Origin of the sequence: Streptomyces sp. NBC_01003 (assembly GCF_045162695.1) — a bacterium.
Lineage (GTDB): Bacteria > Actinomycetota > Actinomycetes > Streptomycetales > Streptomycetaceae > Streptomyces.
The window spans coordinates 7,177,804-7,403,493 of sequence record NZ_CP108707.1; the positions used below are offsets into that span (position 1 = coordinate 7,177,804).

Genomic DNA, 225,690 nt, shown 5'->3' on the forward strand with positions numbered 1-225,690 from the left:
CGGCATCCTGCTCACCCCGCTCGCCGTCGGGCACAGCGGGATCGTTGCGGGCGGTCCGACCCTGCCGTCGATCTGGACGGCCGGCGCGGTCCTCGCGTACGCGGTCAAGGGCGGCTGGCGGTGGGCGGCGTTCGCCTCGCTGCTCGTCGGCGTCGCGAACGTGCTGCAGCGCGGCGCCTTCAGCCGCGACACCCTCCACAACGTCCTGCTCGTGTGCATCGCGTCGATCGCCATCGGCTACGTCGTCGAGGTGGCCCGAGCCTCCGAGCGCACCCTCGCCCGGGCCCTGGAGATCGAGGCGGCCACCCGCGAGCGGGAGCGGCTCGCCCGCGACATCCACGACGGAGTGCTCCAGGTCCTCGCCATGGTGCAGCGCCGCGGCACCGCCCTGGGCGGCGAGGCCGCCGAGCTCGGCAGGATGGCCGGCGAGCAGGAGGTGGCCCTGCGGACCCTGGTCGCCGGCGGTCTCGTGCCCGCCTCGCGCGCCTCCGAGGACGCCTCGCAGGGCGCGCTCGTACGGGCCGTGGAGGAGCCGGACGAGCTGCCCGACACCTCGGCGCCCAGCGATCTGAGGTCGCTGCTCGCGCCGCACGCCGGGGCGCGGGTGAGCTTCGCCGAGCCGGGCGCCCCGGTGTTCCTCGCGCCGGTCGCGGCGAAGGAACTCGCGGCGGCTGTCAGCGCCGCCCTGGACAATGTGCGCAGGCACGCGGGGACGGACGCCCGGGCCTGGATCCTCGTCGAGGACGAGCCCGACGCGGTGATCGTGACGGTGCGGGACGACGGACCCGGCATCCCGGAAGGGCGTCTCGCGCAGGCCGCGGGGGAGGGGCGGCTCGGCGTCGCCCAGTCCATCCGCGGCCGGCTGCGGGACATCGGCGGCACCGCCGAGCTGATCTCGGTCCCGGGACAGGGCACCGAGGTCGAACTGAGAGTTCCGAAGGTTTCACGGGGGAAGGCGGGATCGGGAAGATGACCGAGCAGCAGCAGGAAGGCGCCGCCGCAGGCGCGATCAGGGTCATGGTGGTCGACGACCATCCGATGTGGCGCGACGCCGTCGCGAGGGACCTCGCCGAGGCGGGCTTCGACGTGGTGGCCACCGCGGGCGACGGCGAGCAGGCGGTGCGCCGGGCCGGTGCCGCCGCACCCGACGTCCTCGTACTCGACCTGAACCTGCCGAAGAAGCCCGGCGTCCAGGTCTGCAAGGAACTCGTGGGCGCCAACCCCGCCCTGCGCGTCCTCGTCCTGTCGGCGAGCGGGGAACACGCCGATGTCCTGGAGGCGGTGAAGTCCGGCGCCACCGGCTATCTGCTGAAGTCGGCGTCCACCGAGGAGCTGACCGACGCGGTGCGCCGAACGGCGGCAGGCGACCCCGTCTTCACCCCGGGGCTCGCGGGCCTCGTCCTCGGCGAGTACCGCCGCCTGGCCTCCGAGCCCGCGCCCGCCGCGGGCGCCGGCGAGCCCAAGGCCCCGCAGCTCACCGAGCGCGAGACCGAGGTCCTGCGCCTGGTCGCCAAGGGCCTGAGCTACAAGCAGATCGCTGAGCGGCTCGTCATCTCGCACCGCACCGTGCAGAACCATGTGCAGAACACCCTGGGCAAGCTCCAGCTGCACAACCGCGTTGAGCTGGTCCGATACGCCATCGAGCGCGGCCTCGACGAGGCGTGAGCGCCCCCGTGGTCTCCTGAAGGATCACCACACAAAGGTCAACTCCCTCACTCTTCAATGGAATTCACCCTTCGCGTGCTGCCGAAGTGACATGGATCACTATTAGCGTGACCCGTGTCAGCTCACAGTGCTGTGGCGAAGGGACATTTCCATGCGGGTCGGAGTACTGACCGGAGGCGGCGACTGCCCCGGACTCAACGCCGTCATCCGGGGCATCGTCCGCAAGGGCGTGCAGGAGTACGGCTATGACTTCGTCGGCTTCCGGGACGGCTGGCGCGGGCCGGTCGAAGGCGACACCCTAAGGCTCGACATCCCGGCCGTCCGCGGCATCCTGCCCCGCGGCGGCACCATCCTCGGCTCCTCGCGCACCAACCCCCTCAAGGTCGAGAACGGCATCCGCCGCATCAAGGAGACCCTCGCCAAGGAGGAGGTCGAGGCACTCATCGCGATCGGCGGCGAGGACACCCTCGGCGTCGCCGCGCGTCTCACCGACGAGTACGGCGTGCCCGTCGTCGGCGTGCCGAAGACCATCGACAACGACCTGTCCGCGACCGACTACACCTTCGGCTTCGACACCGCCGTCGGCATCGCGACCGAGGCCATCGACCGGCTGCACACCACCGCCGAGTCCCATATGCGGGTCCTGGTCTGCGAGGTCATGGGCCGCCACGCGGGCTGGATCGCGCTCCACTCGGGCCTCGCGGGCGGCGCCAACGTCATCCTCATCCCCGAGCAGCGCTTCGACGTCGATCAGGTCTGCGCCTGGGTGACCTCCCGCTTCAAGGCCTCGTACGCCCCGATCGTCGTCATCGCCGAGGGCGCCATGCCCAAGGACGGGCAGATGGTCCTCAAGGACGGGACGCTCGACTCCTTCGGGCACGTCCGCCTCTCCGGAGTCGGGGAATGGCTGGCCAAGGAGGTCGAGCGGCGCACCGGCAAGGAGGCGAGGACCACGGTCCTCGGCCACATCCAGCGCGGTGGCACCCCCAGCGCCTTCGACCGCTGGCTCGCCACCCGCTTCGGGCTGCACGCCATCGAGGCCGTGCGCGACCGCGACTTCGGGAAGATGGTCGCGCTGCGTGGCACGGACATCGTCCGGGTGCCGATCGCGGAGGCGACCGCCCGGCTGAAGACCGTCGATCCGGCGCTGTACGAGGAGGTCGGGGTCTTCTTCGGCTGAGGCGAGAGGCCGCGGTCGACGCCCGGAGCGACGCCGGGGGTGGGCGGGGCGAGGTCCTCCCACTCCCGGGTGTCGCGGGGTTGCCCGGCCCGTATATTCGCCATAACCGGCACACACGACGCGATACGCAAGAAACGGGAGCAGTCGTGGAGATCCTCGCATTCGGCGTGCAGTCCGACGAGAAGCCCCTCATGGAGAAGGCGTTCGAGGGGCATCACGAGGTCCGCTGCCTGGGCGTCTTCCTCAACGAGGACACGGCCCCCATCGCGGCCGGCTACGAGATCATCTCCACCAGCGTCAACGCCACCCTCAACAACCGCGTCCTGCAGACCCTCGCCGCCGGCGGCACGCAGATGATCGCCCAGCGCTCCACGGGCTTCAACAACATCGACCTGGAGGTCGCCGAGCGCCTCGGCCTGACCGTCGCCCGCGTCTCGTACTACTCGCCGTACTCCGTCGCCGAGTTCGCCTGGACCCTCGCGATGGCCGTCAACCGCCGTGTCGTCCGCGCCTCCAACCGCACTCGCGACTTCGACTTCAGGCTCGACGGGCTGATGGGCCGCGACCTGCACGGCCGCACGGTCGGCGTCCTCGGCACCGGCAAGATCGGCGAGGCGTTCACCCGGATCGCCCACGGCTTCGGCATGAACCTCCTCGGCTGGGACATCGCCGAGAACCCCGCCTGCGTCGAACTCGGCATGAAGTACGTCGACAAGGAGCGCCTCTTCAGCGATGCCGACCTGATCAGCCTGCACGTACCCCTGCTCCCCGCCACCGAGCACCTCGTCGGCAGCGCCGCCCTGCGCACCATGAAGGACGACGCGATCCTGGTGAACTCCAGCCGCGGCGGCCTCATCGACACCAAGGCACTCGTCTCCGAGCTGCGCGAGGGCCGCTTCACGGGCGTCGGCCTCGACGTGTACGAGGCCGAGGCCGGGCTCTTCTTCCTCGACAAGTCGCTCGACGTCGTCGAGGACGACACCCTGGCCCGCCTCGTCACCTTCCCGAACGTCCTGGTCACGTCGCACCAGGCGTACTACACCGTGGACGCGGTGAACCAGATCATCGAGACCACGGTGGCCAACGTCCTCGACTACCGGGCGGGCCGGCGCTCCGAGAACGTCCTCGTGCCCTCCGCGCCCAAGAGCTGAGCCAGCAGCTCCCGCACGACATCGGCCCCGCGCAGCGACAGCACCGACTCCGGGTGGAACTGAACGCCGGCAAAGCCCGGCCCGCGCAGGGCATGCACCTCGCCGCTCGCCGCGTCCCGGCTCACCTCGACGCCGTGCGCGGCCAGCTCCACCGCCGCGCCGTCGTCGCAGCGCGCCACGAAGCTGTTGTAGAACCCGACGGTCTCGCTCCGCCCGAACAGATCGACGTCCGTCTGCGCGCCCTGGTAGGGCACCTCCTTGCGGACGATCTCCAGGCCCAGCTCGGCCGCGATCAGCTCATGGCCGAGGCACACGCCGAGCACGCCGTGCCGGTGATCACGCAGCACCTCGGCGGTCAGCGTGCGCAGGAAACGCATCTTCGGGTCCGCCTCGTCGGAGGGATTGCCCGGTCCGGGGCCCAGGACGACGGGTCCCTCGTGGGCGAGCACGGCCTCCTGCAGCCCCGGCTCGTCATAGCGCCGCACGGAGACCGTGAGCCCCGACGACCGCAGCAGATGCGCCAGCATCGCCGTGAACGTGTCCTCGGCGTCCACCACCAGCGCGTGCCCCTCCAGAGCCGCCGCCTTCTCCTGCATCCGCAGCCAGAACGGCGCCAGCGCCGCCCGCCGCCCGTCGAGCGCCGCCTGCACCCGCGGATCGTCGGCGAGCGCGGGCCGCACGCCCTCCCCGCGCGGCCGCCCGGGCCGCACCCCCAGCGCGGCAAGGACCCCGGCGGCCTTCGCGTGCGTCTCCTGGACCTCGCTCGCCGGGTCCGAGCCGCGCACCAGCGTCGCCCCGACCGGCACCCGCAGCCTCCCGCCCGCGTCGATGTCGGCCGTACGGATCAGGATCGGCGAGTCCAGGGTCTGCGCCCCGCCCGCGTCCCGCCCGACCAGCGCGAGCGCCCCCGCGTAGTAGCCGCGCCCGCCGACTTCGTGTCGCTCGATGACCCGGCACGCGTTCTGGACCGGCGACCCCGTGACGGTCGCCGCGAACATCGTCTCCTTCAGCACGTCGCGCACATCCAGCGAGGACCGGCCCCTCAACTCGTACTCCGTGTGCGCGAGATGGGCCATCTCCTTCAGGCGCGGGCCGATCACGACCCCGCCCATGTCGCCGACGGTGCACATCATCTTGAGCTCCTCGTCGACGACCATCGACAGCTCCTCGATCTCCTTCCCGTCGGCGAGGAAGTCCAGCAGGTGCTCGGGCGTCGGGCCCCCGGCCGGGTAGCGATAGGTACCGCTGATCGGGTTCATCACGACCGTGCCGCCGCTCATCCGCACATGCACCTCGGGGCTCGCCCCGACCAGCGTCCGCCCGCCCGTCTCCCGCCCTTCTGGGGAAGAACCTTCGGTCCCCTGCTGACTTCCGGTGTGCACGACGAACGTCCAGTACGCGCCTCGCTCCCCGGCGAGCAGCCGCCGGAACAGCGCGAGCGCGTCCGCCCGCCCGAACCCCCGGATCTCACCCTCGTACGTCCGCCGGATCACGAAGTTGGCGCCCTCGCCCTGTCCGATCTCCTCGCGCAGGACCCGTTCCACGATGTCCGCGTACTCGGCGTCGTCCACGTCGAAGCCGCCGTCCGACACGCGGACGTCATGGGCCGGGAGCTGCGCAAGGACCTCGGCCAGCGGCAGCTCGTACGTCTCCTCGGGGGTGAGCACCGCGAGCGGGGTGCCGTCGTCGCGGACGTCGAAGCCGCGCTCCCTGATCTGCCGGAACGGCACGAGGGCGAGGCCCTCAGGGATGTCGGCGAGTCGCTCGTACGTGTGCACCGGGCCGACCAGGAGTTCCACGGTGTCGGGGTCGTGGCCCGGCGCGCGGCGGCGCAGCAGAGCGAAGGGTCGGTCGTCGTGCAGCAGCTCGGACAGGTCCATGGCAGGTGATTCCTCTTCCAGACTCCGGTGACGGAGAGGAACGGCCAGGTCCCGGAAAACACTGAAGGCCGCCCTCGGGCGGCCTTCGCTTCGCTGTACGCGCAGTCAGTGGGCCGCCGGGTGAGCGGTCCACCACCAGTTACGGGTCGTGTGCGCGAACATGGGCGGAACCTTACCCGATGGGCAGCTCATCTGTGGACGACGCGTCTCAAAGGGTGAGCCGTCGGATGGACCACGGACATGACCCCGTAATGTTGAGGATGTGACCGTGAACGCTAAGACCAGCGCAAGCGCTGGCAACACCTGGCGAGACCTGCCCGCGGCGCAGCAGCCCGAGTACCCCGATGCCGAGGCTCTGCGCGATGTGATCGCGGACCTCGAGTCGTATCCGCCGCTCGTCTTCGCGGGCGAGTGCGACCAGCTGCGCGCCCGACTGGCGGCCGTCGCCAAGGGAGAGGCGTTCCTCCTCCAGGGCGGCGACTGCGCCGAAGCCTTCGACGCGGTGTCGGCCGACCACATCCGTAACAAGCTCAAGACGCTGCTCCAGATGGGTGCCGTCCTCACCTACGCCGCCTCGGTGCCGGTCGTGAAGGTCGGCCGCATCGCCGGCCAGTACTCCAAGCCGCGCTCCAAGGGCACCGAGACCCGTGATGGCGTGACCCTGCCGACGTACCGCGGCGACTCGGTCAACGGCTTCGAGTTCAACGAGAAGGCCCGCATCCCGGACCCCGAGCGCCTGAAGCGGATGTACAACGCGTCCGCCTCCACGCTCAACCTGGTGCGCGCCTTCACCACCGGCGGCTACGCCGACCTGCGCCAGGTGCACGCCTGGAACCAGGACTTCGTGAAGTCGTCCCCGTCCGGCCAGCGCTACGAGCAGCTCGCCCGCGAGATCGACAACGCGCTGAACTTCATGCGCGCCTGCGGCACCGACCCGGCCGAGTTCCAGACGGTCGAGTTCTACTCCTCCCACGAGGCGCTGCTCCTCGACTACGAGTCGGCGCTGACCCGCGTGGACTCGCGTACGGGCACCCTGTACGACGTGTCGGGCCACATGGTGTGGATCGGTGAGCGCACCCGCCAGCTGGACGGCGCGCACATCGAGTTCGCCTCGAAGATCCGCAACCCGATCGGCATCAAGCTCGGCCCGACGACGACGCCCGAGGAAGCGCTGCAGTACATCGAGCGCCTCGACCCGGACGGCGAGCCCGGCCGCCTGACCTTCATCGTCCGCATGGGCGCCGACAAGGTCCGCGACAAGCTCCCGGAACTGGTCGAGAAGGTCACCGCCTCCGGCGCGACCGTCGGCTGGATCACCGACCCGATGCACGGCAACACGTACGAGGCGGCCTCGGGCCACAAGACCCGCCGCTTCGACGACGTGCTCGACGAGGTCAAGGGCTTCTTCGAGGTCCACAAGGCGCTCGGCACGCACCCGGGCGGCATCCACGTCGAGCTCACCGGTGACGACGTCACCGAGTGCGTGGGCGGCGGCGACGAGATCTTCGTCGACGATCTGCACCAGCGCTACGAGACGGCCTGCGACCCGCGTCTGAACCGCAGCCAGTCCCTCGACCTGGCGTTCCTGGTGGCGGAGATGTACCGCGACCAGTGATCTTGCAGTAAATGCCGTGGGGCGCGGATCACAGTGATCCGCGCCCCACGGCACTTTTGCGCTCCGGACCCGGCGGGTAAGGTTAGGTTAGCCTCACCGTCCATTAGGGCGGGGGCAACGAACCGGTCCTGATCACTGGGAGGTGAACCGCGTGTACGTCTGCAACTGCTTCGGTGTGACCGAGGACCAGGTCAAGAAGCACGCGGACGACGGTGCGTGCACCCCCCGCCAGATAGCGTCGGCCTGCAAGGCCGGCACGGACTGCGGCTCGTGCGTACGCCGCATTCAGGCGCTGCTAGGCCGCGGATCCTGCACGCGCCGCGAGCTGGTCGAGCAGGGAAGGCCCGCCCTGACGGCCGCCCCGAACGCCCTCGTGGACGTTGCGGACGCCGCCTGAGGCTCGGCCCGAGAGTTTGCGGCTGCTAGCTGTCCGGCTCCGGCTGTCCGGCTCTAGCTGTCCGGCTGCTCGATCTGCTGGGCCAGGTACAGCGCCTCACCGAGACTCTCGAGCAGCTCCAGCTGGGTGTCGAGGTAGTCGATGTGGTGCTCCTCGTCCTCCAGGATGTCCTCGAAGATCCGCGCCGACGTCACATCGCCCTTGGCCCGCATGACGTCGATGCCGCGCTTGAGGCGGTCGATCGCCTCGACCTCGACCTGCCGGTCGGCCTGGAACATCTCCGTGACGGTCTGCCCGACCCGTACGTGGAAGAGCCGCTGGTAGTTCGGCAGGGCATCGAGGAAGAGAATCCGTTCCGTCAGCCGGTCCGCGTGCTTCATCTCGTCGATGGACTCTGCACGGGTGTACTTCGCGAGCTTGGTCCAGCCGTTGTTGTCCTGGATCCGGTAGTGGAGCCAGTACTGGTTGATGGCCGTCAGCTCGCCCGTGAGCTGCTCGTTGAGGAATTCGATGACCTCGGGGTCGCCCTGCATCGCAGAGGCTCCTTCCATGTGGTGGACTCGGCAGGTTTCGCGCATCCTCGCACCGGCGCCGAAAACCGTCCAGTAAGTGCATGCTTAGTAGGAGTTGCCCGTTTCGAGGGCGGCCAGGCTCTCGCTGGTCACGTCCACTGCCCGGGGTCTGTCAGGATGGAGGCATGGGTCAGCCGGTGGGTCGCGAGTCTGGGGGAGCAGTGCAGTCGGAGCTTCCACCGGGACAGCGTCTCCAGCGGGGCTGGCCGGTCACGCACTACGGCCCGGTGCCCAAGTTCCGCCCCGAGCGCTGGGAGTTCAGGGTCTTCGGCGCCACCGCCGACGGGGACAAGCGCTGCTGGACGCACGAGGAGTTCTCCGCCCTGCCGTACGGCACGGTCGTGGCCGATCTGCACTGCGTCACGAAGTTCAGCATGCTCGGAGCCGAGTGGGGCGGCGTGCCCGCCGCGACGATTCTCGAACTGGCACCGCCCGCGCCCGCCGTGACCCATGTGATGGTCTGGGCCGAGTACGGCTTCAGCGCCAATCTCCGCCTTGAGGACTTCGCCGCCGACCGCACGATTTTCGCCACCCACAAGGACGGCGAACTCCTCACCGCCGAACACGGCTTCCCGCTCCGCCTCGTCGTGCCCCATCTGTACGCCTGGAAGGGCCCGAAGTGGGTCCGCGGCATCGAGTACATGACGGCCGACCGCCGTGGCTTCTGGGAGGAGCGCGGCTATCACAACGTCGGCGACCCCTGGCGGGAGCAGCGCTACTCGTACCAGGAAGAGCCCGGGGACGGCCCCGAGCTCTGAGTCCTGGCGCTTCTCGTACGGTCTGTCAGAGGTCGTACGGTCCGTCAGTGGTACTGGTGCACCACCGCGTGGCCCTTGCCGCGGCCGATCATCCACTTGTTGACCGGAGTGGTCACCACGAAGGCGATCGCCAGTGAGACCGCGAGCGCGCCCCAGAAGAGGCCGTCCGTCAGATGGGCGTCCATCGCGTTCGGCCACAGCACGATCACGCCGTTGTCGATCAGCTCCATGACGGCGATGGACAGGGTGTCCGCGGCGAGCGCGACCCGGAACGCGGTCCTGAAGTCGACGCCGGCCTTCAGGATGCCGCGCAGCGTGAGCGCATAGCCGAAGAAGAACGCGAGCGCGATCGCCAGAATCATCGTCGGCACGTTGCCCCAGCCGAACGCCGTGCCGATGACCATGCCGAGGACCTCGCCGATGGCGCACCCCGTGAGGCAGTGGAGGGTCGCCTGTGCGGCCATGGACCAGCTGACCTTGCCGAGGCCGCCGAGGCCGCCGAGGCCGCCGTGACCGGCGTGGGCGTGCTCGTGCTGCTCGTGATCTGCGTGGTGTTCGTGTCCGGCGTGCGTCTCGTGCTTCATGAGTTCCCCCAACGTCAGAGAGCGGTTCCTGTCGCCGACAAGAACCGTATACCCCCTAGGGGTATTCCCTCAAGCGATCTCCGAGGCGATCTCCTAGCGCTTCCGGAGCTCCTTCAGGCGGGCCACGTCCGCCGCGTGACCCTCCTTGCCGCCGGGCGTCTCGAGGATCAGCGGCACGTTCTCGGTCGCCGGGTGGGCCATCAGCGCGCGGAACGGCTCAGCGCCGATGTGGCCGGAGCCGATGTTCTCGTGTCGGTCCTTGTGCGCCCCGACGACGTCCTTCGAGTCGTTGGCGTGGATCAGCTTGAGGCGGCCCTCGCCCACGGTGTCCACGAGCAGGTCCAGGGTCTGCCGCATGCCGTCGGGGCCGGTCAGGTCGTGGCCCGCCGCGAAGATGTGGCACGTGTCCAGGCAGACGCCCAGCTTCGGGTGCGCGTCCAGTGCGTCGAAGTACGGCCCGAAGTCCCAGGTCCGCGAGCACAGCGAGGAGCCCTGGCCCGCGGTCGACTCGAGCAGGAGGTAGGGGTCGTCGTCATGAGTCAGCTCGTCGAGGAGCGGCAGCATGTGCTCCCGCACCTGCGCGAGCGCCACGGCCCGCTCACGGCCGCCGGTCGCCGAACCGGTGTGCACGACGACGCCGAGCGCGCCTATCTCCCGGGCCCGGCGCAGCGAGTGTCGCAGCGACTCCACCGACTTCTCGACGGTCGCCTCGGTGTGCGAGCCGAAATTGATCAGGTAGGGGGCGTGGACGTACGCCGGAATCCCCTCGGCGGCGCAGGCCGCGCGGAACTCCTCGTCCTGCTTCGGGTTGCCGGGAGGCGTCGCCCAGCCTCGCGGGTTGGCGACGAAGACCTGGACGGTCTCCGCCTCCAGCTCGCGCGCGTACGAGAGCCCTACGGAGGCCAGGCCGCCGGCGACGGGGACATGACCGCCGACCGGGTTACGGGGAAGGGAATCGGTGCTGCTCACGGGTCAAGGGTGGCACGCGTGCGTGGGCGCTCCGTCAGCGGATCTGGATGGTGATCGTCGACCCCTTCGGGGCCTTGTCGCCGCCCGCCACGGACTGCTTCTTCACGGTGTCGCCGAACAGGCCGAGCAGACCGCGGTCCTCCTCGACGTCGAACCCGCTGTCCTTGAGCTTCTGCGTGGCGTCGTCGACGCTCATGCCCACGACGTCGGGGACCTCGACCATGACCGGGCCCTTGGAGATCGTCAGCGTGACCGTGTCACCCTCGCCGAGCCGCTTGCCTTCGACGGGGGACTGCCGGGCGACGCTGCCCTTGTCCTCGTCCGAGTTCACCCGCTCTGTGGCGATCTCGGCCTTCAGGCCCGCGTCCTGAAGGTCGGCGATGGCGTCCTCCTCGGCCTCGCCCGTCACGTCCGGGACGTCCACCTCGCGGCCCCTGCTCACCTTGAGCGCGACGGCCGAACCGGCCTTGCGGGTCGTGCCGGACGCCGGGTCCGTGGCGATCACCGACCCCTTGGGGACGTCCTCGTCGAAGGCCCTGGTGACCATGCCGGGCTCCAGGCCCGCGTCCTTCAGCCTGCGCTCGGCCCTGGCGAGGGGCGTGCCCTCGAGATCGGGAACCTGCACGGTCTCCGGGCCCAGGGACACCGTCAGATCCACCGCTCCGTTGTCCCGGATGCGGGCGCCCGCCCTGGGGTCACTGGCGATGACGGTGCCGCGCTTCACGGTGTCGCTGTACGCGCGCTTGACGTGCCCGAGGTCGAGGCCCGCGTCGCCGAGCCGCTCCTTCGCCTGCGTCTGCGTCTTGGCGAGCAGGGGCGGGACCTTCGTGAACTGGCCCGAGTTGATGTACCAGACGCCCGCGCCGAGACCGAGGGCGAGCAGCACGGCCGCGACGGCAGCGAGCACACCGCGCCGCGGACGACGCCTGCGGGAAGGGGCGGGCGGCGGGGGAGGTGTCTCGAAGCGGCTCGTGCGGTTCAGCTCCGCCTGCGGGTCCTGGTCGTCGGCGGGCAGCGGGAGCTGTACGCCCCTGGTCCGCAGCGCCCGCGGGATCACGCTCGTACGGTCGGCCGAGATGTCACGGTCCCCGATGCCCTCGGGCCGTGCGGCCGGCGGCACCGCGTCGAGCTGTGCGTCGGTGAGGGCGGCCCTGGCCCCCCTGACCTGGGCGAGCAGCGCCACCGCGTCGTACGGCCTGAGATCGGGCATGCGCGCGGACGCGGACGCGACGAGCTCGTCCAGCTCCGCGGGCAGGCCGGGCACGGACGCGGACGGGGGCGGCACGTCCTCGTTCAGGTGCTGGTAGAGGACCTGGGCGGGGGAGTCGCCCGAGTGCGGCTTGGCGCCCGTGAGCATCTCGTAGAGCACCACCCCGCACGCGTACACGTCGACGCGGGGGTCGGCGGTGCCCGACTCGATCTGCTCGGGGGCGAGGTAGGAGACGGTGCCGAGGACGGCGCCCGTGGTGTTCGTGACGGTGTCCACGGCCCGTACGAGGCCGAAGTCCGCCACCTTCACGCGGCCGTCGTCCCCTATCAGGACGTTCTCCGGCTTCATGTCGCGGTGCACGAAGCCCGCGCGGTGCGCGGCGCCGAGCGCGGCGAGGACCGGCTCCAGGATGTCGAGCGCGGCACGCGGCCGCAGTGCCCCGCGGTCCCTCAGGACGTCCCGCAGGGTGCAGCCCGCGACGTACTCCATCGCCAGATAGACGTACTGGCCGTCCGCGCCCTGGTCGAAGACCCCGACCACATTCGGGTGGGAGAGCCGGGCGACGGACTTGGCCTCGCGGATGAAGCGCTCGACGAACGAGACGTCGGCGGCGAGGGCCGGGTGCATCACCTTGAGCGCGAGCACGCGGTCGAGGCGGGTGTCCACGGCCCTGTAGACCGTGGCCATCCCGCCGACCGCGATGCGTGCGTCGACGCGGTACCGGCCGTCGAGCACCTGCCCGACGAGAGGGTCCTGAAGGGTCGTGTCCACGCAGGCGAGTGTACGAGCCGCCGCCGACACCCGGCTCCGCAGTCGTCGATGGACGGCCGTACTGCAGCAGAGCTGTAACCGTGCTGTACGGCCCTCAGAACGCGGGCCGCTCAGGGTCGAGCCTGGCCGTCCCGGACACGGGCGAGGAGGCCTCGGCGAAGTGCCTGCGGGGGATCCGGCCCGCCCGGAACGCCAGACGCCCCGCCTCGACCGCGTGCCGCATGCCCTGCGCCATCAGGATCGGCTCCTGCGCGCGGGTCACGGCTGAGGCGAGCATCACACCGGCGCACCCCAGCTCCATCGCGAGCGCCGCGTCGGACGCGGTCCCGGCGCCCGCGTCCAGGATCACCGGCACGCGCGCGTGCTCCGTGATCAGCTGGAAGTTGTGCGGGTTGCGGATGCCGAGCCCGGAGCCGATGGGGGAGCCGAGCGGCATGACAGCGGCGCAGCCCACGTCCTCCAGCTTCCGCGCGAGCACCGGGTCGTCGTTCGTGTACGGCAGCACGGTGAAGCCGTCGTCGACGAGGATCTCGGCCGCGTCCAGGAGCTCGATCGGGTCGGGCAGCAGGGTGCGCTCGTCCGCGATGACCTCCAGCTTGACCAGGTCGGTGCCGAGCGCCTCGCGCGCGAGGCGGGCGGTCAGGACGGCCTCACCGGCGGTGAAACAGCCCGCCGTGTTGGGCAGCACCTGGATCCCCAGCTTCTCCAGGACGGAGAGCACGGAGCCCTGCACGCTCGCGTCCACGCGCCGCATCGCGACGGTCGTCAGCTCCGTGCCGGACGCGACGAGGGAGCGTTCCAGGACGTCGAGGCTGGGCGCCCCGCCCGTGCCCATGATCAGGCGGGACGAGAAGGACGTACCGCCGATGACCAAGGAGTCGTCAGCCATGGGTTCAGCCTCCCTGGACTGCGGTGAGGACCTCGACGCGGTCCCCGTCCGTGAGTGCGGTGACGGCCCACTGTGCGCGCGGGACGACGGTTTCGTTGAGTGCGGCGGCGACCCCGGACGGCGCGGTGGTCAGCGCCGAGACGAGGGCGTCGAGCGTGGTGCCCGGGGCGACCTGGCGGCCCTCGCCGTTCACGGATACGTGGGTGACGGACACGGTCATACGGACTGCTCCACAGAGACGGGTGCGGGGACGGCGCCGAAGCGCCGCGGGGTGAAGGGGCGGGCCACTTCGGGGAGTTCGCCGGTGGCGAGGACGTGGGCCATGGCGTCGCCGGTGACCGGCGTGAGCAGCACGCCGTTGCGGTAGTGGCCGGTGGCGAGCAGCAGGCCCGGCAGGGCGGTCGGGCCGAGGATCGGGGCGTTGTCGGGAGAGCCGGGGCGCAGGCCCGCGCGGGTCTCCGTGAGCGGCAGCTCCGTGATGCCGGGCACCAGCTCGTGGGCGTCGCGCAGCAGCTCGTAGACGCCGCCCGCGGTGACCGTCGTGTCCCAGCCGAGCTCCTCGCTGGTGGCCCCGACGACGAGTTCGCCGTTGACCCGGGGCACCAGATAGAGGTTGCCGCCGCGCACGACGGCGCGCACGGTGCGGCTCAGGAACGGCGCGTACACCTTCGGCACGGTCAGGCGCAGGACCTGCCCCTTCACCGGGCGTACCGGCGGCAGCACGTCGTCCGGGACTCCGGCGAGGCGGCCGCTGAGGCTGCCGCCGGCGAGGACGACCTGGTCCGCGTCGAGCCCGGTGCCGTCGGCGAGGACCACGCCGCGCGCGCCCTCGCGGACGACTGTCAGCCGCTCGGCCCACTGACGGTGGAACCGCACCCCGGCCCGCTCGCAGGCCGCGACAAGGGCCTTCGCGAGGCGCCTCGGGTCGATCTGGTGGTCACCGTCGACGCGCAGGCCGCCCCGCACGGACGGGGCCAGCATCGGTTCGAGGCGCCGGCACTCACGGCCCGTCAGCCACTCCGACTCCAGGCCCGACTTGCGCTGGAGGGCGTGCAGTTCCCGAAGGTGCGCGCGGTCGTCCGCGTCGAGCGCGACGGCGAGGGTGCCGCACGCGCGGTAGCCGAGGTCGAGCCCGGTGGCCTCGGAGAGCTCGGCCGCGAACGCCGGATAGCGGCGCGCGGACTCCACGTTGAGCCCGAGGAGGGTCTGTTCGGCCTCTCCGTAGTGCAGTTCGGTGACGGCGGCGAGCATCCCGGCCGCCACCTGCGCGGCCCCGCCGCCCGGTTCGGGGTCCACGACCGCGGTGCGCAGCCCGCGCTGCGCGGCCCGCCACGCGGTGACGAGACCGATGATTCCCCCGCCCACGACCAGGACGTCGGAGCCTTCTGAAGTACGCGACATGGGCGTCCAGCCCCTCCCTTCGCCGGCATGACCCGGATCAGGTTCGTACGGTCGGAGGCCGTCACAGCCTCCCTCTCAGCCCGGTACGTCCGGGCTCCCGCGAGTGCTTTACGGTGGCCACCCTAACCCCCTGAAACTCTGCCCCGCCCCCCAGTAAGGGAGCCCGCCCGCATGGCCCGCTCGCTCGACGGACTCGTCCTCGCCCCGGTCGCCGACCAGGCCCCCGGCCAGGTGGGCACGCGGACGCGGTTCACCTACCACGAGGAGGACGGCCGGATCTGGGCCGAGTACGCGGGCGGGGACGTCGTGCGCGGCCACCTCGTGGGCATCCGTGAGGGTGACCGGATCGACTTCAGGTACGTACAGCTGAAGACGGACGCGACGACCTCCTCCGGACACTGCGTCTCGCTCGTCGTGGACCTTCCCGACGGGCGGGTGCGGCTGGACGAGACGTGGGAGTGGGAGTCGCAGGCGGGCAGCGGGACGAGCGTCGTCGAAGAGGTCCCGGGCGCCTGACGGCGGGAGCGCGGACGGCCGGAGCGGTCAAACCGGCGGCCGGTGTGGAAGACGTCACGGGACCGGAGTGACGCGGCCCGCTGACTGAGTGAACGTCAGGTGCATATGGTGATCCGGTGAGCGAGCAGACCCAGAACCAGGCCCCGGTGCCCCAGACAGGGCGGCACGTCGTCATCGTCGGCGCCGGGATGGCGGGGGTCCAGACCGCCGTGGCCCTGCGCGAACAGGGCTTCACCGGCGCCGTCACGCTGATCGGCGCGGAACCCCACCAGCCGTACGACCGGCCTCCGCTGTCCAAGGCCGTCCTGCTCGGCAAGGCCGAGGGGTCCGCCTTCGACGTGGACTTCGAAGCCCTCGACATCACGCTCGAACTGGGCCGCGAGGTCACCGGTGTACGCCCCGCCGAGCACACCCTCGACACCGCCACCGGACCCGCCCCCTACGACGTCCTCGTCCTCGCGACCGGCGCCGAGCCCATCCGGCTGCCCGGCACGGAGGACATCCCCGGGGTCCATCTGCTGCGCACGCTCGACGACGCCGAACGCCTGCGCCCCGTCCTCGCCGCGCAGCGCGACATCGTCGTCGTCGGCGCGGGCTGGATCGGCGCCGAGTTCGCCACCGCGGCCCGTGAGGCCGGATGCGCGGTCACCGTCGTCGAGGCGGCCGAGCGGCCGCTCGCCGGAGCGCTGCCCGAGGAGGTCGCCGCCCCCATGGCCGCCTGGTACGCGGACGCCGGGGCGGAACTGCGCACCCACGCGCGCGTGGAGCACGTCGAGCCGGGATCCGTGGTCCTCGACGACGGCACCCGGGTGCCCGCAGGTGCCGTGGTCGTCGGCATCGGGGCCCGCCCCGCCACCGGCTGGCTCACCGGCTCCGGCATCACGCTCGGCGCCCACCGCGAGGTCGTGGCGGACAACCGCCTGCGCACCTCCGAGCCCGATGTGTACGCCGTCGGCGACTGCTCGTCCTTCCCTTCGGGCAGGTACGGCGAGCGCCTGATGGTCCACCACTGGGACAACGCGCTCCAGGGCCCCCGCACGGTCGCCGCCAACATCATCGGCGAGAACCCGGCGACGTACGACCCCGTGCCGTACTTCTGGTCGGAGCAGTTCGGCCGCTTCGTGCAGTACGCCGGACATCACGCGGCCGCCGACACCACCGTGTGGCGCGGCGACCCGCAGGGCGCGTCCTGGAGCGTGTGCTGGCTGCGCGAGAGCCGGCTCGTCGGCGTCCTCGCCGTGGGCCGCCCGCGCGACCTGGCCCAGGGGCGCAAGCTCATCGAGTCGGGCGCCCCCCTGGACCCGCAGGTCATCAGCGACCCGGCCCGCCCGCTGAAGGCCGCTGTCGTCTGACCGCCCCGCCGGGGCGACCGGGCCTTTTGCGCGGCCGCGTTTCCCAGTGTCAGTCCGGGATGGCACGCTTGTCCTGTGACCGAGATTGACGCAAAGATCGATGCTCTCGTCCCCGAGTGGCTCACCCTCCCCGACATCGCCGAGCAGTTCGGCGTGGAGGTGACGCGCGTGCGACAGCTGGTGAAGGAAGGCCAGGTGATCGCCGTACGCCGTGGGGAGAACAGGGCGCTGCACGTGCCCGCCGCCTTCATCGACGGCGACAAGGTCGTCAAGGGCCTCACCGGGACTCTGACCCTGCTCAGGGACGACGGCTACAACGACGAAGAGATGCTCGAGTGGCTCTTCACCCCCGACCCGACCCTGCCGGGCACCCCCGCGCAGGCGCTGAGCGAGAATCGCGGCACGGAGGTGAAGCGCCGCGCCCAGGCGCTCGCCGTCTGACCCGACAACCGTCCGGCGTGCGGGCCGCGCTCACCGCGGCCCGCACGCCACCGACCAGGGGGGACTCACCCATGGCCATGGCCGCAACGCAGCGCGCCCAGCTCGCCGACGCCCGGCTGTACCTGTGCACGGACGCCCGCAAGCGCCAGGGCGACCTCCCCGAGTTCCTCGACGCCGTCCTGGCGAACGGCGTGGACATCGTGCAGCTGCGCGACAAGGGCATGGAGGCGGGCGAGGAGATGGAGCACCTGGCCGTCTTCGCCGACGCCGCCGCCCGCCACGGCAAGCTGTTCGCGGTCAACGACCGGGCGGACGTCGCCCACGCCGCCGGCGCCGACGTCCTGCACCTGGGCCAGGGCGACCTGCCGGTCGCGGCCGCCCGCGCCATCCTCGGCGAGGACGTCCTGATCGGCCGCTCCACGCACGCCGACACGGAGGCCGCCGCGGCCGCCGTCCAGGACGGCGTGGACTACTTCTGCACCGGCCCCTGCTGGCCGACCCCCACCAAGCCCGGCCGGTACGCGCCCGGCCTCGACCTGGTGCGCTACACGGCCTCGCTCGGCACGGACCGCCCCTGGTTCGCGATCGGCGGCATCGACGCGGGCAATCTGGACGAGGTACTCGAAGCGGGCGCAAGCCGCGTCGTCGTGGTCCGCGCCATCACCGAGGCGGACGACCCTGGCGCAGCGGCGGCCGACTTCGCGAAGCGGCTGCGTACCGCCTGATCCGTTCGGTCGGGCCCCGCCAAGACGCGTGTCCGCAGGGTGGACGGGGATTAGGGACAGAGCCCTCCCGTGGCTAACCTGCCCGTATGGCCCTTGGCACCGCTTCCACCAGGACTGATCGCGCACGCACCGTGCGCGACATGCTCGCGACCGGCAAGACGACCTTCTCGTTCGAGTTCTCGGCGCCGAAGACCCCGAAGGGTGAGCGGAACCTCTGGAACGCGCTGCGACGGGTCGAGGCCGTCGCACCCGACTTCGTCTCCGTGACGTACGGCGCCGGTGGCTCCACCCGTGCGGGCACCGTCCGCGAGACCGAGCAGATCGTCGCCGACACGACCCTGACCCCGGTCGCCCACCTCACGGCCGTCGACCACTCCGTGGCCGAGCTGCGCAACATCATCGGCCAGTACGCGGACGCGGGCATCAGGAACATCCTCGCCGTGCGCGGAGACCCGCCCGGCGACCCCATGGCCGACTGGGTCGCGCACCCCGAGGGCCTGACCTACGCCGCCGAACTGGTCCGGCTCATCAAGGAGTCGGGCGACTTCTGCGTCGGCGTCGCGGCCTTCCCCGCGATGCACCCGCGCTCCGAGGACTGGGACTCCGACGTCGGCCACTTCGTGGACAAGTGCCGGGCGGGCGCCGACTACGCGATCACCCAGATGTTCTTCTACCCCGAGGAATACCTGCGGCTGCGCGACCGGGTCGAGGCAGCGGGTTGCGACACCCCCGTCATCCCGGAGATCATGCCGGTCACGAGCGTGCGCATGCTGGAGCGGCTGCCGCAGCTCAGCAACGCCACGTTCCCGACCGCCCTGAAAGAGCGCATCCTCACAGCCAAAGACGATCCGGCGGCTGTACGCTCCATTGGCATCGAGTTCGCGACGGAGTTCTGCGCGAAGCTGCTGGACGAGGGCGTTCCGGGTCTGCACTTCATCACGCTCAACAACTCCACGGCGACACTGGAGATCTACGAGAATCTGGGCCTGCACGACCAGCGGGCCTGACCCGGCCGTATTCCACCAGGGGCGGCGGCCGTACGAGAGGGGCGTACATGGGCTGGACGGTCCTCTACATCGCGTTCGGAATCGTCGCGTTGTGGCTGCTCGGTGAGGTACTGCTCCAGTACAAGGCGAGGCTGCGCTTCCGGCTGCTCGCCTTCGTCGGCTTTGTCGGCGTCGTCTTCGGTGTGCTGATCCCGTCGGTGATCGTCATCGGGATCGGCGCCATCACGTTCGCGGTCGGCCAGACGTATGTGACGCTGTCGTTCCGCAGGGGCTTCTCCACGGGCTGGGCGCTCGGCGGGAACCCCGGCGCGAGCAAGCGGCGCAAGCTCAGGGAGCCGGTCCACCAGGACCCGGTCCTCGAGGTCTCCGACCTGGAGTACGAGTCGGCCGCCCCGGACGCCCCCGAGCCCGAGTCCGCGGCCGAGGTGACGTCGGTCTACGCGCCGCAGCCGATGCCCGACGACACCGGCCAGTACGGCGTCTACACCCCGGCCGCCGCCCACACGGACGCCGCCGAACAGGGCTACGCCTACGACGCGTACGCGGGCTACGACCAGCAGCAGTACGGCTACGACAACGGCCAGCAGCAGTACGCCGCCTACTCCGACCCGTACATCGGGACGCAGACCTACCCGGCGCAGCCCCAGTACGACGACGCGTACGGCACGGGACAGCAGTACGGCGACCCGTATGCGAACGGCGGCTACGGCATGGAGACGCCGCCCGGCGGGGTCTGGGTGCCCCAGCAGCGCACCGGCGACGACCAGCACCAGCAGTACGGCGGCGAACTGCCCCCGGAGCAGCCCTACCCGTACGAGCAGAACGGGCAGGGCGGCTACGACGGCGGCTCCGGCTACAACGAGCAGCAGCAGTACCGCTACTGAACCCGGCGGGCGTCGCCCGTCACTGCGAGCCGCGGAAGTCCGGGCCCTCCACGATCAGCCCGGCCGCCAGCGCGCCCGACATCCCCGCGTGCGGCAGCCCGCCGCCCGGGTGCGACCAGCCGCCGACGGCGAGCAGGCCCGGAACGAGCGTGCTGTTGGACGAGTGCAGAAGCCGGCCGGAGGCCGCTGCCAGGGCAGGTGCGGGCACCGAACCGCCGTCGGCTCCGGTCGCCTCGGCGACATCCGACGGCGTGCGGACCTCGTGCCACAGCACGCGGTCGCGCAGCCCGGGGACCGCCTGCCCGGCGGCGTCGATGACCCGCTCCACGTCCGCGTCCGTCACGCGCGCGCCGCGCGCCACCGTGACCACCAGCGTGACCGCCTCATGGTCCGGGTCCGGCACCACGGAGGTGTCGTCGGGACGCAGGACCGTGACCGTCGGCCGCTCCGCCACCGCCGTGCCCCCGCGGAACAGCGAGGCCAGCTCGGCCTCCCGGTCCGCCGCGTGCACGACCGTCCGGTGCGGGGCGCCGCCGGGACGCGCGCCGCGCAGCGCCAGGAACACCGTCAGCCGGCTCGGCAGGGCCGACTGCGGCGCCACGTCGTCCTCGCCCCTGAGCGCCCGCCCGGGCAGCAGCGCTTCGAGGACGCCGGGAGCCACACCGGCGACCACGAAGTCGGCCTCCACGACCCTGCCCCCGGCCAGCTCGACGCCCGCCGCCCGGCCGTCCTTCTCCACGATCCGCGCCACCGGCGCGTCGAACTCGAACTCGACCTTCCGCTGAAGACACCGCTCGTACACGGCCCGCGCCAGCTCCCGCATCCCGCCGCGCACCGCCCAGGTGCCGAACGTCTGCTCCATGTAGGGCAGCACGGCCGCGCTCGCCGGAGCCGTACGCGGATCGAGGCCGGACGCGAGCGCGTACTGCTCGAGGAGCGCGACGAGCCGCGGGTCCCCGCCCAGTTCAAGAGCCGCGACCTCGGAGAGCGTCGTCGCCGACAGGTCCTTGCGCAGCATCCGTCGGCGGACCACCACGGGGTACGGCTCGCGGTCCGCGAGGATCCGCCAGTTCGGCCACAGGGGCTCTTCGAGGAGCGGGCGCCGGGTGCGGTCCCAGGCCTCACGCGCCCGGTTCATGAACGCCGACCAGCGCGCGCCCGAGCCCTCACCGAGCGCCGCGTCCAGGGCGTCGGCGATGCCCGCGCGCCGCGCGTTCGGCAGGTCCACCGCTGTGCCGTCCGCGAAGACATGGCGCACGGCGGGCTCCACCTGCGTCAGCCCGACCGTGTCCTCCAGGGGTTCCTTGCCCGTCTTGATGAACAAGTCCCGGTAGACCGCGGGCAGTTGGAGCAGCCCCGGGCCCGTGTCGAACGAGAAGCCGTCGCGAGCGAAGCCGCCGAGCGCCCCGCCGTACGTCGACGCGCGCTCGTACACCGCCACCCGGTGGCCTGCCACGGCCAGCCGGGCAGCGGCCGCCATCGCGCCCATCCCGGCGCCGATCACCGCAATCCGTGCCATGTCAGCGACTTTATCGGCCCCCACTGACACCCTCGCCGACAGCCCGGCCGGGGGCCGGATCAGCCCGGCGGCGCCCCGGTCCGGTGGGCGATGCGCCTCTCCTCGCGCCGTTGCGCCCGGCGCCGCAGGAAGCGCCGGATCCGCGAGATCAGGAAGTACAGCATGAACAGCCCGAGGAAGAGCAGGACGGCGGCGATGATCGCGGCCGCCTCGGGATGGAATATGGCGAACGTGATGATCCCGGCGACGCCGAGGTCCTCGGCCGTGCTCATCGCGACGTTGGTGAACGGCTCGGGCGAGGTGTTGATCGCCATCCGTGTCCCGGCCTTCACGGCGTGGCTGGCCAGCGCCGTCGACCCGCCGACCGCGCCCGCCGCGAGGTCGGACAGCGACCCGCTCTGGCCGGCGAGCAGCGCGCCCACAACGGCACCCGACACCGGCCGGATCACCGTGTGCGCGGTGTCCCAGAGCGAGTCCACGTAAGGGATCTTGTCGGCAACGGCCTCGCACAGGAACAGCACCCCGGCGGCGATGAGCACGTCGGTGCGCTGGAGCGACTCGGGGACTTCGTCGGTCAGCCCGGTCGCGCCGAAGATGCCGAGGAGGAGGACCACCGCGTACGCGTTGATCCCGCTCGCCCAGCCGCTCGTGAAGACCAGGGGGAGTACGGACACGGACGTGATCGTAACCAGTCGCGAACTCCGCGTCCTGGGCATGAGCACCCAGGCCTGAGTATCCGTACCTAGTACGTGAGATGAGTAGCTGCGCGGATGGGGTCCGACCTGCGCGGACGGGAGAGTGGAGGCACGGAAGGGGGGCGCGGCGCCGGTACCGCCGACACGGGGCGGCGGAACAGCGCTTCGCCCCCTTGGCCGCTCCTCCCGCCACGGCGGGGCGAGGTACGGGGGCCCGCACGACCGACGGGCCCACGGGGGAACACGGGGGATACGGGGGACGCGCCGGTCCGGTGAGGCCTGAGAATTCGGGCCACGCCGGACCGGCGTTCCGTTGTCTCCCCTTCGCGTTCGGGAGCGGTCAGCGGCCGCCCGTCACGCGTCCCTGGAGCAGCCGCGACAGCGCCGCGTGGACGTCGTCCAGGGAGCGCTCCGGCTGGAAGGCCTGCCAGTCGAGCGCGGCCACCAGGACCATGCCGACCAGCGCGGCCGCCGTCAGCGGGATGTCGATCTCCTCGCTCAGCTCACCGCCCTCGACAGCGTCCCGCAGCACGTCCTCCACGACGGCGACGGCCTCCTGCCTGACCACGGCGAGGGTGGACTGCCAGGCGCGGTTCGTGCGCCACAGCTCGGCCACGTACAGCTGGGTGAACGCCGGATAGCGGTCGATGAAGACGAGACCGGCCCGGATCATCGCGTCCAGGGCGTCGATCTTGCTGCCGCCGCTCGCGGCCGTCTTCTCCGACGCCTCCCGCAACGAGGCGGTGAGAAGCCCGACGCCGTGCCGGAGCAGCTCTTCGAAGAGCACCGACTTGCTGGCGAAGTTGTAGTAGACCGTGCCTTTCGCGACCCCGGCGCGCTCGGCGATCTCGTCGACCGTGGTGGCCGAGAACCCCTGCTCCGCGATGAGCGTGACCGCGGCCTCGTACAGCTTCTGCCGGGTGGCCTGGCGCCGTGTGCTGCTTTCCATGCCCCTGATTCTCACAGGCGGCGGCGTGGGTGCGCTCACAGGCTGAGCTCGGGGTGCAGCCGGTCCAGTGTCCACACCTGCTTGCTGCGGGCGCTCAGCGCGGTCAGGGCCAGCGCGCCGGCCGTGAACGCGGCGAGCACGGCACACGCCTGCCACACGGGTCCGAGGCCGCCGCCCGAGATCAGTCTCCGCAGCGCCTCGACGACGTACGTCATCGGCAGGAAGGGGTGGATCGCGTTGAAGAAGCCGGGGCTCGTCTGCACGGGATACGTGCCGCCCGCCGACGTCAGCTGGAGCATCAGGAATGCGAGTACGAGGATCCGCCCCGCCGCTCCGAAGCGGGCGTTCAGCCACTGCACGATCGCCGCGAAGCACGCCGTGACGAGGAACAGGAAGCCGACCGTTCCGGCAGCCCTGACCATCTGGAGCCCCAGAGCCCAGTGCAGCACGGACATCAGTGCGGCCACCTGGAGCACCCCGAGCACGGCCACGGGCAGCCAGCCGGCCAGCGCGATCCGCCAGGCGGAGGCGCCCGCGGCGAGTGCGCGCCGGTTGAGCGGCTGGATCAGCATGTAGGCCACCATCGCGCCGACCCACAGGGACAGCGGGATGAAGTAAGGGGCGAACCCGGTGCCGTAGTTGGGCGCCTTGTGCAGGGACTGCGAGGCGAGCTGGACCGGGTCGGACATGACGCCGGTGCGCTGGTCGCGGTCCTTCTTGTCGTAGTCGGGGATCTGCTTCACCCCGTCGTGGAGCCCGCCGGCCAGCTCGCCGGAGCCGTCGGCCAGCTTGAACATGCCGCCGTTGAGATCGCCGGCGCCCGTCTTCAGCTTGCCGACGCCCGTGTCGAGGTCCGCCGAGCCCGTCCTCGCCGTGCCGAGCCCGGTGTGCAGCTGCTTGGCACCCTTGGCGACCTGGCCCGCGCCCTTGTTGAGGGCATTGATCTTCGAGACGGCGGTGGCCACGTCCTGGTCGAGCGTCGGGGCGTGCTTGGCCAGCGCCTCGGACTGCCGCTGGAGCGTGGCGAGATGGCGGTCGAGGGTGTCCAGGTCGCCGTGGTCGTCCTCGATCAGGACGTTCAGGTCGTCGGCGACCTTCGCCACGTCGGCCGCGGCCACCTTGGCCTTCTTGAGGTCGGGGCAGACCGGGTCGGGCAGGGGCAGCGTCTCGCAGCGCGCCTTGTAGACCCCGTCCAGGACGTCGGATCCCGCGTGCGCGCCCTTGGCGGCCGTCGGCGCCGTCTTCACCAGGACGTCGAGGTTGTGCCGGATGCCCTTCGCGGAGTCGGCGACGAGCCGGGCGGTGTCGCCGATCGCCTTCTTGTTGTCCTTCAGGAACGGGCGCACCTGCCCGGCGACGCCGTTGACCTTGTCGGCGAGGAGCTGGGTGCCGTCGGAGACCTGCTTCGAGCCGGACTCCAGATCCCCCGCGCCCTTGTTCAGCTTCTTGATCCCGCCGGCCAGCTCACCGCTGCCCTTCTTGGCGTCCTTCAGGCCGTCCGCCAGGTCCTTGGACCCCTTCTTCGCCTTGCCGATGCCGCCCTTGAGCTGGTCGGCCCCCTTCGCGGCCTTCTTGGTCGCGTCGTGGATGTCGGAGAACGAGATGAAGATCCGGTCGAGGAACGAGCGCGACGCGTGGGTGGACGCCGCTGAACGCACCTCGGAGAACACCGTCCGCGAGATCTGCCCGACGATGTAGTTGTTGGCGTCGTTCGTCCGCACCTGAAGAGCGCCGGTCTCCGGGGTGTCCCCGGAGCTGGACGCGATGCGCTCGCTGAAGTCCGCGGGCATCGTCAGCGACAGGTAGTACGTCCCGTCCTCGACACCCTTGCGGGCCTGCGCCGCGCTCACCTCGTGCCACTCGAAGGTCTTGCTGTCGTGCAGCCCCTCGGTGATGTCGTCGCCGGCCACGATTTTCTGGCCGGCGGCCCGCGCCCCCTTGTCGTCGTTGACGAGCGCGACGGGAATCCTGTCGAGACGCCCGTACGGGTCCCAGAACGACCACAGGTACAGGGCGCCGTACAGCAGGGGCAGCAGCAGGAGCGCGGCGAGCGCGGCGCGCGGCAGCTTCCCCCTGCCGAAGCGCCTGAGCTCAAGCGCGGCCAGCTTCGGCGAGCGCATCCGCCGTCTCCTTCTTGTCTGTCTCGGGATTCTCGGGGCTCTGCTCGTCCGCTTCGTCGCGGGGCGCCGTCGATACGACGACCGCGTCCTTCGGCGCCTCGCTGCACACCGCCACGACCGTCGTGCCGGACTCGGCGACGGACCTCAACAGGTCCCAGACCTGCGTCCGTTCGGCGTCCGAGAGCTTCAGGTCGGTGTCGTCGACGCCGAGCAGCCGCGGCCGCCCGATCAGCGCGAGGGCCACCGACAGCCGGAGCGCCTCGATCCGCTCAAGGTCGCGCACGGCGGTGCGAGTGCCCTTCGGCAGCGCCTCCCGGTCGAGGCCCGCGGCGGCCAGCGCGGTGTCGATCCGCAGCCGCGAGGCAACCGCCCGCTCGGACGGTGGCCGCAGCAACGTCCGCAGGGAACCGTCGAACCGCCGCTGCAGCAGCGCCCGTTCGCGCAGATGCTCCTCGACCGTCAGCGCGGGATCGAGGTCGGTGACCCCGGGCACATGGGCGAGAGCGCTGATCCGCCGTACCGCGGACAACTGCTTCGGCAGCCGGAAGGAGCCGACGGACGCGGCGCCCTCGGTGGGCCGCATGCGTCCGGTGAGGGCGAGCAGCAGGCAGGTGCGGCCCGACCCGGACGGCCCTTCGACGGCGACGAGCGCCCCGGGCTTCGCGTCGATGTCCACCCCGCGGAACGCCCAGCCGCGCGGGCCCTTGAGCCCGAACCCCTCGGCGCTGACGGCGACCGCGTTCGGACCGTCCATGGTCGGGCCCCCCTTTTTGAACTGACTGGTCAGTGCAAAAGTTAGCCCGAACTGTCGCTCGAAGCAAAAGTGCAGGTCAGGGCCGATTGTCAGTGGCGTACTCCACGATGGGCACATACGGCCACTGAGCCGTCACGCAGACGACAGGAGGTTCGTCATGGCTGGACATTCAGCAGCAGCCGCACGCCGGCCCCGCGCCACAGGCCCTGCACCCTCGCTGACCGGACCCGCCGCCGACGTCCACCCCGTACTCCGCCGGGCAACTGCCCCTCCCGCCGCTCTCGACCTGCTCGCCCAGGCGCGCACGGGCCTCGACGAGGCGGCCCTCCTCGAAACGCCCAACGAGCGGTATGCCACGGCCCATCTCGCCGCGCTGCGCACCGCGGCCGCCGTACTCGCTGCCCGCGGGCGCCCCGAACCCACGCCCCGACGCCGCGCCCGGATACGGAGCGCCTGGGAAGTGCTCCCCGAGATCGCACCCGAACTGTCCGAGTGGAGCGCCCTGTTCGCCTCCGGCGCCATCCGCAGGGCGCGCGCCGAAGCGGGCATCCGGGGAGCGGCCAGCATCCGCGACGCGGACGACCTGCTCCGCGACGTCGCGATGTTCCTGCGCCTCGTCGAGCGGATGCTGGTCCTCCAGCCGTTACTGCCCCAGCCCAGGGCGCAGGACGAGGGCCCGACGGCGGGCCGGGAGGCGCCCGACGTGGGGTGACCGGACAGCTCTCACGAGGCAATAGGGTGGAGGCGCCCGAAGCCTCCACCCATCGCCGTGCCGGTGGGGGAGGAATCCCCATCGCTCCGCAGCCCATGAGCCGGAGCCGCGCCGAGGAGTCACCTGTCGTGTCGGACCCGATGCGCCCCCGCGCTTCTCTCCGTACCGCCGTGGTCTGGGACGTTCTCAAGGACGCTCTCGACCGTCGCGTCAAGGCCACGGGGCGTGAGTCGCTCGACGTGCTCGACACCGGAGGCGGCAGCGGCAACTTCGCGGTGCCCGTGGCCGGCCTCGGTCACCGCGTCACCGTCGTCGACCCCAGCCCGAACGCGCTCTTCGCACTCGAGCGCCGCGCGGCCGAGGCCGGCGTGGCCGACCGCGTGCGCGGGGTGCAGGGCGACGTCTCAGGTCTCTTCGACGTCGTCGAGCGCGACGGATACGACGTGGTCCTGTGCCACGGCGTCCTGGAGTACGTCGACGACCCGGCCGAGGGCGTACGCAACGCGGTGGGCGCCCTCCGCTCCTCCGGCGTCCTCAGCCTGCTCGCCGCGGGACTCGGCGGCGCCGTGCTCGCCCGGGCACTCGCCGGGCACTTCAAGGAGGCCAGGCAGGCCCTCGGCGACCCGGCGGGCCGCTGGGGCGACGGCGACCCCGTGCCGCGCCGCTTCAGCGCCGAGCAGCTCACCCAGCTCGTCGGATCCGCGGGCGTCGAGGTCGGCGCGGTGCACGGCGTACGGGTCTTCGCCGACCTCGTGCCGGGCGTCCTCGTGGACACCGAACCGGGAGCCCTCCAGGAGCTCCTCAAGCTGGAGGCCGCCGCCGCCGAGGTGCCCGCCTTCCACTCCGTCGCCACGCAGCTGCACGTCCTCGGCGAGAAGCAGGGGACCCCGGAGGCCTGAAGGCCCCCGGTGACGCGCCGCTGATCAGCGGCGCAGCGGCGGATGGAGTACGCCACAGGCCCCCCGCTTCGGCGCCGGGCGCCGTATGATCGAGGGAGCCGGTCCGGCATGACGGGACGGCCGCCGGGGCATTAACGCCTCAGCGAGCCGGAGCGGAGTGGTGGTCCTGGTTGGCGAAGTTGGCGTAGAGGGGCGGGTTTCACGGGGGCGATTCCCTGCCTATCCTGAAGGGGACCCCCGGTCGCCCCGGCGACTGCACGATGAGGAGGACTCCGTGCCGCTCTCGGAGCACGAGCAGCGAATGCTCGAGCAGATGGAGCGAGCGCTGTACGCCGAAGATCCCAAGTTCGCGACAGCGCTTGAGGGAAGCGGGCTGCGTACGTACACCCGACGTCGGGTCTACCAGGCAGTCGCCGGCTTCCTGGTGGGTATCGCGCTCCTCATGGCCGGAATGGTCGCACAGCAGATCTGGATCAGCGTGGTGGGGTTCCTCGTCATGCTGGGCTGCGCGGTCCTTGCCGTGACCGGATGGCGCAAAGCGCCCAAGCCCGGTGAACAGCCGGCTGCCGGAGCAGCGCCAGGAGCGCCGCCGGCCGCGCGGCGTCAGGGCAAGCAGCGCCGCTCGATGATGAACCGGATCGAGGAGCGCTGGCAGCGGCGCCGAGACGAACAGGGCGGCCACTGAGCCCCCGCCGGACGAAGTCCTCACGGGATCAATAGTCCTCACAGGAACAGACGTAGCCGAGGGGTGACCACTCACGGGTGGTCACCCCTCAGGCGTATCCGCGCGCCGGCGCCTCAGCGTGGCCGCTTGCGCACGAGCGGCCGCCCCCCTCAGCTCTCCTGGCCGGAAGGCCGCCGCGGACGCCGCAGGAGCGTCGACTTCCGCGCCGTCCAGCGGGCGCCCAGCGCCGCCCAGCGCTGCGAAAGGCTCCACGCCACTCGAACGGTCGAGCGAGGTGCGAGCGTCGCCCGCACCCGGGCCGAGCGGCTCGCCTTGGCGTGCAGGCCCTGATGCAGGCGGCGCACGTCGTCCCCGAGACCCGCCGTCGGCTGCGGCCTCGGCGCGTAGAGGACCTGCTCCACCGCGGCCGCCACCCGATGCACGGAGTCCGCCGCCACCTGGTCGAGCTGTCCGACGCGGACGATCCGCGCGGCCGCCTTCCGCGGCGTCTGTGACTCGTCCGGTGCGATGCCGTGGTCCCACGCCGTATCGGTCACTTCCAGCCACGCCGCGAGGGCGCGTGCCGCCGCGTCCCCGTCCGTGCGGCCGGGCGAGCCGAGCCGCACCTCCCGTACCCGCTGCCGCCACAGCATCGGGAGCAGCGGCACGAGCACCACCAGCAGTACGCCGAGCGCGATGAGGGCGATCGTGCCGAAGGGCGGGCCGTCGTCGCCGGACGCGCCGATCACCGCGGGCGCGGTGTTCGAGCAGCCGCCCAGCTTCCGCTCGGCCGCCGGGCAGTTGTCCGACGCGGAGGGCTGCCCCGCCGACGGCTCCGACGAAGCGGCCTCGCTGGGCGCCGCCGGGTTGCTCGGGCTGCCCGCCGGGGTGTCGACACGCGTGTACTCGGGTGCCGTGCCGCGGTTCGGCGTCGGCTCGAAGCGGGTCCAGCCCACGCCTTCGAAGTACAGCTCAGGCCACGCGTGCGCGTCCCGCAGGCCAACCGACATCCGGCCGTCCGCCTGCGGAGAGCCCGGCGTGAAGCCCACCGCCACCCGCGCCGGAATCCCCAGAGTTCTGGCCATCGCGGCCATCGAGAAGGAGAAGTGGACGCAGAAGCCTTCCTTGTCCTTCAGGAAACGGGCGATGGCCGAGGAGCCGCTGCCCGCCCGGACCTCCGTGTTGTACGTGAAGCCGCCGCTCACGGCGAAGAAGTCCTGGAGCTTCACGGCCCGCTGGTAGTCGTTCGTCGCGCCCTCGGTGACGCGCAGCGCCGTCTTCTCGACGATCGACGGCAGCGAGGACGGCACCTTGGTGAACTCCCGGCGCAGCTCGCTCGGCGCCGCGGGAGCGTTCGCCAGCTGCTCGGCGGTCGGCTGCACGATCAGGCTCTCGACGCCGTACTTCTTGCCGCGCGTGGTCTGGTTGTGATCGCCGACGAGGGTCCGGCCCACCGGCTCGTACCGCCAGCGTCCCGAGATGTCGACCTTCGTCGCCGGGTAGGGGAGCGGCAGCCAGTCCTGGGCGTACCAGCCGGCCGCCGCGATGTTCGTGCGGATCTCCGTCCTGCGGACGTCCGCGCCGAGGCCGCGGGGGCTCGGGAACGGCGAGGGCACGTCGATGATGCTGCGCTTGGCGGGCCGCCAGGTCGTCCCGTCGAACTCGTCGAGGGAGACGATCCGCAGATACAGGTCCTGGGTGTTCTTCGAGTTCGTGCGGTACGACATCACCTCCCGGTCCTCGGGCTGGTTCAGGCTGTTCTGAAGGGAGACCAGGGGGTTCACGGCGGAGATGGTGCCGCCGCCTCCGGAGCCCACACCCGTCCCCGTACCCGACGGGCCGAGCAGGCCGCCGTCGAGCGCGGGCAGCGCGAGCGGCACCACCAGGGCGACGCCGAGCGCGAGCGCGCCGATCCGGCGGCCCGTACGAACCGGGGCCACGGCGTCGGCCGTGCTCTCCACCGCGCCGCCCGGTGAGCGGGCCGTACCGCCGAAGACGCGCCCCCACTGCGAGAGCCGGTCCCGGCCCTCGGCGAGGAGCAGCAGCAGATAGCCGCCGGCGGCGAGCAGGAACCACAGCCAGTCGGTGGCGCCCTGGGAGAGGCCCGCGGCGACCGAGTAGAGGGCGAGCAGCGGCAGCCCGGCGGGCGCCGCGCTGCGGAACGTCACCGCGAGCGCGTCCACCGCGAGGCCGATCACCAGGACGCCGCCCACGAGCATCAGCCGGATCCCGTCGGACAGCGGCGCGGGGATCGCGAACCGCCCCACGTCGTCGCCGCCCGCCTGGAGAAGCTCCCCGAAGTGACGGAACGCCTCCGGCCCCGGCAGCACCCCGCCGATCGCCTGGGCGTTCGCGAACAGCAGAGTCAGCAGCAGCAGCGTCACGAGCGCCTGCACGGCCACCGTGAGCGGCCGCGCGAGAGGCACCCGCCGGGCCAGTGCCCCCACCCCGGCCTGGACGACCAGCAGGAACGCGGCCTGGACGATCCAGATAGCGTCATCGACGAGCGGCAGCAGGGCACACGCCGCCATGAACGTGGCCGCCGTCGCACACAGCGTCAGCCGAGCGCCTCCACTCATGACCGCGCCTTTCCCCCTGTGACATCACGCATGATCAAGAACCCCACCTCGCCACCGCCGGTCCGCTCTCCGCGCCCGTGGCCGCCCGGTGCCGGTCGGCGTCGCGCCACAGCTCGGTCAAGGACGTGCCGGGCGGGACCGCGAGGGCGGACCAGCCCGCCTCGCGCAGCATCCGCAGCCGCTCCTCGCAGCGCTCCGAAGGGGCGCCGCGCGTCCAGGCCCCGCTGTCCAGGACGAAGGCGACGGCGCCGCCACTGCGCTGCCGCATCTTGGCGGCGACCGCCGTCTGTTCCTCGTCGAGATCGCCGAAGAAGGCCACCAGCAGCCCTTCGTTCCCCCCGCGCAGCACGTCGTAGGCGCGCGAGAGCCCCGAGCCGTCCGAGTGGTCGACGACGGCGAGCGTGTCCATCATCAGTCCGGCCGCGTCCGCCGACTCCTGGCTGGCGCCCGCGAACCCGTCGGACCCCTCGCCCGGCACCGAGGTGCCCGTATCGGTCAACAGTCGTACGGAGAAGCCCCGTTCGAGCATGTGGAACAGCGTCGACGCCGTACCGGACACCGCCCACTCGAAGGCCGAGTCGGGGCCCGCGCCCTGGAAGGCGAGGCGCCGGGTGTCGAGGAGCACCGTGCAGCGGGCCCGCTGCGGCTGCTCCTCGCGGCGCACCATCAGCTCGCCGTATCGCGCGGTCGAGCGCCAGTGCACGCGGCGCAGGTCGTCTCCGTAGCGGTAACCGCGCGGGATCACGTCGTCCTCGCCGGCCAGGGCCAGCGAGCGGTTCCGCCCGTCGCCGTACCCCTTGGCCTCTCCGGTCAGCCGCACCGCGGGCAGCGGCTCCACGCGCGGGATGACCGTGAGGGTGTCGTACGTGGAGAAGGAGCGGGACAGTTCACACAGGCCGAACGGGTCCGTCAGGCGCAGTTGGAGCGGGCCGAGCGGATAGCGGCCCCGCAGGTCCGAGCGCACGCGGTACGACACCTCGCGGCGGCCGCCCGCCTCCACCCGGTCCAGGACGAAACGGGGACGCGGCCCGAGCACGTACGGCACCCGGTCCTGAAGCATCAGCAGGCCGGTGGGCAGCCGCGAGACGTTGTCCATGCGGAGATGGACGCGGGCCTCGCTGCCCGCGGGCACGCGCGCGGGGGACAGGCGTCGGCTGCTCGAGACCCGGTAGCGCGTGCGGTAGAGCACGAACGCGCAGACCAGCGGCAGCACGGCGAGCAGCAGCCCGACCCGGAGCAGATCGGCCTGCCCCAGGACGTACGCGCAGATCGCCGCCGCGATCCCGGCGGCCAGGAACGAACGGCCCCTGGTGGTCAGCCCCGAGAGCGCGACCCGGAGGCCGCCCTTGTCGTCGTCACCCCCGAAGCCTCCCCCGTCGGCCATCACAGCCTCCGGGCGCCGGGCGGCTGCTGGCCGTACATCGGGGATCCGTGGCCCGAGGCGGCCGGGACCGCCGTGTGCTGGAGGATCTCCAGGACGACCTGCTCGGACGTGCGCCGGTTCAACTGGGCCTGGGCGGTGGGCAGCAGGCGGTGCGCGAGGACCTGCACGGCGAGCGCCTGCACGTCGTCGGGCAGTGCGTACTCACGCCCGCTCAGCGCCGCGGATGCCTTCGCCGCCCGCAGCAGATGAAGCGTGGCGCGCGGCGAGGCGCCGAGTCTGAGGTCGGGGTGGCTGCGCGTGGCAGCGACCAGGTCGACCGCGTACCGCCGCACCGAGTCGGCCACGTGGACCGAGCGGACGGCGTCGACGAGCTTCACGATGTCGTGCGCGTGCGCCACCGGCTGGAGGTCGTCCAGCGGGGAGGCCCCGCCGTGGATGTCGAGCATCTGCAGCTCGGCCTCCGGGCTCGGGTAGCCGATCGACACCCGGGCCATGAAACGGTCGCGCTGCGCCTCGGGCAGTGGGTACGTGCCCTCCATCTCGACCGGGTTCTGCGTGGCCACGACCATGAAGGGGCTGGGCAGCTCGTACGTCTGCCCGTCGATGGTGACCTGGCGCTCCTCCATGGACTCCAGGAGCGCCGACTGTGTCTTCGGGGACGCGCGGTTGATCTCGTCGCCGATCACGATCTGCGCGAAGATCGCGCCGGGCTTGAACTCGAAGTCCCTGCGCTGCTGGTCCCAGATGGACACACCGGTGATGTCCGACGGCAGCAGGTCGGGCGTGAACTGGATGCGACGCACCGAGCAGTCGATGGACTTGGCGAGCGCCTTCGCCAGCATGGTCTTGCCGACGCCCGGTACATCCTCGATGAGCAGGTGCCCCTCGGCCAGGAGCACTGTCAGCGAAAGCCGTACGACCTCCGGCTTGCCCTCGATCACACCCTCCACCGACCTGCGGACCCGCTCCACAGTGGTGGTCAGATCAGTGAGGCTCGCTCGATCGTCATAGGTCGTCACCCGGCCCTCCTCGGCCCGTACTTTCCGGGCCGACGCTCTTGGCTGCGGCCCGGCCCACCCCGAAACACGGACACCACGCGCGACGAGTTCCATCTCCTCGCACGGGGTGCCACTCCGCATTCTTGTTGCCGTTACCGGTTCGTGTCATCCGCCTGTGGATAACTGCCAGCGATATGTCAGGTCTTGCGGCCTTTTGTTACGCGGGATCGATCTCCCGGAGGAGACCCGTCTTCACATCGAAGACGAATCCGCGCACATTGTCGGTGTCCACCAGGAACGGGGACGTCCGCACGCGCTGCATCGACTGGCGCACGTCCTGGTCGACATCGCGGAACGCCTCGACGGCCCAGGCCGGGCGCTGGCCGACCTCCATCTCCAGCTCGTGGCGGAACTCCTCCGTGAGGCTCTCCAGGCCGCAGCCGGTGTGGTGGATGAGGACCACACTGCGGGTGCCGAGCGCCCGCTGGCTGATGGTGAGCGAGCGGATGACGTCATCGGTGACGACGCCGCCCGCGTTGCGGATGGTGTGGCAGTCGCCCAGTTCGAGACCCAGGGCGTCGTGCAGGTCGAGCCGGGCGTCCATGCACGCCACGACGGCCACCTTCAGGACGGGCCGGGCGTCCATGCCGGGGTCGGTGAACGCCGCTGCGTAGCGCTGGTTCGCCTCGACGAGTCGGTCGGTCACGGTGCCGTCGACGGGTATGGCGCCTTCGGACTCGGCAGGGAGGGATGCGGAAGTCGTCATAGCTATGACGGTAATGGTCACTCCTGGGACAAGCCTGCTGTGAGAGGGGACAAAGAACGTCATCGCGGCTTGTTGTGAGGTAACCCACAGAGGCGGCGCCGACTCGCCCGTACGGGTGATTTCTCCTGATCCCAGGCATCGCGAAGAGGCGGCGCGCGACGCGCAGGCCGGTTGATTGACCGGGCGACACCGTGGACTAAAGTGACGCGGAAACCCCAGGAAACACCGAAGATCCCGGCACTTCACCGGACTCTTCACCACGTGCGCGACGGGCACCCCGGCGGTGCGTGGGCGCCGCGCCGGAACTGAGAGGGCCCCTTGAGCCAGACCCGACACGTCCCGGTGATGCTCCAGCGCTGCCTGGACCTGTTGGCCCCGGCCCTCGCCGAGCCGGGCGCGGTCGTCGTCGACTGCACGCTCGGCCTCGGCGGACACAGTGAGGCCCTCCTCTCCACGTTCCCCTCCTGCCGCCTCGTCGGTCTCGACCGCGACAAGGAGGCCCTGCGCCTCTCCGGTGAGCGCCTCGCCCCGTTCGGCGACCGCGCCACCCTCGTACACGCCGTCTACGACGAGCTGCCCGAGGTCCTCGACCGGCTCGGCGTCCCGCGCGTGCAGGGCGTCCTCTTCGACCTGGGCGTCTCCTCCATGCAGCTCGACGAGGCCGACCGCGGCTTCGCGTACGCGCAGGACGCGCCGCTCGACATGCGCATGGACCAGACGACCGGAATGAGCGCCGCCGAGGTCCTCAACACGTACCCCCCGGGCGAGCTGGTGCGGATCCTGCGCGCGTACGGCGAGGAGAAGCAGGCCAAGCGGATCGTCTCGGCGGTCGTGCGCGAGCGCGAGAAGGAGCCGTTCAGCAACAGCGCCCGGCTCGTGGAACTGATCCGCGACGCGCTGCCGCAGGCCGCCAAGCGCACCGGCGGCAACCCCGCCAAGCGCACCTTCCAGGCCCTGCGCATCGAGGTGAACGGCGAGCTCAGCGTCCTGGAGCGGGCGATTCCGGCCGCCGTGCAGGCGCTCGCCGTCGGGGGACGTGTCGCGGTCCTTTCGTACCACTCGCTCGAGGACCGGCTCGTGAAGCAGGTGTTCGCGGCCGGCGCCGCGAACACCGCGCCGCCCGGGCTCCCGGTCGTCCCCGAGCGCTACCAGCCGCGGCTCAAGCTGCTCACGCGCGGCGCCGAGCTCCCCACGGAGGAAGAGGTCGCCGAGAACCGCCGGGCGGCCCCGGCGCGGCTGCGGGGTGCGCAGCGCATCCGCGAGGAGGTCGCCGGGTGAGTTCCGGGCGCGCGAGGAGGGGTCGATGAGTCCCAGGGGCGAACTGCGGGGGAGGGCCGCGCGACTCGCGCGGCTGCTGCCATCGGGGCCCGCGGGCGGCAGCCAGGCCGCCCGCACACCGTTCGTGCTCCTCGTCGTGCTCCTGCTCGGCGGCGGGCTGATCACGCTCCTGATGCTGAACTCTGCGCTCAACGAAGGGTCGTTCAGGCTGAACGACATCAAGAAGCAGACGACCGACCTCACCGAGGACGAGCAGGCGCTCCAGCGCGACGTCGACGCCTACGCGGCCCCCGACTCCCTGCAGCGCCGCGCCCGCGAGCTGGGCATGGTCCCCGGCGGCGACCCGGCCTTCCTCAACCCCGACGGCACCGTGCGCGGCGTCCCCGGCGCGGCGGCCCCCTCCGCGCTGTGGCGACCCGCGCCGCCCCCGCCCGAGGTCGTGGGCAGGACTCCGAGCGCCTCGCCGACCCCGTCAGCGACCCCCAAGGCCACGCCGAACCCCACGTCCTCGCAGGTGAAACCCGCGCCCTCGACCTCCGGCAGGTGACGGAATGACCGACAGGGAGCCCCCGCGACGCCGGGTCCCAGCGCCCGCGAGGAACGGCCGCCCAGGACCCCGGCGCCCCAGCCCCGGCGCGCGGCGCCCGCGCCCGGCCCCCGTCAAGGCGCCCGCCGCCCTGCGCCTCGGCAGCCCGCGCCCCCGGCTGCGCATGGTCAGCCTCGGCCTCACCCTCGTCCTCATCGCCTTCGTCGTACGCCTGCTCCAGGTGCAGGCCGTCGACGCCAGCGCGTACGCGGCCAAGGCCGAACAGCACCGGTACGTCGAGCACGTCCTCGCGGCCGAGCGCGGCGGGATCACGGACCGCAGTGGCGTCGCGCTCGCCACCAGCGTGGACGCGTACGACATCACGGCCGACCCCACGATGTTCCGGCCGGCGGACACCGTGGCCGGCAAGAACACCCCGCCCCCGGTGGTGCCGGGGGACGCGCCCGAGCAGGCCGCGGCGCTCCTCGCCCCGATCCTCGGCATGGACGCCGACGTGGTCGCGAAGAAGCTGCGGACCCCCAGGACGCGCTACGTCCTGCTGGCCCGCCGCCAGACCCCCCAGGTCTGGAAGCAGATCAAGGACCTCAAGAGCACGCTCGCGGAGAAGGCGGACCGGGAGAAGTCGGCGAGCGTCATCGCCGGAGTCTTCGCCGACCCCAGCAGCAAGCGCGTGTACCCGAACGGCGATCTGGCCGCCGGGATACTGGGCTGGGTCAACGCCGACGGCAAGGGCGGCGGCGGGGTCGAGCAGCAGCTGAACAAGGATCTCGCGGGCAAGCCCGGCAAGATCAAGTACGCCCAGTCCGGCGGCCGCCAGGTGCCCACGGCCGGCAGCAACGAGCAGCCCGCCGTGCCCGGTTCGGAGATCGAGCTCACCATCGACCGCGACATCCAGTGGGCCGCCCAGAAGGCCATCACCGACCAGGTGAAGAAGTCCGGCGCGGACCGCGGCTACGTGATGGTGCAGGACACCCGGACCGGTGAGGTCCTGGCGATGGCCAACGCGCCCGGCTTCGACCCCAACGACCTCTCGCAGGCCAACTCCACCTCCATGGGCAACGCCGCGCTCCAGGACGCGTACGAGCCCGGCTCCACCGCGAAGGTCATGTCGATGGCCGCCGTGCTCGAGGAGAACGCGGCCACCCCGGACACACATGTCACGGTGCCCAACCGGCTGCACCGCGGCGACCGGCTCTTCCAGGACGACATCGACCACCCCACCTGGCACCTCACGCTGAACGGCGTGCTCGCCAAGTCCAGCAACATCGGCACCATCCTGGCCACGGGCCAGCTCGGCAAGACCCAGCCCCAGGCCAACCAGGTGCTCTCGTCGTACCTGCGCAAGTTCGGCATCGGCCGCCCCACCGGCCTCGACTTCCCGGGCGAGACCCCGGGCATCCTGGCCCCCGCCGACAAGTGGTCGACCTCGCAGCAGTACACGATCCCTTTCGGCCAGGGTTTCTCCATCAACGCGATGCAGGCGGCCTCCGTCTACTCGACCATCGCCAACGGCGGCGTACGCGTGGAGCCCACCCTCGTCCGCGGCACCAAGGGACCCGACGGCAGGTTCACCCCGGCCCCGAAACCCAAGGAGAACCGGGTCGTCAGCGCGAAAACGGCCAAGAGGGTCGCGCAGATGCTCGAGTCCGTCGTGGACGACGAGGAGGGCACCGGCGCCAAGGCGCGCATCCCCGGCTACCGTGTCGCCGGAAAGACCGGCACGGCCAACCGAGTAGATCCGGCCACCGGCAGATACAAGGGCTACACCTCGTCCTTCGCCGGTTTCGCCCCCGCCGACCAGCCCCGCGTCACCGTCTACTGCGCGATCCAGAACGCCACCAAGGGCAGCTACTTCGGTGGCCAGATCTGCGGCCCCATCTACAAGCAGGTCATGGAGTTCGCCCTCAAGACGCTCCAGGTCCCGCCCACCGGCGCCGAGCCCGCCCGGTTGCCCGTCAGCTTCCAGCCCTGATCCGAGCCCCGAGAGTGACCAGGTACAGCCCGTGACAACGATCACCCCGGACCCCGGGAACCAGCCCGCGCCACGCCCCTCGCTTCGCTCCATGGGCGGTGCGCCCGGTACGCTCACCGCCGTGCCACAAGCTGATCAGTCCCAAACCACCCAGAAGGGCGCTCCCGTGACATATCCGGGACCGCCGCGACCGGTGCAGGCCACCGCGACGCGACTTGCCGATCTCGCAGATCAGCTGGGTGTCCCCGCGCCCGAAGAGCCCACGGCGTCGACGGGGAGCACCGGCATCACGCACGACTCGCGCGCCGTGCGCCCCGGCGACATCTACGCGGCCCTGCCCGGCGCCCGCTTCCACGGCGCCGACTTCGCCGCCCAGGCCGCGAGCCTCGGCGCCGTCGCCGCCCTCACCGACCCGTCGGGCGCCGAACGCGTCGAGGCGGCCGGTCTGCCGGCCCTCGTCGTGGAGAACCCGCGCGGCCGGATGGGCGAGCTGGCGGCCACGATCTACGGCCACCCCGGCCGCGATCTGCTCCAGATCGGGATCACGGGCACCTCCGGCAAGACCACGACGGCCTACCTCATCGAGGGCGGCCTGCGCACGATGCGCAGCACCGGACTCATCGGCACCGTCGAGATGCGCATCGGCGACGAGCGCATCAAGTCGGAGCGCACCACCCCCGAAGCCACCGACCTCCAGGCGCTGTTCGCGGTGATGCGCGAGCGCGGCGTGGACGCGGTCGCCATGGAGGTCTCCAGCCACGCCCTCGTGCTCGGCCGGGTCGACGGCTGCGTCTTCGACGTGGCGGTCTTCAACAACCTGAGCCCGGAACACATGGAGTTCCACTCCGACATGGAGGACTACTTCCGGGCCAAGGCGCAGCTGTTCACGCGTGCACGCAGCAAACAGGGCGTCGTGAACTTCGACGACGAGTACGGCCGCCGCCTGGTCGGCGAGTCCGAAGTGCCCGTCGTGACCTTCTCCGCCGAGGGCCACCCGGACGCCGACTGGCGCGCCGAGGACGTCGAGGTCGGCCCGTTCGACTCCGCCTTCGTGGCCGTCGGCCCCAAGGGCGAGCGGATCACCGCCAAGTCCCCGCTCGCCGGGCCGTTCAACGTGGCCAACGCGCTCGCCGCGATCGTCGCGCTCGCCGTCGCGGGCATCGACCCGCAGCAGGCCGCGGACGGCGTCGCCGCCGTGCCGGGCGTCCCCGGCCGCCTGGAGCGCGTCGACGCCGGCCAGCCCTACCTCGCGGTCGTCGACTACGCGCACAAGACCGACGCCGTCGAGTCCGTGCTGCGCGCGCTGCGCAAGGTCACCGAGAACAAGCTGCACATCGTGCTCGGCTGTGGCGGCGACCGTGACATCACCAAGCGGATGCCGATGGGCGCCGCCGCCGCCCGGCTCGCCGACACCGCCGTACTGACATCGGACAACCCCCGCTCCGAGGACCCCCTCGGGATCCTCGCCACGATGCTCGCCGGCGCCGCCGAGGTGCCGGCCCACGAGCGCGGCGAGGTCCAGGTCTTCGAGGACAGGGCGGCGGCCATCGCCGCCGTGGTCGCCCGCGCACAGCCGGGCGACACCGTCCTGATCGCGGGCAAGGGCCACGAGCAGGGCCAGGACATCGCCGGGGTGGTGCGTCCCTTCGACGACCGCCTGGTGCTTCGCGAAGCTATCCAGCAAACCCAGGGATGAAGTTGTGATCGCCCTCTCCCTCGCCGAGATCGCCACAGTCGTCGGCGGGCAGACGTACGACATACCGGATCCGTCCGTCCAGGTCACCGGACCGGTCGTCAGGGACTCCCGTGAAGTGGAGCCCGGCAGCCTCTTCGTCGCCTTCGTCGGCGAGCGCGTCGACGGCCACGACTACGCGGCCGCCGTGGTGGACGCCGGAGCGGCCGCGGTGCTCGCCTCGCGCCCGGTCGGGGTGCCCGCCATTGTCGTCGACGACGTGCAGGACGCCCTCGGCGCGCTGGCTCGCACCGTCGTCGAACGGCTCGGCGCCACCCTCGTCGCGCTCACCGGTTCCGCCGGCAAGACCAGCACCAAGGACCTGATCGCCCAGGTCCTGCGCCGCAAGGCGCCCACGGTCTTCACGCCGGGCTCGTTCAACAACGAGATCGGCCTGCCGCTGACCGCGCTGAGCGCCACCGACGACACCCGCTACCTCGTCCTGGAGATGGGCGCGCGCGGCAAGGGCCACATCCGGTACCTCACCGGTCTGACCCCGCCGAGGATCGGCGTCGTCCTCAACGTCGGCACCGCGCACATCGGCGAGTTCGGCGGCCGCGAGCAGATCGCCGAGGCCAAGGGCGAGCTCGTCGAGAGCCTGCCGGCCGACGGCACCGCGATCCTCAACGCGGACGACCCGCTGGTCCGCGCGATGGCCTCCCGCACGAAGGCGAAGGTGCTGCTCTTCGGAGAGGGCGCCGACGCCGACGTACGCGCCGAGAATGTCCGGCTCACGGAGAACGGACAGCCTTCCTTCAGCCTTCGCACACCCTCCGGGTGCAGCGACGTGACCTTGCGCCTGTACGGTGAGCACCACGTGTCGAACGCGCTCGCCGCGGCCGCCGTCGCCCATGACCTTGGCATGTCCGTGGAGGAGATCGCCCTCGCGCTCTCCGAGGCGGGCACACTGTCCCGCTGGCGTATGGAGGTCACCGAGCGCCCGGACGGCGTGACAGTCGTCAACGACGCCTACAACGCGAACCCCGAGTCCATGCGAGCCGCTCTGCGGGCGCTCGCAGCGATGGGCAGGTCCCGGCGGGCAAAGGGGGGTCGTACATGGGCGGTGCTCGGTCACATGGCCGAGCTCGGGGACGAGGCGCTGGCCGAGCACGACGCGGTCGGACGGCTTGCCGTCCGGCTCAACGTCAGCAAGCTCGTGGCAGTCGGGGGCAGGGAAGCGTCCTGGCTGCAACTGGGCGCCTATAACGAGGGTTCGTGGGGTGAGGAGTCGGTGCACGTGTCCGACGCACAGGCGGCTGTCGACCTATTGCGCAGCGAGCTGCGCCCGGGTGACGTCGTGCTCGTGAAGGCCTCGAGGTCGGTGGGCCTGGAGAGCGTCGCGCAGGCGCTGCTCGCCGTCGACGGCGACAACGTGGGCGAGGTTGCTGCCCGATGATGAAGCAGATCCTCTTCGCGGGTGTGATCGGGCTCTTCCTGACCCTGATCGGGACGCCCCTGCTGATCAAGCTCCTTGCGCGCAAGGGCTATGGCCAGTACATCCGTGACGACGGCCCGCGCGAGCACCATGCCAAGCGCGGTACGCCGACGATGGGTGGTATCGCCTTCATCCTGGCGACGTTCATCGCGTACTTCATGAGCAAGATCATCACCGGCGCCGCGCCGACCCTGTCGGGCCTGCTGGTGCTCGGTCTGATGGGCGGCATGGGCCTGGTCGGCTTCCTCGACGACTACATCAAGATCGTCAAGCGCCGCTCGCTCGGCCTGCGGGCCAAGGCGAAGATGGCCGGACAGCTGACCGTCGGCATCGCCTTCGCGGTGCTCTCGCTCCAGTTCGCCGACAACCGCGGCAACACCCCGGCCTCCACGAAGCTCTCCTTCGTGCAGGACTTCGGCTGGACGATCGGCCCGGTCCTGTTCGTGGTCTGGGCGCTGTTCATGATCCTCGCGATGTCGAACGGCGTGAACCTCACGGACGGTCTCGACGGCCTCGCCACCGGCGCCTCCGTGATGGTCTTCGGCGCGTACACCTTCATCGGTGTCTGGCAGTTCCAGGAGTCCTGCGCCAACGCGCAGACCCTCACCAACCCCGCCGCCTGTTTCGAGGTCAGAGACCCACTCGACCTGGCGGTCGTCGCATCCGCCCTGATGGGCGCCTGCTTCGGCTTCCTGTGGTGGAACACCTCGCCCGCGAAGATCTTCATGGGTGACACCGGCTCCCTCGCGCTCGGCGGCGCCCTCGCGGGTCTGGCCATCTGCTCCCGCACGGAGTTCCTGCTCGCTCTGCTCGGCGGCCTGTTCGTCCTGATCACCATGTCCGTGGTCATCCAGGTCGGCTCCTTCCGGCTCACCGGCAAGCGCGTCTTCCGCATGGCGCCACTGCAACACCACTTCGAACTCAAGGGCTGGTCCGAAGTCCTTGTGGTGGTCCGCTTCTGGATCATCCAGGGCATGTGCGTGATCGTCGGACTCGGCCTCTTCTACGCGGGATGGGCAGCCGACAAGTGACCACTGGGTCCGACTGGCAGAACAAGCGAGTCACCGTCGCCGGTCTCGGCGTGAGCGGCATCAGCGCCGCCCGCGCCCTGGCCGGCCTCGGCGCGTCGGTCACGGTCGTGGACGGCGGCGACAGCGAGGCGCACCGCGCCAAGGCGGCCGAGCTCGCGGAGCTCGGCGTCGCGGCCCGACTCGGGGACGCCGAAACGCTCCCCGAAGGCACCGAACTCGTCGTCACGTCACCGGGCTGGAAGCCCTCGTCCCCGCTCTTCGCGGCGGCGGCGCAGGCAGGCGTGGACGTCGTCGGGGACGTGGAGATCGCCTGGCGCCTGCGCGGCCCCGGCGCCGCTCCCTGGCTCGCCATCACGGGCACCAACGGCAAGACCACCACGACGCAGATGCTCGCGTCGATCCTGGAAGCGGCGGGCCTGCGCACGGCCGCCGTCGGCAACATCGGCACGCCGATCATCGACGTCGTACTCGAAGGCGACGACGCGTACGACGTGTTCGCCGTCGAGCTCTCCTCCTACCAGCTGCACTGGGCGCCGTCGCTGCGCGCCCACTCCGGGGCGGTCCTCAACCTCGCGCCCGACCACCTCGACTGGCACGGCTCCATGGAGGCGTACGCCGCCGACAAGGGCCGTATCTACGAGGGCAATCAGGTCGCCTGCGTCTACAACGTCGATGCCACCGACAAGCCGTCGACCGAGGACCTGGTCCGCGAGGCCGACGTCGAGGAGGGATGTCGCGCGATCGGCTTCACCCTCGGCACGCCAGGCCCCTCCCAACTCGGCGTCGTGGACGGCATCCTGGTCGACCGGGCCTTCGTCGACAACCGGCACAAGAACGCCCAGGAGCTCGCCGAGGTCGCGGACGTCAACCCGCCCGCCCCGCACAACATCGCGAACGCCCTCGCGGCAGCCGCCCTCGCACGCGCCTTCGGCGTCGAGCCCGCCGCCGTACGCGACGGACTGCGCGCCTTCACGCCGGACGCGCACCGCATTGCGCACGTCGCCGACGTCGACTCAGTCGCCTATGTCGACGACTCCAAGGCGACCAACACCCATGCCGCGGAAGCCTCTTTGGCCGCGTACGAGTCGATCGTGTGGATCGCGGGCGGGCTCGCCAAGGGCGCGACCTTCGACGAGCTCGTCACCAGGTCGGCCAAGCGGCTGCGCGGGGTCGTCCTGTTCGGCCAGGACCGCGCGCTGATCCGGGAAGCCCTCGCGCGACACGCCCCTCACGTCCCGGTGGTCGACCTCGACCGGACCGACACTGGGGCGATGTCGCAGGCGGTCCGGGAGGCCGCGCGGCTCGCCCGGCCGGGGGACACCGTGCTGATGGCCCCGGCCTGTGCGTCGATGGACATGTTCACCAACTACAACAAGCGTGGCGACGCGTTCGCGGAAGCGGTCCGCGAACTCGGCTCCACGGGCGTCTGACGGGGCCTTCGGGTGCCCGGTGACGCCGGGCACCCTCGGGAGGGGATCGTGGCAGCGTCATCGTCGTACAGCGGTGGGGTGAGCTGATGCCCGGCAGCAGCGCGCGGGCGGCCCGGCGGTCCCCGGCGGCGCGACCCCCGAAGAAACCGGCCGGGCCGGCCCGCGTCAGCCCCGTACGGCGCCTCTACACCCAGGCCCGCCGCGCCTGGGACCGCCCCCTCACCGCGTACTACCTGATCCTCGGCTCCAGCCTCCTGATCACCGTGCTCGGCCTGGTGATGGTCTACTCGGCCTCGATGATCACGGCCCTGCAGAACGGGCTGCCCAGCTCGTACTACTTCCGCAAGCAGTTCCTCGCGGCGGTGATCGGCGGGGCACTGCTGTTCGCCGCCATGCGGATGCCGGTGAAGCTGCACCGCGCGCTGGCCTACCCGCTGCTCGCCGTCAGTGTCTTCCTGATGGTCCTCGTGCAGGTGCCGGGGATAGGAGTCTCCATCGGGGGCAACCAGAACTGGATCTCGCTGGGCGGCCCCTTCATGCTCCAGCCCAGCGAGTTCGGGAAGCTGGCCCTCGTCCTGTGGGGCGCGGACCTCATGGCGCGCAAGCACGACAAGCGGCTGCTCACCCAGTGGAAACACATGCTGGTGCCGCTCGTCCCGGTGGCCTTCCTGCTGCTCGGACTGATCATGCTCGGCGGCGACATGGGCACGGCGATCCTGCTCACCGCCATCCTCTTCGGACTGCTCTGGCTGGCCGGGGCGCCCACCCGTCTGTTCGTCGGTGTGCTCTCCGTCGCGGCCGCCATCGGCGTCTTCCTCATCAGGACCAGCCCGAACCGCATGGCACGCCTGTCCTGCCTCGGCTCCACGGACGCGGGCCCCGACGACATCTGCTGGCAGGGACTGCACGGCATCTACGCCCTCGCTTCGGGCGGATTCTTCGGATCCGGGCTCGGTGCGAGTGTGGAAAAATGGGGCCAACTCCCCGAAGCGCACACCGACTTCATCTTCGCCATCACCGGTGAGGAACTGGGCCTTGCGGGGACGCTGTCGGTGCTCGCCCTGTACGCGGCTCTAGGCTATGCGGGTATCCGCGTGGCCGGACGCACGGAGGACCCCTTCGTGAGGTACGCCGCGGGTGGCGTGACCACCTGGATCACGGCTCAGGCCGTGGTCAATCTCGGTGCGGTGCTCGGTCTCCTGCCGATCGCCGGTGTCCCGCTCCCGCTGTTCTCGTACGGGGGGTCAGCGTTGCTGCCGACCATGTTCGCCGTTGGGCTTCTGATCGCGTTCGCGCGGCAGGAACCCGCGGCGCGGGCGGCCCTGGCCATGCGGCAGCCTCGGATGAGATGGAACACGATGCGACGGCGCGCCACGGCGCGTACGTCCGGAGAGCGGTGAATTTCGGTGCATGTCGTACTCGCCGGCGGGGGGACCGCCGGCCACATCGAGCCCGCGCTCGCCCTCGCGGACGCCCTGCGCAGGCAGGACCCGACCGTGGGCATCACGGCCCTCGGTACGGAGAAGGGGCTCGAGACGCGGCTCGTACCCGAGCGCGGATACGAACTCGCGCTGATCCCCGCCGTACCGCTGCCGCGCAAGCCAACCCCTGAACTGATCACCGTCCCGGGCCGGCTGCGCGGCACGATCAAGGCGGCCGAGCAGATCCTGGAGCGCACCAAGGCGGACTGCGTCGTCGGCTTCGGCGGCTATGTCGCTCTGCCCGGCTACCTCGCGGCCAAGCGCCTCGGTGTGCCGATCGTCGTGCACGAGGCCAACGCCCGCCCCGGCCTCGCCAACAAGATCGGTTCCCGCTACGCCGCGGCCGTCGCGGTCTCGACGCCCGACAGCAAGCTGCGCGGCTCCCGCTACATCGGCATCCCGCTGCGCCGCACCATCGCCACGCTCGACCGGGCGCGCGTACGGCCCGAGGCGCGCGCCGCCTTCGGCCTCGACCCGAACCTGCCGACGCTCCTCGTCTCCGGCGGCTCCCAGGGCGCCCGCCGCCTCAACGAGGTCGTCCAGCGGGTGGCTCCGCTGCTCCAGCAGTCCGGCATCCAGATCCTGCACGTCGTCGGCCCGAAGAACGAACTGCCGCATGTCCAGCAGATGCCGGGGATGCCCCCGTACATCCCGGTACCGTACGTGGACCGGATGGACCTCGCGTACGCCGCGGCCGACATGATGCTCTGCCGCGCGGGCGCGATGACCGTCGCCGAACTCTCCGCCGTCGGGCTCCCCGCCGCCTACGTCCCGCTGCCCATCGGCAACGGCGAACAGCGGCTCAACGCCCAGCCGGTGGTCAAGGCCGGCGGCGGACTGCTGGTCGACGACGCGGAACTGACGCCCGAGTGGATCATGGGCAACGTCCTGCCCGTGCTCGGCGACCCGCACCGGCTGTACGGGATGTCCCGCGCCGCCTCCGAGTTCGGCCGCCGGGACGCCGACGAGCTGCTCGTCGGCATGGTGCGCGAGGCGATCGCCTCGCGCCACCGCCAATAACACACCGGCGAGTGAGCCGAAGGGGCGCGCCGGGCTCTCGCCACCGGTCGAGGCGCCCCTGAGGTGAACCGAGCCAGGAACGGGAGTGCGCGTGGCCGGACCGACGACCGCAGACCGCGGCGAGCGGCACAAGCCGAAGTCCGGCCCGCCCCGGCCCCCTCGGCGCCGCCTGCGCCTGCGGCGCCCGCGCCTCCTGATCGTGACGGGGGTCGCGCTCCTCCTGCTGGGCGCCGGCACCATCTGGCTCCTGTACGGCTCTCAGTGGCTGAGGGTGGAGCGCGTGACGACCTCGGGGACCGGAATCCTGACGCCCGCTCAAGTGCGTGCGGCCGCAGCCGTTCCGGTCGGCGCCCCGCTGATTTCCGTCGATACGGGCGTCATTGAGGACCGTCTTCGCCGGAAATTGCCCCGGATCGACTCGGTTGAGGTCACGCGTTCCTGGCCGCACGGAATCGGATTGAAAGTGACCGAACGCAGGCCGGTCCTGATTGCCGAAAACGGTAAAAACGGCAGTAAGGGCGGAAATCCTGAAGGGGGCACCAACGCGGGCAAGTTCGTCGAAATTGACGCCAAGGGTGTCCGTTTCGCGACCGTGCAGAAGGCCCCCCGGGGCGTTCCCCGACTGGAATTGACGCCGGATCAGTCGGGCGCCGCGGCAAGCCTTCGGCGCTTCGGGCCCGACCGTCTGGTGCGTGAGGCGGTCCGCGTCGCGGGCGATCTGCCCCCGGCCGTGGCCCGTGACACCCGTGCGGTCAGGGTCCGTTCGTACGACGATGTGTCCGTGGAGCTGAGCGGCGGCCGCACCGTCGCATGGGGAAGTGGTGAGAAGGGCGACACCAAGGCGACCACGCTCACTGCCCTCATGAAAGCGGCCCCGAAGGCGCGGCACTTCGACGTAAGTGTCCCCACCGCCCCTGCGTCATTGGGCAGTTGACGCACATCAGCGCAGGCCAGCACCCTGGTTGGGCACTGCTACGGCTGATCACATAGGGTGAAAAGAAAAACGGGAGGTTCGGCGTGTTCGTTGAACGTGCGCCACTTGTCGACTTAGTGTCCTGTTCGGAAGAGTCCAGGGAACAGACACACTGGTAACCCTAAACTTCAGCGTTAGGGTTCGGGTCGGCAGGCAAGCAGTCCGGGCCGCCCCATTTCGGCATCAGTCGTCGCAACGTGCCAATGCGAGGCGGCGACACGTAACTCGAGGCGAGAGGCCTTCGACGTGGCAGCACCGCAGAACTACCTCGCAGTCATCAAAGTCATCGGTGTCGGCGGCGGTGGTGTCAATGCCATCAACCGGATGATCGAGGTCGGTCTCAAGGGCGTCGAGTTCATCGCCATCAACACCGACGCGCAAGCCCTGTTGATGAGCGACGCGGACGTCAAGCTCGACGTCGGCCGTGAACTCACCCGCGGACTCGGCGCCGGAGCCAATCCGGCCGTCGGACGCAAGGCGGCCGAGGATCACCGCGAGGAGATCGAGGAGGTCCTCAAGGGGGCCGACATGGTCTTCGTCACCGCCGGCGAAGGCGGTGGCACCGGCACTGGCGGCGCACCTGTCGTCGCCAACATCGCACGCTCGCTGGGCGCCCTGACGATCGGTGTGGTCACCCGGCCGTTCACCTTCGAGGGCCGGCGCCGGGCGAACCAGGCGGAGGACGGCATCGCCGAGCTCCGCGAAGAGGTCGACACCCTCATCGTCATCCCCAACGACCGTCTCCTGTCCATCTCGGACCGGCAGGTCTCCGTCCTCGACGCCTTCAAGTCGGCTGACCAGGTCCTGCTGTCCGGTGTCCAGGGCATCACCGACCTGATCACCACGCCCGGCCTGATCAACCTCGACTTCGCCGACGTCAAGTCGGTCATGTCCGAGGCCGGTTCAGCGCTCATGGGCATCGGCTCCGCCCGAGGCGACGACCGCGCGGTGGCCGCCGCGGAGATGGCGATCTCCTCGCCGCTCCTCGAAGCGTCCATCGACGGCGCCCGCGGCGTGCTGCTCTCCATCTCCGGCGGCTCCGACCTCGGTCTCTTCGAGATCAACGAGGCGGCGCAGCTGGTCAGTGAGGCCGCACACCCCGAGGCCAACATCATCTTCGGCGCCGTCATCGACGACGCCCTGGGCGACGAGGTGCGGGTCACGGTCATCGCGGCCGGCTTCGACGGCGGGCAGCCGCCGTCCAAGCGGGACAACGTGATCGGCGGCGCGTCCGCCAAGCGCGAGGAGCCGGCACCGCGAGCCACCGAGGCCCGCCCGTCCTTCGGCAGCCTGGGCAGCGTCACCCCGCGCGACGAAGCGAAGGCTCCGGAGCCCGTCGAGGCCGCCCCGGCGAACGAGATGACGTCCGCCCCGGTCGCCCAGCCGCAGGTTCCGTCGGCCCGTCCCTACCAGGACAGCCAGGCCGAAGAGCTGGACGTGCCGGACTTCCTGAAGTGACCGGCACAAGTGACCTGCAGAAGTGACTTCCTGAAGTGATAGGACAGCGCGACCACGCGAGCGGCGCCCACTTCGCCTTCACCGACCGGTGGGGCGGGGTGAGCGCCGCTCCGTACGAGGAGCTCAACCTCGGCGGCGCGGTCGGCGACGACCCGGCCGCCGTCCACGCCAACCGCAAGAGGGCGGCGCAGTCGCTCGGCTTCGACCCGGCGCACGTGGTCTGGATGAACCAGGTGCACGGCCCGGACGTCGCGGTGGTCGACGGGCCCTGGGGTACGGCCGCCGACATCCCGTCCGTCGACGCGATCGTCACCGCACGGCGCGGACTCGCTCTCGCCGTGCTCACCGCGGACTGCACTCCGGTCCTGCTCGCCGACCCCGTCGCGGGAATCGCCGCCGCCGCCCACGCCGGACGCCCCGGCATGGCCGCCGGAGTCGTCCCCGCGGCGGTCGCGGCGATGGTGGAACTCGGCGCCGAACCCGCCCGCATCGTGGCCCGCACCGGCCCCGCGGTCTGCGGGAAGTGCTACGAAGTCCCGGACGGGATGCGCGCCGAGGTGGCCGCCGTGGAACCCGCGGCGTTCGCCGAAACCAGCTGGGGCACTCCTGCCGTCGATGTGACCGCCGGAGTGCATGCCCAGCTGGAGCGGCTCGGGGTGCGTGACCGGCAGCTGTCGCCGGTGTGCACCCTGGAGTCGCACGACCACTTCTCGTACCGCCGCGACCGCACCACCGGTCGGCTCGCAGGCTATGTCTGGCTGGACTGATGGGACATGACGGACCGTAAGGCTCAACTCGCAGCAAATCTGGCACAGGTGGAGGAACGCATCGCTTCGGCATGCGTCGCCGCAGGCCGTAAGCGCGAGGAAGTGACCCTGATCGTGGTCACGAAGACGTACCCCGCGAGCGATGTGCGGATCTTGTCGGAACTCGGTGTGCGCGATGTCGCCGAGAACCGCGACCAGGACGCGGCGCCCAAGGCGGCGGAATGCGCTGACCTGCCGCTCCGGTGGCACTTTGTCGGTCAGCTGCAGACCAACAAGGTTCGCTCCGTGGTCGGTTATGCCGATGTCGTGCAGTCCGTCGACCGCTCGAAGCTCGTCACGTCGCTGTCGACGGCGGCCGTGCGCGCGGAGCGCGAACTCGGCTGTCTGATCCAGGTCGCACTCGACGCCGGGGAGAACGGGCGGGGCGAGCGCGGTGGCGTGGGGCCGGGCGGAATCGGGGAGTTGGCGGCACTTGTGGCGGACGCTCCCGGTTTGCGCCTCGACGGTCTGATGACGGTCGCACCGCTCACCGGCCCGTACGCGGATCGCCAACAGGCCGCGTTCGAGCGGCTGATGGATTTGTCGACTGACCTGCGCCGGGCTCATCCGGCTGCGAACATGGTGTCAGCAGGGATGAGTGCGGACCTCGAACAGGCCGTGGCGGCCGGAGCGACACATGTGCGCGTCGGTACGGCGGTACTCGGAGTCCGACCCAGGCTCGGGTAACGTCGCCAAGAAGTCGGACCACAGCAGAAAATATGGTCATTCTCGCTGATGGGCGGGGAGATCGCGTGGATCGCAGGCACTTCGGTTGACGTCAGCCGATCCACCACAGAGCGGAGGACTCAGAGCAATGGCCGGCGCGATGCGCAAGATGGCGGTCTACCTCGGCCTCGTGGAGGACGATGGGTACGACGGCCGGGGCTTCGACCCCGACGACGACTTCGAGCCCGAGCTGGACCCCGAACCCGAGCGGGACCGTAGGCGGCACGAACCCTCGCATCAGTCGCACAACACTCATCAGCCACACCAGTCCCAACGGGACGAATCGGTACGAGTGGTGCCGCCCCCCGCCCAGCGCGAACCGGTCCCGCTGCCCGCGGAATCCGGACGTCCGGCGCGAATCGCCCCCGTGGCATCCATCACACCTGAACGCCAGAGCCTGGAGAAGAACGCACCGGTGATCATGCCCAAGGTTGTGTCCGAGCGGGAGCCCTACCGCATCACGACGCTGCACCCCCGGACGTACAACGAGGCCCGTACCATCGGGGAACACTTCCGTGAGGGCACTCCTGTGATCATGAATCTGACGGAGATGGACGACACCGACGCGAAGCGACTTGTCGACTTTGCCGCCGGTCTCGTCTTCGGTCTGCACGGCAGCATTGAGCGGGTGACGCAGAAGGTGTTCCTGTTGTCGCCTGCTAACGTCGATGTCACGGCAGAGGACAAGGCCCGCATCGCAGAGGGCGGGTTCTTCAATCAGAGCTGAGACGCAGCACCGGTGAAGTGCCGGTGCAGTACTTGCAACGAGGCACGAGACACAGGGGAGAGGGAACCGCGGACATGAGCGTGGTTTTGGATGTTGTCTACATCGCGCTGATGTGTTTCCTCATCGTGCTGATCTTCCGGCTGGTCATGGACTACGTCTTCCAGTTCGCCCGCTCGTGGCAACCCGGCAAGGCGATGGTGGTCGTACTTGAGGCCACCTACACTGTCACTGATCCACCGCTCAAGCTTCTGCGGCGGTTCATTCCGCCGCTGCGTCTCGGGGGCGTGGCGCTCGACCTGTCCTTCTTCGTACTGATGATCATCGTCTACATCCTGATCTCCGTCGTGAGCCGGCTGTGAACGATACGGTCTTGCCGAATGCCGACGACTACGTTGAGGTGAAGAGATGCCGTTGACCCCCGAGGACGTGCGGAACAAGCAGTTCACGACCGTCCGCCTCCGAGAAGGCTATGACGAGGACGAGGTCGATGCCTTCCTCGACGAGGTCGAAGGCGAACTGACTCGCCTTCTCCGAGAGAACGAGGACCTGCGCGCGAAGCTCGCCGCAGCCACCCGCGCCGCTGCGCAGAACCAGCAGCAGGGCGGCATGCGCAAGCCTCCGGAACCGCAGGACCAGCGCGGTCCCGGTGCGCCGGTGCCCGCCGCAATATCGGGTCCGCAGCCGGTGCAGCCGCAGCAGCAGATGGGTGGCCCCATGGGCGGCCCGCCCCAGCTGCCCAGCGGTGCGCCGCAGCTGCCCGCAGGCCCCGGTGGACACGGTCCGCAGGGTCCCGGCCAGCAGGGTCCCGGCCCGATGGGCCAGGGTCCGATGGGCCAAGGTCACCCCGGCCAGGGTCACCCCGGACAGAACCAGCTCGGTCAGGGCCAGATGGGCCAGGGCCAGCTGCAGCAGCAGATGGGCGGCCCGATGGGCGGTCCCATGGGTGGCCCCATGGGCGGTCACGGTCCGCAGATGCCGCAGCCCGGTCAGGGCCCCGGTGGCGACAGCGCCGCCCGTGTCCTCTCCCTTGCGCAGCAGACCGCCGACCAGGCGATCGCGGAGGCCCGTTCCGAGGCCAACAAGATCGTCGGCGAGGCCCGCAGCCGCGCCGAGGGTCTCGAGCGTGACGCCCGCGCCAAGGCCGACGCCCTGGAGCGGGACGCGCAGGAGAAGCACCGCGTCGCGATGGGCTCCCTGGAGTCCGCCCGCGCCACGCTGGAGCGCAAGGTCGAGGACCTGCGTGGCTTCGAGCGCGAGTACCGCACGCGTCTGAAGTCCTACCTCGAGTCGCAGCTGCGTCAGCTGGAGACCCAGGCCGACGACTCGCTGGCTCCCCCGCGGACGCCGGCAGCCGCGTCGCTGCCGCCGTCGCCCGCGCCTTCCATGGCGTCGGCCGGTGCGGGTGCCCCGTCCTACGGCGGCAACCAGACCATGGGCGGCAACCAGCCTCCGGCCGGTCCGTCCTACGGTGGCCAGCAGCAGATGTCGCCGGCGATGACCCAGCCGATGGCGCCGGTGCGGCCGCAGGGTCCCGCGCCGATGCAGCAGGCTCCGTCGCCGATGCGCGGTTTCCTCATCGACGAGGACGACAACTGACGGGCGTGACCACGCCTTAGGCGTCGGCAGCGTTCAAGGGCCGGGCCCCCGGATTTCCGGGGGCCCGGCCCTTTGCCGTGTTCAGGGTGCGCCAGCGAGGTGCAGAAACGTTCATCTGTGCGTGAGTACGAAACGCCGAAGGCCCGGTCCCGCCAAGATCTTTGGCGGGACCGGGCCTTCGGTCGTGGGTTACGCCTTGCGCAGGCGGAACGTGAGGGCGAGCGGCTCGTCCGTGAATGTCTCGCCGTAGGCGTCGTCGGCCTCGCCCTGGGCGAAGTCCGTGGCGAGCACCTCGTCCGCGATCAACGTGGCGTGCTCGGACAGGGCCGAGACGACCGCGGGCTCCGTGGACGTCCACCGCAGGGCGATCCGGTCCGCGACGTCCAGGCCGCTGTTCTTACGGGCCTCCTGGATCAGGCGGATCGCGTCACGGGCCAGGCCCGCCTGACGCAGCTCCTCCGTGATCTCCAGGTCCAGCGCCACCGTCGCGCCGGAGTCCGAGGCGACGGACCAGCCCTCGCGCGGGGTCTCCGTGATGATGACCTCGTCGGGGGCCAGCGTGATCGTCTCGCCGTCGACCTCGACCGACGCCGTGCCTTCGCGCAGGCCGAGCGAGAGCGCGGCGGCGTCCGCTTCCGCGACCGCCTTCGCGACCGCCTGGACGCCCTTGCCGAACCGCTTGCCCAGGGCGCGGAAGTTCGCCTTGGCGGTCGTGTCGACCAGGGAGCCGCCGACCTCGGAGAGCGACGCCAGCGAGGAGACGTTGAGCTCCTCGGTGATCTGGGCGTGCAGCTCCGGGTTGAGCGTCTCGAAGCCCGCGGCCGCGACCAGCGCGCGGGACAGCGGCTGACGGGTCTTGACGCCCGACTCCGCGCGCGTGGCGCGGCCCAGCTCGACGAGGCGGCGGACGAGGACCATCTGCCGCGACAGGTCCGGGTCGATGGCGGAGAGGTCCGCCTCCGGCCAGGTGGACAGGTGGACCGACTCGGGGGCGTCCGGCGTGACCGGGACCACCAGGTCCTGCCAGACCCGCTCCGTGATGAACGGCGTCAGCGGCGCCATCAGACGCGTGACCGTCTCGATGACCTCGTGCAGGGTGCGCAGGGCCCCCTTGTCGCCCTGCCAGAAGCGGCGGCGCGAGCGGCGCACGTACCAGTTCGACAGGTCGTCGACGAACGAGGAGAGCAGCTTGCCGGCGCGCTGGGTGTCGTACGCCTCCAGCGCCTGCGTCACCTGGTCGGTGAGCGCGTGCAGTTCGGAGAGCAGCCAGCGGTCGAGCAGGGTGCGGTCGGCGGGGGCCGGGTCGGCCTCACTGGGGGACCAGTCCGACGTGCGGGCGTACAGGGCCTGGAAGGCGACCGTGTTCCAGTACGTCAGGAGGGTCTTGCGGACCACTTCCTGGATCGTGCCGTGGCCGACGCGGCGCGCGGCCCAGGGGGAGCCGCCGGCGGCCATGAACCAGCGCACGGCGTCAGCGCCGTGCTGGTCCATCAGCGGGATCGGCTGGAGGGTGTTCCCCAGGTGCTTGGACATCTTGCGGCCGTCCTCGGCGAGGATGTGGCCGAGGCACACGACGTTCTCGTAGGACGACTTGTCGAAGACGAGCGTGCCGACCGCCATGAGGGTGTAGAACCACCCGCGGGTCTGGTCGATGGCCTCCGAGATGAACTGCGCCGGGTACCGGCTCTCGAAGAGCTCCTTGTTCTTGTACGGGTAGCCCCACTGCGCGAACGGCATCGAACCCGAGTCGTACCAGGCGTCGATGACCTCGGGCACGCGCGTGGCCGTCTTCTCGCACTGGGGGCACGCGAAGGTGACCTCGTCGATGAAGGGGCGGTGCGGGTCGAGGTCCGCCAGGTCGGTGCCGGTCAGCTCGCCGAGCTCGGCCAGCGAGCCGACGCAGGTGAGGTGGTCGTCCTCGCAGCGCCACAGCGGGAGGGGGGTGCCCCAGTAGCGGCTGCGGGACAGCGCCCAGTCGATGTTGTTGTTCAGCCAGTCGCCGAAGCGGCCGTGCTTCACGTTCTCCGGGAACCAGTTGGTCTTCTCGTTCTCCTGGAGAAGGCGGTCCTTGATCTCCGTGGTGCGGATGTACCAGGACGGCTGCGCGTAGTAGAGCAGCGCCGTGTGGCAGCGCCAGCAGTGCGGGTAGCTGTGCTCGTACGGGACGTGCAGGAAGAGCAGGCCGCGGTCCTTGAGGTCCTCGGTGAGCTTCTCGTCCGCCTTCTTGAAGAAGACACCGCCCACGAGCGGGACGTCCTCCTCGAAGGTGCCGTCGGGACGGACCGGGTTCACCACCGGCAGGCCGTACGACTTGCAGACCTTGAGGTCGTCCTCACCGAACGCGGGGGACTGGTGGACGAGACCGGTGCCGTCCTCGGTCGTGACGTAGTCGGCGTTGACCACGTAGTGGGCCTCGGCCGGGAACTCCACGAGCTCGAACGGGCGTTGGTACTTCCAGCGCTCCATCTCGGCGCCGGTGAAGGACTCGCCGGTCTTCTCCCAGCCCTCGCCGAGCGACTTCTCGACGAGGGGTTCGGCGACGACGACCTTCTCGTTGCCGTCCGTCGCGACGACGTAGGTGACGTCGGGGTGCGCGGCGACCGCCGTGTTCGAGACGAGCGTCCAGGGGGTCGTCGTCCAGACGAGGAGCGAGGCCTCGCCGGCCAGCGGACCGGAGGTGAGCGGGAAACGGACGTAGACGGAGGGGTCGACGACCGTCTCGTAGCCCTGTGCCAGCTCGTGGTCCGAGAGCCCGGTGCCGCAGCGGGGGCACCAGGGGGCGACCCGGTGGTCCTGGGTCAGCAGGCCCTTGTTGAAGATCTCCTTGAGCGACCACCACACGGACTCGATGTACGCGGGGTCCATCGTGCGGTACGCGTCGTCGAGGTCGACCCAGTAACCCATGCGGGTCGTCAGGTCGGTGAAGGCGTCGGTGTGCCGGGTCACGGACTCGCGGCACATGGCGTTGAACTCGGCGATGCCGAACGCCTCGATGTCCTTCTTGCCGTTGAAGCCGAGCTCCTGCTCGACCGCCAGCTCCACGGGCAGGCCGTGGCAGTCCCAGCCGGCCTTGCGGGCCACGTGATAGCCGCGCATGGTGCGAAAGCGCGGGAAGACGTCCTTGAAGACGCGGGCCTCGATGTGGTGGGCGCCCGGCATGCCGTTGGCCGTGGGCGGGCCCTCGTAGAACACCCACTCGGGGCGTCCCTCGGACTGCTCCAAGCTCTTGGCAAAGATCTTCTGCTCGCGCCAGAAGTCGAGCACGGCGTGCTCGAGGGCGGGCAGGTCGACCTGGGCGGGCACCTGGCGGTACGTCATCGATCTTCCTCCGGCGGACACTGTTTCTTCCGTCTCCGTCGGAGGGACGAGAGCTTCGTCTGTGACGTACGCCGTGTGCGGCGCGCTCCCGCGGTACCACCCTCCTTGGCCCTCCGGGGCGCTGACTGCTCCGGTGAGCCCCCTCATTGGGGTCGCGATGCCGGCTCTACTCGCCCCGCGAGCGGGGCTTTCTTCCGGCGGCTCCGGGGTGATCTTCGCGTCGCGCTCGCCCCCGGGCTTCCACCGTCCCCGGGTCGCTCTTGGCTGCGTACGCCGCTACTCGGCCCCATCCACGCTTCTCGCTCCGCCCAGTGTACGGGGCGTGGGCGCACGCGGCCGACCGGTTTCGGGGCGGGCGGCGGCGGGGACCCGGGGCGGCCGGTGTCAGGCGTGCTGGGGGATCTCGTCCTTGAGGTTGCTGCGGATCATGTTCCGCAGCTCGGGGGTGTCGGTGTGACCGTGGACGGACACGGAGTGCTCGGCCGCGGCGCGGACCACCTCGTCCTCCTCACCCGTGATCGCGAGGGTGCAGTTCGTCTCGCTCGGCACGTCACGGCAGTCGACTACTTTGCGCATGATGATGCACCTTCTCTATTTATGCCTCAGTTTATTCCTCTGAGGTGTTGCCGTACGGGCTCGTCAGGGCTCTTGCCGGGCTGGTCACGGCCTCGCGGGCTGACCCGAATGGCGACACGGGGCCCGACGGATCGCGGGGCCGGGCGCCTCGGCGGATTACCCGGCGGGGAGCTGGGCACAACGCTTGCAAGTCTGCCGCGCGGGACGTGCGGGGCGGGCGCATCGGGCGGTGTGCCCCGTTGCCGCGGGTCAGAAGTCGATTTATCGTCCCAGCACGATTCGCGAGCAAGATCACAAAATGTGAAGGGGCCGCGGCCATGGTGGCGAAAAAGAGACCGGCGGGGGTGCGTGAGGCATCCGCCGGCGCGAAGGTCGCGGTCGAGGAGGAGGTGCCTGGCAAGGCGGCGGCCGACGCGGCCCCGGCCGCGAAGAAGCCGGCCGCCGGGAAGAAGAGCATCGCGTCGAAGACGGCGGCCAAGAAGAGCGCGGCGGCCACGAAGACCGCTACGAAGAGCGCGGCCGCCAAGAAGACGGCGAAGGCCGCGAAGGCGGCGGCCGAGACCGTAACCAAGACCGCCGGTCCCACCAAGACCGCCGGTCCCACCAAGACCGCCAACAAGACCGCTCAGAAGGCAAAGGCTGCGAAGGCCACGCACAGCGCGAAGACCGCGCAGGCCTCCGAAGAAGCGGAAAGCGTCGTCGCCGAGGAGGGCGCGGCCGGGAGAACGGGCGCCAGGAAGAGCGCGGTCAAGAAGGCCACTGGCCACAAGAGCGCGGAGAAGAAGGCGGTCGCGTCCGCGGCCGATGGCGCGGCGTCGGCCGCGGAGACGACGGGAGCCACGACTGTGGTTGCGAAGAAGACCCCCGGCACGGCCACGGCGAAGAAGCCCCGCGCGGTGCCGAACGCGCGGATCGCGGCCGTGGAGCCGGGCGAGCTCGCGGTACGGCCGGGCGAGGACCCCTGGACCCCGGCCGAGGTCGCGGAGGCGCGGGCGGAGCTCCAGAGCGAGGCGCTGCGCCTGAACAGCGAGATCGAGTCGTCGGAGAAGGCACTCGTCGGGCTCATGAGGGACTCCGGGGACGGCGCCGGCGACGACGAGGCGGACACCGGCACGAAGAACATCACGCGGGAGCACGAGCTGTCGCTGGCCGCGAACGCCAGGGAGATGCTCCAGCAGACCGAGCGCGCCCTGGAGCGGCTCGACGCGGGCACGTACGGGATCTGCGAGAACTGCGGGAACCCGATCGGCAAGGCGCGGATGCAGGCCTTCCCGCGGGCGACCCTGTGCGTCGAGTGCAAGCAGAAGCAGGAGCGCCGTTACTGACCCGGCGGCGCGCTCCGTCATGGAGTCGCTCCTGGGCTGCTGAGGGCGTACGTGTGTGCCGTACTCTCGTCCTCAGTCAGGTACCTAGGTTGAGGGACTCACGTGGCAGAGGCGGAGCGCGTCATCGGTACTCCGGACACCCCGGATGCGGGGGCAGACGGGCCGGACAACGGCGGGGAGGCCCAGGAGCGGCCCAAGGGCAAGCGGAAGATCGCCGTGCTGTTCGCGGTGGCCGCCCTCGCGTACGCCCTCGACCTGGTCAGCAAGATGATCGTGGTCGCGAAGCTGGAGCACCACGAGCCGATCGAGCTCCTCGGTGACTGGCTGCGGCTCGAGGCGATCAGGAACGCGGGCGCCGCGTTCGGCATCGGCGAGGCCTTCACGATCATCTTCACCGTGATCGCCGCGGCCGTGATCGTCGTGATCGCCCGGCTCGCCCGCAAGCTCTACAGCCTGCCCTGGGCGATCGCGCTCGGGCTGCTCCTCGGCGGGGCGCTCGGCAATCTCACCGACCGGATCTTCCGTTCGCCCGGCGTCTTCGAAGGGGCCGTGGTCGACTTCATCGCGCCGAAGAACTTCGCCGTGTTCAACCTCGCCGACTCGGCGATCGTGTGCGGCGGCATCCTGATCGTGCTCCTGTCGTTCCGGGGCCTCGACCCGGACGGGACCGTCCACAAGGACTGAGCGACCTGGGGCTTTCCCCTCGCGCGGTCCGGAGTGTCGGCGGGCTCCTGCATACTCAATGGGTGAGCACGATTCCCGAGATCCGAACCCTGCCCGTGCCCGACGGCCTGGAGGGCGAGCGCGTAGACGCCGCCATCTCCCGCATGTTCGGCTTCTCCCGCACCAAGGCCGCCGAGCTCGCCGCGGCGGGGAAGGTCGCGGTCGACGGCTCGGTGGTCGGGAAGTCCGAGCGGGTGCACGGCGGTGCCTGGCTCGAGGTGGAGATGCCGCAGGCGCCTGCCCCGGTGCAGATCGTCGCCGAGCCCGTCGAGGGCATGGAGATCGTCCATGACGACGACGACATTGTCGTGATCATGAAGCCGGTCGGCGTCGCCGCGCACCCCAGCCCCGGCTGGACCGGGACGACCGTGATCGGCGGCCTCGCTGCCGCCGGGTACCGGATCTCCACGTCCGGCGCCGCCGAGCGCCAGGGCATCGTCCACCGGCTCGACGTCGGCACCTCCGGCCTCATGGTCGTCGCCAAGTCGGAGCGCGCGTACACGACGCTGAAGCGCCAGTTCAAGGAGCGCGTCGTCGACAAGCGCTACCACGCGCTGGTGCAGGGCCACCCGGACCCGATGAGCGGCACGATCGACGCCCCCATCGGGCGCCACCCGAACCACGACTACAAGTGGGCCGTGACGGCCGAGGGCAAGCCCTCCGTCACGCACTACGACCTCATCGAGGCGTTCCGCGCCGCCAGCCTCCTCGACATCAAGCTGGAGACGGGGCGCACGCACCAGATCCGCGTGCACATGTCCGCCCACCGGCACCCCTGCGTCGGCGACCTGACGTACGGCGCCGACCCGACGCTCGCCAAGCGGCTCGGCCTCACCCGGCAGTGGCTGCACGCCGTGCGCCTCGGCTTCGAGCACCCGGCCGACGGCGAGTGGGTCGAGTTCTCCAGCAGTTACCCCGAGGACCTGCAGACGGCCCTGGACCGCGTCCGGGCCGAGAGCTCGTGACCGCGCCGCAGCCCTCTTCCGGGTACGTGGTGCGGGTCGCCGACAGCGAGGCCGACCGCAAGGCGTGCTTCGCCGTGCGCCAGGAGGTCTTCGTTATCGAGCAGCGGGTTCCTCAGGAGCTCGAGTACGACGAGTACGACGCCGGTTCGGGCACGGTGCACGTGCTGGCGCTGCGCGCCGACGGTGAGCCGCTCGGCACGGGGCGACTGCTGACCGGCGCCGCCGCAGTGGCGAAGAACGGCGGGGACGCCGGGGTCGGCGCGCTCGGTCGGCTCGCGGTGGCGAAGGCCGCGCGCGGGCTCGGCGTGGGCGCGGCCCTCGTGCGGGCCATCGAGGACGCCGCGGCGGAGCGTGGGCTCGTCGCCGTGGACCTGCACGCGCAGACACATGCGCTGGGGTTCTACGAGCGCCTCGGCTATGCCGTGTACGGGCCGGAGTTTCCCGACGCGGGGATTCCGCACCGGGCGATGCGGAAGGCGCTGGGACAGCCGGACGCCCCCTAGGGCCTCTCGTTTGGATCACGCCGGGCTCGCGGGTTCTGTGATCCGGCCTGATCCGAACGAAAGACCCCAGGGCCGCGCGGCCTGGTCCCAACGGCACCGACTCGCGCCACAAATCACCACAGAGCGACGTGCGTGGCACGCTGGGGACTTGATCGTCCGATGGCTTGACCGCCGTTACTCGCCGGGGTGCGCACCGTGGATCAGTTGGCCCTGCTGTTCGTGCTGTTGCTCGGGGCCGTGCTGAGCGTGCCGCTCGGAGACCGGCTCGGGCTGCCCGCGCCCGTGCTGATGACGCTGCTCGGCATCAGCCTTGCGCTCCTCCCGGTCGTGCCGAACGTCGAGGTCCCGCCCGACCTGATCCTCCCGATCCTGCTGCCGCCCCTGCTCTACGCGGCCGTGAAGCGCACGTCATGGCGCCAGTTCGCCGCGAACAAGAGACCGATCTTCCTGCTCGCCGTGGCCCTGGTCTTCGTCACCACGGCGGCCGTCGCGTTCGTCGCCAACGCCATCGTGCCGGGCCTGCCGATCGCCGCGGCCGTCGTGCTCGGCGCCCTCGTCGCACCGCCCGACCCCGTCGCCGCGACCGCGGTGGCCGGCCAACTCGGCCTGCCCCGCCGCCTGGTGTCGACCCTGGAGGGAGAGGGCCTGTTCAACGACGTGACCGCGATCGTGCTCTACCACGTGGCCATCGCCGCCGTCGTGAGCGGCAGTTTCTCGTGGCCGGAGGCCGTCGTCTCGCTGCTCCTGTCCGCCGTCGTGGCGCTCGTCGTCGGGCTCGTGATCGGCTGGACCGCGAACAAGCTGATGGACTTCCTCGACGACTCCACGCTCCAGATCGGCCTGACCCTCCTGATGCCGTACGCCTCGTACGTGCTGGCCGAGGAGTTGCACGGCTCCGGGGTGCTCGCCGTACTCGTCACGGCGCTCTTCCTCGCCGAGTACGCGTTCGACGCGGACGACGTCATGACCCGGCTGACCGGCCGCGCCTTCTGGGACATCGTCGACACACTCGTCACCGGCGTCGCCTTCGGCCTCATCGGCCTCGAACTGCACAACGCGATCAGGACCGCGTCCGGCCGCTGGGGCGAGATGCTCGGCTGGGCCGGCACCGTCGTGGCGGTCGTCATCTTCGTACGCCTGCTGTGGCTGCTTCCGGCTACCTGGCTGACGCGGCGTCTGCATGCGCGGCGGGATCTCGACGAGGACATCCCCATCTCCTGGCGCGAGACCGTGATCATGTGGTGGGCCGGAATGCGCGGGGTCGCCTCCGTCGCGCTGGCCCTCGCCATCCCGTTCACGATGGACGACAAGTCACCGTTCCCCGACCGCGACGAGATCGTCTTCATCGCGTTCGGCGTCATCATGGGCACCCTCGTGCTCCAGGGGCTGAGCCTGCCCTGGCTGGTGAAGAAGCTGGGGGTCAAGGCGGACGCCGAGAAGGAGAAGGAGTTCGAGCAGCAGCTCGCGCTCCGCGCGGCCAGGGCCGCCAAACGCCGCCTCAAGGAGATCGAGGAGGTCGAGGAGCTGCCCGACGACCTCTCCGACCAGATGGCCCGCAGGGCCTACGACATCGGGCTGCGCATCGACCCCGAACTGGGCAGCGAGGAACGCAAGGAGGCGCAGGCCAAGCGCTTCTCAAGGATCAAGCGCGTGCGCCGCATCCAGAACGAGATGCTCTCCGCGGCCCGCCACGAGGTGCTCGCGGCGCGCAGCGAACCGGGCGCCGACCCCGAGATCGTGGACCGCGTGCTGCGCCACCTCGACGTGCGCAGCCTGCGCTGAGGGGCGCGGCCGCTGACGGTGACGGGCGCGCCCGGATGGCACCATGGGCCCCATGAACATCATGCTTTTCCACTCGACGTACGGCCTGCGTCCCGCCGTCCGTGACGCGGCCGACCGGCTGCGGGCCGCCGGACACGAGGTGTGGACCCCGGACCTCTTCGAGGGCCGCACCTTCGACACCGTCGAGGAGGGCATGGCCTTCAACGAGGAGATCGGCAAGGACGAGCTGCTCAAGCGCGCCATCCTCGCTGCCGCTCCGTACTCCGAGCGCGGGCTCGTCTACGCCGGCTTCTCCCTCGGCGCCTCGATCGCGCAGACCCTGGCCCTCGGTGACGACAAGGCGCGCGGCCTGCTGCTCCTGCACGGCACCTCGGACATCGCCGAGAACGCCTCCGTCGACGAGTTGCCCGTACAGCTGCACGTCGCCGAGCCCGACCCGTTCGAGACGGACGACTGGCTGAGCGCCTGGTACCTCCAGATGGGCCGGACCGGCGCCGACGTGGAGGTCTACCGCTACCCGGGCGCCGGTCACCTCTACACCGACCCCGAACTGCCGGACTACGACGCGGAGGCGGCCGAGGCCACCTGGCGGGTGGCGCTCGGCTTCCTCGATTCGCTCTAGGCGACTAGCCCGCGCGGTACGCCGTCCAGCTGTCCTTCATCCGCTGCACCTGGCCTGCGGTGAACTGGTACATGCAGGAGTCGTAGGTGTAGTCCATGAAGTTGTGGATCGGGTCGACACCCGTCTTGTTGGTGCAGGTGTCGCGCCCGGTCGGGCACTCGAACGCGGCGCTCTTCTCGGCCGGGGTGTCGGAGACGTAGTCACCGTTGCCGTTACAGCCGCCCTGGAACGTGTGGTACAGCCCCATCCAGTGGCCGATCTCGTGGGTTCCGGTGTCGCCCTCGTTGTAGTTGGTGGCCGAGCCGCCGGGCAGCGAGGTGTCGAGGACGACCACGCCGTCGTCGGACGGGTTCGACTTGTACGAGGACGGGAAGGTCGCCCAGCCGAGGAGGTCCTGGCCGAGGTTGGCCGTGTAGAAGTTGAGCGCGCCCGCGCCGCCCTTGCGCAGGGTCGACTTCATGGACTTCTCGGCGGCGGAGCCGGGCGTGATGCCGTTGTACCAGGCCGCGTTGTCCGTGTAGTCGGTGCCGGCCAGCGTGAACGTGAAGCCCGAGTCGTTGTTGCCGGTTCCCTGGCCGCTGTAGGCCGCGTTCAGGACGTCGATCTGCTTGGTGATGTCGGTCGACGTGAGCTTGCCGGTCGTGCCGTCGTGGATGACGTGGACGTAGACCGGGATGGTGGTCGACGCGGCGGCGAGGCCTCTGGAGAGCGTTCCGTCGGCACGCATCTTGTCGAGTCTGCGCTGCATGTCCGCGTCCATGGACTTGGCCTTGGCCGCGCTGACCTCGTTCGGCTCCTGCGCGTGGTCGGCGCCTGTGGGCTTCTTCTCGCGTGCCACGGCGTTGCCGCTGTCGGCGCACTTCTCCGCCGAGGCCGACGCCTTGGCGGTCGCGGCGCTGCCCGACGGGGCGGACAGCGGGGCGATGGCCAGGGTTCCGGCCACCAAGGCGGTGCCGATCAGCCGGCGGCGCATCAGCGGAGATATTCGGGCAAGCGTGGTCATGCGGACTCCTCGCGGACGGGTGGGGGGAGGAACTTCCTCGCCGCCGCGGGGAGATTACGTGGCCATGTCATTCCTTGAAGAGCGAAGTTCTGGCCCAATCAATTACCGTGCTTCCTCCGGCAATTCAGGGCATTGGGAAGAAATTTTCGTGTGGCGTCCGGAGTTTGAGATCCGTACGTAACGGGAGCGGTTACCGCGACGGGTGGTGTGTCCGCATTCGATCCGCGGACAGCACCACCCGCCGTAGCGGTGTGATCTGTTCTTAACGCGCCGATGAGTGGCCGGAATTGGCCCCTCGTCCGCCACCCGAGGTTCGGGTCAGCGCACCGGCGCGTTCACCCGCTCGACCTTCTGCGTGCCGTTGAGGGTGCGGTAGGAGCGGGCCCAGGAGGCCGTCGCGGCCGGATCCTTGCGGTCGGAGACGACGTAGTAGTCCATCTGCGAGCGCTCGGCGGTGACATCGAGGACGCCGTAGCCGTGCGCGTCCATGTCCAGCCACTTCACATGGCGGTTGGCCGCCTTGATGGCGCCCTCCGCCACCGTCGAGATGGTGTTCGGAGCCACGTGCAGGATGTCGTCGAGGTTGTCGGAGGTCACCGAGGTGACGACGAACTCCGTGGCCGCGGACGGGGAGAGCGGATACGTTCCGGCCGTTACCGGCACGTCGTTCGCCCACGCCATGTGGATGTCGCCGGTGAGGAAGACCGTGTTGCGGATCGCCTTGTCCCGCAGGTGCCCGATCAGCTCCTTGCGGTCGTGCGTGTAGCCGTCCCACTGGTCGACGTTGATCGCGAGGCCGCCCGTCGGCAGGCCGAGCAACTCGGCGAGCGGCTCCAGCAGATGGGCCGGCAGCGAGCCGAAGGCGACCGGCGAGATCATCACCGAGGTGCCGACCAGCTTCCACGAGGCGTCGGATGCGGCCAGGCCCGCCTTCAGCCAGTCGAGCTGGGCGCGGCCGGTGATCGAGCGCTCGGGGGAGTCCACGTCGCCGTTGCCGACGGTCGACTGCTGCGAGCGGAACGAGCGGAGGTCGAGCAGGTGCAGATCGGCCAGCTTGCCGAAGCGCAGGCGGCGGTAGACGGTGCCCGCGGTGGACGGGCGCACCGGCATCCACTCGAAGTAGGCCTGCTTGGCGGCCTGCTGGCGCGCCGCCCAGTCGCCCTCGGTGTCCGGCGTGTGGTTCTCGGCCCCGCCCGACCAGGCGTCGTTGGCGAACTCGTGGTCGTCCCAGATGGCGATCAGCGGGTGCGCTGCGTGCACGGCCATCACGTCGGCGTCGGTCTTGTGCAGGCCGTGGCGCACGCGGTAGTCGGCGAGCGTGAGGATCTCGTGCCGCGGCTCGTGCTGTCGTACGACGTACTTGGCCTCGGGGTACTCGCCGCTCTTGTACTCGTAGATGTAGTCGCCGAGATGGAGGACCGCGTCCAGGTCGGTGCGGGCGGCGAGATGGCGGTACGCGGAGAAGTAGCCGGCTTCCCAGTTGGCGCACGAGACCACGCCGAACCGGACGCCCGCGGCCTGCGCGTCGAGCGCGGGCGCCGTGCGCGTACGGCCCACAGGGGACGCGGCGCCCTGGGTGCCCTCTACAGAGAAGCGGAAGTAATAGACGCTCGCCGGGAGCAGGCCCCTTACATCGGCCTTGACGGTGTGGTCGGCGGACGCCCGGGCGGTGGTGGTGCCGTGGGCGACGACCTGCCGGAAGTCCTTGTCCTGGGCGACCTCCCAGCGGACGTCCGTGTCGGGGCCCTTGCCGGAGCCGGGCACGGCGTCGGGGGTGGGCGTCACGCGCGTCCACAGGAGGACGCCGTCGGGCAGCGGGTCGCCCGACGCGACGCCGTGCAGGAAGGCGGGCCCGTCGGCCGCGTGCGCGGCGGGCGCGGTGGCGAGCGGGGCGAGGGCGGCGGCGCCTGCCGTGGCGGCGGCGGCCTTCACGACCGAACGGCGGCGCGGGGCAAGGGCGTTGGCCGTCCCGGCAGCGGTGGCGAGAGGGCTGTCTATGTTGAGTCGACTGGTCACAGGCGATCACATTACTGACCGGTAAGAGCAAAGTGTGGGCGAACTCCGAAGAGTTCGCCCACACTTCGACGGCGCGTCAGCCGGTGAGGCCGCCGGTTCGCGTCAGCCCTTGAGCGCCTTGTCGACCGCGGTGTTGTAGTCGGCGACGGTGCTGGGCGCGGTCTTGCCGTCGGAGCCGGTGATCTGCTTGCCGTCCATCACGAACGACGGGGTGCCCTGGACCCCGTACTTGTTGTCGTCGAAGTTCTTCGACATCTCCAGCGCCCACTTGTCGAAGGTGCCGTCCTTGACGTCCTTCTGGAAGGCCGAGTTGTTCTTCAGCTCCGGGACAGTGTTCGCGATCTTGATGAGGTAGGCGTCGTCCTTGAACTTGTCGTCCGTCTCCTCCGGGTGCCACTTCGTGGAGTACAGCGCCTCCTTGAAGTCCCAGAAGGCGTCCTTGGAGACGTTCAGGGCGGAGCCGAGCGCGCTGAGCGCGTTCTTGGAACCCTCGCCCTGGAGGTTCTTGTCGAGGAAGGTGGCGCCGACGTACTGGATCTTGTACTTGCCGTCGTCGAGGTCCTTCTTCACCGTCGGGCCGACCGTCTGCTCGAAGGCGGCGCAGACCGGGCAGCGCGAGTCCTCGTAGGCGATGAGCGTCTTCTTGGCGGAGTCCTTGCCGAGGGTCACCGTCGTGTTGTTCTTGCCCGTGGTGTTCTTGGGCGCGACCAGCTTGTCGTCCTTCGCGGCTTCCCAGTAGCCGGGCTTGTTGCCCTGCATCACGGCGAAGCCGATGCCGCCGGCTATCGCGAGGACCGCGACGACGGCTCCGGCGACTTTCACCTGCCGCTTCGTCTTCTCCTTCTTGGCCTGCCGCTCGCGCTCGACGCGAAGCCGCTCTCGGGCGGCAGTCTTCGCGGCCTGGCTGTTCCTCTGGCTCATGATCGTTCTCCGTGTGGGTTCTGCGAAGTCATCGGGGGGACTGCTGTGCTGGGACCGGGCCTCAGGCGGCCAGGGCCACGCACGGCGGTCCGCGCCGTCCCACGGAGTGCGCCCACAGCTGCGTACGCGCGGCCCGCACCCGGCGCGCGGGGCGCCGCGGCAGGCGGCGTACGGGCTCCAGGTGGGCCCGCACCGCGGCGAAGGCGACCAGCAGCGGCCGGAAGGTGAACCCGGCGACCGCGCGCAGCAGCTGGGCCAGCGCCTGCTCGCCGCGGCGCAGCCAGGCGGCTGCGAGGAGGCCCACGGCGACATGCGCGCCGAGAAGCAGCCAGGCGGCGGCGGGGTCGGTGTGCGCGAGGAGCGTGGCGGCCTTGTCGGTGTGTCCGCCGGTCATGCGGGCCAGCGGCGCGCCGACGCTGCCGCCGCACAGGACGTCGAGGCCGACCGCGCGCAGCGGCCCGGCGACGGGCCCGCCCGCCGCGCCGTAACAGACGTGCTGGCCCGTGGTGAACACCGTGTCGGCGGCCAGCTCCAGCGGGACGAGCAGGGCCGCGATCCGGCCGAAGCTCCGCTCGCGGCCCGCCAGCGCGTACGCGAGGACGAAGACGGCGAAGGCCGTGGCCGCCATCGTCACCACCGGAAGGGGGACCCGGGACAGCAGGACGTGCGACGCGGCGGAGAGCATCACGACGAGCGCCGTGAAGAGCGCCGCGCGCACGGCTCTGAGCTGGGTCCCGGATATGTCGTCCATCGCGGAGGAGTGTGCCATGCGTTCCTGTAAGGGACCCCTAAAGGGTCGCTGTGCGTTACGGGAGCGTTGTCGGCCCGTGTGGCCTACAGGCCCGGGATCCGGCCGTTGCGGAAGAGGTCCACGAAGATCTGGTGGTCCGCACGCGCGCGTGCGCCGTAGTCGTGCGCGAAGTCGACCAGGAGGCCCGCGAAGCCGTCCTCGTCCGCCGCGATCGCCGCGTCGATGGCCCGCTCCGTGGAGAACGGCACCAGGGACTGCCCGGACAGGTCGTCGGCCGCCGCGTGCATCGTCGCCGTGGCCCGGCCGAGGTCGGCGACGACGGCGGCGATCTCGTCCAGGTCGTCGATGTCCGACCAGTCGAGGTCCACCGCGTACGGCGAGACCTCGGCGACCAGCTGCCCCGAGCCGTCCAGTTCGGTCCAGCCCAGCCACGGGTCCGCGTGCGCCTGCAGGGCGCGCTGCGAGATCACCGTTCGGTGGCCCTCGTGCTCGAAGTAGTCGCGGATCGCCGCGTCGGTGATGTGCCGCGACACGGCCGGCGTCTGCGCCTGCTTGAGATAGATCACGACATCGTTCTCCAGGGCGTCGCTGTTGCCCTCCAGAAGGATGTTGTACGAGGGCAGGCCCGCGGAGCCGATGCCGATGCCGCGCCGCCCCACGACGTCCTTCACGCGGTACGAGTCGGGACGGGTCAGGGACGACTCGGGGAGCGTCTCCAGATACCCGTCGAAGGCCGCGAGGACCTTGTAGCGCGTGGCCGCGTCGAGCTCGATGGAGCCGCCGCCGGGCGCGAAGCGGCGCTCGAAGTCACGGATCTCGGTCATCGAGTCGAGCAGCCCGAAGCGCGTCAGGGAGCGGGCGTCGCGCAGCGCGTCCAGGAGCGGGCCCTCGGCGGTGTCCAGGGTGAAGGGCGGCACCTCGTCGGTCTTCGCGCCCGTCGCCAGCGCGTGGATCCGCTCGCGGTACGCGCCCGCGTACGTGCCCACCAGCTCGGTGATCTGCTCGTCACTGAGTGCCTTGGAGTAGCCGATCAGCGCCACGGAGGCGGCGAAGCGCTTGAGGTCCCAGGTGAAGGGGCCGACGTACGCCTCGTCGAAGTCGTTCACATTGAAGATCAGGCGGCCCGTGGAGTCCATGTACGTGCCGAAGTTCTCCGCGTGCAGATCGCCGTGGATCCACACCCGGCCCGTGCGGTCGTCCAGGTACGGGCCGCCGTGCCGCTCGCGCTCCAGGTCCGCGTAGAACAGGCACGCCGTGCCGCGGTAGAACGCGAAGGCGGACGAGGCCATCTTCCGGAACTTGACCCGGAACGCCGCGGGGTCGGCGGCCAGGAGCTCGCCGAACGCGGTGTCGAAGACGGTGAGGATCTGCTCGCCGCGCTGCTCAGCGGTGGGCTGCGGGACCGACATCGCGGGGTGCCTCCTGGTGCGGGCTGTGCCGTCGGGGGTGACGGTGGATGGTGACCGTGGATCGTGACGTGGGGGACAGCTGTGCTGCCCTGTCCAACGCACGACCGTACCCCTGAGTGCCCGTCGGTTGTCAGCGGCCACCCGTAGACTTCCAAGCTGTCCCCCGAGACTGACCGCTGCCCGTCACCGGTCCGTTTCCGTCCGTTTTCGTTGGAGGCCGAAGTCGTGTCAAAGCCGCCGTTCACGCACCTGCACGTCCACACCCAGTACTCGCTGCTGGACGGTGCCGCGCGGCTCAAGGACATGTTCAACGCCTGCAATGAAATGGGCATGACGCACATCGCCATGTCCGACCACGGCAACCTCCACGGGGCGTACGACTTCTTCCACACGGCGAAGAAGTCCGGGGTCGTCCCGATCATCGGGATCGAGGCGTACGTCGCCCCCGAGTCCCGGCGCAACAAGCGCAAGGTCCAGTGGGGCCAGCCGCACCAGAAGCGGGACGACGTCTCCGGCTCGGGTGGTTACACCCACAAGACGATCTGGGCGGCGAACAGCACGGGCCTGCACAACCTCTTCAAGCTGTCCTCGGACGCGTACGCGGAGGGCTGGCTGACGAAGTGGCCGCGCATGGACAAGGAGACGATCTCCCAGTGGTCGGAGGGGCTCATCGCCTCGACCGGCTGCCCGTCCGGTGAGCTCCAGACGCGCCTTCGCCTCGGCCAGTTCGACGAGGCGGTCAAGGCGGCGGCCGAGTACCAGGACATCTTCGGCAAGGACCGGTACTTCCTGGAGCTGATGGACCACGGCATCGACATCGAGCGCCGGGTCCGCGACGACCTGCTGCGGGTCGGCAAGAAGCTCGGCATCCCGCCCCTGGTGACGAACGACTCGCACTACACGTACGCGCACGAGGCGACCGCGCACGACGCCCTGCTCTGCATCCAGACCGGCAAGAACCTCTCGGACCCGGACCGCTTCCGCTTCGACGGCACGGGCTACTACCTCAAGACGACCGACGAGATGTACGCCATCGACTCCTCGGACGCCTGGCAGGAGGGCTGCGCCAACACGCTCCTGGTCGCCGAGCAGATCGACACCACGGGCATGTTCGAGAAGCGCGACCTGATGCCCAAGTTCGAGATCCCGGACGGCTTCACCGAGGTCACCTGGTTCCAGGAGGAGGTCCGGGTCGGCATGGGCCGCCGCTACCCGGGCGGCGTCCCCGAGGACCGGCAGAAGCAGGCCGAGTACGAGATGGACATCATCATCCAGATGGGGTTCCCCGGGTACTTCCTGGTCGTCGCCGACTTCATCATGTGGGCCAAGAACAACGGGATCGCGGTGGGCCCGGGCCGTGGTTCGGCGGCCGGTTCGATCGTCGCGTACGCCATGGGCATCACCGACCTCGACCCGATCACGCACGGACTGATCTTCGAGCGGTTCCTCAACCCCGAGCGCGTCTCCATGCCCGATGTCGACATCGACTTCGACGAGCGCAGGCGCGTCGAAGTGATCAGGTACGTGACCGAGAAGTACGGCGCCGACAAGGTCGCCATGATCGGCACCTACGGAAAGATCAAGGCCAAGAACGCGATCAAGGACTCCGCGCGCGTCCTCGGCTACCCGTACGCGATGGGCGACCGCCTCACCAAGGCGATGCCCGCCGACGTCCTCGGCAAGGGCATCGACCTGTCGGGCATCACCGACCCCGCCCACCCGCGCTACAGCGAGGCGGGCGAGATCCGGGGGATGTACGAGAACGAGCCGGACGTCAAGAAGGTCATCGACACCGCCAAGGGCGTCGAGGGCCTGGTCCGGCAGATGGGCGTGCACGCCGCCGGCGTCATCATGTCCAGCGAGCCCATCGTCGACCACGCCCCGCTCTGGACGCGGCACACCGACGGCGTCACCATCACGCAGTGGGACTACCCGCAGTGCGAGTCGCTCGGCCTGCTGAAGATGGACTTCCTCGGCCTGCGCAACCTCACGATCATGGACGACGCCGTCAAGATGGTGAAGGCCAACAAGGGCGTCGACCTGGAGATGCTCGCCCTGCCGCTGGACGACCCCAAGACGTACGAGATGCTCTGCCGCGGTGACACGCTCGGCGTGTTCCAGTTCGACGGCGGCCCGATGCGCTCCCTGCTCCGCCAGATGCAGCCCGACAACTTCGAGGACATTTCCGCCGTCTCGGCCCTGTACCGGCCGGGCCCGATGGGAATGAACTCGCACACGAACTACGCGGAGCGCAAGAACGGGCGCCAGGAGATCACCCCGATCCACCCGGAGCTCGAAGAGCCGCTGAAGGAGACCCTGGGTCTCACCTACGGCCTCATCGTGTACCAGGAGCAGGTGCAGAAGGCCGCCCAGATCATCGCCGGCTACTCGCTCGGCGAGGCCGACATCCTGCGCCGCGTGATGGGCAAGAAGAAGCCGGAGGAGCTGGAGAAGAACTTCGTCCTCTTCCAGGCGGGCGCCAAGAAGAAGGGCTTCTCCGACGCGGCGATCCAGGCCCTGTGGGACGTCCTGGTGCCGTTCGCCGGATACGCGTTCAACAAGGCGCACTCCTCCGCGTACGGCCTTGTCACCTACTGGACCGCCTACCTCAAGGCGAACTACCCGGCCGAGTACATGGCCGCGCTGCTCACGTCGGTGAAGGACGACAAGGACAAGTCCGCGGTCTATCTCAACGAATGCCGCCGCATGGGCATCAAGGTCCTCCCGCCGAATGTGAACGAGTCCGAGCACAACTTCGCCGCCCAGGGCGACGACGTGATCCTCTTCGGCCTCTCCGCCGTCCGTAACGTCGGTACGAACGTGGTCGAGTCGATCATCCGCAGCCGCAAGGCGAAGGGGAAGTACGCCTCCTTCCCCGACTACCTCGACAAGGTCGAGGCCGCCGCGTGCAACAAGCGCACCACTGAATCGCTGATCAAGGCAGGCGCGTTCGACACGATGGGGCACACCCGCAAGGGCCTCACCGCACAGTACGAGCCGATGATCGACAACGTCGTACAGGTCAAGCGCAAGGAGGCCGAGGGCCAGTTCGACCTCTTCGGCGGCATGGGCGAGGAGGACAGCAGCGAGCCGGGCTTCGGGCTCGACGTCGAATTCTCCGAGGACGAGTGGGAGAAGACGTATCTCCTCGCCCAGGAGCGCGAGATGCTCGGCCTGTACGTCTCCGACCACCCGCTGTTCGGACTCGAACACGTGCTGTCCGACAAGGCGGACGCGGGCATCGGCCAGCTCACCGGCGGCGACTACTCGGACGGGTCGATCGTCACCATCGGCGGCATCATCTCCGGCCTCCAGCGCAAGATGACCAAGCAGGGCAACGCCTGGGCCATCGCGACCGTCGAGGACCTGGCCGGCTCCATCGAGTGCATGTTCTTCCCGGCGACGTACCAGCTGGTGTCGACCCAACTCGTCGAGGACGCCGTCGTGTTCGTCAAGGGCCGCCTCGACAAGCGCGAGGACGTGCCGCGCCTCGTCGCGATGGAACTCATGGTCCCCGACCTGTCGAACGCCGGGACCAATGCGCCCGTGACGATCACCATCCCCACGGTGAAGGTGACCCCGCCGATGGTCAGCAGGCTCGGCGAGATCCTCAGCCACCACAAGGGCAACAGCGAGGTGCGGATCAAGCTCCAAGGGGCCCGTAAGACAACGGTGCTGCGGCTCGACCGGCACCGCGTGCAGCCCGATCCCGCGCTCTTCGGCGACCTCAAGGTGCTGCTCGGGCCGTCCTGTCTGGCGGGCTGAGGCGGCAGGCTGCGGGGCCTGAGGCGTTGGCGGTTACGTGAGTGAGGGGCGTTCCCGGAAGATTCCGGGAACGTCCCTCACTGTGTGCCCAAAGGGCTACCTGCCTTGCGGAAGGCGTCAGTTGTGGCCGAAGCGGCGCTGGTGCTTACGGGCAACGTCCGCGGGGGTGCCCTGAGCCTGCGACTGCATCTCCGACTGGGCTTCCATACCGGCCGACTTGGCCTGCTCGGACGCCTGCTCGGAGGCGGAAGCGCGGCTGCGCTGGTCGCCCTGCTTGCGGTTCTTGTTCTTGGCCATGGTGACTGCCTCCTGCGGGGGGTCTAGGGGCCAGGGCCGGATTCAGATTCACATATGCTGACGAGGCACGCATTTCAGAGAATTACCGTGCGTAATAAGCGCTGTCAGGGCGTTGTCGGAGCCGCAATCGGGAGTTCTGTGAGCGGGCCGATTCGGGAATTCGTCCGATCCGCCACGCCGAAGATCGAGTTCGGGCCGTTAACCTCCGCGTGGTCGGGCAGACTCGAAGGAAACCCGAAGCGAACCCGCGATCGTCGACACCGTGGGACCTCCGGACGCCGGTAATTCAGCGAAAGAGGGTGGATCGCGTGGACCGTTGCATCGTCCTGGTGGACGCCGGTTACCTGCTGGGGGCCGCCGCGAGTCTCCTCGCGGGGGAGCCGTCCCGGTCCCGGATCGCCGTCGATCACGTCGCCCTCATCCAGGGGCTGCGTGAGCGCGCCGAATCCGACACCGAGCGGCCACTTCTGCGGATCTACTGGTTCGACGGGGCGCCGGACCGGGTGCCCCAGCCCGAGCACCGCCGGCTCCGCGTGATGCCCCGCGTGACTGTGCGGCTCGGCGCGTTGACGCGGAGCGACGGGCGGTGGGCGCAGAAGGGGGTCGACGCGGCGATGCACGCCGAGCTGACCGAACTCGCCCGTAATCGCGCCTGCTCCGACATCGTGCTCGTCACCGGCGACGGCGATCTGCTGCCCGGCATGATGGCCGCGAAGGAGCACGGGGTCGCCGTGCACCTGTGGGCCGTGCAGGCCGCCGACGGCGACTACAACCAGTCCGAGGACCTCGTCGCCGAGGCCGATGAGCGGCGCGTGCTCGACCGGGCCTGGATCACCAAGGCCGTGCGGGCCAAGGAAGTCGGCGGGATCTGTGCGCCGCAGCCCGCTCCGCGGCCGGAGATCGCGGCGATTCTGTCCGCGCCGCTGCCCGAGTCGGCGCTTGCCTCCGCGGCGGGGCGCTCCGCTGATCTGTCCGATGTGGCGGGTGGTGGTGGCGCCTCCGTCTCCGGCGGGGGGCCGGGGGGTGCGGCGGGCGGTGACGGTGCCGATCATGGGGTCGCCGCGCGTGAAGGTGACGGCGGAGGGACCGAGGACGAGCGGGGTGGCGTGGGGAAGGGCGTGCCCACGCCCAAGGACCTCGCGGCCCTGCGGGGGCCAGGTGCCGCTCCTGGGCTCGGCGTGCATCCTCAGGTCCATCCCGCGCAGCACCCCGCCAACGCGACGCTGCGGTGGTCGTCCGACAAGGGGTGGGTCGAGCGGCCCGGGGTCGTGGGGGAGTCCGCGGACGCGGCGTCCCTGCCGACGCTGGCGCAGCTGACCACCGCGGAGCAGCGGTGGGCCGACCGCGAGGAGGACATCACCACCGTCGGGGGCGACCCCTTCGAGGTGGGGCAGGTGTTCGCCCGGCGGTGGATGGAGCGGCTGGGGGACCAGGTGGAGTTGCAGAAGCTGTCCGCCATGTATCCCCGGGTGCCGCATCGCATTGACGGGGAGCTGCTGCGGTATGCCGCGCGGTTCGGGCTCCTTGCCCATAAGGACGATCAGATCGACGAGCACGATCGGTATGCGATTCGGGCCGGGTTCTGGCGCGAGGTCGATGTGCGTAGCGCTGCGGAGCGGGTTGCTGCGGAGTAGGAGGCGGTCCTGCCTGGGGTGGCGCTCGTGCCGGTGCCGGTGCCGGTGCCGGTGCCGGGTGTCGGGTGCGGGCCTTGCTGGGCTGGTGTTCTCGCGCCGGGCCGTGTGGGTGGGTGCGGGGCCGCGCCGGTATGTCCGTCCTCGCTTGGATGGTTCGGCGTCGGATTTCGTAGGCGTCAGTAGTGTGTGCCGGCTCCGGGCGGACATACCGGCCCGGCCCCTTTCGTTCGGTCGCGGGTGCCGCTGTTCTGGGGCGGGGGGTCCCTCGGTGCCTGTACGTGGATGGGTGCGGGGCGCGTCCCGATTTCGGTGGCATGTCCCTACCCGGGCGTCGTCGGGAGGGTGCGACCCCGTACTCTCGTCCTTCGTGAGTACGCGCACGGCACAGGCGGCCCCCAGAGGGCGACGGGGGGATGTGGTGTGCGTCGTGCGGGATCTCGTGCGTACGTATCCCGCCACCCGCGGGCGTCGCGGAGCGCCCGGGAGCGCCGCGATCCGGGCCACCGACGGGGTGTCCCTCGAGATCCGGCGCGGGGAGATCTTCGGGCTGCTCGGGCCGAACGGCGCCGGTAAGTCCACCCTCGTACGGCAGCTGACCGGGCTGATGCGGCCCGACAGCGGGAGCGTCGGGATTCTGGGGCACGACATCGTCCGGTATCCGGAGCGGGCCTCGCGGATTCTTGCCTATCTGGGGCAGGAGTCGAGCGCTCTGGACGAGCTGACCGTGTCGCTCGCCGCCGAGACGACCGGGCGGCTGCGGGGGCTCGATCTGCGTACGGCCCGCGCCGAGCGGGACGCCGTGGTCGAGGAGCTGGGGCTCGGGGCGATCGCGTCGCGGCCCCTGAAGAAGCTTTCCGGCGGGCAGCGGCGGCTTGCCTGCTTTGCTGCTGCCCTTGTCGGGGAGCGGCCGCTGCTTGTGCTGGACGAGCCGACCACGGGGATGGATCCCGTCGCCCGTCGGGCCGTCTGGGCCGCCGTCGACCGGCGGCGGGCCGAGAGCGGCGCCACGGTCGTGCTGGTCACCCATAACGTCATCGAGGCCGAGACCGTGCTCGATCGCGTCGCTGTTCTGGACCGTGGGCGCGTCATCGCCTGCGACACCCCGGCCGGGCTGAAGGAGAAGGTCGCCGGCGAGGTGCGCGTCGAGCTCGTGTGGCGGGAACGGGCGCCGCTCGATGTGCCTGCCGTCGCCGCGCTGCGGGCCTTTGCCGTCGAGTCCGGGCGCCGTTGGTCGCTGCGGCTCGGCCCCGACGAGGCGCGGGCCGCCGTCGCCGCCGTCACCGGCGGCCCCGCGTTCGCCGCCCTTGACGATTTCTCCCTGACCACGCCGAGCCTGGAAGATGTGTATCTGGCGCTCGGCGGCGAGGCCAAGGGGCTGGTGAAGTCTTGAACACGGCGGCCCCCATGGACGTAGTACCCGACGGAACAGTCACGACAGGAGTCGCGCACCGTGAGTGTCGTACCCGCTGAGGTCCTTCAGGGCGGTGCCCGGGCGGGCGCGAGCGGGCCGAGCGCCGAGGCTGACGCCGTCGGCGAGCTCGCCCCGAGGGCCCGGCTCCTGCCGTCCCTCGCGGCCGTGTACCGCGCTCAGCTCTCGCGGGCGCGCGTCGCCAGGATCCCGCTGCTCTTCGTCGCCACCTTCCAGTCCGTCGGCATCATGATCCTGATGCGGGGCGTGGTGGACGGGGGCCGGGAGGCCCAGGCCGTTGTCGCCGGGTCCAGTGTGCTGGTTGTGGCGTTTGTGGCTCTTAATCTGCTCGCGCAGTATTTCGGGCAGTTGCGGGCCGCCGGCGGGCTCGACCATTACGCGACACTGCCCGTGCCGCCCGCCGCCGTGGTGCTGGGCGCCGCCGGTGCGTACGCCTCCTTCACCGTGCCGGGGACCGTGGTGACCGCCGTCGTCGGCTGTGTCATGTTCCAGCTCCCGCTCGCGCACCTGTGGGTGCTCGCCGCCGTCATCCCGCTCGCCGGTGCCGCGCTCTCCGGGCTCGGCGCCGCGCTCGGGCTGCTCGCGCCGCGGCCCGAACTGGCCACGCTGCTCGGTCAGTTGGGCATGTCCGCGGCGCTCCTGCTCGGCGTCCTGCCGGCCGACCGCATGCCGGGGATCATCCAGTACGCGCGCGATCTGCTGCCGTCGACGTACGGCGTCGAGGCCTTCGCCCGCACCTTCGGTGCGCATCCGGACTGGGGCGTCGTGCTCCTCGATCTGGGTGTCTGCGCGGGCGTCGGCGTCGCCTCGCTGGCCCTCGCGACCTGGGCATACCGCCGGGCAGCCGTCCGGTGACGCGCGGTTCGCGGGCGCCTGGCACGATGGCAGGGTGACCGCACCGCTGACGCCACGACCCCAGCAACCCCAGCACGACCCCTGGCAGGCCTCCGGGCCCGCGGGTGCTGTGCCGTCGCACGCTCACGAGCACCAGGAGGACGGGCCAGGGATGAGGACCGAGTTGCGGGAGGCCGCCGTCGTCACGGTCACGCTGGCCGTGTGCGGGCTGCTCCTGGGGGCGCTGTGGATGTGGCTCGCGCCGCACGTGCCGCTCGTCGCGGACGCGCAGGCCGTCTACCTCAAGGACACCGAGGGCGAGCAGGCCGTCGGCGTCGACGGAACGTTCACCCTGCTCGGCGTCGCGTTCGGCGTGGTCAGCGCGGTCGCCGTGTTCCTGTGGCGCAAGCGCGGCGGCGTACCGCTCGTCGTCGCCCTGGCCCTCGGCGGACTCCTCGGCGGGCTTCTCGCCTGGCGGTTCGGGATCTGGCTCGGCCCGACGCAGGACGTGGCGGCCCACGCCAAGGAGGTCGGCAAGGGCGTCACGTTCGACGCGCCGCTCGAACTCAACGCGAAGGGCGCGCTCCTCGCCTGGCCGCTCGCCGCGATGATCGTCCACCTCGGCCTGACCGGCCTGTTCGGGCCCCGCGATCCCGACCCGTACTTCGACACCCACTACCCGCAGGACACCCCTCCGGCTCCCTGAGGGCGGCTCTCAGGCGGGCCTGCGCCCGTGATTGGCCTTGTGCTTCCTGACCCGCCACTTCCGCTTGCGCGTCCTCTTCGACATGTCCTCGGTATTTAGCCGAGGACATGTCGTGCGTCGAGAGGTGGCGGGGATTCCGGGTTGCCGGGGGTCGGCGGCGTCAGATGCGGCCGATGGGGGCCAGGACCGCGGACGTGAGCGTCGCCAGGTCCGTGGGGGCCAGCTCCACCTCCAGGCCGCGGCGGCCCGCCGAGACGCAGATCGTGTCGTGCGCCCGCGCCGAGTCGTCCAGGACCGTACGCAGCTTCTTGCGCTGGCCCAGCGGGGAGATGCCGCCCCGCACATAGCCCGTGGTGCGCTCCGCCGCCGCCGGGTCCGCCATCGCGGCCCGCTTGCCGCCGACCGCCGTGGCCAGGGCCTTCAGGTCGAGCTGGCCGGCCACGGGCACGACGGCGACGGTCAGCTCGCCGTCCACGTCGGCGACGAGCGTCTTGAACACCCGGTCGGGGGAGACACCCATCGCCTCCGCCGCCTCGTCCCCGTACGAGGGATGGGCAGGGTCGTGCTCGTACGCGTGCGTCGTGAAGGGCGTGCCCGCGGCGGTGAGCGCCACGGTCGCGGGAGTACCCCCGGACTGCTGCTTCTTGGACTTCTTCGCCAACGTCCTCATGCCTTACGTCAGTCGGGACCGGCCACGTCAGTTGAGGCTGGTCGCCTGCCGGGTCAGGTCGCCGGCCGGCAAGGACGGCAGATTACGGATGATCGCCGTCTCGGCGCGAAGGAGTTTCAGCTCGTCGCGCAGGCGCGACGCCGTGTCCGGGGCCTGGAGGAGGCGCTGCTTCGTGGGCACGTCGAGGACGGCCGCCGCGGCCACCAGGTACGACACGACGGACGGGTCGTCCGGCAGGTCGGCGCCCGTGGCCAGGGAGCGCTCACGGGCGCCCGCGAGCCGCTTCTGATACGAGCGGAAGGCGCGCAGCACGCCCTCGGCGAGGGCGCCCGCCTCGTCACCCGGCTCCTCGGGCAGCTCCTCGACCTCGGCGGTCAGATAGGCGCCCGACGCGTCGACCGAGTGCACCTTCACGCGGGTCGTGCCGGTGGCGAGCACCTCGAAGCTGCCGTCGGCGCGCTCGCGGATCGTCGCGGCGTCCGCGATGCAGCCCACGCCGTGCAGGGCCTTGATCGGGTCGTCGCCGAAGCCCGCGGCCGGGCCCGCCTCGGCGGCGGTCTTCGCCGCCTTGTCCGGCATGCCGGGGGCGCTGGGCGCGACCTCGTGGCCGTCGCGGATCGCCACGACGGCGAACCGCCGCGGCTCGTCGGAGTCGGCGGGGTCGCCGGAAGCCTCGGAACCCCCGGAGGAGGTCTTCAGCAGGTCGCGCATCATGGCGCGATAGCGCTCCTCGAACACGTTCAGCGGAAGCACGAGTCCCGGGAACAGCACCGAGTTGAGCGGAAAGAGCGGAAGCCGGACGGTGGTCACGACGGTCAAGCCTAATGGGAGCCGGAGGTGAGAGGTCCGCGACCGGTGTCGCGACCCCCGAGCGTACGGGCCGCGGCGACCTCGATCCGTACCCCGTCGCGCAGTTCCAGGAACTGTCCGAGCGGGTCGTCCGAGATCCGGTCCCAGGGGAACGACGTCGCGTACGGGCCGGTCAGGCGCAGCTGTTCCAGGGCGTCGGACCAGCGCTCCAGACGGACCAGGACGTAGATCAGGAGGTTGCGGACCTCGGCCGGCCAGGGGTCGTCGGCGGTGTACTCGCGGGACAGGGCGATCGCCAGGTCGGCGGCCTCGTCCAGGCGCTCGCGGGGCACCTTCGCGGCCGGTCCCGGGCCCTCCTGGCTCGTCAGGTACGCGAACGCGGCCCGCACCGGGAGCGCCTGCACCAGGGAACCGGGCAGGGCGTCCTGCGCCGCGCGCTCGGCGAAGTCGAAGCACTCGCGGTGCGAGCCGTACCAGGCGGCCGACAGGTACTGGAGCGCCGACACATGGCAGCCGTAGTGGTGCGGGGAGCGGCGCACGGCCTCGGCCCAGAGCTTCTCGAAGACGGTGTGCGAGGCGTTCGTGCCGCGCGCGTGGTCGAGGGCGACCCGCCATGGCACCGGGTCGCCGGGGTCGCCCTCGGCGGCGGCGGTGATCAGCGGCGTCACCTCGCGCAGCAGCTCGGCGCGGGCGGGCGACTCCCAGCCGCGCGCGACTTCCAGCTCGGCCTTGACGAGGAGGGCGTCCGGGTCGTGGGGCGCCGCGAACCGCCAGTCGTCGAACCATTCGCCGCGCGATCTGGCGAAGGCGGCGAGCCGGGTGACGTAGCGGTCCCTGTTCTCCCACTCGCCGGCCTCGCGGGTGGCGGCGAGCAGCTTGGCGGCCGCCTCGTACTCGCCCCGGCCCGCGGCGACGAGCGCGGGCGCGAGGCGTTCGTCGGGGACGTCCAGGAGGACGTCGTCGTCGGCGGGCAGGCCGGCCGCGAGACCCGAGGTGTGGCGGACCATCCGCGCGGTGCGGATGAGGGCGCGCAGCAGTGCCAAGGTGTGGACCCCGCTCCCCGTCGCTCGGTTGATGGTTGCGCTGGGATGACGGCTGAAATACGCCCATGGTTGCCCGCGTTCCGGCAAAAAATGGGAGGGTGCCCGGTCAGTTTCTGCGGAGCAGCCGGGTGGCCCCCGCGGCGACCGTCGTGGCGAGGATCCAGCCGAGCAGGATCAACGCGGTCGCGGCCCACTGCCAGCCGCCCCGCAGCTGCCAGTAGCCGTCCTGGCCCAGGTCGATGACGGGCAGGATGAGATCGAGCGAGAAGAGTGCCGGACTCCAGTTCGGCGACTCACCCGGTTTGATGGCCGGGGGCGACGAGTGGGAGAAGGCCAGCGTGCTCGCCGCCCAGAGCACGGCCATCCACACCGCGGCCCGCCCCGGGCGGTACCCGTAGGCGACCGTCCAGTCCTGGATGTATCCCCAGATCTTCGCGGCGGGCGGCAGTGTCTCGCGGCGGCGGCGCTGCTTGGCGAGCAGCACCTCGCGCGCGTCGGCGTCCTCGCCGCTGTTGCGCAGCACGGCCGCGAGCTTCTCGTACGGCTCCGGGCTGTACTCCGGAGTCGCGGCCGACAGCCACTCCAGGCGCCGCGACAGCGGGAACGGGCCGGAGGGGATCAGGTTCTCGTACGTGAAGCCGCCGACGCGCAGACCGCCGGCGCCCGGCCAGCTCGCCGCCCTGTCGATGAGGTTGACGACCTTCGCGCCGGACAGGACGATCCGCCCGCGCTGTGGCCGCTCGCACAGGAAGCGCAGCTCGGGCGTCTGGATGCGGCGCAGCGACACCTCCTGGTCGTTCTCCAGATGGAAGCGTGCCTGGTCGAGGTCGACGGCGTCGCCGAACCGGCCGTCGTCGAGCCGGACCCCGCCCTGGCACTCGAAGCGCTGCACGCGGGTGCCCTGGGCCGGTGTCGTGCCGCTGGTCTGGAGCGGATTGCCGACACCGGCGGGGGTCAGATACAGGGACCGCTCGACCGTCAGCTGCGGAGCGTTGAGCGCGCGGCGCCCGTACGCGTTGGAGAGCCGGCTGCCGCGCAGGCTGAGCGACACGCCGATCTGCGCGCCGCGCAGGCTCACCTCGCCGTGTGTCTCCAGCATCTCGGCCTGGAGGTCCTGGCCGACGGACATGCCGTCCGCCATGATCGACTTGCCGCGCCGGTCGCGGTACACGACGGCCTGGTTGAGCAGCAGGTCCGTGCCGATGTGCGCGTCGGTGAGGCGTACACCGCTGTGGAAGCGGCAGCGCGGCAGATGCAGATCGCCCTCCGTGTGGACGCGGGCGCCCTCCAGGCGGGGGATCGAGCAGTCGACCAGGCGCAGGGTGGTGAACCGCGCCTCGGGAAGCAGGATCTCCTTCTCGAAGCGGCACTGCTTCATCTCGACGTACGGCACGACCCCGCCGCCCGCGACGTCGAGCACGTCGGTGATCTGTACGCCCTTGAGCTTGAGTGACGCGACACGCCCCGACAGCGCGGGCGGCCCGTCGAGCAGCAGCCAGGCCACGATCCGCGCCCGCACGCTGCGGCCGGGCCCCCAGGCATGCCCGCCGTGCGGGTCGTCCACGTCCGGGTCGCCCGAGCTCAGGTCGTAGACACTGCCGTTGCGGAAGGCCTGCCACATGCCGATCTCGGCGCCCGTGAGACCGTCCGGCGGATCACCGATGCCGGTACCGTCGACCACGACTCGTCTTCCTCCCCGTAGACCCCATAGACCCCCGGATCCTCACGGAGCCCCGCACGTCCCGGTACGGCTCCGCTACTCGCGGGTTTAGTACAACTGTTCATGCCCGCTGAGTGACGGCCTGAACGCTACTGGTGAAGGTCATCCTCCGTTCTCACGCGGTGGTCCGTATCAGCCATTGATACGGACGTCGGGCGCTGATGTGACGTCTGCGAGAATTGAGCACGTGATCTCCCGAATCGATCTGCGCGGCGACGCCCTCCCCGAGGGCCCCGCACTGCGCGACCTGCTGCCCCGAGCCGACTTCGACGTTCAGGCCGCCCTCGAGAAGGTGCGTCCGATCTGCGAGGCCGTGCATCATCGTGGCGACGCGGCGCTGATCGACTACGCGGAGCAGTTCGACGGCGTGAAGCTGGAGTCCGTACGGGTTCCCGCCAAGGCCCTCCAGGACGCCCTGGAGCAGCTCGACCCCGCCGTGCGCGCCGCCCTGGAGGAGTCGATCCGCCGGGCCCGCATCGTCCACCGCGAGCAGCGCCGCACCACCCACACCACGCAGGTCGTCCCCGGCGGCTCGGTCACCGAGAAGTGGGTGCCCGTCGAGCGCGTCGGCCTGTACGCGCCGGGCGGCCGCTCCGTCTACCCGTCCTCCGTGATCATGAATGTGGTGCCCGCGCAGGAGGCCGGGGTCGAGTCGATCGCCCTCGCGTCCCCCGCCCAGGCAGAGTTCGGCGGACTGCCGCACCCGACGATCCTGGCCGCGTGTGCGCTGCTCGGCGTCGACGAGGTCTACGCCGCGGGCGGCGCCACGGCCGTCGCGATGTTCGCGCACGGCACCGAGTCCTGCCCCCCGGCGAACATGGTCACCGGCCCCGGCAACATCTGGGTCGCCGCGGCCAAGCGCTACTTCACCGGTCTCATCGGCATCGACGCCGAGGCGGGCCCGACCGAGATCGCGGTCCTCGCGGACTCCACCGCCGACCCGGCGCACGTCGCGTCCGACCTGATCAGCCAGGCCGAGCACGACCCGCTCGCCGCCGCCGTCCTCGTCACCGACTCGGTCGAGCTCGCGGACGCCGTCGAGAAGGAACTGGAGCCGCAGGTCGCGGCCACCAAGCACATCGACGACCGGATCCTCCCGGCCCTGCGCGGCAGGCAGTCCGCGATCGTCCTGGTCGACGGGGTCGACGAGGGCCTGCGCGTCGTCGACGCATACGGCGCCGAGCACCTGGAGATCCAGACCGCCGACGCCGCCGCGGTCGCCCAGCGCGTGAAGAACGCCGGCGCGATCTTCGTCGGCCCCTGGGCGCCGGTGTCCCTCGGCGACTACGCCGCGGGCTCCAACCACGTGCTGCCCACCGGCGGCTGCGCCTGCCACTCGTCCGGTCTGTCCGTCCAGTCCTTCCTGCGCGGCATCCACATCGTGGACTACACGCGCGACGCACTCGCCGACGTCGCCCACCACGTGGTCACGCTCGCCGAGGCGGAGGATCTGCCCGCGCACGGCGCGGCGATCAAGGCAAGGTTCGAATGGAAGGTTCCCGGCCAGTGACCGGCATCGACGATCTGCCCGTACGGGACGAGCTGCGCGGCAAGTCCCCGTACGGCGCCCCCCAGCTCGACGTACCCGTACGCCTGAACACGAACGAGAACCCCTACCCGCTGCCCGAGGCGCTCGTCGAGCGGATCACGGAGCGGGTCCGCGAGAGCGCCCGCGACCTCAACCGCTACCCCGACCGGGACGCGGTCGAGCTGCGCACCGAGCTCGCCGGCTATCTCACGCGCACCGGCGGCCACCACGTCGGCATCGAGAACGTCTGGGCCGCCAACGGCTCGAACGAGGTCATCCAGCAGCTTCTGCAGACCTTCGGCGGCCCCGGCCGCAGCGCCATCGGCTTCGAGCCCTCGTACTCGATGCACGGCCTCATCGCGCGCGGCACCGGCACCGGCTGGATCTCCGGACCGCGCAGCGCGGACTTCACCATCGACGTGGCAGCGTCCGTGCAGGCCATCGCGGAGAACCGCCCGGACGTCGTCTTCATCACGACACCCAACAACCCCACCGGCAGCGCGGTCCCGCCCGAGACGGTCCTCGCCCTGTACGAGGCCGCGCAGGCGGCCAAGCCGTCCATGGTCGTCGTCGACGAGGCCTACATCGAGTTCAGCCACGGGAAGTCGCTTCTCCCGCTGCTCGAAGGCCGGCCGAACCTCGTCATCTCGCGCACCATGTCGAAGGCGTTCGGCGCCGCGGGCCTGCGCCTCGGCTACATGGCCGCCGCCCCCGCCGTGGTCGACGCCGTCCAGCTGGTGCGCCTGCCGTACCACCTGTCGGCCGTCACCCAGGCCACGGCGCTGGCCGCCCTCGAGCACACCGACACGCTCCTCAAGTACGTCGAGCAGCTCAAGGACGAGCGCGACCGCCTGGTGACCGAGCTGCGGGCGACGGGCTACGAAGTGACCGACTCGGACGCCAACTTCGTGCAGTTCGGCCGATTCGAAGGCGAAGGTGCCGCGCACGCGGTGTGGCAGCAGATCCTCGACCGGGGCGTCCTGGTCCGGGACAACGGCGTACCCGGGTGGCTGCGTGTCTCCACGGGCACCCCGGACGAGAACGACGCGTTCCTCGATGCGGTACGCGCAATCAAGAAGGAGCGGAACGCATGAGTCGCGTAGGCAGGGTGGAGCGGACCACCAAGGAGACGTCGGTCCTCGTCGAGATCGACCTCGACGGCACCGGCAAGGTCGAAGTCTCCACGGGCGTGGGCTTCTACGACCACATGCTCGACCAGCTCGGCCGCCACGGCCTCTTCGACCTCACGGTCAAGACCGAGGGCGACCTGCACATCGACACGCACCACACCATCGAGGACACCGCCCTCGCGCTCGGCGCCGCCTTCAAGCAGGCGCTCGGCGACAAGGTCGGCATCTACCGCTTCGGCAACTGCACCGTCCCGCTGGACGAGTCGCTCGCCCAGGTCACGGTCGACCTCTCCGGCCGCCCCTACCTGGTGCACACCGAGCCCGAGAACATGGCGCCCATGATCGGCTCGTACGACACGACGATGACCCGGCACATCCTGGAGTCGTTCGTCGCGCAGGCCCAGATCGCGCTGCACGTCCACGTCCCGTACGGGCGCAACGCGCACCACATCGTGGAGTGCCAGTTCAAGGCGCTGGCCCGCGCGCTGCGTTACGCGTCCGAGCACGACCCGCGCGCCGCGGGCATCCTTCCGTCCACGAAGGGCGCCCTCTAAGCCATGAACGGCCTCAACACCGTCCTCATCGTCGTCGGTCTCTTCCTGATCGGCGGCGTCATCTCCTTCGTCAAGCAGGGCTTGCCCAAGGGCCTGATCGCGCTGCTCTCCATCGCCGCGGCCATGTGCCTGGTCTCCGGCGTCCTGCGGCTCGACTACTGGAACTGAGGGGCAGGGAGCAGCCAGCCATGACTTCAGCCAAGCCCGCCGGCACGGCCGGCAAGAAGGTCGTCGTCTTCGACTACGGGTTCGGCAACGTCCGCTCCGCCGAGCGGGCCCTGGCCCGCGCGGGCGCGGACGTCGAGATCACCCGCGACTTCGACACCGCACTCAACGCCGACGGCCTCCTCGTCCCCGGCGTCGGCGCCTTCGCCGCCTGCATGAAGGGCCTCAAGGAGGCGCGCGGCGACTGGATCATCGACCGCCGCCTCGCCGGCGGCCGCCCCGTGATGGGCATCTGCGTCGGCATGCAGATCCTCTTCGCGCGCGGCATCGAGCACGGCGTCGAGGCCGAGGGTCTCGACGAGTGGCCCGGCACGGTCGAGCCCCTCAAGGCCGAGATCGTCCCGCACATGGGCTGGAACACGGTCCGCCCGCCGCAGGACACCGAGCTCTTCGCCGGTCTCGACAGCGACGCCCGCTTCTACTTCGTGCACTCCTACGCCGTGCAGCAGTGGGACTTCGAGGTCGGCAACGTCCACATGCGCCCGCCCAAGGTCACCTGGGCCACGCACGGCGAGCCGTTCATCGCCGCCGTCGAGAACGGCGCACTGTGGGCGACACAGTTCCACCCCGAGAAGTCCGGCGACGCCGGCGCCCAGCTCCTCACGAATTGGATCGGAACCCTCTGATGTCCCGCACGCTCGAACTCCTCCCCGCCGTCGACGTCCGCGACGGCCAGGCCGTACGTCTCGTGCACGGCGAGTCCGGCTCGGAGACCTCCTACGGTTCCCCGCTCGAGGCCGCCCTCGCGTGGCAGCGCTCCGGCGCCGAGTGGCTGCACCTCGTGGATCTGGACGCCGCGTTCGGCACCGGCGACAACCGCGCGCTGGTCGGCGAGGTCACCGGCGCCATGGACATCAAGGTCGAGCTGTCCGGCGGCATCCGCGACGACGCCACGCTCGCCGCCGCGCTCGCCACCGGCTGCACCCGCGTCAACCTCGGCACCGCCGCCCTGGAGACCCCCGAGTGGGTCGCCAAGGTCATCGCCGAGCACGGCGACAAGATCGCGGTGGGCCTGGACGTGCGCGGCACCACGCTGCGCGGCCGCGGCTGGACCCGCGACGGCGGCGACCTCTACGAGACGCTCACGCGCCTCGACTCCGAGGGCTGCGCCCGCTACGTCGTCACCGACATCGCCAAGGACGGCACGCTGCAGGGCCCGAACCTGGAGCTCCTGAAGAACGTCTGCGCGGCCACCGACCGCCCGGTCGTCGCCTCCGGCGGCGTCTCGTCGCTCGACGACCTGCGCGCCATCTCCGAGCTCGTCCCGCTCGGCGTCGAGGGCTCGATCGTCGGCAAGGCCCTGTACGCGAAGGCCTTCACGCTGGAAGAGGCGCTCGCCGCGGTGGCGTCATGAGCGACGGCGTACGCAGGGTCGGCTCGGACGGGCCGTGGGAGGAGGCCGTGGGCTACTCGCGCGCGGTCGAACTGCCCAACGGCCTTGTCCTGGTGTCCGGTTGTACGTCCGTGGTCAACGGCGTCATCGACGCGGGAACGCCGTACGAGCAGACGCTCAACGCGTTCCAGGCAGCGTTCGACGCCCTCAAGACCCTGGGACTCGGGAGCGAGCATGTGGTGCGCACCCGTATGTACATCACCCATGCGCGCGATGTGGACGACGTGGGCCGGGCCCACAAGGAGCTGTTCGACACCGTCCGCCCCGCCGCATCCATGATCATCGTCTCCGGCTTCATCGACCCGAGCCTGGTCGTCGAGGTCGAGGTGGAGGCGTACCGAGGAGACACACCGTCATGACGCTGGCCGTACGGGTCATCCCCTGCCTGGACGTGGACAACGGCCGGGTCGTCAAGGGCGTCAACTTCCAGAACCTGCGCGACGCGGGCGACCCCGTCGAGATGGCGAAGGTGTACGACGCCGAGGGCGCCGATGAGCTGACGTTCCTCGACATCACCGCGTCCTCCGGCAACCGCGAGACGACCTACGACGTGGTGCGCCGCACCGCCGAGCAGGTCTTCATCCCGCTCACCGTCGGCGGCGGCGTCCGCACGGCGGACGACGTGGACAAGCTGCTGCGGGCCGGCGCGGACAAGGTGGGCGTGAACACGGCCGCCATCGCCCGCCCCGAGCTGATCCGCGAGATCGCCGAGCGGTTCGGCCGCCAGGTCCTCGTCCTGTCCGTCGACGCGCGCCGCACGCAGTCCGGCACGTTCGAGGTGACGACGCACGGTGGCCGCAAGTCCGCCGGGATCGACGCCGTCGAGTGGGCGCACGAGGCCGCCGAGTTGGGCGCGGGCGAGATCCTGCTCAACTCGATGGACGCCGACGGCACGAAGGACGGCTACGACATCGAGATGATCGCGGCCGTCCGCAAGCACGTCACGGTGCCCGTGATCGCGTCCGGCGGCGCGGGACGCCTGGAGCACTTCCCGCCCGCGATCGCCGCGGGCGCCGACGCGGTGCTCGCCGCGTCCGTCTTCCACTTCGGCGATCTGCGGATCGGCGAGGTCAAGGAGACACTGCGCGAGGCGGGGCACCCCGTCCGCTGACGCCGGGAGCGCACACTCTCAGGCCCCGGCCGCCCACAAGGGCGGCCGGGGCCTTTCGTCTGGTCTGATGCGCAGGATTTGTCCGGCCCGATGCGCGGGATTCGCCCGGCCCCGATGCGCAGGATCAGTTGCGCAATTTATATTGCGCAATATTTCTTGTGTATCTAGGCTCATGCCATGACCGACAAGCAGACCCGCCGCATCACCGACCTCGGCACCCTCAAGGCGCTCGCACACCCGCTGCGCTCGCAGCTGTACCGCGCCCTGGTCGTCGCCCGCACGGCGACCGCGTCACAGCTCGCCGAGCAGGTCGACGGGGCTGTCTCCCTGGTCAGCTACCACCTGCGCAAGCTCGCGGACGCCGGGCTCATCGAGGAGGCGCCCGGGACGCAGCGCGACGGCCGCGAGCGCTGGTGGCGGCCCGCGTCCGAAGGCGTCAGCATCCACGAGGCGGACTTCGGTGACGCCCCCGAGAAGGCCGCGGCACACAAGGCGGCCACCCGGCTCTTCTACGAACAGCGCAGCGAGCTCTACCGCCACTACCTCGACGAGCGCACCACCTGGGCCCCCGAGTGGCGCGCAGCGTCCTCGGACTCAGAAGCCCTGATGACCCTCACGGCGGCCGAACTGGCCGAGCTGACAAGCGAGTTGCTCACCGTCATCAGGAAGTACGACGAGCAGGGCCGCGCCGCACAGGCCGCGGGCGACACCGAAGGGCGCGAGAACGTCGCGCTGCACGTGTACGGCTTCCCGTTCCGCGCCTGAGAGGACCACCTCCCGTGACCGTGACCGCGCCCCTCACCCGTACCTCCGCCCCCGACAAGCCCGCCCACCGCGACGGCAACGTGCTGCGCTGGCTCGGTGCCTACGGCGCGTCGATGATCGGCGACAACATCTACTACGTCGCCCTGTCCTGGGCGGCCGTCCGGTCGGGCAGTCCCTCGCAGGCCGGGCTCGTCATGGCGGTGAGCGCGGCACCCCGGGCCCTGCTGATGCTCGGCGGGGGAGTGATCGCCGACCGGCTCGGGCCTCGCCGCATCGTCATAGCCAGCGACGCCGTGCGCAGCGCCGCGGTCCTCGGCGTCGCCGGGCTCTTCCTCGCGACCCGACCGGGCCTGTGGCCGCTCACCTTCCTCGGCCTGGTCTTCGGCATCGTCGACGCCCTCTTCCTGCCGGCCGTCGGCGCACTGCCCGCCCGCGTCACAGGACGTGACCAGCTCGCCCGGGTCCAGGGCATGCGCGGACTCGCGGTCCGCCTCGCCAACGTCGTGGGCGCGCCCCTGGGCGGTCTCGGCGTCGCACTCGGCGGCCCCGCGGCGGCGTTCGGTGCGGCCGGACTGCTGTTCGCGATCTCGCTGCCGCTCCTGATGTCCCTGCGCATCCGGGACCTGCCCGACGCGGGCGGCAAGAGCGGTGCCCCGGCGAGGAACGGCCTCGCGGACGGCCTGCGCTACATCCGCCGCCACAGCGTCCTCGCCCCGCTGGTCGTCGTCATCGCCCTCAGCGACCTCGGCTTCGTCGGCCCCCTGAACATCGGCCTGACCCTCCTCGCCGACCAGCGCGGCTGGGGCGCCTCAGGGATGGGCTCGGTGCTCGCCGGGTTCGGTGTCGGCGCGGGCGCGGCCTCGCTGCTCCTCGCCGTCCGCGGCCGGGTGCCGCGCGCGGGACTCGTCCTCGCCGCGACCATGGGAGGCGGCGCCTTCGCCATCGGCGCGCTCGCCTTCGTACCGCACCTCGCCGCCGCGGTCGGCGTCGCGCTGGCCATCGGGCTGCTCGCCGGTCTCAGCGGAACCCTGTGCGGAGCGCTCACACAGACCCACGCGGACCCCGCCTGCATCGGCCGGGTCACCGCCGTCACGAGCCTGTCCAGCCTCGGCCTCGTCCCGCTCACCATGCCGCTGACCGGCGCCGCCGTCGGCCTGTGGGGCACCGGACCCGTCTTCGTGGCCAGCGCCGCGATCTGCGCCCTCGCCGGCGTCTACGGCCTGTGCCGCGCGCCCCTGCGCCGCGCCGAACTCCCGGCCTGAACGCGCGTCAGATGCCCAGCTGCTTCGCCTCGTGCAGCTTCCCGATCGCGTCCTTCTCGCCCTCCGTCTCCACCCGCGCCGCGTCCTGCCGGCCGAACGCGAACATCAGCAGCTCGGCGGGCTCACCGGTCACCGTCACCACGGGCGCGCCCTTGTGCGCCACCACCGTCCGGCCGTCCGGGCGGCGCAGGACCAGGCCGACCGGCGACTTGCGGCCGATCACACGGGCCATCCGCTCGAGGCGCGACCACAGCACGTCCGCGAAGACCGGGTCGAGCTCGCGCGGCGTCCAGTCCGGCTGCGCGCGGCGCACGTCCTCCGTGTGGACGAAGAACTCGACCGCGTTCGACGCCTCGTCGATCTGCTTGAGGGAGAACGGCGAGAAGCGCGGCGGGCCCGTCCTGATCAGCTGGATCAGCTCGTCGTAGGGCTTCTCGGCGAACTCGGCCTGCACCCGCTCCAGACGCTGCGCCAGCTGCTTGATCACGATCCCGCCCGCGGCGTCCGCGCGGCGCTCGCGCACCACGACATGGGCCGCGAGATCACGGGCGTTCCAGCCTTCGCACAGGGTCGGGGCGTCGGGGCCCGACGCCTCCAACAGGTCGGCGAGAAGAAGTCGTTCACGCTTTGCATGGGTCGACATACGGTCAGCGTACGACCGCCCGACCGGTCCGCCCACCCGTGACCCGACCGCCACCCCTCAGCGTGGCGCTCCGCGCCGCCGCTCTCAACCAGTGGACGCCCGCCCGAAGAGGCACGCGCGGCGCGGCACAATGGTCCGTATGACCAGCACGCCCCCGCCCAGCAGCCTCGACCCCGCCGTCGCCGCCCGCCTCAAGCGCAGCGCCGACGGCCTGGTCCCCGCGATCGCCCAGCAGTACGACACCGGCGAGGTGCTCATGCTCGGCTGGATGGACGACGAGGCGCTGCACCGCACGCTGACGACCGGCCGTTGCACGTACTGGTCCCGCAGCCGCCAGGAGTACTGGGTCAAGGGCGACACCTCCGGTCACTTCCAGCACGTGAAGTCGGTCGCCCTCGACTGCGACGCGGACACCCTCCTGGTGAAGGTCGACCAGGTCGGCGCGGCCTGCCACACCGGCGACCGCACCTGCTTCGACGCGGGCGAGCTGACGGTGACCGGCACGGGCGCCTGAGACCACTGCCGCGCCGCCCGTTCCACGGACCGGGCGGCGCGCCGGACCCGCCCGGACACGGCCTAAGCTCTTCCTATGGATCTCGAGACCTTCCGCAAGCTCGCGACCGACCGCCGCGTGATCCCCGTCAGCCGCAAGCTCCTCGCGGACGGCGACACCCCCGTCGGTCTGTACCGCAAGCTGGCCGGTGAACGCACCGGCACGTTCCTCCTGGAATCCGCGGAGAACGGCCGCTCGTGGTCCCGCTACTCCTTCGTCGGCGTCCGCTCCGCCGGCACCCTCACCACCCGCGACGGCCAGGCGCACTGGCTCGGCACCCCGCCCGTCGGAGTCCCCACCCACGGCGACCCGCTCGCCGCCCTGCGCGCCACCGTCGAGACCCTCCACACCCCCCGCTACGAGGGCCTGCCCCCGTTCACCGGCGGCATGGTCGGCTACCTCGGCTACGACATCGTGCGCCGCCTGGAGAAGATCGGCCCCGGCGAGCGCGACGACCTGAAGCTCCCCGAGCTGACGATGCTGCTCACCAGCGACCTCGCCGTGCTCGACCACTGGGACGGCTCGGTCCTGCTGATCGCCAACGCGATCAACCACAACGACCTCGACACCGGCGTCGACGAGGCGTACGCGGACGCAGTCGCCCGCCTCGACGCGATGGAGGCCGACCTCTCCCGGCCCGTCGTCCAGGCCCCCGCCTCGCTCCCGCCCTCCGAACTCCCTCAGTTCACCGCTCTGTGGGGCGGCACGGACTACCAGGAGGCCGTCGAGGACATCAAGGAGCGCATCAGGGCGGGCGAGGCCTTCCAGGTCGTGCCCTCGCAGCGCTTCGAGACGCCGTGCACGGCCAGCGCACTCGACGTGTACCGGGTCCTGCGCGCCACCAACCCGTCGCCGTACATGTACCTCTTCCGCTTCGACGGGTTCGACGTGGTCGGCTCGTCGCCGGAGGCCCTCGTCAAGGTCGAGGACGGGCGCGCCATGGTGCACCCCATCGCCGGGACCCGGCCGCGCGGCGCCACGCCCCAGGAGGACCAGGCGCTCGCCGACGAGCTCATGGCCGACCCCAAGGAGCGCGCCGAGCACCTGATGCTCGTCGACCTCGGCCGCAACGACCTCGGCCGCGTCTGCGAGCCGGGCTCCGTCGAGGTCGTCGACTTCATGTCCGTCGAGCGGTACTCGCACGTCATGCACATCGTGTCGACCGTCACCGGCCGGGTCGCCCCGGGCACCACCGCGTTCGACGTCCTCACCGCCTGCTTCCCCGCGGGCACCCTCTCGGGCGCGCCCAAGCCGCGCGCGATGCAGATCATCGACGAGCTCGAACCCTCCCGGCGCGGCCTGTACGGCGGATGTGTCGGATATCTCGACTTCGCCGGGGGCTCCGACACGGCCATCGCCATCCGCACCGCGCTCCTGCGTGACGGCACCGCATATGTGCAGGCCGGAGCGGGTGTCGTCGCCGACTCCGATCCCGTGGCCGAGGACACCGAGTGCCGCAACAAGGCGGCGGCGGTGCTGCGCGCCGTCCACACGGCCAACCGGATGCACGACGCCTGACGCCGTGGGGGATAGTGGGGAGGTGACTTCCGCAGTGCCATCCCCCCGAACCGAAGCCGGGACCGCCTCCCCGGAGACGGCCGCCGCGCGCAACGGCCGCCGCAGCCTCGCCGCAGCGCTCCTGTTCGGCGCCCTCGGCGCGGCGGTGGCCCTGCTCTCCTCGCGGCAGGAGTGGGCCTCCGGGTCCGCGACCGTGCCCGGCGGCAGCTTCCCGCTCGCCGCCAAGGGCAGCGACGTCACCGGAGTTCCCGCGGCCCTCGCCATAGTGGGGCTCGCGGCCCTCGTCGCCGTCTTCGCGGTCCGTCGCGCCGGGCGCATGCTCGTCGCCGGGCTCCTCGCGCTGAGCGGCGCGGGCGCCGTCGTCGCCGCCGTCCTCGGCGCGACCGACAGCGCGGCCCTCGACGAGAAGGCCGCAGAGGTCTCCGGCAACACCGCCGCCACGATCGGCTCCCTCGGTCACACCGTCTGGCCGTACGTCGGTGCCGCGGGCGGCGCGCTCATCCTCCTGGCCGGTCTGCTCGCCCTGCGCTACGGCCGCTCCTGGCCGTCGATGGGCGGACGCTACGAGCGAGACGGCACCCCGCGGCCCCGCAAGGCGGCCCGACCCGTCGATCCCGAGCGCCCCGAGGAGCTGTGGAAGGCCCTCGACCGGGGCGAGGACCCCACACACGAGGCATAGCGGGGCCCCGGACCCCGAGTGCCGCCCATGCCCGCGAGTGCGGGACAATGGGCAAGAGCGTCAGCCTCACCACCCAGCGCGGTGCCACGCGCGGGGTACGGGGCCGCGCATCAGCCACGCATTGAGCAACGAGGAGCAACCATGGCGGACAGCAGCCACGGACACACCCCGGCCGCCTGGACCGGTGTCATCATCGCCTTCATCGGTTTCTGCGTCGCGGGCGCCTTCATGGTGATGGGCGACCCCGTCGGCTTCTGGGCGGGCATGGCCCTGCTCGCCGTCGCCGCGGTCGTCGGCGGCGCCATGAGCGCCGCGGGTCTCGGCAAGCCGAAGCCGCAGTCGCTGCCGGCCGTCTCGCCCGAGGTCGTCGCCGCGGAGGCCTGAGCCTCGTCCACGTCGCGAGAGGCGGCCCGGCATCTGGTGCCGGGCCGCCTCTCGTGTGTTCTGCGCCGCCGACGGGCGGACCCGGCAGGCCCGTTGCACAATTCACGGGTGAACGCCGAAACGGACACCTCCGCGGCCACCCTGACCAGCGGCGCCGGCAGCGCCGGCGGTTCACTGCGGCGACTGGCCGTCCCTCTCGGCGTCCTCGCCGCGGTCGGCGCGGGCTTCGCGTATGTCGGGTCCGTCGACCCGAACGAGCCGGGCCACTACCCCGCCTGCCCGCTGCTCCACTACACGGGGATCTACTGCCCCGGGTGCGGCGGCCTGCGCAGCGCCCACGCGCTCGTGCACGGCGATCTCACGGCCGCTCTCGGGGACAACGCGCTCGCCGTCGCGGGCTACGCCGTCTTCGCCGTCCTGTGGGTCGTATGGGCCGTACGGGTGGTACGGGGACGGCCGGTACGGATCGATCTCGGACGCCCCCAGCTGTGGGCCGTGGGCGCCCTGGTCCTTGTCTTCACGGTTGTCCGGAACCTGCCCCTGGGTGGCTGGCTCCATCCTTGATCAACAGTATTTGTCCAGGTAGTGGGACCGGCGTCAACCGGATGCGGAGCCTTCGCCCTCCTCCGGATATCATCGCTGTGACCAGTGGATTGCTCTTCGGGGCAATCAGCTTCCACCGCTCCACCGTCAGGAAGGGGGCCGCTCGCGTGAGTGTGCTCGACGAGATCATCGACGGAGTCCGTGCCGACCTCGCGGAGCGGCAGGCGCACGTCAGCCTCGACGAGCTCAAGGAGCGCGCGGCCAAGGCACCCGCCGCCAAGGACGGAGTGGCCGCCCTGCGCGGCGACGGCGTCAAGGTGATCTGCGAGGTCAAGCGTTCCAGCCCGTCCAAGGGCGCGCTCGCCGCGATCGCCGACCCGGCCGGCCTCGCCGCCGACTACGAGGCGGGCGGCGCCGCCGTCATCTCCGTACTGACCGAGCAGCGCCGCTTCGGCGGTTCGCTCGCCGACCTGGAGGCCGTGCGCGCCAAGGTCGACATCCCGATCCTGCGCAAGGACTTCATCGTCACCTCGTACCAGCTGTGGGAGGCCAGGGCGTACGGCGCCGACCTCGCGCTGCTGATCGTGGCCGCCCTGGAGCAGCCCGCCCTCGAGTCGCTCATCGAGCGCGCGGAGTCCATCGGGCTCACGCCGATCGTCGAGGTGCACGACGAGGACGAGGTCGAGCGCGCCGTGGACGCGGGCGCCCGCATCATCGGCGTGAACGCGCGCAACCTCAAGACGCTCAAGGTCGACCGCGACACGTTCCAGCAGGTCGCCCCGGAGATCCCCGACCACATCGTCAAGATCGCCGAGTCGGGCGTGCGCGGCCCGCACGACCTGATCGCGTACGCCAACGCGGGCGCGGACGCCGTCCTCGTGGGCGAGTCCCTCGTGACCGGCCGCGACCCGCGCACCGCGGTCTCCGACCTCGTTGCCGCAGGCGCCCACCCGGCGCTGCGCCACGGCAGGAGCTGACCTCCCCGATGCCTATCGCCGCCCGCCTCGCACCCGGCTGCCGCCCCCGCGGCTGCCGGGCGCCGGCGCGGCGTGTGCACGGGCGCCGGGTGCGCTATGTCATCGGCGACGAGCCGGGTCAGGTCAACGGGATGCGATGGTGCGGGCGCGGCTAGCGCCCACCGAGGCCCCCGACGCCGGCACCCGGCACCGGGGGTTGTGCCCACCCGTCCCGCCGTGCGGGACGCCTGCCCACAACGGGTAGGGGGCAGTGCCCGACCCCATCGCACTCGTCAGACCCAGACAGACAGGTCACCCATGTCCAGCAGCGAGTTCTTCATTCCCGACCCCGAGGGTCAAGTCCCCACCGTCGAGGGGTACTTCGGCGCGTTCGGCGGCAAGTTCATCCCGGAGGCGCTCGTCGCCGCCGTCGACGAGGTCGCCGTCGAGTACGACAAGGCCAAGAACGACCCGGCCTTCGCCGCCGAGCTCGACGACCTGCTCGTCAACTACACAGGACGGCCCAGCTCCCTCACCGAGGTGCCCCGGTTCGCCGAGCACGCCGGTGGCGTCCGGATGTTCCTCAAGCGCGAGGACCTCAACCACACCGGCTCGCACAAGATCAACAACGTGCTCGGTCAGGCGCTCCTCACCAAGCGCATGGGCAAGACCCGAGTCATCGCCGAGACCGGCGCGGGCCAGCACGGCGTGGCGACCGCCACCGCCTGCGCGCTCTTCGGCCTCGAGTGCACCATCTACATGGGCGAGATCGACACCGAGCGCCAGGCGCTCAACGTGGCGCGCATGCGGATGCTCGGCGCCGAGGTCGTCGCCGTGAAGTCCGGCAGCCGCACCCTCAAGGACGCCATCAACGAGGCGTTCCGCGACTGGGTCGCCAACGTCGACCGCACGCACTACCTCTTCGGGACCGTAGCGGGACCCCACCCCTTCCCGGCGATGGTCCGCGACTTCCACCGCGTCATCGGCGTCGAGGCCCGCCGCCAGATCCTGGAGCGCGCCGGACGTCTGCCCGACGCGGCCGTGGCCTGCGTCGGCGGCGGCTCGAACGCCATCGGCCTCTTCCACGCCTTCATCCCCGACGCCGGCGTGCGCCTCATCGGCTGCGAGCCGGCCGGTCACGGCCTCGAGACCGGCGAGCACGCCGCGACGCTGACCGCGGGCGAGCCCGGCATCCTGCACGGCTCACGGTCGTACGTCCTCCAGGACGACGAGGGCCAGATCACCGAGCCGTACTCGATCTCGGCCGGCCTCGACTACCCGGGCATCGGCCCCGAGCACGCCTTCCTCAAGGACAGCGGCCGCGCCGAGTACCGCGCGGTCACCGACGACGCCGCCATGCAGGCCCTGCGCCTGCTCTCGCGCACCGAGGGCATCATCCCGGCCATCGAGAGCGCCCATGCGCTCGCCGGCGCCATCGAGGTCGGCAAGGAGCTCGGCAAGGACGGGCTGATGATCGTCAACCTGTCCGGGCGCGGCGACAAGGACATGGACACGGCCGCCCGCTACTTCGGCCTGTACGACACCGACGCCGCCGTCGCGGCGGACGCGGCCGGGACCGGCGCGGAGATCGAGGGAGACGCCAAGTGAGCGGCAACATCCAGCTGTTGAACGACACCCTCGCCGCCGCGCGCGCCGAGGGCCGCTCGGCCCTCATCGCCTACCTCCCGGCCGGGTTCCCGACCGTGGACGGCGGCATCGAGGCCATCAAGGCCGTCTTCGACGGCGGCGCCGACGTCGTGGAGGTCGGGCTGCCGCACAGCGACCCGGTCCTCGACGGTCCCGTCATCCAGACCGCGGACGACATCGCGCTGCGCGGCGGCGTCCGGATCGCCGACGTGATGCGTACGGTCCGCGAGGCCCACGAGGCGACCGGCAAGCCGGTCCTCGTCATGACGTACTGGAACCCCATCGACCGGTACGGCATCGAGCGGTTCACCGCCGAGCTGGCCGAGGCGGGCGGCGCGGGCTGCATCCTGCCCGACCTGCCCGTCCAGGAGTCGGAGACCTGGAGGGAGCACGCGGACAAGCACGGCCTCGGGACCGTCTTCGTCGTCGCCCCCAGCAGCAAGGACGAGCGCCTCGCGACGATCACCGCCGCGGGCTCCGGCTTCGTGTACGCCGCCTCCCTGATGGGTGTCACCGGCACCCGCGAGTCCGTCGGCAACCAGGCCCAGGACCTCGTGCGCCGCACCAAGGCCACCACCGACCTGCCGGTCTGCGTCGGCCTCGGCGTCTCGAACGCGAAGCAGGCGGCCGAGGTCGCCGGGTTCGCCGACGGGGTCATCGTCGGCTCGGCGTTCGTGAAACTGATGCTCGACGCCGACGACGAGGCCGCCGGCCTCGCCGCCGTGCGGGCGCTCGCGGCGGACCTCGCGGACGGGGTGCGCGCCAAGGCGTGACCCATCGCGTCGTCACCCATCGCGTCGTAACCCGTATGGGTGGACCTGGGGCCGGGGAGGCACGCTGGTGCCTCCCCGGTTCGTTTGGCGGGTGTGAGCGAGAAGAACCGTGACGGAAAGCGCACCGCCCGTGACCGGCTGGCGGAGGAGCGCGAGAAGCAGAGAGCCAAGGACAGGCGCCGCAGGGGCGTGATCGTGGGGGGCGCCGTCGTGGGCGTCCTCGCGCTGGCCGCCGTGATCGGGGTGATCGCGGCAAACTCCGGCGACGACAAGAGCGACGCCTCGGGCCCCGTCGTGGCCCCCCAGGGTGCGGTCGGCAAGGACAGCCTCGCGATCCCGGTCGGCAAGGGCAGCGCGAAGTCGACGCTCACGGTGTGGGAGGACTTCCGCTGCCCGGCGTGCAAGGCCTTCGAGGACGCCTACCGCACGACGATCCACGAGCTGACCGACTCCGGGCAGCTCAAGGTCGAGTACCACCTGGCCACACTCATCGACAAGAACATGGGCGGCAGTGGCTCCCTGCGCGCGGCGAACGCGGCGGCGTGCGCCCAGGACGCCGGGAAGTTCCCCCCGTACCACGACGTCCTCTACGAGAACCAGCCGTCGGAGACCGACGACGCCTTCGCGGACAACGGCAAGCTGATCGAGCTCGCCGGCAAGATCGGCGGCCTCGTCACGCCGGACTTCAAGAAGTGTGTCGACGGCGGCAGCCATGACAGCTGGGTCAAGAAGTCGGACCAGGCGTTCCAGGCCGGCGGCTTCCAGGGCACGCCGACAGTGCTCCTGAACGGGAAGAACGTGTTCGGCGACCAGGCCAACCCGCTGACCCCCGCGAAGCTGAAGCAGATGGTGCAGGCGGCCGACAAGCCGTAGGAGCGGCAGGAGACGCGGGGGTCTCGTTATGGACCCGTAGCCGGGCTGGTTGCCGCCGCCACGGCCCGGCACGGTAGCGTCGACATCGCCATGAATCTTGCCTTCATCCCCAGCCCGTCACACGGAGTGGTCTATCTCGGACCCATTCCGCTGCGCGGCTACGCGTTCTGCATCATCATCGGCGTCTTCGTGGCCGTCTGGCTCGGCAACAAGCGCTGGATCGCCCGCGGCGGGCGGTCCGGCACCGTGGCCGACATCGCGGTCTGGGCCGTGCCGTTCGGCCTCGTCGGCGGCCGGCTCTACCACGTGATCACGGACTACGAGCTGTACTTCAGCGAGGGCCGCGACTGGGTGGACGCCTTCAAGATCTGGGAGGGCGGCCTCGGGATCTGGGGTGCCATCGCGCTCGGCGCGGTGGGCGCGTGGATCGGGTGCCGCAGGCGCGGCATCCCGCTCCCGGCCTACGCCGACGCCATCGCACCCGGCATCGCCGTCGCGCAGGCCATCGGCCGCTGGGGCAACTGGTTCAACCAGGAGCTCTACGGCAAGCCCACCGACCTGCCGTGGGCCCTGAAGATCACGTCGTCGACGGACGGGCGCGTGCCGGGCACGTACCACCCGACCTTCCTGTACGAGTCCCTGTGGTGCATCGGTGTCGCGCTGCTCGTCATCTGGGCGGACCGCCGCTTCAAGCTCGGCCACGGGCGCGCCTTCGCGCTCTACGTCGCCGCGTACTGCGTGGGCCGCTTCTGGATCGAGTACATGCGCGTCGACGACGCGCACCACATCCTCGGCCTGCGGCTCAACGACTGGACCGCGATGGGTGTCTTCCTGCTCGCGGTGATCTACATCGTGATCTCGACGAAGATCCGCCCTGGGCGCGAGGCGGTCGTGGAGCCGGGCGCCGGTGACGATGCCGATGCCAAGGACAAGCCTGAGGACAAGGGCGACGACGCCGATCCCAAGGACAAGGCTGAAGGCGAGGCCGGGGTCGAGGCCAAGGAGCCGGCCGCGTCTGAGGACGAGGCCGATGAGCAGTCCGACAAGGCCGATGAGCAGTCCGACAAGGCCGAGGCGCAGTCCGACAAGGATGAGGCCAATGGCGAGTCAGGGGCGACCAAGGCCGGGAAGAGCTAGCTGAGTCTCACCACCCGTACGTCGACGGGGGCGCCGGATCGCATCGATCCGGCGCCCCCGTCGCTCTGTCCCGGTCAGCCCCCGCGGCGGCGCGACGCCAGCGCAAGGACCCGGCGCGCGTCCGAGACGATCGCCGCGTCGACGAAGCGGCCGTCGGGCAGGGCCAGGGCCCCCGCCTCCGTGGAGGCGGCGCCGACGACCTCCGTCGCCGCGTCGACCTCCGCCGCCGTCGGCAGGAACGTCGCCTCGATGACGGGAAGCTGGCGGGGGTGGATCGCCATGCGGCCGAAGAAACCGAGCGCCCGGCCCTGCGAGCAGGAGCGGGCCAGGCCCACCGTGTCGCGGATGTCCGGATAGACGGACTGCGGCGGCGGGGGCAGCGCGGCGGCGCGCGCGGCGACCACCGCCCGCCCCCGTGGCCACGCCAGACCCTCGCCGTTCGCCACACCGAGCTCCGCCCGCAGATCCGACTCGCCGAGCGCGATGCCGCGTACGCCGGGATACCGGGCGATTTCGTACGCGTGCTCGACGCCGAGCGCCGACTCCAGGAGGGCGTACAGGGGCGGCACCTCGACCGACCAGTCCGATACGCGGTCCAGGTCGGCGGGGCCATGGACCTTGGGGAGGCGCAGGGCGCCGAGGCCGGGGAGCGGGGTGAGGCGTCTGACCTCGGACTCGGCGCGCGGCGAGTTCAGCGCGTTGACCCTCACGTGCACCGGCACCGGGTGCTTCTCGGCGAGGAGCTCGGCGGTCGCGTCGAGGGCGTACGTCTTGCGGTCGGGGGCGACCGCGTCCTCCAGGTCGATCAGGACCACGTCGGCGCCCGAGTCGAGCGCCTTCGCCACGACCTCCGGCCGGTCTCCCGGGGCGTAGAGCCAGGTCAGGAAGGTCTCGTAGGACTGGGCGGTCACAGCGCGCCCGCTTCGCGGAGGGTGGTGATCTCCGTGGGGGAGAGACCGAGGCCCGTGAGGATCTCGTCCGTGTCGGCGCCGTGGGGGCGGCCGGCCCACTTGATCGCGCCGGGGGTCTCGGAGAGGCGGAACAGTACGTTCTGCATCTTGACGGTGCCCAGCTCGGGGTCGGGCACCTCGGTGATCGAGTCGAGCGCCCGGTACTGCTCGTCCTCCATCACGTCGCGGATGTCGAAGACGGGGGCGATGGCGGCCTCCGCCTTCTCGAAGGCGGCGAGGACGTCGTCCCGCGAGTGCCGGGCGATCCATGAACCGACCGCCGCGTCGAGTTCGTCGGCGTGCTCCGCGCGGCCCGAACCCGTCGCGAACCACGCCTTGTCGATCAGCTCGGGGCGGCCGACCAGGCGCATCACGCGCTCGGCGATCGACTGGGCGGACGTGGAGACCGCCACCCACTTGTCGTCGCTCGTGCGGTACGTGTTGCGCGGGGCGTTGTTCGTGGAGCGGTTCCCCGTGCGCGGCTGTACGTAGCCGAGCTGGTCGTACCAGATGGGCTGCGGGCCGATGACCGTCAGCATCGGCTCGATGATTGCCATGTCGACGACCTGGCCCCGGCCCGTCCGCTCGCGGCCCTGGAGCGCGGCCATCACCGCGTACGACGTGGAGAGCGCGGCGATCGAGTCCGCGAGGCCGAACGGGGGAAGCGTCGGGGGGCCGTCGGGCTCGCCCGTGAGCGCCGCGAAGCCGCTCATCGCCTCGGCGAGCGTGCCGAAGCCGGGGCGGTGCGAGTACGGTCCGAACTGGCCGAAGCCGGTGACGCGGGTGAGCACCAGGCGCGGGTTGGCGGCGCTCAGCTCCTCCCAGCCGAGGTTCCACTTCTCCAGGGTGCCGGGGCGGAAGTTCTCGATCAGGACGTCGGCGTCCGCGACCAGCTTGAGGAGGATCTCGCGCCCGCCCCGCGTGGAGAGGTCGAGCGTGATGTTCCGTTTGTTGCGGCCGAGGAGCTTCCACCACAGGCCGACGCCGTCCTTCGACGGACCGTGGCCACGGGACGGGTCCGGTTTACGGGGGTGCTCGACCTTGATCACGTCGGCGCCGAAGTCGCCCAGCATGGTGGCGGCGAGGGGGCCGGCGAAGAGGGTGGCGAGGTCGAGTACGCGTAGGCCTTGCAGGGGGGCGGGAGTGTTGGGCGTAGGGGATTTCATGTGCGGGCCTCCAGAGTGAGCCTGGCCAGGTCGTCGAAGCCGATCCCGTCGAAGTCGGCGACCGAGGTCGACAGACGGTTCTTGAGCGGGGCGGTCCAGCGGTCGTCGATCGCGTCGGGGGAGCCGGCGAGGAGTCCGGCGATCGAACCGGCCGTCGCGCCGTTGGAGTCGGTGTCCCAACCACCCGACACCGCACGGCAGATGGACCCCGTGAAGTCGCCGTCGGCGTGGGTGAGCGCGGCGGCGAGCAGCGCCGCGTTGGGCAGGACGTGCACCCAGTGGTGGTCGTGGGCGTAACGGGCATGGAGCGTGTCGACGACCGATGAGAAGCCCTCCGGGGTGCCGGTGGGTTCGGCGCGGGCCGTCTCGATGCCGAAGCGGATCGCCTGGGCGTAGCGGGAGTCGGGTGGGATCACGCACAGGGCCGCGTCGAGGGTGGCTCGGATGGTGGGGGCCGTGCCGGAAGGCGCTGACGCGTGGGCGATGGCCGCCGCTACGAACATCTCGCCGTAGACGCCGTTCGCCGTGTGGGTCAACGTCGCGTCCCTGTGTGCCAGTTCGGCTGCTCCGGCGGGGTCGCCCGGGTTCGTCCAGCCGAAGATGTCCGCGCGGATCTGGGCGCCGATCCACTCCCGGAACGGGTTGTGACGCACGGCCGTCTCCGGGGGCTCGATGCCGTCCAGGAGATTGCGGTACGCGACGCGCTCCGCGGTGAACGTGCGGCCCGCCGGCAACTCGTCGAGCCAGAGCTGCGCCACGTCCGCGGTGGTGAAGCCGGCGCCGTGGCGCTGGAGCAGGAGCAGGCCGAGGAGCGGGTAGTTGAGGTCGTCGTCCTCGGGCATGCCGTCGATGTTCTCGGCGAGGGAGGTGGGGCGGGAGCGGCGATTCCAGGGGTAGCGCTCCGCCACGTCCTGCGGGAGGTTCCGGTGCGTGAACCAGGTGTTCAGGGGCCAGTTGGACGTGGATTTCGCGATCGCCCGGATGCCGCGCAGGGGGAGTTTCTCGACGGGTTTGCCGAGGAGGCAGCCGACGGCTCTGCCCAGCCAGGATGCGTGCAGGCTTTTCGTTCGGGGGGTTTCTGGAGGCGCTGCCCTCAGGCCCCCGCGTTCCTCGTCCCCAAGCGCCGGACGGGCTGGGTGGGGGGTCAGCTGTCTGATTTCCGGCAAGGACGTCGGCTCAAGTGCCCTCAACGGGCTCTGTGTTGAAGCCAGTTCGTCCAGGAGCTGCTGTGCCAGGGATCGTAGCTTCGGGTCCTGGGGCGGTGGTGATGCTCCCGCGCGCTCGGGAGGCGGGAGGCCTCCTGCCTCGCGCCAGCGGCGCTCCACCCCGCTTGCGTTCCGGCCCTCCTGTGCCGCCTGGCGCAGCTCGTGGCCGAGCAGGTCCTCGGGCTGGACCCAGGTGAGGCGCAGCATCACGACCCCGCGGTGGCGGTGAGTTCTGCGAACGCCGCCTCGTGGGACCGGCGGCGGGTCATGTCCTTGGCGAAGACCTCACGCGTGACCCGGGCCAGTGAGGCCGCCGGCGTGTGCAGGTCGAGCCTGCTCGCGCGGGCCACCTCCCCGCTCCACTCCCGCGGCACCGCCGGCTCCCCGTACAGCGCGCCCACGATCGCTCCGCTCATCGTCGCGATCGAGTCGCAGTCCCGGCCGTAGTTGACCGAACCGAGGACCGTGTGGCGGAAGTCGCCCCGGCCGACCAGGAGCATCCCGAGTGCGATCGGCAGCTCCTCGATCGCGTGGAGGCGGGACGGGCGGCGCGCCCCGAGCGACGGCCTGCGGTACTCCGGGCCCACCGTGTCGAAGGGTGTGATCGCCTCGCGCAGCGGTCCCAGCGCGTCCTCGAAGTCCGTGTGGTCGCGCGCCACTTCGCAGACCGCTTCGATCGCCGACCTCGTGCCGTCCTTCGCGAGCGCCAGCGCGTCCTCCACCACCGATTCCGGCGTCGCGCCCGGCCTGAACGCCGAGGCCACCGCTGCCGCGAAGACGCCCGCCGCCTCCCTGCCGTACGACGACTGGTGCGCGCCCGCCACGTCCAGCGCCTCCTCGTACGCCTTGGCCGGGTTGCCCGCGTTCACCACTCCGACCGGAGCCATGTACATCGCCGCGCCGCAGTTCACGATGTTGCCCACGCCCGCCTCGCGCGGGTCGACATGGCCGTAGTGGATGCGCGCCACGATCCACTTCTCCGCCAGGAAGATCCGTTGCAGCGGGAGCGCCTCCGCCTCCAGCTCCGGGATCCAGCGCGTGTTGGTGATCAGGTCGGGGACGAGGTGGTCCGCGACCGCGTACGCGTCCAGGTGGTCCCGCACGTTCTCGTAGACCCTGATCAGCGCGTGCGTCATCAAGGTGTCGTCCGTGACGTGACCGTCGCCCTTGTGGTACGGGGCGATCGGGCGCGCCGTGCGCCAGTCGTCCTTGTGGAACGGCTCCACGATGCCGCGGACCCGGCCACCGTGGCGCTCCGCGATGGCCTCCGGCGTCCAGCCCTCCACGGGGCCGCCCAGCGCGTCGCCCACCGCCGCGCCCACGAGGGCTCCTGTGGTGCGGTCCTCCAGGCAGTAGGTGGTCGAGATTGAGTCTTGAGTGCGGGCAGGTGTGGGGCCGGCTGTCGTGGGGGTTGTCATTGGGCGCCTTTCGGTGTGGTTGCCCTGGTCAGGTCTGCTGCGATGGCTACGAGGTCCGTTCCTGCCAGGCGCGGCAGCGCGCAGCCCGCGAGCCTGCGGCAGGCGTCCCGCCAGCTCGCCGGGAGCGTGTCGGCTCCGCCGATCGCGCCCGTCAGTGCGCCCGCCAGCGCCGGGGCCGAGTCCGCCACCCGCGAGAGGCACGCCGCCGTGGGCACCGCCTCCGTCACGTCGCCGCCGGCCGCGGTCGCCACGGCCAGGGCCACCGGGACCGTTTCCGCTGCCGCGATGCCGTAGCTGTAGACGTGGTCGACGATCTCGTGCTCCAGGACCGGGACCAGCGCGAACGCGTTTCCCGGCAGGCCTGGGCGGGCCGCGGCCGCTCTTCGCGCCAGGTCCACCGCGTGCAGCGCGTTGCGGCGGATCTCGGTTCCCTCGGGCAGCTGGGCCAGCGCTGCGTCCACGCAGGCGTCGACCGGGGCGCCGCCCAGCGCTGCCGCCACGGCTGCCGCCATCGCTCTCGCGCCGTGGACTCCGTCGCCGTCCTGGGTGTAGCGGGCGTCGAACTCCGCCAGTTCCGCGGCCGGTTCGGGGTCACCCGGGTGGACCACGGCCAGTACCGCGGCACGTACACAGGCCGCGTCGTCGAAGTAGTGCGGGTTGTCGTGTCCGGTGGCCGGGGGGCTCAGGCCCGCCGCCAGGTTGCCCAGGCCCGCTCTCACGGAGATGCGTGCCCGCATCGGCATGCGCGCCGACTCGATCTCGTCCGCTCGGGCCGTTGCTTCGGCCACCTCGGCGGCGAGGGTGTTCCAGGCGAGGGCCAGTGCCGTGCGTACGTGTTCGTCCGGGGGGACGTTCGTGCTGGGGGCTCCCGCCTTGGTGGCGTTCAGGATCGACGCCGCTGTGAACGCCGCCCATTCCGCGTCGTCCGACGGGCCCAGGCGCAGGGGTTCCGGGGGTTGGTTCAGCGCGATCGGTACGGGGAGTGTCGTCGTCGCGTTCTGCTCCGCGAACGTGTCCAGTTCTCGGGTCAGGCGGCGGGTCCAGTCGGGGAGGCGGGCCGCGCGGTGTCTGCCTGAGGGCCAGCCCGCGGCGTCGCCTGCGGCGATGCCCAGTAGGAGGCCCTCGATCCGGTGGGCGGTGGTGGGGGTTCCGGTGGTGCGGGGGGTTGTCCGGGTGGTGACGGCTGGTGGCGTCATGCTCTGGCCTCTCTGGGGGCGGGTGCCGGCTTGTCGTGGGCTCCTGCTCGCGCCGCTGGGGGGTGCGGGGCCGGGCCGGTATGTCCGTCCTCGCTCGGATGGTTCGGCGTTGGATTCCGTCGGCGTCAGTTGTGTGTGCCGGTTCCGGGCGGACACACCGGCCCGGCCCCTTTCGTTCGGGCGCCAGTGCGGCCGCCTGGGGGCCGGGGTCCCTCTGTGCTCGTACGTGGATGGGTGCGGGGGTCACGGTGTGGCCCCCTTCGGGGGTTTGGGTGGGAGGGGTGGTGTGGGGGTCAATGTGTGGGCGATGTCCAGGATGTGACGTCCCTTCATCGACGGGAGGCAGTTGCCTCGGACCGGGCCGATGGTCGTCGCCCAGTCGGCGGGGATCGCTCGTTCGCCGCGTAGTGCGCCGGCCAGGGCGCCCGCCACCGCGGCCGTCGTGTCCGCGTCGCGGCCCATGTTCACCGCCATCAGGACCGACTCCCTGAACTCGCCCCGGGCCGCCGCGAACGCTCCGAAGGCCAGGCCCACCGCCTCCGGGGCCAGGTCCGGCCAGGGGTAGCCGCCGATCACCACGGCCCGGCGTACCTCTCGTTCCATGGAGAGTTGCGTGCCCTCGGCGTCGCGGCGGGCGCTGCGGGCCGCCGCCACCGCGCGGTGCAGGGAGCGTGCTGTCCAGGAGTCCTCGGGGACCACGGACAGGGCTGCCTGGACGACTGTGTCCGGGTTGTGGCTCACCATGGCCGCCGCGACCCCGGCCGCCACCGCCCGGCCTCCGTGGATGCCCTCCCCGTCGTGCGACACCGTGCCGTCCACCGCTACGAGGCGTGCGGCCTCCGCCGGGCGGCCCGCCGCGTACACCCCGAACGGGGCCGCCCGCATGGCCAGTCCGTCGCTCCACGCGTGGCGGTGCTGCGCCGAGATGGGTGCCGCCAGGCCCCGGCGCAGGTTCTCCAGAGTTCCTCTCTCGCTGAAGCCCGCGCCTCGGAACGGGCCCTCGTCACGGTCGGCGATCCATGTGTGCCAGGCCGCCTCGACATGTCCCACGGTGAGCGCCGAACCGTGCGCCGCCAGGAGGAGGCCGGAGAAGATCGCGTACTCGGTGTCGTCCGTGCCCGCCGGGTCCGGCGAGACGAACCCCTCGATACGGCCCCATCGTTCGCGGATCTGCGACGGCTTCATGTTCTCTGCGGGCGCGCCGAGCGCGTCGCCCACCGCGAGGCCGAGCAGCGCTCCGCGGGCACGGTCCCGCAGGGAGATCGTGGCCGGCGGCTGGCGGTGCGGGACCGTGCCGAGCCTTCGCGGACCTTCCGCGCCCGCCGACGGGTCGGGGTCGAGGCTGACGCTCATGGCGTGTTCGGGCTCTGCGAGGTGCGGTTGGCGCTCATGTGGACCTCGTGTTCTCGGTCGGTGCTGTGGATGCGCGGACCACCAGGCGGGGTGGGGCCGTGGCCGTGGTGCCGCGGGGGGTCGGGGCCGTGCCGTCCAGGCGTTCCACCAGGAGTTCGGCCGCTCGCCGCCCGCGTTCTGTCGAGCCCAGGTCGACGCTGGTCAGCGGGGGCCAGACCGACTGGGCGAGCACGCTGTCGTCCATCCCCGCGACCGCTACGTCCTGCGGTATGCGCAGGCCCCGCGAGTGCAGCGCGCGGGCCGCGCCGAGCGCCAGCTGGTCGTTGGCGCAGAAGACGGCGTCGGGGCGCCGGGCGAGCAGTTCCGCGGCAGCCCGGGCCCCCGCCTCGATGCCGAATCCGGTCTCGACGACCAGCGTGTCGTCGTATACGAGTCCGCACTCGGCGAGAGCCGCGCGGTAGCCCTCCTCTCGGTTGCGGCCGGGGACCGTGTCGGAGGGGCCGTTGATGAACGCGATGCGGCGGCAGCCGGTGTCGTGCAAATGGCGTACGGCCAGGGCCGCGCCCGTCACCGAGTCGGCGCGGACGCTGTCCACGGGCACCCCGGACGGCAGGGATCCCATGACCACGACGGGGCCCGCCGCGCAGGTCAGCGCCTCGATGTGGTCGTCGGTGATGCGGATGGGGCAGATGATCAGGCCGTCGCTGGTGCGGTCGCCGAGGCTGCGCAGGACGGCTAGTTCGTCGTCGACGACCGCGTCCGTGGAGTGCAGGAGCAGGCGGTAGCCATGGTTCTTGGTGACGCCCTGGACGGCGCGGACCATCGCCACGTAGGCCGGATTGCCGATGTCCGGCAGCGCGAACGTGAGCTGCCGGGTCCTGCCGTCCTTGAGGGAGCGGGCCACGGCATTGGGTACGTAGCCGAGCTCCGACGCGGCGCGCTCCACCCGTTCGACGGTCTCCCGCCGCGCGCCCAGACCGTTGAGGACGCGGGAGACCGAGGCGATGGAGACCCCGGCCCGCCGCGCGATCGACACGATCGTCGGCTGGCCGCCGCCCGGCACCGGAGACATGGGTTCGCTCCTCACCGCATGTGGAAACGTTTACAGGTGTTGCGGCGATGTTTCCCCCGTCCGTCAACGCTCCGATCATGTGATCCATCTCTCGGGTGACGGCGAGGGCCGTTCGAGCGGGTGGGCAAAGCGGTCGAAAGCCCTGGTAAGTACGGCCTTCCTTGCTGGCGGGGGCCCGAATCCGTGCGTACTTTCGAAGCTGTTGAGGGGGGAGTCCGGGCCCGCGGGAACGCCGCGCGGCACCGGCTCCGTACGAGAGGAGCACTGGGCGGGATGGCCATCATCGAGACCGAAGCGACGCTGCACGACGCGCACCGCGACAACCACACGCACCGCGATGTCAACGGTGGCTGGCTGCGCCCCGCGGTGTTCGGCGCGATGGACGGGCTCGTCTCGAACCTGGCCCTGATGACCGGTGTCGCGGGCGGCGCCGTGTCGCAGCAGACGATCATCATCACCGGGCTCTCCGGCCTGGCCGCCGGCGCCTTCTCCATGGCCGCCGGCGAGTACACCTCCGTCGCCTCCCAGCGCGAGCTGGTCGAGGCCGAACTCGACGTCGAGCGGCGGGAGTTGAGGAAGCACCCCGCGGACGAGGAGCGGGAGCTCGCCGACCTCTACATATCGCGCGGCGTGGAGCCCGACCTCGCCCGCGAAGTCGCGCGCCAGCTCTCGAAGGACCCCGAGCAGGCTCTTGAGATCCACGCGCGCGAGGAGCTGGGCATCGACCCGGGCGACCTGCCGTCGCCGACGGTCGCCGCCGTCTCCTCCTTCGGGTCCTTCGCGCTCGGCGCCCTGCTTCCGCTGCTGCCCTATCTGCTGGGTGCGAGTGCCCTGTGGCCCGCGGTCCTGCTCGCGCTCATCGGCCTCTTCGCCTGTGGGGCGATCGTGGCCAAGGTGACGGCGCGGTCCTGGTGGTTCAGCGGGGTGCGCCAGCTGGCTCTCGGTGGTGCCGCGGCGGGTGTGACGTATCTCCTGGGCAACCTGTTCGGTACGGCCGTAGGATGACGACTCAGTGATGGCTATACAGGCCTCTGTATAAGTAGCCGTTACTCGGCGGTTTCGATTGCTTAACGGCGGGGCATGAGCCGTAAGCGCTGCGGGCAAAGACGCCCGCCTCGCTCATGGACCCGCGGACATCGATCTGCCCGTGAAGGTCCCCTGTTGTGCCGCTGTTCCGCCACCGGGAGCGGCACCGTCACCGCCACCGCGGTGTCCGCATGCTGGAACGCAGTGTCCGGTTCCCGAGAACCGATCCATCATGTAACTTGTACGAAATTTGCACCCCCAGCAGAGGGCCAACGTCGTCCCTCGGCAGATGTCATATGCCACGAAAATCGACGACGGGAGAGCCGATGCGCACGCCGCGCCAGCCGTCCCAGCACTCCATGAACCAGCCGTTCATGGATGCTCGCCCTGCCGCCCAGGGCATGTACGACCCCCGCAACGAGCACGACGCCTGTGGCGTCGGCTTCGTGGCCACCCTCACCGGCGAGGCGAGCCACGCGCTGGTCGAACAGGCGCTCACGGTTCTGCGCAACCTGGAGCACCGAGGTGCCACCGGTTCCGAGCCCGACTCGGGTGACGGAGCGGGCATCCTCTCCCAGGTCCCGGACGCCTTCCTGCGTGCCGCGGTCTCCTTTGATCTGCCCGCCGCCGGCACGTACGCGGTCGGCATCGCCTTCCTGCCCGTCGACGAGGCCGACAACGCCGCCGCCGTCTCACAGATCGAGACGATCGCCGCCGCGGAGGGCCTCACCGTCCTCGGCTGGCGCGAGGTGCCGGTCGCCCCGCAGCTCCTCGGCGCCACCGCCCGCTCGACGATGCCGGCCTTCCGCCAGATCTTCGTCTCGGACGCCGACGGCACCGCGAAGGACATCGCGCTCGACCGCAAGGCCTTCGTCCTGCGCAAGCGCGCCGAGCGCGAGGCCGGCGTGTACTTCCCGTCGCTCTCCGCCCGCACCATCGTCTACAAGGGCATGCTGACCACCGGCCAGCTGGAGCCCTTCTTCCCCGACCTGTCGGACCGCCGATTCGCATCTGCGATCGCGCTCGTCCACTCGCGGTTCTCCACGAACACCTTCCCGAGCTGGCCGCTCGCGCACCCGTACCGCTTCGTCGCGCACAACGGTGAGATCAACACGGTCAAGGGCAACCGGAACTGGATGAAGGCGCGCGAGTCGCAGCTCGCCTCCGACCTGTTCGGCGCCGAGGACCTGTCGCGGATCTTCCCCGTCTGTACGCCCGACGCCTCGGACTCGGCGTCCTTCGACGAGGTGCTCGAACTGCTGCACCTCGGCGGCCGCTCCCTGCCGCACAGCGTCCTGATGATGATCCCGGAGGCCTGGGAGAACCACGCCTCCATGGCGGCCGACCGCCGCGCCTTCTACCAGTTCCACTCCGCGATGATGGAGCCCTGGGACGGCCCGGCGTGCGTGACCTTCACGGACGGTACGCAGGTGGGTGCCGTTCTCGACCGCAACGGTCTGCGCCCCGGCCGCTACTGGGTCACCGACGAGGGCCTCGTCGTCCTCGGTTCCGAGGTCGGCGTCCTCGACATCGACCCCGCGAAGGTCGTCCGCAAGGGCCGCCTCCAGCCCGGCAAGATGTTCCTCGTCGACACCGTCGAGCACCGCATCATCGAGGACGACGAGATCAAGGCCGGCCTGGCCGCCGAGCAGCCGTACGCCGAGTGGCTGGAGGCCGGTGAGATCGAGCTCGAGGACCTCCCCGAGCGCGAGCACATCGTCCACACCCACGCCTCGGTCACCCGCCGCCAGCAGACCTTCGGCTACACCGAGGAAGAGCTGCGCGTCATCCTCACGCCGATGGCCAAGACCGGCGGTGAGCCGCTCGGCTCCATGGGCACGGACTCGCCGATCGCGGCGCTCTCCGCCCGCCCGCGGCTGATCTTCGACTACTTCACCCAGCTGTTCGCGCAGGTCACGAACCCGCCGCTGGACGCCATCCGCGAGGAGCTCGTCACCTCGCTGCGCTCCACCCTCGGCCCGCAGGGCAACCTGCTCGAGCCGGGCGCGGCCTCCTGCCGTTCGGTCACCCTGCCCTTCCCGGTGATCGACAACGACGAGCTGGCCAAGCTCATCCACATCAACGCCGACGGCGACATGCCCGGCATGAAGGCCGCGACCCTGTCCGGCCTGTACCGGGTCTCCGGCGGCGGCGACGCGCTCGCCGCCCGCATCGAGGAGATCTGCACCGAGGCCGACGCCGCCATAGAGGCCGGCGCCCGCCTGATCGTGCTCTCCGACCGGCACTCCGACGCCGAGCACGCGCCGATCCCGTCGCTGCTGCTCACCGCGGCCGTCCACCACCACCTCATCCGTACGAAGCAGCGCACCGAGGTGGGTCTGCTCGTCGAGGCGGGCGATGTGCGCGAGGTCCACCACGTGGCCCTCCTCATCGGCTTCGGCGCCGCGGCCGTCAACCCGTACCTGGCGATGGAGTCCGTCGAGGACCTCGTCCGCGCCGGTACGTTCCTGCCCGGCATCGAGGCCGAGCAGGCCATCCGCAACCTGATCTACGCGCTCGGCAAGGGCGTCCTCAAGGTCATGTCCAAGATGGGCATCTCGACCGTCGCCTCCTACCGCGGCGCCCAGGTCTTCGAGGCCGTCGGCCTCGACGAGGCCTTCGTCGAGGAGTACTTCAACGGCACGGCGACGAAGATCGGCGGCGCCGGTCTCGACGTCATCGCCCAGGAGGTGGCCGCCCGTCACGCGAAGGCGTACCCGGCGAGCGGCATCGCGCCCGCGCACCGCGCCCTCGACATCGGCGGCGAGTACCAGTGGCGCCGCGAGGGCGAGCCGCACCTGTTCGACCCGGAGACGGTCTTCCGCCTCCAGCACGCCACGCGCAACCGCCGCTACGACATCTTCAAGAAGTACACGGGCCGCGTGAACGAGCAGTCGGAGCGTCTGATGACGCTGCGAGGCCTCTTCGGCTTCAAGAGCGGCCGCGAAGCGATCTCCATCGACGAGGTCGAGCCGGCCAGTGAGATCGTCAAGCGGTTCTCGACCGGCGCCATGTCGTACGGCTCCATCTCCAAGGAGGCGCACGAGACCCTCGCCATCGCCATGAACCAGCTGGGCGCCAAGTCCAACACCGGTGAGGGCGGCGAGGACGCGGACCGGCTGTACGACCCGGCGCGCCGCTCCAGCATCAAGCAGGTCGCCTCCGGCCGCTTCGGTGTCACGAGCGAGTACCTGGTCAACGCGGACGACATCCAGATCAAGATGGCGCAGGGCGCCAAGCCCGGCGAGGGCGGCCAGCTGCCCGGCCACAAGGTCTACCCGTGGGTCGCCAAGACGCGTCACTCGACGCCGGGCGTCGGGCTCATCTCGCCGCCGCCGCACCACGACATCTACTCCATCGAGGACCTGGCCCAGCTGATCCACGACCTGAAGAACGCGAACCCGCAGGCGCGGATTCACGTGAAGCTGGTCTCCGAGGTCGGCGTCGGCACGGTCGCCGCGGGTGTCTCCAAGGCGCACGCCGACGTGGTGCTCATCTCCGGCCACGACGGCGGTACGGGCGCATCCCCGCTCACCTCCCTCAAGCACGCGGGCGGTCCCTGGGAGCTCGGTCTCGCCGAGACCCAGCAGACCCTGCTGCTCAACGGCCTGCGCGACCGCATCGTCGTCCAGACCGACGGCCAGCTCAAGACCGGCCGCGACGTCGTCATCGCCGCGCTGCTCGGCGCCGAGGAGTTCGGTTTCGCGACCGCGCCGCTCGTCGTCTCCGGCTGCGTCATGATGCGCGTCTGCCACCTGGACACCTGCCCGGTCGGTATCGCCACGCAGAACCCCGTCCTGCGGGAGCGGTTCTCCGGCAAGGCCGAATTCGTCGTGAACTTCTTCGAGTTCATCGCCGAAGAGGTCCGCGAGATCCTCGCCGAGCTCGGCTTCCGCACCATCGAGGAGGCCGTCGGCCACGCCGAACTCCTCGACACCGAGCGGGCCGTGGACCACTGGAAGGCCCAGGGCCTCGACCTCGAGCCCCTCTTCTACGTCCCCGAGCTGCCCGAGGGCGCCGTGCGCCACCAGGTGATCACTCAGGACCACGGCCTGGAGAAGGCCCTGGACAACGAGCTGATCAAGCTGGCCGCCGACGCGCTCGCCGCGAACGCGCAGGCCGACGCCCAGCCGGTCCGCGCCCAGGTCGCGATCCGCAACATCAACCGCACGGTCGGCACCATGCTCGGCCACGAGGTGACGAAGAAGTTCGGTGGCGCGGGCCTGCCCGACGACACCATCGACATCACCTTCACCGGCTCCGCGGGCCAGTCGTTCGGCGCGTTCGTGCCGCGCGGTGTGACCCTGCGCCTGGAGGGCGACGCCAACGACTACGTCGGCAAGGGCCTGTCCGGCGGCCGCATCGTGGTCCGCCCGGACCGCGGCGCCGACCACCTCGCCGAGTACTCCACGATCGCGGGCAACACGATCGCGTACGGCGCCACGGGCGGCGAGCTGTTCCTGCGCGGCCGCACCGGCGAGCGCTTCTGCGTCCGCAACTCGGGCGCGACGGTCGTCTCGGAGGGTGTGGGTGACCACGGCTGCGAGTACATGACCGGTGGCCGCGCGGTCGTCCTCGGCGAGACCGGACGCAACTTCGCGGCCGGCATGTCCGGTGGCATCGCGTACGTCATCGACCTGGACACCGACAACGTCAACGCCGGAAATGTCTCGGCCGTCGAGGCCCTGGACGACACCGACAAGCAGTGGCTGCACGACGTCGTGCGCCGTCACGCGGAGGAGACCGGCTCGACGGTCGCCGAGAAGCTCCTCGCGGAGTGGCCGGCGGCGGTGGACCGCTTCAGCAAGATCATTCCCAGCACGTACAAGGCAGTGCTCGCCGCCAAGGACGCCGCCGAGCGAGCCGGACTCTCCGAGTCCGAGACCACCGAGAAGATGATGGAGGCGGCGACCAATGGCTGATCCCAAGGGCTTTCTCAACCATGGCCGCGAGGTCGCCAAGACCCGTCCGGTCGGCGAGCGCGTGCGGGACTGGAACGAGGTCTACGTTCCCGGCTCCCTGCTCCCCATCATCAGCAAGCAGGCCGGCCGCTGCATGGACTGCGGCATCCCGTTCTGCCACAACGGCTGCCCGCTCGGGAACCTGATCCCCGAGTGGAACGACTACGCGTACCGCGAGGACTGGTCGGCGGCGCAGGAGCGGCTGCACGCCACCAACAACTTCCCGGAGTTCACCGGCCGCCTCTGCCCGGCGCCCTGTGAGTCGGCGTGCGTGCTCGGCATCAACCAGCCGGCCGTCACCATCAAGAACGTCGAGGTCTCGATCATCGACCAGGCGTGGGACCGCGGCGATGTCGCGCCCCAGGCCCCGGAGCGCCTCTCCGGCAAGACCGTCGCCGTCATCGGCTCGGGCCCGGCGGGCCTCGCCGCCGCCCAGCAGCTGACGCGGGCCGGCCACACGGTCGCCGTCTACGAGCGCGCCGACCGCATCGGCGGCCTGCTCCGCTACGGCATCCCCGAGTTCAAGATGGAGAAGCGCCACATCAACCGCCGCATCGAGCAGATGCGCGCGGAGGGCACCAAGTTCCGTACGGGTGTGGAGATCGGCCGCGACATCGACGCCGCGAAGCTGCGCAAGCGCTACGACGCCGTGGTCATCGCCGCCGGTGCCACCACCGCTCGCGACCTGCCGGTCCCGGGACGTGAGCTCAAGGGCGTCTACCAGGCGATGGAGTACCTGCCCCTGGCCAACAAGGTCCAGGAGGGCGACTACGTCACCACGCCCGTCTCCGCCGAGGGCAAGCACGTCGTCGTCATCGGCGGCGGCGACACCGGCGCGGACTGCGTGGGCACCGCCCACCGTCAGGGCGCGGCCTCGGTCACGCAGCTGGAGATCATGCCGCGTCCGGGCGAGGACCGCAGCGCGGGCCAGCCCTGGCCGACGTTCCCCATGCTCTACAAGGTGACGTCCGCGCACGAGGAGGGCGGCGAGCGGGTCTACTCCGTCTCGACCACCCACTTCGAGGGCGACGAGGACGGCAACGTCCAGTTCCTGCACCTCGCCGAGGTGGAGTTCATCGACGGCAAGCTGACGCCGAAGCCGGGCACGGAGCGAAAGATCCCCGCCCAGCTCGTCACGCTCGCCATGGGCTTCACGGGCACGGACCAGGACAACGGCCTCGTCTCCCAGTTCGCCCTGGACCTGGACGCGCGCGGCAACGTGGCGCGCGACGACGAGTTCCAGACCAACGTTCCCGGCGTCTTCGTCGCCGGTGACGCGGGCCGCGGCCAGTCGCTCATCGTGTGGGCCATCGCGGAGGGCCGCTCGGCCGCCCGCGGGGTCGACCGCTTCCTGACCGGTGCCAGCGAACTGCCGGCCCCGATCCGCCCGACGGACCGCTCGCTGACGGTCTGACCGACACGACGGCGGCCTGACGGCCCCTCGAAAGACGTCCCGTACAACGGCGTACGGAACTGAGCGCGACGCTCGCCCGAACTGTCCCCGACCGGACGCCTGGGCGGGCGTCGCGGTGCGTCTGCCCTCTGCCGCGCCGCGGTCACTCACTGCGTGACGAGCCGGAGCGGATGGTGCGGGTCGCGGGGGCACACGGCGATGGTCAGGCGGCCGCGGCCGGGGGAGACACGGGTCGGGGTGTTGGCGCCCCGGGCATCACTGTCCTGCCGGTCCTCGTACGGGATCCAGCTGGTCCTGCTGGGATCCCACTCGGTGGCGGCCGCGGTCAGGAGCGGGAAGAGGTCCGCGTCGCAGGCGGCGCAGTTCAGGCGGGTCGGCCCCGTGAGGTTCCAGGCGATGTGACCGCCGGCCTTCCAGCCGGGGGCCGTCGACAGGTCCGACACGTAGACCTCGTCCTCGTCCTCCTCCTCGCCGTCGGGCGCGGCCCAGCGCTCGATGCGCTCCTGCAGCCCGGGGCCGAGCTCCTCGAACCACGGGTACTCGGTGACCACTTCGGGGTGCAGGACGCACGCACTCGGGACGAGCTCCTCGCGGCCCACGATCTCGGGCACCGGCTGCTCGGAGAGCGGTTCGGCGACGTCCGCGGCATGACGCCGTCGGAGGTGGACGAGCGGCTCGTGGCGGGACTCGCCGTGCCGCTCGTAGCCGCACCAGAACACCTGGAGCAGATCGCCCTCTTCGGGGAACGGCAGTCCGGGGACGTCACGGCGGTGGAGCTGGGCGACGGCGAGCAGCGGGACCGGGTCGCTGTCGGTCAGGTCCGGGGCGTGCCGGCCACGCTTGAAACCGGCGAGTTCGGCGCGCTCCTCGGCGTTCGGGCCGGACCGCGGATCGCGCCGCTGGGCCCGGTTCCGGATCTCCCGCTCGCGCAGGACATTGGCGTAGCGGTAGCCGCTGGACCGCTTGTGCGGGATCGTGCAGACCGGCCACGGCTCTCCCGAGGGCCACAGCATCGGACCGCCGACCGAGCTGTCGTGCACCGTGGGGGTGCCGGGCCGTGGATGCAGCCGGGTCGCCGAGCGGCGCAGCGCACCCAGCTCAGGGAAGAGCGCTTCGACGTCGACGGGGCGGGGCGGGGTGGTGCGCGGCATGGGTCAGGGCTCCCGGGCATCGGGTGTCGGTCACGGTCGGTCGGCGAGGGCGGAGGGGACTCTATCCGCTCGGGATCCGCTCAGGGTTTCCAGCCGGGGATCGCGGTGCGTATCCCCGAGGCCTGACAGCCCATCAAAATCCTTCCGTACAAAGGCGTACGGAACCGAGCGCGACGCTCGCCCCACTGTCCCCGACCGGACGACTGGGCGGGCGTCGCGGTGCGTCTGCCGCCAATCCGCCAGGTCGCGCACGGACAGAGGGACGTCGTCCCTTTCCGGCTAGGCGGGCGTACGAATCAGAGACCCGCTCAACCGCGATTCTCGTAGCTGTAGTTGTAGTACTCCTTGCCGCCGACCAGGACCGAGGTGACACAACGCGGCAGGCCGTCGGCGTCCCGCTCGACCTCCTGCGAGGTCTGCCGGGTGAAGCCGAGGGACACCCCGGGGATCACCGGGTACTCGGGCTGCGACGTGTCGACCGTCCAGCCCCGCTCTGCGGCGCGCGTGAAGAGGCTCTGGGCGGGGGTGGTGAACACCTCGTCCCCATCGAGCAGGACGCGGGTGCTGGACGTGCGGCCTTCGCCGGGCCACCACAGCTCGATCGCGGTGACGGCGGTGCCGCCCTCGACCAGGGCCTGTACACCGACGTGGTCGAGGGTCCAGGAAGCCTTCGCCGAGTTCCGGCTGGGACGGCGCAGCACGCGTGACTCGCCCCAGTTCTCGGGCGCCGCGGCGAGCGCTTCGTCGAGCGTCATGCCCAGCAGGATCGGCGCGACTCCGCGCGGCGGGTCGAGTACCAGATCCATCGGTTACCTCTTGCCTCTCGTTCTGTCATGACATGGCCGGTCGACGACGTCGCAGGTGTAGGCCGCCGCGTCCCGGTAGGCGCGTCCATCGGGTGTCGTCCGGGGTGACGCAGGCGATCAGCCGCAGTTCTAGGAACTGGGGGCCACCCAGGTGGTGATGACGGCGGCGGCCACGCACACCACGCCGGCGAGGGCGAGCCAGCGGGCCCACTCGACGAGACGCCAGATCCGCCGGGTGCGACGGACCTCCCCTTCCAGGAACCGTCCTGGCTCGCTCCAGCTCTCCTCGCCCGGGCGCCCGTCACCGGCCCGTAGTTGGTGTCCTCGCAGGGGACGACCTCGTACTCGGAGTGCTCCGGGGCCTCCTGCACGAGCGACATGTCCTTGCCGACGAAGTCCAGGGACGGGTACCGGGCGCGGAGCTCCGGATACTTCGCCAGATAAGGCGTCTCCCGCACACCGATCAGCAGCGCCCGCCGCTTCCCGCTCCGCTGCCCCTGGTCGTCCTCCGGCCCCACAGAGCCCCTCCCTCTCTCGTCTGACCTGGCACTTCATCCCAGAAGTGGCAGTGCGGGGCAGGGTGTTGAGGGTGGACGAGTGGGCGGCACGGGCGGGGATTACCGCACCCGGTATGCCTCCCCGTACACCTTCCACACCAGCGGTGTCTTCAGGGTCAGGTTGCCGTCGTAGAGGAACTGCCGCTGGGCCGTGTCGATGCGGGTCGTGTCGCGGTCCGGCTTCTTCGCCTTCATGGCCTTGCGGCGGACGTCGAGGAAGATGTCGAGGTACGCCTTCTCCTTGCCGCCCTGCGCCGGGGTGTCCGCCTCCTGCATGGCCTTCTCGCGCAGGCCGTAGAAGCCGCTCGGGCCCGTGCCGGGGCCGTGCAGGACCATCGCGTCGTAGTAGATGAACTGGCCGAGCGTGCCCAGGCCGTCGAGCTTGGCGAGGCGGACGGCCGGGTCGAAGTAGACGCGGTCGCGCTCGGAGTTCTGGGCGGCGCGGAAGGCGGGGTCGGACGCCTCCTTCTTCCAGGCCTGGGTGAAGGAGGGGTCGAGACCCTCGTGGGAGTCCGTGCCGTCGACCTTGCGCAGGGCGGGCAGATAGCGGGCGAGGCCGTTGTCCGGGTGGGCCTTCGTGTACCGCTCGACGAGGGTGAGCAGGTCGTGCGTGCCGGTGCAGAAGCCGATGATCCCGGCCGTGTAGCCCTGGCCGTCGCCGATGTCCTCGATGTAGCCGTACTGGCCGCGCCAGTCGAGCGTCGAGTTCTCCGCGCTGGCCACGATCTGCTGGGCGAGGTCCTTCTTCGCGGGCGCGGCGAGGCCGGGCGGCAGGTCGGCGATGGCGTCGTCGTCGGCCTTCTTCTCCGCGGCGGCCTTGGCGGCCTCGGCGTCCCCGTCGGAGCGCTGCGACGAGGACGTGCCGTGCGGGCCGCCCTTGCCGTCGTCGTGCCCCGGCGTGAAGAGGAACACAGCGATCGTGGCGACCGGAGCCACGGCCAGGAGTATGCAGCCTGCGCGTTTCATGCGGGTCAGATTACGTGGGGCACGCATCCGTCCCAGGTACTCCCCGGTACTCCCCGGTATTGACTAAAAGTCAATTCGGGACCAGTCTCGGGACGAGCCGAGCGTGAACCGAGTGCGAGCCGAGCGCGGGCCAGGCGCGAGCCGGACATGAGCCGCGCGCTGACCGGGAGGTCGCTGTGAGCGACGAAGCACGGGCACAGCTGAGTACCGAACCGAGTGCCGCACTGGGTGCCGAACTGGGGGATCAACCCCCGCAGTCCTTCGGGGAGTTGACCGAAGCGCAGACCCTTCTCCTCGCCGCCGCCCTGCGCCGGGAGCGCGAGAGCCGCGCCGCCGGGCTCGGCGACTCCGCCGAGGAGGCCCTGAAACTGGTCCCCGCCCTCGCCCGCGGCCCCGTCCGCCGCATCCTCTTCCGCTAGGGCCTCTCGACAGGAGACGTGCACATGGCTGTCACGGACAAACTGCGGGGCCGGGCCGAGGTTCTCAAGATCGCGAGGCTGCTCGACGCCGAGCCCGAGAGCCTCGACTTCCTGCGGGAGCTGCCGCCGGACGACGTGCGCCGCTTCCACGAGCAGACGGTCGCCGCGCTGTTCGACCGGATGCCCGACATGCTGGACCGGATCGCCGCGGCCACCAAGCTGGTGCCTTCCGGGGCCGCCGCCGCGATCTCGCAGAAGGCGCTCGGGCCGCGCCTGGCCGCCGCGGTCGCCGGGCGTCTCGACCCCCAGCGCGCCGCCGACATCATCGAGAAGCTGCCCGTGCCGTTCACCGCCGAGTCGTGCGCGCACCTCGACCCGCGCCGCATCCCCGGCATCGTGGACCGGCTCGACGAGAACCTCGTCGTCCGTATCGCGGTGGCGCTCGCCGAGCGCGGCGACCATCTGACGATGGGCCGCTTCGTCGGGCATCTGCGGGACTCGGCGCTGACCCGGATCCTGCCGCAGGTGGACGACGCGGCCGTGCTGCACACCGGCTTCGCCATCGGCCGGCCCGAACGCACCGGTCGCATCGTCGAGTTGATGGGGGAGGAGCGCCTGGCACGGGTCATCGAGTCCGCCGCGACCGAGGGGCTGTGGCCTCAGGCGCTGGCCGTGGCCGGGATGGTCACCGGTGAACAGCGGGGCCGGATCGCCTCGCTCACGGCGGCGCAGCCCGCCGACCGGCTCGACTCGCTGGTGAGCACGGTGGCCGACGAGGAGCTGTGGGAGTCCCTGCTTCCGCTGGTGGCGCTTCTCGGTGCGGACGAGCGCCGGGCGGTCGCGGCGCTGCCGTCGCTACGGGCCGACGGGATCCTTGCAGGTGTCGTGAGGGCCGTGGTGGCGACGGGACTGTGGGCGGAGTTCCTGCCGCTGGTCGAGGTCCTGCCGGACGAGTCCCGCCGGGTGATCGCCGCCGCGGCCGGCGCGCTGCCCGCGCCCGAACTCGACGCGCTGGCCCGCGAGGTGGTCAAGCAGGACTTGTGGGACCTGGTCCTGCCCCTGGTGGAGCTGATGGACGACGCCGGCAAGCAGCGGATCCTCGAAGTCCCCGCGTTCCAGGAGCAGGCAAAGTAACAGCCGGTCGTTCTACGGGTGCTTGAGGAATGTCAGCGCCACCAGCAGGACGAACAGCCCCGCGCATGCCGAGCCCTGCACCAGGGTGCGGCGGGCGCGGGGCGCGTACGCGAGGGCGAGGGTGGCCGCGCCGCCCGTGAGCAGGCCGCCCAAGTGGCCCTGCCAGGAGGCGAATCCGGCCGAGATCAGCATCCACAGCAGGAAGTACGCCATGAACCGGTTGACGCCGCTCATGTCCGCGCCCAGACGCCGCGCCATCACGTAGTACGCGGCGCCGAGCCCGAAGATCGCGCCCGACGCGCCGACCGTGAGGGTGCCCGGGGCGATCAGGTAGACGAGCACGGAGCTGCCGAACGCGGACAGGAAATAGACGGCGAGATAGCGGACGCGGCCCAGCTGCGTCTCGACGACACGGCCGAGGTTCCACAGCGAGTACATGTTGAACAGGATGTGCAGGATCCCGAAGACGCCCTCGGTGGCCGGCATGTGGAGGAACGCGCCGGTGATCATCCGGTACCACTCGCCCGCCACCACCCCCTCCGCGTGGAAGTCGGCCGGGAACCCGTCCTGGTACACGTAGTGCCCGCCGTCAGGGCCGACGAGCCCCGCGCCCAGCATCCCGAACCGGTCCACGACGGCCGGGCGCAGCAGCTCGGCGAGGTAGGCCACGATGTTCAGGCCCATCAGGACGTACGTGACGAGCGGGACGGCCGAGATCCGTCCGCCGAAGACCGTGCGGGCCTGGCGGACCGAGCGGACGCCCTCCTTCACGCAGTCGGGGCAGTGGTGGCCGACGGCCGCCGACCGCATGCAGTCGGGGCAGATGGGCCGCTCGCAGCGGGTGCAGCTGACGTAGGTCTCCACCTTGGGGTGGCGGTAGCAGGTGGTGACCGCGGGGGTCGTGGCGGGCTGGGACTCGGCTTCCACGGCCGGCTCCTCTGTGGTTCGGGGAGGGGGACAGAGCCGGTGGGGACGGCGGCGAACAAAATAGCGAACGCCGTCAGGCCGCGGTGCCCGGGGTGCGGGTCAGCCAGGCGGCGGCCCGCGCGAGCGCCGCGTCCGCCTCGGGCAGGAACCCGGCCGCGCCCAGGAACCCGTGGAACACCCCCGGATACAGCGCCACCTCCGCCCGCACTCCCGCCCGCGCGAGCCGCCGCGCGTACGCGAGCCCCTCGTCACGCAGCGGGTCGCAGTCCGCGAGGAGCACGAGGGCGGGCGGCAGACCGTCGAGGTCGGGCGCGAGCCCGGGGGACGCGGCGACGGGATCGCCACCGGCGCCGAGGTACTGCTCCCAGTACCAGCGCATATGAGCCGTCGTGTGGAAGAACCCCCGCTCGAACGCCACCGGGGACTCGCCGCCGAGCCGGTGGTCGAGCACCGGGTACAGCAGCAACTGGCCCGCAACCTTTGGACCCTCGGGGTCGCCCAGTGCCCGCAGGGCCACGGCCGCGGCCAGGTTCCCGCCGCTGGAGTCCCCGGCGACGAACAGCCGGTCCGGGTCGCACCCCAGCTCCCGCGCGTGCGCGGCGGCCCACCGCGCGACGGCGTACGCGTCGTGGGATGCGGCGGGGAACGGGTGCTCGGGCGCGCGTCGATAGTCGATGGAAACGACCAAGGCACCGGCCGATGCGGCGAGTTGACGGCAGAGCCCGTCGTGCGTGTCGAGGTCGCAGAGCACCCATCCGCCGCCGTGCAGGAACACCACGAGCGGGCGCGGGCCGTCGGCCTCGGGCTCGTAGATCCGTACGGGCACGGGCGCGTCGAGGTCCTGCGCCGGCACCAGGCGCTCGGTGACCGACCGCATCGGCACGGACGGCTTCCCGAGCCCCGCCCGCGCGGCGGCCCGCAGGGCGTCCGCGTCGAGGGGGCCGTCGGCCGGGTCGGGGAACGCGGCCGACATGGCGTCGCACAGGGTGCGCGCCAGTGGGGTGAGGGGATCGTGCGTCGTCATCCGGCCGTCGATCCCCCGTCCACCGTGAACTCCGTGCCGGTGACGTACGAGGAGGCGTCCGACGCCAGGAACAGGACCAGCTCGCCGACCTCCTCGGGGCGGCCCATCCGGCCCAGCGGCAGATGCGACCAGTCCTTGCCCGAGACACCGGCGATCATCGGGGTGTCGATGGCGCCCGGGTGCACCGAGTTGACGCGGATCCCGTACCCCGCCAGGTCGAGCGCCGATGACCGGGTCAGGCCGCGCAGGCCGAACTTCGTGGAGCCGTAGGCCGCGTGCCCGGGTATGCCGATGAGACCCGCGGTCGACGAGACGTTGACGACCGATCCGCCGCCCGCCTCCTTCATCGCGGGCACCACGGCCTGGATGCCGAGGAACGGGCCGATGAGATTGACGCGGATCAGCTGCTCGAAGTTCTCCAGCGTCTCCCGCTCCACCGGCGCGGTGCGCCACAGCGCCGCGTTGTTGACCAGCGCGTCGATCCGTCCGAAGGCGCCGAGCGCGGCACCGACGACCCCGGCCCAGCTGTCCGGATCGGACACGTCGTGCCGCACGAACAGCCCCTGCTCGCCAAGCGACTTGGCGACCTCGCGACCCTCCTCCTCGCGTACGTCGGTGACCACGACCCGCGCGCCGGCCGCCGCGGCGAGAGCGGCCTCCGCCGCGCCCTGCCCGCGCCCCGCGCCCGTGATGACGACGACCTTGCCGTCCAGTGAGACCGTCACTTCGCCTCCAGCGTCCGGAGGTGCGGGATGACCTTCTCGCCCCACTGGCGGATGGTCTCCATGCACGCCTCCTGCGGGACGGTGCCCATCTGGATGAGGCACATCACCTCGTCCACGCCGATCTCGCGGAGCTGCTCGACGTAACTGATCGCGGTGTCCGCGGAGCCGTAGGCGTGCTCGGCGTTGTAGGTGCCGGTGTCGACCGGGCGGGCCGGGATGTTCGCCTCGTGGAGCTTGGCGACGAGCTCCTCGCGGTCCCTGGCCATCGCGGCCACGTGGGTCGCCGCGTCATCGGACTCCGCGTAGGAGGTGGGCGCGGGGGCGTTCCCGTACCAGTGCGCGATCGACTCGGCGAAGAAGCGCTGGCCGCGCGTGCCGAGGCGCAGGGCGAGGTCCGCGTCGTCGAGGACGACCGTCGGGCAGAGCGCCGAGAGGTGGTCGTTGACCTCGGTCGACACGAAGCGCTCGCCGGTGCGGGTCGCGATGGCCTCGTCGTAGACCTTGCGCATCGTGCGGACGTCGTCGGCGCCGGCGAAGCCCATCACCAGGGCCCCGATGCCGAGTTCGGCCGCGAGCTTGAGCGTGTCGTGCTTGGAGCAGGCCATGAAGAGCGGCGGGTGCGGGGTCTGCACCGGGCGGGGCAGGATCGCGCCGGGCCCGATGTCGATCGAGCCGTGCCACTCGAACTGCTCCTCGCGCCACGCCGAGGAGAAGATCCGCAGGGCCTCCTCCATCTGCGGATACGTGTCCTCGGGGCGGACCCCGTACATCCGCATCTCCTGCTTGGTCGCGCCGCGCCCGGCGCCGATGTCGACGCGGCCGCCGGCCAGCGAGTCGAGCATCGCGGCGCGCTCGGCGACGCGGACGGGGTGCTGGTAGCCGAAGGGCATCGTGACGACGCCGTGCCCGATACGGATCCGGGACGTCCTGGCCGCGACCCAGGTCAGGAAGATCTCGGACGCGCTCATGTGCGCGTACTGGGTGAGGGAGTGGTGCTCGACCGCCCAGATGCGGTCGAAGCCCATCTCCTCGGCGAAGACGGCCTGTTCGACGCAGTCCTTGAGGACCTGGCGCTCGTTCTCTGGCGTCGGGTCGGCGAGCTGGGCCTCGAAGATCATGGAGAACTTCACGGGGATCCTCCCGAGTGGCGTGTTTCTAATAGGAATACTTCTAGCAGGCATACGCAGGCCGAGGGAAGGGGCTACGTACACTGCGTGCGTGGTGAAGAAGAAGGCGGTAGACGACACGGCGGGCGCGGAGCGCCCCGCACTCCCGGCGACCAGCTGGGCGGTGCTCGGACTGCTCTCCTTCGGTGAGGAGCTGTCCGGCTACGACCTGAAGAAGTGGTCGGACTGGTCCCTGCGCTTCTTCTACTGGAGCCCGTCGTTCAGCCAGATCTACAGCGAGCTCAAGCGCCTGGAGAAGGCCGGTTACGCGACCTCGCGGATGGTCGCGCAGGAGACCGGCACCCGCGACAAGCGGGTCTACCGGATCACCGACGAGGGCATGGAGGCGGTGCGGACCTGGGCGCGCGAGGCGCCCGTGGACCCGCCCGTCCTCAAGCACGGGCCCATGCTGCGGCTCTGGCTCGGGCACCTGCTCGAAGCCGAGCAGATGCGTGAAGTGCTCGCGCGGCACCGGGAGTTCGCCGAGACGATGCGGCTGCGCGCGGAGGAGGACGTGGAGGGCGCGAAGGCCAGCGAGGCGTGGAGCTATCCGGCGCTCACCCTCAAGTGGGCCGAGCGGTACTACGCGTCCGAGCGTGACCTCGCCGACGCCATGCTCGCGGACATCGAGGAGCTGGAGCGCGGCAAGCGCCCGTAGGTGCGCCGGAAGTAGAGCAGCGGCCCCGCGTCGCGGTGCGCGGTCAGTGAGGTGACCCGGCCGAGCGTGATGGCGTGGTCGCCGCCGTCGAGTACGTCGGCGAGCTCGCACTCGATCGTGGCGAGCGCCCCGTCGAGCAGGGGCGCGCCGTTGCCGCCCGGCCGCCAGGGCGTGCCCGCGAACTTGTCGCCGCCCGTCACCGCGAAGCGCCGGCACAGCTCGCGCTGGTCCTCGGCGAGGACGTTGACCGCGAACCGGCCCGCCGCCCTGATCCGCGGCCAGGTCGTCGAGGTGTGCGCCGGGCAGAAGCAGACCAGGGGCGGGTCGAGCGAGACCGACGAGAACGACTGCACGGCCATGCCCGCGGGGCGGCCGTCGCCGTCGAGCGCGGTGATGACCGCGACGCCCGTACAGAAACCGGCGAGCGCGGACTTCAGGTCCTCGGCCGAGGTGGCGGGGTGGGTGGGGATCGGCATGTGAGGCCTCCAAGGAATGTGCCTACTAGGTATATGCCTAACCGAAACACCTGTGATTGGATACCGGCCACGCTCGCACGTCAAGTACCCCTGATCACAGGGAGGGTTCGTGACCAGCACCACCCCACCGCGCACGCTCGCCCAGCTCCCCGAGTACGCCGCCTCCGCGTACGGCGACCGGGAGGCACTCGCCGACGGCGAGGTCCGCTGGACCTTCAGCCGGCTGCGCGACGAGATCGCCGCGGCCGCGCGCGCCGCCGTCGCACACGGCATACGCCCCGGCACCCGGGTCGCGATCTGGGCCGCCAACAGCCGCCAGTGGATCCTCGCCGCACTCGGCGCGGTCGGCGCCGGGGCGGTCCTCGTCCCGGTCAACACGCGCTACAAGGCGGCCGAGGCCGCCGACATCATCCGCCGGAGCGGCGCCGAACTCCTCTTCACGGAACGCGGATTCCTCGGCACCGACTACGTCCACACCTTGACGGCGAGCGGAGAAGACCTGGGCGCCCTGCGCTCCATGGTCGTCCTCCGTGGCGAGGCGCAAGACGACGCCATCGCCTGGGACGCGTACCTGAAGGCGGGCGAAGGAGTCACGGACACCGAACGCCTCGCCCGCGCCGCCACCGTGGGCCCCGACGACCTCAGCGACATCCTCTACACCTCCGGCACCACCGGCCGCCCCAAGGGCGTGATGGCCACGCACGGACAGACGGTCCGCCTCTACGAGGAGTGGTCGCGCCAGGTCACGCTGCGCACCGGAGACCGCTACCTCCTGGTGAACCCGTTCTTCCACACGTTCGGCTACAAGGCGGGCATCATCGCCTGCCTGCTGCGCGGCGTCACGATGCTGCCGGAGGAGGTCTACGACACGGACCGCGTCCTGGAGCGCATCGCCACCGAACGAGTCTCCTGCCTGATGGGCCCGCCCACGGTCTTCCACGGTCTGATCCACCACCCTCGCCGACATCAGACCGACCTCGGAGCACTACGGCTCGCGGGAACGGGCGCCGCAACCGTCCCAACGGAACTGGTGGAACTCATCCGCACCGAACTCGGCGCCCCCGACGTGTTCACGGCGTACGGGCTGACCGAGTCGGGAGGTGTCGTCTCCGTCTGCCCCACGGACGCCGACGCGTGGACCGTCGCGCACACGGTCGGCCGCGCGCTGCCCGGCACCGAGATCCGGATCGCCTCACCGCTGGGCGACGCCCTGCCCGCCGGCGAACCGGGCGAGGTACAAGTGCGCGGTTACCACGTGATGCGCGGCTACCTGGACGACGAAACGGCAACCCAAGAGGCAGTCCCCCAAGACGGCTGGCTCCGCACGGGCGACATCGGCAAGCTCGACGACCGTGGCTTCCTCACCATCACGGACCGGCTCAAGGACATGTACGTAGTGGGCGGCTTCAACGCGTACCCGGCCGAGGTGGAGAACGCCCTGCTCGGCCACGAACTGATAGTCGACGCCGCCGTAGTAGGCGCCCCGGACGAACGACTCGGCGAGGTGGGCGTCGCCTTCATCGTCGTATCCGGACCCGTGGACGCAAAGAAGCTCACCGCGTGGACGCGCGAGCGCCTGGCCAACTTCAAGGTCCCGCGCCGCTTCGTCACAGTCCCGGAGCTCCCGCGCAACGCGGGCGGCAAGCTCCTCAAGGGCGAACTGCGCCGCAGGGCGAAGGGAGACAGGGAATGAAATTCACCCAGGAGCAGGACGAACTGCGTTCCGCCGTACGGGCGGTGCTGGCCCGGCACGAGGGCATGGCCGCGTGGGTCCCGCTCACCGAATCCGTCGGGGTGGCCGGCCTGGGGGTGCCGGAGGAGTACGGCGGCGTCGGCGGCGGCACGCTGGAAACATACGTGGTCATGGAGGAACTGGGCCGGGCACTCAGTCCGGTTCCGTACCTGGCCTCCACCGTCCTCGCCACACAGGCGCTCATTGCCGCAGGCGACACCCGGGCCTGCGCCGAACTACTGCCCAAGCTGGCCGACGGCACCGCGGTAGGAGCGCTTGCCTGGGCGGAAAACGGCAGCTGGGAGCCAAAAGCGCTGAACGCCCGAGTCCGAGCGGGCCGACTGACCGGCGTGAAGGAACATGTCCTGACAGGCCCCGGACACCCGGACATCCTGCTGGTGATGGCCCAAGGCGAAAAAGGCCCCGCCCTCTACCAAGTCAACTGCGCAGAAAGCGAGTTCACGCCCCGCCCCACCATGGACGAGACGCGCCCCCAGGCCCGCATCACGTTCGACGGGACCTCGGACGCCAAGCTCCTGGCCGCAGACGGAGAACGAATCCTGTCCCGCGTACGGGATCTCGCCTGCACGGCGCTGGCAGCCGAACAGGTAGGCGCCGCAACCCAAGCACTGGCGGACACCATCGAGTACGCCAAGAACCGAGTGCAGTTCGGACGGCCCATCGGCTCGTTCCAGGCGGTGAAGCACCGCATAGCAGACCTGCACGTCGAGCTGGAGGCCGCACGCTCACTCGCCCAAGCCGCCGCGCACTCCAACGCGGCACCCCACCTGGCGGCAGCCGCGAAAGCCGCCTGCTCCCAGGCGTACACGAACATCGCCGGCGAGATGATCCAGCTGCACGGCGGCATAGGCATCACCTGGGAACACCAGGCGCACCGCCACCTGAAGCGGGCCCACTCCGGCCGCCTGCTCTTCGGCGCCCCACCCGAACACAGACAACGCCTCGCCGCCGGCTTGGACCTCACCCCAGTGACGTAACCTCGGCACTCCCGCCACACCCCAGCACCATCGGAGCCGCCCCATGCCCGGGACCACTGACAACGGCGTACGGCTGCTGCCCGCGGCGGAGCGAACCGCTGCGGCCTGGAAGAACGGCGGCGGGGTCACCCGCAACATCGCGGCGTCGCCGCCGGACGCGGGGACGGACGACTTCGTGTGGCGGGTGAGCCTCGCGGACGTAGCGGGCGACGGCCCGTTCTCCGCGTTCCCCGACGTCGACCGAACCTTGACGATGGTCGAGGGCGCCGGCATGGAACTGACGGTGGGCGACGACCACAGAACCGTGGACGAGCGCTACGCACCGCAGGACTTCCGAGGCGACGTACCCACCGACTGCCACCTCATCGACGGCCCGGTCGTGAACTTCAACGTCATGTGGCGCAGAGGAGCCGGCGCACCTCCCGCGGTAGCAGTGGTCCGAGGCCGCCTCACCGTCACCGGCAAGGCCCTGGTCGTAGCACTGGAGGGCGAGGGCGCGGTGGTCGCAGGACGCGCGCTGGGCCGCTACGACGCCGCGCTGATGAACGCGGCCACTGCCACCGCCCCACTGCACGCCATGGGCCGCACGGCCGTAGTCACCTTCCCTGAGCCAACCCCCTGATCGTCCGCGTAAGAGACGGGCGCGCGTGAGAGGAAGCCCCACCGGCCCGCAGCCGCCCCCCGACGGGAGGGGACGTGGCGGGATGGGCGCGCGGAGCCACGTGGGGGAGCGCTCGGGCCCACGCGCCGATGCCCGGAACCCGTAGAACAGCGAGCACGCACATCCCGGCGAGGCCTCGCACCCACGAACGGCGAGACGCAGCAGGCGAGGCGTCGCACCCTGAACGGCGAGTGCGCCCCACGACCGAGGCCGCGAGGCGCACCGAACCAGAACCGAACCGACCCTCAGATCGCAGTCAGCCGCCAACCCCCTCGCCAACCCCCTCCGCCAGCACCCGAGCCCGGCAGGCCGCAGGCGCCCCCCACGCGTCCCGCAGCGGTCGAGCCTTGCGCAGCCACAGCGACAGGTCCAGCTCCTGCGTGTACCCGATGGCCCCATGCAGCTGGAGCGCGGCCCGGGCCGCCGCGTAAGAGGCCTCGCCCGCCGCAACCTTCGCCGCCGCGATGTCCCCGGGAGCCATCGAGAGCGCCGCCCCGAACACCAGCGGCCGCGCGAACTCCAGCCCCGTGAGCGCGTCCGCGAGCCGGTGCTTCACGGCCTGGAAGGAACCGATGGGGGCACCGAACTGCGCGCGCTGCGTGGCGTATTCGACGGTCCGGTGCAGCAGAGAGAGCCCCACACCGAGCGACTGCGCGGCGGTGAGAAACGCGGCGAGATCCACAGCCCGCGCGGCAGCGTCCCGCACCTCCGGCCCCCGCGCGAGCAGCGTCCCACCCTCCACAGTCGGGGCGTAGAGCCGGCGCGCAGGATCGGCGGAGGGCAACAGAGGCCCGTGGCCGGAGGCGAGCCGCAGCTCATCGCCACAGACGACGAAGACGGCGTCGGCGGAGTCCGCATCCAGGACGTAAGAACCATCCACACCGAGGGACACCACCACATCCCCCGAGGCGATCCCGGGAAGCCACTCCTTGGCAACATCAGGCAGGCGGCCCAGCAGCCGAGCGGCAGCGGCGGTCTCCACCACAGGCCCGGGCACCCCGTGCCGCCCCAACTCCACATACGAGACGGCCAGTTCAACGGGCAGGAACCCGGCGCCGTCATAGGCCTCCGGAACGCCGAGCGCAAAGACCCCCGTTTCACCCAGCCGCGACCACAAGGCCCGCCCGGGCCCGTGATCGCCGGACGACCAGGCCCGGATCACGTCAGGCGTATCCGCCGCGCCCAGCAACCGGTCGAGCGTGCGCCCGAACTCGGCCTGCTCCGTATCGAGGAGGAACCTCATCAGCGCCGTCCCTTCGGCAGGCCGAGCAGCCGCTCGGCGATGATGTCGCGCTGGATCTCATTGGTGCCCGCATAAATGGGCCCGGCGAGCGAGAAGACATATCCCTCACCCCACCCACCGCGGTCATCGACCAACTCGCCGTCGGAGCCGAGCAGATCGAGCGCGGTCTCATGCAGAGCGATGTCGTACTCCGACCAGAACACCTTGTTCAGACTGGACTCGGCCCCGATCGTCTGACCGGCAGCGAACCGCGATGCATTGGCGTACGTGAACAACTGATACGCCCGCGCCCCGATCAAGGCATCGGCAACGCGATCGCGCATCCCGGCATCCTCCCCCCGCTCCCCCCACAGCCGTACGAGCCGATCGGCGGCTGCAAGGAAGCGCCCGGGCGACCGGAGCGTGAGCCCCCGCTCGTTCCCCGTGGTCGACATGGCGATACGCCACCCGTTGCCCGGCTCACCGATGACGTCCTCGTCAGGCACGAAGACCCGGTCGAGGAACAGCTCGGCGAACGCCGGCTTCCCGTCGAGTCGCCCGATGGGCCGCACGGTCACCCCGGGTGCCCGCAGGTCGAACATCAGGTAGGTCAGGCCCTGATGGGGCTTGGGCGCGTCAGGATCCGTACGGAAGATCCCGAAGGCCCGGTCGGCGAAGGCGGCCCGCGACGACCAGGTCTTCTGCCCGGACAGCAGCCAGCCCCCCTCCGTGCGCACGGCCTTGGACTTGAGGGACGCCAGGTCGGAACCGGCCTCCGGCTCGGACCAGGCCTGCGCCCAGATCGTCTCGCCGCTCGCCATGGAGGGCAGCACCCGGGCCCGCTGCTCGGGTGTGCCGTGGTCGAAGAGGGTCGGCGCAAGCAGGTTGATGCCGTTCTGCGAGACACGCCCAGGGGCGCCCGCGGCGTAGTACTCCTCCTCGAGGAGCAGCCACGAAAAGATGTCGGCGCCCCGCCCCCCGTACTCCTCGGGCCAGGACACCACCGACCAGCGCCCGGCGTGAAGCTGCGCCTCCCACGCGCGATGCGCGGCGAACCCTTCCTCGGTCTCGAGCGAAGGCAGCGGCTCGTCCGGAACATGCCCGGCGAGCCACTCACGGGCCTCGGCGCGGAACGCGTCCTCGGCGGGCGTGAAGTCGAGGTCCATCAGGCGTTCGCCTCCTTCATCGCGCGTACGTCCATGCCGCCGAGGGAGTCCTTCGCGGTCTCCGCGTTGTGCGCGTGGGCGAGGTGGTGCAGGCCGAACACGGAGTCCATGCCGGCGTGCAGGCCCTGAAGGTCCTCGGCCTGATTCACCGCCCGCTTGGTGAGGGCGAGCCCGAGCCGCGGCATCTCGGCGACGCGCAGCGCCAACTCGTCGGCCGTCCCCGCAAGTTCGCCGCGCGGGACGACGCGGTTGACCATCCCCACCTCGTACGCCCGCCGGGCGGTCATCCGATCACCGGTGAACAGGAACTCCTTGGCGACGCGAGGTGGCATCACCCACGGGTGCGCGAAGTACTCGACGCCGGGGATCCCCATGCGCACGACGGGATCGGCGAAGAACGCGTCGTCGGAGGCCACGATCAGGTCGCAGACCCAGGCGAGCATGAGCCCGCCCGCCACACATGCCCCGTGGACCGAGGCGATCACCGGCTTCGGCAGCTCGCGCCAGCGCCGGCACATGCCGAGGTACACCTCCGACTCGCGGGCGAACCGCGATTCGGCGCCCTGCTTGTCGGAGTGGTCCCACCAGAGCCCGGCCCGCCGCTCGAAGGACAGATGCGCGTCCCGCTGCGGGGTGCCGATGTCGTGCCCCGCGGAGAAGTGGTCACCCGCGCCGGCGAGGACCACGACCTTGACGTCGGGGTCGTCGGCCGCGCGGTAGAAAGCGGCGTCCAGGGCGTAGGTCATCGCCGAGTTCTGCGCGTTGCGGTACCGCGGACGGTTCATCGTCACGTACGCGACCGGTCCGCGGCGCTCGTACAGAACAGGCTCAGGACCCTCGGACGGGGCGGGCTCGGGACCCTCATGCAGGGCGGGTTCAGGACTGTCGTGGGCTGCGGGCATCGGAAACATCCTTCCCTAACAAGTGTTTGGTAGGTTAACGTACGTCCATGAGCAGCGTCGAGGAGTTTCGCGCCGAGATCCGGGCCTGGCTCGCGGACCATCTCGTGGGGGAGTTCGCCGAGTTGAGGGGCCGCGGCGGGCCGGGCCGTGAGCACGAGGCGTTCGAAGGGCGGCTCGCCTGGGAGCGGCACATGGCGGCGCACGGGTGGACCTGCGTCGGCTGGCCCGTCGAGCACGGCGGCCGCGGCGCGAGTCTCGAGGAGCAGATCGCGTTCCACGAGGAGTACGCGCTCGCGGACGCGCCCGCCCGGGTCAACCACATAGGGGAGCAGCTCCTCGGCCCGACGCTCATCGCCTTCGGCACCGAGGAGCAGAAGAAGCGCTTCCTGCCGCCGATCGTCGCGGTCGGGGAGCTGTGGTGCCAGGGCTACAGCGAGCCGGACGCGGGCTCCGACCTGGCGAACGTCCGCACGAGAGGCGCCCTTTCGCCCGACGGGTCGCAGTGGGTCGTGGACGGGCAGAAGATCTGGACCTCGCTCGCCCATGAGGCCCAGTGGTGCTTCGTCGTGGCCCGCACCGAATCCGGCTCGCGACGGCACGCGGGCCTGTCCTACCTCCTCGTACCCCTGGACCAGCCGGGCGTAGAGGTGCGCCCCATCGTGCAACTCACGGGCACCAGCGAGTTCAACGAGGTGTTCTTCGACGGCGCTCGCACCGACGCGTCCCACGTCGTCGGCGACCCCGGCGACGGCTGGCGGATCGCGATGGCCACCCTCGGCTTCGAGCGCGGCGTCTCCACCCTTGGCCAGCAGGTCGGGTTCCGCCGTGAATGGGACGGCCTCGCGGCGCTGGCCAGGAGGAACGGCGCGATCGCCGACCCCCTGATTCGCGACCGGCTCGTCCAGGCCTGGATCGACCTGGAAGCCATGGCGGCCTCCGCGCGACGCGGCGTCGACCCCTCCGTCGGCAAGCTCCACTGGGCGGCCTGGCACCGCGGCCTCGGCGAGCTCGCCATGGACGTGTGCGGTGCCGCGTCCACGCTCGCCGCCGGCGAACCGTACGAACTCGACGACTGGCAGCGGCTGTTCCTCTTCTCCCGCGCCGACACCATCTACGCCGGATCCGACGAGATCCAGAAGAACATCGTCGCCGAGCGCCTGCTCGGCCTGCCCAAGGAGGCGCGGGTATGAGCGCGAAGCCCGAGTACGTGCCGGGCCACGGCCTGCTGAAGGGGCGGACGGCCGTCATCACGGCGGCCGCCGGAGCCGGGATCGGCGGGGCGACGGCACGCAAGTTCCTCGAAGAGGGCGCCCGCGTCCTCATCAGTGACGCGCACGCCCGCAGGCTCAAGGAGAGCGAGCAGGCGCTCGCCGACGAGTTCGGCGCGGCGAACGTCGCCTCGCTGCCCTGCGACGTCACCGACGAGGAACAGGTCGGCGCCCTGTTCGCGCTGGCCGCCGAAACGCACGGCGGCCTCGACATCGTGGTCAACAACGCCGGTCTCGGCGGCACTTCGGACCTCGTCGACATGACCGACGACGCGTGGACGCGCGTCCTCGACGTCACGCTGAACGGCACGTTCCGATGCACGAGAGCCGCCCTGCGCTCCTTCCGCGACACCGGACGCCACGGCGTCGTCGTGAACAACGCGTCCGTGGTCGGCTGGCGCGCCCAGGCCGGGCAGGCCCACTACGCCGCCGCCAAGGCCGGCGTCATGGCCCTCACCCGCTGCGCCGCGATCGAGGCCGCCGAGTACGGAGTCCGGGTCAACGCGGTCTCGCCCAGCCTCGCCATGCATCCCCACCTGGTGAAGGTCACCTCCGCCGAACTCCTCGCCGAACTCACCGAGAAGGAAGCCTTCGGCCGGTACGCCGAACCATGGGAAGTCGCGAACGTGATCGTGTTCCTGGCGTCCGGCTACTCCTCGTACATGACGGGCGAGATCGTCTCCGTCAGCAGCCAGCATGCGTAGCGCCGCGGGCGCGCCGGTGAGTACGACAATGGACCCGTGCCTACCAAGAAGAAGCCCCAGGTGACCGCCTCGCCCGAGCGCCGCCGCGAACTCCTCGACACCGCGGCCGAGGTCTTCGCCGCCCAGGGGTACAACGCCACCACCGTCCGCAAGATCGCCGACCACGCGGGCATGCTCGCGGGCAGCCTCTACTACCACTTCGACTCCAAGGAGTCGATGCTCGAAGAGATCCTGCGGACCTTCCTCGACGAGCTGTGGCACGGATACGACTCCGTCCTCGACTCCCGGCTCGGCCCCAGGGAAACCCTGGAGGCCCTCGTCACCGAGTCCTTCCGCGAGATCGACCGGCACCGCGCCGCCGTCGCCATCTACCAGAAGGAGTCCAAGCACCTCGCCGTCCAGGAGCGCTTCGAGTTCCTGGCCGCCTCCCAGAGCAAGTTCGAGAAGGCGTGGCTCTCCACCCTGGAGCGCGGCGTCGCCGCCGAGGTGTTCCGCGCCGACCTCGACATCCGGCTCACCTACCGGTTCGTCCGCGACACCGTCTGGGTCGCCGCGTCCTGGTACCGCCCCGGCGGACAGCACAGCCCCGAGGAGATCGCCCGCCAGTACCTCTCGATGGTCCTGGACGGCATCGCCGTACGCGCCACCCAACCCTGAAGGGAAACCCGTCATGGCCGAGGCCTACATAGTCGAAGCGGTCCGCACCCCCGTAGGACGGCGCAAGGGAGGCCTCGCCGCCGCCCACCCCGCCGACCTCGGCGCGCACGTCCTGAAGGAGCTCGTCGCCCGCTCCGGGATCGACCCCGCCGCCGTCGAGGACGTCGTCTTCGGCTGCCTCGACACGGTGGGCCCGCAGGCCGGTGACATCGCGCGGACGGCCTGGCTCGCCGCCGGCCTCCCCGAGGAGGTCCCCGGCGTGACCATCGACCGCCAGTGCGGTTCGTCACAGCAGGCCGTGCACTTCGCGGCGCAGGGCGTCCTGTCCGGCACCCAGGACCTCGTCGTCGCCGGCGGCACCCAGAACATGACGCAGATCCCCATCGCCTTCGCCTCCCGCCAGGCCGCCGAACCCCTCGGCCTCACCGACGGCCCGTACGCGGGCAGCGAGGGCTGGCGCGCCCGCTACGGCGACCAGCCGGTGAACCAGTTCCACGGCGCCGAGCTCATCGCCCGCAAGTGGGGCATCAGCCGCCGTGACCAGGAGGAGTGGGCGCTGCGCTCCCACGAGCGCGCGATCCGCGCCATCGACGAGGGCCGCTTCGCCCGCGAGACCGCCGCCTACGGGGACGTCACCGTCGACGAGGGCCCCCGCCGCGACACCACCCTGGAGAAGATGGCGGGCCTCAAGCCCGTCGTCGAGGGCGGCACGATCACCGCGGCCTGCTCCTCGCAGGTCTCCGACGGCGCCGCCGCGCTGCTCCTCGCCTCGGAGCGCGCCGTACGCGAGCACGGCCTGACCCCGCGCGCCCGCGTCCATCACCTCTCCGTACGCGGCGAGGACCCCATCCGCATGCTCTCCGCGCCGATCCCCGCGACGGCGTACGCGCTGAAGAAGACCGGCATGTCCATGGACGACATCGACCTCGTCGAGATCAACGAGGCCTTCGCCCCCGTGGTCCTCGCCTGGCTCAAGGAGACGGGCACGGACCCGGAGAAGGTGAACGTGAACGGGGGAGCGATCGCGCTGGGCCACCCCCTCGGCGCGACCGGCGCGAAACTGATGACGACCCTGTTGCACGAGCTGGAGCGCACGGGTGGGCGCTACGGACTGCAGACGATGTGCGAAGGAGGAGGCCAGGCGAACGTCACGATCATCGAGCGTCTCTAGCCCCGTGACGGTCGTGCTAAGGTCGATGACGTTGCAGTTTTGGTACCCATAGACTTTATGTGCGCCTGACGGGAATGTTCCTCAGGCGCATTATTGTTTTCCGGCCGGTCCTCCGGGCCAACTCCGGATGGGGCTCAATGGTGCGACTGGAGATTCGAAGGACTCGGATTTCCGTACCGCCCCAGTAAAGGAGATTGTTATGGCCACCGGAACCGTGAAGTGGTTCAACTCGGAAAAGGGCTTCGGCTTCATTGAGCAGGACGGCGGCGGCGCCGACGTCTTCGCCCACTACTCGAACATCGCCACCCAGGGCTTCCGTGAGCTCCAGGAGGGCCAGAAGGTGACGTTCGACGTCACGCAGGGCCAGAAGGGCCCCCAGGCGGAGAACATCCTCCCCGCCTGAAACACCGCTTGATCCCAGGATCACGCACCCCACGGCCGGGGTCCGCACCGCGAAGGTGCGGGCCCCGGCCCGTGCTGTCCCCAGGCCGGCGGCCCGCAGACGCGTCGATGGCCACCGGCTCCCGGCCGCCCAGGCCCAGGAAGGCATGCCCGCATGGCTAACCCCGCACGTCCGCCCCGCCCGACCCGCAACCGGTCCGCATCCGCTTCAGGAAACGCGGGCGCCGGAAACGCCGGAAGGAATTCCCGGGGTGGAAGGTCCGGCGGAAAGGGCCGCGTTCCCGAGCGCAGGCCCACGCCGCCGCAGGAATTCACGATGCCGGAGAACACGACGCCCGCGCTGCCCGCGGCCGCGACGTTCGCCGAGCTCGACATGCCGGCCGGCCTTCTGAAGACGCTCACCGAGCAGGGCGTCACCGAGCCGTTCCCCATTCAGGGCGCCACTCTCCCCAACTCCCTCGCGGGACGCGACCTCCTCGGCCGCGGCCGCACCGGCTCCGGCAAGACCCTCGCGTTCGGCCTGCCGATGCTCGCCCGCACCGCCGGCCTCAAGGCCGAGCCCCGCATGCCGCTGGCCCTCGTCCTCGTGCCGACCCGCGAGCTCGCCCAGCAGGTCACCGACGCCCTCACGCCGTACGCGGGCGCCGTCAGGCTCCGTCTGACCACCGTCGTCGGCGGCATGTCGATCTCCCGCCAGGCGTCCTCCCTGCGCCGCGGCGCGGACGTCGTCGTGGCGACGCCCGGCCGCCTCAAGGACCTCATCGAGCGCGGCGACTGCGACCTGTCCGAGGTGCGGATCACCGTCCTCGACGAGGCCGACCAGATGGCCGACATGGGCTTCATGCCGCAGGTCACGGCGCTCCTCAAGCAGGTCGCCCCGGGCGGCCAGACCATGCTGTTCTCGGCGACGCTCGACCGGAACGTCGACCGGCTCGTCCGGCAGTTCCTGACCGACCCGGTCGTCCACTCCGTGGACCCGTCGGCCGGCGCCGTCACCACGATGGAGCACCACGTCCTCCACGTGCTCGACGAGACCGACAAGAAGGCCGTCACCGCGCGCATCGCCGCCCGCGAAGGCCGCGTGATCCTCTTCGTCGACACCAAGCGGTCCGCCGACCGGCTCGCCAAGCGGCTCCTCGCCAGCGGAGTCCTCGCGGCGCCGCTGCACGGCGGACGCTCGCAGCCGCAGCGCAACCGCACCCTGGAGCAGTTCAAGGACGGCCGGGTCACGGCCCTCGTCGCCACGAACGTCGCCGCCCGCGGCATACACGTCGACGACCTCGGCCTCGTCGTGAACGTCGACCCGCCGACCGAGCACAAGGACTACCTGCACCGCGGCGGCCGCACCGCCCGCGCCGGCGAGTCCGGCAGCGTCGTCACGCTGGTCCTGCCCGAGCAGAAGCGCGACGTCACGCGCCTCATGCGGGACGCGGGCATCCGCCCGGAGACCACCCAGGTCAAGTCCACCGACGAAGAGCTCGTCCGCATCACCGGCGCGCGGGAGCCCTCCGGCGTCCCCGCCGTCATCGAGGTCCCGGAGCCGACCGCTCCGGCCGCCTCCGGTGCCCGCAAGCCGCGGCGCAGCCGTGGCGGCAGCGGACGCGGCCAGGGCGCCGGCCAGGCAGGGCGTGCCCAGGGCGGGCGCGCGCAGGCGGGGCGCGGCGAAGGCGGCGGCCAGGCGGCGGGCGCGGCCAGGCCGTCCAGGGCGGTCGTTCCCAGGGCGCCGGTGGCCGAGGCCAGGGCGGCCGTGGCCAGGGCGGTCCCGGGCAGGGCGGCGCCGGTCAGAGCGCCGGCGGGCGCGGCGGCCGGGCGCGGCGCGGTCCGCGTGACGCCGGGCGCGGCGCGGCCGCGTAAGCGGTACTCCAGCTGAGCAGCGGGGCGGTGGGACGAGGCGAACAGCCTCGACCCACCGCCCCGCTTCGCGTTCGCGTCAGTCTTCGCGTTCGCGTCAGTCGAGCAGCCGGTGGCGCAGGGCCGCGACGGTGTCCAGGTCGAGGCCGAGCCCCTGCGAGACGTACCGGCCCAGGCTTCCGTAGTCCGCCCGCGCCTGGCCGACGGCCGCCGACAGATACTCCGTGCGGACCTCCTGGAGGGGGATCAGCAGGTCCGGGTCGAGCATCATGCCGGACTGCTTCAGCCCGTCGCGCACCTTCGCGTCGTACGCGGCGCGGAAGGTGTTCGACGCCAAGTAGTCGTCCACGGCGGTCCGTTCGGGCACGCCGAGCAGGAGCAGCAGGACGTACGTCGTCCAGCCTGTGCGGTCCTTCCCCGACGTGCAGTGGTAAAGGAGCGCGCCCCGGTCGCCGGTGCCGTACGCGGCGTCGCGCAGTGTGGCCGCGAACCGCGCGCGGTTGTCCGCGTCCGACACGAACCGCGGATACACGCTCCGCATGAAGGCGGCCGCCCGGCCGCCGCCGAGCATCTCCTCCTGCCGCACGGGGTCCTTGGAACTGATGGCGGCCATCATCTGCGCGTACAGGCCGTTGTCGGACACCGGTCGCGAGTCCGGGGTGAGGCCGGCGGGGAGGCGGTCCGCGCCGTCGTACTGGACCTCCACCGGCACCCGATAGTCGACCACCCGGCGCAGACCGAGGCCCGAGAGCGTCGTGACGTCGGCGTCGGTGAGCTTGGACAGGGCATCGGCGCGGTAGACGAGCCCGTGGCGGACGCGACCGCCGCCGAGGGCCCGACAGCCGCCCACGTCGCGGACGTTGACCGCGCCCTGGAGCGGGATGTGCCGGATCGGCGGGTCCTGGTACGGACGCCGTCCGGTCGCGGCGGCACCGGGCGCGACGGCCGCGGCCGTCAGGGTGGTGAGCGCGGCGCCGACGAGGGCGCGTCTGGACACAGTGCGTGGCATCGCTGAACTCCCTTGCGGGAAGCGGGATCACCCTGGGGTAGGCAGGGTGCCGAGCACGTGCCGGGCCTCGGTCATCACGCGGGTGACGAGTTCCTCGCAGCTCGGGAGGTCCTCGATCACCCCCGCGACCTGGCCCGATGCCATGACGCCGAGGTCGGTGCGGCCCTCGACCATGGACGCCTTCAGGAGCATGGGGGTGTTCGCGGCGAGCAGGACCTGGCTCCACGACAGTTCCTTGCCGTGCTTCATCGCCAGCCCGTCGCGGACCATCTGCGGCCAGCTCAGGCCCGACAGCTTCCTGAACCCGGCGGCCCGCCGCACGGCCTGCACGAGCGCGCGCGTACGCCCCGCCCGTTCGAGTGAGTTGACGAGATCGGTACGCAGCATGCGGTGCGGCAGACCGTCCACGGCCGTCGTCACGGTGACGTCCTTGACCGTGGCCGCCAGATATCTCGCCTTCACCGTGTCCGGGACGGTCGAGTCGGAGGTGAGCAGGAAACGGGTGCCCATGGCGACGCCGGCCGCGCCGTACGCGAGGGCTGCGACCAGGCCGCGCCCGTCGTGGAACCCGCCCGCGCCGATCACCGGGATGTCCACGGCGTCCACGACCTGCGGCAGCAGCACCGTCGTCGCGACGTCCCCCGTGTGGCCGCCGCCCTCGCCGCCCTGCACGATGACGGCGTCCGCGCCCCACGCGGCGACCTTCTCGGCGTGGCGCCGGGCACCGATGGAGGGGATGACGACGACGCCCGCGTCCTTCAGCTCGGCGATCAGGTCACGGGACGGCGCGAGCGCGAACGAGGCGACCCGCACACCCTCGTCGATGATCACCCGCACCCGGTCCCGCGCGTCACCGGCGTCCGCGCGCAGATTGACCCCGAAGGGTTCGCCCGTACGGGACTTCACCTCGCGCACCGCCGACCTGAGCTGGTCGAGGGTCATGGTGGCGGAGGCGAGGACGCCGAGCGCCCCGGCGTTCGCCGACGCCGACACGAGGCGCGGGCCCGCGACCCAGCCCATGCCGGTCTGCACAAGCGGGTGGCGCACGCCGACCAGCTTGGTGAACGCAGTCTCGATGGTCGCGTCGCTCATACGGGCCTGACCTCGCGGTCGCGCAGGCCCTTCGGGTCGATGACTTCGCGGATCAGCCGGAGCTCCTCCGGGGTCGGCTCGCGTGTGTACGGCACGTCGCCCCCGTCCGGCAGGACAAGTGGGAAGCCCGTCGCCGCGATCACCTCGTCGACGGTGACCCCGGGGTGCACGGACGCGAGGCGCATCGAGCGGTCCGGCGTCTCGAAGTCGAAGACGCCGAGGTTCGACACGACGCGCGGGATGCGGTGGTAGCGCGTCGCAGACGGTCCCCCCGCGGCGGCGCTGTCGTACCCGACCCCGCTGATCATGTCGACCTTCTCGACGAACACGCGCGCGGAGTGCTTCGGGACCCAGTAACTCACCGGATTGTTGAGGGTGTTGACGGGAGCGCCGCGGACCCCGAGCAGTTGGCGGGCGGGGCGGTCCCAGTCGCCGATGCACGAGATGTTCTGGTTGCCGTGCCGGTCGATCTGGCTCGCGCCCATCATCACGTGGCGCCTGCCGCCGGTGACCATGGTGAGGTGCTGACGGTACGGAAGCCAGCCCTCCGGCTCCCCGTCGAGACCCACGGTCATCGCCTCGCCGTCGGTGAGGAGGAGATCGGGGGAGAAGGTGCGCTTGGCGAGGCGGGCCCCGACGGACGGGATCAGGCCCATGGGGCTCGCCAGGATCTCACCGCTGCCGCGCCAGGCGTCGGCGCAGGCGACGACGCAGTATTCGGCGCGGGTGGGGGTGGTGGCGGGAGCGGTGGTTGTTGTTACCGGGGTGGCTGCTGTCGCCGGTGTGGCTGTGGATCCGGTGGGCTGCTCGCGCTCCGCGCGCCAGGTCCGTACGGCTTCCTGGTAGCTCTTCTCGTCGCCGCGCGCGGGCAGGAAGCGCTCGGCGAACTCGGGCCAGGGCGTGGTCGCGTACAGCTTCTGGAAGGCCTCGTCCCGCCCGTAGTCGGGGGTGCACGACGTGAAGTGCGCGCCGTTCGGCGTCTCGACCACGCCGGTGACCGCATGCCGCTTGACGAGGAGGGTCTGCGGAACGGCGTCCCCGAATCCCTCCACCAGCTCCTCGCACGACACGTACGCCGTGTCGGCCGCCTCGCAGAACAGGTCGTCGAAGTACGGGTCGGGGCCGAGGTACTGGCCGTTTCCGTGCCGGTCCGCGCGGTTCATGTGGACGAGCGCCGCGTCCATCCGCAGCGCCGGCATCGCGACCAGCGTCTCCCCGTCCTCGTACGGCGAACCGACCGTCTTCAACGCGGGGTTGACGCGCATGACGTCCGAGCCGATGCCGGCCCGCACCGGGATGAAGGGGAGCCGGTTCGCCGCGGCGTGCAGGCCCCACATGAACATCGCCTCGTCGACCTCCGTCAGCTCGAACGCGCCGCGCTGGCGGGCCTCGCGGAAGTGCGGTTCGAGCGGGATCGAGTCGAGGGTCACGAAGGCGGTGACCAGCTTGCGGATCTTCCCGGCGGCGGCGAGCAGGCCGACGTCCGGGCCGCCGTACGCGACGACGGTCAGATCCGTGACGTCGCTGCGCAGCAGGGCCCGTACGAGGGCCATGGGCTTGCGGCGCGAGCCCCAGCCACCGATGCCGATGGTCATGCCGCTGCGGAGGCGGGCGACGACGTCCTCGGGCGTCATGGTCTTGTCCGTCACTTGGCTTCCCCCTTGGTTGCCGTGTCCGTGCCTGCGGCAGTACTTGTTCCTGTTCCTGTTCCTGTTCCTGTGCCTGCGGCTGCGCCTGTGCCGAACGTGTCGCGGATGCGGTCCGCGACGCCGCTGAGGTTCGCCTCGAAGGTGAAGCCCTGCTCGAAGCGGTAGCTCCGGCGTACGTCGACGGGGTCGATGCCGTTGATCGCGGCCTTGGCGAGGCGGATGAGCGAGCCGTCCTTGCGGGCGATCTCGCGGGCCAGGTCCAGTGCGGCGGCCCGGAGTTCGGCCCGCGGCACGACCTTCCAGACGGAACCGTGCGCGTGCAGTTCCCGCGCCGTCGCCGTGCGCGAGGTGTAGTAGAGGGCGCGCATCAGGTGCTGCGGCACGAGCCTGGCGAGATGGGTCGCGGCGCCGAGTGCTCCGCGGTCGAGCTCGGGAAGGCCGAACGTGGCGTCGTCCGAGGCGACGATCGCGTCCGCGTTGCCCACGAGGCCGATGCCGCCGCCCAGGCAGAAGCCGTTGACCGCGGCGACGACCGGCACCTCGCACTCGTACACGGCCGCGAACGCCTCGTAGCAGCCGCGGTTGGCGCCGATGAGGGCGCTGTGGCCGCCGGACGCCGTGTCGCGCTGCATCTCCTTGATGTCGACGCCCGCGTTGAACCCCCGGCCCTCGGAGGCGAGGACGACGCAGCGCACGTCCGGGTCGCGGCCCGCCGCGCGCAGGGCGTCGGCCAGGTCGTACCAGCCCCGCACCGGCAGCGCGTTGACCGGAGGGAAGTCCACCGTGACGACGGCGATCCCCTTTTCGGGTGAGGAGGTGGAGACACCCATGGCGTTCAGCTACCTTTCCACCTAACGTTTGTTTGGTAGGAAGGTAGCAGGCGATGGGGACGAGCGGAATGGACCTGGGGTGGATGGCATGGATCTGAGCTCAAGGCCCCTGAGGGGGAAGGTCGCGGTCGTCACCGGGGGCACGCGGGGCGTGGGGGCCGGGATCGCGGCGGCGTTCGTGCGGGCGGGGGCGGATGTCGTGGTGTGTGCGCGCAGACCCCCCGAAGAGCCGCTGCCCGGCTGCGAGTTCATGCCGGTCGACCTGCGGGACGGCCCGGCCGTTCGGCGCTTCTTCGCGGGCCTCGACCGGGTGGACGTGCTGGTGAACAACGCGGGAGGCACGCCGTACCGGCTGCTCGGCGAGTCCGACGCGGAGCGGCACGCGCGCGTGGTCGAGCTCAATCTCACGGCGCCGATGACCGCTTCGCTGGCCGCGCGGGAGCAACTGCGGCGCACGCGCGGCGCCGTCGTGATGATCGGCAGTGTGAGTGGCGCGAGACCCTCCCCGGGGACGGCGGCCTACGGGGCGGCCAAGGCGGGCCTGGAGAACCTGGCGCGCTCGATGGCGGTGGAGTGGGCGCCCGAGATACGGGTGAACACGCTGGTCCTCGGGATGGTGCGCACCGAGCTGTCCCATCTGCACTACGGGGACGAGGAAGGCGTGGCGGCGGTGGGGCGCACGGTGCCGATCGGCCGCCTCGCCGAGCCGTCGGAGATCGGGGACGCGGCGGTGTTCCTCGCCTCGGACGCGGCGTCGTACATCACGGGGGCGAGCCTCCTGGTGCACGGGGGCGGGGAGCGACCGGCGTTCCTGGACGCGGCAACTGTCAACAAGGAGGCGTGACATGGAGAAGGGCACGGGAGCGGATATGGGTGCGGGTGCTGGTTCGGGGCTGTGTGCGGGGCGGGTCGTGATCGTGACGGGGGCCGGGCGCGGCCTGGGGCGTGCGCACGCGCTGGCGTTCGCCGCCGAGGGCGCACGGGTCGTGGTCAACGATCTGGGGGTGGGCCTGGACGGGGCCCCGGCGCCGGACAGCCCGGCGGCCCAAGTGGTCGAGGAGATACGGGCCCTGGGGGGCGAGGCGGTCGCCCACGGCGGGGACATCGCGACCACGGAGGGCGCCGCGTCCCTCGTCGCCACGGCCCTCGACACCTTCGGGCGCCTGGACACGCTGGTCAACAACGCCGGCTTTCTCCGCGACCGGATGCTGGTCAACCTCGACGAGGACGACTGGGACGCGGTCATGCGGGTGCATCTCAAGGGCCACTTCCTGCCCTTGAAGCACGCGGCGGCGCACTGGCGCGCGGAGGCGAAGGCGGGCAGGACACCCTCGGCCCGGGTCGTGAACACGTCGTCGGGGGCGGGGCTGCTCGGCTCGGTGGGGCAGGGCAACTACAGCGCGGCGAAGGCCGGCATCGTGGGCCTGACCCTGGTCGCCGCGGCGGAGATGGGGCGGTACGGGGTGCAGGTGAACGCGGTCGCGCCGGCGGCCCGCACCCGCATGACGGAGCGCACGTTCGCCGACACGATGGCCGCCCCCGAGGACGGCTTCGACGCGATGGCCCCGGAGAACGTGTCGCCGGTGGTGGTGTGGCTCGGCTCCGCCGCGAGCGACGGCGTGACCGGCCGCGTCTTCGAGGCGGAGGCCGGCCGCATCACGGTCATGGAGGGCTGGCGCCCGGGCCCCACCGCCGACAAGGCGGCACGCTGGACCCCGGCCGAGGCCGGGGAGGCGGCGAGGGAACTCCTCGGCAGGGCGGAGGTTCCGGGGGCGGTGTACGGGAGCGGATGAAGCCGCCCCCGTAGGGGCGTACCCCCGCCCCTACGGGCCCGCCGACACCTTCCCGCTGAGCTGCGTCACCTTCCCGCTGAGCGGGAATCCGGCCTCCCTCCACGTCCCGGCTCCGACCTACCGTCTGGCCCACCGCGGTGCACCGCACCGCGGGTCAGACCGCCACCCCAAGGAGCCGAGATGCTTGACGTCCGGAGTCGGCAGGAGGTCGCCGCGCTGCTGCGTCGCGCCGAGCTCGGCCGCAGCCCCGTCGCGCCCCTGGCCGGCGCGTTCGAGGGCATCGGCACCGAGGACGCGTACGAGATCCAGCTGATCAACATCCGGCACAGGACCGCCCTGGGGGCCCAGGTCACCGGGCACAAGGTGGGTCTCTCGTCGCCGGTGATGCAGCGCATGATGGGCGTCGACGAGCCGGACTACGGCCATCTCCTCGACGACATGGAGCTGCGCGAGGACCGGCCCGTGGACACCGTCCGCTACTGCGCGCCCCGCGTCGAGGTCGAGATCGGATTCGTACTCGGCGACGACCTCCCGGGCGAGGGCTGCACCCCGGCCGACGTCCTCGCCGCGACCGAACGCGTCGTGCCCGGCCTGGAGTTGATCGACAGCAGGATCGCCGACTGGCGCATCACCATCGCCGACACGATCGCCGACAACGCCTCGTCCGCCGGTTACGTCATCGGTGAGGGCCGAGACCCGCGCGACCTCGACCTGAAAGCCGTCGAGGCGCGGCTCACCTGCGACGGCGACGAGCTCGCACAGGGCCGCGGTGACGCCGTGCTCGGTGACCCCGCCGTCTCCGTCGCCTGGCTGGCCCGCACCGTCGCCCGCTTCGGCGTGCCCCTGCGCAAGGGGCACGTCATCCTGCCCGGCTCCTGCACCCGCGCCGTCGATGTCGAAGCGGGCCGCACCTACACCGCCGAGTTCACCGGACTCGGCGCCGTATCGCTCTCGTTCCGATGACCCCGACGGGTCCGCTGACTCTGCTGAGGTACGTATGACTGCGAAGAAGGCCACCGCCGCGATCGTCGGCTCCGGGAACATCGGCACCGACCTGCTCCACAAGCTCCACCGCTCCCCGTACATCGAGCCGCGCTGGATGATCGGCGTCGATCCCGACAGCGCGGGCCTCGCGCGGGCGCGGAAGCTGGGGGTCGAGGCGAGCCACGAGGGCGTCGGGCAGCTGCTCGCCCAGGACGAGCGGCCCGACCTCGTCTTCGAGGCGACGAGCGCCTACGTCCACCGCGCCAACGCCCCCCGCTACGCCGAACTCGGCATCAGGGCCATCGACCTGACCCCGGCCGCCGTCGGCCCCGCCGTGGTCCCGCCCGCGAACCTCACCGCGCATCTCGACGCGCCCAACATCAACATGATCACCTGCGGCGGCCAGGCCACCATCCCCATGGTGTACGCGGTCTCACGCGTCGTCCCCGTCGCGTACGCGGAGATCGTGGCGTCCGTCGGCTCGGTGTCCGCGGGGCCCGGCACCCGCGCGAACATCGACGAGTTCACCCGTACGACGTCCCGCGGCATCGAGGAGATCGGCGGCGCCGCGCGCGGCAAGGCGATCATCATCCTCAACCCGGCCGAGCCACCCGTCATCATGCGCGACACCGTCTTCTGCGCCATCCCCGAGGACGCCGACCGGGACGCCATCACCCTCTCCGTGAAGGAGATCGCCGAGAGCGTGGCGACGTACGTACCCGGCTACCGGCTGCGCACGGAACCACAGTTCGACGACCCTTCCCCAAGCTCTCGGCTTCGCTCGAGCAGGGGATACCCCGATCCCATGAACGGCGGGATGGCGCGCGTCGCGATCTTCCTGGAGGTGGAGGGCGCGGGTGACTTCCTGCCGCCGTACGCAGGAAACCTCGACATCATGACCGCCGCCGCGACGAAGGTCGGCGAGGAGCTCGCAAAGGGGATCAGCAAGTGAAGCCGTACTCAGAGACGCTCGACATCCGCGTCACCGACTCCTCGCTGCGCGACGGTTCGCACGCGAAGCGGCACCAGTTCACCGCCGACGACGTGCGCAGCGTCGTCGGCGCCCTCGACGGCGCGGGCGTCCCCGTCATCGAGGTCACGCACGGCGACGGCCTGGGCGGCTCGTCCTTCAACTACGGATTCTCGAAGACGCCCGAGCAGGAGCTCATCAAGGCCGCCGTCGACACGGCGCGGAAGGCGCGCATCGCGTTCCTGATGCTGCCCGGCCTCGGCGTGACGGACGACATCAGGGCCGCGCACGCGAACGGCGCGAGCGTGTGCCGCATCGCGACGCACTGCACGGAGGCCGACATCTCCGTCCAGCACTTCGGCCTCGCGCGGGAGATGGGCCTGGAGACCGTCGGATTCCTGATGATGGCGCACTCCACGACCCCGGAGCGCCTCGCCGCCCAGGCCAGGATCATGGCCGACGCCGGCTGCCAGTGCGTGTACGTCGTCGACTCGGCCGGCGCCATGGTCATGGACGACGTCACCGACCGGGTGTCCGCGCTCGTCGCCGAACTGGGCGACGACGCGCAGGTCGGCTTCCACGGGCACGAGAACCTCGGCCTGGGCGTGGGCAATTCCGTGGCCGCCGTGCGCGCCGGAGCGCTGCAGATCGACGGCTCGACGCGGCGGCTCGGCGCGGGCGCGGGCAACACGCCCGTCGAGGCGTTCGCCGCCGTCTGCCACAAGATGGGCCTCCGCACCGGCATCGACGTACTGAAGATCATCGACGTGGCCGAGGACGTCGTGCGGCCCGTCATGGACGACGAGTGCCTGCTCGACCGGATGTCCCTCCTGATGGGGCACGCCGGCGTCTACTCCAGCTTCCTCAAGCACGCCTACCGGCAGGCGGAGCGCTACGGCGTCTCCGGCGCCGAGATCCTGCTGCGCGCCGGGGAACGCCGCCTCGTCGGCGGCCAGGAGGACCAGCTCATCGACATCGCCGTCGAACTCGCGGCACGCGACTGAAGGGCAGGACACGCGACATGACCGCACAGCAGCAAGAGGTCCGCGTCATCGAGGCCGCCGCGCCGCCGGCCCGTTACGCCCGCGGCTGGCACTGCCTGGGCCTGGCCACCGCCTTCCGCGAGGGCGGCCCGCACGAGATCGAGGCGTTCGGCACGAAGCTCGTCGTCTTCCGGGGGGAGCCCGCGGCGGGAGTTCCCGACGGCCTGCACGTCCTCAACGCGTACTGCCCCCACATGGGCGGCAACCTCGCCCACGGCACCGTCAAGGGCGACGCCCTCGCCTGCCCGTTCCACGACTGGCGCTGGGCGGGCGACGGGCGCTGCGCCGGCATCCCGTACGCGCGACGCGTCCCGCCGCGCGCCAGGACCCGCGCCTGGACCACCCTCGAACGCAACGGCCAGCTCTACGTCTGGCACGACCCCGAGGCCAACGAGCCCCCGCCCGGCGTCACCATCCCGGAGATCGAGGGCTTCGGCAGCCCCGAGTGGTCCGACTGGTCCTGGAGCGCCCTGCGAGTCGAGAACTCCAACTGCCGCGAGATCGTGGACAACGTCGTCGACATGGCGCACTTCTTCTACGTCCACTACGCGTTCCCGAACTACTTCAAGAACATCTTCGACGGCCATGTCGCCACCCAGTACATGGAGTCCACGCCGCGCGGCGACGTCGAGCTCGGCACGCTGTCCACCGGCGGCGGCCTGCGCTCCGACGCCTCGTACTTCGGCCCCTCGTACATGATCGACAAGCTGTGGAGCGATGTCGGGGGAGGCGCCGAGATGGAGTCCGTCCTCATCAACTGCCATTACCCGATCGACGAGAACAGCTTCATGCTCATGTACGGCGCGATCGTCAGGAAGCTGCCCGGCATGACTGACGAGCAGGCCGCCGACGCCGCCCGGCTCACCTCCGAGGGGCTCGCGGTCGGCTTCGAGCAGGACGTCGAGATCTGGCGGAACAAGACCCGTATCGACAATCCCCTCCTCACCGAGGAGGACGGACCCGTCTATCAACTGCGGCGCTGGTACGAGCAGTTCTACGTGGATGCCGGCGACGTCAAGGACGAGATGGTGCGGCGCTTCGAGTTCGAGATCGACACCGAGCGCGCGACCGCCGCCTGGCGCGCGGAGGTCGAGCAGAACCTCGCCCGGCGGGAGGCCGACTGATGCGGCCCGTGCGGTGTGCGGCCTGCGGAAACGAGGTGCTGTGCGAGAAGTTCAGCGCCGCCCACACGCAGATCCAGTGGACCGGGGAGGCGGCCGCGGTCTGCCCGATCATCGAGGAGCGCGTCGCGGCCGGCGAGCTGAGCGCGCGTGTACGGGGCTGCGCGCCGCTGCGGGCGAGCATCGACGTGGCGGTCGCGAGCGGGCTCCTGGAGGTCGCGGATGCCTAGCGTGAGGGTCCGGGTCGCCGAGGTGATACAGGAGACGGCCGACGCGGTCTCCCTCGTCCTGGACGCGCAACTCCCGTACAAGCCGGGCCAGTTCATGACCGTACGACTGCCGGGTGGCGGGGCCCGCTGCTACTCGCTGGCCAGCTCCCCGCACACCGGCGAGCCCATGAAGGTGACGGTGAAGAGGGTCGCCGGGGGAGTCGGGTCGGGCTGGATGTGCGAACGTGTCGCACCCGGCGACGAGCTGGAGGTCCTGCCGCCCGCCGGCACGTTCACGCCGCCCGACCTCGACGGGGACCTGCTGCTCGTGGCGGGCGGCAGCGGCATCACGCCCGTCGTCTCCATCGCCAAGTCGGCCCTCGCCGCGGGCCGCGGCCGGGTCGCCCTCCTGTACGCCAACCGCGACGAGGAGTCGGTCATCTTCCGCGAGGAACTCCGGCTCCTGGGAGTCGAGTTCGCGGGCCGGCTCACCGTCGTGCACTGGCTGGAAACCCTCCAGGGCCTGCCCACGGCTGCCGCCCTGCGCGCACCCCTCGCCCCGTACGCGGGCCGCGACGCCTATCTGTGCGGGCCCGCGCCCCTGATGGACGCGGCCGAGCAGGCGCTACGGGCGGTGGGCGGGCGGTCCGTGCGCAGGGAGCGGTACTTCTCGCTCGGCGACGACGCGTTCGCCGAGCGAGCGGACCCGGTCGAACCGGCCGGTGACGGCCACCGGCTGCACGTGGAACTCGACGGCGAGGAGCGGGAAGTGGCGTGGCCCGCCGGGACGCCCCTGCTCGACGCCCTGCTCGCCGCCGGCGTCGACGCCCCCTTCTCGTGCCGCGAGGGCGCGTGCAGCGCGTGCTGCTGCCGGGTCACCAAGGGGGAGGTCGCGATGGCGCGCAACGAGATCCTCGACCAGCGGGATCTCGACGAGGGGTACGTCCTCGCGTGCCAGGCGCTGCCGGTGTCGGACGCGGTGGGGGTCACGTACTCCTGAGGTGCCCGGCCCGCGCGAGTACGGCGGGCCGGGACCGCAGAGCCGGGCCTACATCCACTCGCTCGTCCGCAGCCACCCCATCATGTTGTCCATCGCCTGCTCGGAGACGCCCGGCGCGCAGCTCGGGGGCGGCGCCGAGCGGGTCGCGCGCCCGGGCCCGTACAGGTCGCGCCAGACCGTGCGGGCGCAGGCGAGCACGGCGGGCGCGAGGCGTTCCAGGTCGCGCTGGGCCGTCAGCCCCTTGCCGGACAGGGAGATCGCGGCGACGGCCCGGCCCGCGCCGCGCAGCGGGGCCGCGACGCAGACGACGTCGCGGTGGCTCTCCTCGTGGTCGAAGGCGACGCCCCGGTCGCGGGCCGCGGCGAGCGCGGAGCGCAGCGCGGTCGGATGCGTGAGGGTGTGCGGCGTGCGGGGGCGCAGGCCGTGCGCGAGGACGGCCTCGACGGTGGCCGGATCGCTGAACGCGAGGACCGCCTTGCCGGCGGCCGTGCAGTACGCGGGCATGCGGCCGCCGACCCGGGAGGGCACCGACGTGTCGTGCAGGCCGCCGATCCGCTCCAGGCAGACCACTTCGGCGCCGTCGAGGACGTACAGGTGCACCAGGTGCCCTGTCGACTCGTGCAGCGCGTGCAGCCGGGGGAGCGCCGTCCGGCGCAGCCGGTTGTGGTGGGCGGCGAGCGCGCCCAGTTCGAGCATTCCCATGCCCATCCGGTAGTCCCGGCCCTCGCGGTCGAGCCAGCCGAGCCGTACCAGCTGGTCGAGGATGCGGTGGGCGGAGGACCGGGGGATTCCGGAGCGCCGGATCACCTCGGTGAGGGAGAGGCGCGGCTGCGCGCCGTCGAAGGCGCCGAGCACCTTCGCGGCCTTCTCCAGGAGCGAGGGCGCGGAGCCCTCGACGAACCCGGTCTGCTCGGGCATGGCTGAACCCCCAGGACAACAGGGCGCATCCGCGACATTGCGGGCGCGTTGACGACCTCGCGCCGACCTTGCCATGCGCCCGCGACCCAGGGGAAGAGCCGGGAGCTATGTATTTCGGTTCGGCATACCTCTGGGTGCGCCTCTGGAAGTACCTCTGGGCGTGCGCAGAGGTACGCCTGTCGCCGTTACGCCGTCCCCGCCACGAGCGACCGCAGCAGCTCCACATCGGCCCCCGTGAGATCGGCGACGACCGTGCGGCCGGGGGCCGGGGCGATCGGCCGCACCGACGGGACCGCGAGGACCGCGCACCCGGCCGCCTCCGCCGAGGCCACCCCCGTCGGGGTGTCCTCCACCGCGACGCACCGCGCGGGATCCGCGCCGAGGGTCGCCGCCGCCGCGAGATACGGGTCCGGCGCCGGCTTCGTGCGCGGTGTGTCCTCGGCCCCGTACACCGCGTCGAAGACATGCCCGTCGAGGGACTCGGCGATCCGGCGCACCACCGCGCGCGGCGACGCCGACACCAGGGCGGTCGGGACCTCCGCCGCGCGCAGTGCGGCGAGCAGCCCGAGGGCGCCCGGCCTCGGCGGCGCGCCCTCGGCGATCCGGGCGGTGAAGTCCCTGCCCAGTTCGTCCGCGAGGCCCTCGCGGGGCGCGCCCAGGGACTCGTACAGAAGGTCCGCCGCGTCCTCGACCGAGCGTCCGAGCACCGCGGCGCGGCCCTCCTCGTCCAGGGGGCGGCCGTGGCGCACGGACACGGCCTCGACGACCTCGAGCCACATGTCCTCGGTGTCGACGAGCGTGCCGTCCATGTCGAAGAGCACCGCCTGGAGGGCGGAGGGTTCGACGGGCAGCGCGCGGGTGGGCGCGCCGGCGTGGGCGCGAGGGGTGTTCACAGTGCTCCAGAAGCCGAAGGGACAGGCCGACGTGAAAGCCGACGGGAAAGGCCGACGGGAAAGGCCGACCCTCTCATTACGGTCGCCCGGCATGACAGGCCGGTGAACGGAGCGCGCCATCCACGCAGCCCACGGGCGACAGCAGGGGAACCCGCCGTGGTTCCCGCTCAGCGGGAACCACCCGTTCTCGGCCCGCGGGAGGCGGGCGTACGGTCCAGCCACTCGAACCCGCACCCAGGAGAGGGCCCCCGCATGAGCGAATCCCCGGCCACCGCAGCCGCCGTACTCGAAGCGGTCCGCGCCCTCGCGCCGGCGCTGCGCGAACGCGCCGCCGAGGCGGAGGCGCTGCGCAAGGTGCCCGACACCTCGATCAAGGACCTTGAGCAGACCGGCTTCTTCCGGCTCCTCCAGCCCCGGGCCTACGGCGGATTCGCCGCCGACCCCGCGGTCTTCTACGCCGCCGTCCGCGAGATCGCCCGGGCCTGCGGCTCCACCGGCTGGGTCGCGTCCGTCGTCGGCGTGCACCCCTGGCATGTCGCGCTCTACGACCCTCGCGCCCAGGAAGAGGTGTGGGGCGCCGACCCGTCGACCCGGATCTGCTCCTCGTACGCGCCGACCGGCAAGGTCACCCCCGTCGAGGGCGGCTTCCGCATCAGCGGCTCCTGGAGCTTCTCCTCCGGCTGCGACCACGCGGACTGGGCGCTGCTCGGCGGCCTCGTCCTGGACGCGGACGGCCGGCCCGTCGACATGCGGACGTTCCTCGTGCCGCGCGCCGAGTACCGCATCGACGACGTGTGGGACACCGTCGGCCTGCGCGGCACCGGCTCCAACAACGTCGTGTGCGAGGACGTGTTCGTGCCCGAGCACCGCGCCCTCAGCTTCGGCCCGGTCACGGCCCTGAACGTGCCGGGCCACGAGGTCAACCCGGAGCCGCTCTACCGCCTCCCGTACGCCGCCGTCTTCACCACCACCATCTCCACCCCCATCGTCGGTATCGCCGAGGGCGCCCTCGACGCGTACGTGGAGGCCACCCGCAAGCGCTTCCGCGTCTCCTACGGCCAGCAGGTCGCCGAGGACCCCTTCGCGCAGGTCCGCATCGCCCGGGCCGCCTCCGACATCGACGCCGCGGGACTTCAACTCCAGCGCAACATCGACGAGTTGTACGCCTGCGCCGAACGCGGCGACGAACTCCCCATGCCGCTGCGCGCCCGCGCCCGCCGCGACCAGGTCCTCGCCACCGAACGAGCCGTAGCCGCCGTCGACCTGCTCATGGAGAACGCGGGCGGCGGCGCCATGCGCACCGGCCCCCACCCGGTCCAGCGCGCCTGGCGCGACGTCCACACCGGCCGCGGCCACGCCGCCAACGACCCCGAGCGCGCCCTCGTCCTCTCCGGCCAGAGCGCCCTCGGCCTCGACATCCAGGACACGATGCTGTGAACAGGACTGCAGAAGCTGCGAACCCCCTGACGTACGAAGGGACTTCACGGACCGTCAAGACAGGTGCCGCAGGTCTCACCCTCCACTGCCACGAGGCGGGCCCGGGCTCCCCGGACACCCCCGTCGTGATCATGCTGCACGGCGGCGGCCCCGGCGCCTCCGGCTGGTCCAATTTCGGCCGCAACCTGCCCGTGTTCGCCGAGCACTTCCGTACCCTCCTGATCGACCAGCCCTGCTACGGCGCCTCCGACAAGCCCGAGCTCACCAAGGACTTCTTCTCCTACGCCGCCGACGCGGTGGCCGCCCTCATGGATGAACTGGCCATCCCTCAGGCGCACTTCGTCGGGAACTCCCTCGGTGGCGGCACCGCGACCCGGATGGCCCTCGACCACCCGGACAAGGTCGGCAAGCTCCTCCTGATGGGCCCGGGCGGCATCTCCGTCAACCTGTTCGCGCCCGACCCGACCGAGGGCATCAAGAAGCTCTTCGCGTTCAACGGCTCGGGCGAGCCGACCCGCGCCATGATGCGCGACTTCCTCACCACCCTCGCGTACGACGCCTCGATCGTCACCGACGCGTTCGTCGAGGAGCGCTACGCGCAGGCCATCGACCCCGAGTCCAAGCTCGGCAACGACCGCATGGCCGCGTCCTTCGCCAAGTGGCCCGCCAGCGCGTTGCTGTGGCGCGAGGCCCACCGCATCACCGCGCCGACCCTCCTCACCTGGGGCCGCGAGGACCGCGTCAACCCGCTCGACGGCGCCCTGGTCGCCCTCAAGACCATCCCGGACGCGCGCCTGCACGTCTTCCCGCACTGCGGCCACTGGGCGCAGACCGAGCAGTTCGACGAGTTCAACCGCCTCGCCGTCGACTTCTTCCGCAACTAGCCATCAGCCGCTGCTCCACCGGCCACAGGTCACCAGCTCACCAGCCAAGCCACCAGTCACCAGCCCCCGAAAGGCCCGCAGCCATGGACATCCGCTCTCTGGGCTTTCTCCGCATCGAGACCGCGAAGCTCGCCGAGTGGCGCACCTACGTCATCGACATTCTTGGGATGACCGAGGGCGCGGATTCTACGGACACCGTCCTGCACGCCCGGATCGACGACCGCATCCGCCGCCTGTCCTTCGTGGCGGGCGAACACGACCGACTCCTGTCCGCCGGTTTCGAGGTCGCGAACGCGCGAGCGCTCGCCGAGGCCGCCGCCGAACTCGAAGCGGCCGGCGTCGCCGTCAAGCACGCCGACGACGCCACCCTCGCCGACCGCCGTGTCCAGGGCCTCATCCACTGCGAGGACCCGGCCGGCAACCCCCTGGAGATCTACTGGGGCCAGGCCCAGGACCACACCCCGCTCGCCGCGCCGTACGGCAACCGCTTCGTCACCGGCGACCACCTCGGCCTCGGCCACGTCGTCATGCCCGCCCCCGACATGGAAGCCACCCTCGACTTCTACGAGAACCTCCTCGGCTTCCAGCTCCGCGACCGGATGAAGCTGCCGCCCGTCGCCGTGCCCACGGGGAAGCCGGGCCAGGACTTCTACTGGATGAACTTCCTCAGCCCCAACGCCCGCCACCACAGCCTCGGCCTGTACCCGGGCGAACTCCCGCCCGGCATCGTGCACTTCATGGTCGAGCTGGAGCGCCTCGACGACGTCGGCTTCTGCCTCGACCGCATGAACGCGGCGGGCATCCCGATCGCCTCCACCCTCGGCCGGCACTCCAACGACCACATGGTGTCGTTCTACGCGCAGGCTCCCGGCGGCTTCCAGGTCGAGTACGGCTGGGACGGTCTCATCGTCGACAAAGCGACCTGGGTGACGAAGGAGATCACCTCCGACAGCTTCTGGGGCCACCGGTGGAACGGCTGACCCCGGACGCGTTCCGTGACGTCCTGGGCCACTTCGCGTCCGGCGTCACGGTCGTCGCCGCCCTCGACGAGGACACCGGCGAACCGGTGGGCCTGGCCTGCCAGTCCTTCGCCTCACTCTCCCTCGAACCGCCGCTCGTGCTGCTGTGCGTCGCCAAGTCCTCGACGAGCTGGCCCAAGGTGCGGCGCGCGGGCCGGTTCGGCGTCTCGATCCTCGCCGACGGCCAGCGCGCCGTGTGCGCCGCCGTCGGCCGCAGCGGCCCCGACAAGTTCCGCGACGTGCAGTGGGAGCCGATCGAAGGCGGCGCGGTCCGCGTCGCGGGCGCCCTCGCCACCGTCGACTGCGAGCTGTACGCCGTCCACGAGGCCGGCGACCACTGGATCGTCACCGCCCGGGTCCTCGCCGTGACCGCACGCGAGGGCGGCAACCCCCTTCTCTACTTCCGCAGCGCCTACGCCACCGGGGAGTTCGCATGAGTGACGCCGAGATCGGTTTCGACGTGGTGGTCGTCGGGTCCGGCGCCGCCGGGTTCGCCGCCGCGATCACCGCCCGCCTGCGCGGCCTGACCGCCCTGATCGTCGAGAAGACCGACCGGTACGGCGGATCCACCGCCCTGTCCGGCGGCGCGATCTGGGTACCGGGCAACTTCCACCTCGACGCGGCCGGCCTCGGCGACACGTACGAGAAGGCCCGCGCCTACCTCGACGCGACCGTCGGCGACCGCGTGCCGGGCGACCGCAAGGACGCCTATCTGCGGCACGGGCCCCGCATGGTGCGCGAGTTCCACGACCGCACCGCCGTCCGCTTCATGTACACACCCGGCTATTCCGACTACTTCCCGGAGGCGCTCGGCGGCATGGCGCAGGGCCGCTCGGCCGAGCCGTGCGTCGTCGACCTCAAGGAACTCGGCCCGCTCGCCCGGGACCTGCGCAGGGCCGGGCTGCCCACGTACGGGCTGACCATGACGTCGTACGACTTCCGCTTCCTCAACATGGTCGCCCGCACCTGGGCCGGCAGGCGCAGGTCGCTGCGGGTGGGGGCGCGGGCCGTGGGCGCGGCGCTGCGCGGGCGCAAGCTGCTCTCGCTCGGTGAGGCGCTGATAGCCAGGATGCGGCTCTGTCTGGAGCGGCTCGGCGGTGACCTGTGGCTGTCCGCGCCGCTGACCGGCCTCGTCGTGGAGGGCGACCGCGTCACCGGCGTCCGCGTCCTGCGTGACGGGACCGAACACGTCGTACGGGCGCGCGGCGGCGTCGTCCTCGCCTCCGGCGGCTTCTCCCACGACCAGGCGCTGCGCGAGAAGTACTTGCCGCAGCCCACGTCCACGGCGTGGACCCATGCCTCCGAGGGCCAGGTCGGCGACGCCCTGCGCCTGGGCGAGGAACTCGGCGCCGCCACCGACCTCCTCGACAAGGTGTGGGGCGCCCCCTCCCTGTGCCCGCCCGGCGAGAAGCCGTTCTTCCTCGTCGCCGACCGGGGCATTCCCGGCATGGTGATCGTGAACGCGGCGGGGGAGCGGTACGCCAACGAGGCGGCGCCGTACCACGAGTTCGTGGACCGCATGTATGCCGTCGACCGCCCCGACGCGACGACTGTCCCGTCCTGGCTGATCCTCGACGCCCGCTCCAAGGCCCGCTACATCTTCGCGGGCCTCTTCCCCGGCCAGGCCTTCCCGAAGCGGTGGCGCGAGAACGGCTTCCTGAAGCAGGCCGCCACCGTGGAGGAACTCGCCCGGATCATCGAAGCGCCCCAACTGCCGTCTGCCATAAGGAGGTTCAACGGCTTCGCCGCCACCGGAAAGGACGGGGACTTCGCGCGCGGCGACAGCGTCTACGACCGCTACTACGGCGACCCGACCCTCCCGAACCCCAACCTCGCCCCCCTCGACAAGGGCCCCTTCTACGCCGTCCCCGTCCACCCCGGTGACATCGGCACCAAGGGCGGCCTCGTCACCGACTCAGACGCCCGCGTCCTGCGCGAGGACGGGACACCCGTCGCCGGGCTCTACGCCTCCGGGAACTGCTCGGCGGCCGTCATGGGGGAGACGTACCCGGGCCCTGGCGCGACGATCGGGCCCGCCATGGCGTTCAGCTGGGCCGCCGTCAACGACATCGCGGGAACGTCCACTCAAGACGGGCTCTGACCCGCGCGTCCGGGACGTGGCGGATCGCGTCCCGAGCCGTGTCGTGCGCGTACCCGCCCGGCGCCTGACAGGCGAGGATCCGCGCGAGCGCCTCGACGGCCCGCGGATCGTGGCGCAGCGCCAGTCCGCGGGCCGCCTCCGCCGCGGCGTCCGCGACCGGGTCTTCGAGGAGTGCGGCCAGCGCGTCGCGTACCTCGGCCGTGTCGGCAGGTGCCGCGGCGAGCGCCGCCGCGGACCAGTTGCGCACATCGCCGTCCGCGTCGTGGGTCAGCGCGACCAGCGCCGCGACGGCCTCGTCGTGACCGGCGGGCACCAGGCCCGTCAGGGCGAGCGCCACCGAGCGTCGCACCCGCGGCTCCGGATGCCCGGCGTGGAGCAGGATTTCCGGCAGCGCGGCCGGGTCCCCGAGATGGCCGAGCGCGACGACTGCCGAGCGCAGACCCGCAGTGTCGAGGGCCGTACGGGCGAGGGCGCGCAGCACAGGCAGCGACCCGGCCGTGTACCGGCCCCGCGGCCCCAACTGCCCGAGCACGTCCGCCCCGAAGGCCCGCCGCGGCGCCTCATCGCTCGCGCACCACGCGGCCGCCGACCGATACGTGTCCTCGTCGCCGCGCGCCTGGAGCACCGAGGCGGCCTCGGTCCAGTCGTCGTCGTCCGGGTCACCGCGACGCAGCGCACGCTCCGCAAGCTCGGCGGCCGACGTCACGACACCCAAGTCCGCCTCCAGGAGCGTGGCGATCGCCGCGTGCCCCGTCTGCATGTCGTTCCCCGAACGCGGCCGCCCCTCCTCGTCCAGCAGCTCCACGACCACGGTCACCCCGCCGTCCTCTGTGAACTGCTGCGTCACCGCCTCGCTCTCCGGTTGCTCAAGGCCGGCACGCAGCACCGCCGCCACATCCGCACCGCACCAGGCCAGCGCCTCCGCGAGCGCCTCGGTCCGCCCCTGCGCGCCGTGTTCGAGCAGCGCCCGCACGCACCCCGTCGACCCGCGCCTCGCCGCCGCGACCAGCGGAAGCCCGCCGCCGGGACCCGGCAGCTGGGGATCCGCGCCGCCGTCGAGCAGCGCACGCACCACCCCTTCGTGCCCGCGCTGGAGCGCCCACGCCATCGCCGTGAAACCGAACTCCTCGCGCAGATCGACCCGCGCGCCCGCCGCGAGCAGCGCCCGCACGACCTCCGTGTGCCCGCCGCACGCCGCCCCGCACAGCGGCAGATCCGTGCCACTGCTCATCCGGTCCGGGTCCGCCCCGGCCGACAGAAGCAGCCGTACGATGCCCGGCTCGTCGCTCACCGACGCCAGATAGAGCGCCGTACGGCCCTCGTCGTCCGGCTCGTCCGCCGCGGCGCCCGCGCGCAGGGCCCGCACCACCGCGTCCTCGTCACCGCCGTACACCGCGTCGAACAGGCCGCTCGCGCCTGCCTTCTGCTCTTCGTCCATATGTCGACCATCGCCCCTCACCCGAGGTGAACGCAAAGCGTTTTGAGGCTATGTGTCGCACTCCATCGCGGTGTGGCACAGTGCGCACCGCGCCCGCACCCGGCCCCGCACCGGCACCCTGATCCGCTGATGACACGTCGGACACGGAAACGTCACCCGCAGCACGGACCCCTCCGTCGAGAACACGTACGCAGCGCCGGACACCGTCCCGCCCAGCCCCCGCTGCTGCGCCTCACGCCGTTCCTTCGCGTACCGCCGCCGCCCCGCCCACCCGGCCGCCGTCAGCGGCGGCCGCTGCTCGTCGGCCCGCGCCCGCGCCAGCCCCTTCGTGTACGCGGTGTACGCCTGGGCGCTGGTGAACCACGTCTCCGGCGCCTCACCGAACGCCAGCGACCGCTTGGCCAGGACGTAACCGAACTCCTCCGGCGTGAGATAGCCGAGCTTCTGCGACGACGCCGCGTCCTCCCGGTACGCGTCGAGCAGCAGCCAGCCGGCCCCCAGATAGGTGGTCGCCGTGTCCGTGAGGATCTCGTTGTCCCGCGTCCCCGGGAACGAGAGCCCGAGCCGGTGCAGATAGACGTGCATGACCTCATGGGCGAGCGCGGCCCCGATGTCACGCCGATGCGTGCGGAACCGGTCGTTCAGCTCGATGAAGTACTCCGGACCCGCCGCCAGTTCCACACTCGCCGCGTGCGTCATCTCGCGGAAAGTGATGATCATCCGTGCGTCCGGCAGCCGGTAGTGCTGCACCAGCTCACGCGCCACCCGCTGCGCTCCCAGATACAGGTCGTCCTGGTCGCAGAACGCCACGTCGACCGGGGCGACACTCGTCTCGAAGGTGTGCACGGTGTCGTACGAGAGCCGCTTGTACAGCGCGGTCACCGCCGCCCGCACCGTCTCCAGATGCGGAAAGCCGTGCTCCACCGGTCCGCCGTTCGCCACGCCCGCACCCCCTGGGGCCGCCGGGCACCACCGCCCGGACACCGGAACTCCACTGTACGGCGGGACCCGGCAGGCCCACCGTGCGCGATTAGTCCAAGACCTTCCCCACCTTTGTCCATGGGCCCGCACGCTCCGCACGCACCATCGTGATCAACGCGCCCCACCATGAGCGCAGCGAGGACCGTGCCCGCCGCTCCCACGGAGCGGCCCGCACCCCGTCGCGCGTAAAGAGGGGCCGGTTCCGTGATCCGGAACCGGCCCCGTACGTCTGCCCGGCGGCTAGGACAGCGTCACGCGCGGCTCGCCCGCCGCCTCCGTCTCAAGCACCCACACCTCGTTGCGGCCCTCCCGCAGCACGGGACCGGGAACGTACAGCGAGTGCTGCGGGCCGACCGACCAGTAGCGTCCCAGGTTGAAGCCGTTCACCCACACGAACCCCCGTGTCCAGCCCGGCAGTTCGAGCTCCGCATCCCCGGCGCCGCTCACCTCGAACGTGCCGCGGTACAGCCCCGCCGCCCCCGGAGACCCGTCCACCGGCGCCAGGCCCCGCACCGCGTCCGCGTCGTCGAACGCGTCCAGGCGCAGCGCCCGCGCCCGCACCCCGTGCAGATACTGCCGCTCGTGCAGCACCCCGCCCGTGATGCCCTTCGACTCACCCGTGCGCGGCCCGTAGTTGACCCGGCCCAGCGACTCCACCCACAGCTCGATGCGCGCGGGTCCGGCGACGGGCTCCGCGAGGACCGGCTCGTCCTCCGTGAGCACCCCGGCCCGCACCCCGTCCACGTACACCACGGCACGGTCCCGCAGCCCCGCCACCCGCAGCGGATACGCCCGGCGCGGCCCCGGCACGTCGACGCTGTAGCGGACCAGCCCCCGGTCCACGTCGAGCTCCTCGAAGGTCGGCGGCACCGCGTACTCACCCTCCGCCGAACCGAGCCCGTCCAGGACCGCGTCCAGCGGCGCGTACGAGGTCAGCTCCGCCGTCACCGCGGCGGCCAGCGCCGCCGGCTGCTCGGGCACGTCCCGAAGCGGCTCGTCCGCGTACTCGGCGAACACCTCACGGAAGCGCCAGAACTTCTCCGTCGGCCGCCCGTGCTCGTCGACCGGCGCGTCGTAGTCGTAGGACGTCACATCGGGCTGGAGCAGGCCCTCGTGCAACTGCCCCGCACGGTTCGCCCCCGCCCAGCCGCCGAAACTCGTCCCGCCGTGCGCCATGTACAGATTGACCGACGCCCCGCACTGAAGGATCTCCCGCAAAGCTGCCGCCGCGTCCTCGGCGTCCCGCACGACATGATCCGCGCCCCAGTGGTCGAACCAGCCGCACCAGAACTCCATGCACATCAGCGGACCCTTGGGCCGGTGCCGGCGCAGCGTCTCGAAACCGCCCCGCGCGTTCGACCCGAAGTTCGCCGTCGCGAGGACACCCGGCACCGACCCGCCCGTCAGCATGTGGTCGTCCGGACCGTCCGACGTGAAGAGCGGCACCGTCACCCCGAGCCCGCGCAGACCGTCCGCGAGATGCGCCAGATACACCTGGTCCGAGCCGTACGAGCCGTACTCGTTCTCCACCTGCACCATGATCACCGGGCCGCCCCGGCCGAACTGCCGCTCCACGACCTGGGGGAGCAGCGCCGCGAACCAGCTGTCCACCGCCGCCAGGAACTCCCCGTCCCTGGTCCGCACCCGCGAGCCCAGCGGACCCGTCAGCCAGTGCGGCAGCCCGCCGTTCTCCCACTCGGCACAGATATAGGGACCCGGACGCACGATCGCCCACAGCCCCGCCTCGCGTACCGCGTCCAGGAACCGGCCCAGAGCCCCCACGTCACGCAGCTCGCCGGGGCGCGGCTCGTGCAGATTCCACGGGACGTACGTCTCCACACAGTTCAGGCCCATCGCCCGCAGCATCGCGAGACGGTGCCCCCACTGCTCCTCGTGCACCCGGAAGTAGTGCAGCGCCCCCGACAGGAGCCGCACCGGCCGCCCGTCGACCTCGAAGTCGTCCTCGCCCACCCTGAACCCGGCCATCATGTCCCTCTCGCTCACGTACTGCCCACCACGATCACCTCTGGCGGTCGGCACGGTCCATGGACAAAGATCGGCCCTGTTTGGACGCAACGCGCGCACCACCGGCACCACACCCGCCCAGGAAGGGACGGAAGCGGATGTACCACACCTGGATGCGGTATTTCACCCCCAGCCCGGTCCACCACCGCCTCGGCCTCGTCTGCCTCGGCGTCGGCCTCCAGCACGGTGCCCTGCCCACCGTCGGCCCCCGCACCCTCGACCACCACGTCGCCGTCGTCATCACCGCCGGACGCGGCTGGTACCAGGCCCCCGACGGCCGCCGCACCGCCGTCACCGCACCCGCCCTCATCTGGGTCACCCCCGGCATCCCCCACCACTACGGGCCCGACCCCGACACCGGCTGGGACGAGTGCTTCGTCGACTTCACCGGCCCCGCCACCACCACGTACACCGAACTCGGCTACATAGAGCCCGAACGCCCCGTCGTCCCGCTCTCCGACGCCGCCCACGCCCGCACCGCCGTCGGCCGCATCGCCCGCGCCGCCCGCCGCGGCAACCCCCTGCTCGAAGTCGAGACCGCCGCCGCCGTCCACGAACTCCTCGTCGCCCTGCGCCGCGCCCGCGCCGACATGGCCCCCGACGGCGACCCCGTCCTCCAGTCCCTCGCCCGCGACGCCTTCCAGCCCCTGTCCGTCGCCGAACACGCCGCCCGCCACGGCATGACCCCCGCCGAACTGCGCACCGCCGTCCGCCGCGGCGCAGGATGCAGCCCCAAGGACTACCTCCTCGGCATCCGCCTCGGCCGCGCCAAGGAACTCCTCGCCGCCACCGAACTCCCCGTCGCCGCCGTCGCCCGCCGCGTCGGCTACGACGACCCCGCCTACTTCTCCCGCCTGTTCACCCGCCGCGTCGGCACCGCGCCCGTCCGCTTCCGCGAACAACAGGGCCGCACCGTCCCCGGCGGCTGGTCCAACACCGTCCCCGACCCCGACGACCCCCCGATGCTGCGCTCCCCGGGCCCCACGATCGAGCGCCCGCGCGCCACGTAGGGTTTCCTCCCATGACCAACAGCAACGCCCGCGACGCCGTGGACCCCGCCGTCCGCGCCGAACTCGCCCGCCTGCGCGACAGCATCGACAACATCGACGCCGCCGTCGTCCACATGCTCGCCGAACGCTTCAAATGCACCCAGCAGGTCGGCCACCTCAAGGCCGAACACGCCCTGCCCCCGGCCGACCCCTCCCGCGAAGCCAGCCAGATCACCCGCCTGCGCCAGCTCGCCGAGAGCGCCAAACTCGACCCCGCGTTCGCCGAGAAGCTCCTGAACTTCATCATCAGCGAGGTCATCCGCCACCACGAGCAGATCGCGGCCAATTCAAGCCCCGCCGGCAATTGAGGAGCGGGGTCCGGGGCGGAGCCCCGAGGCGGTGACGCCGGCGCCGGGTGAGGTCTCGTCAGAGGACGCCCCCCGGCCAGCCTGTCCCCCGCCGGAGGCGTACGGCAGCATGTCCCCATGTCCGTACTGACGCGCGACGAAGCGCAGACCCGAGCCCAGCTCATCGACGTCCAGCGGTACGAGATCGACCTCGATCTCACCCGCGGAGCCGACACCTTCGACTCCACCACCGTCATCGGCTTCACCACCCGCACGGCCGGAGACACCTTCGTCGAGGTCAGGCCCGCAGCCCTGCGATCCGTCACCCTCGACGGACAGCCCCTGGACCCCGCCGCACTCGACGACAACCGGCTCCCCCTCACCGGACTCACCCCCGGCCCGCACGAACTGCGCGTCGAAGCCGCCATGGCCTACTCGCACACCGGCGAAGGCATGCACCGCTTCACCGACCCCGCCGACGGCGAGACATACGTCTACACGCAGCTGTTCATGGAAGACGTCCAGCGCGTCTTCGCCGCCTTCGACCAGCCCGACCTGAAGGCCGTGTTCGACCTCACCGTCACCGCCCCCGACGGCTGGACCGTCCTCGCCAACAGCGTCACCGAGCACCTGGGCGAGGGGAAGTGGCAGGCCGCCACCACCCCGCTGCTCTCCACCTACCTCGTCGCCGTCGCCGTCGGACCCTGGCACTCCGTACGCACCGAGCACCGCGGCCTGCCCTTCGGCCTGCACTGCCGCCGTTCCCTCGCCCCCTACCTCGACGCCGACGCCGAAGAAATCCTCGACATCACCCGCGCCTGCTACGACCGCTACCACGAGAAGTTCGAGGAGCCCTACCCCTTCGACTCCTACGACCAGGCGTTCGTCCCCGAGTTCAACGCCGGCGCCATGGAGAACCCCGGACTCGTCACCTTCCGCGACGAGTTCGTCCACCGCTCCGCCGTCACCGACACCGAACGCCAGACCCGCGCCATGGTCATCGCCCACGAAATGGCCCACATGTGGTTCGGCGACCTCGTCACCCTCCAATGGTGGGACGACATCTGGCTCAACGAGTCCTTCGCCGAATACATGGGCTACCAGACCCTCACCGAAGCCACCCGCTTCAAGGACACCTGGGTCGACTTCGGAGTGTCCCGCAAGGCCTGGGGATACGACGCCGACCAGCGCCCCTCCACCCACCCCGTCGCCCCCGACGCCGACGCGGTCCCCGACACCGCGTCCGCCCTGCTCAACTTCGACGGCATCTCCTACGCCAAGGGAGCCTCCGCACTACGGCAGCTGGTCGCCTGGCTGGGCGAGAAGGACTTCCTCGCCGGCATCAACACCCACTTCCAGCGCCACAAGTTCGCCAACGCCACCCTCGCCGACTTCATCGCCTCCCTCGCCCACCACACGGACCGCGACGTCCACGCCTGGGCCGACACCTGGCTGCGCACCACCGGCGTCGACACCCTCACCGCCACCGTCACCGAACACCCGGGGCAGGCAGAACTCACCCTCACCCGCGACGGCAGCCGCCCCCACCGCATCACCGTCGGCGTCTACGACCGCGACCTCATCGACGGCGCCACCCTCGTCCGCCGCGAACTGACCGACATCGACATCCCCGTCGACGGCGAACACCGCCTCCCCGGCCCCCGCCCCGCCCTCGTCGTCCCCAACGACCAGGACCTCACCTACGCCAAGATCCGCCTCGACCCCCACTCCGAGGAAACCGCCCTGCGCGGCCTGTCCCGCGTGCCCGACCCCCTCACTCGCGCCGTCCTGTGGAACTGCCTGCGCGACATGGTCCGCGACGGCGAACTCGAACCCCTCACCTACCTCGAAGCCGCCCGCGCCCACCTCCCCGGCGAACGCGAACTCGCCAACGTCCAGGGCGTCCTGGCCTTCGCCCGCACCCAGGTGGCCGACCGCTACACCACCCCCGCCGAACGCCCCGACGCACTCGCCCTCCTCACCGACCTGTGCGCCGACCTCATCCGCCGCACCGAGGACGGCAGCAACCCCGGCCTGCGCCTCACCGCCGTGCGCACCCTCATCGACAGCGCCGCACACGCCGACACCATCCGCGACTGGTACGACAGCGGCAGCGTCCCCGGCGGCCCCGAACTCGACCCCGAACTGCGCTGGCGCATCCTCGGCCGCCTGTGCGTACTCGGCGCCGTCGACGACGCCGTCATCGAGGCCGAACTCACCCAGGACCCCAGCGCCACCGGCCAGGAAGGCGCCGCCCGCTGCCGCGCGGCCCTGCCCGACCCCGACGCCAAACGCGACGCCTGGGACGCCATGTTCACCACCGACGACCTCTCCAACTACCTCTTCACCGCCACCGCCCAGGGCTTCTGGCAGCCCGAACAGAGCGACCTCCTGCACCCCTATGTCGCCCGCTACTTCCCCGACGCCGTAGCCGTCGCCCGCCGCCGTGGCCCCGCCGTCGCCGACGCCGCGGGACGCTGGGCCTTCCCCGCCCACGCCGTCGACACCCACACCCTCACCCTCGGCGAATCCTGCCTGGAGGACGACGACCCCATCCCCGCACTGCGCCGCAAACTCACCGACCAACTCGACGACCTCGCCCGCGCCTTGAAGATCAGGACGGCCACCGCCGCCTACTAGGGCCCGGAACGTACGGGGTCCGGCACGCCCGGACCCCGTACCACCAACCACCCCCTCGCCGCCCAATCCCCGCACGGCAGTACCACTTTCGGGTTCCGATCGTTGTGATCAACGGGCACGCCACCGCCACCGCAGACAGGCTGGAGGCCCCACCCGCACCCCCGAAGGACACCGCCATGAGCAACCCGCCGCCCCTCGCCGGAGGCCCCCAAGGCCCCCAAGCCCTGCGGCCGTTGCTCAACACCGTCCTCGACGCCCTCCACGACGGAGCCACCGCCCGAAACGGCCCCCTCCCCGCCGGCGGCCCCCACACCGTCACCGCCCGCCTGCGCGAACTCACCGGCGACCCCCTGCCCCACCACGGCACCGGCCCCGACACCGCGCTGCGCACCCTCGTACAGGCCCTCGCCGAAGGCGCCGCCGACCCCGCCGACCCCCTGTGCGCGGCCCACCTCCACTGCCCGCCCCTCGCCCTCGCCACGGCCGCCGACCTCGCCGCCTCGGCCCTCAACCCCTCCATGGACTCCTGGGACCAGGCCCCCGCGGCCTCCGCCCTCGAAACCCTCGTCACCGACGCACTCGCCCACGAGGTCTACGGCGACACGGGCCACGCCGGCCGGACCGCGCACCCTGGCCAACCCGGCCACCCCCAGGCCCTGGTCACCACCGGCGGCACCGAGGCCAACCAGCTCGCCGTCCTCCTCGCCCGCGAAGCCCACGCCTCAGAGGGCCCCCTCCAGCTCATCACCGGCGCCAACGCGCACCACTCCCTGCCCCGCGCAGCCTGGCTCCTCGGGCTCCCCGACCCCGTCACCGTGCCCGCCCCCACCGGCACCCTCGACCCGGCCGCCCTCGACGAAGCCCTCACCGACCTGCCAGGACCCAAACTGGTCGCCGCCACCGCCGGCACCACCGACGCAGGACTCATCGACCCCCTCCCGGAGATCGCCGACGTCTGCGAAGCCCACAGCGCCCGCCTCCACGTCGACGCCGCATACGGCGCCGGACTCCTCTTCAGCCCCACCCGCCGCACCCAACTCACCGGCCTCGACCGCGCCGCCACCGTCGCACTCGACCTCCACAAACTCGGCTGGCAGCCCGTCGCCGCCGGCCTCCTCGCCGTACGCGACCCCGCCGACCTCGCGCCCCTCACCCACCACGCCGACTACCTCAACGCGGACGACGACACCGAAGCCGGCCTGCCCGACCTCCTCGGCCGTTCCCTGCGCACCACCCGGCGCCCCGACATCCTCAAGATCGCCGTCACCCTCAAAGCCCTCGGCCGCACCGGACTCGGCGCCCTCGTCGACCAAGTCTGCGACCAGGCACAGGAGTTCGCCGCCACCCTCCACGCCCACCCCGGCTTCGACCTCTACGACACCCCCACCCTCAGCACCGTCCTCTTCCGCCCCCACGGCGCGCCCGACGAACGCATCGCCCACATCCGCCGCACCCTCCTCACCCAAGGCCGCGCCGTACTCGGCCGCGCCCGCATCGACGGCCGGCTGTGGCTCAAAGCCACCCTGCTCAACCCGCACACCCAGCCGGGCGACCTGGCCCAGCTGCTGAAACTGGTGGAAGGAAACACGGCCCGATGACCACCGCGCCCACCCCCAGGCCCCCGCACCCCGAAGCACCCCGCGACCTCGTCGGCATCGGCATCGGCCCCTTCAACCTCTCCCTCGCCGCCCTCGCCCACCCCCTCACCGAACTCGACACCGCCTTCTACGAACAACACCCCGTCTTCCACTGGCACCCCGGCCTCCTCATCGACGGCGCCACCCTCCAAGTCCCCTTCCTCGCCGACCTCGTCACCCTCGCCGACCCCGCAAGCCCCTGGTCCTTCCTCAACTACCTCAAAACCCGCGACCGCCTCTTCCCCTTCTACTTCGCCGAGCGCTTCCACATCCAGCGCGCCGAATACGACGCCTACTGCCGCTGGGTCAGCGAAAACCTCCCCGGACTCCACTTCGGCCACCAGGTCGACGCCGTCCGCTGGAACCCCGAACGCCGCCTCTTCGAAGTCGACTTCACCCAACTCGACACCGAAGGCGAAGCCGAAGCACTCGGCCGCACCTACACCAAGAACGTCGTACTCGGCGTCGGCACCGCCCCCTACATCCCCGAACCGCTGCGCCCCCTCGCCGAAGCCCCCACCGTCCCCGTCATCCACTCCGCCGACTACCTCACCCACCGCACCGAACTGCTCGCCGCCGACCACATCACCGTCATCGGATCAGGCCAGTCCGGCGCCGAAATCTTCCTCGACCTCCTCAAGAACCGCCCCCAAGGCCGCGGAAAACTCCACTGGCTCGCCCGCAGCGAAGCCTTCGCCCCCATGGAGTACTCCAAGCTCGGCCTCGAACACTTCACCCCCGACTACACCCGCTACTTCCACCACCTCCCCGAAGACGTACGCGACGGACTCGTCCCCGCCCAATGGCAGCTCCACAAAGGCATCGACGCCGAAACCATCGCCGCCATCCACGACGAGCTCTACCAGCGCACCCTCCACGGCGGCTGGCCCGACGCCACCCTCACCCCCGGCGTCTCCGTCCGCACCGCCGGCCGCGTCGCCACCACCAAAGTCGAACTCCACCTCGAACACCGCCGGCAGAACACCCGCTCCCGCCTCACCACCGACGCCGTCGTCCTCGCCACCGGCTACCGCGAACGCCCCCTCGACCAGATCCTCACCGGCCTGGACCCCCACCTCCGCCGCGACAACAGCGAACGCCCCCGCATCGACGAACAGTTCCGCCTCGTCCTCGACCCCACCGTCACCGACACCGGCAGCACCATCTACGTACAGAACGCCGAACGCCACACCCACGGAGTCGGCGCCCCCGACCTCGGCCTCGCCGCCTGGCGCAGCGCCACCATCCTCAACACCCTCACGGGCAAAGACCCCTACCCCCTCCCGCAGCGCACCGCCTTCACCACCTTCGGCCTCACCCCCAACGAAAACCGCGCCCCCCGGACCCAGTCCGGAGAACGCGGCAACACCCATCTGATCGAACTCAAGAACTAGAACACGGGCGTACCGTCCCGCGTCAGCCGCCAGTCCACCGAAGCGAACTCCGCCGGGTCCAGGGTGCCCTTCGCGGTCACCCACTCGGCGATCCGCGTACGGATCTCCGTCGACTCCGACCACAGCTCCTGCGCCGACGCCACATGCGGGAACGCCCCACCACCGTTCGCCCGGTAGTTGTTCACCGCGAACACGAACTTCTGCGCGTCGTCCAGCGCCGCACCCTGATACGTCACGTTCTTGATCCGCGACCCCGCCGCCTGCGCGACGTCGATGTCGTACGAAAGCCCCGACACATAGTCGTAGTTGTAGTCCGGCCGGTTGTTCGCGTTCGTCAGCTTGTCCACGTCCACGACCGCACCCGCCGCCGTCTGCACGAAATACTCCGCCGAGAACTCCAGGTACGCCCGCACCTGCGCACCCGTCATCAACTTCGCGACCAGCGTGTTGTCGTACACATATAGACCCGACAGATCCCGGATCGTCACCTCACCCGCCGGAATCGACGACGTACGCGAGAACGGCGAAGCCTGCGAAAGGACCGGCAGCGACGCGTACTCCGTCGACTTCAGGGCCTCCGTCACCACATCGGCCTGCACCTTGTTGATCAGATCGATGATCGGCGCGTCCTTGTACCGGGCGTCCACCGTCGTCAGCGTCGTCGTCGCCCGACCCACGACCTGGTTCACATACTTCACGACCAGCGCGTGCTCGTCCTCGAGCAATTTCGTGATCTTCGGGTCGTCCGCCACCGCATTCGAGTTCAGCAGCTTCGACGACACCGACGACACCGTCCAGCAGCCCCTCTCCCACTCCAACTCGAAGTCGAAGAGCGCCAGCCGCTCCGCGTAGCACAGCGGCTCCGACAGAACGACCGACTTCCCGGTCTTCTCGTTCGTCACCAACTGCTGCTCGATCTCCACATGCGCGTGCCCGACGAGAATCGCGTCGATCCCCGGCACCGTCCGCGCCACATTCGCCGCCGCGTTCTCCACGTACGGCAGCTGATCCCCCCACGACGACGTGCCCGAAGCGCCCGTGTGCGCCGACACGATCACCACGTCCGCACCCATCGAGCGCAACTTCGGCACCCACAGCGCGGCCTGCTCCTCGATACCGGGGAACTTCAACACGCCCTGCACATAAGCCTTGTCCCAGATCGCGATCCCCGGATTCGTCAGCCCCAGGATCGCCACCTTCACGTCCTTGCCGTGCGGCGTACGCAACTTCTTGATCACGTACGGCCTGAACGCCGGCTTCTCCGTCTTCGCGTCCACGGCGTTCGCACCGAGCAGCGGGAACTTCAACTGCGACTCGAACTTGCGCAGCGTGTCGATGCCGTAGTTGAACTCGTGATTGCCGAGCGCCGCCGCGTCATAACCGATCGCGTTCATCGCCTGTGCCATCGGATGCACCGGACCGTCCGCCGCGGTGATCGGCTCCACGCGCGCGTAGTAGTACGTCAGCGGTGTGCCCTGGATCGTGTCACCCGCGTCGATCAGGAGCGTGTTACCACGGCCCTTCTCCTCGCGCACCTGCTTCACCAGAGTCGAGATCCGCGACAGCCCCTGCGCGTTGCCCGCCGTGTCCGCGTACTCGGCGTCCTTGTAGTAGTCCCAGTTGAAGACATGACCATGCAGGTCCGTCGTCCCCATGACGGTGAACGAATACCGCTTACGACTCTTCGGCCGGCCCTCGTGCGCCTGCGCGGCCGGCGCCGACACCGCCCCGGTCAACGCCACCGCCGCACCCGTAGCAGCCGACTTGCCCAGAAATTTCCTGCGATTCAACGGCATCTCAGATCCCCTCCCGCACCACTCATCGACAGTTGCAACGCGCGTAGATTCTGGCCCCTCAACCCAACACGCAACAGACCTACGAGGTTTCAATCCGATGACTGTCCGATGCGCTGCTGCCACAGTGACCCCATGACCCCCGACGAGACGACACCCGGCGCACAGCCCACCGCCACCCCCTACGGCACCCCCCAAGCCCCCCGCATCGCCGTCCGCGGCGAAGCCCGCATCGAGACCGACCCCGACCTCGCCCGCATCGGCATCACCGTCAACGCCCGCGGCACCGACCGCCGCGAAGCCCTCACCGACCTCACCCGCCGCAACACCGCCACCCTCGACCTCATCAAGAGCTACGGAGAAGCCATCGAAAAAGTCGAGACCGGCGCCTTCTCCATCACCCCCGAACTCACCCGTCACGGCCGCTCCGAACGAATCCGCGCCTACCACGGCCGCGTCCACATCACCGCCGAACTCACCGACTTCACCGCACTCGGCGAACTCACCACCCGCCTCGCCGACCAGGACCTCACCCGCATCGACGGCCCCTGGTGGTCCCTGCGCCCCGACTCACCCGTCCACCGCACCGCCCGCCAACAAGCAGTCCACGAAGCCGTCCAGCGCGCCCGCGAATACGCCGAAGCCCTCGGCACCCGCCTCGCCGCCCTCATCGAACTCGCCGACACCGGAGCCGAAGACCCCGACCGCTACGGACCCGTCCCCGGCGCACCCCACATGCGCATGGCCGCCTATGGCGGCGCCCCCGACGACACCCCCGCACCCCTCGACCTCGAACCCCAGCGACAGACCGTCTACGCGAACGTCAACGCCCGATTCACCATGCACCCGCCCGAGCTGTAAAGACCCCGCCCCCCGAACACCCGCACCGAAATGCATGCTCATCACGCTCATCGGAGCACCCCCATGCACAATTCAACACTTGTCAATAGCCCTTCATCTAAAGGTGGTTGGGTAGTCATGCGCAACCAATTCCCTACCCGCCGGTAAGCCCTAGGCTCGAACCATGCGCCGAGCAAAGATCGTCTGCACCCTGGGCCCAGCCACCGACTCGTACGAGCAGATCAAGGCACTCGTCGAAGCCGGAATGGACGTAGCCCGCTTCAACCTCAGCCACGGCACCTACGCCGAACACGAGGAGCGCTACCACCACGTCCGAAAGGCCTCCGACGAAACCGGCCGCAGCATCGGAATCCTCGCCGACCTTCAAGGCCCGAAGATCAGACTCGGACGCTTCCGCGAAGGCCCCGTACTCCTTGAACGCGGCGACGAATTCACCATCACCGTCGAACCCGACATCCAAGGCGACCGCCAGACCTGCGGAACCACCTACGACGGCCTCGCCACCGACGTCACCACCGGCGAACGCATCCTCGTCGACGACGGCAAAGTCACCCTCGAAGTCACCGGCGTCGACGGCCCCCGCGTCCACACCACCGTCATCGAAGGCGGCATGGTCTCCGACCACAAAGGCCTCAACCTCCCCGGCGTAGCCGTCTCCGTCCCCGCACTCAGCGACAAGGACCAGGAAGACCTCCGCTGGGCCCTGCGCACCGGCGCCGACGTCATCGCCCTCTCCTTCGTCCGCAGCGGCCGCGACATCGAAGACGTCCACCGCATCATGGACGAGGAACACCGCCGCCTCCCCGTCATCGCCAAAGTCGAAAAGCCCCAGGCCGTCGACAACATCGACGACATCGTCGCCGCCTTCGACGGAATCATGGTCGCCCGCGGAGACCTCGGCGTCGAAATGCCACTCGAACAAGTCCCCATCGTCCAAAAGCGCGCCATCAAACTCGCCAAGCGCAACGCCAAGCCCGTCATCGTCGCGACCCAAATGCTCGACTCGATGATCGACAACTCCCGCCCCACCCGCGCCGAGGCATCCGACGTCGCCAACGCCGTCATCGACGGCACCGACGCCGTCATGCTCTCCGGCGAAACCAGCGTCGGCAAATACCCCGTCGAAACCGTCCGCACCATGGGCCGCATCATCGAAGCCGCAGAGGAAGACATCCTCGCCAAAGGCCTCCCGCCCCTCACCGAACGCAACAAACCCCGCACCCAAGGCGGAGCCGTCGCCCGCGCCGCAGCCGAAATGGGCGACTTCCTCGGCGCGAAGTTCCTCGTGGCCTTCACCCAGTCCGGAGACACGGTCCGCCGCCTCTCCCGCTACCGCTCACCCATCCCGCTCCTGGCCTTCACCCCGACCCCGTCCACCCGCTCCCAGCTCAACCTCACCTGGGGAGTGGAGACCTTCCTCGGCCCCCACGTCGACTCCACCGACGCGATGGTCGACCAGGTCGACGAACTCCTCCTCCAGTACGGCCGCTGCCGGAAGGGCGACATCGTCGTCATCACGGCCGGCTCCCCGCCCGGAGTCTCCGGCTCCACCAACCTGGTCCGCGTCCACCACATCGGCGAGGACGACTCACCCAAGTAGGCGCGGGTCAGTACTTGGGGCCTACGTGGGTGTCCATGAGGGCGACGGAGGCTTTGCGGGCGATGGAGATGTTGCGATGGTTCGCCTGTCGCCACTCGACGCCCACTCTGTCCAGGGTGTCGGTGAAGAGCGTGATGATGTCGCCCGACAGGTTGGTGAAGAAGTACCGGGGGTATTCGTAGCGCTTCTGCTCGCCGCCGACGATGCGGGTGGCCCAGTTGGTGATGCGGCAGCCATCGGAGTGGATGAGACCGCGAATGAATTCCCACGGACACGCGTCGACGATTGCTTGCTGCCAGGGTTCGAGAGCGATCTTGCGCTCGTGCTTCTTGCCAGGCCCGTGCTGCGGGAAGAGGCAGGGCCAGTGTTTGCTGGAGGCCGTGACTGCGACGCAACCCTGTTTCTTGACGCGGCACACGCTGTTGTCCGGCCGTACTGCTCGCATGGCCGCTTCGCAGGCGTCGATAAGGCCCGGCCAGGCGTTGTCCAGCACGATGCGGATGAAGTAGACGCCTCGCCGGTGGGCGTTGATGCAGCCATCGCCCAGATAGAGGCCCAACAGGTAGGCGTACGAGGCCTGGTCCTCGGGTGGGGCCGGCGTATCGACGCATCTGGGGCACGGGATGCCTGCGCGCTTGCGGGGTTCGATGTCGATCTGCCAGGAGCGTATTGCGGCCCGTGAGACCCCGGTCTCCTCGCTCACCGAGTTCAGACTGCGACCCTGGGAGACCAACGCCAGAGCTCGTTTGCGTGTGCCCATGTCGTACGTGCGGCCACTCTGTGCGACTGATCGCTACGACACGCAGCAAAAAGCGGATGTTCACGAGAACGTGGACATCCGCTTGGACGGTGACCTTTGAATCGAAGGAAAAGTGCCCCGAGTCGGATTCGAACCGACGCTGTATGGGTTTTGAATCCATGGCCTCTACCGCTGGGCTACCGGGGCCCCCTTCGAAACGAAGGTTGGCGGTCTCCCGCCGTGTCACCACCATATCGCAGGTAGGTAGGCTCTTGGGAAGCAGTACCCGTGCCCTGAACTAGGAGCTATCGTGACCGCCCCCGAGTCGCCCCAGCCCGTAGACGCGCCCGACGACGACAAGTCGCACGTCCCGCCGCTGACGACCCGTGTCGTCATCGCCGAGGACGAGGCTCTGATCCGCCTCGACCTCAAAGAGATGCTCGAGGAAGAGGGCTACACCGTCGTCGGTGAGGCCGGTGACGGTGAGCAGGCGGTCGAGCTGGCGCGTGAGCACAAGCCTGATCTGGTGATCCTCGACGTGAAGATGCCGAAGATGGACGGCATCACCGCGGCGGAGAAGATCGCGGAGGAGTCGATCGCTCCGGTGCTGATGCTGACGGCGTTCTCGCAGCGCGATCTGGTGGAGCGGGCGCGGGACGCGGGTGCGATGGCGTATCTGGTGAAGCCGTTCAGCAAGAGTGATGTCGTTCCGGCCATCGAGATGGCGGTGTCGCGGTTCCAGGAGCTGCGGACGCTGGAGAACGAGGTCGCGGATCTGACGCAGCGGCTGGAGACGCGGAAGCTGGTGGACCGGGCGAAGTCGGTGTTGCAGACGGAGTACGGTCTTTCGGAGCCGGCGGCGTTCCGTTGGATTCAGAAGACGTCGATGGATCGTCGGCTTTCGATGCAGCAGGTCGCTGAGGCGGTTATTGCGGACGCTGAGGAGAAGAAGGCGGCGAAGGGCTGAGTTCCGCCCCGCACCGCTCATGGCTGAGGCCCGTGCCCCCGGAGGGGTACGGGCCTCAGCCATGTGTGTGTACGGGCTCAGTCCTCGCCGAGGTACGCCTTGCGGACGGATTCGTCGTGGAGGAGGTCTTGTCCGGTTCCGGAGAGGACGACAGTGCCGACTTCCATGACGTGGCCGTGGTCGGCGAGGGAGAGCGCGGCCTGGGCGTTCTGTTCGACCAGGAGGATGGTCGTGCCCTGGGACTTGAGTTCGGCGATGGTCGCCATGATCTTCTGCATCATGATCGGGGAGAGGCCCATGGAGGGTTCGTCGAGCATGAGCAGTTTGGGCTGGGACATGAGGGCGCGGCCCATGGCGAGCATTTGCTGTTCGCCGCCCGAGAGGGTTCCCGCGGCTTGCTTTCGGCGTTCGCCGAGGATGGGGAAGAGGTCGTAGGCGCGCTGGATGTCCTTCTCGATGCCGGCTTTGTCGGAGCGGAGGAATGCTCCGAGCTGGAGGTTCTCGGCGATGGAGAGGCGGGGGAAGATGCGTCGGCCTTCGGGGGAGTGGGCGAGGCCCATGGCGACGATCTTGTGTGCGGGGACGCCGGTGAGTGGCTTTCCGTCGAAGGTGATTTTGCCGCTGAGCGGCTTGAGGAGTCCGGACAGGGTCCGCAGGGTCGTTGTCTTGCCGGCGCCGTTGGTGCCGATGAGGGTGACGACTTCGCCTTGTTGGACGCTGAAGGAGATTCCCTTGACGGCTTCGATCTTGCCGTAGGCGACCTTGAGGTCTTCTACTTCGAGGAGTGCGCTCACTGGTCGTCTCCTTCCGTGGCGTGTGCTTCCGCGGCTTCGACGGCTGCTGCGGCGGTGTCTTCGGGGGCGCCTTCGAAGGGTTCGCCGAGGTAGGCGGCGATGACGCGTTCGTCGCCCTGGACGACGTCGCTGGTGCCTTCGACGAGTTTTTCGCCTTGGACGAGGACGGCGACGCGGTCGCAGAGGTTGAAGATGAAGCGCATGTCGTGCTCGATGACGAGTACGGCGATGCCCTTGTCGCGGATGGCGAAGACGAGTTCTTCGGTGGCGCGGGTTTCTTGGGGGTTCATGCCGGCCGTGGGCTCGTCGAGGAGGAGCAGGCCGGGCTCGCTGGCGAGTGCGCGCGCGATTTCGAGCTTGCGCTGTTCGCCGTAGGGGAGGCTGCGGGCGAGGTGGTCGCGCTTGTGGGCGAGGCCGATGAACTCGAGGAGTTCCATGGCGCGTTCTTCGGAGGCGGCTTCGGCTTTCTTGAAGCCGGGGCCGCGCAGGAGCGCGGACCAGAGGCCTTCCTTTGTCCTGGTGTGGCGTCCGACGAGGACGTTTTCGAGGACGGTCATGTTGGCGAAGAGCCGGATGTTCTGGAAGGTGCGGGCCATGCCGGCTTTGGTGACCAGGTGGGGCTTGGGCGGGAGTGCGGTGCCCTTGTAGGAGACCTGGCCTTCGGTGGGGATGTAGAGGCCGGTGAGGCAGTTGAAGAAGGTGGTTTTGCCTGCGCCGTTGGGGCCGATGAGGCCGACGATTTCGCCGCTGTTGACGGTGAGGTCGACGGAGCGTACGGCGGTGAGTCCGCCGAAGCGCATGGTGACGCCCTTGGCTTCGAGGACGGCAGTGGTCGTGGTGGTGGTCATGCGGGTCACGCCCCTGCCTTGGTGGCGCCGACGGTGCTGTCGGGCAGGCTTTGTTGTTCTGGGATGTCGAGTTGGCCGGTCTCGTGGAATTCGAGTTGGCGGCGGCGGTTGGCGATGATGCCTTCGGGGCGGAAGCGCATGAGGATGACGAGTGCGATGCCGAAGGCGAGGAGCTCGTATTCCTTGAGGAAGGTGAGCTTTTCGGGGATGAGGTAGAGGAGCGAGGCGCCGAGGAGGGGGCCGCTGACGGTGCCCATGCCGCCGAGGACGACGGCGGCGAGGAGGAAGGCGCTGTTGGGGGGTGCGGCGCCGGCGAACTGGTAGGGGCTGGGCACGACGCTGTAGGTGACGTGGGCGCTGACGGTGCCGGCGAGGCCGGCGAGGGTGGCGCCGAGTGCGAAGGCGATGAGTTTGACGCGGAAGCCGTTGATGCCCATGGCGGTGGCGGCGGTCTCGTCTTCGCGGATGGCGATCCAGGAGCGGCCGATGCGGGAGTCGGCGGCGCGGGTGAAGACGAGTACGACGAGTGCCGTGATGAGGAGCATCAGGAAGAAGTAGTTGGCGAATCGGCCGAGGGTGAATCCGGCGACGTCGTGGCTGGCCCCGAGGTTGAATCCGAAGATTTCGAGGTCGGGGATGGAGGGGATTCCGTCGGGGCCGTTGGTGATGTCGGGTCCGGAGGAGCCGTCCATGTTGTTGACGGCGATGCGGAAGATCTCTCCGAAGCCGAGGGTGACGATGGCGAGGTAGTCGCCGCGCAGTCGCAGGGTGGGGGCGCCGATGAGGACGCCGAAGACGAGTGAGGCTGCCATGCCGGTGAGGGCGGCGGCCCAGAAGGGGAACTGGACTCCGGAGAAGCGGGAGAACTCGGAGCCGGAGACGAGGGCGGCGGCGTAGGCGCCGACGCCGAGGAAGGCGACGTATCCGAGGTCGAGGAGTCCGGTGAGGCCGACGACGATGTTGAGGCCGAGGGCGACGGTGGCGAAGATCAGGATGTTGACGCCGAGGTTGGCGTTGTGGTCTTCGCTCTGGGTGAAGGGGAAGATCGCTGCGGCGAGGAAGGCGATGCCGGTGGCGAAGCCTTTGTTCTGGGCGCAGAGGGTGGAGAAGCGGTCGAGTTGTCCGGCGTGGACGAGGGCCCAGGCGACGAAGACGAGGAGGAGGACGAAGCCGATGAAGGTTTCGCTCTCTTCGTCGTTGATGCCGATGCCGTAGGTGAAGGCGACGAGGCCGAGGGTGATGCCGAGGGTGACGATCAGTCGCTGTGTCCAGCCGGGGAGTTGGCCGGTGGGTGCGGGCTGGTCGGGCTTGGTGAGGTAGGCCTTGGCCGTGTCGCCGGGGCGGGGCAGGGCGAGGGCGCCGAGGACGGGGAGTGCGGAGGCGACGGCGGCGACGTAGGCGCCGGGGTCGAGGTTGGCGAGTCCGCCGAGTTCGACTGCGATGGCGATGGCCGCGTACCAGCAGACGGTGAAGCCGGCGAGGGTGGTGAGGAGGATCGGGGAGGTGGCGCCTGCGGGGTTGAGCCGGTGCAGTCCTCGTACGTTCCACAGGGGGAGGGCGAAGAGGAGGGTGATGAGTCCTGCGACGAGGGCGATGGTCTGGAGACCGGCGGGGTAGCCGTAGACGGTGAGGTCGCCGGGGAAGTCGGAGGTCCAGGTCCAGGACATGAAGGTGCTGGCGATGGTGGCTACGGCGCCGGCGGCGATCAGGATGCGGGGGGCGCCTGCGGGGAGCGCGATGAGGCCGCGGGCGGTGTCGGTCTTCTGTGTGGTCATGGTGATCACGCCCTGTCCGCGACGCGTTCGCCGAGCAGGCCTTGTGGCCGTAGCAGCAGTACGAGGATGAGGAGGACGAAGGCCCAGACGGAGGCCCAGCCCTGGCCGCCGAACTGTTCCATGCCGGGGATGTCGGCGACGTAGGCGGTGGCCATGGCTTCGGCGAGGCCGAGGACGACGCCGCCGAGCATGGCGCCGTAGATGTTGCCGATGCCGCCGAGGACGGCTGCGGTGAAGGCCTTGAGGCCGGCTTGGAAGCCCATGTCGTACTGGACGGAGCCGTATTTGAGGCCGTAGGCGACGCCGGCGACGGCGGCGAAGATGCCGCCGATGGCGAAGGCGATCACGATGATGCGGTTGGTGTCGATGCCCATGAGCTGGGAGGTGTCCGGGTCCTGGGCGGTGGCCTGCATGGCGCGGCCGGTGCGCGAGAGGCGGACGAAGAAGGCGAGGGCGGCCATGCACAGGGGGGCGGCGATGATCAGGAAGACGTCGCCGCTCTGGATGCGGATGTCACCCAAGTGGTAGGGCCCGAAGGGGAGTTGCGGGAAGACGCGGGCGCTCTTGGCGTCGGGGTACCAGTTGAAGACGGCCTGCTGGAGTGCGAGGGAGAGGCCGATCGCGGTGATGAGGGGGGCCAGGCGTGGCGCGCCGCGCAGTGGCCGGTACGCGAAGCGTTCGGCTCCGACGGCGATGAGGGTGGCGACGAGTGCGCCTCCGATGAGCATGGCCGGTAGGGCTATCCACATGGATATGCCGTCGGGGAGCGCGAGGTAGACCGTGAGTGCGCCGAAGCCGCCGGTCATGAAGATCTCGCCGTGGGCGAAGTTGATGAGCTGGACGATGCCGTACACCATCGTGTAGCCGATGGCGATCAGCCCGTACATCGAGCCGAGGAACAGCCCGTTGGCCAGCTGCTGCGGCAGGGTGTTCACCGCGTGGCCTCCATGGGTGGGGAGAGTGGGGCAGGGATATGGGTGGGGCCGCGCGGTGACGGGTCGTCGTGGCCGCGCGGCCCTGTGTGGTGCGTGCGGTGCGGGGTGGGTCAGCCGGCGTCGTAGGTGCCGCTCTTGACGGCCTTCCACTCGCCCTTGGTGACCTGGTAGACGGTGAGCTGCTTGTTGGTCGTGTCGCCGTACTCGTCGAAGGCGACGGGGCCGGCGATGCCGTCGAACTTGCCCTTCTGGACCTCTGCGACGATCTTGCTGCGCGCGTCGGACGGGACCTTGCCGTCCTTCACGACGTTGGCGACGGCCTTGATGATGGCGGTCGCGGCGTCGTAGGAGTAGCCGCCGTAGGTGCCGTAGTCGCCGGGGTACTTCTTCGCCTTGTAGGTGGCGATGAATTCCTTGGCGGCGGGCAGCGTGGTGACCGGGACGCCGACGGAGGTGGAGAGGTCGCCCTCGGCGGACTTTCCGGCGGTCTTGATGTACGTGTCGGAGAACATGCCGTCGCCGCCGAAGAGCGGGATCTTGGCGCCGGCGTCCTTGAGCTGCTTGGTGAGGATCTGCGACTCGTCGTACTGGCCGCCGTAGTAGAGCAGGTCGGCGCCGGAGTTCTTGATCTTGGTGACGAGGGTGGAGAAGTCCTTGTCACCGGTGTTGACGTGGTCGGTGCCGACGACCTTGCCGCCGGTCTTCTTGAAGCCCGCGGTGAAGAGCTTGGCGAGACCGGCGCCGTAGGTCTGCTTGTCGTCTACGACGTAGACCTTCTTCTTCTTGAGCGTGTTGTACGCGTAGTCGGCCGCGAAGCCGCCCTGGAGGGCGTCGGTGGTGGCGGTGCGGAAGTACGACTTGTACGGGCGCTTCTTCGAGGTCTGCCAGTCCTTGCCCTGGGTGAGCTCGGGCGCCGTGTTGGAGGGCGAGATCTCGACGAGGTTGGCCGTGGCGAAGACCTGCTGCATGGAGGTGGCCACACCGGAGTTGAGGGGGCCGACGACTCCGAGGACGTCATTGTTGCCGACGAGGGCGGTGGCGTTCTGCTGGCCGGTGGCGGGGACGGCCTTGTCGTCGAGCGCCTTGACCTTGAACGTGACGCCGGGAACGGTGTTCTTCTTGTTGGCGTCGTCGACGGCGATCTGGACGCCGTACTGGATGCCGAGGCCGGTGGCGGAGTTCGCGCCGGTGAGCGGGGCGTCGACGCCGATGACGACGGTGGTCTTCTTGCTGCTGTCGCTGCCCTTGTTGTCGTCGCGCGATCCGCAGGCGGTGAGCGTGAGTGCTCCGGTGGTGAGCACGCTGGTCATGATGAGCAAGGAACGGTGTCGCACGATCAATCCTCTCCCTGGCGCGGCTCCCGCGGTTGGGGGCCGTGTGTCTCGCCGGGCCGTACTGGGGTGGTACAGGGCCGTGCAGCAGACGCGCCCGGCGGCGCGGTGACTGGCCGTGACTATAAGCGCAGGTGGGTGGGGTGGGGAGCTGAGGAGGGAAGGATGTGACGCTCTTGTTATGACGCGGTGCTCGTGGGCGGGTGCGGTGGGGGCGATCAGGCCTTCTGGTTATGGGTGGCCGGCGCTCGTGTGTAGAGAACATGCTGTTCCGCTAAGGAACTTGAGGTGATCTTGGTCCTTACGGGCGGGAGTGTGCCGCCGTCGGGGCGGGGGTCGGGTGCTTCGGGTGGCGGTGGCTCGCGTTCCGCATTGCTCTGTTGCGGCAGAGGTAACTGAGTGTTACTTCCGTGTGAGATCGGTTCGCGGTCCGTGGGGCGGTCCGGAGTGCCCTGTGCGCGGTCCGCAGGCGTCGTGCAGGTAGGTGGCGAGGTCGCGTGGGAAGGCGCCGCCGAAGAGGTAGCTGTGCTGCTGCTGTGCCTGACGGTTGCGCAGACCGAGGTCGAGGTGCGGCAGGGTGAAGCCGGGCGGCAGGGCGGTGCACTTGTATACGGAGATGCGCACGGTGAGGGGTTTCGGGGCGCCGCCCTTCACTGTCAGTGGCGGGGCGGGGATGGCGTGCGCACTCAATCCCGGTAGCCCGGCTCGCACTTGACGGATGGTCACGGAGTGGGTGTCGCGTACGGAGACGGTGAAGCGGAAGGTGGCGGTGCGCGGGTGGTGCGGGTCCGGCGGGCCTGTTCCCTCGTAGTGCAGGAAGGTGACCTGGGAGGGCCAGGGGGTGGGGGTGGGGGCGGCCGGGGTGGTGGTGAGGGCGGTGTACGCGTAAGCGCCCGTGATGGCTGCGGCGGCGAGCAGGGCTTGCAGGGTGCGGCGCAGGTGCGGCGGAAAGGCTGCCCAACGCTCGTAGAGGTGGCGGGAGTTGGGGGAGCCGGCCCACAGGGTGTCGGTGTGGGCGGGGGTGTGCGGGGTGCCGTCGCCGGAGGGGGGTTCCGGCTCGACGGGTCCGATACCGGCCATGCTTCACGCTGGTGCGGAGGGGGTGGGTCCGCCAATGTGGGCGGGGGTAACTGGGGTGTGTGTGCGGCCAGTTGGGTCATGGGCCGGTGTTGGCGGATGCCTGTGCTGTGGTGGCTGGTGGGGAGGGCTTCGCGTGGGCGGCGGGCGTGTGCCGCGCTGCCCGGCTCCCGTCCCCTGGTCGATGTCTGCACTGCCCGGCGCGGCGGCGGTGGCCGTCCGCGCCGGGAGCGGCGGCGTGAAGCGTCGTGATCGTGGTGGCGCCCTGTGACGGGCGGGCCCTGCGGGGATGAGTCCGGTGGCGGGCGGGCCCTGCCGCGGACGAGGGGCCTCAGCTCGTGGGTATGTCCTTGAGGAGGCAGGTCAGGCGGGCCGAGCAGACCCGCCGGTCCTGCTCGTCGGTGATCACGATCTCGTACGTGGCGGTGGAGCGGCCGCGGTGTACGGGCGTGGCGACGCCCGTGACGAGGCCGGAGCGGGCGCCGCGGTGATGCGTGCAGTTCAGGTCGACGCCGACGGCGATCTTGGAGCTGCCGCCGTGGAGCATGGAACCGACGGAGCCGAGTGTCTCGGCGAGCACGGCGGAGGCGCCGCCGTGCAGCAGGCCGTAGGGCTGCGTGTTGCCCTCGACGGGCATGGTGCCGACGACGCGGTCAGCGGACGCTTCCTTGATTTCGACGCCCATGCGGGTGCCGAGATCCCCCGCGGAGAACATGGCGGGCAGGTCGACGCCGAGCGCCGCGTACTCGTCTATGACCTCTTGCGGGAACTTCACGCTGCTGTGCTCGCCCATGGTGCCCGGCTCCGTTCGTCGTCTGTCGGTGTTCGTGTGGGTGCTGTTCGGCCTGGTCGGCTGCCTGAGCGAACGCTCAGTCGGTCGCCGATTGTTCCAGGCGGACGACGACGGACTTGCTGGTGGGGGTGTTGCTGGTGTCGGCGGTGGCGTCCAGCGGGATCAGGACGTTGGTCTCCGGGTAGTACGCGGCGGCGCAGCCCCGGGCCGTCGGGTAGTGGACGACGCGGAAGCCGGGGGCGCGGCGCTCCACGCGGTCCGTCCACTCGCTGACCAGGTCGACGTAGGAGCCGTCGGCGAGGCCCAGGTCCCGGGCGTCGTGGGGGCTGACGAGGACGACCCGGCGGCCGTTCCTGATGCCGCGGTAGCGGTCGTCGAGGCCGTAGATCGTGGTGTTGTACTGGTCGTGCGAGCGCAGGGTCTGCAGCAGCAGCCGGCCCTCGGGGAGCTTGGGGTACTCGACGGGCGCGGCCGTGAAGTTCGCCTTGCCGGTGGTGGTGGGGAAGCGCCGCTCGTCGCGGGGACCGTGCGGCAGGGTGAAGCCGCCAGGGCGACCGGCAGAACCAGTCACGCGCGTGTTGAAGTCCTCGAAGCCCGGGATGACGTTCGCGATGCGGTCGCGGACCGTGGCGTAGTCCTTCTCGAACTCCTCCCAGGGCGTGCGTGACGCCTCGCCCAGGACGCGGCGCGCGAGGCGGGCCACGATCGCCGGCTCCGACAGGAGGTGCTTGCTCGCGGGCGCGAGGCGGCCACGGGAGGCGTGGACCATGCTCATGGAATCCTCGACGGTCACGAACTGCGCTGTGCTTTTCCCGTTCGGGCCGACCTGGACGTCGCGCTCGGTGCGGCCCAGCGTCGGCAGGATCAGGGCGCGCGCGCCGGTGACCGCGTGGGAGCGGTTGAGCTTCGTCGACACGTGGACCGTCAGGGCGGCGCGGCGCATCGCGGCTTCGGTGACGTCGGTGTCGGGGGAGGCCGCCACGAAGTTGCCGCCCATCGCGAAGAACACCTTCGCCTCGCCGTCGCGGAGCGCCTCGATGGCCCGTACGACGTCGAAGCCGTGCTTGCGGGGCGGCGCGAAGCCGAACTCCTTCTCCAGGGCGTCCAGGAAGGCGGGCGTGGGGCGTTCGAAGACGCCCATGGTGCGGTCGCCCTGCACGTTGGAGTGGCCGCGCACCGGGCAGACACCCGCGCCGGGGCGGCCGATGTTCCCGCGCAGCAGCAGGAAGTTGACCACTTCGCGGATCGTGGGCACGGAGTGCTTGTGCTGGGTGAGGCCCATCGCCCAGCACACGACGGTGCGCTCCGAGGCGAGTACCAGGGCGAGGGCTTCCTCGATCTCGGCGCGCTCCAGGCCCGTCGCCGTCAGTGTCGCGTCCCAGTCGGCGGCGCGGGCGGCGGCGGCGAACTCCTCGTAGCCGTGGGTGTGTTCCGCTATGAAGGCGTGGTCGACGGCGCCGGACCCCGCGCCGGAGGCGCTGTCGGATTCAGCCAGGATCAGCTTGTTCAGGAGGCGGAAGAGGGCCTGGTCGCCGCCGAGGCGGATCTGGAGGAACAGGTCGGTCAGGGCGGCGCCCTTGAACATGCCCTGGGGGGTCTGCGGGTTCTTGAAGCGCTCGAGTCCGGCCTCGGGCAGCGGGTTGATCGTGATGATCTTCGCGCCGTTCTCCTTGGCCTTCTCCAGGGCGGAGAGCATGCGCGGGTGGTTCGTGCCCGGGTTCTGCCCGGCCACGATGATCAGGTCGGACTTGTAGAGGTCCTCCAGCAGGACGCTGCCCTTGCCGATGCCGATGGTCTCCGTGAGGGCGGAACCGGACGACTCGTGGCACATGTTCGAGCAGTCGGGCAGGTTGTTCGTGCCGAACTCGCGGGCGAACAGCTGGTAGAGGAACGCCGCCTCGTTGCTCGTGCGCCCCGAGGTGTAGAACACGGCCTCGTCGGGGGAGGCCAGGGCGGCCAGCTCCTCGGCGATGATGTCGAAGGCGCGCTCCCAGGACACCGGCTCGTAGCGCTCGGCGCCGTCCGCCAGATACATGGGGTGCGTGAGGCGGCCCTGCTGGCCCAGCCAGTAACCGGAGCGGGTCGCGAGGTCGGCGACGGGGTGCGCGGCGAAGAAGTCGGGGGTGACCCGGCGCAGGGTGGCCTCCTCGGCGACCGCCTTCGCGCCGTTCTCGCAGAACTCCGCCTTGTGCCGGTGGTCGGGCTCCGGCCAGGCGCAGCCCGGGCAGTCGAAGCCGTCCTTCTGATTGACGCGGAGAAGGGTGAGCGCGGTGCGGCGCACGCCCATCTGCTGCTGGGCGATCTTGAGGGAATGGGCGACGGCGGGCAGCCCGGCGGCGGCATGCTGCGGCGCGTCGACCTGCGGCGCGTCCTGCGCCGGATCTGCCGTGGGCGGCTTCGATGCCATCGTCTGTTCCCCTTCGAGCACACGTGTGAGGTACGTCTCCGATCCTCGCACGCACGACTGACAGCCCTCACCGGAGGCCCGTGGCGGACCGGACTGTCAGTGGGGCGTGGCAGGATCGGGGGCGTGGCAGAGACAGCAGCGAAGAAGACCGAGAAGACGACCTCAGGCAGCCGGCCGCGGCTGATGCTCATGGACGGGCATTCGCTGGCGTACCGCGCGTTCTTCGCGCTGCCCGCGGAGAACTTCACGACCGCGACCGGACAGCCGACCAACGCGATCTACGGCTTCGCGTCGATGCTGGCGAACACGCTGCGCGACGAGGCCCCCACGCACTTCGCGGTGGCGTTCGACGTCTCGCGCAAGACCTGGCGCTCCGAGGAGTTCACGGAGTACAAGGCGAACCGTTCGAAGACCCCGGACGAGTTCAAGGGTCAGGTCGAGCTGATCGGCGAGGTCCTCGACGCGATGAACACGCCGCGCTTCGCCGTCGACGGGTTCGAGGCCGACGACATCATCGCCACGCTCGCCACCCAGGCCGAGGCCGCCGGGTTCGACGTCCTCGTCGTCACCGGCGACCGGGACTCCTTCCAGCTCGTCAGCGACCACGTCACGGTGCTCTACCCGACGAAGGGCGTCTCCGAGCTGACCCGGTTCACGCCGGAGAAGGTCGAGGAGAAGTACGGGCTGACGCCGGCCCAGTACCCGGACTTCGCGGCCCTGCGCGGCGACCCGTCGGACAACCTGCCGGGCATCCCCGGCGTCGGCGAGAAGACCGCCGCGAAGTGGATCAACCAGTTCGGTTCGTTCGCCGAGCTCGTGGAGCGGGCCGAAGAGGTCAAGGGCAAGGCCGGTCAGAATTTCCGGGACCACATCGAAGCCGTCAAGCTGAACCGCCGGCTCACCGAGATGGTGCGCGACGTCGAGCTCCCCAAGACGGTCGACGACCTGGAGCGCGCCGCGTACGACCGCACGGCCCTCGCGATGGTCCTCGACACCCTGGAGATCCGTAACCCGTCGCTGCGCGAGCGGCTCCTCGCCGTCGACCCGGGCGCCGAGCAGGCCGAACAGGCGCCCGCCGAGCCGGGCGTCGACGTCGACGGCTCGGTGCTCGGCGCGGGCGAGGTGACCCCGTGGCTCGCCGAGCACGGCGACGCGGTCCTCGGCCTCGCCACGGTCGACACCTGGACGCTCGGCTCGGGATCCGTCACCGAGGTGGCGCTCGCCGGCGCCGGGGGAGCCGCCGCCTGGTTCGACCCCACCCAGCTCGACGAGGCCGACGAGAACGCGTTCGCGGCCTGGCTCGCCGACGCCGCGAAGCCCAAGGTCCTGCACAACGCGAAGAGCGTCATGCGGGTCTTCGCCGAGCACGGCTGGACCGTGGACGGCGTCACCATGGACACGGCGCTCGCCGCGTACCTGGTCAAGCCCGGCCGCCGCTCCTTCGCGCTCGACGCCCTGACCCTGGAGTACCTCGGCCGTGAGCTCGCCCCGGCGGCGGCCGACGGACAGCTCGCCTTCGGTACGGAGGACGACGACCAGGCCGAGGCCGACGCGCTCATGGTGCACGCCCGCGCGATCCTCGACCTCGGCGAGGCCTTCGGCGGGAAGCTCCAGGAAGTCGGCGCGGCCGATCTCCTCAAGGATGTCGAGCTGCCCACGTCCACGCTCCTCGCCCGCATGGAGCGGCACGGCATCGCCGCCGACCGCGCCCACCTGGAGGCCATGGAGCAGATGTTCGCGGGCGCCGTCCAGCAGGCGGTGAAGGAGGCGCACGCCTCCGTGGGCCACGAGTTCAACCTCGGCTCGCCCAAGCAGCTCCAGGAAGTCTTCTTCGGCGAGCTCGACCTGCCCAAGACGAAGAAGACGAAGACCGGGTACACGACCGACGCGGACGCGCTCGCCTGGCTGGCCACGCAGACCGACCACGAACTCCCCGTGATCATGCTGCGCCACCGCGAGCAGGCGAAGCTGCGCGTCACCGTCGAGGGCCTCATCAAGACGATCGCCGCGGACGGCCGCATCCACACGACGTTCAACCAGACCGTGGCCGCGACCGGCAGGCTCTCCTCGACCGACCCGAACCTGCAGAACATCCCGGTCCGCACCGACGAGGGCCGCGCCATCCGCCGCGGCTTCGTCGTCGGCGAGGGCTTCGAGTCGCTCATGACCGCGGACTACAGCCAGATCGAGCTGCGCGTCATGGCGCACCTCTCCGAGGACGAGGGCCTCCTCGAGGCGTTCACCTCCGGCGAGGACCTGCACACCACGGTCGGCGCGCAGGTCTTCGGCGTCGAGCGGTCCGCCGTCGACGCGGAGATGCGCCGCAAGATCAAGGCCATGTCGTACGGGCTCGCCTACGGCCTGTCCGCGTTCGGCCTGTCCGGGCAGCTGAACATCGAGCCGGGCGAGGCGCGGGTCCTCATGGACACGTACTTCGAGCGGTTCGGCGGCGTGCGCGACTATCTGCGCCGCGTCGTCGACGAGGCGCGCGCCACGGGCTACACCGAGACGATGCTCGGCCGCCGCCGGTATCTGCCGGACCTCAACAGCGACAACCGCCAGCGCCGTGAGATGGCCGAGCGCATGGCGCTCAACGCGCCCATTCAGGGCACGGCCGCCGACATCGTCAAGATCGCCATGCTGAACGTGGCCAAGGCGCTCGAGGACGCGAAGCTCAAGTCCCGGCTGCTGCTCCAGGTCCATGACGAAATCGTCCTGGAGATCGCCCCGGGCGAGGCCGCGGCGGCGGAGGAGCTGGTCCGCCGCGAGATGGCCGGGGCCGTGCAGCTGCGGGCGCCGCTGGACGTGTCGGTGGGCGTGGGCCCGGACTGGGAGTCCGCGGCGCACTAGCCTCCGGCGGACGGTGGTCCGGACGGGAGTTCAGTTGAGGGGCGGGGCCAATGGGCTCCGCCCCTCACCTCGTTCACGACCCTGTTCACCGTTCTTGTGTCACCGGAGCCGGTGCCTCCCCGCGTTCGGCCGCTCCTCGACGCCCCCGCACGAGAAGCGCGTACACGACCAGGCCGAGAACGAGGCCCGCGCCCCCGCCGAAGCACAGGGTCGGGATGATCTCCCACGGCTTGGCGGCGGCGCCCCAGTACGTCCACCAGCGCACCGTCCGTACCCCCGCGGCCACCGCCACGCACCCGCCGATCACCAGCGCCGCCACCCACCGCTCGCTCACCGAGAGCTGAGGCAGCGCGGCGCGGGCGTCGGCGGCGGCCGACGAGGTGACACGGCGCACCGCCGACACCACGAAGAGCGCGATCACGACGAGCGCGACCGCCGAACCCCCGTACTGCGCGTACCAGTAGAGAGGGGAGCCGGCGATCCTCTCGCCGAGGACCGGGAACACGCGCATGCCCCACCGGTCGAGATGCGTGAACGCGTCCCACACCACGTGCGTCGCCGCGCCGAGGACGGCGGACACGTACCACCACCACACCGCGGCCACCGGCCGCCGCTCCCACGCGAAGCCGCCGGACGCGGAGCCGCCCGACGCGAAACCGCCCCGAGCGCCGCCCGCACCCCGCGCCACCACAAGAACCCGCCCCCGCACCCGCCCCGGCAGCAGCGCGATCACCGGCTCCCGCAGCAGGCGCCACAGTCCGACCAGTACCGCGGCGATGGCCACGTCGATCGTGAAGACGCCCGGGAAGGAGTGGGTGAAGTCCCCGAACTCCATCGCCCCCGGCACCGCACTCGCCGCGAAGTACGTCACGTCGGGCGCGAACGACCCCGCCACCAGCAGCGACGGCACGAGCGCGCCGCGCCCCGTGCCGTCGCGACGGACGGCCGGCAGCACGGCCGCGGCATGGCTGATCGTGAACGGCAAGAGGTCCCCCTCGGACGGTTCTTGATGCGTGCGTACGCGGTGCCGCTCAGTATGGCCCGTGGCGATCGCGGTAACGCGTACATGGCCAACCGGCAAAAATCGGGCACGAACGGGTGTCTGCGCGCTGGAAGTTGTCGTAGTGTCGCCTGGGTCACTCCACGCTGGGGAGCGTGGACGGACCCGGAAACGGTCGGCAATCGGAGGGGCTCACGGCATGGCGGCGCTATTCGGAAAGCGGTTGCGCAGGTCGGCGATGACGACCGCTGTGGCGGCGGCCGCCGTGGCGGCACTCTCCGCGTCCCAGGCGCCCGGCGTCACCGACACGCACGGCGGACGGCAGTCCACCGCCGATGCGACGCCCCCGCCCGGCGACTCGGCGACCGGCAACTCCCCGTACTACACCGCCCTGCCGGACCTCAACAGCCCCACCCCGCCGCCCAGTACGGGCCCCGGCGGTCCCGGCGGCACGGGCACCGGTGCGAGCGAGGCCGGTATCCCCGCCACCGTCCTCGACGCGTACAAGAAGGCCGAGGCGGAGCTCGCCGCGACCAAGCCGGGCTGCAAGCTCCCCTGGCAGCTCCTCGCCGCGATCGGCAAGGTCGAGTCGGGCCAGGCCAGGGGCGGCAACGTCGACGCGAACGGCACCACGCTCAAGCAGATCCTCGGCCCGCCCCTCGACGGCAACGGCTTCGCGAGGATCACCGACACGGACAACGGCGTCTACGACGGCGACACGACGCACGACCGGGCCGTCGGCCCCATGCAGTTCATCCCGTCGACCTGGGCGTGGTCCGGCCGTGACGGAAACGGCGACGGCAAGAAGGACCCCAACAACATCTACGACGCCGCCCTCGCCGCCGGCCACTACCTGTGCCGCGGCGACCGCGACCTCTCCCAGAGCGGCGGCCTGAACGCGGCGATCCTGAGCTACAACCACTCGCAGGAGTACCTCAACACGGTCCTGTCGTGGCTCGAGTTCTACCGCAAGGGCACCCACGAGGTCCCGGACGGCACCGGGGTCCAGCCCGGCGACCGCAGCGACGGCGGCCCCAGCCCCTCGCCCTCGCCGAGCAGCCCCGGCACGACCAGCCCGTCCCCCGGCACCTCCAAGCCGTCCGAGCCGTCGAAGCCCGGCGGCTCCCCGGGCACCGGCCCGTCGAAGCCCGGCGACGGAGGCTCCACGAGCCCCACACCGCCCACGCCCGCCGAGTCGGTCGCGTACATCGAGGACGCCGGTACGGGCAAACTCGCCGCGACCGCCGGTGACGCCTTCGCCGAACGCGTCGCCGTCCGCACGGAGAACGCCGCGGGCAAGGGCGTCGGCACGGTCAAGGTGAAGCTCACCGTCGTCGGCGACACGGATCTGGCCTTCAGCGGCGGCTTCAAGACCGTCACCGTCGTCACCGACAGCACCGGCAAGGCCATCGCGCCGCCGCTGAGGGCGGGCGAGGACACCGGCGAGTTCACCGTCCGAGCCACCGTCGTCGACCGCAAGCTGCCCGGCCTCGACTACACGGCGACCGTCTCGGCGCGCCAGGCAGACACCCTCACCAGGACCGACGACAAGGAACTGACCTGCGAGGCCGGCGGCCAGTTCGCCGACCCGGTCCAGGTCAGGGCCACGTACAAGGACGCCGCCGCCGACGGGGTCGCCACCACGGCCACGCTGATCAAGTCCAAGGACGACGCGACCGAGAACGACAAGGGCCCCTACTTCAAGGACGCGGACGGCAAGGCGATCCGCACCCTCAAGGGCCTCAAGACCGACGGCGACGGCCGCCTCCAGCTGCCGAGGATCTACGCGGACGACGCCACCGGTACGTTCCTGCTCCGCATCAACACCACCGGCGGCGCGACCCTCACCATCGAACTGAAGGTCACCGCGGCCGCCGCCACGGCCAGTCCCTCGGCCTCGCCGTCGGCGACGTAACTCCCCTACGGCACAAGCCGTATCCAGCAGCACCCGCGCCGCCCCCTCACCGTTCTCCGGCCGAGGGGGCGGCGCTGTTGTGCAACGTGTTCTCATCTCGGCCGCGCGTTGCTACGGTGCCCCAGCCCTGACGACCTATCAGATTTCAGATCCGGTGATCCGCCGGGAGGCTGCATGCGTGCCCTGATCGCCGCCGCGACCGGTCTTGCCGTGGCGCTCGCCCTCGTCATCACGATCTCGGCGATCGGCTCCCCGCCCGGCGAGACCTCGCCCAAACCGCTGCTGACCACCGTCCCCAAGCACCCCTGACCCGCCGAGGAGGCCGCCGCGATGCGCCGCAAGGCCAGCCTGATCCTGCTCGCCCTCGCCGTGTTCTGCACGGCGATGTCCCCGCTGATGCGCTGGTACGCGTTCCCGCGCCTCGCGAAGATCCCGGCCGGCCAGTACCAGAACGCCGTCCTGGAGGCGAAGAACCCGACCCTCCTTGACTACGGCTCGATGCAGGCGAAGAAGGTCCCCAAGGTCACGATCGTCCAGACGCTCAAGGGCAACGTGGAGGCCTCCGAAGAGGTCGAGAAGAGCGCGGGCCGCGACGTCGTCGTCTGGGACTCCCTCTCCTACGTCGTCGGACCCGACGGCAAGATGGTCTCCCAGGTCCCCGAGCGCTACGTCTTCGACGCCCACAGCCAGGCACCCGTGCACCCCACGGGCAAGTACGCCGAGACCGTCGACGGCGACAAGGTCAGGCGCGACGGCATCGAGTTCAAGTGGCCCTTCCTCACGGAGAAGCGGGACTACGAGTACTACGACGCCCAGGCCCGCATCACCCGGCCCATCCACTACAAGGGGACCCAGACGTTCCGCGGCGTGAAGGTCTATTACTTCGAACAGACCATCCCCTGGACGAAGGTTCCCCTCCCCAAGACGATGCCGGTCAAGGGCATCACACCGGAGTCCGTCGCCAAGACCGGCACCACCCGCTGGTACAGCACGGTCCGCAAGTTCTGGGTCGAGCCGGTCACCGGCGCCCCCGTCTACGGCGAGGAGATCCAGAACAACGAACTCCGCGGCGGCACGCTCCTGGGAGGCCGCGACAAGGTGACGGTCTTCGCCGGGCACGTGAAGATGCGCGAGGACTACATCAGGTCGACGGTCGACCTCGTCAAGTCCAACCGCGTCCTGGTCGTCCTGCTCACCTCGTACCTGCCGTGGGGCTTCCTCGTCCTCGGCCTGCTCCTGCTCGCGCTCTCCCTGTGGCTGGAGGCCCGCAGCCGCCGCCCGGGCGAGCCGGAGGCCGCCCCGGAGCACGAGCCGGAACCCGTCAGCGCCTGAGCCGCGCGCTCGTGTGCCGCGTCGCGACCGCGCCCGCCGGATCCTCCGGCCACGGATGCTTCGGGTACCGGCCGCGCAGCTCGGCGCGCACCGCCCGGTACCCCTCGCGCCAGAAGGAGGCGAGATCCGCGGTCACGGCCGCGGGCCGCCCCGCGGGGGACAGCAGATGCACCAGGACCGGTACACCGGCCACGCGCGGCGACTCGTGCAGCCCGAACATCTCCTGCACCTTCACGGCCAGTACGGGCTGTTCGGGGTTCGCGTAGTCGATCCGGATCCTGGACCCGCTCGGCACCTCAAGACGTTCCGGCGCCAGCTCGTCGAGGCGGGCCGCGTCACCGCTCGCCCAGGGGAGCAGCCGCCGCAGCGCCTGGCCCGCGTCGATCCGGCCCAGATCGGACCGGCGCCGCGCCTTGCCGAGCTCCGGCTCCAGCCACTCGTCCACACGCGCGTGCAGCGCGTCGTCCGACACGTCGGGCCAGGGCGCGCCCAGCGTCCGGTGCAGGAACGCGAGCCGCTCCCGCAGCTCCCCGGCCTCCCGGGACCACCGCAGCAGAGAGAGCCCCTCCCGCCGCAGCCCTTCCTTCAGCGCCTCCCGTACGAGAGCGGGGGCGGCCTCCTTCAGCGGGCGCACGGCGAGTTCCACCGCGCCAAGCCGCTCGACATGCCGCGCCACCAACTCCCCGTCGGCCCACGCCACTTCGTCCCCCTCGGTACGCAGCGGCGCCGCGGCACGCAGCGCGACCTCCTCGTCGACGACCGCGGCGAGCCGCACGCGCGCGTGCCCGGCGCCCACAGGCCGGTCGGCGACCGCGACGGCGATCCACTGGGCGCCCCGCAGCCGTGACCCCTCCGCGAGCGCGGCCCGGGTACCGGACACCATCAGATACTCGCCGTCGCGCCCACGCCCCACCCGCTCGGGGAAGGCGAGCGCGGCGACGATGCCGGCGACCCGGTCCTCGGACAGGTCCCCGGTCCCGGCCTCGCGCACCGGGGTCTGCCCGGCGGTTCGCTCCGGTCCGGCCCCTGCCGCCCCCGTAAGCCGCCGTACCTCCGTCTTCCAGCGCGCGGCGTACGCGTCGGCGCCCCGGCGTGCGGTGCGCCACGCGGCGGCCAGATCGTCGCCGTAGTCGCGGGGCGGCTCCTCGCTCAGGAGGGCGACCACCTCGGCCGCGCGGCGAGCGCCCACCAGCGGGGTCGCGTCGAGGAGGGCGCGGGCCAGGCGCGGATGCAGGCCGAGGCCCGCGAGGCGCGCGCCGCGCTCCGTGGCCCGGCCCGAGTCCGTCCCGACCGCCCCGATCGCCGTCAGGACGGACCGGGCCGCCGCCATGGCCCCGGCCGGCGGAGCGTCCAGGAGCGCGAGGCCCGAGGCGTCCGGATCGCCCCAGCACGCCGCCTGCAACGCGAACGCCGTCAGGTCCGCCACCTTGATCTCCGGCGCGGGGAACCGAGGCAGCCGCACGTCCTCCGCCTCCGTCCAGCACCGGTACACCACGCCGGGAGCCTCGCGCCCGGCACGCCCCGCCCGCTGCCGCCCCGCCGCCTGCGAGGCCCGTACGGTCGTCAGGGCGCTCAGCCCGCGGGCGTGGTCCACCCGCGGCTCCCGCGCGAGCCCCGAGTCCACGACGACCCGGACACCCGGAACCGTCAGCGACGACTCGGCCACGGACGTCGCGAGCACCACCCGCCGCCGCGCACCGGGCGAGAGCACCGCGTCCTGCACCGCGGCCGGCGCCCGCCCGTGCACCTGAAGCACATCCACGTCACCCGGCCCGCCCAACTGCCCGGCCACGCGCGCGATCTCACCGACCCCCGGCAGGAAACACAGCACATCCCCGCTCTGCTCCCGCAGCGCGCGCCGCACCACCGCCGCCACGTGCGTGAGCAACGCCGGATCCACCCGCATCCCGTGCGGCGGCCGCACCGGACGCGCGGGCGGCGCCCACACCGTCTCCACGGGATACGAGATTCCCTCGGCCTCGACGACGGGCGCCCCGCCGAGCAGCCGCGCCCAACCCTGCGCGTCCGTCGTAGCCGACGCCGCCACCAGCCGAAGCTCGGGCCGCAGCGCCTCGCGCACGTCGCACAGGAACGCCGCGACCGTGTCCGCGTCCAGATGCCGCTCGTGGACCTCGTCGAGCATGACGACATCCACGCCCGCCAGCTCCTGGTCGCGCTGGAGCCGTTGCAGGAGCACACCCGTCGTGACGACCTCCACGCGCGCGTGGCGCCCCATCACCCGCTCACCGCGCACCGTGTAGCCGACGCTCTCGCCGGCCTTCTCGCCGAGCAGCCACGCCATCCGCCGCGCCGCGGCCCGCGCCGCGATCCGCCGCGGCTCCGCGACGACGACACGCCGAGCGGGCCCGTCACCGACGAGCCCGGCGAGCACCAGCGGCACCAGGGTCGTCTTGCCGGTCCCCGGCGGCGCCACGAGAACGGCGCTGCCCGGCGCCGCGGGCCCGTCGAGGGCATCGCGCAGGCCGGGCAGCGCACTGCGTACAGGCAGGTCCAGAGCGTCGTTACGGATCACATGCTCAGTCTCTCCCCGGGAGCACCCCCGGCCGAAGGGTGGGGGACTTCGGCCGGGGCCCCCGTCCAGCTCCGCTAGCTCCGCTCGCAGACGAAGATCGCCGTCCCCGGGATCAGATTTCCGCGCAGCGGGGACCAGCCGCCCCACTCCTGCGTGTTCCATGCCGGCCACTGCGGCTCGACGAGGTCCACCAGACGGAACCCGCCGGCCACGATGTCCCGCACCCGGTCACCGACCGTCCTGTGGTGCTCCACATATACGGCGCGCCCCTCGTCGTCCTGCTCCACATAAGGGGTGCGGTCGAAGTAGGAGGCCACTACGGAGAGGCCCTCCGGACCCGGCTCGTCCGGGAACGCCCAGCGGATCGGATGCGTCACCGAGAACACGAACCGGCCGCCGGGCCGCAGCACCCGGTGCACATCCCGGAGCACCCGCACGGGATCGGCGACAAAGGGGAGCGCGCCGTACGCCGAGCAGGCCAGGTCGAACGAGCCGTCCGCGAACGGCAGCGCGCCCGCGTCCGCCTCCACCAGCGGCACCGCGCCGCCGTCGATGCGCAGCGCGTGCTGGAGCTGCCGGTGCGAGAGGTCGAGCGCGACGGGGTGCGCGCCCTGCGCGGCGAGCCAGCGCGAGCACTGCGCCGCGCCCGCGCCGATCTCCAGGATCACCTTGTCCTTCAGGTCCTCCGACGGGCCGAGCAGCTCGGCCTCCACCTCGTCGAGACCCTCGGGCCCCCACACGAAGCGGTCGTCCCCGAGGAACGTGCCGTGCTCGACCTGATAGTCGTCCGCGTTCCTGTCCCACCAGCCACGATTGGCACGGGAACTCTCCGTGACGTCGGCATCGCGCCGGGTGGCTTCGGGCTCGAACGGTTCGGGCTCTTGGATGATGGGCTCCCTAGTCGTACTCTTCCGTTCAACCCGTCGCGGCAGAGTGCCGAGCGGCCCATGTGGCCTCGTGCGACAGGTTTTGTGCCGGGTATGCGAAGTTCGCCCCGGGTGTGCGTGTTCGCGCATTGACCCTGTCCGGCTGCCCCCGTATGCTACAAGTTGCGCTGCGAGCCTGCGCTCCTCAGACATAGCAGGCTGCGCTCGCATCTGTATGTATGTCCCCTCGGTTATCGAGGCGCCCCCTCCGGGAGTGGTGCTTCCTGAGCTGTCCGGCCTTCTGCAGTGCGATCACGGGCTCCCGGCGTAGCAGTACCTACGACTTCAATGTCCGTACCGGAGCCCTTACCCACATGACGAGCAGCACCGAGACCACCGCCACCACTCCGCAGGTTGCGGTCAACGACATCGGTGACGAGGAAGCATTCCTCGCCGCGATCGACGAGACGATCAAGTACTTCAACGACGGTGACATCGTCGATGGCGTCATCGTCAAGGTAGACCGGGACGAGGTTCTCCTCGACATCGGTTACAAGACCGAAGGCGTGATCCCGAGCCGTGAGCTCTCGATCAAGCACGATGTCGACCCGAACGAGGTCGTCAAGGTCGGCGACGAGATCGAGGCCCTGGTTCTCCAGAAGGAGGACAAGGAAGGCCGTCTGATCCTGTCCAAGAAGCGCGCTCAGTACGAGCGTGCCTGGGGCACGATCGAGAAGATCAAGGAAGAAGACGGCATCGTCACCGGTACCGTCATCGAGGTCGTCAAGGGTGGTCTCATCCTCGACATCGGCCTCCGTGGCTTCCTGCCGGCCTCCCTCGTCGAGATGCGCCGCGTCCGCGACCTCCAGCCCTACGTGGGCAAGGAGCTCGAGGCCAAGATCATCGAGCTGGACAAGAACCGCAACAACGTGGTCCTGTCCCGCCGTGCCTGGCTCGAGCAGACCCAGTCCGAGGTCCGCCAGACGTTCCTCACGACCCTCCAGAAGGGTCAGGTCCGCTCCGGCGTCGTTTCCTCGATCGTCAACTTCGGTGCCTTCGTGGACCTGGGTGGCGTCGACGGTCTCGTGCACGTCTCCGAGCTGTCCTGGAAGCACATCGACCACCCGTCCGAGGTTGTCGAGGTCGGCCAGGAAGTCACCGTCGAGGTCCTCGACGTCGACATGGACCGCGAGCGTGTCTCCCTGTCGCTGAAGGCGACGCAGGAAGACCCGTGGCAGCAGTTCGCCCGTACGCACCAGATCGGCCAGGTCGTCCCCGGCAAGGTCACGAAGCTGGTTCCGTTCGGTGCGTTCGTCCGCGTGGACGAGGGCATCGAGGGTCTGGTCCACATCTCCGAGCTGGCCGAGCGCCACGTGGAGATCCCGGAGCAGGTCGTCCAGGTCAACGACGAGATCTTCGTCAAGGTCATCGACATCGACCTCGAGCGTCGCCGCATCAGCCTCTCGCTGAAGCAGGCCAACGAGGCCTTCGGTGCCGACCCGTCGACGGTCGAGTTCGACCCGACCCTGTACGGCATGGCCGCGTCGTACGACGACCAGGGCAACTACATCTACCCCGAGGGCTTCGACCCCGAGACCAACGACTGGCTCGAGGGCTTCGAGAGCCAGCGCGAGGTGTGGGAGAACCAGTACGCCGAGGCGCAGACGCGCTTCGAGCAGCACCAGGCTCAGGTCATCAAGTCCCGCGAGGCCGACGCCCAGGCCGAGGCCGAGGGTGCTGCCGCTCCGGCCGGCGCCCCGGCTGCGTCCGGTGGCGGCGGCGGTTCGTACTCCTCGGAGTCGGACGACAACTCCGGCGCGCTTGCTTCGGACGAGGCGCTCGCTGCGCTCCGTGAGAAGCTGGCCGGTGGTCAGAGCTGACCTGAACCCTCCGGGTTCCGGTAAGTAGTCGAGCGGGCCCGCACCCCTTGGGTGCGGGCCCGCTTCTCTGTGTCCGCCGACGTTTCCTATGGAGTGACCGGTACGTTCGTCAGGCCCTTGCCGCCTGTGACCGTGTTGCTGCTGTAGACCGTCGTCACGCAGCTTCCGCCGGCGTTCGTCACGTTGATCGCCAGCTGCTTGTCGCCCGTCGCGCCGCGCAGGTCCGACGTGTTGGAGCGGAAGACCGTGCCGCAGCCCCAGCCGGACTGCTGGGTGTGTGTCTCGTAGCCGGTGTTCGTCGTGGCGCTGCCCTCGTTGTTCTCGACCAGGACGTCGTTCCCCTTCACGTCGACCCAGGAGTCGTCGAAGTTGGCCCCGGTCAGGCCGCTGCCGTCGAACGTGTTGCCCACGATCCGCGCGCCCGTCGTGCCCTCCTTGATGTCGACGTTCTCGCCGCCGACGTCCGGGCCGATCGTGTTGCCGGTGATCTGGATGCGGTCACTCTTGTCCGAGGTTCCGCCGGCTGTGCCGACGTAGACGCCCTCGCCCATGCCGCGGCCGTCGTTGCCGGTGTCGTAGATCCGCGAGTTCTTGATCGTCCCGTCCGTGCTGGAGTTGCGGAAGTGGACGCCCTCCATGTCGAGCCCGTGGACGGTGACCGTGTCGACGACGACGCCCTTCGCCGAGTCGATCATGATGCCCTTCTGGCCGCCGGTGACGGTGATGCCCTGGACCGTCCAGTACGAGGCGCCGTTCAGATGCAGGCCGTAGCCGCCGCCCGCCGTGAGGACCGCCTTCGCTGAGCCGGTCAGGGTGACGCGTGAGCCGGAACTCCCGGCGATCGACGTCTTGAAGTTGCCCGTGTACGTGCCGTCGGCGAGATGGATCGTGTCGCCGGGGGCGGCCGCGGTGAGCGCCGACTTGAGCTGCGCCGCGGTGGAGACCTCGATGACCTGGGCGGCTCCGGCGGCCGGCGTCGCGAGCGCCGTGGCGCCGCCCGCGACGAGCGCGGCGGTGGTCAGTGCGGGCAGGAGCGCGGAACGGATGCGCATGTGGGGGTGCCTTCCCGTCGGTTCGTGCAAACGTGTTCTTGTACGTGAACTTTGGGTGCAGATATGAACGTAAGGGCTTGGCATGACTGCGTCAAGGTCTGGACCAGGGGTGTGTGCGTGGAGGGAAACATGGTGGATACACGAGTAACTCCCGTGCCGTAACAGGCCGTTGCCAGGATCCCCGGATCATTCAAGATCGTGAGGGGAGCCGTCAGCATGGCAGTACAGCAGCGACCGGAGACGGGCACGAGCCGCCGGGCCTTCCTGCGCAACGTAGGGGTGACCGGCGGTGCGGGCGCGATGTTTGCCACCATGGGCGCCCTCGGTCTCGCCCCCACCGCGCAGGCCGCCTCCCGCGAACAGGACTACAGCGCACCGAAGTCGGGCGACTTCACGCTCACCGGACGCGGCGCCGCCAAGGTCGTCGTCGTGGGCGGCGGCATCGCCGGGCTCGCGACGGCGTACGAACTCGGCAAGGCGGGCTACGACTGTACGGTCCTGGAGGCCAGGGACCGCACCGGCGGCCGCAACTTCACCGTGCGCGGCGGCGACAGCACCGTCGACCTGTACGGCAACCGTCAGACCGCGCGCTTCTCCCAAGGGCAGTACCTCAACGCCGGGCCCGCGCGGCTGCCGCAGTGGATGGTCACGCTCGACTACTGCCGCGAACTCGGCGTACCCGTCGAGGTGTTCACGAACACGAACGCCGACGCGTACCTCTACAACGAATCCGCCGGCATGACCGCGCCCGTGCGCTACCGCACCGCCAAGGCCGATGTGTACGGCTACGTAGCGGAGTTGCTGGCCAAGGCCACGGACAAGGGCGCCCTCGACAAGGAGCTCGCCGCGTCCGACCAGGACCGCCTCATGGAGTTCCTCAAGGACTTCGGGGACCTCGGCGACAAACTCACCTACGGGGGCGGGGAGCGCCGCGGCTACACCACGGTCCCGGCCGCCACCGGGACGCCCGGCGTGCTGCTCGGCGACGTGCCGTCCGCGTCGGACGTGTTCGCCAGCGGCGTCGGACGGTACTTCTCCTTCGAGTTCGGCTTCGACCAGGCCATGCTGATGTTCCAGCCCGTGGGCGGCATGGACCAGATACCCAAGGCCCTGACGAGGGCGATCGGCGCGCACAAGGTGCGCACCGGCGCTGTCGTCAGCAGGATCACGCAGACGGCCGGTGGCGTCACCGTCACGTACACCCAGGGCGGCAGGACCCGGGCCATCGAGGCCGACTACTGCGTCGGCGCGCTGCCGCCCAACATCCTCGCCAGGATCCCGCACAACCTCGGCTCCGGCGTGCAGTCCGCCCTGGAGGCCATCGCCCCGCAGTCCGCGGGCAAGATCGGCCTGGAGTACCGGTCCCGCTGGTGGGAGCTCGACCACAAGATCTACGGCGGCATCACCGAGACCGACCTCGACGTCACGCACATCTGGCACCCGTCCTACGGCTTCCACGGCGAGCGCGGTGTACTCGTCGGCTACTACAACTACGACGCGGACGCCGACGCGTACGCGAAGCTCACACCGGGTGAGCGGGAGAAGCGGGCCGTGGCCGCCGGGGTGAAGATCTACGGCGAGAAGTACCGCACCGAACTTGCCACCTCCTTCTCGCACCACTGGCGCCAGACCCCGCACCTGGAAGCCGCCTGGCACGACACGCCCGGCGGCCCCGACGACCCCCGCTACAAGCCCCTCAACGAGCCCACGGGCCGCGTCTACTTCGCGGGGGACTGGCTCAGCTACACCGACGCCTGGCAGCACGGAGCGTTCACCTCCGCGCGCCGGGCCGTCACCAAGCTCCACGCGCGCGTGCTGTCCGCCTGAGGCGAACAACAGGTAAGAGCCCGCTGTGAAGGGGCGCGGGAGGGAATGCCCGCGCCCCACCGCACGTTCTTCTGCAGGAGAGACACGGGGAGAGGCGAGGAGCGGTCACAGTGCTTGATCCGCAGGGTTTGTACGCATGGGAGCCGAAGGGCCTGGCCGTGGTGGACATGGCGCTCGCCCAGGAGTCGGCCGGACTGGTCATGCTCTACCACTTCGACGGATACATCGACGCGGGTGAGACCGGCGAGCAGATCGTGGAACGGGTCCTCGACTCGCTGCCCCACCAGGTCGTGGCGCGGTTCGACCACGACCGGCTCGTCGACTACCGGGCCCGCCGCCCGCTGCTCACCTTCCGGCGCGACCGCTGGGCGGACTACGACGTGCCCGCCCTTGAGGTCCGTCTCGTCCAGGACGCCACGGGTGCGCCCTTCCTGCTGCTGTCCGGCCCCGAGCCCGACGTCGAGTGGGAGCGTTTCGCGGCCGCCGTGAAGGAGATCGTCGAGCGGCTCGGCGTGCGCCTCGCGGTCAACTTCCACGGAATCCCGATGGGCGTCCCGCACACACGGCCCGTCGGCCTCACGCCGCACGGGAACCGGACCGACCTCGTCCCCGGTCACCGCAGCCCCTTCGACGAGGCGCAGGTCCCCGGCAGCGCGGAGTCCCTCGTGGAGTACCGCCTCATGGAGGCCGGACACGACGTACTCGGTGTCGCCGCGCACGTCCCGCACTACATCGCGCGCTCGCCGTACCCGGACGCCGCGTTGACCGTCCTCGAAGCCATCACGGGCGCGACCGGCCTGGTGCTGCCCTCGGTGGCGCACGGGCTGCGCACGGAGGCGCACCGCACGCAGACGGAGATCGACCGGCAGATCCAGGAGGGCGACGAGGAACTCGTCTCGCTCGTCCAGGGACTTGAGCACCAGTACGACGCGGCCGCGGGCGCCGAGAGCCGCGGGAACATGCTGGCTGAACCGACCGACATCCCGTCCGCCGACGAGATCGGCCTCGAGTTCGAGAAGTTCCTGGCCGAACGCGAGGGCGACGCATAGGGGCTGTGGTCAGCCATGGGGCCCTCGCCTAAGCTGCCCGCATGCTGAAGGTGGGTCTGACCGGCGGAATCGGCGCCGGCAAGAGCGAGGTGTCCCGGCTGCTCGTGAAGCACGGGGCTGTACTGATCGACGCGGACCGCATCGCGCGGGAGGTCGTGGAGCCCGGAACTCCCGGACTGGCCGCGGTCGTCGAGGCGTTCGGGAGCGACGTGCTCGCCCCGGACGGCTCGCTGGACCGGCCGGCGCTCGGCGCGATCGTCTTCGCCGACGCGGACCGCCTCGCCGTCCTCAACTCGATCGTGCACCCGCTCGTCGGCGCCCGCTCCGCCGAACTCGAAGCCGCCGCCACCGGTGACTCCGTCGTCGTGCACGACGTACCGCTGCTCGCCGAGAATGGCCTGGCGCCGCTGTACGACCTCGTGGTCGTCGTCGACGCGAGCCCCGAGACCCAGCTCGACCGCCTCGTGCGCCTGCGCGGCATGAGCGAGGAGGACGCCCGCGCCCGCATGGCCGCCCAGGCGACCCGCGACAAGCGCCTGGACATCGCCGACATCGTGATCGACAACGACGTACCGCTCGACGAGCTGCACCGGCGGGTCGACGCCGTCTGGGCGGACCTCGCGCAGCGGGCGGCCGCGGCCTAGAAGGGGGACGGGCGTGGTCGTACTGGCGGCGTTCACCTTCCTCGGCGGCCTGGTGGCGATCCTCGCCGGGGCGTACGGGCTGCGCCGGACCCGGCGGATCAGCGAGGCCGGACGCGTCACGCAGGCACTCGTGAAACCCCCGCAGGCGGGTTCCGAGCGGCCCCTGCTGCAGTTCGAGACACACGACGGCCGCGTCGTCGAGGTGCCGTCCCCCGCGCCGCCCACCCGGCGGCTGCCGCTGCCGGCGGGCAGCCTGGTCGGTATCGCGTACGACGTCGACGACCCGCGCGAGACCGTGCTCATCGGCGGCGAGCGGCCCGTCCTCGACTGGGTGTTCGTGGCCGCGGGAGTGGCGCTGGCCGTGCTCGGCGCGGTACTCGTGGTGACCGGGCGCTGAGCCTTTCGACTCGGTCGGACGTACGTACGTCAGGGTGTTACGGGGGAGGAATAGGGCCGACAGTCCACGCCGTTGACGTGGATGACGAAGGAGGGAGACAACTGTGCCCCACTCCAACCCGGAGACGCACGTCATCGACTTCCGCGCCGCTGAGCAACTGCTCGCGGCGCGTGATCCGCGAGGCGCGGTGAAACTGCTCGACCCGGTCATCGCGGCCCACCCCGAGAACACGGCGGCGCGGCTGCTACGGGCCCGCGCGTTCTTCGCCGCGGCCCAACTGCGCGCGGCCGAGCTCGAGTTCACCATCGTCCTGGAGCGCGAGCCGGACAACGCGTTCGCGCATTTCGCGCTCGCGCGCACCTATCAGCGTGCCGCGCGGCCCGACCAGGCGCGGCGCCATTTCCGGCTGGCAGCGGCGCTCGATCCGCAGCCGGACTACGTGGCCGCGGCCGCTTTCGACGACGCTCCGTAAGGCGAGGCCCCCTAGGGAGTTCCGGGGCGGTCTAGGGCTTGTCGTCCGGGGGATTGCAGGGCGGTACGGGCGGTACGTCCGGGGGTTCGTAGGGCGGTACGTCGGGGCCCGGCTGGTAGTGCGGGCCCTGCCGGATGTGGCGGGTGATCACGAACAGGTCGACGGTCACGATCAGCCACAGCACACCGCACGCGAACGCCCACCACGGGCGGTCCGTGAGGATGAACGCGACCGTGCCGAAGATCGACCAGGCCAGACCCCAGATGCTGAGCCACAGCCGGGCGCGCAGGGAACTGCGCGCGGTCACGGGTTCACTGCCCGTACGCATCGTCACCGCCTCCGCCCGTGAAGAGGTACCCCCTCCAGGGTGCCTCTTCACGGGCGCAGGTGTCGGGTGCGTCCGTACCCTCGCGCGGCGCACCGTTCCCTGAAAAGGTGAGGTGGTTTCCGGTCGGCGGAGTTCGGTCGCCGGGTTCGGCCGGCGGAGGGGAGGACGCGTGCTGGACGGGCGGAAGAGCGGTGAGCGGCTCGCGGGATGGGTGGAGGCGCTCGACGGACAGGGGCGGGCGGAGGCGGTAATCCCCGACGCGGAGGACCTGCCCGAGGTCCTCCTCGACCTCGGGGTCGCCCACGAGGACATCAACGAACTCGTCGCGCTGCGTCCCCGCGTGGCCGACGATCCCGGAGTGCGCGATCTCCTGGAGCGGGCCGTGGACGCCGTCACCCGGGACATGGGCACGGTCGGCGGAGGCCCCCGCTTCCCGTCCCCGCCCGACGGCGGCGACCTCCTCGAACGCTGCTTCTCCGTGTACGTCTACGTGGCGGCGCTGCCCGCCACGCGCGCGTACCACCGCGGTCTCGGGGTGCCGGACGACGTCTCGCGGCGCACCCTCGCCGACCTGGGGCGCCACATGGCCGTCCACCGCAGGCGGTACGGCAGTTGCGGCATTCACGCGGTCGCCTGGCTCGGCCTGCACTTCCACGGGGAGCTCTACCAGCTGGGCCGGCTCCAGTACCAGCGGGCCCTGCTCGGCGGGCGCTCGGCAGGCGCGGCCGCCGCCGCGGGCCTGCCGGTGACGGCGGACGACCTGTGCATGAACCTCCATATCCCCGACTTCCGGGGCCCGCTGTCCCCGCGCGCGTGCGACCGGTCCCTCGCTCTGGCCAGGGAGTTCTTCGCGCGCCACTACCCCGAGGAGCGCTATGAAACCGCCGTCTGCCACTCCTGGCTCCTCGATGCCCAGCTGAAGGACCAGCTGCCGAAGGACTCCAACCTGGTGCGCTTCCAGGAGCGATTCCGTACGTCCTGGGAGGAAACGGAACCGGACGACGAGGGCCCGGTCGGCTTCGTCTTCGGCGACCCCCGTCTCCCCATCGGTGCGCTGCCGCGCCGCACGAGCGTCGAGCGGGCCGTCGGCGACCATCTGCGGAACGGCGGGCACTGGTACGCAGGGCATGGCTGGTTCCCGTTGCCGTGGTCGGGAACTGCCGCCCCAGGACGGCTCGTTGAAGGGGCATGAGCCTTGAGATGCGTGAGGGATACGGAGGGACGGGACCCGGCGCCATCACGCCGGACGGCTGCGCGGTCGATCTGTACGCGCGCCTGCCCGTAGGGGACGAGCCCGACATCATCGCCGCGGCCGTGCCCGCGGGAGCGAGCATTCTCGAACTGGGCAGCGGCGTCGGCCGGATGACGCACCCCCTCATCGAGCGCGGCTTCACGGTCACGGCCGTGGACGAGTCCGCCGAGATGCTGGAGCGGGTGCGCGGGGCGCGGACGATCTGTTCGCCGGTCGAGTCGCTGGACGCGGGCGGGACGTTCGACGTGGTGCTGCTCGCGTCGTTCCTCGTGCACGCCGGAGATGTGGCGGTGCGGCAGGGGCTGCTCGACACCTGTCGGCGTCATGTCGCCGACAAGGGCTGCGTGCTGATCCAGCGCGAGGGCCCGGACTACCACACGAACCTGCCGCGCGAGCGCGTGGACCCGAGCGGTTTCACGCTCCGCATCGTGTCCGCGGACCCCGTCGGGGACGGGGTGAACTCGGTGCGTGCGGAGTACGAGTTCCCCGACGCGGCCTGGACACACACGTTCCTGGCGCGGCCCCTGACGCAGGAGCAGTTCGAAGAGGCGCTCGCCCAGGCCGGGTTGAAGGTCGACCGGTATCTCACGGACGACCAGGTGTGGGTGCGGGCGGTGCCTGCATAAAGGCGCCGGGCGACCGATGAGTTGCATGGGGTGCCGCCGTCTACCTCTGTGACAGCCGGACAGCAAGGTCCGGCGCCGACTCACCGAGGAGCACCCCATGTCCGAGACCACCGCCCCCGTCACGACCGCCGCTTCCGCCGCCTCCGTCACCGCCGCCCCGGCCGCCGGCAGGGCCCGCGCCGCCCGCATCGCGCTGCGCACGCTCACGGTGCTGCTCGCGCTGTTCTACGGCGTCGCGAGCGCCCTGCCCAAGCTGATCGCGCACCCGTCGGCGGTCGAGTCGTTCGACACGATCGGGTGGGGGAGCGCGGCGATGTACATCATCGGCGTTCTCGAACTGGCCGGAGGAATCGCCCTGTTGGTGCCGGTGCTCTCCGGAGTCGCCCCGATCGCGCTGGGCGCGCTGATGGCCGGCGCGTTCGTCGTGCAGATGTCGTACTTCGACGGGGAGAACGCGGCGACGCCGCTCATCCTCATCGCCCCGCTGGCACTCCTCGCGTGGACACGGCGCCGGAGCAACGCGGATCTGGTCCGCCTGGTCAAGCGCCGGGCGTGACCCGCGCGGCCGGAGGCTGATCCCGTCGACGTACGGGGTCAGCCTTTTTCGCGTCCGTCCGCGTGATCCTGCGCCGGGGGTACGGGGCCCGCGCCGAACGTCGCGCGCAGCCGGTCCATGTCCCTGCGGTCCCGCTTCGTCGGGCGGCCCGCGCCGCGGTCGCGGATGGCCACGGGGGCGACGGCGGCGCGCGGCGGGGGCGGCGGGCTGTTGTCCACGTAGCACTCGACGGCGACCGGGGCGCCCACGCGCTTGCGGATCAGGCGCTTCACGATCACGACCCGCTCGTGCCCGCCGGCCTGCCGCACCCGCACCTCGTCGCCCACGCGCACGTTGTAGGCGGCCTTCACGCGATCGCCGTTGACCTTCACATGCCCGCCCCGGCACGCCGTCGCGCCCGCCGAGCGCGTCTTGGCCAGCCGCACGGACCAGATCCAGCTGTCGATCCGCACACTCTCACCGGCGCCGGGCGCGGCCGCCCGCGCCGCGTCCGCGGTGTTCGAAGCGGTACCCGAAGCAGGATGCGAACCAGTACCCGCATCAGTGTCCGAAACAGAATCCGAAGCAGAATCCGAAGCCATGTACCGACCTTAATCCCGGATTGCCCCGATCCGGCGAGTCACCCGGACGCCACACGCCACCCCGACGGATAATCCGGACAAAATGCCATGCATTTCAAGGGCAGCCACCGGACAGCGAGGGGTTTGGACGCCATGGACGCCAGGGACCTGCCAGCCGAAGTCGACGGCCTGATGGACGGACTCCGCGCCGACCTGGAGCGGCTCGCCGCCATCCCGTCGATCGCCTTCCCCGGCTTCCCGGCCGAGCCTGTGCGGGAGGCGCACGACCTGCTGGTCGGGCTGCTCAGGGACGCCGGTGTCGAGCGCGTCGAGCGGATCGACCTGCCCGACACCGCCCCCGTCATCTTCGGCGAGATCCCGCCGCCGACCCCCGACGCGCCCACCGTCCTGCTCTACTCGCACTACGACGTCCAGCCGCCCGGCGACGAGAAGCTCTGGAAGTCCCCGCCCTTCGAGCCGACCCCCGTCGAGGGCGGACTGCGGGCGCGCGGCATCGCCGACGACAAGTCGAACGTCATCGCGCACCTTGGCATGCTGCGGGTCTTCAAGGGCCGCCCGCCCGTCGGCGTCAAGATCGTCTTCGAGGGGCAGGAGGAGTACGGCAGCCCTTTCGACGACTACCCGCCCACCGACCCCGAGCGGTTCGCCTGCGACGCCATGGTCATCGCCGACCTCGGCAACCTCCGCCCCGGCACCCCCACCCTCACCACGGGCCTGCGCGGCGCGTCCGAGGTCGTCGTCGAGGTCCGCACCCTCGAAGAGCCGCGCCACAGCGGCGAGTTCGGCGGAGCGGCACCCGACGCCCTGCTCGTCCTGCTCAAGGCCCTCGCCACCCTGCACGACGTGCACGGGGACGTCGCCGTCGAGGGGCTGCGCCGCGACGAGTGGACCGGCACGAGCTACACGGAGGACGAGTTCCGCTCCCTCGCCGGCGTCGAGGGCGGCCTGCCGCTCATCGGCAGCGGCACCCTCGGTGAGCGCCTGTGGAGCGGCCCCGCGATCACCGTCATCGGCCTCGACGCCCCCGCCGTCGAACACGCCGCATCCGCCGTCGTGCCCTACGCCCGCGCCAAGCTCAACCTCCGCTTCCACCCGCTCCAGGACCCGAAGGAGGCGCAGGCCAGGCTCGTCGACCACCTGAGCTCCCTCAAGCCCTTCGGTATCCCGCTCGCCATCACGCCCGGCGACACCGGCCCCGGCTACGAGGCCGCGACCGGAGGCCCCGCCTACCGCGCCGCGCTCACCGCGCTCAAGGAGGCCTGGGGCACGGACGCCTCCTACGTCGCGACCGGCGGCTCCATCCCGCTCGTCAACGGCCTCGCGAAGGCCGCCCCCGGAGCCGAGGTCCTCCTCTTCGGCGCCCAGGACAGCATGTGCAATCTGCACGCCCCCAACGAGCGCGTCCTGTTCTCCGAGTTGCGCAGCACCGTCGTCGCGATGTGCGCGTTCGTCCGCGAGTACGCCGCCGACTTCCGCGCCGGAGCCGCCTCATGAGTGCGCCCACCGAGACGGAAACACCCCAACACCCTCAGCCAGGGTGAGGCGGGGAACGGGTGTTCCCGGCGACATTGAATGCGGCTGTTCGTACGATCACCGTATGCAGCTTCGGTACGCCTTCCGCGTGTACCCGGAGCCTGGCCAACGCATGGCGCTGGCACGGGCGTTCGGGTGTGCCCGCGTCGTGTTCAACGACGCGGTGCGCGCCCGTGAGGATGCCCGCACGGCCGGGGAACCCTTCCCGACCGCGGCCGCCCTTTCCCAGCAGCTGATCACCCAGGCGAAGAACCGCGCCGAGCGCTCCTGGCTGGCCGAGGTGTCCTCAGTCGTCCTGCAGCAGGCCCTGCGGGACATGGAGGCCGCCTACCGCAACTTCTTCGCTTACCTCAAGACAGAGCGCAAAGGCCGGAAGGTCGGCGCGCCGCGGTTCAGGTCGCGTAAAGACGGGCGGCAGTCGATCCGGTTCACCGCGAACGCCCGCTGGAAGATCACCGGGAGTGGGCGGCTGTCGCTGCCGAAGATCGGCGAGATCAAGGTGAAGTGGTCGCGGGCACTGCCTGCCGTGCCGTCGAGTGTGACGGTGATCAGGGATGCGGCCGGCCGGTACTTCGCCAGCTTCGTCATCGACACCGACACCGACACCGACCGCATCCGCTGGGGCACCCCGGACCCCGACAGTGCGATCGGTATCGATTTGGGGCTCACGCACTTCGCGGTCCTCTCGGACGGAACGAAGATCGACTCTCCGAGGTTTTTGCGCCGGGCCGAGAAGAAGCTGAAGAAGGCTCAGCGTGAGCTGTCGCGTAAGCGGAAGGGATCGAAGAACCGGGTCAAGGCCCGCCTGAAGGTCGCCCGTGCCTACGCTCAAGTGGCCGATGCGCGCAAGGAGTTCCACCACCAACTCTCCACGAAGCTGATCCGCGAGAACCAAGCGGTCGCGGTGGAGGATCTGGCGGTCTCCGGCCTCGCGCGCACGAGGCTGGCCAAGAGCGTGCACGATGCGGGCTGGTCGCAGTTCGTGACCATGCTGGAGTACAAGGCGAAGCGGTACGGGCGGACTTTCATCAAGATCGGGCGGTTCGAGCCCACCAGCCAGGTGTGTTCGGCCTGCGGACACCGGGACGGGCCCAAACCGCTCGACGTGCGGGAGTGGGCCTGTCCCGCCTGCGGCACCCGCCACGACCGGGATGTCAACGCCGCAATCAACGTGAAAGCGGCCGCCGGGCTGGCGGCATCGGCCTGCGGAGCGCCGGTAGGACCAGAACTCGTTCTGGCACAGCGCGAAGAAACAGGAAGTCACGGAATCCCGCCCCAAGTACGTGCCGCGCAGCGGCACAGCAACGAGCGGGACCGGCCAGAATCTCCCTCCTTCCAGGAGGGAGTACGAGTCAAGACAAGTACCTGCGCTTCGTCTGGCCGCTGCTGGCCATCCTGTTCGTGCTGATCTGCGCGTTCGTGGCGGCGGGGGCGGCGTGGACGTGACGGGTGCGCGTCTCCTCTTTCGGGCCTTCGGCCGTCAGCGGCGCGTGCGGCGGCGGGTCCGTTCGCCCGGGGTCTCGATGAACTGGAGCTCCAGAGCGGCCGGGGCCGGGGCGATCCCGGGGCCGCCCGCCTCGGCCCAGCGCAGGATCTCGTCCGTCGCGTCGTCCCCCATCGACCAGCCCACCCACGCGGGGCGCCCGCCGCGCCGCCGGCCCTCGCCCGACGGCTGCACGACCATGACGTTCGCCTGGTCGCACGGGCCCAGACAGTCCGTCACCCGCACGGCGACCCGCCCGCCGGACGAGTCGGCCGCGGCCCGCAGCCGCTCCAGCTGCCAGGCGTGGTCGTAGCCGGGGTACTTCGCCGCATTGCCGCAGCAGCAGCCCCGGCACACGACGAGGGTGCAGGGAAGGGTACGGGCGGCGCCTATCGGTGTGCGGGTGGGCACGGAACTCCTTGTCCGGGCGGGCACAGAACTCCCGCGTACAGGTACGGAAGAGATTCTCCGTCATGCGCGCCCGCCACCGCCGTCAGGGTGATGAGGGATGAGCCCCGCAGTTCACAGAAGGCCGCTCTGAGCTGCGCGGACGAAGTTCGGCCCAGACCGTCTTGCCAGGGGCGGACGGGCGAGGAGTGACGCCCCAGTCGTCCGCGAGTGCGTCGACGAGGAGGAGGCCACGGCCCGACTCGCCGTCCGGAGCCGGCGTTCCCGTGGCGGGGAGCCTCTCGGCGCGGGTGTCGGTGACTTCGACCCGTAAGGCGCCGTCGGCCTCGGCGAGGCGGAGGTGGAAGTCGCGGCCGGGGACGTGGCCGTGCCGGACCGCGTTCGCGGTCAGCTCCGCGGTGATGAGGGTGACGGTCTCGTTGGTGGGCGAGGTGTAGGGGTGGCCCCAGTCGTTCAGGCGGTGGGAGATGAGACGGCGGGCGAGTCGTGCGCCGCGTGGGGTCGAAGTGAACCGCATGGCGAACTCGTGTACGGACGCGGTGCGTTGGGGCATATGCCCTTGTGGGGGAGTTACGGCCTTCATGCCGTCAACGGTCCTGGCCTGTGCGTAGCTTTGAACAGGAGCGACGCGCTGACCGGTGGTCGTTGTACGCGGCCGGCGTGCCGTTGTACGCGCGGCGAGGCGTGACCGGCCTTCCGTGCGGCGCGTTGTCCGCGGGAGCGGTTGCGGTGGCGGTTGCGTGGTGTTCGGTGGCGGCGGTGGAACGTACGGGAGGTGCCGGGCGTGGAGGACCAGCAGGCGGAGGGGGAGCACGAGTTCGGGGCGGGGATTCTGTATGTGTTCGGACGTCAGCTGAAGCTTTGCCGGGAGCGGGCGGGGTTGGACCGGGCGGAGCTGGGGGCGCGGACGGGGTACTCGGCGTCGACGATCGCGTCGTTCGAGCAGGGGAGGAGGATTCCGCCGCCCAAGTTCATCGACCTCGCTGATGAAGTGCTCGACGCGGGTGGGGTGCTGAGGGTGGGGAAGGAGGAGGTGGCTCGGGCGCAGTATCCGGCGTTCTTCAGGGATGCGGCACAGCATGAGGCGCATGCGGTCGAGTCGCATGTGTACGCGACCCAGGCTGCGCCGGGGCTGTTGCAGACAGAGGAGTACGCGCGGGCGGTCTTCGCGATGTGGCGGCCTCTGCTTGATGAAGTTCTCATCGAACAGCGAGTAGCAGCTCGACTGGCGCGGCAGGAGATCTTCGCCCGGCGCCCGGCGCCTCACATGAGCTTCGTGATCGAGGAGGCTGTACTGCACCGTCCTCTTGGCGGGGAGTTCGTTTGGCGCGGTCAGCTGGAGCAGTTCCTTCTGGCCAGTGAGAAGCGGAACGTCGAGATTCAGGTGATGCCGCTCTCCCGCCTGGAACATGCAGGACTGGCTGGCCCGTTCACCTTGATGGAGACCAGGGATGGGCGGAGGATCGCCTACACGGAGGTCCAGGGTGACAGCCGCGTCCATACGGAGCGGGGAAAGGTCCGGGAGATCGAGGCTGCGTACGGGAGTCTCCGCGCGCAGGCGCTCACACCGGCCGAATCGCTTTCGTTGATCGAGAAGTTGTTGGGAGAGAGATGAGCGGGGCAGTGGCCGGGCCGAACAGTGATGAGCTGACTTGGTTCAAAAGCAGTTACAGCGCCGGGAACGGCGGCGAGTGTGTCGAGGTCGCGTCCCGGCTGGGCCTCACGCACGTCCGTGACTCGAAGGACAAGGCGGGCCCCGTAGTGAGCCTTACGGCGACCGCCTGGACCGAGTTCGTCGGGTTTGCCGCCCGGCACACCGCGTAAGGCGGCTCTAGGTCGTTTTCTCAATCGCCCGGCTGCCCGCGCCTTGGATAGCGTGCCCTCATGTCTGTCGCTCCTGCCATGCCCGATGTCGTCTTCCCCGACCATGTCGCCGAGCGGCTCGCCGCGCTTCCCGGTGTGCGGGCCGTCGCGCTCGGCGGTTCGCGGGCCCGGGGAACTCAACGGCCCGACAGCGACTGGGACTTCGCGATCTACTACCGGGGTGATTTCCAGCCGGACGACCTGCGGGGCGTCGGGTGGGAAGGGGAGGTGTCCGAGATCGGTGGGTGGGGTGGCGGGGTCTTCAACGGCGGGGCGTGGCTGACCGTCGACGGGCGGCGTGTCGACGTCCACTACCGGGATCTCGACGTGGTGGAGCGGGAGTTGGCCGAGGCCGGGCGGGGGCGGGTCCGCTGGGAGCCGCTGATGTTCCACCTGGCCGGGATCCCGACCTACCTCGTCGTCGCCGAGCTCGCCGTCAACCAAGTGCTGAGCGGTACGGTGCCCCGTCCCGACGGCTACCCCGAGGCTCTGCGCAAGGCGGCCCCCGAGATGTGGTGGGGCCGGGCCGCCGGCACGCTGCACTACGCGAGGGCCAACAACGCGCCCACGGGCGGCAGAGCCGAGGTCCACGGCGCGGTCGCCGTGGCAGCGATGTCGGCCGCTCACGCCGTCCTCGCCGCCCGCGGTGAGTGGGTCACCAATGAGAAGCGGCTCCTGGAGCGAGCGGGCCTGCTGGGCATCCACAGCCTGCTCGCGGGGGCATCGGGCGACCTGACGGACGTGGTCGATCGGACTCAGGTCCTCCTGGAGAGCGCCGTCGACTCCGCGCGCAGGACCTGATCCGGCGGAGCCGGTCGAGTGGGTGGTGCAGGCGAGCGCCCCAGCTCGTACACCGCGCCGTCCTCCCACACCCGCCCGTCCGTCACGATCAGGCGCACCGACCCGACGCGCGCCGTCACCGGAAGCATCGGTCGCAGCTCCCGCTCCAGCGCGTCGTACGCCCTCTCGTACGTCTCCGGCCCTTCGTCGTTTGCCAGCGTGAGGTGGGGGTCCAGGCCCTCCGGCCCGAACACGCCCCGGTAGGGCACCGCCTCCGGCCAGCGCTCCCGCACCGCCCTCGTCAGGGCGCGGACGGGGTGATCGGGGGCGGGCGGGAGATAGAGGACACCCGGGTACCGACGGAACTCGGCGAACGTCAGGACGAACGGGTCCCGGTCCGAGAACAGCGCCGCCAGCTCGGCGTGGACCTCCGGCGTGATCCGTGCGGCGGGGAGGAAGGGGTACAGCACCGTGATGTGGGCCGGGAACGGCGCCCGTACGAAGGCGTCCGCCTCCGGGATCCGGATCGTCAGGGCCGTGTCGCCGGGCACGTCCGGCCAGCCGTCCTCGCTGCTCACGGCGCGCCATCCTGTCACGCTGCCACCCCGGTGACCTGCGGCGGGCCAGATCCGACAAGTCCCGCACATCGTCACATCGATGAAACGCGCACGTACCTTTCCCTCCAAATACGCCACCTAGCGTCGAGGTATCAGCCCAGGCCGACGTCGTCCCGCGGCACACCCCCGCCCCGGAACCGCCGTCGCCGACAGGAGCACCGTGCGCACCACCCCCCGTCCCCTTCCGCCCTGGCTCGGCCACGCGCTGCGTGCCCAGCGGGGCCCCCTCCCGTGGAGCGCCGTCGTACGCGGCGCCCTCGCCGCCGGGCCGCTCGTGGTGGCGGCCCTGCTCGCCGGGCGCCCTTCCGCCGGGGTGCTCGCCGCGCTCGGCGCGATGCTCGCCGGGATCAACGACCGGCCCGGCAGCCGTCGCGCGGCGGTGTCCCGGATCGGGGTGCCCGCCCTGGTCGGCGCGGGCGGTCTGGCCCTCGGCACCTGGGTCGGCGCACTTGCCGGTCCCGCCGCGCTGATCGGCGTGTTCGCGCTGCTCGGGTTCGCGGGCGGCGCCGTCAGCGCCGTCGGGCCCGTCGCGTCCGCCTGCGGAACACAACTCCTCGTCGCCGTCGCGATCGGCGCGGGCATGCCGCTGCCTGAAGCCGGCTGGCAGCGGGCGCTGCTGTTCCTCGCGGGCGCGGGCTGGCTCCTCGTCCTGCGGAGCGTGCTGCCGTCGCCGGGTGGGGCGGGCGCGTACCGGTTCGACGGTGAACGCGCCGCCGTCGCCCAGGTGTACGCGGCCGTCGCCGGACTCGTCGACGCGGCGGGCACACCCCGGGCCACCGCACATCGCGCCGCCCTGACCGCCGCGCTCGACCATGCGCAGGACGCCCTGTCCGGACCGCGTCTGCGCCGGTTCGCGGGCTCCCGCGAAGAACGCCGCCTGCACGCGCAGTACGCCGCCGCCCTGCCGCTCGCCGAGGCGGCAACGGCCCTGGCCTGGGCGGGGAGCCCGCTCCCGGCCCGCGCGTCGGAGGGCCTGTGGCGCCTCGCCGACGCCGTCCGCTCCGCGCAGCCGTGCGGCCCGCTGCCCGCGCCCGCCCGCTCCGACGCGGCCCTGCGCGCGCTGGACGAGGCACTGCTGCACGCGGCCGTGGTGTTCGACGGTCCGGTACGGGACCACGACCGGTCGACGCGCGCGGTACCGAACGTACGCGTGAGGACCTGGCGCGGCGCCGGTGCGAAGCCGCTGCACACCCGCCCCCGCACCCCCGTCACCGCCCTGCGCAGAGCCGTCGGCCCCGCCGGGCGCGAGTACGGGATCCGCGTGGCGCTCTGCTTCGGGGCAGGCGTTGCCGTCGCGCAGTTCCTGCACAACGCCCACTGGTACTGGCTGCCCGCGACCGCCGTCTTCCTCGTCAAGCCGGACCTCGGGCCGCTCGCCTCGCGCGTGCTGTGCCGGGCGCTCGGGACGGTGGTCGGCGCGGCCCTCTTCGCGGGGCTCGCCGCGCTGCTGCCGAGCCCGGCGGGGCCCGTCGCACTGGTGGCCCTCGGCGGCGCGCTGATCCCCGTGGCCACCCGGCACTTCGCCGCCCAGACCGCCGTCGTGACCGTCTTCGTGCTGTCCCTCGTGATGGTGGGCGGGGAGCCGCAGATGGCCCTGGCCCGGATCGGGGAGACGCTCCTCGCGTGCGCGATCGTGCTGTGCGTGGGTCACCTGCCGCTTCCCGTGCCGGGCCGCGGCGGCGCCGTCCGTACGCGCCTGACCACCGCCGGCGAGGCCGCGCACGCCTACGTACTCCATGTCCTCAGCGGATCCGACGACCGCGCCGGACGCTGGACCCTGCGCCGCGAGGCGTACCGCGCGCTCGCGGAGGCGCGCACCGCGATCGACCTCGCCGCCGCTGAACTTCCCGCCCTCGCCCGCCACACGGCCGGCACCGAAGACGTCGCCGTCACCCTCGAAGCCCTGGTCGACACGACCACGTCCTGCGCCGTGCACCTCGACGACACGGGCCGCGTCCCGGAGCAGCACGCCGAACGGATCGACGCGCTGCTCGCGGAACTCGCCGCCTAGGAAGGGATGTTCAGGACGGGGAGTTACGGCTTCGGAAGCTCACAGCCCGCCGCGCTCAGGTCGATCTTGTTGCCGATCCCGACGCACGGCACGATCCCGTACGTCTCCTGCGCGTAGTTGATGCCCTTGCGGACCGTGACGGTGCCGTTCTCGTCGACCTCGCACGGGTTGTTGTCCGTGCAGCGGGCGCCGTCCTCGTTGCCCGTGTTGTTGACCGCGACGACCTTGCCGGATGCCTGGTCGACGACGGGGGAGCCCGAGGTGCCGCCGATCGTGTTGCACGTGGAGGTGTAGCGGACCGAGTCCTTCCAGGTCCACTCGCCCTCCTTGAGGCGGTATGCGAAGCCGTCGATGTTGCAGCTGTAGGTCTTCTTCCAGTAGCCGGAGACCACCGTGATGGCCGTGCCCGCCGTGGGGTGCGAGGCCGACAGTTCGAGGGCCTTGATGCCGTACGAGCTCTCGATCTGCGCGTAGGTGCTGGTGAGTTGGTAGAGCGAGACGTCCGTGTCCGTCATCGTGCCGTACGCGATCTTGTCCGCGCGCAGCGTCGCGACCTTGCTGCCCGCGGAGTTGAGCAGGCTGAAGGTGCGGGACGACGGCTGGTCGACGACGACCTCGCCCGGGCCGGGGAAACCGCTCTCGAGGCAGTGCCCGTTGGACATGACCAGGGCCGGGTCCGTGGGCTGGGAGTCCGGCACGCGGACGACCGACCCGGAGCAGTTGCTGAGCGCCACCGTCCCGGCGAAGGTGACCGCCTTTGCCTTGGCCTTGGCCTCGTGCTGGGCTCCGACTGCCGTGGCGGGCGCGGCTGTTGCTCCTATGAGGAGCAGGCCGAACACCGCACCGACGAGAGGCTTGTTCATGTGGGGGTCCTCTCCCGTTGCTTCCTGAAACCGTCAACTACCGGTTTTGACATGTGCATTGTGGTGGTGTCGGCGTCAGCGGACAACAGTGCATGCTCAGCGAACACGACGGATCCCCAAAAAGAACTGCGAAAGTTTTCTCCCGCCGAGCGATGAGTTCTGCGAAGCCCTCCGGTCAACCACCCGAGGAGTACCGACCAGAGGAGGACCCATGGGGCTGCCGAACGTCGTCACCCGCGAGGAGTGGCTCGGCGCGCGCCAAGAACTGCTCGCCAGGGAGAAGGCGGCGACCCGCGCCCGCGACGCGCTCAACGCCCAGCGCCGCGAACTGCCCATGGTGGAGGTCGAGAAGCTGTACGTCTTCGAGGGGCCCGACGGCAAGGCGGAGCTTCTCGACCTGTTCGAGGGCCGCTCCCAGCTCATCGTCTACCACTTCATGTTCGGCCCGGACCAGGACGCGGGCTGCCCCAACTGCTCCGCGTTCCTCGACCAGATCGGCCACCTCTCCCATCTGCGCGCCAGGGACACGGAGTTCGCGGCCGTGTCGCGCGCCCCGTTCACCAAACTCCTGCCGTTCAAGGCCCGCATGGGCTGGACCATGCCCTGGTACTCGTCGGCCACGAGTGACTTCAACCAGGACTTCGGCTTCGCGTCCGGCGAGGATCCCCGCGACCTGCCCGGGCTCAGCTGCTTCCTGCGCGACGGCGACCGGGTCTACCACACGTACTCCACAACGGGCCGTGGCCTCGACGGCGTCGGCTCCATCAACAGCCTGCTCGATCTGACCGCGCTCGGCCGGCAGGAGGAGTGGGAGGAGCCGCAAGGGCGGGCGTCGGCGCTGGGAGCCCCGGCGGGCGGCGCGCGGGTCCGCTACCACGACGAGTATCTGGACTGACGCGGCGGCTCTTCGCTCCTTGCGTGGCGGCGCTGTGCGTCTCAACTCGGTTTCATTGTCGTCACGTTGCGAGCCCCCGGGCGCCTCGCGGGCGTTCTTCTCCGTAAGAACGCGCGACAGCGCACGTACGACGACGGGGGCAGGGGTGCACGATGATCGACGGACGAGTGGTACTTGAACGCTTTCCCGCGGGGGGACCGCGCGGGTCGTGGCCGGCCGAGGAGTTCGCGCGCGACCGGCGTCTGGAAGGTCAGCCCGCCGAGGTCGTCATGGACCTCGCGACGGACACCTTCCTGGTGATCGTGCCGCGCGCGGAGGTTGTCGCGGGCTGATCCGGGTGGAGCGTGCCGTTCAGGCCGCGTCGGCCGCGCCCGCGCCGATCGAACGGGACCAGGCGGGGGTCGTGCCGGTGACCCGGCAGAGCGCGAGATAGAGCGGGATCGGCGGGGTGTAGGGGACGCTGCCGTCGGGCCGGTGGATGAGTCCGGGCGCGCGCCGCGCGTCCGGCACCAGCGCGCCGGTCGTGTAGCTGGCCGGGGCCGGCCACTCCAGGGCGACATCCGAGTCCGAGGGAACGATCCACCACCAGCGGTCGTCGTCGGCGTACACGCAGCCCATGCGCGGCAGCCGCGCGACCATGGCGCGCCCGCAGGCCTCGGGGACCGCGACGGCGTCGCAGCCGAGCGGGGCTGTCATGCCGTCGGGGACGGCGAGTCTGAGCGGGGCGGTCCGCAGGATCTGCCGCTGCCGTGAGAAGCGGACCAGCGAGTCGAGATCCATCGTGCGCGTCGTCACCACACCCATCCGGCTCCCGCCCCTGTCCCCGTACCGGGGCCGGCGGCCGGGCCGAAGCCGGTGTCGCACCCCGTCTCGAACTCTGACTCGAACTGCTCTGTGTCGAAGGCCGGTCCTTGTTCGGTGCCCGGTCCCGTGTCGGGGGAGTGAGGCGCTGCGCCGGTGTGCAGTTCACTGCTGTGTTGCGGCCCGGGAATGCCATGGAGGCCGGCGACGGTCGGCTGTCCTTGGGGGCCGGCGGCGCCCGTGTCCTGCGTGCCGTCCGCGTCGCGTGCGAGCTCGGCCCACACGAGGAGTCCGGGGCCGGTCTCCTGCGCGCCCCACGCGGTACTCACCGCCGCCACGAGCAGCAGGCCACGCCCGTGCTCCTCCTCCGGCGCGACACGACGGGCGGGATGCGGCTCGCCGGGGGCCCAGCCCTCGTCACGCACAGCTATCCGCACCCGGTCGTCACTGTCGTGGAGCTCGCACACTATGCGGCTGCTCGCGGTGTGGACGATCGCGTTCGTGACCAGTTCGGAGATGACCAGGGCCGCCGCGTCGCAGGTGTCATCGCACACTGCCCAGCCGCTGAGGTGGGCGCGCGTCAGCTTCCGGGCCTGAGCGGCGGAGCCCGGGTGGGGAGCCAGTTCGAAGCTGCTGCGGCGGCGCACGGACGCGGCGCCGGAGCTCGCATCGGGTTCGTCACCGAGCGTAGCTTCGCCGACTTCTGTTCCTAACGGCACGGACGGAGTCACGCTTGCCACTATCTCCCCGTCGTGAACACTTGGCAAGAGCCACTCTGAAAAGTGCAGAGTGCAGTGTGCTCGGGCGCCGAGCCGTGGCACACTGCTGACGGCGGTGTGCCGTACGGCGCCCGGCATGGCGAAAACGCCGACGATTTCAGGGAAGTTGCCCGAAATGACGGGGCGTCGGGGCAGCCCGGCTTCCGCCTGGGAGCGCAACCACACGCGCGACCGCAACAGGACCACAGGGACGACTGGGAGGTAGGGGGCGTGAGCGAACCGCGGTCCGCTCCGACCGTTGGCCAGGTCGTCCTCGGCCGGCGCCTCCAGGACCTGCGCGAACGCGCCGGGCTCAAGCGCGAGGAGGCCGCGAAGGTCCTGCGCGTCGCCCCCGCCACCGTCCGCCGCATGGAGATGGCCGAGGTCGGCCTGAAGATCCCGTACCTCCAGCTCCTCCTGAAGTCCTACGGCGTCACCGACGAAGAGGCGGAAGCCTTCGTCACGCTCGCCGAAGAGGCCAACAAGCCCGGCTGGTGGCAGCGGTTCCACGACATCCTGCCCGGCTGGTTCTCGATGTACGTGAGCCTGGAGGGCGCCGCCAGCCTCATCCGGTCGTACGAGCCCCACTTCGTTCCCGGGCTCCTGCAGACCGAGGACTACGCGCGTGGCGTGCTGCGCTCCGGAGCCGTCGGCCGTGCCCTCGTCGAGGACCCCGACGTCGTCGAGCGGCATGTCGCGCTCCGGATGCAGCGCCAGGAGCTGATCACCCGCGAGGACGCCCCGCGCCTGTGGATGGTCATGGACGAGACCGCGCTGCGCCGCCCGGTCGGCGGGCCCGACGTGATGCGCGGCCAGATCGACCGGCTCCTCGAGGTCACGGAGCTGGCCAACGTGACGCTGCAGATCGCCGAGTTCGCCGCCGGCCCGCACCCCGGCACGTACGGCCCCTTCGTGTTGTTCCGATTTGCCATGTCAGAACTGCCGGACATGGTCTACAGCGAGTACCTGACCGGCGCGGTCTACCTCGACGCGCGCCCCGAGGTGGCCACCCACCTCGAGGTCATGGACCGCATGGCGGCACATGCCGCGACGGCACATCGCACAAAGGACATCCTCCGGGATCTCCGCAAGGAGCTGTGAATGGATCGGATCAAGGCCCGCATACGAGGGGTCGACGGTGAGGTCATCTACAACGGGATGCCCGCCCGCGAACTCGGCAACGAGGGCTGGCACAAGCCCTGGAGCGGCGGTAACGGCGGCAACTGCGTGGAAGCGATGAAGCTGGCCGACGGCCGGGTCGCGATGCGCCAGTCGGCCGACCCGGACGGCCCCGCCCTGATCTACACCCCGGGCGAGATCACCGCGTTCATCGAGGGCGCGAAGGCCGGGGCGGCGGATTTCCTGCTTTCGTGAGCGGAGCGGACAGGTGCCCGAGCCGTGAACCCCGAGGTGGGGTCTCAGTCCGGTGGCAGCACCCCGCACAGGGCGTCCAGCGCGGCGCCGTAGGCATGGTCCGACGGCGTCGAGTAGCCCACCACCAGCCCGTCCGTGTGCGGCATCGTCGCCTGCGGATGACGGAACTCCGCGAGGCCATCCAGGGCGACACCGCCCCACGTGGCGGCCTTGACCACGGACCGCTCGGTCCCCGGGGGCAGCCGCAGCACCGCGTGCAGCCCGGCCGCGATCCCGGTGGCCGCCACCCCGGGCGCCCGCTGGGCGAGTGCCTCCACCAGCCGGTCGCGCCGCCCCCGGTAGCGCTGCCGCATCCGCCGCACATGCCGGTCGTACGCCCCCGAGACCAGGAAGTCCGCGAGCGCCAGCTGGTCCGGCACGCTCGCCCACGCCTCCCGCTCGCCCTTCACCGCGACGACATCCCCCACCAGCTCCCGCGGCAGCACCATCCAGCCGAGCCGCAGCGCCGGTGACAGGCTCTTGCTCACCGAGCCGACATAGACCACCCGTTCGGGGTCGAGGCCCTGCACCGCGCCGACGGGCCTGCGGTCGTAGCGGAACTCGCCGTCGTAGTCGTCCTCCACGATCAGCCCGCCACGCGCGCGTGCCCAGTCGACGGCCGCCGTACGCCGCTCCGCGTGCAGCGGGCCGCCCGTGGGGAACTGGTGCGCGGGCGTGAGCAGCGCCGCCCTCGCCCGGCCGGTGCCGGCCGTCAACTCCCCGACACGCGCGCCGTGTTCGTCGAGCGTCAGAGGAAGCGTCCGCACCCCCGCCGCCGTCAGGATCTCGCGGTGGAAGCCGAGTCCGTACGACTCCACGGCGAGCGGTCCGCGCAGCACCCGGCCGCCGAACAGAAGCCGCAGGGCGTGCGCGAAGCCGGAGCAGATCACGATGCGGTCCGGCTCCGTGCGCACGCCGCGCGCGCGGGCCAGATACTCCGTGAGCGCCTCCCGCAGCTCGAAGCGGCCCTGCGGATCGCCCGGCCCGAACGCCTCGTTCGGCGCGGCCTGGAGCGCACGCCGGTAGGCGGCCGCCCAGTCCGCGCGTGGGAAGGACGACGCGTCGGGCGTGCCCTGGCGGAGGTCGTGGCGTGGCCCGTGTGCGCGGACCGGACCCTTCTTCGGGACGCGGCCGGGCGCGGGCGGCCCGACCCGCTCGGCGACACGCGTCCCCGAGCCCTGCCGCGCGGTCAGCCAGCCCTCGGCGACGAGCTCCGCGTACGCGTCGGCGACCGTGTTGCGGGCGACGCCGAGGTCGGCGGCGAGCGAACGGTAGGGCGGCAGCCGGGTGCCCGGAGCGAGCCGCCCCGAGCGGACGGCGTCGCGCAGCGCCCCCATGAGAGCGGCCCTGCGGCTCCCCGCCCCGGACAGGTCCAGATGCAGGTCGGCGCCGATGCGCTCCGCAGAATTGACCCATGAATCCGCCATGGAAATGCACCCTACAAGAGGTCTATCCGGCCCGTAGATTCATGGTCATGACGACGAACACGATCACCGCGGCGAACACCCACTCCCACTCCGCCGGCCGCATCGACTTCGCGAGGGCCGCGCCCAAGGTCTTCCGCTCCCTCATCGGCTTCGACGCCGCCGCCCGCGAGGGCCTCGACCCGGCCCTGGTCGAGCTGATCCAGATCCGCGCCTCGCACCTCAACCACTGCGCGTACTGCCTCCACATGCACACCAACGACGCGCGCAAAGCCGGTGAGAGCGAGGACCGGCTGCACATGGTGGCCGTGTGGCGCGAGGCCCGGCACTTCTTCAGCGCCCGGGAGTGCGCGGCGCTCGCGCTCACCGAGGCCGTCACGCTCATCGCCGACGGCGGCGTCCCCGACGACGTCTACGCCGAGGCCGCCGCCCAGTTCGACGAGCAGGAGCTGGCCCACGTCCTGTCCCTGATCTTCACGATCAACACCTGGAACCGGATCGCCCTGTCGACCGCCAAGGTCGCGGGTACCGACGAGCGTAGATGAACGACGAGCGCCGACCGGCGGCGGGCTCAGGCCGTCATCGGACGGTCGTACGGTCCGATCGGCGCGGGCAGCCGCGTCGAGCCGGTCAGCCAGTGGTCCACCGCGGCGGCGGCCGAGCGGCCCTCGGCGATCGCCCACACGATGAGCGACTGGCCACGGGCCGCGTCCCCGGCCGCGAACACGCCGGGCACGGAGGTCGTGAAGCGCGCGTCGCGGGCGAGCGTGCCGCGGTCCTCCACGGCCAGGCCGAGCTGTCCGACCGGGCCGCCGGTCCCGCGCTCGGGCCCCGAGAAGCCGAGGGCGAGCAGCACCAGATCGGCGGGCAGCTCCCGGGACGTGCCCTCCCGGGGCCGCCGCGCCTCGTCGACCTCGACGAGATGCAACGCCCTCACCCGGCCCCGCTCGTCCCCCTCGAAACGCAGCGTGGACGCCGCGAAGAGGCGCGCGTCGGCGTCCGCCGCGGGCGCGGTCCGCAGCTCCCCGGCCTCCTCGTGGGCGGCGGACATCCGGTAGATCTTCGGATACGTCGGCCAGGGCTCGGCCAGCTCGTCGCGCTCGGCGCCCGGCTGCCCGTAGATGTCCAGCTGCGTGACGGACGCGGCGCCCTCGCGCACCGCCGTGCCCAGGCAGTCGGCGCCGGTGTCACCGCCGCCGACGATCACGACGTGCTTGCCGGCGGCCGACAGGGGAGAGGCGTCGAGGTCGCCCTCGCACACGCGGTTGGCCAGCGGCAGATACTCCATCGCCTGCACGATCCCGTCCAACTCCCGCCCCGGTACGTCCAGTTCGCGCCAGGCCGTGGCGCCGACCGCGAGGACCACCGCGTCGTAGCGGGACCGCAGCTCGGCGGCGCCGATGTCGCGGCCCACCTCCGTCGACGTACGGAAACGCACCCCCTCGTCCCTCAACTGCGCCAGCCTGCGGTCCAGATGGCGCTTCTCCATCTTGAAAGAGGGGATGCCGTACCGCATCAGTCCGCCCGGCCGGTCGTCCCGCTCGAAGACCGCGACCGTGTGCCCCGCGCGCGTGAGCTGCTGGGCGGCCGCGAGTCCCGCCGGGCCCGAGCCGACCACGGCGACCGTGCGGCCGGACAGCCGTTCGGGCGGCTTGGGCGGGGCCAGGCCGTCCTGCCAGGCGCGGTCGGCGATGGCGACCTCGACGTTCTTGATGGTCACGGCCGGCTGGTTGATCGCCAGGACGCAGCCCGCCTCGCACGGCGCGGGGCACAGGCGCCCGGTGAACTCGGGAAAGTTGTTCGTGGCGTGCAGCCGGTCGCTCGCCGCCCGCCAGTCGTCCCGCGACACGAGGTCGTTCCAGTCCGGGATCAGGTTGCCGAGCGGACACGCCTCGTGACAGAACGGGACGCCGCAGTCCATGCAGCGGTCGGCCTGCGCCTCGATGATCGGCAGGAGCGCCCCGGGGACGTACACCTCGTCCCAGTCCTGGACCCGCTCGCCGACAGGGCGGCGTGGCCAGTCCTCCCGGGGGGTGGTGAGAAAGCCCTTGGGGTCGGCCATGGCCGTCTCCCTTGCCGTGTCCTTCTCGCCACGATACGTCCGTTTCCCCTGGTGCGCAGGGGCGCCGGCAGAGGTGCGGCAGGACGCGAAGGCTCAGGTCAGGGCGAGGATGAACGAGGCCGACGCGGCCAGCGACGCACCACCCCTGATGTGGTTCCACATCAGCCACTCGGACACGTACCTGCGCCACGGTCCCTCGCTGTCCGGCGCCTCGGGGTCGAGCTTCGCGAGCGCGTCGTTGCGGGGGATGTTCGCGGCGACGGTCACACCGAACGCGCCCGCGAGCTGGAGCGCGCTGCCGAGCAGCAGCTCCACGGTGCCCTGCTCCGGCCAGAGCACGAACGTCACGACGGCAAGTACCACGCACAGCGCCGCGGCCCCCATGAATACCACCATGAACGCCGCGCTGACCGCGGCCACGTTGATCGCCTGCATCGCCGCGATGCCCTGCGCGGGCGGGAGCGCCGCGAGCCCCTTCATCACGAAGGTCGAGAACGCGATGAAGACGCCCGCCGACACCCCGCAGGCGAGCGCGCCCAGGACGGTGAGCACGAAGTACGGTCCCTCGATCATCACAACTCCCCCTGCCGGCGATGCCGTTGGCCTCGCGGTCCGGTCAAGATCCTGCCGCACGGACGAGACGGCCGCCACTGTGCGGCCTCCGCACTTCTCACGATTCCCCCGCGCGCCATGCAGCGAGTACGGCTTCCACCTGTACCCCGATACTCCGCCTGGCCTCGCCCCGCCGCACCCCGCTCATCAGCAACGCGTCGTACGCGGTCTCCGTGTGCCGCACCGCCGCCCGCACCGCCGCCGTCACCGCGGCCCGGGACAGGGCGCGGCCCGCCGCGCTGCGCCCCACCCGGCCACTGCCGCGCAGGGACGCGTGGGCCGCGATGGCCTCCGCCCGGTCCGGCGGGCAGCCGGGGAAGAGCCGCAGGATCTCCCGCGCGAAAGCGGCCGTGAACGACACGTCCTGTGCCGCCCTGCGCGCCGCGTCCCGCGCCCGGCGCCTCGCCCGCGCATCCGCGTCCGCCAGACACCGCTCCTCGGCGCGGGCCAGCGCCGCCTCCTCCACGAGAACGCCCTGGCGCTCGTAACGGCCGCGCCGCCGATGGAAACGCACGACCACCGCCGACAGCGAACTCCCTTCCCTGGCGCGGCGGGTGAGGGCCCAGTCGCCGCGCGGCAGATACACGAGATGGCCGAGGTCCGCGCAGTCCAGACAGCGCGGCGCCCCGTCCTCCAGGGTCAGCAGGTCCAGCGGCGCCCGGTGGCACTCCGCGCACTGCCGGCGCTTCAGCGGCTGCACGACGACCGGCCCGCCGAGGCCGGTGTGCGGCGGGGGAGTCCGGCGTTGGGGGGCCCGGTCGGGCCGGGCCTTGGCGCTCATACGCGGTTCATTCCCCGCGCGCGGGCGAGAACGCGTCGCAGGGGTACGGGTCCCCGTCGGCTCCCCTCCGGCGTGCGAGGCATCATGAGGCGCGTGCGACTCGAAGCGATCACCTGGGAACGGCTCGGCGACGCCCTCGCCGAGAGGCTGCTCGAACTGAAGCCGGGCGACGGGAGTCCGTGGCCCCGTATCGCCATCGACGGCCCGCCGGCCGCCCGCCCCGGTGACCTCGCCGCACTGGTCGGGGAGGCGCTGCGGGTGCGCGGACGCCCCTCGCTCGCCGTGGACACCGGCGGCTTCCTGCGGCCCGCCTCACTGCGCTTCGAGTACGGGCGCGAGGACGTGGAGGCCTACTACAGCGGCTGGTTCGACACGGCCGCGCTGTGGCGCGAGGTCTTCGGGCCGCTCGAACCGGGCGGCACAGGACGCGTCCTGCCGGACCTGTGGGACCCGGCGGCCGACCGCGCGACGCGCAGCTCCTACGTCGAACTGCCGCCCGGCGGCGTCCTGTTGCTGCACGGTCCCCTCCTCATGGGGCACTGGTTCCCGTTCGACCTGACCGTGCACCTCAAGCTGTCGCCGGGCGCGCTGCGACGCCGTACACCCGAGGGCGAGCAGTGGACGCTGCCGGCCTTCGAGCGCTACGACAGCGAGACCGACCCGGCCGGCACGGCGGACGTGGTCGTACGGGCGGACGACCCCCGGCATCCGGCCTGGGGCGGGCTGCCCTCGTAACGGGGTGCTCCCGCTCGGGTACGGGGCCGCTCGCAGGTGCGGGCCCAGGGCAGCGCGGAGAGAATGAAAGGTGCCGGGACCTGCGGCGCCTCCGTGCCGCGCCGGCCGCCGGCACCGGGAGGTACTCATGACCACCGCCGGAGACATCATGCACCGCGGTGCGCAGTGGATCCCCGCTCACGAGACCCTGGACCGCGCCGCCCAGCTCATGCGCCAGCTGAACGTGGGCGCGCTGCCCATCAGCGACGAGAACGAACGCCTCTGCGGGATCCTCACGGACCGCGACATCGTGGTCGGCTGTGTTGCCATGGGCCACGACCCTTCCAAGATCACCGCCGGTGACCTCGCCCAGGGGACGCCCCGCTGGATCGACTCGGGCGCCGATGTCGACGAGGTCCTCCAGGAGATGCAGGGGCACCAGATCCGTCGGCTCCCCGTTATCGAGAACAAGCGCCTCGTCGGCATGATCAGCGAGGCCGACCTTGCGACGCATCTGTCCGACGACCAGATGTCGGCCTGGGTCGAGAGCGTCTACGCCAGCAGCTGACCTTTGAGATCACGATCCGGCGGGCCGCTGCCCTAGGAGCGGCCCGCCGCCACCGAGAACACTCGCTCTCCGTCCTCGGTCACTTCGCCGTGGCTGACATGGGCTGGCATGGACAGTACGCACTGGTGCCCGGCGGTACGGGTCACAGCCACCCGTTGCGCCGGAAGGCGCGGTGCAGGACGAAACAGATGCTCGCGATCACGCCCAGGAACAGCGGATACCCGAACTGCCAGTGCAGCTCCGGCATATGGTCGAAGTTCATCCCGTACACGCCGCAGCCCATGGTCGGCACGGCCACGACCGCGGCCCAGGCCGTGATCTTGCGCATGTCCTCGTTCTGAGCCACCGTCACCTGCGCGAGATGGGCCTGCAGGATCGAGTTCAGCAGCTCGTCGAAGGACGCTATCTGCTCGGCGGCCCTCAGCAGATGGTCGGAGACGTCCCGGAAGTACGCCTGTATCTCCGGCGCCACCACCTGGAAGGGACGGCCCGAGAGCTCCTCTATCGGCCGGGCGAGCGGCACGACGGCCCGCTTCAGCTCCAGCAGCTCGCGCTTGAGCTGGTAGATCCGGCCCGGGTCGGCGTGCGCGCCGTCCTCGGCGAACACATCCGCCTCGACCTGGTCGATGTCGGCCTGGACGGCGTCGATCACGGTGAGATAGTCGTCGACCACATGGTCGGCGATCGCGTGCAGCACAGCGGCCGGGCCCTTGGCGAGCTGCTCCGGGTCCGCCTCCAGGCCCTCGCGCACCGGGCCCAGCGAGCCGTGCCTCCCGTGCCGCACGGTGATCACGAAGTCCCGGCCGATGAACACCATGATCTCGCCGGTGTCGACGACCTCACTGGTCGCGGTCAGCTCCGCGTGCTCCACGTAACAGACGGTCTTGAACACGGCGAACAGCGTCTGGCCGTACCGCTCGACCTTCGGCCGCTGGTGCGCGTGCACCGCGTCCTCGACGGCCAGCGGGTGCAGGTCGAACAGCTCGGCGATGTCCGCGAACTCCAGCTCCGTCGGCTCGTGCAGCCCCAGCCAGACGAAGCCGTCGTCGGACTTGCGGACCCGGTCGACCGCGTCCACGAGATCGCGCCCGGCCTGCTCGCGGACCCCGTCCCGGTACGTCACGCACTTGACGACCGCGGAACCCAGCGGCGAGCGGGCGGGGTGGCTCAGGTCGACGCGCGGGTGCCGCCGGGCCAGGCGGGCCACTCTTCTCAGGCGTCCGACCTTGCGCAGGTCGGACACCTTTCGGAGATCTCCGACCTTCCGCAGGTTGCCTGCCATCGACATGCGGGGCTCCTCGCGCGGTGTGACATCGTGTTTCGGTGACTTGGCGGGCCAGTCTGCCAGCTCACGGCGACAACGCCCACGGCCCCTGGGGGAACGGAAGGCTCCCCTCCGGAAC

At 71.0% G+C, this 225,690-nt stretch carries 210 protein-coding genes, 1 tRNA gene, 2 pseudogenes and 1 riboswitch (1 of these 214 only partly in view); of the genes and pseudogenes, 126 read left to right on the forward strand and 87 right to left on the reverse strand.

The window, feature by feature from the left end:
- The 4 genes from macS to OG698_RS32685 all read left to right on the forward strand — a co-directional run.
- A protein-coding gene (macS, locus tag OG698_RS32670) for a MacS family sensor histidine kinase (protein ID WP_406107283.1) crosses the window boundary here: on the forward strand, positions 1-973 show its 3' portion. 257 nt of this gene lie to the left of the window's left edge; only the last 973 of its 1,230 coding nucleotides appear in the window; its start codon lies beyond the left edge, outside the window; its stop codon occupies positions 971-973.
- Complete coding sequence (locus OG698_RS32675; RefSeq protein WP_406107284.1) at positions 970-1,665, forward strand: response regulator; 696 nt, start codon at positions 970-972, stop codon at positions 1,663-1,665. The genes macS and OG698_RS32675 overlap by 4 nt, the downstream gene beginning before the upstream one ends.
- Positions 1,666-1,816: 151 nt before the next feature.
- On the forward strand, positions 1,817-2,845 hold the full coding sequence (locus tag OG698_RS32680; RefSeq protein WP_406107285.1) for a 6-phosphofructokinase: 1,029 nt from the start codon (positions 1,817-1,819) through the stop codon (positions 2,843-2,845).
- 146 nt (positions 2,846-2,991) lie between these two features.
- The gene (locus OG698_RS32685; RefSeq protein ID WP_406107286.1) at positions 2,992-3,996 is read left to right on the forward strand and encodes a 2-hydroxyacid dehydrogenase; all 1,005 of its coding nucleotides are present in this window, start codon (positions 2,992-2,994) and stop codon (positions 3,994-3,996) included.
- Here OG698_RS32685 and OG698_RS32690 read toward each other — a convergent pair.
- A complete protein-coding gene (locus OG698_RS32690) occupies positions 3,939-5,876 on the reverse strand; it encodes an anthranilate synthase family protein (protein WP_406107288.1) in 1,938 nt (645 codons plus the stop codon). The two genes, OG698_RS32685 and OG698_RS32690, sit on opposite strands and share 58 nt — an antisense overlap.
- A 105-nt stretch (positions 5,877-5,981) precedes the next feature.
- A complete protein-coding gene (locus tag OG698_RS32695; protein WP_399983914.1) occupies positions 5,982-6,068 on the reverse strand; it encodes a trp operon leader peptide in 87 nt (28 codons plus the stop codon).
- 70 nt (positions 6,069-6,138) lie between these two features.
- Between OG698_RS32695 and OG698_RS32700 the strand changes: the two genes are divergently transcribed.
- Positions 6,139-7,491 (forward strand): class II 3-deoxy-7-phosphoheptulonate synthase, encoded by a 1,353-nt coding sequence (locus OG698_RS32700; RefSeq protein ID WP_406107290.1) that lies wholly within the window; start codon positions 6,139-6,141, stop codon positions 7,489-7,491.
- A 142-nt stretch (positions 7,492-7,633) separates the two neighbouring features.
- The gene (locus OG698_RS32705) at positions 7,634-7,888 is read left to right on the forward strand and encodes a bacterioferritin-associated ferredoxin (RefSeq protein ID WP_406107292.1); all 255 of its coding nucleotides are present in this window, start codon (positions 7,634-7,636) and stop codon (positions 7,886-7,888) included.
- Positions 7,889-7,941: 53 nt separating this feature from the next.
- On the opposite strand, the gene bfr is transcribed toward OG698_RS32705, so the two are convergent.
- On the reverse strand, positions 7,942-8,421 hold the full coding sequence (gene bfr / locus OG698_RS32710; protein WP_100592191.1) for a bacterioferritin: 480 nt from the start codon (positions 8,419-8,421) through the stop codon (positions 7,942-7,944).
- Between the two features lie 164 nt (positions 8,422-8,585).
- On the opposite strand from bfr, the gene OG698_RS32715 reads away from it, so the two are divergent.
- Positions 8,586-9,218, forward strand: a complete 633-nt coding sequence (locus OG698_RS32715) for a sulfite oxidase-like oxidoreductase (RefSeq protein WP_227294259.1) — start codon at positions 8,586-8,588, stop codon at positions 9,216-9,218.
- Positions 9,219-9,262: 44 nt separating this feature from the next.
- Here the strand turns inward: OG698_RS32715 and OG698_RS32720 are convergent, their stop codons facing one another.
- The 6 genes from OG698_RS32720 to thiO all read right to left on the reverse strand — a co-directional run bounded on the left by OG698_RS32720 (position 9,263) and on the right by thiO (position 15,042).
- On the reverse strand, positions 9,263-9,802 hold the full coding sequence (locus OG698_RS32720; protein ID WP_406107294.1) for a DUF4396 domain-containing protein: 540 nt from the start codon (positions 9,800-9,802) through the stop codon (positions 9,263-9,265).
- 93 nt (positions 9,803-9,895) lie between these two features.
- On the reverse strand, positions 9,896-10,771 hold the full coding sequence (locus OG698_RS32725; RefSeq protein ID WP_399983896.1) for a deoxyribonuclease IV: 876 nt from the start codon (positions 10,769-10,771) through the stop codon (positions 9,896-9,898).
- 34 nt (positions 10,772-10,805) lie between these two features.
- Positions 10,806-12,752 carry a Stk1 family PASTA domain-containing Ser/Thr kinase gene (gene pknB, locus OG698_RS32730; RefSeq protein ID WP_406107295.1) on the reverse strand — a complete coding sequence of 649 codons (1,947 nt, stop codon included), beginning with the start codon at positions 12,750-12,752 and terminating at the stop codon, positions 10,806-10,808.
- Positions 12,753-12,846: 94 nt separating this feature from the next.
- Positions 12,847-13,641 (reverse strand): thiazole synthase, encoded by a 795-nt coding sequence (locus tag OG698_RS32735; protein WP_406107297.1) that lies wholly within the window; start codon positions 13,639-13,641, stop codon positions 12,847-12,849.
- Between the two features lie 4 nt (positions 13,642-13,645).
- On the reverse strand, positions 13,646-13,861 hold the full coding sequence (gene thiS / locus OG698_RS32740) for a sulfur carrier protein ThiS (protein WP_326776159.1): 216 nt from the start codon (positions 13,859-13,861) through the stop codon (positions 13,646-13,648).
- The gene (thiO, locus tag OG698_RS32745) at positions 13,858-15,042 is read right to left on the reverse strand and encodes a glycine oxidase ThiO (protein ID WP_406107299.1); all 1,185 of its coding nucleotides are present in this window, start codon (positions 15,040-15,042) and stop codon (positions 13,858-13,860) included. Before thiO ends, thiS begins: the two co-directional genes overlap by 4 nt.
- A riboswitch (TPP riboswitch) is annotated at positions 15,040-15,153 on the reverse strand. Its footprint overlaps the gene before it by 3 nt.
- 60 nt (positions 15,154-15,213) lie before the next feature.
- Between thiO and OG698_RS32750 the strand changes: the two genes are divergently transcribed.
- From OG698_RS32750 to OG698_RS32775, 6 genes are all read left to right on the forward strand, one after another.
- Entirely contained in the window at positions 15,214-15,558 is a 345-nt protein-coding gene (locus tag OG698_RS32750) for a hypothetical protein (protein ID WP_100592198.1), read from the forward strand.
- A 116-nt stretch (positions 15,559-15,674) separates the two neighbouring features.
- Positions 15,675-16,910, forward strand: coding sequence for an NAD(P)/FAD-dependent oxidoreductase (locus OG698_RS32755; protein WP_406107300.1), 1,236 nt, complete (start codon positions 15,675-15,677; stop codon positions 16,908-16,910).
- 75 nt (positions 16,911-16,985) lie between these two features.
- Complete coding sequence (locus OG698_RS32760; protein ID WP_100592200.1) at positions 16,986-17,351, forward strand: Rv2175c family DNA-binding protein; 366 nt, start codon at positions 16,986-16,988, stop codon at positions 17,349-17,351.
- Between the two features lie 77 nt (positions 17,352-17,428).
- A complete protein-coding gene (thiE, locus tag OG698_RS32765; RefSeq protein ID WP_100592587.1) occupies positions 17,429-18,076 on the forward strand; it encodes a thiamine phosphate synthase in 648 nt (215 codons plus the stop codon).
- 86 nt (positions 18,077-18,162) lie between these two features.
- Positions 18,163-19,083 (forward strand): methylenetetrahydrofolate reductase [NAD(P)H], encoded by a 921-nt coding sequence (gene metF / locus OG698_RS32770; protein WP_406107302.1) that lies wholly within the window; start codon positions 18,163-18,165, stop codon positions 19,081-19,083.
- Between the two features lie 47 nt (positions 19,084-19,130).
- A complete protein-coding gene (locus OG698_RS32775; protein WP_406107303.1) occupies positions 19,131-19,967 on the forward strand; it encodes a hypothetical protein in 837 nt (278 codons plus the stop codon).
- A 19-nt stretch (positions 19,968-19,986) separates the two neighbouring features.
- Here the strand turns inward: OG698_RS32775 and OG698_RS32780 are convergent, their stop codons facing one another.
- The 5 genes from OG698_RS32780 to OG698_RS32800 form a co-directional block, all read right to left on the reverse strand.
- Positions 19,987-21,486, reverse strand: coding sequence for a phytoene desaturase family protein (locus OG698_RS32780; protein ID WP_406107304.1), 1,500 nt, complete (start codon positions 21,484-21,486; stop codon positions 19,987-19,989).
- Between the two features lie 59 nt (positions 21,487-21,545).
- Entirely contained in the window at positions 21,546-22,202 is a 657-nt protein-coding gene (locus OG698_RS32785) for a DUF4126 domain-containing protein (protein WP_406107305.1), read from the reverse strand.
- Between the two features lie 319 nt (positions 22,203-22,521).
- Positions 22,522-23,130 carry a TetR/AcrR family transcriptional regulator gene (locus OG698_RS32790; protein WP_100592205.1) on the reverse strand — a complete coding sequence of 203 codons (609 nt, stop codon included), beginning with the start codon at positions 23,128-23,130 and terminating at the stop codon, positions 22,522-22,524.
- A 35-nt stretch (positions 23,131-23,165) separates the two neighbouring features.
- The gene (locus tag OG698_RS32795; RefSeq protein ID WP_406107307.1) at positions 23,166-25,250 is read right to left on the reverse strand and encodes a YhgE/Pip family protein; all 2,085 of its coding nucleotides are present in this window, start codon (positions 25,248-25,250) and stop codon (positions 23,166-23,168) included.
- On the reverse strand, positions 25,222-26,004 hold the full coding sequence (locus OG698_RS32800; RefSeq protein ID WP_406107309.1) for an ATP-binding cassette domain-containing protein: 783 nt from the start codon (positions 26,002-26,004) through the stop codon (positions 25,222-25,224). The genes OG698_RS32795 and OG698_RS32800 overlap by 29 nt, the downstream gene beginning before the upstream one ends.
- Before the next feature lie 157 nt (positions 26,005-26,161).
- Here OG698_RS32800 and OG698_RS32805 point away from each other — a divergent pair, with 157 nt between their 5' ends.
- From OG698_RS32805 to OG698_RS32815, 3 genes are all read left to right on the forward strand, one after another.
- Complete coding sequence (locus OG698_RS32805) at positions 26,162-26,716, forward strand: SAV_6107 family HEPN domain-containing protein (protein WP_406107310.1); 555 nt, start codon at positions 26,162-26,164, stop codon at positions 26,714-26,716.
- A gap of 128 nt (positions 26,717-26,844) precedes the next feature.
- Positions 26,845-27,615 (forward strand): methyltransferase, encoded by a 771-nt coding sequence (locus OG698_RS32810; RefSeq protein ID WP_100592209.1) that lies wholly within the window; start codon positions 26,845-26,847, stop codon positions 27,613-27,615.
- Positions 27,616-27,889: 274 nt separating this feature from the next.
- Positions 27,890-28,300, forward strand: a complete 411-nt coding sequence (locus tag OG698_RS32815; RefSeq protein ID WP_399970000.1) for a DUF3040 domain-containing protein — start codon at positions 27,890-27,892, stop codon at positions 28,298-28,300.
- A 149-nt stretch (positions 28,301-28,449) separates the two neighbouring features.
- Here the strand turns inward: OG698_RS32815 and OG698_RS32820 are convergent, their stop codons facing one another.
- From OG698_RS32820 to OG698_RS32835, 4 genes are all read right to left on the reverse strand, one after another.
- Positions 28,450-30,858, reverse strand: coding sequence for a DUF3488 and DUF4129 domain-containing transglutaminase family protein (locus OG698_RS32820; RefSeq protein ID WP_406107312.1), 2,409 nt, complete (start codon positions 30,856-30,858; stop codon positions 28,450-28,452).
- A 34-nt stretch (positions 30,859-30,892) separates the two neighbouring features.
- A complete protein-coding gene (locus OG698_RS32825; protein ID WP_406107314.1) occupies positions 30,893-32,242 on the reverse strand; it encodes a DUF58 domain-containing protein in 1,350 nt (449 codons plus the stop codon).
- The gene (locus OG698_RS32830) at positions 32,242-33,261 is read right to left on the reverse strand and encodes a MoxR family ATPase (RefSeq protein ID WP_326776168.1); all 1,020 of its coding nucleotides are present in this window, start codon (positions 33,259-33,261) and stop codon (positions 32,242-32,244) included. The genes OG698_RS32825 and OG698_RS32830 overlap by 1 nt, the downstream gene beginning before the upstream one ends.
- 196 nt (positions 33,262-33,457) lie before the next feature.
- Complete coding sequence (locus OG698_RS32835) at positions 33,458-34,006, reverse strand: beta-class carbonic anhydrase (protein ID WP_399970006.1); 549 nt, start codon at positions 34,004-34,006, stop codon at positions 33,458-33,460.
- Positions 34,007-34,324: 318 nt separating this feature from the next.
- Between OG698_RS32835 and rsmH the strand changes: the two genes are divergently transcribed.
- From rsmH to OG698_RS32915, 16 genes are all read left to right on the forward strand, one after another.
- Positions 34,325-35,284: a 16S rRNA (cytosine(1402)-N(4))-methyltransferase RsmH gene (rsmH, locus tag OG698_RS32840; RefSeq protein WP_329574101.1), complete on the forward strand. Its 960-nt coding sequence runs from the start codon at positions 34,325-34,327 to the stop codon at positions 35,282-35,284.
- A 25-nt stretch (positions 35,285-35,309) separates the two neighbouring features.
- Positions 35,310-35,831, forward strand: a complete 522-nt coding sequence (locus OG698_RS32845; RefSeq protein ID WP_329574103.1) for a hypothetical protein — start codon at positions 35,310-35,312, stop codon at positions 35,829-35,831.
- A gap of 4 nt (positions 35,832-35,835) precedes the next feature.
- Positions 35,836-37,803, forward strand: a complete 1,968-nt coding sequence (locus OG698_RS32850; protein WP_406107317.1) for a peptidoglycan D,D-transpeptidase FtsI family protein — start codon at positions 35,836-35,838, stop codon at positions 37,801-37,803.
- A gap of 31 nt (positions 37,804-37,834) precedes the next feature.
- Positions 37,835-39,499 (forward strand): UDP-N-acetylmuramoyl-L-alanyl-D-glutamate--2,6-diaminopimelate ligase, encoded by a 1,665-nt coding sequence (locus tag OG698_RS32855; RefSeq protein ID WP_406107318.1) that lies wholly within the window; start codon positions 37,835-37,837, stop codon positions 39,497-39,499.
- Between the two features lie 4 nt (positions 39,500-39,503).
- On the forward strand, positions 39,504-40,931 hold the full coding sequence (gene murF / locus OG698_RS32860) for a UDP-N-acetylmuramoyl-tripeptide--D-alanyl-D-alanine ligase (protein WP_406107320.1): 1,428 nt from the start codon (positions 39,504-39,506) through the stop codon (positions 40,929-40,931).
- Positions 40,928-42,001: a phospho-N-acetylmuramoyl-pentapeptide-transferase gene (gene mraY, locus OG698_RS32865; protein WP_100592220.1), complete on the forward strand. Its 1,074-nt coding sequence runs from the start codon at positions 40,928-40,930 to the stop codon at positions 41,999-42,001. The genes murF and mraY overlap by 4 nt, the downstream gene beginning before the upstream one ends.
- The gene (murD, locus tag OG698_RS32870) at positions 41,983-43,431 is read left to right on the forward strand and encodes a UDP-N-acetylmuramoyl-L-alanine--D-glutamate ligase (protein WP_406107321.1); all 1,449 of its coding nucleotides are present in this window, start codon (positions 41,983-41,985) and stop codon (positions 43,429-43,431) included. The genes mraY and murD overlap by 19 nt, the downstream gene beginning before the upstream one ends.
- 86 nt (positions 43,432-43,517) lie before the next feature.
- Positions 43,518-44,831, forward strand: a complete 1,314-nt coding sequence (gene ftsW, locus OG698_RS32875) for a putative lipid II flippase FtsW (protein ID WP_406107323.1) — start codon at positions 43,518-43,520, stop codon at positions 44,829-44,831.
- Positions 44,832-44,837: 6 nt separating this feature from the next.
- On the forward strand, positions 44,838-45,932 hold the full coding sequence (gene murG / locus OG698_RS32880; protein ID WP_406107324.1) for an undecaprenyldiphospho-muramoylpentapeptide beta-N-acetylglucosaminyltransferase: 1,095 nt from the start codon (positions 44,838-44,840) through the stop codon (positions 45,930-45,932).
- A gap of 91 nt (positions 45,933-46,023) precedes the next feature.
- Complete coding sequence (locus OG698_RS32885; RefSeq protein ID WP_406107325.1) at positions 46,024-46,866, forward strand: cell division protein FtsQ/DivIB; 843 nt, start codon at positions 46,024-46,026, stop codon at positions 46,864-46,866.
- 285 nt (positions 46,867-47,151) lie between these two features.
- Positions 47,152-48,363, forward strand: coding sequence for a cell division protein FtsZ (ftsZ, locus tag OG698_RS32890; protein WP_399970022.1), 1,212 nt, complete (start codon positions 47,152-47,154; stop codon positions 48,361-48,363).
- 35 nt (positions 48,364-48,398) lie between these two features.
- Complete coding sequence (gene pgeF / locus OG698_RS32895; RefSeq protein WP_406107327.1) at positions 48,399-49,130, forward strand: peptidoglycan editing factor PgeF; 732 nt, start codon at positions 48,399-48,401, stop codon at positions 49,128-49,130.
- A 6-nt stretch (positions 49,131-49,136) separates the two neighbouring features.
- Positions 49,137-49,856, forward strand: coding sequence for a YggS family pyridoxal phosphate-dependent enzyme (locus OG698_RS32900; protein WP_356283406.1), 720 nt, complete (start codon positions 49,137-49,139; stop codon positions 49,854-49,856).
- A 127-nt stretch (positions 49,857-49,983) separates the two neighbouring features.
- Positions 49,984-50,622 carry a cell division protein SepF gene (locus OG698_RS32905; RefSeq protein WP_100592227.1) on the forward strand — a complete coding sequence of 213 codons (639 nt, stop codon included), beginning with the start codon at positions 49,984-49,986 and terminating at the stop codon, positions 50,620-50,622.
- Positions 50,623-50,696: 74 nt separating this feature from the next.
- Positions 50,697-50,981: a YggT family protein gene (locus OG698_RS32910; protein ID WP_033318070.1), complete on the forward strand. Its 285-nt coding sequence runs from the start codon at positions 50,697-50,699 to the stop codon at positions 50,979-50,981.
- A gap of 46 nt (positions 50,982-51,027) precedes the next feature.
- Entirely contained in the window at positions 51,028-52,218 is a 1,191-nt protein-coding gene (locus OG698_RS32915; RefSeq protein WP_383092348.1) for a DivIVA domain-containing protein, read from the forward strand.
- 189 nt (positions 52,219-52,407) lie between these two features.
- Here the strand turns inward: OG698_RS32915 and ileS are convergent, their stop codons facing one another.
- Together ileS and OG698_RS32925 are read right to left on the reverse strand one after the other, a co-directional pair.
- Positions 52,408-55,536: an isoleucine--tRNA ligase gene (gene ileS / locus OG698_RS32920; protein WP_406107330.1), complete on the reverse strand. Its 3,129-nt coding sequence runs from the start codon at positions 55,534-55,536 to the stop codon at positions 52,408-52,410.
- 384 nt (positions 55,537-55,920) lie between these two features.
- Entirely contained in the window at positions 55,921-56,112 is a 192-nt protein-coding gene (locus OG698_RS32925) for a DUF1059 domain-containing protein (RefSeq protein WP_100592229.1), read from the reverse strand.
- Between the two features lie 344 nt (positions 56,113-56,456).
- Between OG698_RS32925 and OG698_RS32930 the strand changes: the two genes are divergently transcribed.
- The 6 genes from OG698_RS32930 (at position 56,457) to OG698_RS32955 (ending at position 62,032) form a co-directional block, all read left to right on the forward strand.
- Entirely contained in the window at positions 56,457-57,437 is a 981-nt protein-coding gene (locus tag OG698_RS32930; protein WP_406107331.1) for a TraR/DksA family transcriptional regulator, read from the forward strand.
- 102 nt (positions 57,438-57,539) lie between these two features.
- Positions 57,540-58,121, forward strand: coding sequence for a signal peptidase II (gene lspA, locus OG698_RS32935; protein ID WP_399970032.1), 582 nt, complete (start codon positions 57,540-57,542; stop codon positions 58,119-58,121).
- A 62-nt stretch (positions 58,122-58,183) separates the two neighbouring features.
- Positions 58,184-59,125, forward strand: coding sequence for an RluA family pseudouridine synthase (locus OG698_RS32940; protein WP_399970034.1), 942 nt, complete (start codon positions 58,184-58,186; stop codon positions 59,123-59,125).
- Entirely contained in the window at positions 59,122-59,628 is a 507-nt protein-coding gene (locus OG698_RS32945) for a GNAT family N-acetyltransferase (RefSeq protein ID WP_406107333.1), read from the forward strand. Before OG698_RS32940 ends, OG698_RS32945 begins: the two co-directional genes overlap by 4 nt.
- A 195-nt stretch (positions 59,629-59,823) precedes the next feature.
- The gene (locus OG698_RS32950; protein ID WP_399970038.1) at positions 59,824-61,410 is read left to right on the forward strand and encodes a Na+/H+ antiporter; all 1,587 of its coding nucleotides are present in this window, start codon (positions 59,824-59,826) and stop codon (positions 61,408-61,410) included.
- A 52-nt stretch (positions 61,411-61,462) separates the two neighbouring features.
- Positions 61,463-62,032, forward strand: coding sequence for a dienelactone hydrolase family protein (locus OG698_RS32955; protein WP_406107335.1), 570 nt, complete (start codon positions 61,463-61,465; stop codon positions 62,030-62,032).
- A gap of 4 nt (positions 62,033-62,036) precedes the next feature.
- Here OG698_RS32955 and OG698_RS32960 read toward each other — a convergent pair whose 3' ends face one another.
- The 5 genes from OG698_RS32960 to OG698_RS32980 form a co-directional block, all read right to left on the reverse strand.
- Complete coding sequence (locus tag OG698_RS32960) at positions 62,037-63,035, reverse strand: zinc metalloprotease (protein ID WP_406107336.1); 999 nt, start codon at positions 63,033-63,035, stop codon at positions 62,037-62,039.
- 318 nt (positions 63,036-63,353) lie between these two features.
- On the reverse strand, positions 63,354-65,033 hold the full coding sequence (locus tag OG698_RS32965; protein ID WP_406111432.1) for an alkaline phosphatase D family protein: 1,680 nt from the start codon (positions 65,031-65,033) through the stop codon (positions 63,354-63,356).
- Positions 65,034-65,153: 120 nt separating this feature from the next.
- Positions 65,154-65,972, reverse strand: a complete 819-nt coding sequence (locus tag OG698_RS32970) for a thioredoxin domain-containing protein (RefSeq protein WP_406107337.1) — start codon at positions 65,970-65,972, stop codon at positions 65,154-65,156.
- 61 nt (positions 65,973-66,033) lie between these two features.
- The gene (locus OG698_RS32975; RefSeq protein WP_406107339.1) at positions 66,034-66,741 is read right to left on the reverse strand and encodes a hypothetical protein; all 708 of its coding nucleotides are present in this window, start codon (positions 66,739-66,741) and stop codon (positions 66,034-66,036) included.
- Positions 66,742-66,806: 65 nt separating this feature from the next.
- On the reverse strand, positions 66,807-68,132 hold the full coding sequence (locus OG698_RS32980) for a DUF2252 domain-containing protein (protein WP_399970045.1): 1,326 nt from the start codon (positions 68,130-68,132) through the stop codon (positions 66,807-66,809).
- A gap of 225 nt (positions 68,133-68,357) precedes the next feature.
- Between OG698_RS32980 and dnaE the strand changes: the two genes are divergently transcribed.
- Positions 68,358-71,897, forward strand: coding sequence for a DNA polymerase III subunit alpha (dnaE, locus tag OG698_RS32985; protein WP_326776186.1), 3,540 nt, complete (start codon positions 68,358-68,360; stop codon positions 71,895-71,897).
- Between the two features lie 117 nt (positions 71,898-72,014).
- Here dnaE and OG698_RS32990 read toward each other — a convergent pair whose 3' ends face one another.
- Positions 72,015-72,194: a hypothetical protein gene (locus tag OG698_RS32990; protein ID WP_116502594.1), complete on the reverse strand. Its 180-nt coding sequence runs from the start codon at positions 72,192-72,194 to the stop codon at positions 72,015-72,017.
- 308 nt (positions 72,195-72,502) lie between these two features.
- Between OG698_RS32990 and OG698_RS32995 the strand changes: the two genes are divergently transcribed.
- The 4 genes from OG698_RS32995 (at position 72,503) to OG698_RS33010 (ending at position 76,797) form a co-directional block, all read left to right on the forward strand.
- Positions 72,503-73,828 carry an NYN domain-containing protein gene (locus OG698_RS32995; RefSeq protein WP_406107342.1) on the forward strand — a complete coding sequence of 442 codons (1,326 nt, stop codon included), beginning with the start codon at positions 72,503-72,505 and terminating at the stop codon, positions 73,826-73,828.
- Between the two features lie 367 nt (positions 73,829-74,195).
- Complete coding sequence (locus tag OG698_RS33000) at positions 74,196-75,218, forward strand: ABC transporter ATP-binding protein (RefSeq protein WP_384264324.1); 1,023 nt, start codon at positions 74,196-74,198, stop codon at positions 75,216-75,218.
- A 60-nt stretch (positions 75,219-75,278) separates the two neighbouring features.
- Complete coding sequence (locus OG698_RS33005) at positions 75,279-76,112, forward strand: ABC transporter permease (RefSeq protein WP_406107344.1); 834 nt, start codon at positions 75,279-75,281, stop codon at positions 76,110-76,112.
- A 34-nt stretch (positions 76,113-76,146) separates the two neighbouring features.
- Positions 76,147-76,797 (forward strand): AAA family ATPase, encoded by a 651-nt coding sequence (locus OG698_RS33010; RefSeq protein WP_399970052.1) that lies wholly within the window; start codon positions 76,147-76,149, stop codon positions 76,795-76,797.
- A gap of 160 nt (positions 76,798-76,957) precedes the next feature.
- On the opposite strand, the gene ybaK is transcribed toward OG698_RS33010, so the two are convergent.
- From ybaK to OG698_RS33030, 4 genes are all read right to left on the reverse strand, one after another.
- A complete protein-coding gene (gene ybaK, locus OG698_RS33015) occupies positions 76,958-77,458 on the reverse strand; it encodes a Cys-tRNA(Pro) deacylase (protein WP_399970383.1) in 501 nt (166 codons plus the stop codon).
- A 36-nt stretch (positions 77,459-77,494) separates the two neighbouring features.
- The gene (locus tag OG698_RS33020; RefSeq protein ID WP_399970054.1) at positions 77,495-78,277 is read right to left on the reverse strand and encodes an LON peptidase substrate-binding domain-containing protein; all 783 of its coding nucleotides are present in this window, start codon (positions 78,275-78,277) and stop codon (positions 77,495-77,497) included.
- Between the two features lie 11 nt (positions 78,278-78,288).
- Positions 78,289-79,284 (reverse strand): hypothetical protein, encoded by a 996-nt coding sequence (locus OG698_RS33025; RefSeq protein ID WP_406111434.1) that lies wholly within the window; start codon positions 79,282-79,284, stop codon positions 78,289-78,291.
- Positions 79,285-79,426: 142 nt separating this feature from the next.
- On the reverse strand, positions 79,427-81,001 hold the full coding sequence (locus tag OG698_RS33030) for an oxidoreductase (RefSeq protein WP_406107346.1): 1,575 nt from the start codon (positions 80,999-81,001) through the stop codon (positions 79,427-79,429).
- Positions 81,002-81,227: 226 nt separating this feature from the next.
- Between OG698_RS33030 and hisD the strand changes: the two genes are divergently transcribed.
- The 10 genes from hisD (at position 81,228) to OG698_RS33080 (ending at position 89,008) form a co-directional block, all read left to right on the forward strand.
- Entirely contained in the window at positions 81,228-82,550 is a 1,323-nt protein-coding gene (gene hisD / locus OG698_RS33035; RefSeq protein WP_399970058.1) for a histidinol dehydrogenase, read from the forward strand.
- Complete coding sequence (locus tag OG698_RS33040; RefSeq protein WP_406107348.1) at positions 82,529-83,662, forward strand: histidinol-phosphate transaminase; 1,134 nt, start codon at positions 82,529-82,531, stop codon at positions 83,660-83,662. The genes hisD and OG698_RS33040 overlap by 22 nt, the downstream gene beginning before the upstream one ends.
- Positions 83,659-84,252 (forward strand): imidazoleglycerol-phosphate dehydratase HisB, encoded by a 594-nt coding sequence (gene hisB, locus OG698_RS33045; protein WP_266565282.1) that lies wholly within the window; start codon positions 83,659-83,661, stop codon positions 84,250-84,252. Before OG698_RS33040 ends, hisB begins: the two co-directional genes overlap by 4 nt.
- Positions 84,253-84,255: 3 nt before the next feature.
- The gene (locus OG698_RS33050) at positions 84,256-84,420 is read left to right on the forward strand and encodes a hypothetical protein (protein ID WP_165914440.1); all 165 of its coding nucleotides are present in this window, start codon (positions 84,256-84,258) and stop codon (positions 84,418-84,420) included.
- Positions 84,421-84,440: 20 nt separating this feature from the next.
- Positions 84,441-85,103, forward strand: coding sequence for an imidazole glycerol phosphate synthase subunit HisH (gene hisH, locus OG698_RS33055; RefSeq protein WP_100592250.1), 663 nt, complete (start codon positions 84,441-84,443; stop codon positions 85,101-85,103).
- A complete protein-coding gene (gene priA / locus OG698_RS33060) occupies positions 85,103-85,831 on the forward strand; it encodes a bifunctional 1-(5-phosphoribosyl)-5-((5-phosphoribosylamino)methylideneamino)imidazole-4-carboxamide isomerase/phosphoribosylanthranilate isomerase PriA (RefSeq protein ID WP_406107351.1) in 729 nt (242 codons plus the stop codon). The genes hisH and priA overlap by 1 nt, the downstream gene beginning before the upstream one ends.
- On the forward strand, positions 85,828-86,229 hold the full coding sequence (locus OG698_RS33065; protein WP_406107353.1) for a RidA family protein: 402 nt from the start codon (positions 85,828-85,830) through the stop codon (positions 86,227-86,229). Before priA ends, OG698_RS33065 begins: the two co-directional genes overlap by 4 nt.
- Positions 86,226-86,981: an imidazole glycerol phosphate synthase subunit HisF gene (hisF, locus tag OG698_RS33070; RefSeq protein WP_383096424.1), complete on the forward strand. Its 756-nt coding sequence runs from the start codon at positions 86,226-86,228 to the stop codon at positions 86,979-86,981. The genes OG698_RS33065 and hisF overlap by 4 nt, the downstream gene beginning before the upstream one ends.
- A 177-nt stretch (positions 86,982-87,158) precedes the next feature.
- Positions 87,159-87,746, forward strand: a complete 588-nt coding sequence (locus OG698_RS33075) for an ArsR/SmtB family transcription factor (RefSeq protein WP_406107355.1) — start codon at positions 87,159-87,161, stop codon at positions 87,744-87,746.
- A 20-nt stretch (positions 87,747-87,766) separates the two neighbouring features.
- On the forward strand, positions 87,767-89,008 hold the full coding sequence (locus OG698_RS33080) for an MFS transporter (RefSeq protein WP_406111436.1): 1,242 nt from the start codon (positions 87,767-87,769) through the stop codon (positions 89,006-89,008).
- Positions 89,009-89,015: 7 nt separating this feature from the next.
- Here OG698_RS33080 and OG698_RS33085 read toward each other — a convergent pair whose 3' ends face one another.
- Positions 89,016-89,651: a TIGR03085 family metal-binding protein gene (locus OG698_RS33085; RefSeq protein WP_399970069.1), complete on the reverse strand. Its 636-nt coding sequence runs from the start codon at positions 89,649-89,651 to the stop codon at positions 89,016-89,018.
- A 139-nt stretch (positions 89,652-89,790) separates the two neighbouring features.
- Here OG698_RS33085 and hisI point away from each other — a divergent pair, with 139 nt between their 5' ends.
- From hisI to lgt, 11 genes are all read left to right on the forward strand, one after another.
- The gene (gene hisI, locus OG698_RS33090) at positions 89,791-90,165 is read left to right on the forward strand and encodes a phosphoribosyl-AMP cyclohydrolase (RefSeq protein WP_100592257.1); all 375 of its coding nucleotides are present in this window, start codon (positions 89,791-89,793) and stop codon (positions 90,163-90,165) included.
- Between the two features lie 75 nt (positions 90,166-90,240).
- Positions 90,241-91,722: an anthranilate synthase component I gene (locus tag OG698_RS33095; protein WP_399970072.1), complete on the forward strand. Its 1,482-nt coding sequence runs from the start codon at positions 90,241-90,243 to the stop codon at positions 91,720-91,722.
- A 22-nt stretch (positions 91,723-91,744) separates the two neighbouring features.
- Positions 91,745-92,401 carry a TIGR02234 family membrane protein gene (locus tag OG698_RS33100; RefSeq protein ID WP_399970074.1) on the forward strand — a complete coding sequence of 219 codons (657 nt, stop codon included), beginning with the start codon at positions 91,745-91,747 and terminating at the stop codon, positions 92,399-92,401.
- 141 nt (positions 92,402-92,542) lie between these two features.
- Positions 92,543-92,785: an HGxxPAAW family protein gene (locus tag OG698_RS33105; protein WP_100592260.1), complete on the forward strand. Its 243-nt coding sequence runs from the start codon at positions 92,543-92,545 to the stop codon at positions 92,783-92,785.
- 141 nt (positions 92,786-92,926) lie between these two features.
- Positions 92,927-93,349 carry a DUF2752 domain-containing protein gene (locus tag OG698_RS33110; protein WP_406111438.1) on the forward strand — a complete coding sequence of 141 codons (423 nt, stop codon included), beginning with the start codon at positions 92,927-92,929 and terminating at the stop codon, positions 93,347-93,349.
- A 146-nt stretch (positions 93,350-93,495) separates the two neighbouring features.
- Entirely contained in the window at positions 93,496-94,305 is an 810-nt protein-coding gene (gene trpC / locus OG698_RS33115) for an indole-3-glycerol phosphate synthase TrpC (RefSeq protein WP_266669554.1), read from the forward strand.
- Positions 94,306-94,313: 8 nt separating this feature from the next.
- On the forward strand, positions 94,314-94,460 hold the full coding sequence (trpM, locus tag OG698_RS33120) for a tryptophan biosynthesis modulator TrpM (protein WP_399970077.1): 147 nt from the start codon (positions 94,314-94,316) through the stop codon (positions 94,458-94,460).
- Positions 94,461-94,602: 142 nt separating this feature from the next.
- On the forward strand, positions 94,603-95,892 hold the full coding sequence (gene trpB / locus OG698_RS33125; RefSeq protein ID WP_399970079.1) for a tryptophan synthase subunit beta: 1,290 nt from the start codon (positions 94,603-94,605) through the stop codon (positions 95,890-95,892).
- The gene (gene trpA, locus OG698_RS33130) at positions 95,889-96,704 is read left to right on the forward strand and encodes a tryptophan synthase subunit alpha (RefSeq protein ID WP_406107357.1); all 816 of its coding nucleotides are present in this window, start codon (positions 95,889-95,891) and stop codon (positions 96,702-96,704) included. Before trpB ends, trpA begins: the two co-directional genes overlap by 4 nt.
- A 93-nt stretch (positions 96,705-96,797) precedes the next feature.
- Positions 96,798-97,577 carry a DsbA family protein gene (locus OG698_RS33135; protein WP_406107359.1) on the forward strand — a complete coding sequence of 260 codons (780 nt, stop codon included), beginning with the start codon at positions 96,798-96,800 and terminating at the stop codon, positions 97,575-97,577.
- 90 nt (positions 97,578-97,667) lie between these two features.
- Complete coding sequence (gene lgt / locus OG698_RS33140) at positions 97,668-98,714, forward strand: prolipoprotein diacylglyceryl transferase (RefSeq protein WP_406107361.1); 1,047 nt, start codon at positions 97,668-97,670, stop codon at positions 98,712-98,714.
- A gap of 74 nt (positions 98,715-98,788) precedes the next feature.
- Here lgt and OG698_RS33145 read toward each other — a convergent pair whose 3' ends face one another.
- From OG698_RS33145 to OG698_RS33175, 7 genes are all read right to left on the reverse strand, one after another.
- Positions 98,789-99,625, reverse strand: coding sequence for an HpcH/HpaI aldolase/citrate lyase family protein (locus OG698_RS33145; RefSeq protein ID WP_406107363.1), 837 nt, complete (start codon positions 99,623-99,625; stop codon positions 98,789-98,791).
- Complete coding sequence (locus tag OG698_RS33150; RefSeq protein WP_406107364.1) at positions 99,622-100,830, reverse strand: CaiB/BaiF CoA transferase family protein; 1,209 nt, start codon at positions 100,828-100,830, stop codon at positions 99,622-99,624. The genes OG698_RS33145 and OG698_RS33150 overlap by 4 nt, the downstream gene beginning before the upstream one ends.
- Complete coding sequence (locus tag OG698_RS33155) at positions 100,827-102,242, reverse strand: ADP-ribosylglycohydrolase family protein (protein ID WP_406111440.1); 1,416 nt, start codon at positions 102,240-102,242, stop codon at positions 100,827-100,829. The genes OG698_RS33150 and OG698_RS33155 overlap by 4 nt, the downstream gene beginning before the upstream one ends.
- On the reverse strand, positions 102,242-103,453 hold the full coding sequence (locus OG698_RS33160; protein ID WP_406107365.1) for an ADP-ribosylglycohydrolase family protein: 1,212 nt from the start codon (positions 103,451-103,453) through the stop codon (positions 102,242-102,244). Before OG698_RS33160 ends, OG698_RS33155 begins: the two co-directional genes overlap by 1 nt.
- Complete coding sequence (locus OG698_RS33165) at positions 103,450-104,649, reverse strand: ADP-ribosylglycohydrolase family protein (RefSeq protein WP_406107366.1); 1,200 nt, start codon at positions 104,647-104,649, stop codon at positions 103,450-103,452. The genes OG698_RS33160 and OG698_RS33165 overlap by 4 nt, the downstream gene beginning before the upstream one ends.
- A gap of 243 nt (positions 104,650-104,892) precedes the next feature.
- A complete protein-coding gene (locus OG698_RS33170) occupies positions 104,893-106,002 on the reverse strand; it encodes an ADP-ribosylglycohydrolase family protein (RefSeq protein WP_406107368.1) in 1,110 nt (369 codons plus the stop codon).
- A 34-nt stretch (positions 106,003-106,036) separates the two neighbouring features.
- On the reverse strand, positions 106,037-107,074 hold the full coding sequence (locus OG698_RS33175) for a LacI family DNA-binding transcriptional regulator (protein WP_406107370.1): 1,038 nt from the start codon (positions 107,072-107,074) through the stop codon (positions 106,037-106,039).
- Between the two features lie 273 nt (positions 107,075-107,347).
- Here OG698_RS33175 and OG698_RS33180 point away from each other — a divergent pair, with 273 nt between their 5' ends.
- The 3 genes from OG698_RS33180 (at position 107,348) to OG698_RS33190 (ending at position 114,475) form a co-directional block, all read left to right on the forward strand.
- A complete protein-coding gene (locus tag OG698_RS33180; protein ID WP_406107371.1) occupies positions 107,348-108,079 on the forward strand; it encodes a VIT1/CCC1 transporter family protein in 732 nt (243 codons plus the stop codon).
- A 347-nt stretch (positions 108,080-108,426) separates the two neighbouring features.
- Positions 108,427-113,022 (forward strand): glutamate synthase large subunit, encoded by a 4,596-nt coding sequence (gene gltB, locus OG698_RS33185; RefSeq protein WP_406107373.1) that lies wholly within the window; start codon positions 108,427-108,429, stop codon positions 113,020-113,022.
- Positions 113,015-114,475: a glutamate synthase subunit beta gene (locus tag OG698_RS33190; protein ID WP_362905485.1), complete on the forward strand. Its 1,461-nt coding sequence runs from the start codon at positions 113,015-113,017 to the stop codon at positions 114,473-114,475. Before gltB ends, OG698_RS33190 begins: the two co-directional genes overlap by 8 nt.
- Before the next feature lie 146 nt (positions 114,476-114,621).
- Here the strand turns inward: OG698_RS33190 and OG698_RS33195 are convergent, their stop codons facing one another.
- The 3 genes from OG698_RS33195 to OG698_RS33205 form a co-directional block, all read right to left on the reverse strand.
- Positions 114,622-115,626 (reverse strand): hypothetical protein, encoded by a 1,005-nt coding sequence (locus OG698_RS33195; RefSeq protein WP_406107375.1) that lies wholly within the window; start codon positions 115,624-115,626, stop codon positions 114,622-114,624.
- Positions 115,627-115,934: 308 nt separating this feature from the next.
- Positions 115,935-116,432, reverse strand: a complete 498-nt coding sequence (locus tag OG698_RS33200; protein ID WP_406107377.1) for a hypothetical protein — start codon at positions 116,430-116,432, stop codon at positions 115,935-115,937.
- 617 nt (positions 116,433-117,049) lie between these two features.
- Positions 117,050-117,955, reverse strand: a complete 906-nt coding sequence (locus OG698_RS33205; RefSeq protein ID WP_406107378.1) for a chitosanase — start codon at positions 117,953-117,955, stop codon at positions 117,050-117,052.
- 176 nt (positions 117,956-118,131) lie between these two features.
- On the opposite strand from OG698_RS33205, the gene OG698_RS33210 reads away from it, so the two are divergent.
- A complete protein-coding gene (locus tag OG698_RS33210; RefSeq protein ID WP_406107379.1) occupies positions 118,132-118,374 on the forward strand; it encodes a hypothetical protein in 243 nt (80 codons plus the stop codon).
- Positions 118,375-118,398: 24 nt separating this feature from the next.
- Positions 118,399-119,508, forward strand: a complete 1,110-nt coding sequence (locus OG698_RS33215; protein ID WP_406107380.1) for a hypothetical protein — start codon at positions 118,399-118,401, stop codon at positions 119,506-119,508.
- Positions 119,509-119,520: 12 nt separating this feature from the next.
- Here OG698_RS33215 and OG698_RS33220 read toward each other — a convergent pair whose 3' ends face one another.
- From OG698_RS33220 to OG698_RS33235, 4 genes are all read right to left on the reverse strand, one after another.
- Positions 119,521-120,435 carry a rhomboid family intramembrane serine protease gene (locus OG698_RS33220; RefSeq protein WP_406107382.1) on the reverse strand — a complete coding sequence of 305 codons (915 nt, stop codon included), beginning with the start codon at positions 120,433-120,435 and terminating at the stop codon, positions 119,521-119,523.
- Between the two features lie 73 nt (positions 120,436-120,508).
- The gene (locus OG698_RS33225) at positions 120,509-121,459 is read right to left on the reverse strand and encodes an alpha/beta hydrolase (RefSeq protein WP_406107383.1); all 951 of its coding nucleotides are present in this window, start codon (positions 121,457-121,459) and stop codon (positions 120,509-120,511) included.
- Positions 121,456-122,184 (reverse strand): glucose 1-dehydrogenase, encoded by a 729-nt coding sequence (locus OG698_RS33230; protein ID WP_406107384.1) that lies wholly within the window; start codon positions 122,182-122,184, stop codon positions 121,456-121,458. The genes OG698_RS33225 and OG698_RS33230 overlap by 4 nt, the downstream gene beginning before the upstream one ends.
- Positions 122,181-123,314, reverse strand: coding sequence for an LLM class flavin-dependent oxidoreductase (locus OG698_RS33235; RefSeq protein ID WP_406107386.1), 1,134 nt, complete (start codon positions 123,312-123,314; stop codon positions 122,181-122,183). Before OG698_RS33235 ends, OG698_RS33230 begins: the two co-directional genes overlap by 4 nt.
- 88 nt (positions 123,315-123,402) lie before the next feature.
- Here OG698_RS33235 and OG698_RS33240 point away from each other — a divergent pair, with 88 nt between their 5' ends.
- Positions 123,403-124,008, forward strand: a complete 606-nt coding sequence (locus OG698_RS33240; RefSeq protein ID WP_100592279.1) for a PadR family transcriptional regulator — start codon at positions 123,403-123,405, stop codon at positions 124,006-124,008.
- On the opposite strand, the gene OG698_RS33245 is transcribed toward OG698_RS33240, so the two are convergent.
- Positions 123,933-124,484: a flavin reductase family protein gene (locus tag OG698_RS33245; RefSeq protein WP_406107388.1), complete on the reverse strand. Its 552-nt coding sequence runs from the start codon at positions 124,482-124,484 to the stop codon at positions 123,933-123,935. The genes OG698_RS33240 and OG698_RS33245 overlap by 76 nt on opposite strands.
- A 109-nt stretch (positions 124,485-124,593) precedes the next feature.
- Here OG698_RS33245 and OG698_RS33250 point away from each other — a divergent pair, with 109 nt between their 5' ends.
- The 3 genes from OG698_RS33250 to OG698_RS33260 are packed head-to-tail and all read left to right on the forward strand — an operon-like array spanning position 124,594 to position 127,836.
- The gene (locus OG698_RS33250; RefSeq protein ID WP_406107389.1) at positions 124,594-126,177 is read left to right on the forward strand and encodes a FadD3 family acyl-CoA ligase; all 1,584 of its coding nucleotides are present in this window, start codon (positions 124,594-124,596) and stop codon (positions 126,175-126,177) included.
- Complete coding sequence (locus OG698_RS33255) at positions 126,174-127,214, forward strand: acyl-CoA dehydrogenase family protein (protein WP_406107391.1); 1,041 nt, start codon at positions 126,174-126,176, stop codon at positions 127,212-127,214. The genes OG698_RS33250 and OG698_RS33255 overlap by 4 nt, the downstream gene beginning before the upstream one ends.
- Before the next feature lie 43 nt (positions 127,215-127,257).
- Positions 127,258-127,836, forward strand: coding sequence for a HutD family protein (locus tag OG698_RS33260; RefSeq protein WP_406107393.1), 579 nt, complete (start codon positions 127,258-127,260; stop codon positions 127,834-127,836).
- A gap of 295 nt (positions 127,837-128,131) precedes the next feature.
- On the opposite strand, the gene OG698_RS33265 is transcribed toward OG698_RS33260, so the two are convergent.
- Genes OG698_RS33265 through OG698_RS33275 form a run of 3 tightly spaced genes read right to left on the reverse strand, consistent with a single transcriptional unit; the run spans position 128,132 to position 131,165 of the window.
- The gene (locus OG698_RS33265; RefSeq protein WP_406107394.1) at positions 128,132-129,118 is read right to left on the reverse strand and encodes an acyl-CoA dehydrogenase family protein; all 987 of its coding nucleotides are present in this window, start codon (positions 129,116-129,118) and stop codon (positions 128,132-128,134) included.
- Complete coding sequence (locus tag OG698_RS33270) at positions 129,118-130,263, reverse strand: acyl-CoA dehydrogenase family protein (RefSeq protein ID WP_406107396.1); 1,146 nt, start codon at positions 130,261-130,263, stop codon at positions 129,118-129,120. The genes OG698_RS33265 and OG698_RS33270 overlap by 1 nt, the downstream gene beginning before the upstream one ends.
- Positions 130,263-131,165, reverse strand: a complete 903-nt coding sequence (locus OG698_RS33275) for an enoyl-CoA hydratase (protein WP_406107397.1) — start codon at positions 131,163-131,165, stop codon at positions 130,263-130,265. The genes OG698_RS33270 and OG698_RS33275 overlap by 1 nt, the downstream gene beginning before the upstream one ends.
- Before the next feature lie 47 nt (positions 131,166-131,212).
- Between OG698_RS33275 and OG698_RS33280 the strand changes: the two genes are divergently transcribed.
- From OG698_RS33280 to OG698_RS33305, 6 genes are all read left to right on the forward strand, one after another.
- Positions 131,213-132,355 carry an acyl-CoA dehydrogenase family protein gene (locus tag OG698_RS33280; protein ID WP_406107398.1) on the forward strand — a complete coding sequence of 381 codons (1,143 nt, stop codon included), beginning with the start codon at positions 131,213-131,215 and terminating at the stop codon, positions 132,353-132,355.
- Entirely contained in the window at positions 132,352-133,137 is a 786-nt protein-coding gene (locus OG698_RS33285; protein WP_406107400.1) for an SDR family oxidoreductase, read from the forward strand. The genes OG698_RS33280 and OG698_RS33285 overlap by 4 nt, the downstream gene beginning before the upstream one ends.
- Before the next feature lie 36 nt (positions 133,138-133,173).
- Positions 133,174-133,794 (forward strand): TetR/AcrR family transcriptional regulator, encoded by a 621-nt coding sequence (locus tag OG698_RS33290; protein ID WP_406107402.1) that lies wholly within the window; start codon positions 133,174-133,176, stop codon positions 133,792-133,794.
- A gap of 13 nt (positions 133,795-133,807) precedes the next feature.
- Positions 133,808-134,965: an acetyl-CoA C-acetyltransferase gene (locus OG698_RS33295; protein WP_406107404.1), complete on the forward strand. Its 1,158-nt coding sequence runs from the start codon at positions 133,808-133,810 to the stop codon at positions 134,963-134,965.
- A gap of 199 nt (positions 134,966-135,164) precedes the next feature.
- Positions 135,165-135,368: a cold-shock protein gene (locus OG698_RS33300; RefSeq protein WP_042152846.1), complete on the forward strand. Its 204-nt coding sequence runs from the start codon at positions 135,165-135,167 to the stop codon at positions 135,366-135,368.
- A 153-nt stretch (positions 135,369-135,521) separates the two neighbouring features.
- A complete protein-coding gene (locus OG698_RS33305; RefSeq protein ID WP_406107406.1) occupies positions 135,522-137,237 on the forward strand; it encodes a DEAD/DEAH box helicase in 1,716 nt (571 codons plus the stop codon).
- 78 nt (positions 137,238-137,315) lie between these two features.
- On the opposite strand, the gene OG698_RS33310 is transcribed toward OG698_RS33305, so the two are convergent.
- The 5 genes and pseudogenes from OG698_RS33310 to OG698_RS33330 all read right to left on the reverse strand — a co-directional run bounded on the left by OG698_RS33310 (position 137,316) and on the right by OG698_RS33330 (position 141,798).
- Positions 137,316-138,227, reverse strand: coding sequence for a tyrosine-protein phosphatase (locus OG698_RS33310; RefSeq protein ID WP_406107408.1), 912 nt, complete (start codon positions 138,225-138,227; stop codon positions 137,316-137,318).
- Between the two features lie 27 nt (positions 138,228-138,254).
- A complete protein-coding gene (locus OG698_RS33315; RefSeq protein WP_406111442.1) occupies positions 138,255-139,304 on the reverse strand; it encodes an NAD(P)H-dependent flavin oxidoreductase in 1,050 nt (349 codons plus the stop codon).
- 11 nt (positions 139,305-139,315) lie between these two features.
- A pseudogene (locus tag OG698_RS33320) lies at positions 139,316-140,050 on the reverse strand (CoA-transferase subunit beta); the annotation flags it as partial.
- A gap of 75 nt (positions 140,051-140,125) precedes the next feature.
- A pseudogene (locus tag OG698_RS33325) lies at positions 140,126-140,968 on the reverse strand (CoA transferase subunit A); the annotation flags it as partial.
- On the reverse strand, positions 140,965-141,798 hold the full coding sequence (locus OG698_RS33330) for an enoyl-CoA hydratase family protein (protein ID WP_406107410.1): 834 nt from the start codon (positions 141,796-141,798) through the stop codon (positions 140,965-140,967). The pseudogene OG698_RS33325 and the gene OG698_RS33330, both read right to left, overlap by 4 nt.
- 88 nt (positions 141,799-141,886) lie before the next feature.
- On the opposite strand from OG698_RS33330, the gene OG698_RS33335 reads away from it, so the two are divergent.
- The 8 genes from OG698_RS33335 (at position 141,887) to OG698_RS33370 (ending at position 148,918) form a co-directional block, all read left to right on the forward strand.
- The gene (locus tag OG698_RS33335; protein ID WP_399970138.1) at positions 141,887-142,642 is read left to right on the forward strand and encodes an SDR family oxidoreductase; all 756 of its coding nucleotides are present in this window, start codon (positions 141,887-141,889) and stop codon (positions 142,640-142,642) included.
- A gap of 1 nt (position 142,643) precedes the next feature.
- Complete coding sequence (locus tag OG698_RS33340; RefSeq protein WP_406107412.1) at positions 142,644-143,591, forward strand: SDR family oxidoreductase; 948 nt, start codon at positions 142,644-142,646, stop codon at positions 143,589-143,591.
- A gap of 180 nt (positions 143,592-143,771) precedes the next feature.
- Positions 143,772-144,554, forward strand: a complete 783-nt coding sequence (locus OG698_RS33345; RefSeq protein WP_406107414.1) for a 2-keto-4-pentenoate hydratase — start codon at positions 143,772-143,774, stop codon at positions 144,552-144,554.
- Positions 144,555-144,588: 34 nt separating this feature from the next.
- A complete protein-coding gene (locus OG698_RS33350) occupies positions 144,589-145,527 on the forward strand; it encodes an acetaldehyde dehydrogenase (acetylating) (protein ID WP_406107415.1) in 939 nt (312 codons plus the stop codon).
- Positions 145,524-146,549, forward strand: coding sequence for a 4-hydroxy-2-oxovalerate aldolase (dmpG, locus tag OG698_RS33355; RefSeq protein WP_406107416.1), 1,026 nt, complete (start codon positions 145,524-145,526; stop codon positions 146,547-146,549). The genes OG698_RS33350 and dmpG overlap by 4 nt, the downstream gene beginning before the upstream one ends.
- Before the next feature lie 17 nt (positions 146,550-146,566).
- Entirely contained in the window at positions 146,567-147,712 is a 1,146-nt protein-coding gene (locus tag OG698_RS33360) for a Rieske 2Fe-2S domain-containing protein (protein WP_406107418.1), read from the forward strand.
- On the forward strand, positions 147,712-147,939 hold the full coding sequence (locus tag OG698_RS33365) for a hypothetical protein (RefSeq protein ID WP_406107420.1): 228 nt from the start codon (positions 147,712-147,714) through the stop codon (positions 147,937-147,939). Before OG698_RS33360 ends, OG698_RS33365 begins: the two co-directional genes overlap by 1 nt.
- Complete coding sequence (locus tag OG698_RS33370; protein ID WP_406107421.1) at positions 147,932-148,918, forward strand: 2Fe-2S iron-sulfur cluster-binding protein; 987 nt, start codon at positions 147,932-147,934, stop codon at positions 148,916-148,918. The genes OG698_RS33365 and OG698_RS33370 overlap by 8 nt, the downstream gene beginning before the upstream one ends.
- A gap of 48 nt (positions 148,919-148,966) precedes the next feature.
- Here the strand turns inward: OG698_RS33370 and OG698_RS33375 are convergent, their stop codons facing one another.
- On the reverse strand, positions 148,967-149,836 hold the full coding sequence (locus OG698_RS33375; protein ID WP_406107423.1) for an IclR family transcriptional regulator: 870 nt from the start codon (positions 149,834-149,836) through the stop codon (positions 148,967-148,969).
- Positions 149,837-150,021: 185 nt separating this feature from the next.
- A complete protein-coding gene (locus tag OG698_RS33380; RefSeq protein WP_406107426.1) occupies positions 150,022-150,729 on the reverse strand; it encodes an HAD family hydrolase in 708 nt (235 codons plus the stop codon).
- A 252-nt stretch (positions 150,730-150,981) separates the two neighbouring features.
- Between OG698_RS33380 and hsaA the strand changes: the two genes are divergently transcribed.
- The 5 genes from hsaA (at position 150,982) to OG698_RS33405 (ending at position 156,170) form a co-directional block, all read left to right on the forward strand.
- Positions 150,982-152,166, forward strand: a complete 1,185-nt coding sequence (gene hsaA, locus OG698_RS33385) for a 3-hydroxy-9,10-secoandrosta-1,3,5(10)-triene-9,17-dione monooxygenase oxygenase subunit (RefSeq protein ID WP_406107428.1) — start codon at positions 150,982-150,984, stop codon at positions 152,164-152,166.
- Complete coding sequence (gene hsaD, locus OG698_RS33390) at positions 152,163-153,050, forward strand: 4,5:9,10-diseco-3-hydroxy-5,9,17-trioxoandrosta-1(10),2-diene-4-oate hydrolase (protein ID WP_406107430.1); 888 nt, start codon at positions 152,163-152,165, stop codon at positions 153,048-153,050. The genes hsaA and hsaD overlap by 4 nt, the downstream gene beginning before the upstream one ends.
- An 83-nt stretch (positions 153,051-153,133) precedes the next feature.
- Positions 153,134-154,030 (forward strand): VOC family protein, encoded by an 897-nt coding sequence (locus tag OG698_RS33395; protein WP_266565414.1) that lies wholly within the window; start codon positions 153,134-153,136, stop codon positions 154,028-154,030.
- Positions 154,018-154,506 (forward strand): flavin reductase family protein, encoded by a 489-nt coding sequence (locus tag OG698_RS33400; protein ID WP_406107433.1) that lies wholly within the window; start codon positions 154,018-154,020, stop codon positions 154,504-154,506. The genes OG698_RS33395 and OG698_RS33400 overlap by 13 nt, the downstream gene beginning before the upstream one ends.
- Positions 154,503-156,170, forward strand: a complete 1,668-nt coding sequence (locus OG698_RS33405) for an FAD-dependent oxidoreductase (RefSeq protein ID WP_406107435.1) — start codon at positions 154,503-154,505, stop codon at positions 156,168-156,170. The genes OG698_RS33400 and OG698_RS33405 overlap by 4 nt, the downstream gene beginning before the upstream one ends.
- On the opposite strand, the gene OG698_RS33410 is transcribed toward OG698_RS33405, so the two are convergent.
- From OG698_RS33410 to OG698_RS33420, 3 genes are all read right to left on the reverse strand, one after another.
- Entirely contained in the window at positions 156,130-157,608 is a 1,479-nt protein-coding gene (locus OG698_RS33410; protein ID WP_406107437.1) for an ankyrin repeat domain-containing protein, read from the reverse strand. The two genes, OG698_RS33405 and OG698_RS33410, sit on opposite strands and share 41 nt — an antisense overlap.
- Before the next feature lie 48 nt (positions 157,609-157,656).
- On the reverse strand, positions 157,657-158,550 hold the full coding sequence (locus OG698_RS33415) for a hypothetical protein (RefSeq protein ID WP_406107438.1): 894 nt from the start codon (positions 158,548-158,550) through the stop codon (positions 157,657-157,659).
- A 279-nt stretch (positions 158,551-158,829) separates the two neighbouring features.
- Positions 158,830-160,575: a glycoside hydrolase family 35 protein gene (locus OG698_RS33420; RefSeq protein WP_406111444.1), complete on the reverse strand. Its 1,746-nt coding sequence runs from the start codon at positions 160,573-160,575 to the stop codon at positions 158,830-158,832.
- A 137-nt stretch (positions 160,576-160,712) separates the two neighbouring features.
- Between OG698_RS33420 and OG698_RS33425 the strand changes: the two genes are divergently transcribed.
- The 5 genes from OG698_RS33425 (at position 160,713) to OG698_RS33445 (ending at position 167,621) form a co-directional block, all read left to right on the forward strand.
- Positions 160,713-161,624: a helix-turn-helix domain-containing protein gene (locus tag OG698_RS33425; protein WP_406107440.1), complete on the forward strand. Its 912-nt coding sequence runs from the start codon at positions 160,713-160,715 to the stop codon at positions 161,622-161,624.
- Positions 161,625-161,635: 11 nt separating this feature from the next.
- Positions 161,636-161,971, forward strand: a complete 336-nt coding sequence (locus OG698_RS33430; RefSeq protein WP_399970165.1) for a chorismate mutase — start codon at positions 161,636-161,638, stop codon at positions 161,969-161,971.
- Between the two features lie 117 nt (positions 161,972-162,088).
- The gene (pepN, locus tag OG698_RS33435) at positions 162,089-164,590 is read left to right on the forward strand and encodes an aminopeptidase N (RefSeq protein WP_406107441.1); all 2,502 of its coding nucleotides are present in this window, start codon (positions 162,089-162,091) and stop codon (positions 164,588-164,590) included.
- Between the two features lie 176 nt (positions 164,591-164,766).
- Positions 164,767-166,188: a pyridoxal phosphate-dependent decarboxylase family protein gene (locus tag OG698_RS33440; protein ID WP_406107443.1), complete on the forward strand. Its 1,422-nt coding sequence runs from the start codon at positions 164,767-164,769 to the stop codon at positions 166,186-166,188.
- The gene (locus OG698_RS33445) at positions 166,185-167,621 is read left to right on the forward strand and encodes a lysine N(6)-hydroxylase/L-ornithine N(5)-oxygenase family protein (protein ID WP_406107445.1); all 1,437 of its coding nucleotides are present in this window, start codon (positions 166,185-166,187) and stop codon (positions 167,619-167,621) included. Before OG698_RS33440 ends, OG698_RS33445 begins: the two co-directional genes overlap by 4 nt.
- Here OG698_RS33445 and OG698_RS33450 read toward each other — a convergent pair.
- Complete coding sequence (locus tag OG698_RS33450) at positions 167,618-169,417, reverse strand: 5'-nucleotidase C-terminal domain-containing protein (protein ID WP_406107447.1); 1,800 nt, start codon at positions 169,415-169,417, stop codon at positions 167,618-167,620. The two genes, OG698_RS33445 and OG698_RS33450, sit on opposite strands and share 4 nt — an antisense overlap.
- Before the next feature lie 132 nt (positions 169,418-169,549).
- On the opposite strand from OG698_RS33450, the gene OG698_RS33455 reads away from it, so the two are divergent.
- Together OG698_RS33455 and pyk are read left to right on the forward strand one after the other, a co-directional pair.
- On the forward strand, positions 169,550-170,275 hold the full coding sequence (locus OG698_RS33455) for an SIMPL domain-containing protein (protein WP_406107449.1): 726 nt from the start codon (positions 169,550-169,552) through the stop codon (positions 170,273-170,275).
- A 163-nt stretch (positions 170,276-170,438) separates the two neighbouring features.
- The gene (gene pyk, locus OG698_RS33460; RefSeq protein ID WP_406107450.1) at positions 170,439-171,875 is read left to right on the forward strand and encodes a pyruvate kinase; all 1,437 of its coding nucleotides are present in this window, start codon (positions 170,439-170,441) and stop codon (positions 171,873-171,875) included.
- Positions 171,876-171,882: 7 nt separating this feature from the next.
- On the opposite strand, the gene OG698_RS33465 is transcribed toward pyk, so the two are convergent.
- Both OG698_RS33465 and OG698_RS33470 read right to left on the reverse strand, forming a co-directional pair.
- Positions 171,883-172,635: a transcriptional regulator gene (locus OG698_RS33465; RefSeq protein WP_406107452.1), complete on the reverse strand. Its 753-nt coding sequence runs from the start codon at positions 172,633-172,635 to the stop codon at positions 171,883-171,885.
- A 113-nt stretch (positions 172,636-172,748) separates the two neighbouring features.
- Positions 172,749-172,821, reverse strand: a tRNA-Leu gene (locus OG698_RS33470).
- A 103-nt stretch (positions 172,822-172,924) separates the two neighbouring features.
- On the opposite strand from OG698_RS33470, the gene OG698_RS33475 reads away from it, so the two are divergent.
- Positions 172,925-173,581, forward strand: a complete 657-nt coding sequence (locus OG698_RS33475; RefSeq protein WP_399970178.1) for an ANTAR domain-containing response regulator — start codon at positions 172,925-172,927, stop codon at positions 173,579-173,581.
- Between the two features lie 77 nt (positions 173,582-173,658).
- On the opposite strand, the gene OG698_RS33480 is transcribed toward OG698_RS33475, so the two are convergent.
- From OG698_RS33480 to OG698_RS33515, 8 genes are all read right to left on the reverse strand, one after another.
- Positions 173,659-174,375, reverse strand: a complete 717-nt coding sequence (locus tag OG698_RS33480) for an ABC transporter ATP-binding protein (protein WP_100592317.1) — start codon at positions 174,373-174,375, stop codon at positions 173,659-173,661.
- A complete protein-coding gene (locus OG698_RS33485; protein WP_100592318.1) occupies positions 174,372-175,223 on the reverse strand; it encodes an ABC transporter ATP-binding protein in 852 nt (283 codons plus the stop codon). The genes OG698_RS33480 and OG698_RS33485 overlap by 4 nt, the downstream gene beginning before the upstream one ends.
- A gap of 5 nt (positions 175,224-175,228) precedes the next feature.
- A complete protein-coding gene (locus tag OG698_RS33490) occupies positions 175,229-176,998 on the reverse strand; it encodes a branched-chain amino acid ABC transporter permease (RefSeq protein ID WP_406107455.1) in 1,770 nt (589 codons plus the stop codon).
- Between the two features lie 5 nt (positions 176,999-177,003).
- Positions 177,004-177,933 carry a branched-chain amino acid ABC transporter permease gene (locus OG698_RS33495; protein WP_100592319.1) on the reverse strand — a complete coding sequence of 310 codons (930 nt, stop codon included), beginning with the start codon at positions 177,931-177,933 and terminating at the stop codon, positions 177,004-177,006.
- A 110-nt stretch (positions 177,934-178,043) separates the two neighbouring features.
- A complete protein-coding gene (locus OG698_RS33500) occupies positions 178,044-179,243 on the reverse strand; it encodes a branched-chain amino acid ABC transporter substrate-binding protein (RefSeq protein WP_406107456.1) in 1,200 nt (399 codons plus the stop codon).
- A gap of 423 nt (positions 179,244-179,666) precedes the next feature.
- Positions 179,667-180,344 (reverse strand): hypothetical protein, encoded by a 678-nt coding sequence (locus OG698_RS33505; RefSeq protein WP_406107458.1) that lies wholly within the window; start codon positions 180,342-180,344, stop codon positions 179,667-179,669.
- A gap of 328 nt (positions 180,345-180,672) precedes the next feature.
- Entirely contained in the window at positions 180,673-181,134 is a 462-nt protein-coding gene (locus OG698_RS33510; RefSeq protein ID WP_406107460.1) for a PaaI family thioesterase, read from the reverse strand.
- Between the two features lie 76 nt (positions 181,135-181,210).
- Positions 181,211-183,541 carry an FdhF/YdeP family oxidoreductase gene (locus tag OG698_RS33515; protein WP_406107461.1) on the reverse strand — a complete coding sequence of 777 codons (2,331 nt, stop codon included), beginning with the start codon at positions 183,539-183,541 and terminating at the stop codon, positions 181,211-181,213.
- Positions 183,542-183,664: 123 nt separating this feature from the next.
- On the opposite strand from OG698_RS33515, the gene polA reads away from it, so the two are divergent.
- Entirely contained in the window at positions 183,665-186,391 is a 2,727-nt protein-coding gene (gene polA, locus OG698_RS33520) for a DNA polymerase I (protein ID WP_399970189.1), read from the forward strand.
- 85 nt (positions 186,392-186,476) lie between these two features.
- Here polA and OG698_RS33525 read toward each other — a convergent pair whose 3' ends face one another.
- Positions 186,477-187,376 (reverse strand): DUF4184 family protein, encoded by a 900-nt coding sequence (locus tag OG698_RS33525; protein ID WP_406107464.1) that lies wholly within the window; start codon positions 187,374-187,376, stop codon positions 186,477-186,479.
- A 214-nt stretch (positions 187,377-187,590) separates the two neighbouring features.
- Between OG698_RS33525 and OG698_RS33530 the strand changes: the two genes are divergently transcribed.
- From OG698_RS33530 to OG698_RS33540, 3 genes are all read left to right on the forward strand, one after another.
- Entirely contained in the window at positions 187,591-189,306 is a 1,716-nt protein-coding gene (locus OG698_RS33530) for a lytic transglycosylase domain-containing protein (protein WP_406107465.1), read from the forward strand.
- A gap of 174 nt (positions 189,307-189,480) precedes the next feature.
- A complete protein-coding gene (locus OG698_RS33535; RefSeq protein WP_107489191.1) occupies positions 189,481-189,615 on the forward strand; it encodes an SPW_0924 family protein in 135 nt (44 codons plus the stop codon).
- 21 nt (positions 189,616-189,636) lie between these two features.
- Entirely contained in the window at positions 189,637-190,638 is a 1,002-nt protein-coding gene (locus OG698_RS33540) for a DUF3068 domain-containing protein (RefSeq protein ID WP_329574319.1), read from the forward strand.
- On the opposite strand, the gene hrpB is transcribed toward OG698_RS33540, so the two are convergent.
- Together hrpB and OG698_RS33550 are read right to left on the reverse strand one after the other, a co-directional pair.
- Positions 190,628-193,171 carry an ATP-dependent helicase HrpB gene (gene hrpB, locus OG698_RS33545; RefSeq protein WP_406107467.1) on the reverse strand — a complete coding sequence of 848 codons (2,544 nt, stop codon included), beginning with the start codon at positions 193,169-193,171 and terminating at the stop codon, positions 190,628-190,630. The genes OG698_RS33540 and hrpB overlap by 11 nt on opposite strands.
- A 74-nt stretch (positions 193,172-193,245) precedes the next feature.
- Positions 193,246-194,187, reverse strand: coding sequence for a class I SAM-dependent methyltransferase (locus OG698_RS33550; protein WP_406107469.1), 942 nt, complete (start codon positions 194,185-194,187; stop codon positions 193,246-193,248).
- A gap of 224 nt (positions 194,188-194,411) precedes the next feature.
- Here OG698_RS33550 and rpsA point away from each other — a divergent pair, with 224 nt between their 5' ends.
- Complete coding sequence (gene rpsA / locus OG698_RS33555; protein ID WP_382997133.1) at positions 194,412-195,917, forward strand: 30S ribosomal protein S1; 1,506 nt, start codon at positions 194,412-194,414, stop codon at positions 195,915-195,917.
- An 86-nt stretch (positions 195,918-196,003) separates the two neighbouring features.
- Here the strand turns inward: rpsA and OG698_RS33560 are convergent, their stop codons facing one another.
- Positions 196,004-196,969, reverse strand: coding sequence for a right-handed parallel beta-helix repeat-containing protein (locus OG698_RS33560; RefSeq protein ID WP_406107471.1), 966 nt, complete (start codon positions 196,967-196,969; stop codon positions 196,004-196,006).
- A 216-nt stretch (positions 196,970-197,185) separates the two neighbouring features.
- Between OG698_RS33560 and OG698_RS33565 the strand changes: the two genes are divergently transcribed.
- The 5 genes from OG698_RS33565 to OG698_RS33585 all read left to right on the forward strand — a co-directional run bounded on the left by OG698_RS33565 (position 197,186) and on the right by OG698_RS33585 (position 201,358).
- The gene (locus OG698_RS33565) at positions 197,186-198,796 is read left to right on the forward strand and encodes a flavin monoamine oxidase family protein (RefSeq protein ID WP_406107473.1); all 1,611 of its coding nucleotides are present in this window, start codon (positions 197,186-197,188) and stop codon (positions 198,794-198,796) included.
- Positions 198,797-198,906: 110 nt separating this feature from the next.
- Positions 198,907-199,845 (forward strand): PAC2 family protein, encoded by a 939-nt coding sequence (locus OG698_RS33570; protein ID WP_406107474.1) that lies wholly within the window; start codon positions 198,907-198,909, stop codon positions 199,843-199,845.
- Positions 199,846-199,886: 41 nt separating this feature from the next.
- A complete protein-coding gene (gene coaE, locus OG698_RS33575) occupies positions 199,887-200,489 on the forward strand; it encodes a dephospho-CoA kinase (RefSeq protein ID WP_399970205.1) in 603 nt (200 codons plus the stop codon).
- Between the two features lie 13 nt (positions 200,490-200,502).
- Positions 200,503-200,886 carry a DUF3592 domain-containing protein gene (locus OG698_RS33580; RefSeq protein ID WP_406107476.1) on the forward strand — a complete coding sequence of 128 codons (384 nt, stop codon included), beginning with the start codon at positions 200,503-200,505 and terminating at the stop codon, positions 200,884-200,886.
- 103 nt (positions 200,887-200,989) lie between these two features.
- Entirely contained in the window at positions 200,990-201,358 is a 369-nt protein-coding gene (locus OG698_RS33585; RefSeq protein ID WP_116502684.1) for a tetratricopeptide repeat protein, read from the forward strand.
- Between the two features lie 31 nt (positions 201,359-201,389).
- On the opposite strand, the gene OG698_RS33590 is transcribed toward OG698_RS33585, so the two are convergent.
- Complete coding sequence (locus OG698_RS33590) at positions 201,390-201,686, reverse strand: DUF6343 family protein (protein WP_406107478.1); 297 nt, start codon at positions 201,684-201,686, stop codon at positions 201,390-201,392.
- Positions 201,687-201,897: 211 nt separating this feature from the next.
- On the opposite strand from OG698_RS33590, the gene OG698_RS33595 reads away from it, so the two are divergent.
- From OG698_RS33595 to OG698_RS33605, 3 genes are all read left to right on the forward strand, one after another.
- Positions 201,898-202,878, forward strand: coding sequence for an acyltransferase domain-containing protein (locus OG698_RS33595; RefSeq protein ID WP_406111446.1), 981 nt, complete (start codon positions 201,898-201,900; stop codon positions 202,876-202,878).
- 8 nt (positions 202,879-202,886) lie between these two features.
- Positions 202,887-203,564 (forward strand): class I SAM-dependent methyltransferase, encoded by a 678-nt coding sequence (locus tag OG698_RS33600; RefSeq protein ID WP_406107479.1) that lies wholly within the window; start codon positions 202,887-202,889, stop codon positions 203,562-203,564.
- 97 nt (positions 203,565-203,661) lie between these two features.
- Entirely contained in the window at positions 203,662-204,120 is a 459-nt protein-coding gene (locus tag OG698_RS33605) for a DoxX family protein (protein ID WP_406107480.1), read from the forward strand.
- A gap of 38 nt (positions 204,121-204,158) precedes the next feature.
- Here the strand turns inward: OG698_RS33605 and OG698_RS33610 are convergent, their stop codons facing one another.
- Positions 204,159-204,701, reverse strand: coding sequence for an RNA-binding S4 domain-containing protein (locus OG698_RS33610; RefSeq protein WP_406107482.1), 543 nt, complete (start codon positions 204,699-204,701; stop codon positions 204,159-204,161).
- A 132-nt stretch (positions 204,702-204,833) separates the two neighbouring features.
- Here OG698_RS33610 and OG698_RS33615 point away from each other — a divergent pair, with 132 nt between their 5' ends.
- Both OG698_RS33615 and OG698_RS33620 read left to right on the forward strand, forming a co-directional pair.
- Positions 204,834-206,195: a M20/M25/M40 family metallo-hydrolase gene (locus OG698_RS33615; RefSeq protein WP_406107484.1), complete on the forward strand. Its 1,362-nt coding sequence runs from the start codon at positions 204,834-204,836 to the stop codon at positions 206,193-206,195.
- A 103-nt stretch (positions 206,196-206,298) separates the two neighbouring features.
- A complete protein-coding gene (locus tag OG698_RS33620; RefSeq protein WP_406111448.1) occupies positions 206,299-207,642 on the forward strand; it encodes an RNA-guided endonuclease InsQ/TnpB family protein in 1,344 nt (447 codons plus the stop codon).
- 72 nt (positions 207,643-207,714) lie between these two features.
- Here OG698_RS33620 and OG698_RS33625 read toward each other — a convergent pair whose 3' ends face one another.
- Positions 207,715-208,128, reverse strand: coding sequence for a (2Fe-2S) ferredoxin domain-containing protein (locus OG698_RS33625; protein WP_383085743.1), 414 nt, complete (start codon positions 208,126-208,128; stop codon positions 207,715-207,717).
- An 82-nt stretch (positions 208,129-208,210) separates the two neighbouring features.
- Positions 208,211-208,642 carry an ATP-binding protein gene (locus OG698_RS33630; protein WP_406107486.1) on the reverse strand — a complete coding sequence of 144 codons (432 nt, stop codon included), beginning with the start codon at positions 208,640-208,642 and terminating at the stop codon, positions 208,211-208,213.
- A 267-nt stretch (positions 208,643-208,909) separates the two neighbouring features.
- On the opposite strand from OG698_RS33630, the gene OG698_RS33635 reads away from it, so the two are divergent.
- Genes OG698_RS33635 through OG698_RS33645 form a run of 3 tightly spaced genes read left to right on the forward strand, consistent with a single transcriptional unit; the run spans position 208,910 to position 210,789 of the window.
- Positions 208,910-209,740: a helix-turn-helix domain-containing protein gene (locus OG698_RS33635; RefSeq protein ID WP_406107487.1), complete on the forward strand. Its 831-nt coding sequence runs from the start codon at positions 208,910-208,912 to the stop codon at positions 209,738-209,740.
- Positions 209,737-209,949 carry a DUF397 domain-containing protein gene (locus tag OG698_RS33640; RefSeq protein WP_406107488.1) on the forward strand — a complete coding sequence of 71 codons (213 nt, stop codon included), beginning with the start codon at positions 209,737-209,739 and terminating at the stop codon, positions 209,947-209,949. Before OG698_RS33635 ends, OG698_RS33640 begins: the two co-directional genes overlap by 4 nt.
- A 60-nt stretch (positions 209,950-210,009) precedes the next feature.
- The gene (locus OG698_RS33645; RefSeq protein ID WP_406107490.1) at positions 210,010-210,789 is read left to right on the forward strand and encodes a nucleotidyltransferase family protein; all 780 of its coding nucleotides are present in this window, start codon (positions 210,010-210,012) and stop codon (positions 210,787-210,789) included.
- Here the strand turns inward: OG698_RS33645 and OG698_RS33650 are convergent.
- On the reverse strand, positions 210,744-211,346 hold the full coding sequence (locus OG698_RS33650) for a 2'-5' RNA ligase family protein (RefSeq protein ID WP_406107491.1): 603 nt from the start codon (positions 211,344-211,346) through the stop codon (positions 210,744-210,746). The genes OG698_RS33645 and OG698_RS33650 overlap by 46 nt on opposite strands.
- A 199-nt stretch (positions 211,347-211,545) precedes the next feature.
- On the opposite strand from OG698_RS33650, the gene OG698_RS33655 reads away from it, so the two are divergent.
- Positions 211,546-213,396, forward strand: a complete 1,851-nt coding sequence (locus OG698_RS33655; protein ID WP_406107492.1) for an FUSC family protein — start codon at positions 211,546-211,548, stop codon at positions 213,394-213,396.
- A 23-nt stretch (positions 213,397-213,419) separates the two neighbouring features.
- Here the strand turns inward: OG698_RS33655 and OG698_RS33660 are convergent, their stop codons facing one another.
- A complete protein-coding gene (locus OG698_RS33660; RefSeq protein WP_406107494.1) occupies positions 213,420-214,259 on the reverse strand; it encodes a serine protease in 840 nt (279 codons plus the stop codon).
- A gap of 211 nt (positions 214,260-214,470) precedes the next feature.
- Between OG698_RS33660 and OG698_RS33665 the strand changes: the two genes are divergently transcribed.
- Positions 214,471-215,154, forward strand: coding sequence for a DUF899 domain-containing protein (locus OG698_RS33665; RefSeq protein ID WP_406107495.1), 684 nt, complete (start codon positions 214,471-214,473; stop codon positions 215,152-215,154).
- A gap of 152 nt (positions 215,155-215,306) precedes the next feature.
- Positions 215,307-215,486 carry a hypothetical protein gene (locus OG698_RS33670; RefSeq protein WP_406107496.1) on the forward strand — a complete coding sequence of 60 codons (180 nt, stop codon included), beginning with the start codon at positions 215,307-215,309 and terminating at the stop codon, positions 215,484-215,486.
- Between the two features lie 19 nt (positions 215,487-215,505).
- Here OG698_RS33670 and OG698_RS33675 read toward each other — a convergent pair whose 3' ends face one another.
- Both OG698_RS33675 and OG698_RS33680 read right to left on the reverse strand, forming a co-directional pair.
- Positions 215,506-215,958, reverse strand: coding sequence for a hypothetical protein (locus OG698_RS33675; RefSeq protein WP_399970238.1), 453 nt, complete (start codon positions 215,956-215,958; stop codon positions 215,506-215,508).
- Positions 215,946-216,695, reverse strand: coding sequence for an ATP-binding protein (locus OG698_RS33680; protein WP_406107498.1), 750 nt, complete (start codon positions 216,693-216,695; stop codon positions 215,946-215,948). The genes OG698_RS33675 and OG698_RS33680 overlap by 13 nt, the downstream gene beginning before the upstream one ends.
- Positions 216,696-216,944: 249 nt before the next feature.
- On the opposite strand from OG698_RS33680, the gene OG698_RS33685 reads away from it, so the two are divergent.
- Complete coding sequence (locus tag OG698_RS33685) at positions 216,945-217,814, forward strand: helix-turn-helix domain-containing protein (RefSeq protein ID WP_399970242.1); 870 nt, start codon at positions 216,945-216,947, stop codon at positions 217,812-217,814.
- On the forward strand, positions 217,815-218,087 hold the full coding sequence (locus tag OG698_RS33690; RefSeq protein ID WP_399970244.1) for a DUF397 domain-containing protein: 273 nt from the start codon (positions 217,815-217,817) through the stop codon (positions 218,085-218,087). It begins immediately after the preceding gene.
- A gap of 44 nt (positions 218,088-218,131) precedes the next feature.
- Here OG698_RS33690 and OG698_RS33695 read toward each other — a convergent pair whose 3' ends face one another.
- Positions 218,132-219,553: a PLP-dependent aminotransferase family protein gene (locus OG698_RS33695; protein WP_406107499.1), complete on the reverse strand. Its 1,422-nt coding sequence runs from the start codon at positions 219,551-219,553 to the stop codon at positions 218,132-218,134.
- A 47-nt stretch (positions 219,554-219,600) separates the two neighbouring features.
- On the opposite strand from OG698_RS33695, the gene OG698_RS33700 reads away from it, so the two are divergent.
- Positions 219,601-220,095, forward strand: coding sequence for a carboxymuconolactone decarboxylase family protein (locus OG698_RS33700; RefSeq protein ID WP_406107500.1), 495 nt, complete (start codon positions 219,601-219,603; stop codon positions 220,093-220,095).
- 26 nt (positions 220,096-220,121) lie between these two features.
- On the opposite strand, the gene OG698_RS33705 is transcribed toward OG698_RS33700, so the two are convergent.
- The 3 genes from OG698_RS33705 to OG698_RS33715 all read right to left on the reverse strand — a co-directional run bounded on the left by OG698_RS33705 (position 220,122) and on the right by OG698_RS33715 (position 223,005).
- Complete coding sequence (locus OG698_RS33705) at positions 220,122-221,612, reverse strand: glutamate synthase subunit beta (RefSeq protein WP_406107501.1); 1,491 nt, start codon at positions 221,610-221,612, stop codon at positions 220,122-220,124.
- A 93-nt stretch (positions 221,613-221,705) separates the two neighbouring features.
- Positions 221,706-222,185, reverse strand: coding sequence for a DUF1772 domain-containing protein (locus tag OG698_RS33710; protein WP_406107502.1), 480 nt, complete (start codon positions 222,183-222,185; stop codon positions 221,706-221,708).
- A 97-nt stretch (positions 222,186-222,282) separates the two neighbouring features.
- Complete coding sequence (locus OG698_RS33715; protein WP_406107504.1) at positions 222,283-223,005, reverse strand: DUF2293 domain-containing protein; 723 nt, start codon at positions 223,003-223,005, stop codon at positions 222,283-222,285.
- 84 nt (positions 223,006-223,089) lie between these two features.
- On the opposite strand from OG698_RS33715, the gene OG698_RS33720 reads away from it, so the two are divergent.
- Together OG698_RS33720 and OG698_RS33725 are read left to right on the forward strand one after the other, a co-directional pair.
- The gene (locus tag OG698_RS33720) at positions 223,090-223,740 is read left to right on the forward strand and encodes a uridine kinase (RefSeq protein WP_406107505.1); all 651 of its coding nucleotides are present in this window, start codon (positions 223,090-223,092) and stop codon (positions 223,738-223,740) included.
- A 127-nt stretch (positions 223,741-223,867) separates the two neighbouring features.
- On the forward strand, positions 223,868-224,287 hold the full coding sequence (locus OG698_RS33725; protein WP_406107507.1) for a CBS domain-containing protein: 420 nt from the start codon (positions 223,868-223,870) through the stop codon (positions 224,285-224,287).
- A gap of 142 nt (positions 224,288-224,429) precedes the next feature.
- Here OG698_RS33725 and OG698_RS33730 read toward each other — a convergent pair whose 3' ends face one another.
- Positions 224,430-225,575: a magnesium and cobalt transport protein CorA gene (locus OG698_RS33730; RefSeq protein ID WP_399970259.1), complete on the reverse strand. Its 1,146-nt coding sequence runs from the start codon at positions 225,573-225,575 to the stop codon at positions 224,430-224,432.
- Positions 225,576-225,690 lie beyond the last annotated feature (115 nt).

Excerpts from the sequence above, each read along its gene's own strand:
- OG698_RS33375 (WP_406107423.1), bottom strand. The coding sequence starts at position 149,836 with ATGCCCGAGCAGACCGGGTTCGTCGAGGGCTCCGCGCCCTCGCTCCTG.
- OG698_RS32990 (WP_116502594.1), bottom strand. The coding sequence starts at position 72,194 with ATGGCCAAGAACAAGAACCGCAAGCAGGGCGACCAGCGCAGCCGCGCT.
- OG698_RS33050 (WP_165914440.1), top strand. The coding sequence starts at position 84,256 with ATGAACGGCCTCAACACCGTCCTCATCGTCGTCGGTCTCTTCCTGATC.
- OG698_RS32805 (WP_406107310.1), top strand. The coding sequence starts at position 26,162 with ATGGCTGGACATTCAGCAGCAGCCGCACGCCGGCCCCGCGCCACAGGC.
- OG698_RS32820 (WP_406107312.1), bottom strand. The coding sequence starts at position 30,858 with ATGAGTGGAGGCGCTCGGCTGACGCTGTGTGCGACGGCGGCCACGTTC.
- OG698_RS33335 (WP_399970138.1), top strand. The coding sequence starts at position 141,887 with ATGGATCTGAGCTCAAGGCCCCTGAGGGGGAAGGTCGCGGTCGTCACC.
- pepN (WP_406107441.1), top strand. The coding sequence starts at position 162,089 with ATGTCCGTACTGACGCGCGACGAAGCGCAGACCCGAGCCCAGCTCATC.
- ftsW (WP_406107323.1), top strand. The coding sequence starts at position 43,518 with ATGCCCGGCAGCAGCGCGCGGGCGGCCCGGCGGTCCCCGGCGGCGCGA.
- OG698_RS33370 (WP_406107421.1), top strand. The coding sequence starts at position 147,932 with ATGCCTAGCGTGAGGGTCCGGGTCGCCGAGGTGATACAGGAGACGGCC.
- OG698_RS33610 (WP_406107482.1), bottom strand. The coding sequence starts at position 204,701 with ATGGCTTCGGATTCTGCTTCGGATTCTGTTTCGGACACTGATGCGGGT.
- OG698_RS33350 (WP_406107415.1), top strand. The coding sequence starts at position 144,589 with ATGACTGCGAAGAAGGCCACCGCCGCGATCGTCGGCTCCGGGAACATC.
- OG698_RS32750 (WP_100592198.1), top strand. The coding sequence starts at position 15,214 with ATGGCCCGCTCGCTCGACGGACTCGTCCTCGCCCCGGTCGCCGACCAG.
- ileS (WP_406107330.1), bottom strand. The coding sequence starts at position 55,536 with ATGACGTACCGCCAGGTGCCCGCCCAGGTCGACCTGCCCGCCCTCGAG.
- OG698_RS32780 (WP_406107304.1), bottom strand. The coding sequence starts at position 21,486 with ATGGCACGGATTGCGGTGATCGGCGCCGGGATGGGCGCGATGGCGGCC.
- OG698_RS33180 (WP_406107371.1), top strand. The coding sequence starts at position 107,348 with ATGGCCATCATCGAGACCGAAGCGACGCTGCACGACGCGCACCGCGAC.
- OG698_RS32790 (WP_100592205.1), bottom strand. The coding sequence starts at position 23,130 with ATGGAAAGCAGCACACGGCGCCAGGCCACCCGGCAGAAGCTGTACGAG.
- metF (WP_406107302.1), top strand. The coding sequence starts at position 18,163 with ATGGCCCTTGGCACCGCTTCCACCAGGACTGATCGCGCACGCACCGTG.
- OG698_RS33535 (WP_107489191.1), top strand. The coding sequence starts at position 189,481 with ATGCGTGCCCTGATCGCCGCCGCGACCGGTCTTGCCGTGGCGCTCGCC.
- OG698_RS33505 (WP_406107458.1), bottom strand. The coding sequence starts at position 180,344 with ATGGCCGGTATCGGACCCGTCGAGCCGGAACCCCCCTCCGGCGACGGC.
- OG698_RS32825 (WP_406107314.1), bottom strand. The coding sequence starts at position 32,242 with ATGGCCGACGGGGGAGGCTTCGGGGGTGACGACGACAAGGGCGGCCTC.
- hisB (WP_266565282.1), top strand. The coding sequence starts at position 83,659 with ATGAGTCGCGTAGGCAGGGTGGAGCGGACCACCAAGGAGACGTCGGTC.
- OG698_RS33170 (WP_406107368.1), bottom strand. The coding sequence starts at position 106,002 with ATGAGCGTCAGCCTCGACCCCGACCCGTCGGCGGGCGCGGAAGGTCCG.
- OG698_RS33330 (WP_406107410.1), bottom strand. The coding sequence starts at position 141,798 with ATGGGTGTCTCCACCTCCTCACCCGAAAAGGGGATCGCCGTCGTCACG.
- OG698_RS33095 (WP_399970072.1), top strand. The coding sequence starts at position 90,241 with ATGGATCTCGAGACCTTCCGCAAGCTCGCGACCGACCGCCGCGTGATC.
- OG698_RS32795 (WP_406107307.1), bottom strand. The coding sequence starts at position 25,250 with ATGCGCTCGCCGAAGCTGGCCGCGCTTGAGCTCAGGCGCTTCGGCAGG.
- OG698_RS33255 (WP_406107391.1), top strand. The coding sequence starts at position 126,174 with ATGAAATTCACCCAGGAGCAGGACGAACTGCGTTCCGCCGTACGGGCG.
- OG698_RS33105 (WP_100592260.1), top strand. The coding sequence starts at position 92,543 with ATGGCGGACAGCAGCCACGGACACACCCCGGCCGCCTGGACCGGTGTC.
- OG698_RS32955 (WP_406107335.1), top strand. The coding sequence starts at position 61,463 with ATGAACATCATGCTTTTCCACTCGACGTACGGCCTGCGTCCCGCCGTC.
- gltB (WP_406107373.1), top strand. The coding sequence starts at position 108,427 with ATGCGCACGCCGCGCCAGCCGTCCCAGCACTCCATGAACCAGCCGTTC.
- hsaA (WP_406107428.1), top strand. The coding sequence starts at position 150,982 with ATGAGCGAATCCCCGGCCACCGCAGCCGCCGTACTCGAAGCGGTCCGC.
- OG698_RS32785 (WP_406107305.1), bottom strand. The coding sequence starts at position 22,202 with ATGCCCAGGACGCGGAGTTCGCGACTGGTTACGATCACGTCCGTGTCC.
- OG698_RS33205 (WP_406107378.1), bottom strand. The coding sequence starts at position 117,955 with ATGAAACGCGCAGGCTGCATACTCCTGGCCGTGGCTCCGGTCGCCACG.
- OG698_RS32800 (WP_406107309.1), bottom strand. The coding sequence starts at position 26,004 with ATGGACGGTCCGAACGCGGTCGCCGTCAGCGCCGAGGGGTTCGGGCTC.
- OG698_RS33615 (WP_406107484.1), top strand. The coding sequence starts at position 204,834 with ATGGACGCCAGGGACCTGCCAGCCGAAGTCGACGGCCTGATGGACGGA.
- OG698_RS33510 (WP_406107460.1), bottom strand. The coding sequence starts at position 181,134 with ATGGGCGAGCACAGCAGCGTGAAGTTCCCGCAAGAGGTCATAGACGAG.
- OG698_RS32775 (WP_406107303.1), top strand. The coding sequence starts at position 19,131 with ATGGGCTGGACGGTCCTCTACATCGCGTTCGGAATCGTCGCGTTGTGG.
- OG698_RS33695 (WP_406107499.1), bottom strand. The coding sequence starts at position 219,553 with ATGGCGGATTCATGGGTCAATTCTGCGGAGCGCATCGGCGCCGACCTG.
- OG698_RS33500 (WP_406107456.1), bottom strand. The coding sequence starts at position 179,243 with ATGACCAGCGTGCTCACCACCGGAGCACTCACGCTCACCGCCTGCGGA.
- OG698_RS33485 (WP_100592318.1), bottom strand. The coding sequence starts at position 175,223 with ATGACCACCACCACGACCACTGCCGTCCTCGAAGCCAAGGGCGTCACC.
- OG698_RS32835 (WP_399970006.1), bottom strand. The coding sequence starts at position 34,006 with ATGACGACTTCCGCATCCCTCCCTGCCGAGTCCGAAGGCGCCATACCC.
- OG698_RS32980 (WP_399970045.1), bottom strand. The coding sequence starts at position 68,132 with ATGTCGGTCCCGCAGCCCACCGCTGAGCAGCGCGGCGAGCAGATCCTC.
- OG698_RS33540 (WP_329574319.1), top strand. The coding sequence starts at position 189,637 with ATGCGCCGCAAGGCCAGCCTGATCCTGCTCGCCCTCGCCGTGTTCTGC.
- OG698_RS33195 (WP_406107375.1), bottom strand. The coding sequence starts at position 115,626 with ATGCCGCGCACCACCCCGCCCCGCCCCGTCGACGTCGAAGCGCTCTTC.
- OG698_RS33440 (WP_406107443.1), top strand. The coding sequence starts at position 164,767 with ATGAGCAACCCGCCGCCCCTCGCCGGAGGCCCCCAAGGCCCCCAAGCC.
- OG698_RS33465 (WP_406107452.1), bottom strand. The coding sequence starts at position 172,635 with ATGGGCACACGCAAACGAGCTCTGGCGTTGGTCTCCCAGGGTCGCAGT.
- OG698_RS33340 (WP_406107412.1), top strand. The coding sequence starts at position 142,644 with ATGGAGAAGGGCACGGGAGCGGATATGGGTGCGGGTGCTGGTTCGGGG.
- mraY (WP_100592220.1), top strand. The coding sequence starts at position 40,928 with ATGATGAAGCAGATCCTCTTCGCGGGTGTGATCGGGCTCTTCCTGACC.
- OG698_RS33365 (WP_406107420.1), top strand. The coding sequence starts at position 147,712 with ATGCGGCCCGTGCGGTGTGCGGCCTGCGGAAACGAGGTGCTGTGCGAG.
- OG698_RS33025 (WP_406111434.1), bottom strand. The coding sequence starts at position 79,284 with ATGGTCCGCCACACCTCGGGTCTCGCGGCCGGCCTGCCCGCCGACGAC.
- bfr (WP_100592191.1), bottom strand. The coding sequence starts at position 8,421 with ATGCAGGGCGACCCCGAGGTCATCGAATTCCTCAACGAGCAGCTCACG.
- pyk (WP_406107450.1), top strand. The coding sequence starts at position 170,439 with ATGCGCCGAGCAAAGATCGTCTGCACCCTGGGCCCAGCCACCGACTCG.
- OG698_RS33670 (WP_406107496.1), top strand. The coding sequence starts at position 215,307 with ATGATCGACGGACGAGTGGTACTTGAACGCTTTCCCGCGGGGGGACCG.
- OG698_RS33715 (WP_406107504.1), bottom strand. The coding sequence starts at position 223,005 with ATGAGCGCCAAGGCCCGGCCCGACCGGGCCCCCCAACGCCGGACTCCC.
- OG698_RS32675 (WP_406107284.1), top strand. The coding sequence starts at position 970 with ATGACCGAGCAGCAGCAGGAAGGCGCCGCCGCAGGCGCGATCAGGGTC.
- OG698_RS33305 (WP_406107406.1), top strand. The coding sequence starts at position 135,522 with ATGGCTAACCCCGCACGTCCGCCCCGCCCGACCCGCAACCGGTCCGCA.
- OG698_RS33430 (WP_399970165.1), top strand. The coding sequence starts at position 161,636 with ATGACCAACAGCAACGCCCGCGACGCCGTGGACCCCGCCGTCCGCGCC.
- OG698_RS33455 (WP_406107449.1), top strand. The coding sequence starts at position 169,550 with ATGACCCCCGACGAGACGACACCCGGCGCACAGCCCACCGCCACCCCC.
- priA (WP_406107351.1), top strand. The coding sequence starts at position 85,103 with ATGTCCCGCACGCTCGAACTCCTCCCCGCCGTCGACGTCCGCGACGGC.
- OG698_RS33605 (WP_406107480.1), top strand. The coding sequence starts at position 203,662 with ATGTCCGAGACCACCGCCCCCGTCACGACCGCCGCTTCCGCCGCCTCC.
- OG698_RS32690 (WP_406107288.1), bottom strand. The coding sequence starts at position 5,876 with ATGGACCTGTCCGAGCTGCTGCACGACGACCGACCCTTCGCTCTGCTG.
- OG698_RS33165 (WP_406107366.1), bottom strand. The coding sequence starts at position 104,649 with ATGACGCCACCAGCCGTCACCACCCGGACAACCCCCCGCACCACCGGA.
- trpB (WP_399970079.1), top strand. The coding sequence starts at position 94,603 with ATGTCCAGCAGCGAGTTCTTCATTCCCGACCCCGAGGGTCAAGTCCCC.
- OG698_RS32695 (WP_399983914.1), bottom strand. The coding sequence starts at position 6,068 with ATGAGCTGCCCATCGGGTAAGGTTCCGCCCATGTTCGCGCACACGACC.
- OG698_RS33275 (WP_406107397.1), bottom strand. The coding sequence starts at position 131,165 with ATGCCCGCAGCCCACGACAGTCCTGAACCCGCCCTGCATGAGGGTCCC.
- OG698_RS33490 (WP_406107455.1), bottom strand. The coding sequence starts at position 176,998 with ATGACCACACAGAAGACCGACACCGCCCGCGGCCTCATCGCGCTCCCC.
- OG698_RS33260 (WP_406107393.1), top strand. The coding sequence starts at position 127,258 with ATGCCCGGGACCACTGACAACGGCGTACGGCTGCTGCCCGCGGCGGAG.
- thiO (WP_406107299.1), bottom strand. The coding sequence starts at position 15,042 with ATGTCGCGTACTTCAGAAGGCTCCGACGTCCTGGTCGTGGGCGGGGGA.
- OG698_RS33645 (WP_406107490.1), top strand. The coding sequence starts at position 210,010 with ATGTCTGTCGCTCCTGCCATGCCCGATGTCGTCTTCCCCGACCATGTC.
- OG698_RS33665 (WP_406107495.1), top strand. The coding sequence starts at position 214,471 with ATGGGGCTGCCGAACGTCGTCACCCGCGAGGAGTGGCTCGGCGCGCGC.
- OG698_RS33725 (WP_406107507.1), top strand. The coding sequence starts at position 223,868 with ATGACCACCGCCGGAGACATCATGCACCGCGGTGCGCAGTGGATCCCC.
- OG698_RS33700 (WP_406107500.1), top strand. The coding sequence starts at position 219,601 with ATGACGACGAACACGATCACCGCGGCGAACACCCACTCCCACTCCGCC.
- OG698_RS33705 (WP_406107501.1), bottom strand. The coding sequence starts at position 221,612 with ATGGCCGACCCCAAGGGCTTTCTCACCACCCCCCGGGAGGACTGGCCA.
- OG698_RS33405 (WP_406107435.1), top strand. The coding sequence starts at position 154,503 with ATGAGTGACGCCGAGATCGGTTTCGACGTGGTGGTCGTCGGGTCCGGC.
- OG698_RS32910 (WP_033318070.1), top strand. The coding sequence starts at position 50,697 with ATGAGCGTGGTTTTGGATGTTGTCTACATCGCGCTGATGTGTTTCCTC.
- OG698_RS32850 (WP_406107317.1), top strand. The coding sequence starts at position 35,836 with ATGACCGACAGGGAGCCCCCGCGACGCCGGGTCCCAGCGCCCGCGAGG.
- OG698_RS33300 (WP_042152846.1), top strand. The coding sequence starts at position 135,165 with ATGGCCACCGGAACCGTGAAGTGGTTCAACTCGGAAAAGGGCTTCGGC.
- murD (WP_406107321.1), top strand. The coding sequence starts at position 41,983 with ATGGGCAGCCGACAAGTGACCACTGGGTCCGACTGGCAGAACAAGCGA.
- OG698_RS32960 (WP_406107336.1), bottom strand. The coding sequence starts at position 63,035 with ATGACCACGCTTGCCCGAATATCTCCGCTGATGCGCCGCCGGCTGATC.
- OG698_RS33710 (WP_406107502.1), bottom strand. The coding sequence starts at position 222,185 with ATGATCGAGGGACCGTACTTCGTGCTCACCGTCCTGGGCGCGCTCGCC.
- OG698_RS32975 (WP_406107339.1), bottom strand. The coding sequence starts at position 66,741 with ATGGCACACTCCTCCGCGATGGACGACATATCCGGGACCCAGCTCAGA.
- OG698_RS32925 (WP_100592229.1), bottom strand. The coding sequence starts at position 56,112 with ATGCGCAAAGTAGTCGACTGCCGTGACGTGCCGAGCGAGACGAACTGC.
- OG698_RS33425 (WP_406107440.1), top strand. The coding sequence starts at position 160,713 with ATGTACCACACCTGGATGCGGTATTTCACCCCCAGCCCGGTCCACCAC.
- OG698_RS33395 (WP_266565414.1), top strand. The coding sequence starts at position 153,134 with ATGGACATCCGCTCTCTGGGCTTTCTCCGCATCGAGACCGCGAAGCTC.
- OG698_RS33720 (WP_406107505.1), top strand. The coding sequence starts at position 223,090 with ATGAGGCGCGTGCGACTCGAAGCGATCACCTGGGAACGGCTCGGCGAC.
- OG698_RS33085 (WP_399970069.1), bottom strand. The coding sequence starts at position 89,651 with ATGTCGACCCATGCAAAGCGTGAACGACTTCTTCTCGCCGACCTGTTG.
- OG698_RS33175 (WP_406107370.1), bottom strand. The coding sequence starts at position 107,074 with ATGTCTCCGGTGCCGGGCGGCGGCCAGCCGACGATCGTGTCGATCGCG.
- OG698_RS33190 (WP_362905485.1), top strand. The coding sequence starts at position 113,015 with ATGGCTGATCCCAAGGGCTTTCTCAACCATGGCCGCGAGGTCGCCAAG.
- OG698_RS33295 (WP_406107404.1), top strand. The coding sequence starts at position 133,808 with ATGGCCGAGGCCTACATAGTCGAAGCGGTCCGCACCCCCGTAGGACGG.
- lgt (WP_406107361.1), top strand. The coding sequence starts at position 97,668 with ATGAATCTTGCCTTCATCCCCAGCCCGTCACACGGAGTGGTCTATCTC.
- OG698_RS33360 (WP_406107418.1), top strand. The coding sequence starts at position 146,567 with ATGACCGCACAGCAGCAAGAGGTCCGCGTCATCGAGGCCGCCGCGCCG.
- OG698_RS33310 (WP_406107408.1), bottom strand. The coding sequence starts at position 138,227 with ATGCCACGCACTGTGTCCAGACGCGCCCTCGTCGGCGCCGCGCTCACC.
- OG698_RS32845 (WP_329574103.1), top strand. The coding sequence starts at position 35,310 with ATGAGTCCCAGGGGCGAACTGCGGGGGAGGGCCGCGCGACTCGCGCGG.
- OG698_RS33420 (WP_406111444.1), bottom strand. The coding sequence starts at position 160,575 with ATGGCCGGGTTCAGGGTGGGCGAGGACGACTTCGAGGTCGACGGGCGG.
- OG698_RS33150 (WP_406107364.1), bottom strand. The coding sequence starts at position 100,830 with ATGAAATCCCCTACGCCCAACACTCCCGCCCCCCTGCAAGGCCTACGC.
- OG698_RS33690 (WP_399970244.1), top strand. The coding sequence starts at position 217,815 with ATGGATCGGATCAAGGCCCGCATACGAGGGGTCGACGGTGAGGTCATC.
- thiE (WP_100592587.1), top strand. The coding sequence starts at position 17,429 with ATGGCCGCAACGCAGCGCGCCCAGCTCGCCGACGCCCGGCTGTACCTG.
- OG698_RS33550 (WP_406107469.1), bottom strand. The coding sequence starts at position 194,187 with ATGCGCGAACACGCACACCCGGGGCGAACTTCGCATACCCGGCACAAA.
- OG698_RS33565 (WP_406107473.1), top strand. The coding sequence starts at position 197,186 with ATGGCAGTACAGCAGCGACCGGAGACGGGCACGAGCCGCCGGGCCTTC.
- hisI (WP_100592257.1), top strand. The coding sequence starts at position 89,791 with ATGACCAGCACGCCCCCGCCCAGCAGCCTCGACCCCGCCGTCGCCGCC.
- OG698_RS32735 (WP_406107297.1), bottom strand. The coding sequence starts at position 13,641 with ATGGCTGACGACTCCTTGGTCATCGGCGGTACGTCCTTCTCGTCCCGC.
- OG698_RS33225 (WP_406107383.1), bottom strand. The coding sequence starts at position 121,459 with ATGACGACGCACGATCCCCTCACCCCACTGGCGCGCACCCTGTGCGAC.
- OG698_RS33600 (WP_406107479.1), top strand. The coding sequence starts at position 202,887 with ATGCGTGAGGGATACGGAGGGACGGGACCCGGCGCCATCACGCCGGAC.
- OG698_RS33200 (WP_406107377.1), bottom strand. The coding sequence starts at position 116,432 with ATGGATCTGGTACTCGACCCGCCGCGCGGAGTCGCGCCGATCCTGCTG.
- hisH (WP_100592250.1), top strand. The coding sequence starts at position 84,441 with ATGACTTCAGCCAAGCCCGCCGGCACGGCCGGCAAGAAGGTCGTCGTC.
- OG698_RS32905 (WP_100592227.1), top strand. The coding sequence starts at position 49,984 with ATGGCCGGCGCGATGCGCAAGATGGCGGTCTACCTCGGCCTCGTGGAG.
- OG698_RS33215 (WP_406107380.1), top strand. The coding sequence starts at position 118,399 with ATGGCTGTCACGGACAAACTGCGGGGCCGGGCCGAGGTTCTCAAGATC.
- OG698_RS33675 (WP_399970238.1), bottom strand. The coding sequence starts at position 215,958 with ATGGGTGTGGTGACGACGCGCACGATGGATCTCGACTCGCTGGTCCGC.
- OG698_RS33285 (WP_406107400.1), top strand. The coding sequence starts at position 132,352 with ATGAGCGCGAAGCCCGAGTACGTGCCGGGCCACGGCCTGCTGAAGGGG.
- OG698_RS32915 (WP_383092348.1), top strand. The coding sequence starts at position 51,028 with ATGCCGTTGACCCCCGAGGACGTGCGGAACAAGCAGTTCACGACCGTC.
- OG698_RS33620 (WP_406111448.1), top strand. The coding sequence starts at position 206,299 with ATGCAGCTTCGGTACGCCTTCCGCGTGTACCCGGAGCCTGGCCAACGC.
- OG698_RS33450 (WP_406107447.1), bottom strand. The coding sequence starts at position 169,417 with ATGCCGTTGAATCGCAGGAAATTTCTGGGCAAGTCGGCTGCTACGGGT.
- OG698_RS33075 (WP_406107355.1), top strand. The coding sequence starts at position 87,159 with ATGACCGACAAGCAGACCCGCCGCATCACCGACCTCGGCACCCTCAAG.
- OG698_RS33040 (WP_406107348.1), top strand. The coding sequence starts at position 82,529 with ATGGAAGGTTCCCGGCCAGTGACCGGCATCGACGATCTGCCCGTACGG.
- OG698_RS33630 (WP_406107486.1), bottom strand. The coding sequence starts at position 208,642 with ATGCGGTTCACTTCGACCCCACGCGGCGCACGACTCGCCCGCCGTCTC.
- OG698_RS33640 (WP_406107488.1), top strand. The coding sequence starts at position 209,737 with ATGAGCGGGGCAGTGGCCGGGCCGAACAGTGATGAGCTGACTTGGTTC.
- OG698_RS33160 (WP_406107365.1), bottom strand. The coding sequence starts at position 103,453 with ATGACAACCCCCACGACAGCCGGCCCCACACCTGCCCGCACTCAAGAC.
- coaE (WP_399970205.1), top strand. The coding sequence starts at position 199,887 with ATGCTGAAGGTGGGTCTGACCGGCGGAATCGGCGCCGGCAAGAGCGAG.
- thiS (WP_326776159.1), bottom strand. The coding sequence starts at position 13,861 with ATGACCGTGTCCGTCACCCACGTATCCGTGAACGGCGAGGGCCGCCAG.
- OG698_RS33265 (WP_406107394.1), bottom strand. The coding sequence starts at position 129,118 with ATGAGGTTCCTCCTCGATACGGAGCAGGCCGAGTTCGGGCGCACGCTC.
- OG698_RS32720 (WP_406107294.1), bottom strand. The coding sequence starts at position 9,802 with ATGAAGCACGAGACGCACGCCGGACACGAACACCACGCAGATCACGAG.
- OG698_RS32715 (WP_227294259.1), top strand. The coding sequence starts at position 8,586 with ATGGGTCAGCCGGTGGGTCGCGAGTCTGGGGGAGCAGTGCAGTCGGAG.
- OG698_RS32680 (WP_406107285.1), top strand. The coding sequence starts at position 1,817 with ATGCGGGTCGGAGTACTGACCGGAGGCGGCGACTGCCCCGGACTCAAC.
- OG698_RS33345 (WP_406107414.1), top strand. The coding sequence starts at position 143,772 with ATGCTTGACGTCCGGAGTCGGCAGGAGGTCGCCGCGCTGCTGCGTCGC.
- rpsA (WP_382997133.1), top strand. The coding sequence starts at position 194,412 with ATGACGAGCAGCACCGAGACCACCGCCACCACTCCGCAGGTTGCGGTC.
- hisF (WP_383096424.1), top strand. The coding sequence starts at position 86,226 with ATGACGCTGGCCGTACGGGTCATCCCCTGCCTGGACGTGGACAACGGC.
- OG698_RS32970 (WP_406107337.1), bottom strand. The coding sequence starts at position 65,972 with ATGAGCCAGAGGAACAGCCAGGCCGCGAAGACTGCCGCCCGAGAGCGG.
- OG698_RS33410 (WP_406107437.1), bottom strand. The coding sequence starts at position 157,608 with ATGGACGAAGAGCAGAAGGCAGGCGCGAGCGGCCTGTTCGACGCGGTG.
- OG698_RS33515 (WP_406107461.1), bottom strand. The coding sequence starts at position 183,541 with ATGGCATCGAAGCCGCCCACGGCAGATCCGGCGCAGGACGCGCCGCAG.
- OG698_RS33280 (WP_406107398.1), top strand. The coding sequence starts at position 131,213 with ATGAGCAGCGTCGAGGAGTTTCGCGCCGAGATCCGGGCCTGGCTCGCG.
- OG698_RS32900 (WP_356283406.1), top strand. The coding sequence starts at position 49,137 with ATGACGGACCGTAAGGCTCAACTCGCAGCAAATCTGGCACAGGTGGAG.
- OG698_RS33590 (WP_406107478.1), bottom strand. The coding sequence starts at position 201,686 with ATGCGTACGGGCAGTGAACCCGTGACCGCGCGCAGTTCCCTGCGCGCC.
- OG698_RS33660 (WP_406107494.1), bottom strand. The coding sequence starts at position 214,259 with ATGAACAAGCCTCTCGTCGGTGCGGTGTTCGGCCTGCTCCTCATAGGA.
- OG698_RS33445 (WP_406107445.1), top strand. The coding sequence starts at position 166,185 with ATGACCACCGCGCCCACCCCCAGGCCCCCGCACCCCGAAGCACCCCGC.
- OG698_RS33065 (WP_406107353.1), top strand. The coding sequence starts at position 85,828 with ATGAGCGACGGCGTACGCAGGGTCGGCTCGGACGGGCCGTGGGAGGAG.
- OG698_RS33270 (WP_406107396.1), bottom strand. The coding sequence starts at position 130,263 with ATGGACCTCGACTTCACGCCCGCCGAGGACGCGTTCCGCGCCGAGGCC.
- trpM (WP_399970077.1), top strand. The coding sequence starts at position 94,314 with ATGCCTATCGCCGCCCGCCTCGCACCCGGCTGCCGCCCCCGCGGCTGC.
- OG698_RS33155 (WP_406111440.1), bottom strand. The coding sequence starts at position 102,242 with ATGCTGCGCCTCACCTGGGTCCAGCCCGAGGACCTGCTCGGCCACGAG.
- OG698_RS33245 (WP_406107388.1), bottom strand. The coding sequence starts at position 124,484 with ATGCCGATCCCCACCCACCCCGCCACCTCGGCCGAGGACCTGAAGTCC.
- OG698_RS33560 (WP_406107471.1), bottom strand. The coding sequence starts at position 196,969 with ATGCGCATCCGTTCCGCGCTCCTGCCCGCACTGACCACCGCCGCGCTC.
- OG698_RS33730 (WP_399970259.1), bottom strand. The coding sequence starts at position 225,575 with ATGTCGATGGCAGGCAACCTGCGGAAGGTCGGAGATCTCCGAAAGGTG.
- OG698_RS33530 (WP_406107465.1), top strand. The coding sequence starts at position 187,591 with ATGGCGGCGCTATTCGGAAAGCGGTTGCGCAGGTCGGCGATGACGACC.